Genomic DNA, 230686 nt, shown 5'->3' on the forward strand with positions numbered 1-230686 from the left:
CCGAGATGCGCCGCTTCGGCTATTCCGATCGCCTTGCGTCCTCCTCGATCGCATCCGGGGGCACGCTCGGCATTCTTATTCCCCCGTCGGTCATTCTTGTCATTTACGGAATCCTGACGCAGCAGAACATCGGCATGCTGTTTCTGGCCGGCCTGCTTCCCGGGCTCGTCGGCATCGTTTTCTACATCTTTGCCGTGCGGCTTTCGCTGGTGATGTACAAGGAAGAGCTGGCGGTTCAGCCGAAGCTGCCGTTGATCGAGCGTTTCCGTGCGCTGAAAGGCGTCTTCTGGGCACTGGCTCTGTTCGTGTTCGTGTTGGGTGGCATCTATGTCGGCGCCTTCACGGCGACAGAGGCGGCAGGCATGGGGGCCGGCGGGGCCTTCCTTCTGACCGCCGCCCGTGGCCGGTTGACGCTGCGCGACACGCTCGCCACGCTCTTCGATACCGCCAAGACCACGGCAGTGATGTTCTTCATCCTGTTCGGAGCGCTGTTCTTCCTGAACTACGTGAACTTCTCCGGCCTCACGACGGATCTGCGCGAGTGGATCAACCTTCTCGGTGTCGGGCCCTATCAGGTCATCTTCTCGATCGTCATCATCTACCTGATCCTCGGCTGCCTTTTGGAAAGCCTGTCGATGGTGACGCTGACGGTGCCGATCTTCTTTCCCATCGTGGTGGGCCTGGGGTTCGATCCCATCTGGTTCGGCATTTTCGTGGTGATCGCGACGGAGCTTTCCTACATCACGCCGCCGATCGGGATGAATATTTTCGTCATGCGCTCGGTCGCACCCGAAGTCCCGATCGAGCGTATCTATGCCGGTGTCGTTCCCTTCGTCGCAGTCGACATCGTGCGTCTTGCTCTTTTGATTTTTGTGCCAGGTCTGGCGCTCATCATCCCACAATCGATGTGAGCACCCTATGACTGTAACAAAGCGCGCTTCTGACCTTGTCGCCGTACCCGCAAAGCCCGCCGAACAGGGCTTTGTCCGAACCTACCTCCACTATCTGCTCGCCGCTGCCAGCGATGCCGTCTTGACGGAGTTCCATGCCCTTGTTCGGGCGCGTGGCGTGCGCGTGCCCGAGTGGCGCATCCTGGCCTGCCTCGCCGACGAAGAGGGGCAGATGGTGACACAGCTCGCCGCGCTGGCGCTGATGGAACAGTCGCGGCTGACGAAGATCATCGACCAGATGGCCGAGAAGGACCTGGTGACGCGGCGCAGCGACCAGCGCGATCGTCGACGTGTGAGAGTCTATCTCACGAAGAAGGGCAGGAAGCTCGCCGCTGAACTCATCGCGGAGGCCCGTGCACATGAGGCGGGGATCATCGAGCAGATTTCGCCGGATCAGGCGGAGATCCTGAAGGGCGTGCTGGCGCGCATCATCGATCTGCACGGACCGGAAGCCCGTGCCGGAGATCGGCCGTCTGCCCCGACAATCGACGAGGAGCGGTGAGGCAAATGCGCAGAACCGCAGCGACCTCGCCGAGGACATTCGAAGCGAACAGCTTTGTTCCAGACGTTCAGAAGCAGGGAGTGCGTTTATGAAGATTGCCGTTCTGGGTGGGGGCAACGGGTCCTACGCGGCGGTGGCCGATTTTACCGAAGCGGGCCACGAGGTTGCGTGGTGGCGTCGCCAAGCATCGAGCTGTTCCGATATTGCCGCGGCAGGCGTGATTACCGTCACAGACCACAAGGGCAGCCGGAACGTGCCCGTAGCTCCCACCGACGATCTTGGCGCAGCGCTCGAAGGCGCGGCATTGATCGTGGCGCCGACGCCGGCATTTGCCCAGGCCGACATGGCCGATGCGCTCGCGTCGCACCTGGTCGACGGGCAGGTGATCTATCTGCCACCGGGCACATTCGGGTCCTACATCATGATGAAGCGCATCCGCGATGCGGGCTCAAAGGCCGATATCGCGATTGCCGAAACCGGCACGCTGCCCTGGCTTTGCCGCAAGCAGAACGCGCTTGAGGTTCGCATCACGACGCGCGCCTCGCGCCTGCCGACCGGCGTTCTGCCGGCCCGCAAGACGGACGAGGCGATCGAGGTCATCTCGGCTGCATTCCCCGGAGCGATCGAGCGGGTGGAAGATGCGCTCTCTGGCGCCTTGATGAATGCCGGACCGATCATCCATCCGCCGCTGATCCTGATGAATGCCGGACCGATCGAGCATTTCGACAAGTGGGACATTCATAACGAGGGCACGCAGCCGGCGATCCGCCGCACGCATGCGGCACTCGACAACGAGCGCATCGCGATCCGTGAAAAGCTCGGCTATGGCGCACCGCATTTCCCGCTCGCCGATCACTACGAAACCAGCGACTGGATGTACGGCAACCTTGCCCATGACAAGCTGGTCGGTTCGGGGGACTGGCATGAGACGCTCGATCTCAAGAACCATCGCTACATGACCGAGGATGTTGGTCTTGGACTTGCCTTCCTCGTGTCGGTCGGTGATTGGGCCAGGGTGCCGTGCCCGGTCGCCAAGGGCCTGCTCGCGATCGCCGGTGCAGTTGCGGAACAGGATTTCCGCGCGCATGGCCGAACGATGGAGAGCATCGGACTTGTCGACAAAAGCCCCGCCGAGGTCCAGTCCATGCTGCAGGACGGCCTCTGATGGCCGGGGAGATCATCGCCTGTATCGGCGCCGGCCGCATGGGACGCGGCATCGCGCAGTGCGTCGCCTATGCCGGACACGATATCCGGTTGCTCGATGCCAAGCCGCGCGACGCGTCTGCCTTCAACGCTTTGAAGGCCGAGACACTTGGCGAGATCGAGGCGGGACTTCAGGCGATCGCGTCGCTCGGCGCCTTCGACCCGTCCGCCATCGGCGAAATCATGGCACGTGTTCAGGTGCTTCCGTCCGGCCAGGCGGCCGAGGCGTTGGCGCAGGCTGCAATCGTCTTCGAAGCTGTGCCCGAGACCGAGATAGCGAAACGCGATGCCTTCGCCGTCTTCGATGACCATGCAGGCGAGGGCGCCGTTCTCGCCTCCACGACATCGACGATGCTGTCGACGCATCTGGCGGCATTCACGCGGCATCCGAGCCGCTTCCTCAATGCCCATTGGTTGAACCCTGCTTTTCTGATGCCACTGGTCGAGCTCTCTCCAGCCGACGAAACGGCCGATGAGGCGCTGGCTGCGGTGCGCGGGTTCCTGGAATCCATCGGCAAGGTGCCGATCACCTGCAAGGCGTCGCCCGGCTACATCGTTCCGCGCATCCAGGCGCTGGCGATGAACGAAGCGGCCCGGCTGGTGGAGGAAGGCGTTGCCAGTGCAGAGGATGTCGACAAGGCGGTGACCTACGGTTTCGGCTTGCGCTTCGGCGTGCTCGGCCTGCTCGAGTTCATCGACTGGGGCGGCGGCGACATTCTCTATTACGCCTCGAACTACCTGAGCGATGCCTTCAAGGACGAGCGCTTCGCGCCGCCGGCGATCATCAGCCGCAACATGGAAGAAGGCAGGATCGGACTGAAAACCGGTGCCGGCTTCTTCGATTACGAGGGCATGGACGTGGCTGCCTACCGGCAGAAACGCATGGCCGATTTCCTACGATCCCTCGAAGCTTCAGGGCTTGTTCGCCCTCCGGTTCTCGCGGGCAATTCATGACAGACCGGTAGCAAGCCGGCAGTTGGTTCAAAGATCCACAGAGGGTACTCACCATGAAAACAATGCACATCAAATTTGCCATTATGACCACCGCATCGATGCTTGCGCTCGGCGCTTACGCCGCTCATGCGCAAGAGCAGATCCGGGCGATTTCCGCTTTCCCGCAGGCTTTGGCTTTTTCCCAGAGCTTTCAGGGCTTCGTCGATCTGGTGAACGAGAAGGGCGAAGGCGTCGTCCAGATCACCTATGCCGGCGGTCCGGAAATGTTTCCGCCGAACCAGCAGGTCGACGCTGTTCGCCGCGGCGTGATCGACATGCAATACGGCCCGGCGTCCTACTATCTCGGCACCATGCCGGAAGCCGATGCCTGGGTTGGCTCGACCGTGACGGCTGCGGAAGCGCGCGAGAACGGCGGCTTCGGGATCATGCAGCAGGCTTTCCGTGAAAAGCTCGGCGTCGAGCTTCTGGCACATCTCGATACCGGCGTGGAGTTCCACGTCTATACGATCCAGGAACCGCGGCGGTCCGAGGATGGTGGCGTCGATCTTTCCGGCCTGCGCATTCGTTCCCAGCCGATTTATAACGCCTTCTTCGAGGAGATCGGCGCGATCCCGGTTTCCGTGCCGGTGCCGGATGTCTACACCGGCCTTGAACGCTCCACCTTCGATGGTTCGGGCTGGCCGATCGTCGGCATCAAGGATCTCTCCTGGGATCGCTTCCTGCGCTACCGCATCGATCCCGGCGTCTTCCAGACCGATCTCGCCGTCGTGATCAACCCGGCGAAGTGGGAAGGCCTCTCGGATGAGGCCAAGGCGATCATCGAGGAAGCGGCTGCCGAATACGAACAGACGTCCTATGAGAACTTCCAGCAGGTGATTTCCGAAACGGATGCCACCGTGCGCGAGGAGGGCATGACCGTCGTCGAGCTTGAGGACGAGCAGGCGGCAGAGTTCCGCCGCATGGCGTTCGAAAGCGCCTGGGCGCGCATGCAGGCCGCCGGCAGCGAGCATTACGACGCGCTGCGTTCGGCTTACTATCCTGAGTGATGAGATGACCGGGCGGGGCCAAGCGCCTCGCCCGGCTTTCGTTTCCAATGGAACGGGCGCCAAGACCATGATGAGATTCTATGACCGGCTGATCGTTGGCCTGGCGGTCCTCGGGGCTCTCAGCCTCGCGGCCATCACGGCGTTGATTATCGTCGACGTCATCCTGCGAAATACCGGCTTCAGGCCGTTCCAATCGACGAGCGCGATCGTCGAATATGTCATGCTGTTCGCCACCATGGCGGCAGCGCCCTGGCTGGTGCGCGAAAACGGGCATGTGGCGATCGGCTCCTTCGTCGCCAAGCTTCCCGATGGTCTGCGCGTGGCTGTGGGCCGCCTCGTTCTGGTGGTTTGCATCCTCGCGCTTGGTCTTCTCACCTGGCGATCGGCCGCCGTCGGCATGGAGATGATCGTCACGCGATCGGTGGACATGCGCTCGATCAACATCCCGGCCTGGGTGCTCTACGCGATGCTGGGCGGAGGCTTCTTTTTGATGGCGATCGAGTTCCTGCGCATTCTGCTGCGCGGCGAAACCTATAGCGGCGCGGGCGGAGGACACTGACATGATGCCTTGGTATGACGCCACGCTGATCATGATCGGCGGCCTGCTGGCGCTGATGCTCATCGGCATGCCGGTCGCAATTGCCTTTCTCGTCATCAACATCATCGGCGTCCTGATCTTCATGGGCGGGATCGTCGGCATCGATCAGCTGGTCGCAAACGCCACGACCTCGATCACGAGTTTCGCGCTCGTTCCGGTGCCGCTCTTCCTCATCATGGGCGAACTGCTGTTCCACACGGGGCTTGCGTTTCGCGTCTTCGACGCGCTCGACAAGTGCATGGGCAACATCCGAGGCCGGCTCGCCTATCTGACCGTCGGCGGCGGCACGATCTTCGCGACCCTGTCCGGCTCTTCCATGGCTAACGCCGCCATGCTCGGCACCACGCTGATGCCGGACATGATCAAGCGGGGCTACAAGAAGCACATCATCATGGGGCCTATTCTCGCGACAGGCGGGCTTGCCATGATCATCCCACCATCATCGCTCGCCGTCCTGCTCGGCTCGCTCGGGCGGATCGACGTAGGGTCATTGCTGATCGCTGGCCTGATACCGGGCCTCGTGCTGGCGCTCCTTTTCGCGCTGACGATCAGGCTGCAGATCGCTATCGATCCGGAGGCGGCACCCGGCTACGCGGCCAAGCGCGCCACGGGACGCGAGATCGCACGCGCGCTCATCGTCGATGTGGCACCGATGGGCATTGTCGTTTTCGCCGTCGTTGGTCTGATCCTGCTTGGCTGGGCAACACCGACGGAGTCCGCGGCATTCGGGGCGCTTGCCGTCATCGTTCTTGCCGCGCTCTACGGCAAGCTGAGCTGGGAAGCAGTCGTCAAGTCGATGAAGGGCACGCTTGCCGTGTCGGTGATGATGCTGATGATCATCGTCGGTTCCACGACGTTCTCGCAGATCCTTGCCTTCTCGGGCGCCTCGCAGGGGCTCATCGGCTTTGCCACCGGCTTCGACGTATCGCCCTATCTCCTGCTGACGCTGATGGTGCTGGTGCTGATCGTGCTCGGCATGTTCATGGATCCACTCTCGATCATGATGCTGACGCTTCCGATCTTCATGCCGCTTTCGGCGCTCGCCGGCTTCGATGCCGTTTGGTTCGGCATCATCATGCTGCTGGTGCTCGAACTTAGCCTCGTGACGCCGCCGTTTGGGCTTTTGCTGTTCGTCATGGTCGGGGTCGCACCCAAGGGCACCACGATCGGCGAGGTCGCCCGGGCGGCGCTGCCCTATATCGGATGCACGCTCTTTCTCGTCGTGCTTCTCGTCATTTGGCCCCAGATCGCCCTGTGGCTGCCCAGCATGATCAGGTACTGACAATGCGCATCTGGTATCAAAGTTATGTCGATTACGAACATGGTGCGGGCTACTGGGACGAGTTGCGTAAGCATCTCGACCAGATCATCGATCCCGGCACCGAGATAGACATCAAGGGAATCACGCCGCATGATTCCTACGCCCATGCCATCGTCGAGTTTCGCTGCGCTCGAGAAGTGATCTGCAACGCGGTTCGTGCGGAGCGGGACGGCTACGACGCCTTCATCATCGGGCACTTCCAGGATGCGGGTCTCTACGAGGCGCGCTCGGTGGTCGACATTCCGGTGCTCGGCATGGGCGAGGCATCGATGCTGCATGCCTGCCAGCTCGGCCAGCGCTCCGGCATCGTGACGATCAACAGGCGCTACATCCCCTGGTTTCACCACCAGATCGGCAAGTACGGCCTGAAGGAGCGGGTGACCGGCGTGCATGCAATGCAGTTCGAACCCGGCCAGATCCTGGATGCCTTCGGCTCGGAAGAAAAGCTCGAGACTGTCAGGGCCTTGTTCGAGGAGGAGGCGCGACCGCTGGTCGAGGAGGGCGTCGATGTGCTGATCCCCGGTGGCGGCATCCCCATGCTTCTGTTCTCCCAGCTCCATGACCACCGTGTCGACGGCGCCCCGGTGATCAACGGCATCCCGATCGTCGTCAAACTGGCGGAAATGGCCGTAAAGCTGAAAAACCTGACCGGCCTCGGCATCAGCCGCACCTCGGACTACGTGAAGCCACCTATCGAGATCATCGAGGAATTCATGGCCCACCCGAAGGGGTTATAGAAGTGGACGTGCTTGCCGCCTGCATCACGCCATAAGCCATACGGCTGTTCCGGCTGCGGCGGCGGTGAGGTTTGTCATGAGCAGCGGAACCCAGAATGCGCGGGGTCCCGCGGCGATGGCGAGGGCGAGGCGGCCCATGGCATTGGCGGCGAGCGCGGCGAGCACCGCGCTGCCGATGGTTTCCATCCCGACGTTTCGCACTACCAGGCGCGACGCGCTCAATACCGCGACATCGACATCGAAAGTGCCCGATAGCGCGGACGTCGCCACGAGCCCCGTGTCGCCGAACCGGCTCGAAAGGGCGGCACTCGCCGTCGCCACGACGGCGAAGGCGAGGGCGAAGAGGAGCAACGTGGTCAATTCAAACGGGTTGGTCGGCTCTGATGGCGTATCCTGTGCGCCAGCCCTGAAGAGCATGAGACTTCCTGAAAGACCAAAAGCGATGGCGGCGGCCAGCGTCGGCAGAATTATCGAGCCAAGGACAAGCGGCGCGACGATGGCGACGATGAGGATGACCCGACAGATCGAGATCATCGCGGCGAGGGCTGCAGCACCGGCATAGGCGCGACGTTGCTCGCCGGCGGTTGCCGATCGCGCGAAGGCGACCGTCACCGCTGTCGACGACACGATCGCGCCGGCAAGCCCGCTCACGAGCAGGCCGCGCGCGGACCCAAGAAGCCGCGTGGCGATGTATCCAGCAAAGGAGATCGACGCCGTCAGCACCGTGAAGAACCAAATCTGCCAGGGGTTGAAACCGCCCCAGGGGTCGAGCGTGCGGTTTGGCAGAAGCGGCAGGATGATGACAGTCATGACCGCCAGCACGATGGCGGAGCGCAGTTCCACCCAGGATAGCCGGCGCACCATGCCGTGCAAAGCCTCACGGCTGGCAAGAACGGCTGCGAGTGCTGCCCCGCCGGCGGCTGCTGCACGGTAGTCCCCGGAGACAGCAAGGCCGCCCAGTGCAAAGACGCAGAGCGCGGCGATTGTGCCTGTGACGCTGAAGCTGCCGTCATGCTGCGCTTCGGCGAACTTGAACCAGCCGAAGAGCAAGGCGAAGCCAAGAAAACCCGCAATAAAGATCGCAGCGCTTCCAAAAGCATCGGACAGGGCTGCGAGGACACCGCCGAGCAGCCCGACTACGCCGAATGTGCGTATTCCCGCCGTACGGCTGCCTTCGGGCTCGCTGCGTTCGCGCCAGCCCCGCTCGAGCCCGACCAGGAGGCCGATGGCGAGCGACAGACCAAGGCGGGCGATGAGCATGTCCATGACGCGGTTCGTCCAATGGCGGACCATGCCGCCTTGAACACCCTAGCGCGATCGCGTGCCCCTTGCATTGCGATGGAACAGACTTGCGGTTGTCGAAGCAAGCCGTGCTTTGGTCTCAGGCTGCCCGCTGTTCCAAATGGGCGAGCGCGAGCTTGGTGGAGCACCTCGACGCAGCGCTTTCGAATGGCCGGTACTTGCTGCGCTTTCTGTCCTGCCAATCACTCAGCTCCTGCGGCATGACCGATGCCGCAGGAGTTTTTCTGGCTAGGCATGGAACATGAGCACCGTCGCTGGAACCTCGGCGAAGATGTTCGGTTTAGGTCTCAGATCCGCCATTCGCGCGGATGCGAGCCTCAATCGACAAGGACTCCCATGCACTCGACCCAGCTCACGATCAACGGGCGCCGCGAGACCGTGAATGCGGATATTCGCACCACGCTTCTCGACGCGCTTCGCGAGAACCTCAACCTGACCGGGACAAAGAAGGGGTGCGACCAGGGCCAGTGCGGCGCTTGCACCGTCATCGTCAATGGCCGGCGCATCAATTCCTGCCTGTCGCTCGTAGCCAGTCATGAAGGCGACGACGTCGTGACGGTGGAAGGGCTTGCAGACGGTGAGGCGCTGTCGCCTCTGCAGCGCGCGTTTGTCACCCATGACGCTTTCCAATGCGGCTACTGCACGCCGGGACAGCTCTGTTCGGCGACGGCACTCCTGAAGGAGATCGAGGCCGGCGAGCCGAGCGTCGTCAGCAACGGCGAAATCATCTTGAGCGAAGAGGAAATCCGCGAGCGAATGAGCGGCAATCTCTGCCGCTGCGGCGCGTACAACAACATCGTGGACGCCATCGTCGAAGCGGCTGCGCAAGGCGGGGAGGCTGTCCGATGACCCCGTTTTCCTTCGAACGTGCCGAAAAGGCGTCCGCCTCGGCCGGTGTCCGTTATCTCGGTGGCGGCACCAATCTCGTCGACCTGATGAAACTTGAGATCGAGCGGCCGGAGCGCCTCGTCGACGTGTCGCGCCTGCCCGGTGACATCCGGGAAAGCGATGGCGCGATCGTCATCGGCGCGAGCGTCACCAATGCGGCGCTTTCGGCGGATCCGCTTATCCGTCAGCGCTATTCGCTGCTTTCGACCGCACTTCTGTCGGGCGCGACACAGCAGCTGCGCAACAAGGCGACGACCGGCGGCAATTTCCTGCAGCGGACACGGTGCCACTACTTCTATGATACTGCGCGTGCCTGCAACAAGCGCGAGCCCGGCAGCGGCTGCGATGCGCTTGAAGGCCACAACCGCTTCCACGCAATCCTCGGCGCGAGCGAGCATTGCATCGCCGTGCATCCGTCCGACATGGCGGTCGCCATGGCGGCACTCGATGCGGAAGTGCGCACGATCAAGGCGGACGGCGAGGGGCGGACGATACCGGCCACCGATCTGCTGCGGCTTCCGGGCGATGCGCCCGAACGCGACCATGTGCTGGATGACGGTGAACTGATCGTGGAAGTGCGGTTGCCCGCCAACCCGCCCGCCCGTCAGCTCTATCGCAAGGTGAGGGACCGCGCGTCTTACGCCTTCGCCGTCGTCTCGATCGCCGTTGCCCTGGATATGGAGGACAATGTGATGAAGAACGTGCGCATCGCGCTTGGCGGCGTCGCGCACAAGCCGTGGCGTGCGGAAAAAGCCGAACGCGCGCTGGAAGGGGCTTTTGTCGATGCCAGCGTCTTCGCACAGGCTGCGGACGCCGAACTTCAGGATGCCGTCGGGCGCGGCGACAATGATTTCAAGATTCCTATCGTGCGCCGCCTCATTATTACAGCACTGCGCGATGTCACGGACCTGTCTAAGGAGCACTCGGCATGAACGATCAACCGACCACCAAATGGATCGGACAGCCGCTCGATCGCGTCGACGGCCCGGCAAAAGTGACAGGTGCGGCGACCTACGCGGCCGACTATCGCGGCGATCAGCAGGCTGCGATCGGCTTCATCGTCGAGGCGACGATTGGCAGCGGCAAGGTTTCGCAGATCGAGACCGCGGAGGCAGAAGCGGCCGATGGGGTGCACCTGGTGATGACGCACCAGAACGCGCCGGAGCAGGCTCCCTTCGGCGACAATGCGGATGCCGGCCGGTTCGGCATGTCGCATGCCGTCCTTCAGAATGACGAGGTGCGCTATTACGGAGCACCCGTCGCCTTCATCGTCGCCGACACGCTCGAACAGGCGCGCTACGCGGCAGGGCTGATCAAGGTCACGTATCAGGCCGATGACAGCGTCTTCGACGCATTCGAGCATGAAGACGATGCTTTTGCGCCCGACAGCCTCGATGGTGCCGAGGAAGCTGACGTCGACAAGGGCGATTTCGATGCCGTCTTCGCCGAAAGTGCCGAGACGCTCGACGCCACTTTCCACACCGCCGCGCAGCATGCCGCGGCGATGGAGCCCCATGCGACCGTGGCGGAATGGGACGGCGACAAGCTGACCGTCCACATCGCGGTGCAGATCCTGTCGTCGGCGCGCAAGGCGTTCGCCAACACGCTCAAGATCGATCCGGCCAATGTGCGCATCGTCACGCCTTTCGTCGGTGGCGGCTTCGGCTCGAAGCTCGGCGTGCATAGCGAAGGCGTGCTTGCCGCACTTGCAGCCCGCAAGCTTCAGCGGCCGGTGCGGATCGCGCAGACGCGCCGCCATGTGTTCTCGAACGGCCCGCACCGCACCAACCATCGCCAGCGCATTCGCCTGGGTGCATCGGCCGATGGCAAACTGTTGAGCGTCGCCCATGAAACCCTCGGCGCCATGTCGCGGGATTACCCGTTCGCCGAGGCGGCCGCTTCACCCACCATGGCAAGCTACGCTGCCGATGCGATGAAAATCCGCCACCGCGTGGTTGCGGCGAACATTCCTCATGTGGACTCCATGCGCGCGCCGGGCGAGGCAATCGGTACGCTCACCTATGAAAGCGCCATCGACGAGCTGGCCGTTCAGTGCGGAATCGACCCGCTCGAATTTCGCCTCCAGAACGAGCCGAAGCAGGAGCCCGCATCCGGCAAGGAATTTTCCAGCCGTACGCTCGCGCGCTGCCTGCGTGAAGGTGCCGAACTCTTTGGCTGGGAGACCGGTCCTGTGGAGCCTGGCGCCTTGCGCCAAGGGCGGCTTCTGATCGGGCGTGGGCTTGCCGCAGCGATCCGGCCAAACATGATGCAGCCGGCGGAGGCTGCAGCAGAACTCTATCGGGATGGGCGCCTCACCGTCGAACTCGACATGACGGATATCGGCACAGGCACCTACACCATCCTGACGCAGATCGCTGCCGAAACGCTCGGTCTCGATCCGAACGCGATTGCGGTAAGACTGGGCGATACCGACTACCCGAAGACATGCGGATCGGGCGGCTCGTTCGGTGCCGGCAGCACGGGCACGGCGGTCTCCAAGGCGTGCGCATCGATTCGCGACACGATCATCGACCGCGCGGCGCGGCTCGACGGCGATTGGGCCGGCGTCAATTCAGGCGATCTGCGGATCGAAAACGGCAATGCCGTCGTTGCCGGACGCAGCCTTGCGCTTGGAGCCATACTGGATGCCATTGGCGGCGACAGCTTCAAGGGCAAAGGGCAAGTCGAGCCCGGCAAGGCGCATGAAGACCTCGCGCAATATTCGTATGGCGGCGTGTTCGCGGAAGTGTCGGTCAACGCCGATACCGGCGAAATCCGGGTTCGTCGCCTGTCTGGCGCATTTGATGCGGGCCGCATTCTGAACGAGAAGACCGCGCGCTCGCAGTTGATGGGTGGCATGATCTTCGGGCTCGGCGCTGCGCTGATGGAAGAAAGCCTGATGGACATGCGGTTCGGGTCGTTCATGAACCGCGACCTCGCCGAGTACCACATCGCCGTCAACCGTGACGTCCCGCGGCTTGAGGTGAAGATGCTCGATACGTTCGACCAGAACTCCAATCCGCTCGGCAGCAAGGGCATCGGCGAACTGGGCATCTGCGGAACTGGGCCGGCGATCGCCAACGCCATCTATGCGGCGACTGGCTATCGCACCCGGAAATTCCCGATCCATCTGGAGGATGTGCTCGACCATCTTCCGGCCCTCTAGGCTCACTCGAGGTGTTCCGCTCCGCCGGTTTCGGTGGGGCGGAACAATTGCCCGGACCTTGGTGTTGTTTTGCCGATCACCGCGCAAACGAGGTGCAAGCAAAATGACCAGTCCAACTCTTGACACAGACCTTCAAGCGACCCCGGCCCAAGGTTCTCTGGAGCCGCGTGTCCTGATCGGCGACGGCGATTTGATCGTGCCGTCTCAAGCCGTTGCCTCGGACATCCCAATGCCCGATCCGGATGTGCAGCGACCGGACCAGCTGTGGGATCGCAGGCTAGATCGCTGGTAGGCTAGCGCGCCAGAAGACCGGGCAGCCAGGTGCCGAGTTCCGGAATGGCGACGATCAACGCCAGCACGACCAGCTTGATCATGACGAAGGGTGTCACTGCCACATAGATGTGCTTCATCGTGATCGATGAAGGGACGACGCCCTGCATGACAAAGAGCAAAAGGCCGAAGGGCGGAGTCAGAAGCGCGATCTCCATCGTCAGGAGATAGATGACGCCCAGCACGAGCAGGTCGATCCCGACCGAGTTGGCGAGCGGAATGAAGATCGGGATCGTGATCATCAGCATGCTCACCTGATCGATGAAGCAGCCGAGGAAGAGCAGGAGCAGGATCATCCCGATCAGGACCTGTATCGACGTCAGTTCCCAACCATTGATCAGGCCGATGAGCCCGCTGGTCGCCCCGCTGAACGATAGGATCTGGCTGAAGGTCTGGCTGGCCGCGATGATGAACATGATCATCACGGTGAGCTTGACGGTTTCCATTACGGCTTCGACCAGATTTGCCCACGTCAACGATCGGTAGGCAAGGCTCGCGACCACGGCGGCGAGGCATCCGAGCGCGGCAGCGTCGGTTGGAGATGCGATGCCGACGATGAGGCTGCCGATGACGGTTGCGAAGATGCCCGACAGCGGCAGAACGTAGACGCAAAACGGCCGCCAGCGCTCCCACATCGTCATCCGCGGCAGATCTTCCGACGGTGCCAGATCGGGTCGCATCAAGGCCGACACCACGATCAGGACGACAAACGCCGCCGACAGGATGAGCGCGGGAATGATCCCGGCGACGAGGATCTGCGAAATCGAAATGCCGGCAAGGCTGCCCAGAAGAACTGCCAAGGCAGAGGGCGGGATAAGCATCGCAATGGCACCGGATGCCATGATCGGGCCCATCGCCAGCGTCGGATGGTAACCCTTCTTCAGCATGCTCGGCATCAGCGTCGAGCCGAGCATGGCCGTATTGGCGATGGTCGAGCCAGAGAGGGCGGCGAAGATCGTGCCGCCGAATACGGTGACGACTGCAAGACGTCCCGGAATGCGCGTGACGAGCCGCTCCACCGCATCAATCGCCCGGTGCGCGACGCGCGACTGGAACAGGATTTCTCCCATCAGGATGAAGAGCGGGATCGGTGCGAGGGAATAGTTCGCGACCGACTGGAAGGCGTTTCGCGCCATCTGGATCAGGCCGTTTTCGCCGCCCAGGATGAAATAGGCGCCGACGACGTTGACGGCGATGAAAGCAAACGCGACCGGCAGGCCCGTGGCGAGCAGCAGAATAAGCGCGCCGAGCATCAGCGACAGAGTGAGTGCCCAATCCATATCAAAGGCCCGCCTGATGCGCTTCGGTTTCAGGGCCGACCGCTGCGCGTCTCAGAAATTCCAGCGTCAGGAGAAGTCCGCCGATAAAGGGTGCCAGAAGCGGTATCCACTCGGGAATGACGAGGACGCCACGCATCATCGATCCGCGTGACAGCGCGATCATCAAGGCGCTGAACGTCGCCCAGGTGAACAAGGCCGACAACAGGGCGCCGAGAAGCGATGTCAGCCGATCAACGAGCCGTCGCCGCGCCGGGGAAAGGCCGGACAGCACGATGTCGACGGACACGTGGGCATTCTTGCGAAGGACCCACGGCGCTCCGAGAAAGGTCGCCGCCATCAAGCCCATCTCGATCGCATCGATCATGCCGTAGACGTTCTTGCCTGCGAAAAAGCGCAGGCCGACATTGAGGACGAGGATGAGCGTGATCAGGACGAAGACGATCCCCGCCAACACGGCGAAAGCGTGGATCGCCGCGTCTTGCAGGCGGGCAAGCGGGCGCATGAACGCAGCTTATTCCTGGAAACAGCCCTGCAGCGTTTCGGCGAACTCCGGATTGACGGCCACTGCGCTTTCCCAGCCGGCATCCTGCGCGGCCTGGAGCCATTTGGCCGAGGCTTCCTCGCTGAGTTCGATGGTCTCGATGCCAGCTTCCGCTTGCGCTGCGCGTTCCTTTTCGTTCAGCTCGGCATTGTTGGCGTTCTGCTCCTCAAGCCACGCCATGCCTTCCTCGAGCAGCGCGCGCTGCTCGTCGGTCAGGCTTTCCCATTTGTCAAGATTGACGAGGATTTCGACGTCGACCTGATAGAAGCCTGGGTCGACGCGGTAGTTGGTCTGCTCGTCCCAACCAAGGTCCAGCACGCCCTGGATCGGCCAGCCATAGCCGTCGATGGTGCCGCGCTCCAGCGCCGTATAGACATCGCCGGGAGCAGTGGTTACGGGCGTGGCGCCAAGCGCCTCGAACATGGCCTGGTAGACGGGCGTCGTGCGGATGGTGAGGCCGCTGAGGTCTGCGCTCTCGATCGGCTTCGTCAGATACAGGTGGAAGTTCACGCCATCGCCGGTGCGGCCGAGATATTTGACGTTCATCTTCTCCTGATGAAGCGTATCGACAGCCTCGTAGCAGCCATTTTCGCGCTGCTGCTGGATCGTCGTCTGGGCAAGCTTCAGCGCATCACCTTCCGGCAGCACATTGGTGTAGAAGGCCGCCGTCACGTTCGCCATATCGACGACGCCGGACGACACGGCATTTCCGACTTCGAACGGAGGTATGGATTCGGGCCCGCCGACGCTCTGGATCTGAAGCACGCCTTTGCCGTTCTCGTTGATCCACTGGACCAAAGCCTCATAGGGACGGGAGAAGGCAGTTCCGGTCGCGAAGCCGGAAACGGCGCGCAAGGTCGTTTCCTGCGCAAGCGCGGGGCCCGTCAGCAAAAGGCATGCGGATGCGATAAGCGTGAGCTTCTTCATGATCGTCCTCCCTTGATCCCGGCAAGCTTGGCAGATGCCAAACCTCTCCCAGCCAGGAAATATCCATTTGCATGTATCGATAGTCAGAAGCCAAAGCACGGTCAAGGCGACACGGCGCTGATCAGGCGATCTCGGCCAGGCGCTCGCGCAGTTCGGCGGGGTCGGTAAGGCCGGCATCCAGATCGTCGTGGGTCGCGCGCCAGATGGGAGCCGCCTCTGCCAGCAAAGCTCTCGCGTCGTCGGTCAGTGACGGCAGCCTGCTGCGCTTGTCGGCCTTGTCGACGGTGAGCGTGACAAGCTGGCGCCGATGCAGCGGCTTCAGATTGGCCGTCAGCGTGGTGCGGTCCATCGCCAGGAAATCCGCGAGCTGCCCGATCGTCGGCGGGGCCGGTCGGTTCAGCGCCATCAGGATGGAGAACTGGCCATGGGTGAGGCCGAACGGGCGCAACGCCTCGTCGAAGCGGCGGGCCAGACGGCGCGCCGCACGCTGCACCCGCAGGCACAGGCAGCGGTCGCGCACTTCGATGGTGGTTGAGAACGGCAAATCACCCGATTTTGACATGACGATATAATGTTGATATCAACGTAAATGTCCAGCGCAGTTGGGAGGCTCGTCGTGACACAATCCATCAATCTGCTGATCGGCACCCGCAAAGGTGCCTTCATCCTGAAAAGCAACGAGGACCGGCGCATCTGGGAGATGTCGGGGCCGCATTGCGAAACCTGGCCGACGAACCATGTCGTCGGCGATCCCAAGACCGGCACGATCTATGCCGCCGGCGGCAATGAGTGGTTCGGCCCGGCGGTCTGGAAATCGACGGATGGCGGCAAGAGCTGGACGCATTCAAGCAAAGGATTGGCCTATGCGGAGGGGCAGGATCCGGTGAAGGCCGTCTGGAGCCTCTGCGTGGCGCCTGATGCCATTTATGCAGGCGTGGAACCTGCCGGATTGTTCAAAAGCACCGATGGCGGTGAGAGCTGGGTCCATCTGGACGGGCTGCGCAACCATCGGAGCCGCGAGCACTGGATGCCCGGCGGCGCTGGCTTGATCCTCCATTCCCTGCTTGTCGATCCGGACGACCCGCAATCGATCCATGTGGGCATCTCTTCGGCAGGCGTTTTCCATTCGGCTGATGGCGGCCAGACCTGGGAGCCGCGCAACAAGGGTACGCGCGCCGACTATATGCCCGAGGACCAGCGTTATCCCGAAGTCGGTCAGTGCGTGCACAACCTCGTGCGGGCAGCCGGCGGCAACGGGCGGCTCTATCAGCAGAACCATTGCGGCATGTATCGCAGCGACGACGCCGGAAAGACCTGGCAGAGCATCGAGGATGGCCTCCCGTCGAGTTTCGGATTTCCGGCAGCTGCGCATCCGCGGGATCCGGATACGGTGTTCATGGTGCCGCTCAATGGCGATACCAAGGGACGCTACATGCCGGACGCAAAGGCCGCCGTATGGCGCACGCGCGATGGCGGGAAGACATGGGCCGATCTGCGTGATGGGTTGCCGCAGCAGGACGTGTACTTCAACGTGCTCCGTCAGGCGCTTTCGACCGACAGTCTTTCGCCGGCAGGTGTCTATTTCGGCGCGGCTTCGGGCGCGATCTATGGCAGCGCCAATGAGGGTGACGGTTGGACGCTGATTGCGCAAAACCTCCCGCCGGTCGTCTCCGTCGAAACCATGGTCGCGTGATCGGCCATGGATGCGTCAGCGGCACGCCCGGTCGTCACGGTGAAGATCGCCGCCGTTCTTGCCGATCTCTTCCCCGGTGCGCCGCGCGAGTTCATCGTCCAAGCGCAATGCGTCGGCGAGATGATCGATGCGCTCGATCAGCAGTTCCCTGGAATGGGTGACCGGATCAGAGACAGCCGCCCTGCGATCCGAAAACACATGAACGTTTTCGTGGATGGGGAGCGGGCGACGCTCGACACGCCGCTGTCTCATCATGACGAGGTGTTCGTGATCACCGCGATCAGCGGTGGCTAGGGTCGCAGATCGGTCACCTTTCCGATCGGTGAACCGGTATCCACTTCACCTGGAAACGCTTCACACTAAAAGCCGGATGCGCTGATAGTGGATTTCGGCGAGTTCGCGCTCGACCTCGGTGAGAAACGCGCCGACGGCCTCGTCCTGCTGCTCTTCGCTGAAGCCCAGCGCTGACAGCTCGTTGAAGATCCCGCCCGCGAGTTCCTGGCGGTAGCGGTTGGCCGCTGCGGTCGTGCGCCGCTTGAGCAGTTGCGCTGCGGCTTCTCGCACGCGGCGCGCCTGGCTCGTCAGCGGGAACAGTGCGAGTTCACCAAAGCCGCCCGCATTGCTCTCATCCGTCATCGTCGTCATCGTCATCGCCCCAAAACGCCCGACAATCATGCCGAGGCATACCCAACACAAGGAGCCGCTTCGCATTCCTCAAAACGCTGAACTGCCCATGCCATTCCTGCCGGATGCGTGCCCACTTCTTGACCCGCACGATCCAGCACCGAGCGGCTGCGAATCGCATTCCGCTTGTCGATGATGCTGACGTGGGGAAGTTTACGGATGGTTAGCGAGCCGTTATGAGCAAACGCCGCTAGAGGGCTGGAGATATTGACGAAAGATGAATTTCTGCGCGCCACTGCCGATGCACTCTGGCTGACGGTTGATCAGCGTGAGGCACCAGATCGCAGGCAGCAGAAACAAACCGATGGCGCTAGTCGCGTGAGGCGCATGCGGCAAAAAAGTGGCAGGCGCCTTGAACGTGCTGAAGCTTCCGCAACATAATGGCGCTTCGAGCGTTTGTTCCGGTGCCGAAGACAGCCGGCCGATCGCACCTCAAATCGCCACGCATCGCTGGGCCGAAATCCACGCTACAGGAGCCGCTCATGACCCGTCTCGCACTCGTCACCGCCAGCCTTCTCGGGGCGACGCTCCTCATGGGTACCGCCCATGCACAGGTCGTCGTCTCATCGAAGATCGATACCGAGGGCGGCGTCCTCGGCAACATGATCATTCAGGTTCTTGAGCATGCCGGGATCGAAACGGAAGACCGCCTGCAACTCGGTGGCACACCCGTCGTGCGCGAGGCGATTACCGCAGGCGAGATCGACATCTATCCGGAATACACCGGCAACGCTGCGTTCTTCTTCGACCGCGCGGACGATGAAATCTGGCGCGACGCCGATGCGGGTTTCGAGGAAGCCAAGTCGCTCGATTACGAGGCAAACCAGATCGTCTGGCTGACGCCTGCCCCTGCCAACAACACTTGGGCGATCGCGATCCGCGAGGATGTGGCGACCGAGAACAACCTCGCATCGATGAGCGACTTTGCGGCGTGGGTGAATGGTGGCGGTGAAGCCGTGCTCGCCGCATCCGCCGAGTTCGTCAATTCCGAAGCCGGGCTTCCGTCATTCCAAGAGGTCTACGGGTTTGAACTGACCGGCGACCAGCTGATCACACTTTCGGGCGGTGATACGGCCGCGACCATCCAGGCCGCGGCACGCGAGACCAACGGGGCCAATGCAGCGATGGTCTACGGCACGGACGGCGGCATTGCGCCTTCCGGTCTTGTCGTTCTGGAAGACGACCAGAGCGTTCAGCCCGTCTACAATCCTGCGCCGATCATCCGCGAGGAAGTTCTCGAGGCCAATCCACAAATCGAAGAGGTGCTGACGCCGGTGTTCGAGTCGCTTTCGCTTGAAGCCCTCCAGCAGCTGAACGGACGCGTGCAGGTCGGTGGTGAGGCGGCAAGCGCCGTTGCCGAAGACTATCTGACATCGAACGGCTTTCTGGATTGATCGACGGGGCGGTTTCTGCCGTTGCGTCTGGATGACATGAAGATGCGGTCTGCCGTCGCGGCAGCTGGAAAGAATTGCGAGGCGCAATGACCGCATCGGCACTTGTATTGGATGAAGAGACGTCGGGATGGGTCCGATTGGACAAGCTCGGCATCCTGATTGCGGCCGGGGTCAGTCTGGTCCTTTTCTTCGCGCCGTTTGTCACCTTTGCTGCCAACCGCATCGTTCTCGGCGAAGGTCTCGGCATCGCCGCGGCGCTTCCCGGTGCGTGGGCCTATGGGCTCGTTCTGGTGTCCATCGCCATCGCTCTCATCGCAATCGTACGCTCGCCCGTATGGCTAAGGCTTTCAGCCAGTCTTGCGGGCATCGCGTTGCTGGCAGTCTGCGTCGGCGCCGCGGCTTCGGGGCTGGTGGAAGAGGGCGACACCGTTGCACGTGTTTCACCCGCATCGGGCTTCTGGCTCTTGTTCGCGCTGTTCGGCTTGCTTGCTATGGATGCGCTGGCCCGGCTGAAGCTCCCGCCGATCCAGCGCATTCTGCTGGTCGTTCTTGCTGGTGCGGCACTGGCGATCTGCCTTGGCAGTGGATTGTGGGACGATCTTTCGGTCATGCGCGAATATCAGAACCGCGCAGCAAGCTTCGGCCGCGAAGCGGAACGGCATCTGTTCCTGGCGCTCGGCTCGCTGGGTGTCGCGGCGCTCGTCGGCGTCCCGCTCGGCATTCTCTGCCATGAGGTCAAGGCTGTGCGGGGCCCGGTGCTTGGCGTGCTGAACATCCTGCAGACGGTGCCGTCGATCGCGCTTTTCGGGCTTCTGATCGCGCCCTTGTCCTGGCTATCGAACGCGGTGCCGGTGCTGCGCGACATCGGCATCAGCGGCATCGGCGCGGCGCCTGCCTTCATTGCGCTGTTCTTCTATTCGCTGCTGCCCGTGGTGGCGAACACGGTAGTCGGGCTCGCAGGCGTCTCGCCCGCCGTCACGGAAGCTGCAGCGGGGATGGGCATGACGGAACGCCAGCGGCTCTTCCGGATCAAGCTGCCGCTCGCCTTTCCGGTGATCCTGACCGGCATCCGCATCGTGCTCGTCCAGAATATCGGGCTTGCGACGATCGCCGCGCTGATCGGCGGTGGCGGGTTCGGCGTGTTCGTATTCCAGGGCGTGGGGCAGACGGCGATGGATCTTGTCCTGCTCGGTGCGCTGCCGACGGTGGCTCTGGCTCTGGCGGCGGCCGTGCTGCTCGACGCCCTCATCGACATGGTCCGGCCTGCCGGGCTCAAGGAGACTGCTCGATGATCGAGATCGAAAATGTGACCAAGCGTTACGGCGACAACACCGTCGTCGACGATGTGAGCCTGAGGGTCGACAAGGGCCAGGTCGCGGTCATCGTCGGCACGTCGGGCTCCGGCAAGACGACGCTGTTGCGCATGGTGAACCGGTTGGTCGAGCCAAGTGAAGGCCGCATCCTGATCAACGGTCAAGACACGCGCGACATGCCGGCCTACCAGCTGCGGCGTAAGATCGGCTATGCGATCCAGGGTCATGGCCTTTTCCCGCACCGGACGGTGGCGGAGAATATCGCGACCGTCCCGCATCTTGCAGGGTGGGACCGTGCACGCATCGACGCGCGGGTCGATGAGCTCTTGTCTCTGTTTCAGCTGGAACCGCAGCACTATCGCGACCGCCATCCAGTTCAATTGTCCGGGGGCGAACAGCAGCGCGTCGGCGTCGCCCGTGCGCTTGCTGCCGAACCCGACGTCCTGCTGATGGACGAACCCTTCGGCGCCCTCGATCCAATCATTCGTGCGAAGGCGCAGGACGATCTGCTGGACATTCAGCGCAAGACGGGTGTCACTGTGTTGCTCGTCACGCACGACATGGATGAAGCCATGCGGCTCGGCGACCGGATCGCGGTAATGGCCGAAGGCAAGGTCGTGCAATATGCCGACCCGGCGACGCTGCTGGTGAAGCCGGCAACCGACTTCGTCGACAATCTGGTCGGCACGGCGGATCGACCGTTCCGGCTTCTGTCGCTGCGCAAGGTCGACGACGTGATGGAGCCGGGTGGGGCAGACGGTGGTGAACCCGTCCAGCCCTCGACGTCGCTTCGCGAGGCGTATGCCAACATGCTGTGGCAGGGCAGGGAGGCGCTGCCTGTCGTCGATGCATCGGGCGCCGCCATCGGTCAGGTGCGCCTTGCTGCCATCTCCCGTCTGGCAGCGCGCCCGGCATGAAACTGACGGTTGCCATGGTGGCGCGGCTCGTCGCGTTAGTTCTGTTGCTCGCCTTCCTGTTCGCGCCGTCACTCTTCGAGCCGCTTTTGCGACCGCTGGCAGGGCCGCGCTCACCGGCCATCTACAACCAGGGCAGCCTGCTTTCGCTGACGCTCAGCCATATCGGCATCACGATCGCCGCGACCCTGGCCGCTACAGTGCTTTCCGTCGCGCTTGCCGTGGTCGTCACCCGCGACTTCGGCCGCGAATTCCTGCCGCTCTCGCGATCGATCGCCAATATCGGCCAGACATTTCCGCCCGTCGCCGTGCTGGCGCTCGCGGTGCCGATCGTTGGTTTCGGGACAAAGCCGACTCTGATCGCGCTGTTTCTCTATGCGCTTCTGCCGGTCTTCGAGAACGCGCTAACGGGTCTGACGACGTTGCCTTCAAGCGTGCGGGAGGCCGCGCGCGGCATGGGCATGACCGGCTGGCAGCGGCTCACGCGCGTTGAACTTCCGCTGGCCTTCCCGGTCATTCTTGCAGGCGTGCGGCTCGCCTTCGTGATTTCGCTCGGAACGGCGACGATCGGCTCCACGGTTGCCGCCCCAACCCTAGGCGAAGTGATCATCGCCGGGCTGCTTTCCAGCAACACCGCGTTCGTGCTGCAGGGTGGCGTGATCGTCGCCATCATCGCCGTTCTGTCCTATGACGCGCTCAGTGCCTTGGAACGAAAGGCCGCTCGCAGGCTTGGACGTCCAGCGACTGCTACCTGAACCCGAAAGTTTTTCGATGCCGATTGACCCGACCTACCGCGCCGCACCGCGCCACCAGGCGCTTGGCCGTGACTTCTTCGACCCGGTCGAAGCCGCTGACTTTCCATCGACGACGCTGCGATACCGAAACCGAGACGCCGCTGCCGAGGTCGGGTTGTCCGGATTAAGCGGTGTGGAATGGGTGAGTCATTTTGGGCGTTTCGAGCCGCTTCCGGACAATCTGCCGGAGCCGCTGGCGCTGCGCTATCACGGCCACCAATTCCGCCAGTACAATCCAGACCTCGGCGATGGCCGCGGGTTTCTTTTCGGCCAGCTTCTGGACCGGGACGACCGGCTGCTCGATCTCGGCACGAAAGGATCCGGCCAGACGCCATGGTCGCGCCAAGGCGATGGCCGCCTCACATTAAAAGGCGGCGTGCGGGAGGTTCTGGCGACCACAATGTTGGAAGCGCTCGGCGTCAACACGTCGCGTTCCTTCAGCCTCGTTGAGACCGGCGAAGAATTGATGCGGGGTGACGAGCCTTCGCCGACACGCTCATCGGTTCTGGTGCGGCTCAGCCATTCCCACATCCGCATCGGGACTTTTCAACGCTTCGCCTATCTGGAGCAGCCCGACTGTGTCGAGGCGCTGCTGCACCATGCGGTTGCCAACTACATGCCCGATTGCGCCCGCGCCGATACGAAAGACACGGCGCTCGCGTTCCTGGACCGGGTCTGTCGGAACGTGGCGCGCACCGGGGCGCAGTGGATGGCGGCTGGCTTCGTGCATGGCGTTCTGAACACCGACAACATCAACATCACGGGCGAGAGCTTCGATTACGGCCCCTGGCGCTTCCTGCCGGTTCTCGACCCGTCTTTCACCGCCGCCTATTTCGATCAGACGGGCCTCTATGCCTTCGGGCGTCAGCCCGAGACGCTTTTTTGGAACCTCGCGCGGCTGGCGGAATGCCTGCTGCCGCTCGCGCCGCTGGAAGATGTCGAGCCGATCGTGCGCGCATTTCCGGATCACTACCGCTCAGCCTTCGATCGGCAGATCGTCGCGCGCCTCGGTCTCGAGCCGCTCGATGCCGCTACCGACCGAGAGCTCGCGGAAAGCTTCTGGAAGTTTCTCGCCGCAAGCGCCATGCCGTTCGAGCAGGCCTTCTTCGACTGGTTCGGCGGCGTGCCGGATCGTGCTGGCCGAAGCCCGGTGGCGGCCGAATATACGGGCGAGACTTTCGCTCAGACCCGCGCACTCATCGACCGTTACCAGACCCGCGCCGATATCGATCTCGCGCATCCGTCGCTCGCCGCGCTCTCGCCGGTGACTGTGCTGATCGACGATGTCGAGCGCATTTGGTCCGGTATCGATACCGATGACGACTGGAGCGATTTCCACGAAGCGCTGGATCAAATGGCCGATCTGCGCGATGCCTACAGGCTGAAGGAACTCGCTCGCTAGGAAGCCCGGGACATCATTTGGGAGGATGTCGTTTTCCGTTCTTCCTTTCGTCAATCTGTCATGGTTATCGGTCATAGCCTCGGCCTCTCGTCAACGAAGACCTCTTTCGGAGACTGATTCACCATGCGCTATGCGCTCTATTTCACGCCGCCGATGAGCGACGCGCTGCAGCGCACCGCATCGCGCTGGCTCGGCCGGAACGCGTTTTCGGGCGCAGCGTTCGAGCATCCGGACGATACAGGCCTCGGCATCGATGAGATCGCTGCGATCACCGAAGCGCCGCGCCGATACGGTTTCCACGCCACCATCAAGGCACCCTTTGCTCTGGCGGATGGGCTGACGAAGGCGGATCTGTTGTCGGAGATCATGCATTTTTGCGGCGAACTCGAGCCATTCGAACTGCCGCCGCTCCGCATCGAGCGGCTCGGCCCGTTCTTCGCCTTGACGCCGAGCGCGCCGTCGCCCGCTCTCCAGGGCTTCGCCGATGCCGTCGTTCGCCGCTTCAACCGGTACCATGCGCCAGTGAGCGAGGCCGATCGGGCGAGGCGCAAGGTCGATCGGTTGTCGGAACGGCAGGTGGCGTATCTGGACAGCTTCGGCTACCCTTATGTCTTCGAGGAATTCCGCTTCCACATGACGCTGACGGGGCCTGTCGATGCCGGCGATGCAGACCGGGTCGGGGCGGCGCTGCATCAGGTGTTTGCACTCTTCCTGGACAAGCCTGTCTCCGTCAGCAATCTGGCACTCTTCGTGGAGCCGGAAACAGGCGCAGCGTTCTCGGTGGATTCGCTGCATCCACTCGGATCGTTCAAGGTGGCGCGACGGGCAGCCGCACAATGACACTTCACGACAAGAACTTGCAGATACGGATGAGCACGGTGACCGAGACGATCTTGAAGAATGCGATGCTGGTTCTGGCCGATCGGGTGGTCGAGGGCCATCTCGTCATTCGTGACGGGATGATCGCAGAGATCGGCGAGGGAACGACATCGGCTCCCGGAGACGATCTCGAGGGCGACTATCTGATGCCGGGCCTCATCGAGCTTCACACCGACCACCTCGAGGGCCACTACGGCCCGCGACCGGGCGTGCGCTGGAATGCGATTGCCGCTGTGCAGGCGCATGACGCGCAGATCGCCGCGTCGGGCATCACCACAGTGTTCGATTGCCTGCGCATGGGGTCCGACGAGGACGGTGGCTTCAAGCCAGGCGAAATGCGTGAGCTGGCCGATGCGATCGAGCAGGCGCAGCGCGAGGATCGGCTGCGCTCGGACCACTTCCTGCATCTCAGATGCGAGGTTTCGGCGGCCGATGTGCTCGACGCCTTCGATAAGTTCCGCAGCGACGACCGCGTGCGGCTCGCTTCGCTGATGGACCACGCGCCCGGCCAGCGGCAGTTCCAGACGATGGATCAGTACACGCTTTACTACAAGACGAAGCGCGGACTGACGGACGAACAGTTTGAGGTGTTCGTCGCCAAGCGCCAGGAGCAGTCGGCCCGTTATTCGGCCCCGCATCGCCGCGCGATCGCCGAGCACTGCCGCGGCGCCGGCGTGACGCTCGCAAGCCACGACGATGCGACGCTCGACCATGTCGATGAGGCGATTGCCGATGGCGTCGGCCTTGCAGAATTCCCGACGTCGAAGGAAGCCGCACGCGCGTCGCACGAAGCCGGCATGAGCGTGCTGATGGGTGCGCCGAACGTGGTGCGCGGCGGATCGCATTCCGGCAATATCGCCGCCAAGGATCTCGCGGAAGCCGGCATCCTCGACGTTCTGTCCTCCGATTACGTGCCGTCGAGCCTCTTACAGGCGGTGTTCAAGCTGGCTGACGATGTCGACGCGATTTCGCTGCCGCAGGCTGTCGCGCTCGTCACATCCACGCCGGCACGCACCGTTGGAATGGACGACCGCGGCATCGTCGCCGTCGGAAAGCGCGCCGATCTGCTCCGTGTTCGCAATCTCGATCAATTGCCGATCGTTCGAACCGTGTGGCGTCAGGGACGCCGCGTCATCTGATGGCGGAGAGACCGGCCAGAGAACATGCGGGTACGCTGATCGTCGTGCTCGGCCCGAGCGGATCTGGCAAGGATACGATCATCGATTTCGCGCGCGAGGCACTTGGCGCACGAGACGATGTTCTGTTCGTGCGACGGGTGGTGACGCGAGATGCCGCCGTGCAGGCCGAGGACCACGATACGCTCGACGAAGATGCCTTCCTGGCCGCCGACAAGGCGGGTGCCTTTGCCTTCACATGGCAGGCACATGGGTTGCGCTACGGGCTGCCACGTTCGATGGACGCGCATCTTGCTTCAGGCGGCATAGCCATCGCCAACGGGTCGCGCGCGACGCTGCCCGATCTGCGGCGGCGCTATCCGACGCTCGTGCCGGTGACGCTGGCTGTCGCTGCGGATGTGCTGGCGGCACGCATTGCTGCCCGTGGCCGCGAAAGCGAGGCCGAGATCGCGGCGCGGCTTCAGCGTGCGGAGCGGTTCGCGCTCGACACGCCGGACCTGACGATCATCGACAACAATGGCGCCCCGGAAATCGCCGGCCGTGCCTTCGTGCGCCTCATCGAGCAGGTGTCGGCGAGAAATCACGCTATCGCTTGACGAGTGCGTTCAGGATGTCGGCCGGGCTGACAACGCCAACGATGCCGCCATTTTCCACCACCGCGAGCGAACTCGGATAGTGGTTGGCCAGCGTACTGAGCATGTCCTTGACCGGCGTGCGGCGCTTGACGGATCCACCGATCGCTTCCTTGGCGCCTGCCTGACCGGGACGCATGACGTCCTCCGCGCAGAGTACGCCGAGCGGATTGAGATGGGCGACGAATTCCTCGACATAATCATTGGCCGGACGCAGCACGATGTCCTCCGGCTTTCCCGCCTGGATGATGCGCCCGCCTTCCATGATGGCGATCTTGTCGCCGATCTTCACAGCTTCTTCAAGGTCGTGGCTGACGAAGAGGATCGTACACTTCATGCGTTGCTGCAACTCGATCAGTTCGTCCTGCAGCTTCGTGCGAATCAGCGGATCGAGTGCGGAGAAGGGCTCGTCCATCAGCAGGATCGGCGCGCCCGTGGCAAAAGCGCGGGCGAGGCCGACGCGCTGCTGCATGCCGCCGGAAAGCTCGTGAACCTTGCGGTCCGCCCAGTCGGTGAGGCCGACCGTGTCGAGCTGAGCCGCGACGCGCTCCTTGCGTTCGCTTGCCGGTATGCCCGATAACTCCAGGCCGAAGCCGACGTTTTCGGCAACCGTGCGCCAGGGCAGAAGCCCGAATTGCTGGAACACCATGGACACGCGCTCGGTGCGCACCTGTCGCAGCGTCTTGCGGTCCGCCTTCGCGACATCGACCATGCCCGTGCCGGTTTCGACCATCACGGAACCGCGCGCGACCTTGTTGAGGCCGTTGACGGCGCGAAGCAGAGTGGATTTGCCCGACCCGGACAGGCCCATCAGCACCGCGATCTCGCCTTCGCCGACTTCCAGCGAGCAGTTGTGGACGCCCAAAACCTGATCGGTCTGCTGCTGGATCTCGCTCCGTTTCATGCCCTTGTCCATCAGGGGCAGGGCGATCTTGGGATTGTCACCGAAGACGATGCAGACGTCTTCGAAGCGGATCATCGGCTCTCGGCTCATACCTCGTTCTCCCGGCGGAAGATGCGGTCGAGGATGATGGCGACCACGACGATGACGAGCCCGGATTCGAAACCGAGGCCCGTGTTGACCGAGTTCAGCGCGCGTACGACCGGAACGCCAAGACCGCTTGCGCCTACGAGGGCCGCGATGACGACCATCGACAGCGACAGCATGATCGTCTGGGTCAGGCCGGCCATGATCTGGGGAAGGGCATAGGGAAGCTCGATCTTCCAGAGCATCTGGCGCGACGTTGCCCCGAAGGCACGCCCAGCCTCGATCAGCGCCGGGGGTGTCGACGAGATGCCGAGATGGGTGAGGCGGATCGGTGCCGGGATGACGAAGATTGCCGTCGCGATGAGGCCCGGCACCATGCCGATGCCGAAAAAGACAATCGCCGGAATCAGATACACGAAGGTCGGCAAGGTCTGCATGAGGTCGAGGATCGGCCGGACCCAGGCGTAGAGCTTCGGCCGGTGGGCGCATGCGATGCCGATCGGGACGCCGAGGCCCATGCAGAGCGCGCAGGCGGAGAGAACCAGCGTCAGCGTTTCGGTCGTCTCACGCCAATAGCCCTGGTTGATGACGAACAGGAAGCCGACGAACGTCAGAGCGGCCACCTTCCACGAGCGCTGCAGCACATAGGCGAGTGCCGTGAAGATCAGCACCATCACCAGCGGATGAGGCGTCTGAAGCACCCAGAGCACGCTGTCGATGATGCTTTCCATGATGCCGGCGATCAAGTCGAAGACCCATGACGCGTTGCGTGTCAGCCAGTCGACGACGTCGCTTGCCGTGCGCCCCACCGGGATCTTGTTGTCGGCTATCCATTCCATCGAGATTGTCCCCAATCCTGCCGACAATGACTTGAGCGGCAAAGTCGGCCCACGGCATTCGCCGATCCATCCCGTCGCGGCGGCTGGCCCTCACCCCCCAGCCGCGCAACGTCTTGTGAAACAGGTATCCGCCGGGCGAGCCTTGGGGATCGCCCGGCGGGATATGCGCTATCAGAGGCCGAGTTCGGCGCGAACGGCCGCGAGACCTTCTTCGCCATCGATGGTCGTAACGCCATCGAGCCATGCGTCGAGCGTATCCGGATTTGCCGTCAGCCACTCCTGCGCGGCAGCACGGGCATCCTCGCCATCGTCAAGGATGGCGCCCATGATTTCGTTTTCCATCTCGAGCGTGAATTTGAGGTTGGAGAGGAAGGTTCCGATGTTCGGGCATTCCTCTGCGAGACCGGTGCGCGTGACGGTGTGGACGGTGCCGACATCGCCGAACCATTCCTCGCCGCCCGTCAGGTATTCCATCTCGATGTTGCTGTTCATCGGGTGCGGGGCCCAGCCGAGGAAGACGACGTCGTCTTCGGAGTTCACGGCGCGGCCGACCTGGGCAAGCATCGCTTGCTCGGAGCTTTCCACGACCTCGAACTCGCCAAGACCGAAGGTGTCGTTTTCGATCAGGCTGATGATGTAGCCATTGCCTTCGTTGCCGGGTTCGATGCCGTAGATCCGGCCGTCGAGCTCGTCGCGGAATTCCGCAATGTCTTCAAAGGTCGTCAGGCCCTTGTCATAGGTGTATTTCGGAACAGCGAGCGTGTACTGCGTGCCCTCGAGATTGGTGGCCACTTCCTCGATCGTGCCTTCGTCGAGGTAGGGACGGATGGCGCCTTCCTGTGCGGGCATCCAGTTGCCGAGGAAGATGTCGGTGTCGCCATCGGCGATCGATTGGAACGTGACGGGGACGGACAGGATGTTCGTGCGGGTCTCATAACCCAGCGCTTCGAGAACGAGCGTGGTGGCGGCTGTGGTGGCGGTAATGTCCGTCCAGCCCACATCGGAGAAGGTCAGCGAGGAGCAGGCATCCTGCGCCAATGCCGGCCCGGCGAGTACGGTCGAGACGAGCAGGGCTCCTGCGATTTTCGCGTGGCGTGCCATAGATATCTGTTCCCTTTTTCTGGAATTGCATCAAGCGCTTCGACAGCGCGAGCCATGGACGTTAGCATTCCGCCGCCCCAGCTAGAAGCGGCGAATTTTTCTTGATTGACGCATCAATCAAAATAAATTAGCCCCGGAATGCAAGTGCTTTTTGCATTTTTTTGGAGTTGGTGATGCCGAAACTGGGAATGGAGCCGATCCGGCGGCGCGCATTGATCGATGCGGCCATCGCCGAAATCGGGGCGAAAGGCGGCCTCGACGTCACGGTCGGCCAGATCGCCAAGCGAGCAGGCGTCTCTGCCGCGCTCGCACACCATTATTTCGGCAATAAGCAGCAGATCCTGATCGAGACGATGCGGCACCTCCTCAGGGAGTTCAACGCGATCGCCAAGAGGCGTATGCGGGCGGGGCAGACCCCGCGCGAAAGGCTGAGCGCAATCGTCGAAGCGAGCTTCGGCGTCGAACAGTTCAGCGATGCGACGGTTGCGACCTGGCTCGCCTTCTATGCGGAGACCCGGAAGTCTTCCGAGGCCTACACGCTCCTGAACGTCTATACCCGTCGCCTGCGGAGCAATCTCCTGCATTCGCTGAGGCAACTCAGCCAACGCCCTGAAGACACGGCCGAAATGATCGGCGCGCTGATTGATGGTCTCTACATTCGCCAGTCGCTGAGGCCTGGTCCCGCATCACCCAAGGATGCCATCCGCCTGGTGGAGACCTTCATCGACAACCTGCTGATCGCGGAGCGTGCCCGATGAGGCCGAACATTCTTACCATCATGGTCGACCAGCTGAACGGCACGCTCTTTCCGGACGGGCCGGCGGACTGGCTTCACGCACCGAACCTGAAGCGGCTTGCCGCGCGCTCCGCACGCTTTCGCAATGCCTACACGGCTTCGCCGCTCTGCGCACCCGGGCGGGCAAGTTTCATGTCCGGGCAGTTGCCGAGCCGCACCCGCGTCTACGACAATGCAGCCGAGTTCGCCTCCGACATCCCCACATTTGCGCATCATCTGCGCCGCGCCGGCTACCAGACGTGTCTTTCAGGCAAGATGCACTTCGTCGGGCCTGATCAGTTGCACGGCTTCGAGGAGCGGCTGACGACGGATATCTATCCGGCCGATTTCGGCTGGACGCCCGACTACCGCAAACCCGGCGAGCGGATCGACTGGTGGTACCACAACATGGCGTCGGTCACGGGTGCCGGCGTTGCCGAAATCACCAACCAGCTCGAATATGACGACGAGGTTGCCCATCACGCGCTGGCTAAGATCTATGATCTCGCCAGGGGCAAGGATGATCGCCCCTGGCATCTGACCGTCAGCTTCACGCACCCGCATGACCCCTATGTGGCGCGCAAGCGCTTCTTCGATCTCTACGAGGACTGCCAGCATCTGCAGCCGGACGTGCCGGCCATGCCCTACGAGGCGCACGATCCACATTCCAAGCGGATCTTCGATGCCAATGACTGGCGCTCCTATACGATCACCGAGGCAGACATCGCCCGCTCGCGGCAGGCCTATTTCGCCAATATCTCCTATCTCGACGAGAAGATCGGGGCACTGCTCGATGCGCTTGAGGCGACGCGGCAGCAAGCGATCGTCGTGTTCCTGTCGGACCATGGCGACATGCTCGGCGAGCGTGGGCTCTGGTACAAGATGAACTTCTTCGAGGGTTCTGCGCGCGTACCGCTGATGATCGCGGCGCCCGGTCTCAACGCTGGCCTGATCGAAGAACCTGTTTCCACGCTTGACGTTACGCCGACACTCGCCGAGCTTGCCGGGATTTCGCTCGACGACATCATGCCATGGACCGATGGCGAAAGCCTCGTGCCGGTTGCCGGCCAGACCAGGCGTTCCAGCCCCGTGCCGATGGAGTATGCGGCGGAAGCGTCGATCGCGCCTCTGGTCGCGATCCGCGATGGGCAGTGGAAATATGTTCACTGCGAGGTCGATCCGCCGCAGCTTTACGACCTTTCGAACGACCCGCACGAGCTCAGCAATCTGGCTGCCGATCCCGCCCATGCGGAGACGACCGCGTGGCTTGCCGGGGTCGTTGCCGCCAAATGGGACATGGCCGCATTCGATGCGGCCGTCCGCCAAAGCCAGGCGCGGCGCTGGGTGGTCTACGAGGCGCTGCGCAACGGCAGCTACTATCCTTGGGATTACCAGCCGCTGCGCAAGGCATCCGAGCGCTACATGCGCAACCACATGGACCTGAACGTCGTCGAACACGACAACCGCTTTCCCCGAGGTGAATAATGCGTGCCCAGCCCCAAGCATCCCATTTCGTTGACGGACGCTATGTCGAGGATACGGCAGGTGAGGTTTTCGAAAATGTCTTCTCTGCAACCTGCGAGGTGATCGCGAAGCTCCACGCCGCGACCGATGGGATCATCGAGGAAGCGGTCGCGTCGGGTCGTCGGGCCCAGAAGGAATGGGCGGCACTTGCGCCCGCCGAGCGCGGACGCGTACTGCGCCGCGCCGCCGACATCATCCGCTCGCGCAATCGCGAATTGTCGGAACTGGAGACGCTGGATACGGGCAAGCCGATCCAGGAAACGATTGTCGCCGATGCGTCCTCGGGGGCCGATTGCCTGGAATTCTTCGGCGGGCTCGCCGCCACCCTCAATGGCGAGACGATCCCGCTCGGGCGCGATTTCGCCTATACGCGGCGCGATCCACTCGGGCTTTGCGTCGGTATCGGGGCCTGGAACTATCCAACGCAGATCGCATGCTGGAAGGCCGCGCCGGCGCTGGCCGGCGGCAATGCCTTGATCTTCAAGCCTTCCGAGATGACGCCGCTTTGCGCGCTGAAGATTGCCGAAATCTTCATCGAAGCCGGCGCGCCGAAGGGCCTCTTTAACGTCGTCCAGGGTCTCGGCGCAGTCGGGGCGAAGCTCGTTTCCCATCCTGCGGTCGATAAAGTGTCGCTGACGGGCTCGGTGCCGACCGGCTCGAAGGTTTACGCGGCCGCTGCCGCCGGCATCAAGCATGTGACGATGGAACTGGGCGGCAAGTCGCCGATCATCGTCTTCGATGACGCCGACATCGAGAATGCCATCAGCGGCGCCATGCTCGGCAATTTCTATTCGACCGGGCAGATCTGCTCGAACGGCACCCGTGTCTTCGTTCATCGTTCGATCAAGGACCGGTTCCTCACCCGCCTTGCCGAGCGCACCGCATCAATCGTGCTTGGCGATCCACGCAACGAGGAGACCCAGATGGGACCGCTCGTCTCGCACGCCCAGCGCGAGAAGGTGGAGGCCTATATCGAGAAGGGCAAGGCGGAAGGCGCGCGCCTCGTCGCCGGCGGTGAGAGGGTGGCACCCGAGGGTCTCGATGATGGCGCCTTCATTGCGCCGACCATTTTTGCCGACGTGACCGACGACATGACCATCGCGCGCGAGGAAATCTTCGGCCCGGTCATGTGCGTCCTCGATTTTGAGGACGAGGACGAAGTCGTCGAGCGAGCGAACGGCACCGAGTTCGGGCTCTCGGCCGCGGTCTACACGGCCGATCTCACCCGCGGCCACCGTGTCATCGGCCGTATCGATGCCGGCACCTGCTGGATCAACGCCTACAATCTGACACCGGTGGAAATGCCCTTCGGCGGCATGAAGATGTCCGGCGTCGGTCGCGAGAACGGTCGCGCGGCGCTGGAACACTACACGCAGATCAAGAGCGTCTATGTGGGCCTCGGCCCGCAGGACGCGCCGTATTGATGGGGCCGCGCGGATGACCATGGAAGCGGATTTCGTCGTCATTGGCTCCGGCTCGGCCGGCGCCGCCACCGCCTATCGGCTGGCCGAGGACGGGCGCCATTCCGTGCTCGTGCTGGAATATGGCGGCACGGACATCGGCCCGTTCATCCAGATGCCGGCGGCACTGTCCTATCCCATGAACATGGGCATCTACGACTGGGGATTTGAGAGCGAGCCGGAGCCGCATCTCGGCAACCGCAGGCTTGCGACGCCGCGGGGCAAGGTCATCGGCGGTTCGTCCTCCATCAACGGCATGGTCTATGTGCGCGGCCATGCACGCGACTTCGACACCTGGGCGGACCTCGGCGCTCAAGGCTGGTCGTACGCGGACGTTCTGCCCTACTTCAAGCGCATGGAGCACTGGCACGCCGGTGGGCCGTTTGCCGATGCCGGTTCGGGCGATCCATCCTGGCGTGGCCGCTCAGGGCCGATGCACATTACGCGCGGCCCGCGGAAGAACCCACTTTACCGCGCCTTTGTGGAGGCCGGAAAGCAGGCAGGCTTCGAGGCGACGGACGACTACAATGGCGAAAAGCAGGAGGGTTTCGGGCCGATGGAGCAGACGGTCTGGAAAGGCCGCCGCTGGTCCACGGCGAATGCCTATCTGCGGCCGGCGCTAAAGAAGAAGAACACCGAGCTCGTCCGGTGTTTCGCCCGCCGCGTCATCATCGAGAATGGCAAGGCGACCGGCGTCGAGATCGAACGCGGCGGCGCCATCGAGATCGTGAAGGCGCGGCGCGAGGTGATCATCGCCGCATCGTCGATCAATTCGCCGAAGCTCCTGATGCTCTCCGGCATCGGCCCGGCCGCGCATCTCGCCGAGCACGGCATCGCGCCTGTCGCGGATCGACCGGGCGTTGGCGCCAATCTGCAGGATCATCTGGAGCTTTATATCCAGTACGCATCGCTTCAGCCGATCACACTCTACAAGCACTACAATCTGATCGGAAAGGGTCTCGTCGGTCTGCAATGGTTGCTGTTCAAGACGGGCCTTGGAGCATCGAACCAGTTCGAAAGCGCCGCTTTCCTGCGCTCGGCTCCCGGCGTCGATTATCCGGACATCCAGTACCACTTCCTGCCCATGGCGGTGCGCTACGACGGCAAGGCGGCTGCCGAAGGCCATGGGTTTCAGGCCCATGTCGGGCCCATGCGCTCGCCTTCGCGCGGTTCGGTGACGTTGCGCAGCGGCGAGGCCAAGGACAAGCCCGTCATCCGGTTCAACTATATGGGCCATGAAAAGGATTGGGCGGACTTCCGCCACTGCATCCGCCTGACGCGCGAAATCTTCGGGCAACCGGCCTTTGCCGATTACGCGGGCAAGGAGATCCAGCCCGGCATCAATCTGCAGTCGGATGTCGACCTCGACGGCTTCATTCGAGACCACGCTGAAAGCGCCTATCACCCCTGCGGCACGTGCCGGATGGGGCGCGCGGATGATCCGATGGCGGTGGTCGATCCCGAATGCCGCGTCATCGGCGTCGACGGCCTGCGCGTGGCCGATAGCTCGATCTTCCCGCAGATCACCAATGGCAATCTGAACGGCCCGTCGATCATGGTCGGCGAAAAGGCCGCGGATCACATTCTCGGTCGCCAGCCGCTCGCGCCGGAAAATGCCGAGCCCTGGATCAACCCACGTTGGAAGACGAGCGACCGCTAAAAGGTCGATCTAGTCGAAGATCACGCCCTTGGTGACGATGAAGCAGCCATAGGGCCGCTCTTCGCTGGTCTGCACGACGGCATAGGCTTGTCGGGCCGCATCGTAGAAGGCGTGGCGCTCGATCGACGTCATGCCGATGTCACCGGCTTCCGCGCGGTCGGCTGCTGCCTTGAACTCCTCGTGGATCGGCAGCCGTTCACCGGGCTTGCCGACAACCTGCATGTGCGCAATCGGGTGATCGACGAAGCTGTCGAGCGGGAGGAGCTTGAAGAGCGCTTCGGCAAATTCTGTGGTGTCGACGCCTGCGAGCCGGACGAGCTTCTTCGTCACCGTATGGAACGCTACCGATGTCGCGGGAAAGTTGGCGTCGCAGATGACGAGCGTGTCGCCGTGGCCCATCGAGCGCAGAATCCACAGCAATTCCGCATCGATCATCGTCGGGATGGACTTCAGCATCTCGGTCTCCTTGGTGCGCCTTGCTGCACTTTTCGCGACGAGATCGAGTTCGGTCAATCGATCCATCGCTTGATTTCGCGCCCGAAGGCCGCTTATCACTGACGTTATGGAGCAAGCCGCGCGTTCGCGCTGCAGGAATGAAGAGGTCGCCCGATGGACATCCGCCAGATCAACGACGAGTACTCCGTCGCAGCCCAGATCACCGCCGAGGACGTCAAGGAGATCAAGGAGATGGGCTTCAAGTCCATCGTCTGTCATCGCCCGGACGGCGAAGCCGAAGGCCAGCCGGAATTTGCTTCCGTGAAGGCCGAGGCCGAAAAGCTCGGCCTCGAGATCCGCCACGTGCCCTTCGGCGCCGAAGGCGTTTCGCAAGACCAGATCAACGCATTCGTCGACTGCCTGGACGAGATGCCCCGTCCGATGCTCGGCTATTGCCGCTCCGGCGCGCGCTCGACGAAGATTTACGAACTGACCCGGCACATCCGCAATTGAGGGTGTAGCGCCCAAACAGGGCGCCTCCTTTAACTTCTTGCCGCGTTACGGATGTCGCTCAGCGAGCGCGTCGGCGTGATCGCTTCGGGGTCGATGCGGATTTCGATGATCGCGGGCTTGCCGCTCGCCTTCGCGCGCTCGTAGGCGGCCTCAAATTCCGCAGTCTCCGTCACCACTTCGCCATGGCCGCCGAAGGCGCGGGCATAGTCGGCGAAATCGGGGTTGGTGAGATCCGTTGCACTGACGCGGCTTGGGTATTCGCGCTCCTGGTGCATGCGGATCGTACCGTACATGCCGTTGTTGATGACGAGCACGATCACGGGCAGGTCATAGCGCACGGCGGTCGCGAATTCCTGGCCATGCATCAGGAAGCAGCCGTCTCCGGCAAAGCAGATCACGTCGCGTTCGGGGAAGAGCTGCTTGGCAGCGACAGCGGCGGGCATGCCGTAGCCCATCGATCCGGAGGTCGGCGCGGCCTGGGTCGCAAAGCCCCGGAAGCGATGGAAGCGATGGAGCCATGTGGCGTAGTTGCCGGCACCGTTGGTGAAGATCGTATCGGCCTTCGCGTTTTCCTCGATACAATTCATGATGGCGCCCATCTGCACCTTTCCAGGGCCTTCCGTGGGCGGCGTGGACCAGGTTCGGTAGGCATCGTGAAGGGCGGCGGCGCGATCCGCACTCGCAGGTGCCGGATTGCGGGACGTCGAAGGCAAGGCGGCGCAGAAGGCTGCAGGGCTCGCATTGATCGCAACGTCCGGCCGGTAGACGCGGCCAAGCTCGCCGGCATCCGGGTGCACATGGATCAGCTTCTGGCGCGGGTAGGGGCTTTCCAGCAACGTGTAATTGGACGACGGCATCTCCGAGAACCGTCCACCGAGAAGCAGAACGAGGTCGGACTGCTTGATGGCCTCGGCCAGGACCGGATTGATACCGATCCCGACATCGCCGGCATAGCAGGGGTGCAGATGATCGAAGAGTGCCTGTCGGCGGAAGGAGCAGCCGACGGGCAGTTCGTGGCGCTCGGCAAAGCTCGCAAACCGGCTGACCGCTTCCGCCGTCCAGCGTGATCCGCCGAGAATGGCGAAGGGGCGTTCGGCCTCGGTGATCAGCCGCTCGACCTCGTCCATTTGCTGGTGCGACGGATAGGTCTCGACGGGTGTGTATGGCTTTGGCTCGGGTGCCTCCACGATATCGCGCAGCACGTCTTCCGGAAGCGTCAGGACCACCGGGCCGGGCCGACCGGACGTTGCGACGGCAAAGGCGCGCGTCACGAATTCCGGAATGCGGCGGGCATCGTCGATCTCGCCGACCCATTTCGCATATTCGGTGAAGGCGCGCCGGTATTCGATTTCTTGGAAGGCTTCGCGCTCGCGCGCCTCGCGCTGCACCTGGCCGATGAAGAGGATCATCGGCGTGGAATCCTGCCGCGCGATGTGGAGGCCGGCCGATGCGTTGGTTGCGCCGGGGCCGCGCGTCACGAAGCAGATGCCCGGTTCGCCGGTCAGGCGGCCCCAGGCGTCGGCCATCATTGCCGCGCCGCCTTCCTGGCGGCAGACGGTGACGCCGATATCGGCATCGACCAGCGCGTCGAGCACAGCAAGATAGCTCTCGCCCGGCACGCAGAAGAGCCGCTTCGTGCCGTTGGCCACCAATGCGTCGACAATCAGCTGTCCGCCGGTTCTCATCGTGTGTTCCTTCTTGCGATTTCTGGGGCTTTTATCGTTCTTGGCGGCGCGGGTGCGCGAGGACACGGTCGACCCAGGATCGAAATGCCTCGATCGGTTGCGCAGCGCCGATTTCGTTCAGCGTCTCGTGGCGGAAGCCGGAGATGAGGGCAAGCGTCACATCGCGGAAACCGGCCTTGCGAAGATCATGCGCCATCCGGTCGACGGCCTTGCCGCCGTTCGTCGCGGGATCTTCCGTGCCGCCGACGAGATGGATCGGCAGATTGCGATCGATGCCCGACCAGTTGCTCGGATGTCCGCCGCGATAGATCAGGCCGAAAAGGTCCTGCCACAGCGAAACGGACGCATCGAAGCCGCAAAGCGGGTCCGCGATATAGGCGTCGACGACGGTTGGATCGTGCGACAGCCAGTCGAACAGTGTTCGGCGGTTCGGCACGGCCTTGCCCCAGGCTTCGAACGTCAGCCTCGGCAGGATCCCGCTCGGCACGTCGGAACCCTTCATCGCCTTTTCGACGGCTAGGATTGCCTGTGCCGCGCGACCGGCCGCGCCCGCCTGGAAATTGGAATTCCAGACCGCCACGGCGTCGAAGGCCGCCGAATTGGAGATGACGCTGTTCCAGGCGATCAGGCCGCCCATGGAGTGCCCGAACAGGATGACAGGCAGCCCGGGATGAGCTTCGAGCGCATGGGCACGGACCGCCATCACGTCGGCGAGTACCTTGCGGCGCCCATCAGTTGCCGAAAAACGGCCGATGGGCGCATCGGCAGCGACGGTTTTCCCATGGCCGCGATGATCGTGGGCGTAAACGGCAAGACCGGCGGCAGCCATCGATCGGGCAAAAGCGACATAGCGCACAGAATGCTCGGCCAGGCCGTGCGACAGCAGAAGGATCCCGCGCTGAGGTCCAACCGCCGGCTGGTGCCGCACGCTCAGCGTCGCGCCGGTCGGGCTGTCTATGGAATATGCCTGTTCGAAGCTGGACGTCATGGCCGCCATGCATAGGCGAGCCGCAGTCTGCCCGCAATCGCCGTGATGATCATCGCGGAGCCGCTCGCTTGAGGCAGTCCGAGCAAGCCGCTAAATAGAGGCCTCCCGGAAATGAGGTGGCGCCATGACTGACGATCTCGTTCTTTTCACCAACCCTATGTCGCGCGGACGGATCGCGCGCTGGATGCTCGAAGAGGCGGGTGTGGACTACGAGACGCGCGCGCTTGGTTATGGGCCCGACATGAAGAGCCCCGACTACCTCGCCATCAACCCGATGGGCAAGGTGCCGGCGGTCAAGCATGGCAACCGCGTGGTGACCGAGTGCGCGGCCATCTGTGCTTACGTCGCCGACGCGTTTCCACAGGCGGGGCTTTCGCCGGCGCTCACCGACCGGGCCGACTATTATCGGTGGCTTTTCTTCGCCGCCGGTCCGCTCGAAGCCGCCGTCACCAACAAGAGCCTGGAAGTGGCCGTGCCCGATGAAAAGCAGGGGTTCGTGGGATACGGGAACTTCGCTGCCGTCATGAACACGCTTGCCAAAGCTCTTTCACGCGGGCCGTACATTGCCGGTAATCGGTTCACCGCAGCTGATGTCTATGTCGGTGCGCAAGTGTTGTGGGGTCTTCAGTTCGGCACGTTCGAGCAGCGTTCGGAATTTGCAGCTTATGCCAAGCGGCTCGCCGATCGTCCGGCCTACAAGCGGGCCACTGAAAAGGACGATGCGCTGTTGGCGGAGATGAAGTCGGCCAGCTAATTGCCGATACGCATTGATAGCGGCGGCCGGATTGCATAAAAGCGGGCCAATCGCAAATCTCTCCCGCATTCCCTTATTCGTTACAGGAAAGATCGCGCCCTCATGGCACGTCAATTCATCTACCACATGGCCGGCCTCAACAAGGCCTACGGCGCCAAGAAGGTGCTGGAAAACCTGCACCTGTCCTTCTACCCCGATGCCAAGATCGGCATTCTCGGTCCCAACGGGGCCGGTAAGTCGACCGTGCTCAAGATCATGGCCGGTATCGATAAGGAATATTCGGGCGAAGCCTGGCTCGCCGAAGGTGCCACCGTCGGCTACCTGGCACAGGAGCCCGACCTCGATCCGGCACTCGACGTCTTCGGCAACGTGATGACGGGCGTGGCGCGCAAGACCGCGATCATCGACCGTTACAACGAACTGATGATGAACTATTCGGACGAGACGGCTGACGAGTCCGCTCATCTGCAAGACGAGATGGACCGGCTGAACCTCTGGGATCTCGAACAGCAGGTCGAGATGGCGATGGAAGCGCTCGGCTGCCCGCCCAAGGAAGCCGACGTCACCAAGCTCTCGGGCGGTGAACGCCGCCGTGTCGCGCTTTGCCAGCTTCTGCTGCGCGAGCCCGACCTACTGCTGCTCGACGAACCGACGAACCATCTGGACGCCGAGACCACGGCCTGGCTTGAAAAGCACCTGCGCCAATATCCCGGCGCCGTGATGATCATTACCCACGATCGCTACTTCCTCGACAATGTCACCGGCTGGATCCTCGAGCTCGATCGCGGGCGCGGCATTCCGTACGAAGGCAACTATACGAAGTACCTCGAAGCCAAGGCCAAGCGGCTCAAGCAGGAAGGCCGCGAGGATGACGCCCGCCAGAAGGCGATCGCCCGCGAACGCGAGTGGATGGGATCGAGCCCCAAGGCGCGGCAGTCGAAATCGAAAGCCCGTATCGCGGCGTTCGAGGACCTGCTTGCAGCGGCCGACAACCGCCGCCCGACCGACACGCAGATCGTCATTCCCCATGGGGATCGCCTCGGCAATGTCGTCATCGAGGTCAATGGTATTTCCAAGAGCTTCGGCGACCGCCTCCTGATCGAGGACCTGTCGTTCAAGCTGCCGCCCGGCGGCATCGTTGGCGTCATCGGACCGAACGGCGCTGGCAAGACGACGCTCTTCAAGATGATCACCGGCCAGGAGACGCCCGACAATGGCGATATCCGTGTCGGTGAGACCGTGAAGCTCGGTTATGTTGACCAGAGCCGCGACGCGCTCGATCCGGACAAGACCGTGTGGGAAGAAATTTCCGGCGGTGCCGAAGTGGTGAAGCTCGGCAAGCATGAGGCCAACACGCGCGCCTATTGCTCGTCCTTCAACTTCCGCGGCGGCGACCAGCAGCAGAAGGTCGGCAATCTGTCGGGCGGCCAGCGCAACCGCGTGCACCTCGCCAAGATGCTGAAGACCGGCGGCAACGTTCTGCTGCTCGACGAACCGACGAACGACCTCGACACCGAAACGCTGGCTGCGCTCGAAGATGCGCTGGAAAGCTACGCCGGCTGTGCCGTCATCATCAGCCACGATCGCATGTTCCTCGACCGGCTTGCGACCCACATCCTGGCGTTCGAAGGCGACAGCCACGTGGAGTGGTTCGAAGGCAACTTCGAAGACTACGAAAAGGACAAGGTCCGTCGTCTCGGCGTCGAAAGCGTCAATCCGCGCCGCATGACCTACAAGCGCCTGACGCGCTGACTTTGGCTATCGCACCGGTCGCCTTCCATATCAGGAGGTGCGGCCGGCGCCATCGCTCAGATCGCGGCCGGTGAATGCAGACTTCAGATTTTCTGACTGGTCGAGACGGTCGCCGATTGGCAAGAGTACAGCCGATCGTCCGGAGAACCGTCGCCATGACCTTGCCCCTTCAATCTTCCCTGCCGCTCGACATGCCGACTGAGGTCGTGACTGGTCGCCGTCTTTCCGCGACCGTTGGTGGGCTTTTCGCGGCCACAGGCGACGATTTCATCAGCGGGCCGGTGTCGTCGCTCGACCTCACCTTCGACGGCATCGTCGGCGATTTTCATGCGGGTGCCACTCGGCGCTCCGGTGGACGTGAGCCATGGTATCCCCGCGGTACCGAGATGCGCAACGAGCGTCAGCTCAGCATCGTCGCCGCGGACGAGCTGGCGAAGGCGGCAGTCGATATGGGCGTCGATCGCATCCGGCCTGAATGGATCGGTGCCAATCTCCTGCTCGATGGCGTTCCGCAGCTTTCGATGCTGCCGCCGCGCACGCTGCTTTTCTTCGCGAATGGCGTGACGCTCAAGATCGACGGTCAAAACGCGCCGTGCCGCCTGGCGGGCGGTTCCATCGCCGATCACTTCCCTGATCATGATCGCACAGCACTTGCGCTGTCGTTCAAGGACGCCGCCAAGCGTCGCCGGGGGCTGGTTGCCTGGGTCGAAAAGCCCGGGCGGATCAGTGTTGGCGAGAGCGTGAAGGTTCACGTGCCGGAGCAGTGGATCTATCGCGGCTGACAGGTGTCGCTGCAATCAGGCATCCCGAGCGGCTTGCAACAGCGTCCAGAAACATATAAAGATATCTTTATATCGTTTTTGGATGTTGAGAATGCTCGATCACTACAAGCTCGGTCTCGACGAAATCGTCGACCTGTTGAAGGCTGCGGGTGAGCAGACGCGCATGCGGCTGCTCTGGCTGCTGGCGACGAGCGACCTCACAGTAACCGATCTTACTGATATTCTCGGTCAATCGCAGCCCCGCATTTCGCGCCATCTCAAGCTTCTCGGCGAAGCCGGCCTCATCGAGCGCTACCAGGAGGGTGCCTGGGCCTATTTCAGGCTGACCAGCGAAGGGCGGGCGGCTGGCCTTGCGCGCCTTTTGATCGATGCCATCTCGGCCAATGATGCCATCCTGGCGCGCGACGCGGAACGCCTTCGCGCAGTTCAGAAGGTGCGGGCGGAAAAGGCGCAGTCCTACTTCTCGCGCAATGCCGAAAGCTGGGACGACCTGCGTTCGCTGCATGTGAGCGACGATCGCGTCGAGGCGTCGCTGACGGAACTGGTCGGCACGACGCCTTTCGATTCGATGCTCGATCTTGGCACCGGTACGGGCCGCATTCTCCAGCTTTTCCAGGGGCTCTATCGGCGTGGCATCGGCGTGGATGCAAGCCGTGACATGCTGGCCGTCGCGCGTGCCAATCTCGATCGCAACGGGCTCAGCCACGCCTCGGTGCGCCATGGCGACATTTTCAACCTGCCGCTCGACCGCGAGACCTTCGATCTCGTGACGATCCATCAGGTCCTGCACTACCTGCAGTCACCAGACGACGCGATCGCGGAGGCAGCGCGCATGCTGCGGCCCGGTGGGCGGCTGATCATCGTCGACTTCGCGCCGCACGAACTGGAGCGGTTGCGGGAAGAGCATGCCCATGTGCGTCTCGGATTTGCGCACCAGACGATCGGCGAGGCGCTGCGCTCGGCCGGTCTGTCCATCGAACGGATCGTCGATCTTGAGCCGGAAGAGGAGGGCAGCGAAACGCTGACCGTCACCATTTGGCTCGCACGCGATCCGCGTCTTCTCATTGCCGGCGACGAGAGCGCCGATGTCACCAAGGGACTTGCCTGACCATGTCGCTCCTTAGAAGATCAAGCCCTTCGCTCAGCGCCGACCGGATCAATGTCTCCTTCGAGTTCTTCCCGCCGAAGACTGGGGACATGGAGACGCAGCTTTTCGAAAGCGTGTCGAAGCTCGCGCCTTTCAATCCGGATTTCGTTTCGGTGACCTATGGGGCAGGCGGATCGACCAAGCAGCCGACGCTGAACACCGTCAGCCGCATCCACCGCGAGACCACGTTGTCGACTGCGGCGCATCTGACCTGCGTCGATGCCAGCCGCGAAGAGGTCGATGCGGTCGTTCGCGAGTTCTGGGATGTCGGCGTGCGTCATTTCGTGGCCCTGCGCGGCGATCCGTCGGGTGGCATCGGCACGCGCTTCAAGCCGCACGCGGATGGCTACGCCAATGCCGCAGAGCTGGTGGCAGGCCTGAAGGCGTTTGCCGATTTCGAGATTTCGGTGTCCGCTTACCCGGAGAAGCATCCGGAGAGCCCGGATTTCATGACCGACATCGACATGCTGAAGCGCAAGGTCGACAATGGCGCGACGCGGGCGATCACGCAGTTCTTCTTCGATAACGACACCTATGAGCGCTACGTCGAGCGTGTCCGCCGCGCAGGGATCTACATCCCGATCGTCCCGGGCATTCTGCCGATCCACAATTTCGGGCAGGTCGCTCGGTTTGCCGGCATGTGCGGTGCGTCGATCCCGACATGGCTGGCCGAGCGATTCGAAGGGTTGGAAGACGACGCCCAGACCCGCTCGCTGATCGCAGCCGCACTCGCGGCCGACCAGGTGATGGATCTCGTCGAGCGCGGCGTCCACGATTTTCATTTTTACACGATGAACCGGGCCCAGCTCGTCTATGCGATCTGCCATCTCCTCGGTCTTCGCGGCCGTGCGCCGCAGGCGGAGGACAAGGCCGTGGCCGCGGCCTGATCGTAGGCTAAGAAGGCGTCATCGGACGCCCACTTCACAATGGAAAAAGGGGATCGCCGACGAGACGATCCCCTTTTCCTATTCTTGCTGGGTCTACGTAATGAAGGCGCTTTCGGGCCCTGGTCCCTTCAGGTGAATGTCCCTTCAGATGAAGAGCATGCTCCCGATGAAGGCGAACGCGGCACAGATCATGACAACATTGAACTGTTGCGTCAGTCTCATGGTCACCTCCTCGCAGTTAACCTCCTGATAATAGGTGTTAACACGTATCGCGAAAAGGGAATTCGTTGCTGCAGTGCAAGACGCGACGATACGAATGAATTCATTTTCGCCGCTAGGGCGCTGTTTTGTTTTCATCTTGTTGCCATCGTCGCCGGCGTAGGAAGGGTGGATAATGTTTCCGCGCTGCGTCGTGCGGGCCGCAACGCGCCTGGCGACCTTTACCCTCAGCGACAAACTGATAGCGTCCGCCATCATCAGGAGCCGACCCCATGCAGCGATTCACCACCGGAACCGAGGCGGCGCTCTCGCTGAGACCAGACGCGCCGCTCTACTGTTTCCGGCCCGAGGTCCTCATCGAGGATGCGCAGCGCTTCATGCGGCAATTTCCGGGTGAGACGGCCTATGCGGTGAAGACCAATGGCGAGCCGATGGTGCTGGAAACATTGGTCAAGGCCGGCGTGAAGACCTTCGACGTCGCTTCCCCCGCCGAATTTGCGGCCGTGCGCGCCGCCTCCAAGGATGCCGAGATGCTCTACATGCATCCGGTCAAGGCGCAGTCGGACATCCGTCTTGCGCTCGAGACCTACGGCATCCGGGTAATGTCGCTCGATCATGAGGACGAGATCGCCAAGGTGCTGCGCATCGTGCGGGCACTTGATCTCGATCCAGCGGACTTCACCATCTTCGTCCGGCTTCAGACGAAGGGTCACGCGGCCTACGAGCTCTCCAAGAAGTTCGGCGCAGCACCCGGCCATGCGGTGGAACTGGTTCAGCGTCTGGATCGTATCGGCTTCAAGGTCGGTCTCTGCTTCCATGTCGGCAGCCAGATTGCCGAATCGGAATCCTACGAACGCGCGCTGGCATCGGCCGATTGGGTGCGCAGTCGCGCCGGCGTTTCGCTCGCCGGCCTCGATGTCGGCGGCGGTTTTCCCGCCGAATACGGCCATGATCCAAACCGCAAGAAGCCTGATATCCCGACCATCGACGAACTTATGGAGCGGCTTGATCTCAACCTGACGGAATGGGGCTTCAAGACGCTGCCGCTTGTCGCCGAACCGGGCAGAGCCATCGTCGCACGGTCGTTTTCACTGGTCGTGAGGGTTTTGCTGCGCAAGGGCCGGCGGCTCTATATCAATGACGGCATCTGGGCGTCGCTGTCCGACAGCTGGACCGGAAAGATCACGCTTCCGGCCCGTTTCATCCCGGATCCTGCCCGCAAATCACGCAATGGCGATCCGGAAAACGTCGTGCCATTCAAGGTCTGCGGCGCCACCTGCGACAGTGTCGACATCCTCTCGCGGCCGTTCTGGTTGCCGGAAACGGTGGACACGGGCGACTGGATCGAGATCGGCCATATCGGCGCCTATTCTCTGTCGCTGCGCACGCGATTCAACGGGTTCTATCCGGACGATTTCGTGGAGGTGACCACCGCGTTCGGCGACGAGGGCGCACCGGAAGGTTTCGCGAGCCTGGAAACGATGGCCTCTTGATGAAAAGGCCGCCCGGCGGGTGCGCAGGCGGCCTTCATGTCTTGAATACTCGCTGACCGCTCAGAGCTGAGCGAGCAGTTCCGGCGTCGGCCATGCGTCTGCGGGCATGCCGAGGCGAAGCTGTTCGGCGCGCACCGCATCGCGGGTGCCCGCACCGAGAATGCCGTCAATGTCGCCGACATTGTAACCACGCGCTTGAAGGCGGCGCTGCAGGTCCATCATCTGCTCGGCGCTAAGGCCGGCAGGTGGATTGCCAGCAGCATATCTGTCAGCACCTGCGAGACGCGTGCCGAAATAGGCTGCCGACGTCGTGTAGATGAAGGACTGGTTCCACTCGAGATAGACGTCGAAATTCGGATAGGCCAGGAAGACGGGGCCGAACCGGCCCTGCGGCATGATCAGACGTGCCTGCATGCCGGCATTGGGCAGGGAACCGTTGCGGGGCGAAACTCCGAGCGACTGCCACTCGCCAACGGTCGCGCCGCCTGAAAGGCCGGTGCGCTCCCAGGGTAGGTTCTGCGGAATGGTGACTTCCTGGAGCCAGGGCTCGCCGGCGCGCCAGCCCAGGCTGCGGATGAAGTTGGCGCCCGTCAGGATCGCGTCGGCACTGCTCGTCTTGACGTTCACATGGCCATCGCCATCGCCGTCGACGCCGAATTGGATGATGTCGGCCGGCAGCATCTGAACCTGTCCGATCTCGCCGGCCCACGCGCCGGTCATCGTCGCGGGGTCGAGATCACCGCGTTCGGCCATGGCAATGGCGCCGATCAGCTGCGGACGGAAGAGCGCGGGACGACGGCAATCGTGTGCAAGCGTCGCAAGCGCATTGACGGTGTTGATGTCGCCCTGAACGGCACCGAAATCAGTTTCCAGGCCCCAGAAGGCGGCAATGACTGGTCCCGGCACGCCGAATTCCTGTTCGGCGCGCGCGAAGACGGAGGCATGACGCTGCAGCATGGCCTGGCCCTGCTGCATGCGATTGTTGCTGATGATCCGCTGCGAAAACTCGATGAAGTTCATGCGGAAGACGCTTTGGCTGCGATCGTGGTTGAGCACCTGCTGATCCTGACGCGCGCTGCCAAGCACCCGATCCGCTGCTTCCGGCGAAAGGCCCTGAGCGACCGCTTCGGCACGTACGCCCTGCAGGAACTGCCCGAAATCTCCGCCACACTGCTGGGCAAAGGCGCTCGTCGCCATCAGCGTTGCGAGAAGTCCGGTTCCGATGCCGAGGAGGCTCTTCCTGGCAGATGTCGTGATCGTCATAGGCTTGGTTCCCCAGCTGGTATCCGTCGATGTCCCGCGCTCGCAATGCAGGCGGATGTTGGCTCAGTTGTGGCAGGTCGTTCGCTTTGCCTCAGCTCGTCGCATTGGACAGCCAACGCCGCCATTGTTCGATGGTGCCGTTGAAGACGTTGATGTCGGTGTCACCGGTGATGCCCGGCACGATGCCCGTGCCCGTATACTGCCAGAACGTCCAGGAATGTCCGGGGTAGAGCGTGTCGGGATGCTCCGCGACGGCGCGCAGCCACATCGGATAGTCGAGGAAGTGGCCCTCGATGTTCTCCCGGTGAAAATCGATCGTCGTATAGATGATCGGGCGCTTGCCATAGTGCCGTTCGAGCGCGTTCAGGAACACCTGCATTTCGCTGCGCACCTTTTCCGGCGGCGGGCGCAGGCGGCATGTGGGCGACAGGTGGTTCCATTCCATGTCGAGGACCGGCGGCAGGGCGTCGCTCTCTCGCGGAACGTTGCGGATGTACCACTGCACCTGTTCGATCGCGGGACGACAGAAATAGAAGAAGTGGTAGGCACTGCGCGGAATGCCGGCTGCGCGACTGCCTGCCCAGTATTCCTCAAACTTCGGATCGAACATGTCGCCGCCCTCTGTCGCCTTGATGAAGGCGAAGGAGACACCTGCGGCGCGGGCCGTGTTCCAGTCGATCGTACCCTGATATTTCGACACGTCGATGCCGTGGACCGCATAGGTGGACGGCGACCGGGCGAAATCCTGCGGATCGTTGTCGCCGAAGCGGGGTGCGTTGACCGGAGAGATGTGGAGGATATCGGTAGCGGTGGTGCTGCAGGCTGAAAGGGCGGCCGTCATGACCAGGATCAGGAGAATGCCGGCGCGTCGTATCATCTAGGCTCCGCGAATCAGGAGGGAATCACCGCTTCCTTCCTAACGGCTCGTTCCCGCCGACTAAAGCCGAGCTCAACGACCTTTCGTCCGCGTGATGACGACGATCCTCGCATAGTCCCGGAAGAGGGATCGGTTTTCCACCTGCGCGCCATCGCTGGCCGCAACCAGCTTGGCAACTTCGAAGAGGTCGGCGCGCGGTGTGACATGGAACCGCTCCAGCCACGCTGTCAGCAATCGGCGAAATGCCGGCGGCAATTCAACCTGCTGGCCGAAATCGACGATATGGACGGAGCCACCGGGTTTGGTGGCTTTGAGTGCTGCGGCAATCGCCTGCTGCCAGCTCGGGATCATCGAGACGGCGTAGGAGATGAACACGCGGTCAGCCTTGTCAAAGCCGAAGAGCGCTTGGCAGTCGAAATTTGTCGCATCGCCTTCTGCGACGATGATCTTTCGGGCGTGTGCGGCCCGATCGATGTTGCCTCTCGCGGTCTCCAGCATCTGCGGCGATACGTCGATGCCGTAATAGCGCGCATCGGGATAGCGCTTCGCGGCGGCCAGGAGGTTGCGTCCGGTACCGCAGCCAAGTTCCAGCACAATGCCACCGGTCGGGACCGCCAACGCGTCGAGCATCTGATCCCGTCCAAGCAGGAAGTATTTGCGCGTCAGATCGTAGATGTGGCGCTGATAGCGGTATACGCTGTCCATCAACACCGCGTGCTCGGCGGATTGCGTCCGTTCCAGCCCCATCATGCGCCTTTGCGCTCATACACATGGAAGCCGCCATAGATGGCGGAGCGATCGCGCGCGTGGCCTTCCGCGCTGGCGGCAGCGTTGTAGTTCCAATGGTCGAGAAGGACGGGCAGGAGACGGCCTGGAAGAATGGAGGGTTCGCCGGCCGTGCGGAAGATCACACGCGCGCCTGGCGCGGCCGTCCGGCAGATCTCCGTCCAGAGCGCGTTCAATTGTGCGTCGCTCATCCAGTCCTGGGCGTCGAGCAGGATGTAACGATCGACCGACGACGCAGGCTTGTCAGCAAGCAGCGTCGTAAAGCTCTGGTGATGGACGAAGACACGACCGGCGTTCTCTCGCAGGGTCGCATGATGCCGGGCTTGCAGGTAGGGCGGCAGCGAGCCTCCGTTTGGCTCCGGGTAATGCCTGGCAAATGCCTGCCAGGCGAAATAGTTGTCTTCCAGCGGAAAATGGCAGGCGAGTTTTTCGAGGCGCGCTCGCAAGACGTTGGTCACTCGCATCTCTGCGTCCGCCGCAGCCAGCTCTTCATATTGGGCGGGCGGGATGCCGAGCCCGAACAGCGATGCCTTGCTGCGCGTCAGCAGGCGGATGAGCGGCTTGTCGAAGAGCGGCGCGAGGTGCTCATCGAAAAATTGTCGCTGCTCGCGCATGGAGCGCGTCTGCATGATCCCTGCAGGGTTCACGCCATGCAGCCGTGCGGCCAGGTGGCCGGCGGAAATGAAGAGACCGAGAAGCCCGCTTCGGTAGAAATTGCGGTCGAAAATCGTGATGCGTTTCCGCCCGTTGAGCCCACGGCCTTCCCAATAGGCGCGGCTTTGCGTATCGAGGTGCGGCGCGATGAACTGTCGGTAGGCGAGGCTGTTATGGGCTTGGTCCTTGCCTGCGAAAAAGCGAAAGAAGTCGCTCTGGCTCGGAAGATGCGCGACACTCGCGAGCTTCAGCTTGTTCAAGGCGATATGCGCGCGGTTCAGGTCGACCACGTCGATGCGCGCCGGTGCCCGTGTGAGATAGGACAGAACGTTGCAGCCGCCCGAACCAATGGTGACGATGCGGCTTTCCGGCGTTAGGGCCATGGCCTGCATGTCGACCTCCGGGTCCTCCCAGATTTGGGGATAGACGAGACCTGAAAACACGAAGGCAAAAAGGCGTTCGGAAAGACCGGCCTTGCTGATCGGCGAGTGACGCAAGACGGCGTCGCGGATATGGCGGGTCTTCCGGCCGGGCAGGCCTCGCGTGATACCGGTCATGGCAGGCGATTCTCCCTCGCGCTTCGATGGGAAAACTGCCTAGCCGGACCACATTACAGCCCTGTGACGGCGCGGCTAAAGCAATGAAGGCGACGATGTCTGCAAGCATCCTCTAAAATTTTGAGGCTTGCCTTAACGCTTCATCAAACTTTATCCAGTTTCTACGCTAACCAATGCTTAATGCTTGAAATGGTAGATTTTTCACGATCGGGATCATGAAGATCGGGATGGTGGATGCTTTCGGACGTCATTACGAGCATAAGAGCGCGCTATGCCTTCGCTGGCACTGCTTTCGGCTCGATTTTCACGTCAGCGGCCTTCGCCTACGATGCAGCGGTGATCCAAAGCGCTGAGCCTTTCACGTCGCTGGTCCAGACCAATCCCGTCTACACGGCCGTGGCGCTCTTCCCGGCGATGATGGGCTACACTTTCTTCAAGGTTGGCGAATCGCGTGCACGGCTCGTTGCCGAGCTGGAGCGCCGCATCGAAGCCGAACATACGCTCGAGCACAATGCGTTTCATGATTCCCTGACATCGCTGAAGAACAGGCACGCGCTGGAGTGCGACGTTCTCGACCGGATCGCCGAGGGTGTCGGGCCGAACAATCGGCCGGCGCTGATGCTGCTCGATCTCGACAAGTTCAAGTTCATCAACGACACGATGGGGCACAATGTCGGCGATGCGATCCTGCTTGCGCTGTCCGATCGCCTGCGGGCGGCCAGCGGTCCGGAGCAGGGAATTTACCGGCTCGGAGGCGACGAATTCGTCATCCTGTGGAGTGGTGGGCCGTCTGCCAAGGTCATCAATGCGTTCTGCGATGCGCTCGTTTCGCTGATCTCGTTTCCGTTCGAACTGGGAGACCTGAGGCTTGCGACCGGCGGCAGCATCGGCGTGACGTGGCTCGGCCCCGACGACAAGACCATGTCGGATGTGTTGCGTCGCGCCGATCTGGCGCTCTACCGCGCAAAGGAAGTGCCCGGCAGTCACTTCGTTCTTTACGACAGCACGCTCGCCTACGAGGCCGAGCAGCGCATGATGATGGAAAAGGACTTGCGGCTTGCCATCGAGGAGCAGCAGTTCTTTCTCGAATATCAGCCGATCGTCCATCTGGAGACTGGCCGGGTCAAAGGCTTCGAGGCACTGCTGCGCTGGCAACGCGGCGACCTTGTCGTTCGTCCCGACATGTTCATTCCCGTCGCCGAGAAATCGGGCCTGATCGTGCCGCTTGGCAAATGGGTGCTTGCGGAAGCCTGCCGCCATGCCAGTCTATGGCCTGCCGATGTCGGTGTGTCGGTGAACGTTGCGGGCGAGCAGTTTAAGGATGTGGGCTTTGTGGCGATGGTGGAGCGGACGCTCGCCGAAACCGGCCTCGATGCGCGGCGGCTCACCATCGAATTCACCGAATCTCTCTTCAGTGTCGACGTGGATGTGGTGCGCGGCAGTCTTTCCCGCCTCAGAGCGCTCGGCGTGAAACTGGCGCTCGATGATTTCGGTACGGGCTTTTCGTCCATCAGCCACTTGCGGTGCTTCCCGCTCGACACGCTGAAGATCGATCGGTCGTTCACCGAATCCATGCTGACGGACGAGCGCGAGGCGGAACTTGTCGGCGTCATCATGAAGCTGTCGCAGGCCTTCGATATCTCCACCACGGTGGAGGGCGTCGAAACCGAAAGCCAACTGGAATTCATCCGCAAAGCAGGCGCCGGCGATGTCCAGGGCTTCCTGTTCTCAAGGCCCGTACCCGTAGACCAGGTGCCGTCCGTCATTGCCGATACGTGCCATCGGCCACGCAGAAATGATGCGTCGCCCGTTGCCGCCAGCGCAGCCATCGTCAAGCTCCCCAAGCGCTATCAGGCCTGATCCGAAGCTCATTCTCGCTGGCAAGCCAAGGCTCTGACATGTCGATCTGAGCGACTGTTGCGTGCGCGGTAATTAACCGTGGCGCAATTAACACATGGCCTGCTAAACGGTTTCCAGTTGACTTAATGTGCAGTAGTGCACTTTACATCTTCAAGTACTGCATGCTTTTTCGGCAAAAGTTGACGATGTAGTCTGTCTGGGGGGCGAATGAAACGCTTATTGTCTGTGATGCTGGGCGCGATGGCGCTGGGTGCATCGCCCGTGCTGGCTGGCGATCTGGTTTATACGCCCGTTAACCCGTCCTTCGGCGGCAATCCTTTGAATTCCAGTCATCTTCTGGCGACAGCCAATGCGCAGCGTGACGCGACCGCGAGCGATGCCGAGATCGATGATCTGCTGGGTGGCGGTTCTGGCGGCGGCTCGGGCGGATCCGGCGGCAACAGCGATGCGGATCTCTTCGTCCGTCAGTTGCAGGGCCGTCTCCTATCCGCGCTCGCCAGCCAGGTCACGGATGCGATCTTCGGGGAAAATCCGCAGCAGAACGGCACCGTGCAGTTCGGCGATACGGAAGTCACCTTCGAGCGCACGCCTGAATCGATCCGGCTTGTGATTTCGAATTTCCTCGACGGCTCGGTGACCGAGATCGTCGTACCGCAGCTTGTCGTAAACTAGGCGGGTTTGAGCCTGGGGGGCTCACAAGACATGATGAGAAAAAGTTTCGCCGCGAGGCGCGCCGTTGTCGCGTCCACGGTTCTGGCAGGCGTCCTATTCCTGCAGGGCTGCGCCGTCACAACGGAGACGGCACTCGATACCGCTCCGGTCGTAGCACCCGTCACGCGTCCGAATGACGGCTTGCGTCGCATCCCCGTACCGAATGAGCGCACCGTCGTTGCGGTTTATGAATATGGCGATCTGACTGGCCAGTACCGCGAGCGTGACAATGTGCAGACCCTTTCGCGCGCCGTGACGCAGGGCGGAGCGCCCATGCTCATCAAGGCTCTGCAGGATGCGGGCGAGGGGCGTTGGTTCACCGTTCTCGAGCGGACCGAACTGGACAACCTCCTGCGCGAGCGCCAGATCCTGACGGAGATGCGGCGGATCTATCGCAACGAGAACGATGTCAATGCAGATGTCCTGCCGCCGCTTCTCCATGCCAGCATCATCATCGAAGGCGGCATCATCGGTTACGACACCAACACGCTGACGGGCGGCATTGGTGCGCGGTTCCTCGGCATTGGCGGAAGCCAGCGCTATATCCAGGATACCGTGACGGTATCGCTGCGCGCCGTTTCCACCAAGACGGGCGAAGTGTTGACCACGGTCACAACGCGTAAGGCGGTTGCGTCGCATGCCCTGCAGGGTGGGGCGTTCCGCTTCATCAAGCTTGATGAACTGCTCGAGGCCGAAACCGGCATCACGTACAACGAACCGAAGCAAATCGCGGTCGAGTCGGCGATCGAAGAAGCGGTCAAATCGCTGATCGTCGAGGGTGCGGCGATCGGCATCTGGAATTTCCAGGATCCGGCACAAGGGCAGCAGTTCATTGCTGCATATCGCGACCGCAAATATCAGGACCTGCTGACGCTTGCGGCCGAAACGCCGGTGACGCCCGTCACGCAGAACGCAAACCAGATCACGGAAACGGTCGCTCGTGCGCCGCAACCCGTCCAGGTGCGCACCATTCGCCCGCCGCGTGCGCAATCGAATGCCGGCAGCCAGCGCGGACCAGTTCAGGCAGCTCCTGCGGCTGCCCCGGCACAGGCGGCGCCTCGTCCGGATCTGCCTCCGGCCCCGGAACCGGGTGAGACGCTCGGCCAAACCGATCCGCTGGTTCCGACAACTGCCGGCGGCGACACACTCGCGGCGCTCCTGCAGTAAGAAGATCTGCGCCCTCATTTTAGGCGCCCGCCCACAATTAAAGCACAGCAACGCCTGGTTCCTTGGAGCCGGGCGTTTTTGCATTTTGTGACAATTGTGACAGCTATATTTGGGACAAATCCAGTCTAACGCCGGTTACCTCGGCGTGGAAGTTTCATTCTGAAGCATCTGTATTCGTTCAGGACGCCTGTTCGCCATGTGGTTCAGTGGAATGCTTGGGTTCGGCGCGGCATCACTGTCATCAATTTTAGATAAGGCTGGCTGAATTAACGCTAATACCGAGTAAAGAGCGGTGTCAGAGCAGTTTAGTTTTGACTCCGACTTCGATCGCGCCTAGATTGAGGCTCGGTTAAGGGTTTGTTTACCCTCTTCCGAATGGGGGGCTATCAGGCACCGAAAGGGTTTAGCTCGATTTTCGAGCACCGAATCGCGTGCGCCGATTTCCCAAAATGTCTGCTTCCCCGTGTGGGAGGCACGCCGCTTAAGACAGACGTTTTAGGCGGGCGGCGAAGCCATGCTTGCCCGCATGTCGGGTCAGTAACGAAGTCAAAAGCGCCGGCGGGGAAGCCGAGCGCGCAGGGAAGGTTGAGACAATGACGCGTTTTACGAAGGTAATGATGGCTGCGACCGCGCTGTCGATGATGACGGGCGTTGCGTTTGCGCAGAGCAATGAGGCGCAGATCGATCAGGTGGGCACCGGTAACAGTGTTGCCATCACACAGTCCGGCAGCGACAACGCCGCCGGCAATGCGACTCTCCGCATGCTGCAGACCAATACCCGCACCAGCGGCCAGGGTCACCGGCTGACGATCACGCAGACGGGCAATGAAAACTCCGTCGGCGAGACTGCGGTCGGCACGACGTCAAACGGCGTCCGGCAGGTTGGCAACAACTCGCACTCGGCGAGTATCACGCAATCGTCCAACAACACGGTCGGGTCCATCGAGCAGATCGGCGTGGGATCCTTCAGCAGTTCCCCGACGAACGTGCTGACGATCAATCAGGGTACGGCCACCACGGGTGGCAACAGCATTGGCACCGTCTATCAGAACCAGGTAAACGGCAAGAATGCTAATACTGCGACGATCGTTCAGTCCGGTTCGGATAACGCCATAAGCCGGGTGTTTCAGACAGCAGGCTCGAATGGAGGCAGCCACCCAGCCGAATGGCGCAATGTGGTAGATGTAACTTTAAGTGGCGATAGGAATGGTGGAAGCCTTCTAACGGGTTATGCTGCCGCTTCTGGCGCTACTTCGTCCGCTATTATTCAGGGTACCTTCAATTCGGCAGGATTTCGCAACGTTGCTTCGATCTCGATCTCGGGTGACGACAATGCGTTTGGCGTCACGCAAAACGGCTCGAACAACTCGATCGGGGTCGTAACGATCACGGGCTCTGACAACCAACTCGGCATCTTCCAGCAGGGCGAGCTTCAGGGCAACGTTGCCAACGTGTTTTCGAATCGCGCAACTATTTCAACGATCGAAGGTTCGAACAACAACATCGGCATCCGTCAGGTAGGATTGGCCGCAGGCGGCGTTGGTAATACTCTCACGCTCAATGTTTTGCGTTCGGATAGCAATGGCAACGACGTCAATGTTTCGTCGACCGGTGTGAACGATGTTGCAATCAACATCGGCACTGTCGGTGGTTCGTCTGATAACGACATCACAGTGACGCAGGACGGTTTCAACTCGGCAGCGGTCGAGATCGAAGCTGGAAACTCGAACTCGTTCGATATCCAGCAGTCGGGTGGTGAAACTGCAGACAACTCCGCGGATGTCTTCATTTCAGGTTCGTTCAACGGCGCTGGCACATTTACTGCCGGCGGTGCATCTGCTGCCCTTGGTTTGACGGCAGGGGTGATATCCCAGGCTGGCTCTGGCAACACGGTCAATCTGTCGATCGGTGACAACACGGTTCCGTCCAACAACAACTTGGTCGCGCTCGCTCAGACCGGTGCGACCAACTCCATCTCCAGCGTGATTGACGGCTCGAATAACCAGATCGCTATCGCTCAGACTGGTAACAGCAATTCTGCTGCAACAACGCAGACGGGTTCGTTCAACGTTATCGGCATCAGCCAGTAAGATGCAGGCCGGCGGGATCACCCCGCCGGCTTCCTCATTCAATCTATGATGCCGAGCAGCCGCTTTGTTCTGAAGCGCATTCGCTAGGCACCGGACAGCCTGGCGTCTGGCCGGGATATGGGAAGGACAATTATCATGACACATTTTTCGAAGGTCCTGGCGGCCGCAACCGCACTGACGATGGTAACCGGCTTGGCGCTCGCGCAGAGCAACGAGAGCGACGTCGATCAGCTTGGCAACTTCAACTCGGTCAGCGTCACGCAGAGCGGCCGGGTGAACACCGCAGGCACGGCTTCGCGCCCGCTGACGCAAGCCGGCAACAGCAACGATGCGACTATCACGCAATCGGGCAACCGCAATAGCGTCGGCGAACTGGCTAATGGACTGAACGGCACGGTCGGTATCCGCCAGGAGAGCGGAGCATCTCCTTCGGACCGCCGTCAGAACGTTTTGACGATTGAGCAGACCTCTGGTCTGAACACGGTGGGCGCAGTTTTTCAACAGAGCGCCATGGCTGGAGATACGACGAGCAACAGTCTTTCTATTCAACAGAGTGGCTTTGGCGTAAACAGCGTCAACAGCGTTCTGCAGAGCAAGGCATCCGAAGCAAGCAACGTCGCGAACATCACGCAGACAGGAACGCTCAACGTATTGGATCGCGTCTCGCAGCAGAGCTCCGGCGCAGCGGGCGTAAATTCGGTGACGGTGAGCATGTCCGGAACACTGAACGGGCTCCGTACGAATCCGCTAACCGGCTTTGCAGCCGCATCGGGAGCGCAGACATCGTCGCTCCTTCAAAGCGGTCGAGGTAACTCGATCGACCTTGATGTGGGTGGAATTGGCAACCAGTTCGGCATCACGCAGACCGGCGAAAACAACACCGTTGGGCGCATCACCATCGGCGGTCTTGGAAACCAGGTGGGTGCCGTGCAGAGCGGCGATGGTAACGAGATCGAATTGAGCGCCGTCGATGGTATCGGCAACGATATCGGAATTGTTCAGTTCGGTGATGACAACGTCGCGTCCGTTGGTGTCGACGGTGGCTTCAACAGCGTTCTCACTTCACAAGGCGGCAACGGCAACAGCGCCACGCTGCTCATTGATGGTGATTTCAATGGCGGTTCGCGCAACTTCAGTGGGCCTGCGCTCACTGCCGCGGGTGGCTTGACTTCAGGTTTGATCAATCAGTTTGGCGACCTCAATGAGGCAGCGCTGTCGATCGACGGAAACCGGAATGCTTTCGTTCTGTCGTCGACAGGCAATCAGAACCAGATTGCCGCGGCTGTCGATGGCAATAATAATCAGCTTGCCGTTGTTCAAAGTGGCAACGCGAACGCCGCATTTGTCACACAGACCGGAAACAACAATAACGTCGGCATCACGCAGTAAGAACATGCAAGGGGCCAGGCTCATCCGGCCCCTTATCATGCCTGGAGATGGGTTGTGATGACACTTAGATTCCGCTGGTTGTTGGCTGGCACACTTGTCGGTGCGCTGGGTTCGGCCAACGCCCAAGAACTCGGTACCAACCAAGTCTATATCGGTCAGACCGGCGACACGAACACCATTACGATCGATCAGGAAGGCAATTCCAATCTTGTCGGCGAGAATGCCGACATTTTGCGTTTGAACCAGTTCGGTGCGCGCAACACGCTGACGGTCGATCAGTTCGGCTTCTCGAATTCTCTCGGGGCGCTGCTCACGTCGCCTTTTCCCGAATTTCGTGTCTTTGGTCCGAACCAGGAGGGCGATCGCAATCAGTTGGTGGTCGATCAAAGCAATCTGAATCCCAACGCCGCCAATTCGATCGGGGCGACGGGGCAGATCGCAGCAACCGGCCGCTCTTCGGTCGGCAATTTCATGACCGTGACGCAGGTTTCAGGCGAGACCGGGTTAGGCCAGGCGATCGAGCAGATCGTGCAGATCAATTTCACTGCCGGCCTGGCCAACCGCGTCGATGTCTCGCAGGCGGACGAGAACGGGATTGGCGGGAATATCATCGGTCGTATCTGGCAGAATGGTAGCGACAATGGTGTCGTCATCGACCAGATCAATGGTGAAAACGAAGTCAGAACGGTGACGCAGTGGGGTGCCGGCAATCGTCTGACCGTTGATCATGATGGAGCTCGAAACCTCGTCGATATCGTTGAGCAGAACAACGATGTTCAGGGCGGAGGAGGCAACATCGCTGAATTGCGCTTCGAAAGCGATGCCAACGGATCCGACGGCGCAAACGGTTTATCGAATTTTGCAAGGGGGCTTCCGACAGTCCGGGCGCCTGGACAGGCGCAGGTGTTCCAACTCGGCTCGGAAAACACCTTGAGCTTTCTTGCCACCGGTGGGAGCAACAATCTCTACGGCTTCACGCAGGCCGGTGACGGAAATGAAATTCGTGCCATTTCAGACGGCAACGCGAACGAGATCGCCATTGCTCAGTTCGGCGACGGCAACTCTCTCTCCTCCGTGCAGGATGGTGATCGGAACCGGGGCGCGATCCTTCAGTTCGGCGACTACAATGTCGTTGATTTGACGCAGACCGGTGACGGCAACGTCGCACGCGTTGCGATCGAAGGCAGTTTCAACAACGCGCCGCGCGGGAGCTTCGCCGAACCGCTCCTTGCAGCGTCGAGCGCGCCGGGCATCGGTCGGTTGGGACCAGGCGTGCTGCGCCAAGTTGGCGATGACAACAGCATCGAACTCGACGTGATCGGCGACAATCATCTCTTCGCGGTGCTTTCCGAAGGCGCGCGCAACCAGGTTGTCGGCTTCATGCAAGGCAGCGGCAACCAGGCGCTCGTCGTTCAAACGGGCGATGATAATATCGCCAACTTCAGTCAAGTTGGCAGCGGCAATGCCGTGCTGATCTTGCAGTAAATAAAGTGCTAATTGGATCAATCGAATTTCGAAATCCAATTATAGTTCCGCTAATCATCTCAATAGAACAAGTTTAGAAGGGTATTTTCAAAACAAAATCCGTTAACTTGCTTCCTGCATGCTTCTCTCACGCAACCCAGTGGGAGTAAGCCACGTGAAGATGGTACCGGTCCTCGCATTCGGCGCCTTGGCGCTTTCGTTTTCAAGCCCGGCTCTCGCCAACAACCTCGTCATTTTGCCTGCAGAGGCTCTGGCGCATTCCGCTTCAGTGGACATTATTGGCTCTCAGAATGTTCTGCAAATCGTGCAGACTTTCTCTGGCGCAGGCAGTCAGTCAGGCAATCAGGCGAGGGTCTGGATCGAAGGCGATGGCAACGGGTCAGGCACGCTTGCCCCGGGCTTGGCGCCAAACAGCCTTAATGTGACGCTTGGCAGCGATATGCCCGATGGGGGGCTTATCGCGCAGTCCGGCTTCGACAATGCCGTGTCGCTGTCGGTGTTCGGGATGAGAAACCTGTTTAGTTTCGTGCAACAGGGCAGTTTGAACTCAGCGTCGGGATCGATCAGCGGTCTAGACAACCAGGCTTCCATTCAACAAATCGGCCAAAACAATATTGCGGCCTTTTCTCAAAATGGAAACGGCAATATAGTCAGTATTAGCCAGACTTCATGGTAGGGGCCGTCAACGGCCCTGGCAATCTCGAGGGGCCGACACAATGATCCGATCCAGCCTGTTCGCCGCGGCATTTGCCGGCATCGCGATGCCGGCGCTCGCGCAGCAGAACGAAGTGTACATCGAGCAGAGCGGTGTCGGTAACCAGTTGATGATCGATCAGTCGGAAGCGGAAAACAGCCGCGTCGGAGGCCTGACGATCGGGCGGGTGCTTGGTGCCACCACGGCTTCCAGCCGACGCGGGACGATCTTGACGAATTTTCTGCATATCGATGTTCCGACGTCGCAGACTGCCTTGCAGAGCGGTGGAAACAACGAGGCGACCGTGACCATCCTGGGCGGTGGCCCTGCGTCGTCGCAGATCAATGATGTCGGCCTCGTGCAGACAGGCATCGGCAACACCGCCAACGTCAATGCCGATGGCTCCGGCCTATTGGGCAGCGTCGCCCAGGCAGGGTTGAACAATGATGCCACGCTTGATCTTTTCGGCAACGGCTCGACCGGTTCCGTGCTCCAAGTGGGCATTGGCAATAATGCTAACCTGTCCGTTTCGGGCGGCAATGAAGGCTTCATCGGTCAGTTTGGCAGCAACAACGACAGCGGAACGGTTGTGGTGGACGGCGTTGGCACCTCGGTAACTGTCATCCAGGCTGGGAACAATCTTGCACCGGTCAACGGTCAGGGCGTCAGTGTCATCTCGAATGCCGCATCGGTAACGATCACGCAAACCGGCTTCGGCACCGGCAACTGACGATGTCGTGGGGCTCGTTCCGCAGCATGCTTCTGGCGGCTGCAGCCGTCGGACTATCGGCTCCGGCCGTGTCGCAGGACCGGGCTGCCGAAGGCTTCGTTTCGATCGAGGCTACAGATGGTTCCGTCGTCGTCACGGGGAGTGCGACCGCGGTGACTGCCGGCACCTATGACGTGGCGCTCAGCGTTATCAAAGAGGGTGCTTCGGGTCGTGCCGCAACTCGCCAGGGCAATGCGGTCACCTTGGCGGCCGGCGAAACCCAGGCGGTGGGCCGGATGGGCTTCAATCTTCAGCGCGGCGACGCGCTTTCGGCAACGATCGAAGTCAGCCAGAACGGCATCGTGGTGTCGCGTTCTTCCTCTGAAGTTCGCTATTGATCCGATTTCTCCGACGTTTACGTGTCGGGTCGGTTTTATTGGGGTGGGGTTGTCCATGAAGTTTTTGAACGCACTGGCACTTGCGGCTGCAGTCCTGTTCGCAGCACCAGCGGCGGCGCAGACGGAAGCCGATTTCATCGCGGCATTTGCGGGCGATTGGCTGACATTCGAGCCGTCCTTGAGCTCAAGCGGCCAGTGCCAGGTAGTGCTTGACCAAGCGCGCAACGAAATCGGCTACACCGTCTCTACCACCGGCTGCGCCGGGCCGCTTGTCGATCTTGGTGGCTGGGGCATCGTCAACAATCAGCTGGCGCTGCTCGATTCTGAAGGCGCCATTCGTGTGCGGCTTGGCGGCAATCAAACGCGCATGACAGGCGACACGGCCGACGGCCGCGCCGTGATCTTCGAACGGGCCGGAACACCGGGCCGTGCCATCACCGCAGCGGGTATCTCGTCAGGCACCTGCATCTATCTCGGCTACACGGCCTCCTGTGCCGAAGTCGCCGCCCTGGAAGCGCCGGCTTTCGATGACGACGACCTGCCGCAAGCCCGCATTCTTGTCGATCTTAATGCCCGTGCCGAAGCCAGGCCGGACGCGAATGTCGTCGCGACCATTCCGCAGAATACCTGCGTGGCGCTCGAGCAATGCCTCGAGGCATCGGATGGCCGTTGGTGCCGTGCCCAGGTGGCAGACACGGGCGCGTGGATCCGCCAACAGGTTGTTCGCCGCGGTCAGTGGCCCGCACTGACCTATGTGAATGGCTGCGCGCGCTGAACAAGAATAGAGTGCGGCTTGCCGGCCACGCTCTTCGTCAAATGATGAGAATGATTATCGCCACTGGCATCGGCAGCGAGACCGTGGCGATCTGATTTCAGTGGTGCCGGCTTATGCCGTGCAGCCTGCGCCGCCCGCTGTCGGTGTCGTGACAATCACGGCTTCACCGGGCTGTAGCATTATCTGGTCGGACGCGCGCAGCGTTTCGGTCAATCCGTCCTTGCGGCACTTCGGTCTTGCTGCATTCGCCGTCGCCGCCACCCAATAGAGGACGGCAACTCGCGTCACGGGTTCCAGCGCAGTGAAATTGTTGGCCATGACCGATGTCGTGCCGGTGAAGTCGACTGTCGCTTTGCACCGGATAGTTCCCGGCATGCATGAAGACGATCGCGACCGCGTCGATGCCGTCGTCTCGCACCGCCTTCAGGTCGTTCGGTAGCGCTTCCGGCTCGAAGACATGCTCCACCGTGCCGTCGGCGCGAACGCGCTCGTTGAGCTCGATCAGCCGCGCGCGGCGTTCCAGCTTCGAGCTTCTTCTGCACCAGCGTGCCGTCTGGTGACCGTCCGATGATGTCCGTGAACGTGCCGCCCCGATCGCCCCTTAAGTCTCAGTCAGCCTGCATAAGCTCGTCGTTCCCACGCTTTCGTTGTGCCTTGTGATGCCGCTAGTAGACGCGTCTGTCCAGCCGTGCTCCACCGCGATCCCGCGGTCACGCCTTGTTGCTTGGAGTAATATTTCGATGTGTAACCTCTGTTGTTACGGAACTACCTGGTTCGCCGGGAACGCATCACTACATCTTCCGTTGTAGCGCTATCGAATACAGAAAAAGGAGCAATAAAATGCGTAAGTTTCTGATCTCTGCCGCGCTTGTCGTTTCCACGCTGGGCCTTGCTGCCTGCAGCGACAACGTCGATGAAAATGCAACGGGTTCGGTCGACAACACGGCGCCGATGGAACAGCCTGCAGCCCCGGCCGCACCGGCTGAAGATCCGGCCGTTACACCGGCACCGGTACAGTAATACCCTTCGCTCTCCGCTTCGGCGGATAGCCAAGATAGGCCGGCGTTTGCGCCGGCCTTTTTTGTGTTCTTCCGCGCTCTGCTGCGATGCGGCAGGTGAGGCAACTTTCCATCTCGATTCGTCCCCTCAAATCGAATAGTTTCTGGCGATGTCTTTCTGGGCCAGACTCATCGAACTCGTCGGCGACGCCGCTTCTGACGCCATTTCTCGTGTCATCGAGGCCGTGCGCACGCTGTTCGAAGGAGATCCGGAGACGCGCCGCCGTGTCGCCTTTTCCGTGGCGATGATCGCGCTTTCCGCCAAGATGGCGAAGGCCGACGGCGTTGTCAGCAATGCTGAAGTGCAGGCCTTCAGGGACATATTCTCGATCCCTCAGCAGGAAGAAGAGAACGTCGCGCGGCTTTACAACCTCGCCAAGCAGGACGTTGCGGGCTTTGAGCACTATGCGCGACGGCTGCGCGGGCTCTGCGAAGGCGGCGAAGAGCGCTGTCTCATTCTCGAGGACATTCTCGACGGGTTGTTCCATATCGCCAAGGCCGACGGCGCCATTCACGAGCGCGAGCTTGGGTTCTTGCAGCGGGTCGCCGAGATCTTCGGCATTGATGAAGACCAGTTCGCCCGCATCATGGCGCGGCACGTCCATGTCGATGGCTTCGATCCTTATCTGATCCTTGGCGTCACACGAGACACCGACCTCGCCGAGATCAAGAGGCGTTATCGCCGCGCTGTCGCAGAAAACCATCCTGACAGGCTCTTGGCACGTGGCGTTCCGGAAGAGTTCATCACTATCGCCACGGACCGCACCGCGAAGCTCAACGCAGCGTTCGAAGCGATCGAGCGAGACCGCATCGCTGCATGAGTGAAAGTCATTTGGAACCCTTCGCCCCCGACTGCGATCTTGTCAGCGCGGTGCACCCTGCCGCGAATTTCAACGATCGTGTGGATGGCGGTCCGATCGACGTCTTGCTCCTGCATTATACCGGGATGGAAGATGAAGATGCCGCCATCAAGCGGCTGACGATCGCCGAAAGCTCCGTCTCCTGCCATTACTTCGTGAAGCTCGATGGCACGCTGTTGCAGTTCGTGCCGGAGGACAAGCGCGCCTGGCATGCGGGCATCAGCGCGTGGCATGGTGTGCCCGACATCAACAGCCGGTCGATCGGGGTTGAGATCGCTAATTCCGGGCATGATTTCGGATATCCCGAATTTGCCGCGCCCCAGATCGAGACGATCAAGGCGCTTGCCATCGACTGTGGCCGGCGTCGCCACATTCCTGCTGAGCGGATTCTGGCCCACAGCGACGTCGCGCCATCCCGAAAACATGATCCTGGCGAAAAATTTCCCTGGGCCGAATTGTTTCGGGCAGGCATCGGGCACTATGTTGAGCCGGCGCCCATCACCGGCGGGCGCTTCTTTCAGCGTGGCGATGCCGGTGCGCCGATCGAGGCCTATCAGTCAATGCTCGCGCTTTATGGCTACAGCATTGAAATCGATGGCGTGTTCGGCATCGCGACCGAGCAGGTGACCAAAGCGTTCCAACGCCATTTCCGGCCCGCTCTGGTTGACGGGATCGCCGACAGCTCAACGATAGATACATTGCATCGCTTGCTTCAGGCATTGCCAAAATACAGATAAATTCGCTGCATCGTCATATGCACAATAGGCGATTTAACATTCTGCAACATGTTGTTATTTGGCGGGTCATAAACTCGCCCTCCAGAGCCCTATACATCCCTCGCCATTGTCGTGGCCGGTCACGAGACCTCGGGGCATCGTGGTTGTGACTGGTCTGAACTGGGTGTTTCGGGGGCGTTGCCTATTGCCATAGGGCAGGCTCGTTCCTGTTCTGTGGAGTATATTACTGATGAAATTTGTACTGACGGCGACGTCGGCAGCCCTTTTGAACGTGCTTGTCGCAGGCTGGGCATTGGCAGAGACCGATGCAGCTGGCGAAGCGAGAGAAACCGCCGCAGCGGCTTCATCCGAGGCACGGGCGGTCAAGCCGATGTTCCACCAGTCGCAGCACGGACCCGTCATGGATAGCTATGTCGAACGTCCGACCCGTCCCGCCGCCGAGCCTGAGCAGGAAGCCGCTGAAAGCGACGATGCTGGAGAAGCCGATGCGGCGACGGAAGCTGCATCGAACCAAGGCGCAGCAACTGAAACGACCGAGAAGCCGATCCAGGAGCAGACCCGTGTTTCCGGTTACGCTGCCAATCCGTATGGCAGCCTGATTTCGAGTTATGCTGAAGCGCATGGCATCTCGGAGAGCCTCGCACACGCCGTGGTTCGCGTCGAAAGCAACTTCCGTTCGGACGCGACCGGAGCGGCTGGCGAGATCGGCCTTATGCAGCTGAAGCTGTCGACGGCACGGATGATGGGTTACTCCGGTTCGCGCAGCGCTCTTTACGATCCGGAAACCAACATCAAGTACGGAATGCGCTACCTCGCAAAGGCACAGAGCCTCAGCGACGGCTCGACCTGCGGAACGATCTTGAAGTATAATGCCGGCCATGGTGCCAAGCGTATGAACCCGGTTTCGGCGCGCTATTGCAGCAAGGTGAGTGCACTTCTTCAGTGATCTCTGACGGATTTTCGATACCCGAATTCGGACGCGAGGCTTAACCGCTTCGCGCTCGGATGTCTGGGGCAACAGGCCGGGTCTCTCCTCACGGAGGGGCCCGGTTCCGTTTTTGCAGCCCGACCGGTCGGAACGCGCTGGACCGGAGATGGCTTTCAAGGCTATCAGGAGCCGCCAGTCGGCCGGGCAGCCGCGCTCCGCAAAAGGTCGAAAGGCCGCGGGGTGAGGAAAGTCCGGGCTCCACGGAAACACGGTGCCGGATAACGTCCGGCGGGGGCGACCCTAGGGAAAGTGCCACAGAAAGCAAACCGCCTCGCTCAGGCGAGGTAAGGGTGAAAGGGTGGGGTAAGAGCCCACCGCGTCGCTGGCGACAGGGACGGCACGGTAAACCCCACCGGGAGCAAGACCGAATAGGGATGACGCGGCCGCCTGAAAGGGCGGCCAGCCCGTTTCCGGGCCGGTCATCCGGGTGGGTTGCGCGAGGCGAAACGCAAGTTTCGTCCCAGATGAATGGCTGCCGCGTTCGGCGTCTCTCGAGACGTCGGGCCATACAGAACCCGGCTTACAGGCCGACTGGCAAATTCCCTGCAAAACAGAGCGCGTGAGCGGTCCGACTTCGGCGGCAAACGTCGTCGGCGCAACGGTTTGCCGGCTCTTCGTAACCGTTCCTTAAGCATGTTTTCGCATCATCGCGAATGCCGGAATCCGTGCTGTTGCGTCGCCACTTCAAGGAGCGTTCCCATTGACGCCCAAAATGTCCCATGTTATCCCAAATGCACAGTTTTGAAGGGCGCGTCGCTGCCCGATCATTGTTCACATTCCGTACGGATGCGTTGGGGCGGCCGAGGCTTGCGAGTGTCTCGGGTGGTGTCGTTTGCGTGTGTCATCGTCGGCGTTTCGGGGGACTTATGGCATGGGCCGTGCAGCAGGACATGAACGCGGCAAGCGATGAACCGGTTCTTGTCCAGCCAGACCAAGAAGATCGATGCGAAGGGGCGGGTATCCGTGCCGGCGATCTTCCGCACGGTCATGGCGCGGCAGTCGATCGAGGATCTCTACGGCTTTCAGGATTTTCTCTATCCGGCGTTCTGCTTCGGCGGGCCGGATATTCTCGATCGCTACGAGCGGCAGATCTCAACGCTCGATCCTTTCTCTCCGCGGGCACAGCAATTGTCGCTGCTTATTCACGGCGGCGGCTCGTTCTTTCGACTGGACGGGGAAGGGCGACTGATGATCACGGACCTTATTCGCGACTATGCCAATCTTTCAGACGAGGTCACCTTCGTCGGGCGGTCGGATCATTTCCAGCTGTGGGAGCCGTTGGCTTTCCAGCGCATGCAGGATGCGGCGCGGGCGCAGATCGCATCGGCGGGAGCTACGGGGTGATGGCGGGCACAGGCGATTTCGCCGGCCACGGCCGGCCGGACGCTGATGGCGGACCAGCCCGCCACACCCCGGTTCTTCTGCAGGAAGTGCTGGATGCGCTGCAGCCCGAGGCCGGGAAGGTGATCCTGGACGGCACGTTCGGGGCAGGCGGCTACACGAGCGCGTTGCTTGAGCGCGGCGCCGATGTCGTCGCACTGGATCGCGATCCCGGTGCAATCGCGGGTGGCCAGCCGCTGGTCGATGCCTGGAAAGGCAAGCTTTCGCTTCACCAGTCTCGCTTCTCGCTTCTCGACCAATTTGCGCCAGAGGGTGGCCTGGACGGCGTCGTTCTCGATATCGGCGTTTCCTCCATGCAGATCGACGAGGCTGATCGCGGCTTTTCCTTTCAGAAGGATGGTCCACTCGACATGCGCATGGAGCGCGCGGGCGTTTCCGCGGCTGATGTCGTCAACCGCCTGAAGGCGGGCGATCTCGCGCGCATCTTCGGGTTCCTCGGCGAAGAGCGCCAGGCCGGGCGCATTGCTCGCGCCATCGAAAAGCGGCGCGCCGAAGAACCGTTCAGCACCACGCGCGACCTCGCCCGGCTGATCGAAACCGTTACGCCGCGCAAGGCCAAGGACAAGATTCACCCGGCAACGCGCGTGTTCCAGGCGCTGCGCATCTACGTCAATGATGAGCTCGGCGAACTCGTTGCGGCTCTCATCGCTGCGGAACGTGCGCTGAAGCCCGGCGGTCGGCTCGCCGTCGTGACGTTCCACTCGCTGGAAGACCGGATCGTGAAGCGGTTTTTTGCCGAACGCAGCGGCAAGGCCGGCGGCTCGCGTCATCTGCCGCAGGTCGAACTGATTGCGGCAACCTTTGTGCCCGTGGGCAAGGGGTTGGTCACGCCGGGTGACGAGGAACTGTCGGACAACCCCCGCGCGCGCTCGGCAAAATTGAGATGCGGTCAACGGACCGAGGCGCAAGCGCAGCGCGCGGACATGTCAGTGTTCGGCCTGCCGGACCTGGCCGAACTTGATGCGATTGGTGGATGAGACAATGCTGAAGCCCTTCAACTTTTTCCTGGTGGTGGCGATGATCGGGGCGGCGACCGTCACCTATCAGATCAAGCATCGTGCCGAGGAGAAGCTCGGTGAAGTTCGTGCGCTGCAGGCGCAGATCCAGCTCGAGCGGCAGACGATCGATCTGCTCGAAGCCGATTGGAGCCTGCTGAACCAGCCAGTGCGGCTCGAGCAGCTTGTCGCGCGGTTCCAGGAAGACCTGCAGCTTGGCAACATCGATCCGCCGCAGATTGCGCAGCCAAACGAGCTGCCGCAGAAACTGCTGCAGATCGAAGAGCTCATCGCGCAGGATTTCGACGATTTCGCAGATCCCACGATCACAGGCTCGGTGGTGCGCTGATGAAGAAGCCCGACATCTTCAACCGCATGCTGGAAAAGCGCCGTCAGGCGGCATTGACCGCGCGCAAGGGCAGCGGCCGCGAGGCCAAGTCGCGCGTCATGATCGCGATGTTCTGCTTTTGCGCTTTCTATGTCGTCATCGGCGGCCGGCTCGTCCAATACGGCATGGCCGACGATCAGGCGACTGCGAGCATTCCGCGGGCGGACATGCTGCTTGCATCGCGCCCGGACCTCGTCGATCGCAATGGCGAAATCCTTGCAACCGACATCCGCACCGTCTCGCTCTATGCCGAACCGCGCCGCATCGTCGATGCCGACGAGGCGATCGAACGACTGCAGACCGTGCTGCCGGATCTCGACATCCGCACCACGCATCGCAAGCTGTCGTCGGATTCGGGCTTCCAGTGGCTGCGTCGTCAGCTCACGCCGAAGCAGCAGGCCGACATCATGGCGCTCGGCATTCCGGGCATCGGCTTCCGTCCGGAAAAGCGCCGGTTCTATCCCGGTGGAACGACGGCCTCGCATATCGTCGGTCACGTCAATGTCGACAATCGCGGCATTGCCGGCATGGAAAAGTATCTCGACAGCCAGGGACTTGCCGATCTCTTCGACCTCGGCATGACGGTCGACGAGGAGATGGAGCCGGTCGCGCTGTCGGTCGATCTGCGCGTTCAGCACATCGTGCGCGACGAGTTGGCTGCTGCGATGGAACGGTACGATGCAATCGCGGCCGGCGCCGTTGTGCTCGACATCCATACCGGCGAAGTCATCGCCATGTCGTCGCTGCCCGACTATAATCCGAACATCCCGTCTCAGGCTCTTGAGAAGGATCGTATGAACCGCATGTCGGCGGGCACATACGAAATGGGTTCGACCTTCAAGACCTTTACGACGGCGATGGCGCTCGACAGCGGCCGGGTGCGGATGGGCGACAGCTTCGATGCGTCGCGTCCTATCCGGATCGGCGGTCACACCATCAGCGACTTCCACGGCAAGCACCGCGTGCTGAGTGTGCCTGAAATCTTCATCTACTCGTCGAACATCGGCACTGCGAAGATGGCAGAAGTCGTCGGCGTTCAGGGCCATCAGGAATTCCTGACGCGCCTCGGTCTTCTGACCCGGATGCAAACAGAGCTGCCTGAAGTCGCCATGCCGCTCCAGCCACGTGAATGGAAGCAGATCAATTCCATCACGATCTCGTTCGGCCATGGCGTCACCACAACACCGCTCCAGACGGCTGTCGCTGCAGCTGCATTGATGAATGGTGGCAAGCTCATCCAGCCGACCTTCCTGCCGCGTACAGAAGCAGAAGCGATGGCGCACGCGGTTCAGGTGGTGAACCCTCAGACCAGCGCCGACATGCGCGAACTCTTTCGCCTGAACTCGCTCGAAGGTTCCGGACGCCGCGCCGACGTGGAAGGCTTCCGGGTCGGCGGCAAGACGGGCACGGCGGAAAAGGTGGTCAATGGACGTTATTCCAGCAACGTGCGCTTCAACGCGTATCTTGCCGCGTTCCCAATGGACGCACCCCAATATGTGGTTCTCGTCGTCATCGACGAGCCGAAGCCGGAGGAAGGGCAGCACTCGGCAACCGCCGGTCTGAACGCCGCGCCGACGGTGTCGGCAATCATTCGCCGCTCCGCTTCGCTGCTCGGCGTGCAGCCCAAATACGGACAGGATGGCTCTGCCATGCTGGTGTCTTATTGAGCGCCAATGAACGGCGCCCTGACGCGTACATGATCTGACGGCATCTGCCGTCCGATCCTTCCAGACTTACGCCCCGTCGCGCGGATCGCGACGCGCATCGAGCGGGGCGGCAACCAGTGGACGTGGGCTATGAGACTTCAGGAACTCGTCGGCATCGACGCGCAAGCGCGTATCGAGACGCCGGAGGGGATGGACGGGAATCCGGAGGTTGCGGGCATCGCTTCAGATAGCCGCAAAGTCCAGCCCGGCTATCTTTTTGCGGCGCTTGCCGGCTCCAAGGCCGATGGCGCGACCTATGTGGCGGATGCGCTGGCGCGGGGCGCTGTTGCCATCGTCGCCGCTGACGATGCAGCCCTGACCGTGACGGCACCGACAATCCGTGTGAAGGAACCACGTGCGTTTCTGGCAAGAACGGCAGCGCGCATCGCAGGCGCTCAGCCCAAGACGATGGTTGCCGTCACAGGGACGGCAGGCAAGACGTCCGTTGCATCCTTCACGCGCCAGATCTGGGCGAGCGTTGGATTGCCGGCCGCGATGATCGGGACGACAGGTGTCGTTTCTCCGACCCGCAACGACTATGGCTCCCTCACCACACCGGATCCGGTCGAACTGCATCGCCTTCTGGCGGAGCTTGCCGCGGAAGGTGTGACGCATGCATCGATGGAGGCTTCGAGCCACGGGCTCGACCAGCACCGGCTGGACGGCGTGACGCTGCAGGCCGGCGGCTTTACCAATCTCGGCCGCGACCATCTCGATTATCATGCCGACATCACGGACTATCTGAACGCCAAGCTGCGCCTGTTTACGGCTCTCTTGCCGAAGGGCGCGCCCGCAATCATCTTTTCCGACGATGCCTATTCCGATCCGGTCATTTCGGCCGCGCGCGATGCCGGGCTCGATGTGCGCACCGTTGGCCGCGGTGGAAATTTCCTTACCCTGAAGCGTGTCGAGCATCAGCGCCAGCGGCAGCTCGCCGAAGTCCACCATGCCGGCAAGATCTACGAAATCGACCTGCCGCTCGCCGGCGATTTTCAATTGTCCAACGCGCTGGTTGCGGCCGGTCTTGCGATCTCGACCGGCGTTGCGCCGGAGCAGGCGATGGCGGCATTGGAGCGGCTCGAAGGTGCTTCGGGGCGACTGGAGCTTGTCGGCACCACGCAGGAAGGCGCTCCCGCTTATGTGGACTATGCGCACAAGCCCGAAGCGCTGGAAAATGTCTTGAAAGCAGTGCGGCCGTTCACGACGGGCCGCATCGTCGTCGTTTTCGGCTGCGGCGGGGACCGAGACCGCGGCAAGCGCCCGATCATGGGCGAAATCGCAACCCGGCTTGCCGATGTGGTGATCGTCACGGACGACAATCCGCGCTCGGAAGTGCCTGCGGAAATCCGTGCCGAGATCCTGGCTGCTGCTCCTGGTGCAACGGAGATCCGCGACAGGGCAGAGGCGATCCGCGCAGCCGTCGGCCTCCTCAAGAAAGGCGACACGCTCATCGTCGCTGGCAAAGGCCACGAGAACGGCCAGACGATCGGTAACAAGACACTCCCATTCTCCGATCACGAACAGGTAAGGGCTGCACTCGCAGCGCATGCGCAATGACACCGCTCTGGACGCTCAAATCCTTTATCGAAGCAACAAATGGACGCCCTGTCGGCGACATGCCGAGCGGCATTACCGGCATTTCCATCGATAGCCGGACGGCAGGCGCGGGCGACGCGTTCTTCGCGATCAAGGGCGACCGGTTCGACGGGCATGACTTCGTCGGCGCGGCTGTTGCCAATGGTGCCGCCGTGCTGGTCGTCGGCGAGGACAAGCTGCCGGCCTTGGGGCATATCCAGGCGCCGATGGTGGTGGTGGACGATGTGCTGGACGCGCTTCGTCGCCTCGGCGAGGCGGCAAGGGCGCGCAGCAAGGCGAAGATCATCGCCGTCACCGGTTCGGTCGGGAAGACGACGACCAAGGGCATGCTGAAGCATTGCCTTTCGGCCGTGGGATCGACCCATGCGGCCGTTGCGTCCTTCAACAATCACTGGGGCGTGCCGCTGACGCTTGCACGCATGCCGGCCGACTGCCGCTTCGGCGTGTTCGAGATCGGCATGAACCATCCGGGCGAGATCACGCCTCTCGTCAAGATGGTCCGCCCGCATGTGGCGATCATCACGACGATTGCCGCCGCCCATCTCGGCAACTTCAAGAGCCTCGATGAGATCGCCGCCGCCAAGGCGGAAATCTTCCTCGGCGTCGAGCCGGATGGACATGCCATTCTCAACCGCGACAACGAGAAGTTCGGTGTTTTGCACGACGGCGCCGACGCAGCCGCTGTCGCGCATATCCACAGCTTCGGCGAAAGCCGGGAGGCCGACTTCCGGCTTGAACGGGTCCAGCTTCATGCGACCTGCTCCTGCCTGACAGCGCGGATCGGCGACGAGGATGTCGCGGTGAAGATCGGGACCCCCGGCCGGCACGTCGTCGAAAATGCTCTGGCCGTGCTCGGCGCTGCCTATCTCGTTGGTGCCGACCTGGCGAAGATTGCTGGCGCACTGGCCGACTTCCGGGCAGAGAAGGGTCGTGGCGCACAGTACCGGCTGAAGAACGGGTCGGGCAACTTCACGCTGATCGACGAAAGCTACAACGCCAATCCTGCCTCCATGCGGGCGGCCATCGCGCTGCTCGGTCATGCGACGCTCGGTCCGAACGGGCGGCGCATCGCCGTACTCGGCGACATGCTCGAACTCGGCCGCTTCTCGCCCAAGCTCCACGAGGAACTCGTCGAGCCTCTGAAGAAGGCGAAGATCGATCGGGTCTATCTTGCCGGGCCGGAAATGAAGGCGCTCGAACAGGCGCTGAAATCCGAAATCGCATGCGAGTATCGCGAGACCACCGCGTCACTCGTGCCTCTCGTGACCAAGGCCGTCCATGCGGGCGATGCCATCATGGTCAAATCATCACTCGGGATCGGCTTCGGCGCGGTCGTTTCCGCTTTGCTTGACAAGTTTCCGGCCGTGCCGGAAGCCGATTCAGGCGATTGAAGAGGCAAAGGACGACACACCCATGCTGATGTGGCTTGTAGGACTGGCGGATGAACTGCAAGTCTTCAATCTTTTCCGCTACATAACGTTCAGAACGGGTGGATCGCTCTTCACCTCGGCCCTGATCGTCTTCCTGTTCGGACCCCGAATCATCGCCTCGTTGCGCATCCGCCAGGGTCGCGGCCAGCCGATCCGTGCCGACGGTCCGCAAACGCACTTCAAGAAAGCCGGCACGCCCACCATGGGCGGGTTGATGATCTTGTCAGGCATCATTGGTGCGTCGCTGCTTTGGGCGGACCTGTCGTCGATCTACGTGCTCGTCACGCTGATCGTGACGATCGGCTTTGGCGCGATCGGCTTTTACGACGACTATCTCAAGGTGACGAAGCAGTCCCATATGGGGTTCTCGGGCAAGGCGCGTCTCGGCATCGAGTTCGTCATCGCCGGCATCGCGGTCTACTTCATCATGCGCACGACGCTTGCATCGACCGCCGCCGACAGCCTGACCTTCGGGTCCTCGCTCGCCTTTCCGTTCTTCAAGGATTTCTTCCTCGATCTCGGGCTCTTCTTCGTCGTCTTCGGTGCGTTCGTGATCGTGGGCGCCGGCAACGCGGTGAACCTGACCGACGGTCTCGACGGTCTTGCCATAGGCCCGGTGATGATCGCGGCAGGCGCCTTTGGCGTGATCGCGTATCTCACCGGCAACGCGCTGTTTTCAGACTATCTGCAGATCAATTTCGTGCCCGGCACGGGAGAGCTTGCCGTCGTGCTCGGCGCCGTCATCGGGGCAGGGCTCGGCTTTCTCTGGTTCAACGCGCCGCCCGCCGCCATTTTCATGGGCGACACGGGATCGCTCGCGCTTGGCGGATTGATCGGCACGGTTGCCGTCGCCACAAAGCACGAGATCGTCATGGCGATCATCGGTGGCCTCTTCGTCATGGAGGCGCTGTCGGTGATGATCCAGGTCGGCGTCTTCAAGCTCACCGGCAAGCGCGTCTTTCTCATGGCGCCGATACACCATCACTTCGAAAAGAAGGGCTGGACGGAGAGCCAAGTCGTGGTCCGCTTCTGGATCATCGCCATCATCCTGGCCCTTGTCGGCCTTGCAACGCTGAAGCTGCGCTGAGCCATGATCGCGGCCAAGACATTCAATGGTCGGAAGCTTGCTCTGTTCGGTCTCGGTGGCTCGGGCATCGTCACCGCCCGCGCCCTCGTCGCCGGAGGAGCGAACCTCGTCGCGTGGGACGACAATCCGGAATCGGTGCAGCGGGCGCGTGACGAGGGAATCGTCACGCATGATCTGCGCGAGATCGATTGGTCTGAGATCGCATCCTTCGTGCTCTCGCCCGGCGTGCCACTCACCCATCCAAAGCCGCACTGGAGCGTGGACCTTGCCCGCCAGGCGGGGGTCGAGATCATCGGCGACATCGAAATCTTCTGCCGCGAGCGCCGCGCAAGCCAATCGAATGCGCCCTTCATCGCCATCACCGGTACGAACGGCAAATCCACGACGACGGCTCTGATCGCACATATTCTCGCCTCGAGCGGCCGCGACACGCAGCTTGGCGGCAATATCGGCACAGCCGTCCTGTCGCTCGACTCGCCCACGGCGGATCGTTTTTTCGTCGTCGAATGCTCCTCCTATCAGATCGACCTGGCGCCGAGCCTCGATCCGACCGCCGGCATCCTTCTCAACCTGTCGCCTGATCATCTCGATCGGCACGGCAGCATGGAAAATTACGCGGCGATCAAAAAACGGCTCGTTGCCGGTTCCGACGTTGCGATCGTCGGTGTCGACGACGATTTCTCTGCTGCCATCGCAGAGCGGATCGGCATGTCCGGCTTGAAGCTCGTTCGGATTTCGAAGGAGCGCGCGCTGGCCGATGGCCTGTTCGCGCAGTCGAGCCGCATCGTGCAGGCGGGAAGCACTGGCGAGCGCACGATTGTCGATCTCGCCGGTCACCCGACCTTGAAGGGCGCCCACAATGCCCAGAACACGGCAGCTGCCATTGCGGCCTGCCTCGCCGTCGGCCTGAGCGAGGCAGAAATCGAAGCCGGCATCCGCACGTTCCCAGGCCTCAAGCATCGCATGCAGCCGGTCGGCCGCCGTGGCGCGGTCGTCTTCGTCAACGACTCCAAGGCGACCAATGCCGATGCGGCGGCGCCAGCGCTGTCGAGCTTCACCGACATCCACTGGATTCTGGGCGGCCTGCCGAAGGCGGGTGGCATCACATCACTGCAGCCGTTCTTCAGCCGGATATCCAAGGCCTATCTGATCGGTGAGGCCGCGCCCGATTTTGCCGCCACTCTGGGCGAGGCCGTGCCCTACGAAATCTCGGGCACGCTCGATCTCGCCGTCACTCATGCCGCGCGCGACGCTGCTGAGAGTACCGCCGGCGCGCCGGTCGTGCTGCTCAGCCCGGCTTGCGCAAGTTTCGATCAGTACAGGAATTTCGAGGTTCGCGGCGATGCGTTCGTCGCGGCCGTAGCTGGTCTCGACGGTGTCGAGATGCTGGTGCCTTTCGCTAAGGAGAGCGACTGAGATGGTAAGCCGAGCGGAACGGGGACTTGTTGCCGACTGGTTCTGGACGATCGACCGCGTGTTCCTGATCGCGTTCGTTCTCCTGATGGCGCTCGGATTCATGCTGTCTTTCGCCGCCAGCCCGGCCGTTGCCGAGCGCATCGGGCTCGACAGCTTCTATTTCGTGAAGCGCCATGCGGTATTTTTGCTGCCCACGCTGGTCGTGATGATCGGCGTGTCGTTTTTGACGCCGAGGCAGGTTCGACGGGCGGCACTCTTCATCTTCGGCCTATCGACGCTGCTGATGGTGCTCGCACTCTTTATCGGCGTGGAAGTGAAGGGCTCGCGGCGCTGGATCGCCCTTGCGGGTATCTCCATCCAGCCGTCGGAGTTCATGAAGCCGGCCTTCGTCATTCTGTGTGCGTGGCTCTTTTCCGAGCATAGCCGTCAGCCAGAAATCCCCGGCAACCTCTTCGCGATCATCCTCTTCGTCATCATCTCGGCCCTGCTGCTCGCCCAGCCCGACCTTGGACAGACCGTTCTGGTGGCGGCGATCTGGGGCGGCATGTTCTTCATGGCCGGCATGCCCTGGTTCTGGATCATCCTGTTCGGCGTCGTCGGCGTCGGCGGCATTTTGGGCGCCTACACGGCATTCCCGCACGTGCAGGGCCGTATCGATCGCTTCCTGACCGGCGAGGGCGACACCTATCAGGTCGACACCGCCCGCGAAGCCATCATCCGCGGCGACTGGTTCGGCCGCGGTCCGGGCGAAGGCACCATCAAGCGGATCCTGCCCGACAGCCATACGGACTTCATCTTCGCGGTGGCGGCGGAAGAGTTCGGCATCATCTTCTGCATGGCACTCGTCGTCATCTTCGCCTTCATCGTGCTGCGCGGTCTTAGCCATGCCAGCCGTGAGCGCGACGATTTCACCCGGCTCGCCATCTCCGGCCTCGTGCTTCTGATCGGGCTGCAGTCGCTGATCAACATCTCGGTCAATCTCGAGCTCGCGCCTGCCAAGGGCATGACCCTGCCGCTGATCTCCTACGGCGGCTCGTCGATGATCGCGGTGGCGATCTCCGTCGGCTTTCTTCTGGCGCTGACGCGGCGCAGGCCGGAAAAGCGCTCGTCGGAACGCAGCCTGTTCGGAGATTTCGGCTTCCGCGTGCCGGCCGAATAGCAAAGACCTGAAGGGATCGCTTCTTGAGCAAACTGTTTCTGCTTTCGGCCGGGGGAACCGGGGGACATCTTTTTCCGGCCGAGGCGCTGGCTCATGAGCTGAGACGCCGCGGCCACCGGGTCGACCTCGTGACCGACACCCGCGCCGAGCGGTTCGCCGGACAGTTCCCGGCCGATGCGGTGCATGTGGTTCGCTCCGCAACGATCGGTTCGCGCAACCCGATCGCCGTCGCAAAGTCGGTGATCACACTGGTCAAGGGCGTCGGCGAGGCCAAGCGCCTTATCAACCGGCTGAAACCCGCGGCCGTGATCGGCTTTGGCGGATATCCGACGCTGCCGCCGGTCTACGCCGCGACGCGGCTCGGTGCGCCGACCCTGCTCCACGAACAAAACGCCGTGATGGGTCGGGCGAACCGGCTACTCGCGCCGAGGGTCGATGCGATCGCGGGCGGCTTCCTGCCGGAAGAGGGCCTGCATTCGGCGCGAACCGTCACGACCGGCAATCCCGTCCGCCCCGCCGTCATCGACGCTTCGCAGGTGCCATACCGACAGTCTGGGCCCGGTGAGCCCTTCAATCTCGTCATTTTCGGCGGCAGCCAGGGCGCCAGCTTCTTCGGTGAGGCGCTGCCGGCCGCCATCGAGAAGCTCGCGCCGGATCTGCGCGCACGGCTGACGATTACTCAGCAGGCGCGGGCGGAGGATGCGGACAGGGTCGTTGCGGCCTACCGCGCGCTTGGCATCACGGCGGAAGTGTCGCCGTTCTTTTCTGACATGGCGGCGCGGATCGCTGCCGCGCATCTCGTCATCAGCCGCTCTGGCGCGTCGACGGTGTCGGAGCTCGCCGTCATCGGTCGACCGGCTATCCTCGTGCCGTATCCGCACGCACTCGACCATGACCAGGCCGCCAACGCGGCGGCCCTCATGGCGAAGGGCGGCGCCGAGGTTATCCAGCAATCGGCGCTCGACCAGCCGCGGCTGACCGGCCTGATCGCAAGTGCCCTGAGCGAGCCTGACAGGCTTGCGGCCACGGCTGCCAGCGCCAAGGCGACCGGCCGGCCGAATGCCGCCGCCTTGCTCGCCGATCTCGCAGAGGCTATTGCGGGCCGCATGAGCATCGGGAAATTCAAGGAAAACCGCGCATGAAGATGCCGCAGACCATCGGCCTCGTCCATTTCGTCGGCATTGGCGGCATTGGCATGAGCGGCATTGCCGAAGCGCTTCATACGCTTGGCTACAGCGTGCAGGGCTCCGATCAGTCGGAAAGCGCGAATGTAGAGCGCCTGCGCAAGAAGGGCATCCCGGTCAGCGTCGGGCACGCGGCTGAAAATCTCGGCGATGCTGAGGTGCTGGTGGTGTCGACGGCGATCCGGAAGGACAATCCGGAACTGGTTGCGGCGCGCGAAAAGCTGCTGCCTATCGTCCGCCGCGCCGAAATGCTCGCCGAGCTGATGCGCTTCCGCAACGCGGTCGCGATCGGCGGCACGCATGGCAAGACCACGACGACCTCCATGGTCGCCGCCTTGCTCGACGCCGGCAATCTCGACCCGACCGTCATTAATGGCGGCATCATCAACGCCTATGGCACCAATGCCCGCATGGGGGCAGGCGACTGGATGGTGGTGGAAGCCGACGAGAGCGATGGCACGTTCCTGAAGCTGCCCGCCGACGTGGCCGTGGTCACGAATATCGATCCCGAACATCTCGATCATTACGGCTCGTTCGATGCGGTTCGAGCGGCCTTCGCGCAGTTTGTCGAGAACGTGCCGTTCTATGGCTTCGGCGTCATGTGTCTGGACCATCCGGAGGTGCAGTCGCTTGTCGGCAAGATCGAAGATCGCCGCGTCGTCACCTATGGCGAGAACCCTCAGGCCGATGTGCGCTTCCTCAACCACCGCATGGACGGCCCGGTTTCGGTGTTCGACGTTCTGATCCGCCGCCGCAAGACCGGCGAGACGATCGACATCTGCGACCTGCGTCTTCCGATGCCTGGCCGTCACAATGTGTCCAATGCCACGGCGGCGACCGCCGTCGCGATCGAACTCGGTGTGACGCCGGAGCAGATCAAGACCGGCCTTAGTTCCTTTGGCGGCGTGAAGCGGCGCTTCACGCATGTGGGCAGCTGGAAGGGCGTGGAGATTTTCGACGATTACGGGCATCACCCTGTCGAGATCAAGGCGGTGCTCAGAGCCGCCCGGGACGCCTGCGACGGTCGCATCGTCGCCATCGTCCAGCCGCATCGCTACACGCGGCTGGCGAGCCTGTTCGACGATTTCGCCGCCTGTTTCAACGATGCGGACACCGTCATCCTCGCTCCGGTCTACACGGCAGGTGAGCAGCCGATCGAGGGCATCGATTCCGCCCATCTGGCACAGCGCATGAAGGCCGGCGGTCATCGCGACGTGCGCCTGATCGAGGCGCCGAACGAACTGGCAGCCATCGTTGCTGCGACGGCCTCGAAGGGCGATTACGTGGTGTGCCTTGGCGCGGGCTCCATCACCTATTGGGCGGCTGCGCTCGGAGGTGAGCTTGCAGCATTGTCCGGAGACGCATGATGCAGCATCCCCAGCACGGTGCGAAGCTTCTGGAAACGCTCGGTCCGATCTTTGATGGCCTTCGCGGCCGCGTGACCCCCGACGCGTCGATGGACAAGATCACCTGGTTTCGGGCCGGTGGTACGGCCGATCTTCTGTTTCAGCCGGCCGACCGGGATGATCTTGCCGCGTTCCTGAAGGCGCTTCCCGAAGACGTGCCGCTGATGGTCGTCGGGATCGGCTCGAACCTTCTGGTGCGCGATGGCGGCATTCGCGGCGCCGTCGTGCGGCTATCCGCAAAGGGCTTCGGCGACATCGAGCAGGTTGGCGAGACACGGCTGAAGGCAGGTGCAGCTTCGCCGGACAAGCGTGTCGCGGCCGCGGCACTTGATGCCTCTATCGGAGGCCTGCATTTTTACCACGGCATCCCCGGCGGCATCGGCGGCGCGCTTCGGATGAACGCTGGCGCAAACGGCGTGGAAACCAAGGATCGGGTCGTCGAAGTGCACGCGCTCGATCGGCAGGGCAATGTCCATGTGCTGAGCAACGCCGACATGGGCTACAGCTACCGCCACAGCGGGGCGGCCGACGATCTCATCTTCACCCATGCGATCTTCGAGGGCTACGCGGCCGACCAGGCTGTGATCCGTGCCGAGATGGATGCGGTCCAGCATCACCGAGAAACGGTGCAGCCGATCCGTGAGAAAACCGGCGGCTCGACCTTCAAGAACCCGCCTGATTCGTCTGCCTGGAAGGAAATCGACCGGGCAGGTTGTCGTGGTCTGACGATCGGCGGCGCGCAGATGTCACCGATGCATTGCAACTTCATGATCAATACGGGGCAGGCGAGCGGCTACGACCTGGAATTTCTCGGCGAGACCGTTCGCGCACGCGTTGCGCAAACGAGCGGCGTGCGCCTGCATTGGGAAATCCGCCGTCTCGGTGAGTTCGCCGATGGCCGGGTGGTACAGCCCTTTCTCGGGACCGAGTAGGTCCTCGATTTCACCCGCTTGAGGGTTCGGCCGACGCCCCTTTGAAATCACATGTGATTCCAAGGGGCTCCGTGTGGGGTTGTCACGGAATCCCCGTTCTGATTCCTTGGGTTCAAGCACATTCGTCACTGAGTCGCGGCATGACGTCGCCAAGGTTTGCTGGTCCGGGGCCGGCTGCCTTGTCGCGCGCGGTTTCAGTGCGTCCTGTGTTTTGAGGGATGATTAGAGGGGATCAGTATGTCGAAAGGCCACGTGGCCGTTCTTATGGGCGGGTTCTCCTCGGAGCGACCGGTCAGCCTGTCGTCGGGTGCCGCCTGTGCGGATGCGCTCGAAGGCGTCGGCTATCGCGTGACCCGCATCGATGTCGATCGCAATGTCGCCAGTGTTCTTCATGAGCTGAAGCCCGACGTCGTCTTTAACGCTCTGCATGGGCCGTTCGGCGAAGATGGAACGATCCAGGGCATCCTCGAATATCTGCAGATTCCCTATACCCATTCCGGCGTGCTCGCTTCTGCGCTCGCCATGGACAAGGATCAGGCCAAGAAGGTCGCCAAGGCCGGCGGCGTGCCGGTTGCCGAATCCCGCGTGATGGATCGCCACGACATCGGCTCGAACCATCCGATGAAGCCGCCCTATGTGGTGAAGCCGGTCAACGAAGGGTCGAGCTTCGGGGTCGTCATCGTGCGCGAGGGGCAGACACATCCGCCGCAGGTCATCGGCTCGTCGGAATGGAAATATGGCGACCGAATCATGGTGGAGCGATTCATCGAAGGGCGTGAATTGACCTGCGCCGTGATGGGCGATGTGGCGCTTGGGGTGATCGAAATCATCCCGCAGGGCCACACCTTCTATGATTTTGATTCCAAATACGTACCCGGCGGATCAAAACACGAATACCCCGCAAAAATTTCACCAAATATTTACCAAAAAATACAGACATTGGCGCTCAAGGCACACAGGGCAATCGGGTGTCGCGGCGTCAGTCGATCAGACTTCCGTTACGACGACCGATTTTCCGAAGAGGGCGAGGTCATCTGGCTGGAGGTCAACACTCAGCCTGGCATGACACCAACCTCGCTGGTGCCCGAACTCGCCCAGCATGCAGGGCATGACTTCGGCGAATTCTTGGCTTGGATGGTGGAGGACGCATCTTGTTTGCGTTGATCGGTAAACGTGCGTGGAGGAGTTCGGCGGCGGTTGCGGCTGCGTCGGCCCGTGTCGTTCCGGTACTGCCGCGCCCCTTTCGCCGGGTAGTGCGCTATCTCGAATCGCCTGCGCTTGAAGAACTTGCGATCCCCCGTCACCTGGGATCGGTTCTCGCGCTGGTGTTCCTCGGTTCCACGCTCGTCTATGGCACCGTCGTCGGCGGGCACGGCCCCGCAGTCGTCAATGACGGCACGGCCGCGCTCGGCTTTGCGATCGATAACGTCACCGTCGAGGGCAATATCCAGACGTCCGAAATCGATATTCTGACGACGCTCGGCCTGGATGGCGCGACGTCGGTCATGGCCATGAATGCGGCTGATGCGCGGAACGCGCTGCTTGAGCTTCCCTGGGTCCGCGACGCCCAGGTCCGCAAGGTCTATCCGGACGGCGTGACGGTCGAAGTCAAGGAACGGCAGGCCTTCGGCATCTGGCAGAACGGCAAGGACCTGTTCCTGATCGAGCGGAACGGCAACATCATCACCCCGATGAACGATGCGCGCTTCAACATGCTGCCGCTGTTCGTTGGGCTCGGCGCCGATTCAGGCGCCGCCGGCTTCGACAAGATGCTGTCCGAGCATCCGGATCTGCAGCGTCGCATGCGCGCCGCCGTCCGCGTCGCGGAGCGCCGCTGGGACCTCTATTTCCGCAACGGCATCGTAGCTCGGCTGCCCGAGCGCGGCACCAAGGAAGCCTTGGCGACGCTCGCCGAACTCGACCGTACCGAAGAAATCCTGTCGCGCGACATCGCTGCGGTGGATCTGAGGCTCTCCGACCGCATCGCCATCCGCCTGACGCCGGATGCGCTCGAGCGCCGGCAGGCAGCGTGGGAAGAGCGCAGCAAGGCATTGAAGGCGATGGAGCGGCGTACATGAGCATCTTCGGGTCCAGCTCCTTCGGCGTCCCGCGCATGCGTCCGCTCTCGGCCAAGCGCACGACCACGGTCTCGGTGCTCGACATCGGATCGTCCAAGGTCGTCTGCATGATCGGCCGGCTGACGCCGCGCACGGAAAGCCAGCTTCTGCCTGGCCGCACGCACCGGATCGAAATCGTCGGCATCGGCCACCAGAAGTCCCGCGGCATGAAGGCCGGCGTAATCGCCGATCTTGACGCGGTAGAGGGCGCCGTCCGGTTGGCGGTCGACGCGGCTGAGCGCATGGCCGGGCTGACGGTCGAATCGCTGATCGTCAACGTTTCGGCGGGCCGGCTGAAGAGCGACACTTATTCGGGCTCCATCGATCTCGGCGGGCATGAGGTCAATTCCGCCGATCTGCGGAAGGTCCTGTCGGCGGCAGCGCAGAAATCGGCGCTCGCCGATCGCGGCGTCATCCATTCGCTCCCAACTCTTTTCACGCTCGATGGCGAGCGCGGCATCGAAGATCCGACGGGCATGTTCGGCGATCGTCTGTCGGTCGACATGCACATTCTGTCGGCCGAACGCGCGCCGCTGCGCAATCTGGAGCTCTGCATCAACCGGGCTCATCTCTCCGTCGAGGCCATGGTCGCGACGCCCTATGCCAGCGGGCTCGCCGCGCTGGTCGACGACGAGGCCGAGATGGGCTGCGTCACGATCGACCTTGGCGGCGGCACGACCACCATTTCATTGTTTTCCGAAGGTCGGCTCGTGCATGTCGATGCCATCGCGCTCGGCGGCCATCACGTGACGATGGACCTTGCGCGCGGCCTTTCCACGCGGGTCGACGATGCAGAACGGCTGAAGGTCGTGCACGGCTCGGCCGTTACCACCTCCACAGACGACCGTGACGTCGTCACCATTCCTCCGATCGGCGACGATGAGCGCGACATGCCCACGCAGGTTCCGCGTGCTCTAGTGGTGAAGATTGTCCGCGCACGGGTAGAGGAAACCTTGGAAATGATTCGCGATCGTTTGCAGAAATCCGGCCATAGCGGCGCGGTCGGCAAGCGCATCGTACTGACGGGCGGCGCAAGCCAACTGACGGGGATGGCGGACGTGGCAAGGCGAATTCTCGCCCGCAACGTCCGCATCGGTCGGCCGATGGGTGTCGCGGGCTTGCCCGCGGCCGCCAAGGGTCCGGCCTTCTCCACCGCAGTGGGGCTGATGATCTATCCGCAGGTTGCAGGTCTCGAAGACCATGCTTCCGGCAGGGCCGGCTTTGTCGGCGAAGGAACAGGTACGATCGCCCTTATGGGGCGGTGGCTTAGAGAGAGTTTTTAATCAGGGCTTTGGCCAAAGCGGCGTTTGGCCGAAAACGGAAAGGATCGGGTGCCATGACCATCAAATTGCAGAAGCCGGACATCACCGAGCTGAAGCCACGGATCACCGTTTTCGGTGTCGGCGGCGGCGGCGGCAATGCCGTCAACAACATGATCAATGCAGGCCTTGAAGGCGTCGATTTCGTCGTCGCCAACACCGACGCGCAGGCGCTGTCGATGACCAAGGCCACGCGCATCATCCAGATGGGCGTTGCTGTCACCGAAGGTCTCGGCGCCGGGTCGCGTCCGGAAGTCGGCCGCGCTGCCGCCGAAGAGTGCATCGATGAGATCGTCGATCACCTGAACGGCACGCATATGTGCTTCGTCACCGCCGGCATGGGCGGCGGCACCGGCACCGGTGCTGCTCCGGTCGTCGCGCAGGCTGCCCGTCAGAAGGGTATTCTGACCGTCGGCGTCGTCACCAAACCGTTCCACTTCGAAGGCGGCCGCCGCATGCGCGTTGCCGATGCCGGCATCGAAGAGCTTCAGGCTTGCGTCGATACGCTGATCGTCATCCCGAACCAGAACCTGTTCCGGATCGCCAACGAGAAGACGACGTTCGCCGACGCCTTCGGCATGGCCGACCAGGTACTCTATTCGGGCGTCGCCTGCATCACCGACCTGATGGTCAAGGAAGGCCTCATCAACCTCGACTTCGCCGACGTTCGTTCGGTGATGCGCGAGATGGGCAAGGCAATGATGGGTACGGGCGAAGCATCCGGCGAAGGCCGCGCAATGGCCGCTGCCGAAGCTGCGATCGCCAACCCGCTGCTCGACGAAACCTCCATGAAGGGCGCTCAAGGGCTGCTGATCTCTATCACCGGCGGCCGTGACATGACGCTGTTCGAAGTGGACGAAGCAGCGACCCGCATCCGCGAAGAAGTCGACCCGGATGCCAACATCATCCTCGGCGCGACGTTCGACGAAGAACTCGAAGGCCTCATTCGCGTGTCGGTCGTTGCCACCGGCATCGACAAGGCTGCAGCCGAAATCGGCGGTGGTCAGGCCGGACAGCAGCGTCAGGAAGTGCGTCCCGCCCAGCGGGTTGCCGCACCTCAGGCTGCCCAGCCGGCTGCTCCGCGTGCGGTTGCCCCTGCGCCGGTCCAGCATCAGCCCGCAGCGGTTCGCGAAGTGGTATCCGAGCAGACGCTTGCAGCCTCGCTGAAGTCTGCCGAAGCGGAGATCGAGCGCGAACTGCGCATCGAGCCGATCGCGCAGGCCGACGACTTCGTGCCGCAGAGCCGCCTCTTCGCAAACGCACCCCAGCCGGAAGCTCCGGCTCCGCGTCCGATGGCTGGCTATCATGTTCCGCCGACGCCGCGTCCCGTCGAGGCTCCGGCTCCGCAGGCGATGGCTCCGGTTGAGCCGGCGCGCATGCCGCGGGTCGAAGACTTCCCGCCGGTCGTTCAGGCGGAGATGGAGCATCGCCAGGCTCCGCGCACCGAGCCTGCTGCCGACGAGCGTGGCCCGATGGGCCTTCTGAAGCGCCTGTCGAACAGCCTTGGCCGTCGTGATGAGGAAGAAGCACCGCGTGCAGCGCCCCGTGCGCCGGCCGCAGAGGAGCGTCGCAGCCTGTCGCCGGAGGCGAGCCTCTACGCGCCGCGTCGTGGACAGCTCGATGACCAGGGCCGCGCGGTTCAGGCCAAGCGCGTTTCGCAGGACGACGATCAGCTGGAAATTCCAGCCTTCCTGCGCCGCCAGGCCAACTGAGTCGCGCCACACTATCGCCTTTCGGCAGCATCCTTCTCTGATGCTGCCGAAAGATCAACAGCTCGCAAGCCATTGAAATTACGTTAGAATTCTGACAAGGCAGGTTGCAAGATTTCGAAACAATCCGTGATTTTGCCGGCCTGAGCCCCGCCCGTATCTTCCGCATCCACCGGGAGGCTGGGGCTGACGAACGTTCGAACTGCGTGAATGCCCTTGGGACTACAGACGATCGAACCGCGAAGGGATCGATCGCGACAACGCAGCGGGCAATTTTATGATTTCAATTTCTTCCGGCAACCAGACTACCATTGCGCACCACGTCTCGCTTTCGGGCATCGGTGTTCACAGTGGGGCCGAAGTGACCGTCCGTCTTCACCCGCGTGAAATCGACAGCGGTGTGATCTTCCGCCGGGTCTTTGCCGACGGTCGCCGAGAAGACATTCGCGCCGTGTCGTCGAAGGTCGTCGCGACAGATCTCTGCACGGTCATCGGCAGCGCAAGCGGCGCGACCATCGGCACGATCGAGCATGTGATGGCAGCCATCGCCGCTCTCGACGTGGACAACATCATCATCGAAGTCGACGGCGCCGAAATGCCGATCATGGACGGTTCGGCCCGGGCATTCGTCGAAGCCATCGACGAGGCTGGGATCGTCCAGCTTGAGGCACGTCGCCGCTTCATTCGCGTGCGCAAGCCCGTGCGCGTCGAGATGGGTGGCTCCTGGGGTGAATTCCTGCCGCATGGAACGACGCGTTACGAGGTCACGATCGACTTCGACAGCGCCGCGATCGGCCGTCAGCTTTGGGCAGGGGACATCACCGCCGCCGTGTTCCGCTCCGAACTCGCTCGTTCGCGCACGTTCGGCTTCATGCGCGACGTGGAAAAGCTTTGGGCCGCCGGCTTTGCGCTCGGCGCATCGCTCGAAAATGCCGTGGTGGTCTCCGATGATGACAGCGTCATCAACGCTGAGGGTCTGCGCTACTCAGACGAGTTCGTGCGCCACAAGACGCTCGATGCCGTCGGTGATCTGGCACTCGCCGGCGCGCCGATCATCGGGTGCTTCCGCTCCTATCGCGGCGGGCACAAGCTGAACGCGATCGCGCTGAAAGCGCTGCTCGACGATTTGTCCGCCTACGATATCGTCGAAGCGCCGTCGGCCGGGGCTCAGCGCTTTCGCAGGGCGGATCTGGTTGCGGTATCGCCCTCATTTGCTCCATGGGCGCATTAGTCGTAGCGCCAAATCGCTGCCGTCACAAAAATGCGCCAATATCGGCACAGTTACGGGCCGGCTCAGGCATTGAGGCCAGCGGCGAATGCCGCTAGAAGGCCAAGGTTCGCATTGGACATCTTGAAAGGGTTTTGGCGCGCATGACAGTCAAGGTTCGGCAACAGTCCGGGAGCTCGCTTGCGAGAAGCGCGGCGCTTGGTCTTCTGGTCGCCGTCGCGGGCGTCGCTGCAGGCTGCCAGACGGAACCCGATATCGATATCACCGCTCTTGCAAGCGACATCGATCCGCCGGATGTTCTCTACAACCAGGGCCTGGCGAACCTGCAGGGCGGCCGGCTGACAGAGGCTGCGCGCAAGTTCGAAGCGATCGATCGCCAGCATCCCTATTCGGAGTTTGCCCGTCGTGCGCTCGTCATGAACGCTTTCGTCAAGTATCGGCAGGGCGACTACGACGAAGCGGTGAATGGTGCGAGCCGCTATCTCAGCCTTTATCCGGGCGACGAAGATGCTGCTTACGCGCAGTACATCATCGGCCTGTCCTATTTCCGCCAGATCCGCGACGTGACGCAGGATCAGCGTGATTCGGCCCGCGCCATTCAGGCCATGCAGGCCGTCGTCGATCGCTATCCCGACTCCGAATATGTCGAGGACGCACAGGCCAAGATTCGTTTCGCCCGCGACCAGCTCGCCGGCAAGGAAATGCAGGTCGGCCGCTATTATCTCGAGCGTCGCGAATATGTCGCCGCCATCAACCGCTTCCGCAACGTCGTTGAGCGCTATCCGAACACGCGTCAGGTCGAGGAAGCGCTCGCCCGTCTCGTCGAAGCGAATTACGCACTTGGCCTGACCGACGAAGCGCAGACGGCTGCTGCAGTGCTTGGCCACAACTATCCGGACAGCCAGTGGTATGCGGACTCCTACGCATTGCTGCAGACCGGCGGGCTGCAGCCGCGTGAAAACACCGGCTCCTGGATTTCTCGTGCCGGCGCAGCCCTCATCGGCCCGGATGCTTGATCTTCGGAACCCACCGGCCCAAGAAGGGTTTGGTGGGTTCTTCGTCTGCTGATCGTTCATCCGTTTTTGCCGACTCCCCGAGCAAAGGTTCATGCTGGCACAGCTGTCGATTCGCGATATCGTTCTGATCGAGCGGCTCGACCTGAACTTCGAGCGCGGCCTGTCCGTGCTGACCGGGGAAACCGGCGCAGGGAAGTCCATTCTTCTCGATTCCCTTTCGCTCGCACTCGGTGCCCGCGGCGATGGTAGCCTTGTGCGTCAGGGTGCCGAACGCGGGCAGGTGACGGCCGTCTTCGATGTCGGGCAGGATCACCCAGCGCGCCAGCTCCTGCGTCAAAACGGTCTCGATGACGATGGCGACCTGATCCTGCGGCGCATCCAAAGTGCCGATGGCCGCACGCGGGTTTTTGTCAACGACCAGCCGACCAGCGTCGCCACCATGCGCGACATAGGCCGGCTGCTCGTCGAAATTCACGGTCAACACGATGATCGCGCCTTGATCGACACGGACGGGCACCGGCTTCTTCTCGATGCCTTTGGTGGACTGACCGGTGAGGCCGAAGCACTTGCCGGCCTTTATCGCCGATGGCGCGATGCTGTCCGGGCGCTCGATATCCATCGCGCCAAGGTCGATGCCGCGGCCCGTGAAGCGGATTATCTGCGCGCCGCCTTTGCCGAGCTCGATCAGCTGTCACCGCTTGATGGTGAAGAGGACGATCTGGCCGGTCGCCGGGCGGACATGATGAAGTCCGAGCGCATTGCCAGCGATATCAAGGAAGCAGAGGACGTGCTTTCGGGGCAGGGGTCTCCCGTGCCGCTCCTGAGCTCGCTCGTGCGGCGGCTCGAGCGCAAGTCCCAGGAAGCCCCGGGGCTGCTTGAGGAAACCGTGCTGGCACTCGATGCGGCGCTTGCAGCCCTTGGCGAGGCTCAGATGGCGATCGAGGCTGCCATGCGGAAGGCGGACTACGATCCGGCCGAACTGGAACGCACCGAAGAGCGGCTGTTCGCGCTGCGTGCTGCAGCCCGCAAGCACAACGTTCCCGTTTCCGAGTTGCCGGCGCTCGCCCAGCGCATGATGGACGATCTCGCCGATCTCGATGCAGGCGAGGAGAAGCTTCAGCATCTGGAAGCGGCGGTCGTCGAAGCGCGGGCGCTGTTCGACACGGCAGCACGCTCATTGTCGGAAAAGCGTGGCCACACGGCTAAGGCCCTCGCGGCTGCCGTGATGGCCGAGTTGCCGGCCCTGAAACTCGAACGCGCAGAATTCCTGATCGAGGTCGACAGTGATCCGGAGAAGCCGACGGCCGACGGCATCGATCGGGTCGAGTTCCAGGTGCGCACCAACCCGGGCACGCGCGCGGGTCCGATCATGAAGGTTGCCTCCGGTGGCGAGCTCTCCCGCTTCCTGCTTGCGCTGAAGGTGGCGCTTGCCGACCGGGGATCGGCACCGACGCTGGTCTTCGATGAAATCGACACCGGGGTGGGTGGTGCGGTCGCCGATGCTATCGGCCAGCGTTTGCGGAGGCTGGCGGGTCAGGTGCAGGTGCTTTCGGTGACGCACGCGCCGCAGGTGGCCGCACGCGCCTCGACGCATCTTCTGATCGCCAAAGGGCCGAACGATTCCAACGCCATCGCGACGCGCGTCACCGAAATTGACGCCGATGGCCGCCAGGAAGAGATTGCCCGCATGTTGGCCGGTGCGACCGTGACGACCGAGGCGCGGGCGGCGGCAGCACGCCTGCTGTCGGAAAACGCCTGAGGCTTGAGCCGGTGAGGGCTGTTTTCGCGGCCTGACCTGCCATATGGAATGGGCGTTTAGACCAGTCACTGGAGCGCCAGCAGATGCCGACCTCGTTCGATCCGAATGTCCGCAAGACCCCGGTCGACAAGATGGACGAAACCGAGGCCGCCGAACTTCTACAAAGAATCTCGGCGGAACTTGCCGAGCATGACAAGCGCTACCACCAGGAAGACGCTCCGGTCATCTCGGATGCAGATTACGATGCGCTGAAGCAGCGCTATCTCGCGATCGAAGCCCATTTCCCGCATTTGAAGCCTGCCGAGGCGCCGTCCGACAAGGTGGGCGCGGAAGCGGCATCGGGCTTCGGCAAGGTGGTCCACCGCGTCGGCATGCTGTCACTCGACAACGCCTTTTCCGACGAGGACGTGTCCGATTTCGTCGAACGGGTGCGGCGATTCCTGCGGATTGGCGCCGAAACCGAACTGGCCTTCACGGCCGAGCCGAAGATCGACGGCCTGTCGCTCTCCCTGCGCTACGAAGACGGCGAACTGGTCACGGCGGCCACGCGCGGCAACGGTGCCGTTGGCGAAAACGTCACGCCCAATGCCCGCACGATCAAGGACATCCCCACCACGCTGCCAAAAGGCGCGCCGGCCGTGCTGGAAGTGCGCGGTGAGGTCTATATGACGCGCGATGATTTCGTCGCGCTCAACCAGCGCCAGGCGGAACTCGGAAAGCAAACCTACGTCAATCCGCGCAACACGGCTGCAGGGTCGCTGCGCCAGCTTGACGCCTCGCTTACGGCCGAGCGCTCGCTCAAGTTCTTCGCCTATGCCTGGGGCGAGGTGCTGCCCGGACTGCCAGCCGATACCCAGTATGCCATGGTCGAAACCCTCGCCGAATACGGCTTTCGCACCAATGATCTGATGCGGCGGCTCTCAACCGTCGATGCGATGCTGGAGCATTATCACGCGATTGAGCGGGTGCGCGCCGAACTGCCCTATGACATCGATGGCGTCGTCTACAAGGTGGACGAGATCGCGCTGCAACAGCGGCTTGGCTTCGTGTCACGCTCGCCGCGCTGGGCAATCGCGCACAAATTTCCGGCCGAGAAGGCCTTCACGATCCTCAACGCCATCGACATCCAGGTCGGCCGCACCGGCGCGCTGACGCCGGTCGCACGGCTGGAACCGGTCACCGTCGGCGGCGTGGTCGTGACCAACGCGACGCTCCACAATGCCGAGGAGATCGCCCGGCTCGGCGTCAAGATCGGCGATACGGTCGAGATCCAGCGGGCCGGCGACGTCATCCCGCAGGTGCTGCGGGTCGAGAAGAGCCCGGAAGATGCGGTGGCGTTCGAGTTTCCGACCGTTTGCCCCTGTCACCTCAAGACGCCGATCGTGCGCGAAGAGACGGCAGGCGGCGCCGAGGGCGTGGTACGCCGGTGCTCGGGCGAATTTGCGTGTCCCTATCAGCGCAAGGAGCATCTGAAGCACTTTGTGTCGCGCAAGGCGTTCGACATCGACGGCCTCGGCGAGAAGCAGATCGAGTATTTCTTCGACGACGAGACGCTCTTCGTGCGCCAGCCCGCGGACATCTTCACGCTGAAGGCGCGTGATGCTGCCGAAGACCTGCGCAAGCTCAAGAACCGCGAAGGCTATGGCGCCACCTCGGCGCAGAAGCTTTTCGATGCGATCGAAGCACGCCGGACGGTGCCGCTCGAAAGGCTGATCTTCTCGCTCGGCATCAGGCATGTGGGGGAATCGACCGCAAAGACGCTCGCGCGGGCTTACGGAAACTGGGACGGGTTCCAGCAGGCCGCGCACGCGGTTGCGGCTGGCGATGCGCAGGCACGCGAAGAGATGGACGCTCTGGACGATATCGGCCCCGCCGTCATCGACGCTGTCGGCCGCTTTTTCGGCGAGGCGCACAATGTCGCGATGGTCGAGGCGCTCGTCGCGGAACTCACCGTGGAGGAGGCGGAGAAGCCGCAAAGCGATTCTCCTGTTGCCGGCAAGACAGTGGTCTTCACGGGTGCTCTGGAGCGGATGACGCGCGACGAGGCCAAGGCGATGGCCGAGCGGCTCGGCGCGAAAGTCGCCGGTTCGGTCTCCGCGAAAACCGATCTTCTGGTCGCGGGCCCGGGCGCTGGATCGAAGCTGAAAAAGGCGCAGGAACTGGGCGTGGAGACGACCGACGAGGATGGCTGGTTCACGCTGATCGGCGCCTGAGAACGGGCATGTTAGCATCAGCAATATGCAAACGAGCGTCAGGCCTTTTCATTTGACTTGACCATGGCGACGGAAAGATAGTGCGCATGCTCACGGCCGTGCGCCGTTTCGGGGTTTCACGGACGAAACCTCGCCTCCGCTGATATTCTCGATCGGACCATCATGACCGTCTCGTTCAAGCGCGATTTCCTCGCCGGTATGCGCCAGTGCGTTCCGGTGGTGGTGGCCGCCGCACCCTTCGGCCTCCTGTTCGGAGCGCTCGCGGTCGACAACGGTTTGACCGTCGGCGAGGCGGTGCTGATGAGCGCGACGATCTATGCGGGCGCCAGCCAGATGGTCGGCATCGATCTCTTCAACGGATCGGCCGCTCCCTGGCTGATCGTGCTGTCGATCTTCGCGGTCAACTTCCGCCACGTTCTCTATTCGGCAGCGGTCGGGCGTCGCATCAGCCACTTCTCACTGTGGCAGAAGGCGGTTGCGTTCTTCCTGCTCATCGATCCGGTCTATGCCGAGACCGAGAGGCGCAGCGAAGCCGGCAAGTCGATGACGTTTGCCTGGTATCTCGGAATCGGCCTGCCGGTCTATCTGTCCTGGGTGGCGGAGGGCTATCTCGGCGCCGTCTTCGGCGGCTTGATCGAAAACCCCGAAGAATTCGGCATCGACTTCCTTCTGCCGCTTTACTTCATGGCACTCGTGCTCGGGTTTCGCTCGCGCAAAAATTGGCTGCCTGTGGTGCTTGCGAGCGCGCTCGGATCGATCGCCGGCTTCCATTTCATCGGTTCGCCCTGGCACGTCTCGATCGGTGCGATCATCGGCATCGCGGTTGCGGCGATCATCGCGGACACGCGGCCGACACAGAACATGAAGGCCCCCGTCGGCAGCGAGGCTTCTCGGTGATGGACGGCTTCAGCGTCAATGTCTGGATCATTCTCGCTGCCGCGCTCGCAACCTATGCGACGCGGATTGGCGGTCATCTGATCCTGTCGCGATTCGAACGGCTGCATCCGCGAGTCGAAGCGGCGCTCAACGCAGTTCCGGCAGCCGTTCTCACGACGCTCTTTGCGCCGGCCGCCGTCTTCAACGGCACGGCAGAAGCCCTGACCATGGCCGCCGCGATCCTCATCGGATTGCGCCTGCCGATGCTGGCGACCGTCTTCATCGGCACGGCGATCGTGGTGGCACTGCGCGCCTTAATGTGATTTCGCTTATCTTTGATAAGCTCAATCACATCAAGTTTCTGATCTGGCGCGTTTCCGAACGGTGAGGGTATCCACTTCACCTGGAAACGCTTTGATCGGCTGATCAGAGCGGCGCTGTCGCAGCGTCGAGCCAAGCGCGGTCTTCTGCGCTTTCCAGCATCGGCGTGAGTTCGTGGCGAACGCGGGCGTGGTAGGCATTCAGCCAGGTGTGCTCCTCTTCCGTCAGGAGCGTTGGTTCGACGAGCCTGCGGTCGATGGGGCAAAGCGTCAGCGTTTCGAAGCCGAGCATCGGCTTGTCACCGCCCTCGATCGCGCGAGGCTCGTGGACGTAGATCAGGTTCTCGATGCGGATGCCGAACGCGCCCTCGCGGTAGTAGCCGGGCTCGTTGGACAAGATCATGCCAGGTAGAAGAGCCTGCGTGCCACGCCGCGAGATCGATTGCGGGCCTTCGTGCACCGACAGATATGACCCGACGCCGTGGCCGGTGCCATGGCCGAAATCAGCGCCGGCCTTCCAGAGCGCGATGCGGGCGAGCGGGTCGAGCTCACTGCCCTTGGTGTTTTCGGGAAACCGCGCGACCGAGATGGCGATCATGCCCTTCAACACCAGCGTGAAGAAGCGCCGCATCTCATCCGTCGGCGTACCGATCGCCACGGTGCGGGTAATGTCGGTCGTGCCTGACACATATTGCCCGCCGGAATCGAGCAGGAACAGTTCGCCCGCCTCGAGCTTACGGTTGGTCTGTTCGTTGACACGGTAGTGGATGATCGCGCCGTTCGGCCCGGCACCGGAGATCGTTTCGAACGAGACGTCTTTCAGCGGCAGCTGGTGGCTCTGGCCGATCCGGCTGCGGGTCGCTTCGAGTGTCTTCGCCACAGTGATCTCATCGAGCGAGCCCGGCTGCTGGCCGTCGAGCCAGGCAAGGAACGTCACCATCGCCGCACCGTCGACCAGATGTGCGCGTTGCGATCCGGAAATCTCCACCGCGTTCTTCACGGCGCGGGGCAGGCGGGCAGGGTCGGCATCCTCCACAAGCCTGCCCCCGGCCGCGGTGATGGCCGTGGCGATTGCCTTTGGCGTCAGAGCAGGATCGACGAGCACCTTGGCGGCATTCTTGCCGAGGCTATTGAGTGCAGCGGCAAAGCCCTCCGGCGCCTTCAGGTCCGACAGTTGCGTGAGATAGGCCTTCTCCTCGATACCGAGCTTAGCGTCCTCGATGAAGAGCTGCGGGCGCTGTCCGGGCTGGAAGATCGCACGGGCGAGGGGATGCGGCGTGTGCGGCACGTCGGCGCCGCGGATATTGAAGGCCCAGGCGACGGAGGACGGATCGGTCATGACGAAGGCATCGGCCTTCCTGGCCGTGACCGCCGCATCGATCTCGGCGATCTTGTCATGCGCGAGCTTGCCGGCATGATCGCGCGACTGGATCGACACCCGCCCCACGGGCGCGGCCGGCCGATCGTCCCAGACTGCATCGAGTGGATTGGAGGAAACGGCAACCAGCGCGGCGCCTGACGACTTCGCTGCCTTTTCCAGGCGTGCGACTTCGCCCGTCGTGTGAAGCCATGGGTCGTAGCCGATGCGCATGCCGGCCGGCGCGTTGCCGTTGATCCATTCCGGCGGCGGGTTGTCCACGAGGTCCATGGGCTGGAAGACGTCCATGTCGGCCTGGATGCGAACCTGGGTCGTGTATCGGCCATCGACGAAGATGAAGGCTTCATTCCGGGTCACCACGCAGGCGCCGGCGGAGCCGGTGAAGCCCGTGAGCCATTGCAGGCGTGCTGCAGACGCCGGCACATATTCGCCCTGGAATTCATCGGCGCGCGGAATGATGAAGGCATCGATGCCGTGCTCGTCGAATTTTCCGCGCAGTCTCGCAACGCGATCTTTTCCTGTTTCCGGCGACGAAAGCACGGAGAAATTCTGAAACATGGTCCAACCTTCGACCTGAGATGGCACCCGCCTGCTGGCAAACCGGGCCATCGTTAATATTGCGTTGCAGCATGACGGCTTCGCAGTTGCGATAAATGCAAGGCTCCCATGCACCTTGGGCCCTGCCACAACCGAAACGAATCTCTATCTTGAGAAGCATGGGAGGCCAAGCAACGCCGGACCAAAGGACACCGACATGGCCAAGAACATTTTCCGTACTGCATTCGATCGCGTCATCGAAGCTCGTGAGCGCCAGGTGCGCCGCTACGTCAACGGCGCTCTGCTGTCGTTCGACGACGAAACGCTGAAGACGCTCGGTCGCCGCCGCGAAGACATGGTTCGCGAAGGCTCTTCTTCTTTCCCGTTCTAATCTTGAACTGGTGAAAGCGGAGCCTCCGGCAGGCCTCAGCTCAAATGCAAAGTGACCCAGCCCTCGCGCCACAACGTCTTTCTGTGGGCGAGGGCTTGGCCGTTATAGGCGGACAGCACTTTCCAGCGCTGTTCTGCAAGAATGCCCGACAGGATCACGCTGCCGCCGGGTGCGAGATGGCGCACCAGCTCGGGAGCCATCGAGATCAGCGGTCTTGCCAGAATGTTGGCGACGATGAGGTCGAACGGGCCTTCGTCCTTGAAGATTCGCGCCTGAAAACCGGGTGCCGTGCGCATCTTGATGCGTGCACCGACTTCGTTCAGCGCGGCATTTTCTGCCGCGATTTTCACCGCAATCGGATCGATATCGGTCGCGACGACACGCGCGTTGCATAGCTGCGCGACGGCTATGGCGAGAACACCGCTGCCGGTCCCGAGATCAAGCGCGCGCTTCGGCTTGCTCCGCCGCACCACCTCATCGATCATCTCCAGACAACCGGACGTGGTGCCATGATGACCCGTGCCGAAAGCCTGGCCGGCATCGATCTCGATCGGGAGATCACCTGGCCTGATCGCGGCGCGGTCGTGCGAGCCATGCACCAGGAAACGTCCGGCGCGCACGGGCTTCAAGCCTTCCAGAGACTTGCTGACCCAGTCGATATCCGGAACGTCTTCGTATTCAATCGGCAAAGTGCCGAAATCGGGCTCGAGCACCGCAGCCACCCGTTCGCGCAAATCCGCGATCTCACCCTCGTCGGCGTAGATCGAGGCCTCCCAGACATCCGCCTTCTCATCGATTTCCGACGTGGCGACCGGAAAACCGTCCTCTTCGAAGGCGTTCGAGAGAATGTCGAGGATGCGCGAAGCTTCAGTTTCGCTCGTTTTCACGAAGAGGCGCTTTTGCGACATGAAGATCCTGCGTCCGGGCGTCGCTTTTCAGCTCAGCCGCCGATGAGATTGCGCAGTTTCTGTACAGCCGTGTCGGCATTTTCGCCATAGGCGATGGTGGAGCGGAAGCGGCCGTTTTCATCCAGCAGGAATACCGATGCCGTATGGTCCATCGTGTAGTCGCCGTCTGGATCGTTCTCGTCGAGCGGGACCTTGCGTGCGTAAACGTTGAAGCCCTGCACCATCTCGGCGACCGCGCCCGGCTCGCCGGTGATGCCGCCGATGCGATCGGAAACGTTGGAGAGATAGCCAGACAGAAGCTCCGGCGTATCCCGTTCCGGATCGACCGTCACCATGTAGGCGTTGAGGTCGTCACCCTCGGGGTCGACCTGCTGCATCCAGCCATCGAGTTCGAAAAGCGTCGTCGGGCAGACGTCTGGGCAGTGGGTGAAGCCGAAGAAGAGGGCTGTCGGCTGACCACGGAAAGCTTCCTCAGTGATCTCCTGGCCCGATGCGTCCACGAGCGCGAAGTCCACGCCATAGGGCTCCTCGCCGCCCGGCCCGGCGGTGCGGGTAAACTGATAGCTCACCCAGGCGAGAACGCCAGCGAAGATGATGACCAGTGCCCAAAGGGCCGTGCGGAAGAAAACCATGCGCGTCGATGCCTTCAGCGGCTTTGTTTCGAGCCTGATCTAAAGGCAGATCCCTGCAATGTCAGTAGGATAAATGGGCGCAGCCGTTCACAACCGCGCTACAGGCACCATGCGAGACCGTTCTGGACCATCGCAACGAACATGTCCGTGCCATAGGCCGACCAGCCGGCAAAGGCTGCCCCTGTCATGATCGCCGAGAAGGCGATCGCGACGATCAGCACGCGATTGTTGATGTTGGTTCCGTCCATGGCGCTAGATTAGCGCGGCTCAAGGGCTTGCGCCAGACAGGGTGCACTTGCCGATGCTCGGTGAAGCAAATAAACGCCGGCCATGGACGATCACGATGACCTCCTCAAGGACCCGACGCCCAAGGTGCACGGCAGCGCCACCGTGCAGGACTGCACGTTTGGCCGGTTCGTGGTGATCGGAGAACGCGTCGTGATGCGCGACGTAACCGTCGGCAACTACTCCTATTTCGAGCGTCACGGCGAAGCGATCTATACCGATGTCGGTCGGTTTTGCTCGATAGCCGCCAATGTGCGGATCAACGCGCTCGAACATCCGATGGAGCGGGTCACCACGCACAAAGTGACCTATCGCCCGAACGAGTTCTTCCGCTTTCACGGCATCGATTATGGGTTTCGCGATCGTCGCCGCTCGAAACGTGTGACGATCGGCCATGACGTGTGGATCGGCCACGGAGCCGTGGTGATGCCTGGTGTCACGATCGGAACGGGTGCGGTGGTCGGCGCAAACGCCGTCGTCACGCGCGACGTCGACCCCTATACAATCGTCGCCGGCATGCCTGCCAAGCCGCTCCGGACACGGTTCGAGAAAGCGATCATCGATCGGCTGCTGGCTCTCGCCTGGTGGGACTGGCCGGATGAACGCCTGCACGCCGCCATTGCGGACATGCAGATGCTCGCGATCGAAGACTTTCTCGACAAATGGGAAGTCGCTGGTGGTTAGGACCAGTCGCGGCAGACATATTTGACGTCGGAGAACGCCTCAATGCCATGGCGTGAACCTTCGCGGCCGAGGCCGGATTGCTTCATGCCGCCAAATGGGATTGGCGCGCCGGTCACTTTCGTTCTGTTCACCCCGATCATACCGTATTGCAGCTTGCGCGACAGCCGGTAGATGCGGGCAGGCTTCATCGTGTGGACATAGGCGATCAGCCCGTATTCCGTGGCGTTTGCCGCTCGCACCACTTCGTCCTCGCTGTCGAATGCCGTGATGGCGGCGACCGGGCCAAAGGTTTCCTCGCTCATGATCTTGGCATCGGCCGGGACGTCGGCGAGCACGGTCGGTTCGAAGAAGAGGGGACCGGCTTCGTGTTTATGGCCGCCGCACAGTACTTTCGCACCTTTGATACGGGCGTCTTCGACCTGTTCGACCTGCTTTGCGATTGCAGCCTCGTTCATCAGCGGTCCGATGTCGGGATCGTCCATGCCGGAACCGACGGTCAGCGCCTTCGTGCGCTCGGCAAAGCGCTCGCAGAATGCGTCATAGACCGGGCGTTCGACATAGAAGCGATTGGCACCGAGACAGTCCTGTCCGGATGTCGCAAATTTGGCCTTGATCGCCTCGTCGACGGCCTTGTCGAGATCAGCGTCGGCGAAGACGATGAATGGTGCATGACCGCCAAGTTCCAGGCTCAGCCGCTTGATGGTCGGCGCGCTTTGCTCATAGAGCAACCGACCGATTTCGGTCGATCCCGTGAAGGACAGCGCTCTGACCCGCGCGTCGCTCGTCCAGGTTCCGACGATCGGTGCCGGCTCGCCGATGGCAACATTGAACACGCCTGCCGGAAAGCCGGCGCGCTCTGCCAGAACGGCGAGCGCCAAGGCCGAGATCGGCGTTTCCTTGGAGGGATGGATCACGACGGTGCAGCCGACTGAAAGCGCTGCAGCGGCCTTGCGGGTGATCATGGCGATGGGGAAGTTCCATGGCGTGACGAGTGCTGCCACACCGACCGGCTCGCGCCAGACCTCGACTTCTGCCGAGGGTAGATGCGAGGTCACGCTCATGATGTCGGGACGTCGGGCTTCCTCGGCAAAGAACTCGATGAAGGATGCGCCGTAATCGATCTCGCCTCGGGCTTCGGAGATCGGTTTTCCCTGTTCCAGCACCATGATGCGGGCGAGGTCTTCCTTGTTCGCGAGGACGAGGTCGTACCAGCGCCGCAGGATCGCCATGCGGTCCTGGGGGAGAAGGTCGGCCCAAGCACCGAAGGCAGTGTCTGCGGCATCGACAGCTGCACTCGCGCCATCGGGGCCTAGGACCTGGAAGGTGGCGATGGTCGATCCGTTGGCAGGGTTCCGGACGTCCAGCGTTGCACCGTCCTGGCCGTCGATCCATCGGCCGCCGACGAACGAACGGTCCCGATAGAGATCGGGGTCGGCAAGCTTGAAGCCGTTTGGCGTGATGTCGGTTTGCCCATTCGCGGTGGAGTTCGCAGAGGTGAGCGTCGACGTCTGGTCGATCATATGGTCTTCCTCGCTGTCTGGCCTGAAATCGGGCGCAAGACTGCAGGAAGCGGCCATGGGGCACAACCCTTGGCGGCAAATCGACTTGGAAGGGCGTGCGCTACTTCTTTTCGAGAAGTAGCGTGCCCTCCTTCTGAAGCCGGCCCTTGATCGTGGTGGCGAGCGAGGCGAGGAGCCATGGCAAGTCGAGCTCGAGCTTGACGACGTTGTCCTCGACGTCGAGGCGACCCGATATCGTCTGGCCCATCATGCCGGCTTTGAAATCGAGATGATCGCCGGACCATTCCTGCTCGACGTTCACGGCGCGACCGGCCACCTGCTCGTGAACACGCTGCAGACCGCCTTCCAGCCGCTGGCGTGCCTCAAGCTTCGTCAAACGGTGGGGGATCTCGACGGTGACGGTCTCTGCCATGGTATCCAAGCGCCTCGCGTAAACGGTATCTATCGCATGTGGCGATTTTGGCGCTGGATCGCAAGTCTCATTCAGGCATCGTCGCGGTGATCTTGATGGAGGCATACCAGGCCGACAGATCCGATATCTGTTCGTCCGTCAGGTTCTTGGCAACCACGCTCATCATCTCATTTTCGCGCTCGCCACTGCGAAAGGCCTTCAGCTGCTTTTCGAGATAAATCTGGCTTTCGCCGGCGAGGTTCGGCGCGATTGGGATTTGCGCGATGCCGTCGAGACCATGGCATGTCCGGCACTGGCCAGCCAACGTGCGGCCTGATGCTGCATCCTGCGCAAGTGAGGGGGAGGCGATAGAGCAGGCAGCGATAAGTGCCGATAAAGCAACGATGTAACGCATGTTTTCAATCCTGGCTGAGAATGGCGGCGAGCATGATCTGCCCGCCGCCAGAACGCATTACTGTGCCTGCGGTGCCTCGTAGGAGATGCGGTAGATCGCGCCTGCCAGGTCATCCGAGACGAGAATGGACCCGTCCCTCAGCTGCGCTACATCCACCGGACGGCCGAGATATTCCCCGTTCTCGTCGAGCCAACCCTCGGCGAACGGTACGGTCTCGCCGACATTGCCTTCGGCATCGACGGGGGTGAACATCACGCGGGCGCCGACGGGCTCGGTGCGGTTCCAGGAGCCGTGTTGAGCCGAGAAGATGCCGTTCTTGTACTCGTCCGGAAACTGGTTTCCGGAGTAGAACATCATCCCGAGATCGGCTGCGTGCGCTTGCATCTCGACGACGGGCATCACGACGTCTGCAGGGATCTCGGCATCCTTGTATTCGTTGGTGCGGATCGATCCGCCGCCATACCAGGGGAAGCCGAAGTTCTGGCCGGCTTCGGTCTGGCGGTTGATCTCACCGGGCGGGATGTCGTCGCCCATGCCGTCGACTTGGTTATCTGTGAACCAAAGTTCGCCGCTCTCGGGGTGGAAATCCTGGCCGACGGAGTTGCGCACGCCGTGGGTGTAGACTTCGCGATCCGAGCCATCCTGGTTGACGCGAATGATGCCGCCGATGCCTTGCTCGTTGTAGAGATCCATCTTTTCAGCCGGCGGCACGTTGTAGGGCTGGCCGAGCGACACGTAGAGCTTGCCGTCCGGCCCGATGTCGCAGACGCGCGCGGTGTGGTTGTAGCTGACTTCCTCTTCCGGCACGAGTTCACCATCGGCGATGACCGGGACGGCGACGACGTCCGGGCTCTCGTAGAAGAATTCAGCGGCCGGGTACTGCAGAACGCGGTTCTGCTCGGCGATGAACAGCACGCCCTCAGGAGAGAAGCAGGGCCCGTTCGGGATCGCCTTGGCGAGCGACGGCGCGAAATTCTTCACTTCGTCGGCAACACGGTTCTTGTCGCGATCGGTGACGGCCCAGACTTCGGTCTTGCGGGTGCCGACGAAGACGACGATGCCCTGCGGTCCAACGGCCATGTGACGGGCATCCGGCACGAGGGCATAGAGATCGATGGAGAACCCGTCGGGAAGTTCGATGCGCTCGAGCGTCGAGCGGATCGCATCGGCACTTTCGCTGTTCTGATCGACGGTAATGAACTCGGTGGTGCCGGTGGTGCGGAAGCTGCCAAGCCGCTCCAGCGTGTCGTTGGATTGTGCGAAAGCGGGCACGCAATAGGCAGCGCTTGCCGCCAAGGCGGCACAGATCAATCTGGTCTTCATGTTTTCCTCCCAAGACCGGTGCTCCACCACCGGGTGCAAGAATTAGCGGCCAGATTGCACAACCCGTCAAGGCGGTAATTCTGCCGCTTTGGTACAAGCGCGGGTCAGCGCCGTCGCACGGAAATGGATGTGCGCCTTCTGATTCGGCGCTCTTCTTGGGGCAGGCGCGCTCATCCTGCGAAACACTGGCTTGGGATGTGCCGAATCGGGACCGCTCGCCCACGCAGGCCTGTTCAAGATAAACCTTTGGTAACCTGCTATATTTGATGGGTGTCAAACCATGGGGGCTGGTGATAAAATCTATGCTGTCGGGCTGGGCGGCTAAACTGTGACGAGTACTCTGAAACGGAATGCTGCGTCATATTGGGAGTCCCGGCATGTCCGAGATTGATAATGAAAATAAACTAAGACTGACAGGCGCGATCGTGAGCGCATATGTCGGCAAACATTCCATTCCGTCCTCTGAATTGGCGGCTCTGCTGCAAAACGTCTATGCATCGCTCGATCAACTCGCCGCCGGCGAAGTGCCCGCCGAGCCGCTTGTGCCGGCTGTCCCCGTCGCTAAATCGGTGACTCCGGAATACATCATTTCCTTGGAAGACGGCCGCCGGTTCAAATCGCTGAAGCGACATCTGGCTGCACAATACGGTCTTTCACCCGAAGAGTACCGCGCTCGTTGGGGTCTTCCCGCCGATTACCCGATGGTCGCACCGAATTACGCCGCAAAGCGTTCCCAACTGGCAAAGTCCATGGGATTGGGACGCGAAGCCCCACGCTCGTCTCCGCCGCTGCGCGCAGTCGAAAGCCAGTAAATCTTCTCAAGCATGACGATGCGAAAGGCGGTCGCACATCTGCGGCCGCCTTCGCGTCATCTGTGTCAGCAGTTGGCGCGAATGCCTTCCTCGTCCTCGGCCGCACGTGCCGTCTGGCAGGCTGCCGAGCGGGTCGCGTCATTCACCGTATCTTCGGCCGAATTCAGAAAATCACGTGCGGCTTCACCCGCACGATCGATGGCAGGGCCGACGGCATCGGCCGCGTCTTCGGCCGCGGAGCGGGCGGCTTCGCCCGTTTCGCGCGCAGCATTGCCGATAGCGTCCATGGCTTCGCCGGCTTCGCGCGACGTATCGTTGTCTTCGACTCCGGGAGCCGTGGCGTTCCCGGTCTGGCTGGGATCGTCACCGCAAGCAGCCAGGCCGACGAGCGCGGCAAGCAGAATGGGAAGGGCACGGTTCATGATCGGTGGTCCTTAAGCAGTTGTTTTAGCATGAAGTGCTCAAGAACGCGCCTTCGCGCATCCGGTTCCAACGGCCGATGCGGAAGGCGTTTTTAGATTTGTGCTCAGACGGGTGTGACGAAGCCGTCGAGCACGCGCTTCTGGCCGGCCTTGTCGAAATCGATCGTCAGCTTGTTGCCTTCGATCGCCGCGACATTGCCGTTGCCGAACTTCATATGGAAGACGCGATCGCCGATGGAGAAGGCGCTGGGTGTGTCCGTTGTCGATTTTGCGACGAGCTCGCCTTCGATCGTGCGCACGCCGCGTGGCCCGCTTTCGCCATAACCGACACGCTCCACCTGATGGCCGGAGCGACTGCCCCAGTTGCGACTTGTGGCATCTGTTCGGTTCGCCTGGGCGCGTTTCCAGCCAGGCGTTTCGTAGGTGGAGGCGAAGATCTCCGGGTTGTCGAAACGGGATGCGCCATACGGGTTCTGCCGACCCGCCGAAAAGCCAGACGAGCCGCCGCCAAACCGATTGTAGCCGCCATAGGACATTTCCGCTTCGGCCACCTCGACGTGGGCTTCCGGCAACTCGTCGAGAAAGCGCGATGGAATGGTCGATTGCCACAGCCCATGGATGCGTCGGTTGGACACGAACCAGAGATGCGCACGTTTTTTTGCACGCGTCAGACCCACATAGGCGAGCCGCCGCTCTTCCTCGAGGCCGGAGCGACCGCCTTCGTCGAGCGAGCGTTGATGCGGGAAGAGACCTTCTTCCCAGCCCGGCAGGAAAACCGTTTCGAATTCCAGGCCCTTGGCCGAGTGCAGCGTCATGATGCTGACGGCATCCATGTCTTCGTTCTGCTCGGCGTCCATGACGAGGGCGACATGTTCGAGGAAGCCGCGCATGGACTCGTAAAAATCCATCGAGCGGATGAGTTCCTTGAGGTTTTCCAAACGACCCGGCGCTTCGGCGGATTTGTCGTTCTGCCACATCTCGGTGTAGCCGGACTCCTCCAAGATACGCTCGGCCAGCTCGGTATGCGGCGTGTTTTCGAGTGCTGCCGACCAGCGGGTGAAACCCTCCACCACGTCGCGCAGGCTCTTGCGCGCCTTAGGCTTCAGTTCTTCGGTCTCCACGAGATCGCGCGCGGCGGCGATCATCGGGATGTCCCGCGCGCGGGCGTAATCGTGCAGCTGGCGGATCGTTGCGTCGCCAAGGCCGCGCTTCGGCACGTTCACGATCCGCTCGAAAGCGAGATCGTCGGCAGGTTGGCAGACGGCGCGAAAATAGGCCATCGCATCGCGGATTTCCTGCCGCTCATAGAAGCGCGGGCCACCGATGACGCGGTAGTTCAACCCCATCGTCACGAAGCGATCTTCGAATTCGCGCATCTGGAACGAGGCGCGCACGAGGATCGCCATGTCGTTCAGATTGTGCCGGCGGCCATTGGCGTCGGGGCGCTGCAGCTGCTCGATCGTTTCGCCGACCGCACGGGCTTCTTCCTCGGAGTCCCAGGCGGCGTGAACCTGAACCTTTTCATGCTCCGGGTCAGACTGCTCGGTGAACAGCGTCTTGCCCAGGCGCCCCTCATTGTGCGCGATGAGATGGCCGGCTGCACCGAGGATATGCTCTGTCGAACGGTAATTGCGCTCCAGGCGGATAATGGTCGCGCCCGGAAAATCCTTGTCGAAGCGCAGGATGTTGTCCACCTCGGCACCACGCCAGCCATAGATCGACTGGTCGTCGTCACCGACGCAGCAGACATTGACGCTGCCGCCGCGCTGGCCTGGTTCCTTTGATTGGGGGCGTTGGGCGAGCAGGCGCAGCCACATATATTGGGCCGTATTGGTGTCCTGATACTCGTCGACCAGCAAATATTTGAACTTGCGATGGTACTCCGCCAGCACATCCGGATTCGCCCTCAGCATGCGGATCGGATGGCAGAGCAGATCGCCGAAATCGCAAGCATTCAGGGTCTTCAAGCGGTTCTGGTAGGCTTCGTAAAGCTCGCGGCCCTTGCCGTTGGCAAAGGCACGTGCGTCGCCTTCGGGAATCTCGTGCGGCGCCAGACCCTTGTTCTTCCAGCCGTCGATCATCTGCGCGAACTGGCGCGCGGGCCAACGCTTGTCGTCCAGACCTTCGGCCTGAATCAACTGCTTGATCAGGCGCACGACATCGTCGGTGTCGAGAATGGTGAAATCCGAGCGCAGCCCGACAAGCTCGGCATGGCGGCGCAGAAGCTTCACGCCGATCGAGTGGAAGGTGCCAAGCCAGGGCATGCCTTCGACGGCACCGCCGACGAGCATGCCGACCCGCTCCTTCATCTCGCGGGCAGCCTTGTTGGTGAAGGTCACCGCCAGGATCTGCGACGGGAAGGCAAGGCCTGTCGCAAGGATATGGGCGATGCGCGTCGTCAGCACGCGCGTCTTTCCCGTGCCGGCACCCGCGAGCACCAGCAGGGGGCCTTCGGTCGTGACGACGGCCTGTCGCTGTTCGGGGTTGAGGCCAATCAGATAGTCGGGGGCCGGTGCCGATTGATTGCGCGCGGCCATTGCGCGCGCTGCCAACCCGGAGGGGCGCTTCACCGGCTCGCTGTCGCCGAAGAACGGAATATCGTCGCTGCTGTCGATCATGGCCACCAATGTAGTGATTCGGGCGTCGAAGGCCAGCAATCGACCTCGGTGACCACTTTGCATAGAAAAACCGGCGGTCTTGCGACCGCCGGTTCCATTCAGACTTTTCGTTGCAGGTGTTACTGCGCCGGAGCCGGTGCAGGGGCCGTGGCAGGATCCATGGCGCCGCCCGTATCGGTTGCCGGTGCCATCTCGGCGTCCTGCTCGGCTGCCTGGTCATCCAGATCCATGTATTCCGGAGCATTTTCCAAGTCTTCGCGGGTCGCCTCGATCACCAGGCGGACGTCGGTGGAGTCCGGCTGTTGTTCGATGGTGATCATGTCGAAGTTAACGCCGACATCCTTTTGGCCGATGCCGAGGAAGCCACCAACGCCGACAACTGCCGTGCGTGCGCCGCCGTCATCGGAGAAGATCAGGTCGGTGATTTCGCCGATCGACTCGTCTTCCATATTGTAGAGCGACTGGCCGACATAAGTGTTGGCGGAGACTTCGTTCTCTTCCTGCATGGTGATGAACATTTCGCCGGACGGTGCGTCCATCGAAGCACTGTCGTCCGTCATGGGAGCGGCTGCGCCAGCGTCGGGCGTCGTCGTGTCGTCCGTGTCGCTAAGCATTTCGTCAGCTTCCTGGCTGGCGTCTGCGTCGTCCACCGTGCCGTCATTTGCATCGTTGGTGTCGCCGGTCGTGGTCACGGGAGAAACTTCATCGCCGTCCTCGATATCGGCATCCGGCTCCATCTCGTTATCGACCGTGTCGGCGGCGTCTTCCGCAGCGTCGCTGGCCGCGTCACCTGCATCATCGGCGGCTTCGCCCATGCTATCGGTAGCGTCGTCCATCGTTTCTGCCGGCTGATCCGTAGTCGCATCAGCTCCGGGAGCAGGCTGTGTCTGAGCGGCTGCCGAGCCGACAATGCTGTCGGTGATTGCTGGGTTGGTGAAGGCTGCGCCGGCGAACATTGCCCCCAGGGCGACCGATGTAAGAAGCGTGCGTTTCATGGTCTTCTCCTCTTTATGATCGGCCGGCATCCGTCTGATGCGATTTCACGATTTTGTTATCGGCAGATCGATGCTGGAGGAACGGTACACATGACGGTTGGTTCGGCGACCAATCGATCAATTGACAGTAACGAAATGAAACAATTTATTACGGAACTTTACCCGTGTGACGGATTTGAACAGCGTTTTATGTCCGCTCGCCGAGGCGACATCACACATGTCCCAGAGGAGGCCGAACATGGCACGACGCGGATCATCCATGGGTTTGTTCGGGCTTTTCGGCCGATCGGAGGATCTCCGCCAACTGGATGCTGCCTTCCGAGGAGCTGGACTGCATCCGGCGCTCGTCCCTGAGGGCGTCAAACTCGCCATCTCCAATCTCTTGAAGGATGATAACGGCGGACGATACGCCGACGCTGCCACCTATCCCCATGTCGCAGATCTGGTTGCCTATTGCCTGCTCGGTCATGAGACGTTCGAGGGGGAAGTTGGCCCGGATCGCGCCCGAGAAGTCGAAGCTCGCATCGATGCCGCGCTGGAAGCCGGGGAGGGCGTGGATGCCGATTTGATCCTGCTCACGCTGCACTCCAAACTGATCCAGCCGAGCGTTGTCGATCGTTTCGGGTTGAGCGCAGAAGAGAACGGGGAATAAAGGCACGCCGTCACGCGTTCTCATGCGAGCTTTATCGCTCTGAGAGCGCCGCGCCTCACGGCAACAGGAGACAGCATGACATCATCGCCTTCCTCTCGATCGCAGCGCCTAACGCGCCGGATGGTGTTGCGGCGCATGGGTCTTGCTGCCTCGGCGGTGTATGCGGCTCCCCTTCTGACGGGTGTGACGCGGGCCCGCGCTTCGGACGGCTCAGCTGGTTCGGCGGGATCTGGCAGTGGTTCGGGCGTCGTATCCCGGCCGGCGCCGCCGCGACCGGAAATCGTCGTCGCCACGCTGGATGCAGGCGGCATCGATCTCATAGCGTCGCAAGGCTACGCGCTGGTGGAGCGTGCCTCGATCGGTATCGTGACATTGGAGCTCGGCCGTTTCACGTTGCCGCCGAACCGGACGGTCGTGGAAGCGGAAGCTGAAATCACTGGTCTCGTTCCGGGCGCAATCTTCGATCTCAACCATCTCTATGTACCGGGCGAACTCGCCTGTGCCGATGGCGACTGTCAGGCATTCCAGCTGATCGGCTGGACGGACGATGCGCGGGCCTGCCCGGCAGGGGTGACGATCGGGATGATCGACACGACGGTCAATGCCGAGCATGCGGCACTTGCCGGTGTCGAGCTGGAAAAGGTGCCGGTGCTCGCCGCGGATCGCGCGACCGGCAGCGCCGTTCATGGCACCGCAATCGCGATTCTTCTCGCGGGCGGAAGCGACACGCGTACGCCCGGCCTTTTAAGCGGTGTGAGGCTGGTGGCGGCTGAGGCGTTTCATCGGGCGAGCGACGGCGAGGACCGCGCCGACACGTTCGATATCGCCCGGGCGATCGACCGGCTCGTCCAGCAGGACGTGTCCGTCATCAATATGAGCTTCGCCGGGCCGGCCAATGGTGTGCTCGAGCGCGTGACGGCGGCTGCAACCGAGCGCGGCGTCATTCTCGTCGCGGCAGCCGGCAATGCCGGGCCCCGGTCAGAGCCTCTCTACCCGGCAGCCTATGAGGGTGTGGTGGCCGTCACTGCGGTGGATGGCGAGCGCCGCGTCTATCGTCGCGCCGTCAATGGCCCGCACATCGATTTCGCAGGGCCCGGCGTTCAGCTATGGACCGCTGCGTCTGTGAGTGGCGGGCGCTTCCGGTCCGGTACGTCCTATGCTGCGCCTTTCGTTTCGGCTGCGTTGGCCGTCGCCCGCGCGCGCGATCCGGAAACGCCGAGCGCGCAGCTGGTCTCGGCCCTTGCCGCGCAGGCTGCCGATCTCGGCGCTCCTGGGCGCGACGAGGTGTTTGGGTGGGGTCTCGTCCAGACGGAAGGCATCTGCCGCTAGGAACATCACCACTCGCCGGATCGGGTTGTGGCCCTATTTGCAGCCTATGCTTTTCTCTAGGACACGCGCAGGAGGAAGAGCATGACCCGCCCGACCATCACCCAAGACATGATTTCCGCTTACGACGAGTACACCCATCTCACGCTCGACCGGCGTGGGTTCATGGAGAAGCTGACCAAGCTTGCCGGCTCGGGAGCGGCGGCCGCTGCCATTGCGCCGATGCTGGCCGCAAGCAACGCAGCGGCGCAGCAGGTGCCGGAGGATGATAATCGCCTGGTGGCGGAAGACATCACCTATCCGGGCGGCAACGGCGAGATGCAGGGCTATCTGGTGCGCATGCGCGATGCTGCGAACCCCATGCCGTCCGTCATCGTCATTCACGAAAACCGTGGTCTTAATCCGCATATCCGCGATGTCGCACGGCGGCTCGCGCTGCAGGGCTTCCTCGTTCTTGCCCCCGATTTCCTTTCGCCGGATGGTGGAACGCCGGAGGATGAAGACCGTGCCCGCGAGAAGATCGGGGCACTCGATGCTGCCGAGACCATCGCCAACGCGACGGCAACCGTCGCCTTTCTCGAAGGCCATGAAAGCAGCAACGGAAGGGTGGGTGCCGTGGGCTTTTGCTGGGGCGGCGGCATGGTCAACGATCTGGCCGCCGCTTCGGAAGATCTCGTCGCGGGCGTCGCCTATTACGGTCGGCAGGCCGCCGCTGAACAGGTGCCGAACATCCGCGCGGCGCTCATGCTGCACTATGCCGGGCTCGATGATCGCATCAATGCCGGCATCGAAGCCTATGAGGCCGCCCTCAAGGAACACGGCGTCGAATACCAGTTGTTCATGTATGAGGGCTCCAACCATGCCTTCAACAACGACACGTCGAGTGCCCGCTTCGACCCTGTCGCGGCGGCGGTCGCCTGGGAGCGGACGCTGGCCTTTTTCAGAGAAAAGCTAGCCACACCTGCCTGACGATCCATCTAGCTGAGAGCCCGGATCCGGCGACTGGTCGAAGTGGCTGAACGGGAATCTGTTTCCGGTTCAGCCGTTTTGTTTTTCCAGCCAGCGCATCAGCCGAAGCTCGGTATCGTCCATCCACTCCGATGCTGCCCCGCGCGATGGGCGGATGGCTTTCAGTTCATCCCTCAGCGAACCCTCCTCGAATGCGTCGATCACTGCGGGATGGATGTAACACCGGCGGCAGACCGCGCGGGTGTTGCCAAGACGCGACGAGACTGCGTCGACAGCTGCGTTGATCTTGCGGGAGGCATCCGTCTTGGAGGTAGGGGCTTCCAGCTCCGACAAGGCAATGGCGGCCAGCCGCGTGCCGGACCACGTCCTGAACAGCTTCGAGCTCAGCTCCGATCCGGTGATCTCGCGCAGATAGGCGTTGATGTCATCCGACTTGACGGTAGAGCGTCCACCATCGCCCGTTTCATACTGAAAGAGCTGATGGCCGGGCAATTCGTGGATGGTGCGGATGATCTTGGCGATCCGCCGATCGGTGTGGGTCAGGTTCCATTCCTTGCCGGACTTGCCCTTGAAGCGGAACCGCATCACGGAGCCGGAAATATCGAGATGACGCTTCTTCAGCGTCGTCAGGCCGAAGCTCTTGTTCTGCTTTGCATAGATCTCGTTGCCGACACGGATCAGCAGATTGTCCAGCATCCAGACCACCGATGCCGTGACCTTCTCATAGGACAGTGATCGGCGGCGCAGATCCGCATCCACCTGCTCACGGATCGTGGGCAACAGCTGTGCGAAGGAGGCGAGTTCGCCGTACTTCGTCGCGTCGCGGGATTCATGCCATTTCGGGTGATAGCGGTACTGCTTGCGCCCGCGTTGGTCGCGCCCCGTTGCCTGGAGATGGCCCAGCGGTTCGACCGTGATCCAGACATCCTGGTAGGCAGGCGGGATAGCAAGCGACCGAATGCGATCGATATGATCGCCGGCGCCGAGCTTGTCGCCCTCCGGCGTCACATAATAGAAACCCCGCCCGGCCTTGCGGCGGCGAAAGCCGGGTGTTTCGTCGCTCACATAGATGAGACGCGCTGCCTTGGCATGCTCTTCAGCTGAAATACGCTCTATCATTTCGGTGCTTTCAATTCGACGAAACCTTCGAACCGGCGAAGAAGTGCAAGCACCACAACGCCGAGGATCGTGGCCGGTAGAGCGATCATCCAATAGCCGAAGCCGATGGAAAGGCCGATCGCGGCGGCGAGCCAGATGCCGGCACCGGTCGTGAGACCTTTGACCTCGCCCTTGGCGAAGACGATGAATCCAGCTGCGAGGAACGCGACGCCCGCAGTGACCGCTTCGATGACGCGCAACGGATCGATCTGAACGTCATTGTCGCCCAGATTCTCGGAGTGGATGACTTCGGTTGCGAGTATCGCAAAGGCGCTGGCGGCGACGGCCACCAGCGCGTGGGTTCGCAGCCCTGCCGGTCGTGACCGCAATTCCCGTTCGAAACCGATCACGGCGCCGAAGAGAAGCGCTCCGACGAACCGTGCCCAGATGACGGGCGCCGGGAGGAAGGTCGAGTGGGTCATGTCGGCGATGATGCTTTCCATCGCCGCTGAAATTCAGCGGCGCATCGATTGTTCCATCAGCGCTCGGGAACATTCGTGCGTGTGCGGATTTTCAGGAGATCGCAACTGCTTCCCGGAGATCGTCGATGCCTGCACAATCGAAAGCCCAGCAGAAGGCCGCCGGCGCGGCGCTCTCCGCCAAGCGCGGCGATACCAAGAAATCCGATCTGAAGGGGGCTTCGAAAGACATGGTGGAGTCCATGACCGAGAAGCAGCTGGAAGAGCTGGCAGAGACCAAGCGCGAGAAGCTGCCGAACAAGAAGAAGTCGTGATCGTCAGCTCTTTCGAGGCCGGGGGAACGTGCACGTCACATTAGCGTTTTGTTAAAAACTGTCTCGCGTCAAGAGGAATGCCATGGCTGCACGTGCAATGTGGAAAGGCCAGCTGCGCCTTTCACTCGTCTCCATCCCGGTCGAATTGTACAGCGCCACCAAGACGGGCGCCCGCATCAGCTTCCGCCAGATCCATGAGCCGACAGGCAAACCGATCCGGTACGAAAAGGTCGTCGACGGGCACGGCCCGGTCGATGCGGACGAGATCGTCAAAGGCTTTGAGTACGACAAGGGCAATTATGTCCTGCTCGATCCCGACGAGATCGAAGCCGTGAAGCTCGAGACTCGGAAGACGCTGGAGCTGGTTCAATTCGTCGGAGCCTGCGAGATCCCGCCACTCTACTATGACAAGCCCTATTACGTCGTGCCGACCGACGAACTCGCCGAAGACGCATATCGCGTGGTGCGGGATGCGCTGCGCCAATCGGAAAAGGTCGGCCTCGGACAATTGGCCATGCGCGGCCATGAATATCTGTGCGCGATCCGGCCGTGCGGCGATGGTTTGCTGCTGGAGACGCTGCATTACGCCGACGAGATCCGCAAAGCGGATCCCCTGTTTTCGGAAATCAGCGGAGAAGGGGCCGACGAGGAGCTTCTCGAAGTCGCAACGGCCTTGATCGACCGGAAGACGGCGAAGTTCGATCCGAAGGTCTTCAAGGACCATTACGCGGACGCATTGCGCGATCTCATCGACTCCAAGACGAAGAGCAAGACTTCGAAACGCGTGGATACGGGCGACGACGACAAACCGGCCAAGGGCGGCGACAACGTCGTGGACCTGATGTCGGCTCTGAAGAAGAGCCTGGAAACGTCCAACGGCAAGAAGAAGACTGCGGCAGCAAAGCCAAGCGCGTCGCGATCGACCAAGACGGAGACCAAGACCGCGGCCAAGCCAAAGGCCGCGCCCCGCAAGAAGTCGGCTTGAGGGTTTTGATCGATGGCATCCGCTGATCCGCTTTCAACCTACAACGCCAAGCGGGATTTCACCCGCACACGCGAGCCCAAGGGCAAGAAGGCGCGCACGCGGAAGGACAAGCTCCGGTTTCTCGTGCAGAAGCACGACGCGACGCGTCTGCACTACGATCTGCGCCTCGAATGGGGAGGGGTGCTGAAAAGCTGGGCCGTCACCCGCGGCCCGAGCGTCGATCCGGGTGACAAGCGGCTCGCCGTCATGACCGAGGATCATCCGATGTCCTACGGCGATTTCGAGGGCGTAATCCCCAAGAAGGAGTATGGCGGCGGCACCGTGATGCTTTGGGACCAGGGGACGTGGGAGCCGCTGCACGACCCGGAAGAGGGCCTCAAGGAAGGCAAGCTGCACTTCAACCTGCACGGCGAGCGGATGACGGGCGGCTGGGCTCTCGTCCGGATCAAGCCGCGCAAAGGCGAGAAGCGCGACAACTGGCTTCTGATCAAGGAGCGGGACGCCGTTGCCGACAGTTTCGAAGGCGAGACGGGCGACATCATCACCACCGCCAACATGATCAGCATCGTTTCAGGCCGGTCGATGGAGGAGATCGCCGCTTCGGCCGACGCCGTATGGTCGTCCAGCGCGAAGCCGGCAGCCAAGACCGCCAAGACGGAAGCGGCGCAGGCGAAGCGCCCCAAGCGATCATCCACCATCGCAATGCCGGCCTTCGAGCCTCCGATGCTGGCGACGCTCGTCGATGCCGCGCCCGAGGGCGACGACTGGTTGCACGAGGTGAAGTTCGACGGCTATCGCCTGATGGCAGCGATCGGCGGGAAAGGCGTTGCCCTTTACACTCGCACCGGTCTTGACTGGACGGACAAGTTCCCGGACGTCGCCAAGGCGCTCGAAGGGCTGAACTGCAAGAGCGCGCTGATCGACGGCGAGGTAATGGCAAGCGACATCAAGGATGGCGGCTCCGCATTCTCCGCACTGCAGAAGGCAATCAAGGGCGGCGCAGCCAAACGCTTCTTCGCATTCGACCTGTTGGCGCTGAATGGCAAGGATCTGAAGAAGAATCCGCTGATCGAGCGAAAGGAAGCGCTTTCGCAGCTGATCTCCGACAGTGCGGCCACACCCGTTGTGCAGTACAGCGAGCATGTGCGCGGCCATGGTCCGAGCGTCTTCCGCTCCATCTGCAAGGCTGGTCAGGAAGGCATCATCGCGAAGAAGGCGGATGCGCCTTATCGCGGCCGTCGCGGACGCGAATGGCTGAAGGTGAAATGCACCAAGCGGCAGGAATTCGTGATCGGCGGCTATTCGAAATCCGACAAGCGCGGCAGGGCTTTCGCCTCGCTTCTTCTCGGAACGCGGGAAGGCGACAAGCTTGTTTATCGCGGGCGCGTCGGCACCGGGTTCACAGGCGAGACGCTCGAAGAACTCGGCGCGCTATTAAAGGAGCGCACCCGCAAATCGATGCCCTTCGAGAGTGTCGACGCACAGTTCCGCCGTGATGCCGTCTGGGTAACGCCCGACCTCGTGGCCGAGGTGGACTATGCGGAGCTGACCGATGACGGGCACATCCGCCATGGCGCATTCCTTGGCCTGCGCGAGGACAAGGCGGCGGACGACATCACGCTCGAAAGTGCATCTTCAGACAAGGGGACGGATATGAGCGCGGACGACGAGCCCATCACGCCCAAACAAAATGCGCGCGCCAAGAGCGCGGCTTCGGAAGAAGTGCTCGGCATCAAGATCAGCAGTCCGTATCGCGTCGTCTTTCCGAAGCAGGGCGTTACCAAGATCGACCTCGCCCGTTACTTTGCGGTGGCTGCAGACCGGATGTTGCCTTTCGTTGCCGGTCATCCCGTGTCGCTTGTGCGCTGCCCGCAGGGACGGACCAAGCAATGCTTCTTCCAAAAGCATGCCAGCGACGGGTTCCCCGCCGAGATCAAGCGTGTGCCGATCAAGGAGAATTCCGGCGATACCGAGGATTACATGGTTCTCGACAGCGCCGAGGCCCTCGTCGCCGCAGTCCAGATGGGAACGCTCGAATTCCACATATGGGGCTCGAACATGACCGACCTTGAAAAGCCGGTTCGCATGGTTTTCGATCTCGATCCCGACGAGCGGCTGACTTTCGACGATGTGCGCGAGGCTGCATTCGCCATGCGCGACCGGCTCGCGGAGTTGAAGTTGCAGAGCGTACCGATGGTGACCGGTGGCAAGGGCGTGCACGTGATCGTACCGCTGCAAAGGCGCGCAACCTGGACTGAGGTGAAAGCCTTTTCGAAGAGCTTTGCAACGGCGTTTGCCGAGGAGGAACCCGATCGGTTCGTCGCGACCATGTCCAAGGCGAAGCGCAAGGGGCGCATTTTCATCGACTGGCTGCGAAACGAGCGGGGGTCCACGGCGATTGCACCCTATTCGACACGTTCGCGCGAGGGTGCGCCAGTGGCGACTCCGGTTTCCTGGGAAGAACTGGCCGATCTGGAGGACGCCAATTCGTTCCGACTGCACGACATGCCTGATCGTCTGGAAGCACCGGACCCCTGGGCGGACGCGGCAGGCTGGCGCCAGTCTTTGACGAAGGCCATGCTCAAGGCATTCTCCGGCTGAACGCGGCTGGTGTGTCGTTTGCACGATGCCCAACGACACACTCACGGAAAAGTTATGCCAATTGAACGGGCTTTCAAATCGCGTCTGAGCCCGGAAAACGATCGATAGATTGCCAGTTCCGTACAAAATCGACCATGATCGCGCCTGAACCGGCGCATCGGTGTCGACGTATTCTCGTCATCGTCTTGGTTACGCGATAGTGCGGCTATCTTTCTTCAGAGTGCGTTCAGGTTCGCTGTCCTATCGCACATCTGTAGAATTTCATTTGCGTGCTAAGTTTGCGGTGCAGCAAGCGACAAGCCTGTCCGATTTTGCGTTTGAGGATCATCAATGTCAGCATTCAAGCAGGGGGCCGTGGCCCTCATCATCGTGGCGGGTGCCGGTTTCGCTTGGCTGAAGCTAGATCCGGGTGCGGTGACGAGGCTTGAGCAGGTTGGGTTGGCGCATCCCGCTTTAACCGCGCTTGCAGCGACCGGCGCTGACGAATCGGCACCTGCCGCGGGCCCGGGTGGGGCTCCCGGCGCCGGTGGTCGCGGCGGCATGGGTTCGCAGGCGCGGCTTGTCATGACCGAACCCGCGGGCCGGGCACAGGTCAATGACCGATTGTCGGCGATCGGCAATGGCGAGGCTGTGCGCACGGTCAACGTCACGCCCTATGTGACGGGTAACCTCGAAGAAGTCCTCGTTCGCTCGGGACAATCGGTCGAAGAAGGCGACGTCATCGCACAGCTTGCCTCCGACGAGCAGGCCATCGCCGTCGAACGGGCGCGCCTTGACCTGGAAGATGCCGAAACCACGCTGCAGCGGCGCCGGACGCTGCGCGAATCCTCCGCGTCGTCCGTCGCCAATGTCGAGATCACGCAGGCCGAGCTCGCGGTGCAGACCGCACGTCTCCAACTGCGCGAAGCCGAGCTCAATCTCTCGCGCCGCTCGATCACCGCACCGATCGGCGGCGTCATCGGCATCGTCTCGGTCAATCCCGGCGACTACGTCACGACCACCACTGAAATCGTGCGCATCGACGACCGCACGGAGTTGCTGGTCGATTTCTGGGTGCCCGAACGTTTCGCCAACATGATCGACGTCGGCTTGCCCGTCAAAGCACACGCGATTTCGAGCCCAGATCAGGTGCATGAAGGCGAGATCAGCGCAGTCGACAACCGCGTCGATCTTCAAAGCCGCACGCTTTGGGTTCGGGCGTCGATCCCGAACGAGAACGATCGCCTCCGCGCCGGCATGTCCTTCTCCGTCGAACTGACCTTCGATGGTGACGATTTCCCGACGGTCGATCCGCTCGCACTGCAGTGGAGCGCGGAAGGCTCGTTCGTCTGGCGCGTGGTGGACGGTCGCAGCGAGCGCGTGCCTGTCCGCATCGTTCAGCGCAATTCGGATTCCATTCTGGTCGAGGCCGAGCTGAAGGAAGGCGACGACGTGGTCGTGGAAGGCCTAATGCAGCTGCGCGATGGCGCCGAAGTCGTGACCGTGACGGATGATGCCGGTGAAGAAGCCGGTGATGCTGTCGCGGTCGGCCGCGATGGTCTTCCGGTCGCACGAAATAATCCGGTCACGCCGTCCGCCGCACCGTCGGGCTCTTGAAAGCCTCCAATTGTTCGCCGCCTCGATCCTGGACCCGTCTAGGTTTCGAGATCAGCCCCGAGACATCGTTCCGAGAAAGCGCATTTGATGAGCCCAACGGAGATCCGCCCCAGTGACGACCAGCGCGCGGCCGAACAACTGGCCGACCGTGAGGAGGAGGCGCTTTTTGCTAACCGCTCCACCGGCGGCATCGCGCTTTTCGTCCGCCGCCCGATCTTCGCGTTCGTGCTCAACGCGCTGATCATCGTTGCAGGGCTTGCTGCCTTCGTCGGCATCGAAATCCGCGAATTGCCGGATGTAGACCGTCCCGTCATCACCGTGCGTACCTCATTCACAGGCGCTGCGCCCGAGACGATGGACCGTGAGGTGACCGAAGTCGTTGAAGGTGCGGTCGCCCGCGTTTCCGGCGTTCGGTCGATCTCCTCGTCGTCGGAGTTCGGCGACAGCCGGGTCACGATCGAGTTCAACGACAATGTCGATCTGGATGTCGCAGCGTCGGACGTGCGCGATGCGATGGGTCGCGCGCTGGGCCAGCTTCCCGATGACGCTGACGACCCTATCATCGTCAAGGCCGATGCGAATGCACAGGCCATCATGCGATTGGCGGTGACGGCCGACGCCATGAACATCGAGGATCTGACGATCCTCGTGGAAGACGAAGTCGTCAACCGACTGGCCGCCGTGGAGGGTGTGGCCGACGTTCAGGTCTATGGCGACCGCCAGAAGATCTTCCGCGTCGATGTCGATCAGACCAAACTTGCTGCGCGAGGCCTGACGGTCGGCAGCATGCGGGCGGTCCTTGATTCCGTTTCATACGACGTACCCGCCGGCTCGCTTTCGAGCGCCAACCAGGACCTCGTTGTCCGCGCGACTGCGGATGTCACGACGCCCGAACAGTTTGAGCAACTCTATATCGACGGCCGCGTGCGGCTTGGCGATGTCGCGACCGTGACGCTTGCCGCCGACGATGGCGCGAGTGGCCTCCGATCGAACGGCCGGACCGGTGTCGGCCTCGGCATCATCCGGCAAGCGCAGTCGAACACGCTGAACATCTCATCGGGTGTTACGGCTGCCGTTGCGCAATTGCAGGCGGACGTGTTGCCGGATGGCGTGCAGATCGCGATCACCAGCGACGACGCCGTCTTCGTGGAAGGTGCGCTCCACGAGGTCGAACTCGCGCTCGCCGTTTCAGTGGTGGCCGTGCTGGTCGTCATTTTCCTGTTTCTTGGCGATTGGCGAGCGACGCTGATTCCGATGCTGACGCTGCCCGTGGCGCTCATCGGTACGCTTGCAGCAATGTATCTCGCGGGGTTCTCGCTCAATATCCTGACCCTGCTCGCCATCGTGCTTGCGACAGGTCTCGTGGTGGACGATGCGATCATCGTGCTTGAGAACATCGTGCGGCGCCGGGCCCAGGGCGTTGGCCGGCGCGCCGCGGCAGTGATCGGGACGCGCGAAATGTTCTTTGCGGTCGTTGCGACCACGGCGACGCTTGCAGCCGTCTTCGTGCCGATCTCGTTCCTGCCTGGCCAGACAGGTGGCCTGTTCCGTGAATTCGGCTTCGTGCTCGCCTTTGCCGTTGCTCTGTCGTCGCTCGTTGCGCTGACGCTTTGCCCGATGCTGGCTTCCTTGCTTCTCACGAAGGATTCGCTGCCGCACACGGAGGGCAGTCGCAAGTCGCTGAAGATGCGTGTCGCTGGTGCGAGTGCCAAGCTCTATAACCGGGCCCTGGCGGCCTGCCTCAATGCGCCATTCATCGTCGTGCTGGTGTCGGTGCTGTTCCTCGGTGCGTCGCTCCTGGCTCTGGGTGGCGTGCGGCAGGAGCTCACGCCAGCAGAAGACCGCTCATTTGCGCTGATGCGGGTTTCGGCACCGCAGGGCGTCAGCCTCGACTACATGGGCGTGCAGGTTCGCAAGATCGAGCAGGCGCTGCAGCCGCTGATGGACAGCGGCGAAATCCGCAACATCTTCACCAATACCGGGCAGGGCGGCGAACCGAACAGCGCGTTCGTTGTGATGACGCTGGCGCCCTGGGGCGAGCGCGAGCGCACCCAAGCCATGATCGTGGCCGATATCAACGCGGCCGTCGCGCAGGTGCCGTCGGTTCGCGCCTTCGCCATCCAGCCGAACAGTCTCGGCATCCGTGGGGCCGGCAATGGCCTCCAGTTCGCGATCGTCGGCAATACCTATGAATCGCTTGCCGACTCCGCCGATCAGATCGTGCGGCGACTGGAGGACGATCCACGGTTCAACCAGGTTCGGCAATCCTTCGAAACCACGCAGCCGCAGCTTTATGTGTCGATCGACCGTGACCGGGCCTACGATCTCGGTATCGACATCACCGGCCTCTCCGACACGATCCAGGCGATGGTCGATGGGCGGGAGCTCGCCGACGTATTCGTCGATGGCCGTGCGGTGCCGGTGCTGATCGAATCGACGACCAACCCGATCAACGACCCGACGGATCTGGAAAATATCTTCATCCGCACCGCTGACGGCAAGAATGTACCGATGGCCACCATCGCGACGGTGGAGGAGCGGGCGATCGCGCCTTCGCTCGACCGCGAGCGTCAGCTGCGCTCCATCACGATCAACGCAGGACTAGTCGGCGATTTCCCGCTCGGGGAAGCGCTGAGCGAGGTTCAGGCGATGGCGGACGAGATTCTCCCGGCCGGCGAACGCATCATCCCCTTGGCCGAAGCGGCGACGCTGCAGGAGAACTCCAGCGGCATGCTGATTACCTTCGGCTTCGCCATCCTGATCATTTTCCTGGTGCTGTCGGCCCAGTTCGAGAGCTTCGTCAGCGCCCTGATCGTCATGGCGACGGTGCCGCTCGGGCTCGCCTGTGCGGTGTTTGCGCTGGTGCTGACCGGTGGCAGCCTCAACATCTACAGCCAGATCGGTCTGGTGTTGCTGGTCGGGATCATGGCCAAGAACGGCATCCTGATCGTGGAATTTGCCGACCAACTCCGCGACCAGGGGCGCAATGTGCGCCAGGCCATCGAACAGGCCTGCGCCATTCGCCTGCGCCCGGTCATGATGACGATGATCGCGACGATCATCGGTGGCGTGCCGCTCGTGGCGGCGTCAGGCGCGGGCGCGGAAGCGCGCATCGCTCTCGGCTGGATCATCGTGGGCGGGCTCGGTCTTGCCGTTGCGGCGACGCTGTTCGTCACGCCGGTCGCCTATCTGCTGCTGGCCCGGTTCAGCAAGCCGCGCGCAGCAGAGGAAGTGAAGCTGCTCGGCGAGCTCGATGCGGCCGCGGCAATGCGAAACACATAGCAGAACTGACAGGAGCGCCGCCTATTAGCGGTGCTCCTCCTCGCTAGCCGCAACAAGCCGGGCATTGTAATATTCGAGCGCTTGGACTTGGCTTGCCCATGCGATGAGTGTCGTTCCGCTCTTCTCGTCGAGCACCGGGAGGCGGGAGTGCCCGCCCTGGTCGAATAGACGCAAGGCGCGCTCCAGCGTGTCGGACGATTTCAGGGCATCCGGCTGTTTTTCACGGTCGAACGAGCCTTCGCTGTCGGGCTCTATCGGTGTCATGAAGTCCATCACCTTGATCGCGTGGCGCAAGGTCTGGTGGGGCCCTTCCTGGACGAAGATCCCGCGGCTCGCCAATTGCCATTGAAAATAGGAATGGCCGTGGAGCGCATGGTTGATGCCATGGGCAATCGCGACGCAAAGCAGCAGCGCGACCGACAGCGCATAGCCGCCGGTCAATTCGAAGACGATCACTGTCGTCGAGATAGGAGCGCCAAGCACAGCGCCGGCGACAGCGCCCATGCCAAGGATGGCGTAGAGGGACCGGCTCGATGCGAGGTCAGGGAAGAGGGCAGCCGCCACGATGCCGAACGCGCCGCCGGTCAGGGCGCCGAGATAGAGAGCCGGCGAGAAGATGCCGCCGCCGAAGCGGGAGGCGAGTGTGATCGCGGTCGTGATCGTCTTTGCCACGATGAGGACCAGCATCAGGACAAGCGGCAACTGCCCCCATAGCGCGAGATCAGTCACTTCGTAGCCGACGCCGAGTACGTGCGGCAGCACCATACCGATCAGGCCGATCGCGGCACCACCGATGACCGGTCGCGTCCAAAGCGGCACCGTCATCCGCCGCGCAAGGAAATCGGCTGAAAACAAGGTGAACTGAAAGCCGATGGCGACAAGGGCAGAGACGACCCCGAGCAGGGCGAAGGCTGGGAACTCCCAATAAGACGTGATGCCATAGGCTGGCAGCATGAAAGCGGCGGCATCACCGAAATAGACGCGCGACAGAACGCCTGCGACCGTCGAGGAGATGACGATCGGCACGAAGGCACGCATGGCGTAGTGGCCGAGAATAACCTCATGGGCAAACAGGACGCCTGCGATCGGGGCATTGAAGCTTGCCGAGACCGCCGCCGCAACGCCGGCGCCGAGCAGGGTCCGACGGCTCCACTCCGGCAGCGAGAGATGCCGTGCGATGCCGCTTGCAAGGGTCGCGCCGAGATGGACCACGGGTCCCTCGCGTCCGGCGCTGCCGCCACTGCCGAGCGAGATCGCGGTGATGATCGAAGACAGAAGCCCCTCGCGAAAGCCGATGGGCCGCCCTGACATTGCGCGTGCCTCGATCACGTCGGCCACGCCTTGCGTGCGCTTCGAGGGCATCAAATAATGCAGCAGCAGCCCGACGACGAGGCCGCCGACGACCGGTGCCAGGAAGATGACGTAAGGAGGAACCTCTCGCGCCGCGCTCAGAACGCGCTCCGACCGATCGCCGAGCCATAACAGCTGGACGAGACCGATCGCCTCGCGGAAGGCGATCGCCGCAAGTGCAACGCCTATACCGATCAGAAGCGACAGGAGCCAGAGAAGGGAAAGTCGATCGCGGCGAAAGGCGTTGAAGTTCGGTGCGATCCAACTTTTCAGCAGGCGCGGAAGTCCGGCAATGTAATCGGGCAGCACAGGTTTCAATGCTGCCTCCGCCAGACCATTGGCGCACACATCGCTATCAAGGCTGCTGCCGTTTCAATGCGATGCCGCGACCGATCGTGGCTGGTTGCGGCAGCGACTGGTGGGCGGCGGCAAGAGCATCGATTTTCTCGCGGATATCATCCGGAATGGTCGCCACCTTTCGAACGTTCATGTCGATGTGCAGCAGCAGCGTTTCGCTGGTGGCCGACAGCCAGCCATCGGTGTGGAACAGTTCCTGATAGAGATGAAGCCGTTTGGCATCGTGGTTCACGAGTTGCAGCGAGCAGCGGGTCATGTCGCCCGCATGCACTTCCCTGACATAACGGACATGCGCCTCGGCGGTGAAGAAGCTCAGCTTGCGCTGCTCTATACACTCCGGCCCGCAATTAAGCTTTTCGAACAGGTGGTCGACCGCGTGATCGAAGAGGACGTTGTAGTAGGCCATGTTGAGATGACCGTTGAGGTCGATCCACTCCTGGCGCACTTCCTCGGGCGGAGCGAAGACCGGACTATCAAAAAGCATGGATCGTCCTGCTGCTTCGATTGTATCAAGGTGCAGATGACACTTTAACGGTCGAGGCCATGCCTGCAAGGCAGGCGATTGCATTGGGGTGGAGGACGAGCAGTGGCTTTGGCGGATATCCGATCGGGCGCGCGGGACGAGACAGCGATCGGCGAGGTGCTCCGGGCCTTGCGCGATCGGTTTGGCGATCGGCTGCAGACAGGCGAGGCGATGCGGGCGCAGCATGCGCACACCACGACCTATATCGCCGGGCAGCTGCCCGACGGCGTGGTGTTCGCCGAAAGCGCGGAGGATGTGAAGATAGTCGTTCAGATCGCGGCGGCACACCGCATTCCGATCATTCCGTTCGGTGTCGGCAGTTCGCTGGAAGGTCATGTGAATGCGCCGAATGGCGGGATCTCGCTCGATATGTCGCGGATGAACCGCATTATCGAGGTCAATCCCGAAGACATGGATTGCACGGTCGAACCCGGCATCACCCGCGAAGCGCTCAATGCTCAATTGCGCGATACGGGCCTTTTCTTCCCCATCGATCCGGGCGCCAATGCCAGCATCGGCGGCATGGCATCGACGCGCGCATCCGGGACCAACGCGGTGCGCTACGGCACGATGCGGGACAATGTCATCGCGGTCACGGCCGTCACGGCAAGCGGGGAAGAGATCCGAACGGCGCGCCGCGCGCGCAAATCTTCCGCGGGCTATGATCTCACCCGCCTTTTTGTAGGTGCCGAAGGCACGCTCGGTGTCATCACGTCGGTGACGCTGCGGCTTGCCGGCATCCCGCAGGCCGTGTCCGGTGGTGTGTGCGCGTTCAAGACGATCCATGATGCCTGCTCGGCGGTCATCATGACGATCCAGATGGGGATACCCGTCGCCCGCATCGAACTGCTGGATGCTCTGCAGATCCGGGCCTGTAACGCCTATTCCGGGCTCAACTATCCCGAGACGCCGGCATTGTTTCTCGAATTTCACGGTACGGAAGCGGGCGTGCGCGAGCAGGCGGCCCTTTTCGCAGACATCGCGGAAGAGTGCGGCGGCGGCACTTTTGCCTGGGAAACGGACCCGGAAGCACGGGCGCGACTCTGGAAGGCGCGGCACAATGCGTATTGGGCGGCGCTGCAGCTTCGGCCGGGTGCCGGCGCGGTCTCAACCGATGTCTGCGTTCCCATCTCCAAGCTAGCGGAATGCGTCGAGGAAACGCAGCGAGACATCATCGAGACAGGCCTGATCGCGCCGATCGTCGGCCATGCGGGGGACGGTAATTTCCATGTGCTCGTGCTGATGGACATGGCCGATACCCTTGAGATCGAGCGCGCGGAAGCCTTCATCGGGCGGCTGAACGCACGGGCGCTCGCTTTCGACGGCACGTGTACCGGCGAGCATGGCATCGGACAGGGCAAGATGCGCTATCTGCCTATGGAACTCGGCGGCAGTGTGGACCTGATGCGATCGATCAAGCGCTCGCTTGATCCTCACGACATCATGAACCCCGGTAAAATCTTTGATTTGACGTGATTCTCCCGTATCAGTGCGGGGCTGGATCCGGCCGGTAGCCCGTTACGGATCGCCGTTGCTACCCGCAGTTCAAGGAGTCTTTTGCGCTGGCTCGTCTGTTCGTCTTCATCGGCAGCTTGATCGTCGTCGTCCTGTTTGCAGCGCTGATCGTTCCTCCCTTCGTCGATTGGAGCAACTATCGCGCTGAATTCGAGCGGGAGGCGAGCCGTATTCTTGGCCAGCGGGTCGTGGTTCACGGCAGCGCCGACGCCAGGCTTCTGCCGTTCCCGTCGGTCACCTTCAACGATGTGGAGGTGGGCGGATCGGCCGGCGAGGGCGTTCCTGCCGAAGACGCGATGATGCGAATCGCGCGATTCTCGATGGATGCCGAACTGGCGCCTTTTCTCAGCGGGGAGGTGCGCATCTTCGACATGCGCATCGAAGACCCGCATCTGACGGTACAGCTCGACGAGAATGGCGTCATCGACTGGGCGCAACGGACCGAACAGGCGCTGCCGACTGCCAACGTCGTCCTCGAGCGGGTCGCGATCACCAATGGCCATTTGACCGTCCAAGATGGACAGAACGGGCGCGTGCATGAAATCGAGGATGTCCAGGCGACCGTCTCGGCGGATGCGCTGATCGGTCCCTGGCGCGTCACCGGCACCGCCCGGCGGGGCGACGAGAGCGCTGCCTTCTCCATCACGACCGGATCCGTGAACGATCAGGGCACGATCCGCGTCACGACGCGGCTTTTGCCCGATCGCCATCCGATTTCGCTCGAGCTTGATGGCGATGCCCGTTTCGTGGACGGTCAGCCTCGATACGCCGGCAATTTCGTGGTGCAGATGCTACGCGCGCAGGCAACGGACGCCGTTTCACAGCCCGTGGCGGCGGAGCCTGCAGCGGCGGCGCTGCGCGGCAGCGGAAGGTTCGAGGCGGAGAGCGACCGGCTTCGCATTCCCGATTATCGCCTTGAGGTCGGTGCTGCCACCGACCCTTACGTCGTCACCGGTGAAGCGACGCTCGATACCGGTCCCGAGCCTGAATTTCTCGTCATTGCGGACGGCCAGCAAATCGATGTCGACCGGATCGGCGATGCCGGTTCGGCAACGGGGGATGAGGCGGCCACTGACGGTCAAGCGACTGAAGCCGAAACCGACGAGCCTGTGGTCGCGCTTTCAGCCGCCGAGCGGGTCGCCACTTTCCGCGACATCATCGCGCAAATTCCGATCCCCGATCTTCCGGGCAGCGTCAGTCTCAATCTGCCGGCGATCGTGGCGGGAGAGACCACGCTGCGGGATGTCAGCATCGAAGCGGCTCCCGATAATGGCGAAGCCTGGCGGGTCGATCGATTCCGCGCATCGCTGCCGGGCCGCACGCAGATCGAAGCGTCGGGTGACTTGGCTTTAGGTGAGGATTTTGGCTTTACCGGCGATCTCGTCGTGGCGTCGAGTCAGCCGAGCGGCCTTGCTTCATGGTTGCGCGGCTCCGTACCGCCGGCCATTCGCGGGCTCACCGCTGCCGGTTTCCAGGCCGCCGTGCAGCTGACAACGGGCTATCAGCGCTTCGAGAACCTGGAACTTGCGATCGGTCCGGCGACCCTTCAGGGCCGCTTCGAGCGCGTGACGCAATCGGAAGTGCCGTCGCTCGCGGTCGATCTTTCCGGCGACACGCTCGATCTCGACGCGCTTTCGGCGCTGGTCGGGCTGTTCGGCGATGGTGAGAGCCAGCCCGGCATCGCAGGGCATGATCTTGCGGCGCGATTCAGGGCGGAGAATTTCACGGCCGACGGGATCGCGATGTCCGATGTCGACACGGCATTTACCTATGGCAGCGGGCTGCTCGACATCGAGCGGTTGTCGGTTGGCGACATCGAAGGTGCTGCAATTTCCGCGGTCGGCGTTTTCTCCGATCTGCGCATCGAACCGCAGGGGCGGGCAGACATCCGCATTTCCTCCGAGAATCCGGCTGCGGCGCTGGCTCTGGCCGAGCGCCGGTTGCGGGGCGTGATCGACCTGTCGCATTTCCGGCAGAACGCCGCGCTTTTCCGCGAGACGGATCTGACTGTCGAACTGACGCTCGGCTCGGCGCGCGATGCACCGCGTCAGAACGGCAGCAGCGGTTATTCGCTCGATATCGAAGGCATGAGCGGCGGCAGCACCATCGCCGCCAGCGTGTCGAGTGATGTTTCTACAGTCGGCGCTGATGTTCCGCTCGATCTGACGTTCGAGGCAGAGCATCCGCGCTCCGATCATCTTCTGGCGCAGATCGGATTGCCGGTTCTGCCCTTCGATGTCGGCGGGCCGATGCGCATTGACGGTACCGTGGACGGGGTTCTTTCCAACAGCGCTTCGGTCGCGGCGACGCTTGCCAGCCCGGGATTATCCCTGCGGGTCGATGGCGCCGCGTCGTTTGCGCAATCACGCCTCACGGCCGGCGAGCTGGATGTCGTGCTCGCCGCTGAGGACCTCGATCCTTATCTGCTGCTGACGGGGCTCGGACTGCCGGGTTTCGGCAGCGGTCTGCCCGCCGATCTCACTGCCAGCGTCACGGTCGAGAACGATCTCTGGAGGATCGAGCGGCTGGAAGGGCAGATTGCGGATAATCCGTTGTCGGCCGACTTGACCGTCAGCCGTGACGAAGATGTCCGCATCGACGGATCGCTGGACATCGGTTTGCTCGATCTGCCCTGGCTCGCCGAAGCGCTGGCAGGCGCTCCGCTTCGTGCCGGCGATACCGGAGTGTGGTCCGATCGAGAGTTGCTGCAGACCTCACCCTATCCGTTCGTCCTGGATATTGCCGTCACGGCTGATGCGGCGGAACTGGGTCACGCCGAACCTGCCCAGACGCTCTCGACGCGGCTTGGCTATCAGGACGGCACGCTGATGCTGTCCCAGACCGAAGGCGAATGGCTGGGCGGACGCATCTCGGGGGATACGGCTTTCGGTGTCGCCGACGATACGGGCGTCGTGCGGCTGCAGGCGCAGCTGGTCGACGCCGATATCGTGCGGATCTTCGCCGACCAGCCCGAACTCGAGAACCTGTCCGGCCGGGCAGGGATCGCCATCGCACTCGATGGCACCGGCAAAAGTCCGCAGGCGGTGGTTGGAGCACTGAACGGATCGGCGACACTGCAGCTCGACGACCTCCGCATCGACGGCCTCGATCAGCAGGCTTTCACTGCCATTCTTGCGGGTGCAGATGCGCAAGGCTTTATCATCGACGAGGCGACCGTCACGGATCTGGCCGCCGAGGCGCTGGATGCAGGCGCTTTCACCTCGAGCAGGCTGGCATTGCCGATCAATGTGGCCGGCGGCGTTGCTCGCGCCTCCAGCATCGTGATGCAGGGCGAGGGCGCTTCCTTATCGGGTGACGGTGCAGTCGATCTTCGCACCATGGCGCTGAACGCCACTTTCGATCTTGCTTTCGAGGCCGGAGACGAAGCGATGCCCGGCGCATTGCCGGCCGTTGACGTCGCCGTGCGCGGCACTTTGGAGGCGCCGGAGGTTTCGCTGACGGCGATCGACCTCGCCAATTTCCTGTCGTTGCGTGCCTATGAGCGTGAGCGACGCCGGGTCGAACGGGTGCAGGCGGCCGTGCTAGAAAAACAGAGGCTGCGCCGCGAAGCAGCGCTTCTGCGTGCCGATATCGCCGCACGGGCCACGGAGCGGGAAGAGCGCGCTGCAGCCGAAGCCGAGCGGTTGGCGCGGGAAGCGGAACGGCAGGCGGAGGAAGCGGCACGGCGTGCAGCCGAGGCGCAGGCAGCGGAAGATGCGCTGCGCGATTTTCCGCCGCCGGAGGTGCCGCTACCGGCTGCGCCACCCTTCCAGATACCCCCGAGCGATGTGCCGGGCGAACAGCCGGCGCTCGAAGGCTGGGATCAGCCGTTCGACGAGCAAAGCTTCGACGGCCAGGCGATCAATCCGCCACTGCCTGGCGACGTGCCCGCCAATGGCTTGCCTACCGGACCCGCTCCAGCACCTGATTTCCAGACGCTTCCCGGGGTCGATCTCAACGCTGTCGAATGATCAACGGATCAGTGGCCGGCGGAGGCTTTGAGCGCAGCCAATACGTGAAGCCGGATTGCGGAGGATAGATTGCAGTCCGGCGCCCGTTCCGCGTCGATCTCGCCGATCAAAGCCGCGATCGGCAATTCGCGTGCTTTGGCGAGTGCCTGGAGCTCCGTCCAGAACGCGTCTTCCAGTGAAAATGAGGTGCGGTGGCCGCTCAGCGAAACCGAATGCTTACGGATCATGCCGTCACACCCGCAGCGGAACGAGAAGCGGGTGCGTCAGTTTCCATCGTCCGGCTTGACCGGCTCTGGCGTTTCACGGCGGCCGGCCTCCAAGCGTCTGTCGACGAGCGTGTTCAGCGCTGATGTCGCCTGCTTTTCGCTTTTCGTGCGACCGAAGGTGATGCGGTTTTGAGCCGCGCGGCTTTCGTCCTCTGCCCGTTTGCGGCGCTTTCGAGCCTGGCGCAGATTGACGATATCGCCGGACATCGTCGGCTCAGTTCTTCTTGCGAAAAGCGTCGAGCGACACGACGTCGGCGCCGGACTTCTTGCCGCCCTTTGGCTTGTCGTCGTCGCCTTCACCGGATGCTGCCGGCGCGTCGTCGAGCGGGCCTTCCATCAGCGAAGCGACAGGGTCCAGCATCTCGTCTGAGTCCTCGTCGCCAACGAGCGAGACTTCGCCGGGTGCGCTGTCGAACTCGAGCTCGAAATTGACAGAGGGATCATAGAACCCGCGCACGGCCGAGAACGGGATCACGAGCTTTTCAGGCGTATCGGAGAAGGACAGGCCGATCTCGAACAGTGTCTCGGTGACTTTCAGATCCCAGAACTGGTGCTGGATGACGATCGTCATCTGGTCCTGGTACTTCTTGCGCAACGCCGGCGAAATGCGCACGCCCGGAGCGTTCGTCATGAAGGTGATGAAGAAATGGTGCTCGCCGGGCAGCGAGCCCGTTGCGGCGCATTCCGATAGCACTTTGCGGATCACGCCGCGAAGCGCGTCCTGCGCAAGAATGTCGTAGCGGATGTGGTCCTGCACCATGGGGCCATTTCTTTCTTATTCGCTGTTTCGGCCGACCGTGCGAGTCGGCATGCGACGTCTATAGACCAAATCATTGAGAAGGTGGAGGCTTCTGTTGCCAGGTGCCTCCGGACCCCGCCTAGCCGAGCATACCGACTAGGGCTTGAATTGAAACTGTCGCGCTGCCCTTAGGCGGCGAGACGAGCTTCTGCATAGTTGTCGTTTGCAACTACAAGTTTGACCCGATAACGGTGGTATCATGCCGGGCAAAAAGTCGATCTTTACACTCCCGTCGATCCTATTTCGCCCCCATCATCAACCGGCCTGGCATGCGCGCATGCAACCGTCGGTTCATGGTGGAGGCGCCGGGTACCGCCCCCGGGTCCGAAGAGCTTATTACACCGCCCGTTTATTGCCATAGTCGCCTTGCGACGACAGTCGAGATATAGGGTTTCCGCCGCTCGATTGAAAGAGGGAATGCGGATCGATCCCGGCAGATCGCACGTGACGCGCTCGTGAAAAGGCGTGTGATGCGCGTTGCGCGAAGAGATGGCATCCATGATCCAGGATTTCGTCGTGGATGGATGTCGTGATGAAACGTCGCATGCTGCTTGCTGTATTGACCGTCGGTGCCTTGTGGCCGTTGATGCCGAAGGCGCAGGCAGAGAAGGCCGATCGCTGGTTTACCGGCCTGGTCAACGGTGTCGCGGTCGGCGGCTATGACCCCGTCGCCTATTTTACCGAAGGCCGGCCCCGGCGCGGCGATCCGGCGATTGCACTCACGCATGAGGGCGCTGTCTTCCACTTCGCGACTGTCGAAAATCGGCAGGCATTTAGCGCCGATCCGGATCGCTATGCGCCACAGTTCGGGGGGTATTGCGCCTACGCGGTGGCCGAAGGCTACACCGCCAAGGGCGAGCCCGAAATCTGGGACATCGTCGACGGTCGGCTCTATCTCAATTACAGCCGCGGCGTTCAGCGGACCTGGCAGAGCGATATCCCCGGCTATGTGCGTTCGGCGCAGACCAACTGGCCGAGGCTTTCGAAGTAGTTTTGCTTTCCTGTTGATGGCATCGCGCGAATTCGTGCGTTCACGGCGCTGAGCTTCTATAGTCGGCGCCCGACAAGCGACCTGCGGTGAGTGGCATGAAGCAGTATCAGGATCTTCTCGAGCACGTGCTGGAGACCGGCGTCGATCGCATGGATCGCACCGGAACAGGAACGCGTGCCGTGTTTGGCTACCAGATGCGCTACGATCTGGCCGCAGGCTTCCCGCTGCTGACGACCAAGAAGCTGCATCTGAAATCGATCGTCCATGAGCTGCTCTGGTTTCTCAAGGGCGATACCAACATCGCTTATCTGAAGGACAACGGCGTTTCGATTTGGGATGCCTGGGCGGACGCGAACGGCGATCTTGGCCCGGTGTATGGCTATCAGTGGCGCTCCTGGCCGAAGCCCGATGGCGGGCATGTCGATCAGATCGCCAACGTCATTCACCAGATCAAGACGAACCCCAATTCCCGCCGCTTGATCGTCTCGGCCTGGAATCCGGCGCTGGTCGACGAAATGGCCCTTCCGCCCTGTCACTGCCTGTTCCAGTTCTACGTGGCGGAGGGCAGACTGTCCTGTCAGCTCTACCAGCGCTCCGGCGATATCTTCCTCGGCGTGCCGTTCAACATCGCTTCCTATGCGCTGTTGACGATGATGATCGCGCAGGTCTGCGGGCTCGAGCCCGGCGACTTCGTTCACACGCTCGGCGACGCGCATCTTTATTCGGATCATTTCGAGCAGGCGCGCGAGCAGTTGCAGCGGGCGCCGCGGACATTGCCGAAGATGGAGCTCAATCCGAGCGTCGATGATGTCTTCGCCTTCACCTTCGACGATTTCACGCTGTCGGGCTACGATCCACATCCGCACATCCGCGCAAAGGTCGCCGTGTGACCGATCCCATCGTTTCCATCATCGTGGCCGTGGCTTCAAATGGCATCATCGGCCGTTCTGGCGAGATGCCCTGGCGTTTGTCGACAGATCTCAAGCGGTTCAAGTCGCTGACGATGGCAAAGCCGATCATCATGGGTCGGCGCACCTATCAATCTATCGGACACGCGCTGCCGGGCCGCACCAACATCGTGCTCACGCGCGACGATGTTTTCCATGCGGACGGCGTGACCCGCGCGGGCGACATTCGGGAGGCTCTGCGCCTCGCGCGCCAGGCTGCGCATGCCGATCGTGTCGACGAGATCTTTATCATCGGCGGCGGTGAGATTTACGAGCAAGCACTGCCCTTTGTGGATCAGCTGCATGTAACCCATGTGGAGGCGATGCCGGAGGGCGACACGCATTTTCCGCCGATCGATGCGGACGACTGGGAGTGCCTGGAAGAGGTCTCCGTTCCCGTCGGTCCGTCGGACTCAGAACCGACGCGCTATGCGGTGTACCGTCGCAAGCAGCGCTAGACACTGCGCTTGGCGGCCGAAATCGTCCGTCGCTCCTGGCGCGCTGCGTTGAAAGCACGGCCAGTCACACCTATAACGCATTTGAGACATAACGATAAAAATGCGTGTTCCGGCGCGTGGTTCCCAACAGCCGGCACGACGCTTCCAACAGAATGAGGACTGAATGCCCTGGAGTAATCAGAATGGCGGCGGCGGCCCTTGGGGCGGCGGCGGTGGAGGAGGAGGCAACAACCAGGGCCCATGGGGTCAGGGGCCTCAACGTCCTAATGGTGGGGGCGGCGGTGGCGGCAATCGTCCGCCAGACCTCGAAGAAATTATTCGGCGTGGCCAGGATCGACTGAAGAACGCGATCCCGGGTGGCGGCGGGCCAAGCCCAGCCCTGTTCGGTCTGATCGGCGTCGGTCTTGTTGCGCTGTGGCTGTTCCAGTCGATCTATACAGTTCAGCCGGATGAGCGCGGTATCGAGCTTCGCTTCGGCGCTCCCAAGGACGAATTGTCCATGCCCGGCCTGCACTTCCATTTCTGGCCTTTCGAAACGGTTGAGCGCGCCACGATCGTCGAGCGCCAGATCAATGTGGGCGGCGGCGATCAGGCCAACAGCACGCAGGGCCTGATGCTGACGGGCGACCAGAACATCGTCGATGTCCAGTTCTCGGTTCTCTATTCCGTGACCGACCCCGCGGCCTATCTCTTCAACCTGCAGCGCCCGGAAGAAACCCTGCGCCAGGTTGCCGAAAGCGCCATGCGTGAGATCGTCGGTCGCCGTCCTGCGCAGGACGTTTTCCGTGACAATCGTGAAGCGATTGCCATGGAAGTTACCGACGTCATTCAGGTCACCATGGACCGTTACGGCTCCGGCATGTCCGTCAACACCGTATCGATCGAAGATGCCGCGCCGCCGCGTGAAGTGGCCGATGCGTTCGATGAAGTGCAGCGTGCCGAGCAGGACGAAGATCGCTTCGTCGAAGAAGCCAACCAGTACGCCAACCAGCAGCTCGGACAGGCGCGCGGTCAAGCCGCCCAGGTCCGCGAAGAGGCCGCTGCCTATCGCGATCAGGTCGTGAACGCCGCAGAAGGTGAGGCGCAGCGCTTCGTTTCGATCTACAACGAATACGCTACGGCACCGGAAGTGACGCGCAAGCGCATGTTCCTCGAAACGATGGAAAACGTGTTCCGCGATTCCAACAAGTTCATCGTCGAGCAGACGGGTGGGCAGGGTGTGGTTCCCTATCTGCCATTGCCTGAGGTCAATCGGCAGGCGCAGCAATCGCAAAATCAGGGAGGGAACCAGTAATGGGTAACAAGCTTCCCGCTATCATAATCGTCCTGGCGGTCGTCGTTTTCGCGGTGTTCTCGTCCATCTTCGTGGTCAACGAGCGCGAGCAAGCGATCGTCGCCCGCTTTGGTGAAATCCGTGCGGTGCACAGCGAGCCAGGCCTCTATTTCAAGCTGCCGTTCACGTTTGCCGGTGCCGACACGGTACAGTTCGTCGAAGACCGTGCCATGCGCTTTGACCTGGATGACATCCGCGTTCAGGTATCCGGTGGTGCGTTCTATGATGTCGACGCTTTCGTCGTTTATCGCATCCAGGACGCCGAGCGTTTCCGCCAGGCGGTGTCGGCCGACATCGTTTCCGCGGAAGCCCGTCTGAGAACGCGTCTCGATTCGGCTCTTCGTCGGGCTTACGGTCTGCGCGGTTTCGAAGCGGCGCTTTCCGAAGAGCGGCAGGCGATGATGGATGAAGTCGCGTCTCAGCTGCGCACAGACGCCGAAAACCTCGGCCTCCTCATCGAGGACGTGCGTATTCGCCGGACCGATCTGACGCAGCAAGTTTCCCAGCAGACCTATGAGCGCATGATCGCCGAGCGTCTTGCCGAAGCCGAACTTATCCGCGCTCGCGGTCGTGAAGGGGCGCAGCGCCTGCGCGCCGTCGCCGACCGTCAGGTGGTCGAGATCGTTTCGGAAGCGACCCGTGACGCTGAAATCGTTCGAGGTGAGGGCGATGCCGAGCGTAACCGCATCTACGCCGAGGCCTATTCGCGAGACGAAGATTTCTTCGATTTCTATCGCTCGATGTCGGCTTATGCGGTTTCGCTGAGCCAGGATTCCGATACGACCATGGTGCTTTCGCCGGATTCGGAATTCTTCCGTTACTTCCGCGATGCGTCGGGCGGCACTGTTCCGGTCGCAAGCGGCGCCGAGCAGCCTGTCACGCAGCCTGCTGACGAAGGTGCGGATAACGCAGGCGATGCCGCTGCGGCACCTCAGCCGTCGACGCCTCCGGTCGCCACCGAGCCTTCGACAGGCGCGACCGAGTAAGCGGGCGCAATGAGCGGTCTGCTCGTGGGCATAGGCCTTGTCCTCGTCATAGAGGGTCTGGTCTATGCCGCAGCCCCCACCGCCATGCGTAAAATGGCCGAACGATTGCCGGAGCTGTCTGATCAGACACTCCGGCTTTCGGGTATCATGGCCCTGGCAGCAGGCGTCTTCGTGATCTGGCTTGTCCGCGGCTGAACTTGGGCGCGGCTGACGCGACGAAGCCCTATTTCCGCCGCGGCGGAATGAACTATTATACCCATGCAACCGGCAGGCTCGCCGGATGCAATCGCAGGGAGAAGGCGGCAATGACCCACACGATCAGCGTAGCATCGAGATGGGCGCGTTCGCTCTCGCTTCTCGCAGCCGTCTCGATCCTTCCTCTTCCGGCCGCTGCGCAGGAAATGGCGGACCCTGTTCCGCCCCGCGCACCCGTTGATGGCCCTGCCTCGGTGGCGGACCTTGCGGAAGGCCTTCTCGATTCCGTCGTCAACATTTCGACGTCACAGCGCGTCAGCGACGACGAGACATCACCGATGCCGCAAATCCCCGAGGGCTCGCCTTTCGAAGATTTCTTCAATGATTTCTTCGGTGAGGAAAACGGCCAAACCCCGCCGGTTCCGCGCTCTCGCCGCGTCAATTCCCTCGGATCAGGCTTCGTCATTTCCGCTGACGGCCTGATCGTGACCAACAACCACGTGATCGAGCAGTCCGACGACATCGAAGTGAACTTCGCCGACGGCACCTCGCTTTCGGCTGAAATCGTGGGTACCGACCCGCAAACCGATCTTGCGCTGCTGCGGGTCGAACCGCCCGAGCCGCTCGACCATGTCGAATTCGGCGATTCCGATGCCATGCGCATCGGCGACTGGGTCATGGCGATCGGCAATCCGTTCGGGCTTGGCGGGTCGGTCTCCATCGGCATCGTGTCGGCACGCGGCCGTGACATCAATGCCGGCCCCTACGATGACTTCATTCAGACGGACGCGGCCATCAACCGCGGCAATTCCGGCGGCCCACTGTTCAACATGCGAGGCGAAGTCATCGGCATCAACACGGCGATCATATCGCCAACGGGTGGAAGCATCGGCATCGGCTTTTCGGTCCCGGCAGACTTAGCCGTTAATGTCATCAATCAGCTGCGTGATTTCGGTGAAACCCGCCGTGGCTGGCTCGGCGTCCGCATCCAGCCGGTCACCGACGAAATCGCCGAAAGTCTCGACATGGGCCGCGCGCGCGGCGCCCTCGTGGCTGGCGTGATCAATGGCGGTCCTGTCGATGACGGTACGATCGAGCCCGGCGATGTCATTCTCGAATTCGACGGCCGTCCCATCAACGACATGCGCGATCTGCCGCGCATCGTGGCCGAAAGCCCCGTGGGCGATGTGGTCGACGTTCTTATCCTGCGCAATGGCGAAGAGCAGACAGTCGAGGTTACGCTCGGTCGACTGGAAAACGGTCAGGAACAGGCCGAACTCGGCGCCGAAGGCGAAGAGCTTGGCGAGGAGGAACAGAGCGCCACGGTCGATCTGCTTGGGCTGACGCTCAGCGCATTGGATGATGAGCAGCGCGACGCCTTCGGCATCGATGCTGCGGTCAACGGTGTGCTGATCGCAGACGTCTCCGAAGGATCGGAAGCGGAGGAGAAGGGTGTCGTCGCCGGCGAAGTGATCGTCGAGATCGCACAGGAAACGATGGCGACGCCGGCGGATGTCGAGGCGCGCATTTCCGAGCTTCGCGAAGAAGGGCGTCGCAACGCGCTTTTGATGGTGGCGGAGGCAGATGGAACGCTGCGTTTCGTGACCTTGCGCATGGATTGAGCCGAGGTCCCGAAGGATCGACGGAGCCTGCTGTCAGGAAACGGGATCGGCCCGGCGCTTTGCCCATTGCTCGCGGGTGATGCGATAGACGACGCATTGGCGCAGATGGGCCAATTCATCCGGGATGCCGGGATAGTCGAAGGTGTATTCCGGCAATGCCTGCATGCCAATCTTGCGCATCACGCCGGTGGAGGCATGATTGTCGTGGACGGCGTAGGACATGATCTCGTTGAGGCCAAGAGTGTCGAATCCATATGCCAGCCAGGCCTCAGCAGCTTCGCTGGCATAGCCGTTGCGCCATGACCGCTCGGCGAGCCGCCAACCGATCTCCACGCAGTGCTCGGCATAGTGGGGCAGACTGGAGCACGGCCTGATGCCGGCGAACCCAATCGGCTCTCCTGTCGCCTTCACGGTCACCGCGGCAAAGCCGTAGCCGAGGTCGTCGATCTCCGACCTGATCTCGTCCATCTTCGCATCGGCCTCGGCGCGGTTGCGCCGAAACTCGAAGAACCGCATGACCGCTTCGTCCGAGTTGATCTCGTGAAAGAGCGCGCGGTCGCTGTCGACCCAATTGCGGAGGATGAGGCGGTCGGTCTCGATGGGCGTCATGTGACGAAATTCGTCTTCCGATAGCCCTGCATGTAGAGGAGGGCGGTGAGGTCGCCGTGATTGATGCGGTGGCGCGCGCGCGCGGCGACGGCGGGTTTGGCGTGAAGTGCCACGCCTGCACCGGCCCGCTCGATCATGGCGAGATCGTTCGCGCCATCGCCAACGGCCATCGCATCTTCGGTCTCGATGCCGCGGGCCTGGCAGAGTTCCAGAAGTGCATCCAGCTTCGCCTGCTGGCCGAGAATCGGCTCCTGAACCGCGCCGACGAGTAGGCCATCGGCATCCAAAAGCACATTGGCGCGGTTTTCATCGAAGCCGAGCATGCCGGCGACAGGCCCGGTAAAAGCCGTGAAGCCGCCCGACACCAGCGCGGCGTAGCCACCATAGTGCTTCATCGTCGCGATCAGTTCCCGGCCGCCGGGCGTCAGCGTGATGCGCTCGGCGATGACCTTTTCGATCACCGAAACCGGCAGGCCCTTCAGGAGCGCCACGCGTTCGCGCAGTGCCGGCTCGAACGCGATTTCGCCGTTCATGGCACGTGCCGTGATGGCTGCGACCTTGTCCTTCAGGCCAAGTTCGTTGGCAAGCTCGTCGATGCATTCCTGGCCGATCATCGTGGAATCCATGTCCGCCAGGAGGAGGCTTTTCCGACGGGTTTCGGTGATCTGCACGACCACATCGATCGGCGCATCACCAATCATCGAAGCCAGCAGAGACTCGGCGTCGGCCTTGTCGTGTCCGTCACGCAATGCGATATCGCAGGCGATCCCGTCGGCAAGCCAATAGAGGCCGGCAGCCGAGAGGCGCTCGGCGGCAGCTTCTGCGAGAGATGGGGTGAGGACCGGCCTCGAAGGCGCAGCAATCAGCGTGGCGACAAGGGCCATTACAGAACTCCGGGGGACAGATGGATGCGATCCTGATAGCGGGGCCGACGGCCAGCGGCAAGTCGGCGCTGGCGCTGGATCTGGCCGAGCGGATCGGCGGCGTGATCGTGAATGCCGATTCCATGCAGGTCTATGGCGCGCTTCATGTCCTCACCGCACGCCCGAGCCAGGCCGATACCGAGCAGGTGGAGCACCGCCTCTATGGACACCGGCCGGCGGATCAGGCCTATTCGACCGGTGAGTGGATGCGCGAGGCCGCCGAAGTGATTGCCGATGTGCATGCGCGCGGCAAAGTCCCGATCGTCGTTGGCGGCACGGGCCTTTATTTCGAGGCGCTCCTGGGTGGGCTGGCGACGATGCCGGATATTCCCGAACCGATCCGCATGGCGCGTCGCGCTGAGCTGCTGGCCAACGGGCCGGCGGGGATGCATCGCGAGCTTGCATTGCGAGATGCAGAGACGGCGGCACGCCTTTCGTCCAACGACGGCCAGCGGATCGCGCGCGCACTGGAAGTTCTGGATGCGACCGGGAAGTCGATCAGCGTGCTCCAGGCAACGCGCGGTGAGCCGGTTCTCAATGCTGGGGACACCCGCCGCATCCTCCTGATGCCCGAGCGCGGCATGCTGACCGGACGCATCGATCGCCGGTTCAGGCAGATGGTCGAGGGCGGCGCGCTGGATGAGGTACGCGGGCTGCTCGATCTGCATCTCGATCCATCGATGCCAGCGATGAAGGCGATCGGGGTGCCGGAGCTTGCCGCGCATCTTGGTGGCATGCTCGATCTCGAAAGCGCCGTCGAGCAGGGTGCGGCGGCGACACGGCGCTATGCGAAGCGGCAGACGACGTGGTTCCGCAATCGCTTTTCAGAGGACTGGCACCGGATTTCCAGCCCGACACTTAGCAATGTCGATCTGTAATTAATCCTAAGACAACCAACTGCCGGTAGCTTTTAGTTTTGAAGCGCTGGCACGAGAGGGTCCGTTAGGCCGATGCGTCTGCACAAGGCAGAGCTGCTGTTCTTTTTCCTGGTCATCCTGATTGGATTGACCGGGTTTTTCAGCTGGAGCGCGTTTCGGCATGTGGATTCTTTCGTTGCACAGGCGCGCATTGCGGACATCGACCTGATTTACCGGTTCACGTTCCTCAGCGCCGTCTTTGCAGGCCTGGCAATCGTTTGCGGTGTTTTTCTCGTCTATCCAATGATCTGGCACGGCCTGCGCGAGCAAGGTGAACTGCGCCGGATGACGGCGTCTCTCAGCGCGCGGTCGCAAACGCTGGAATATGCGGCGGTCACGGATCCGCTGACCGGCCTCTACAATCGCCGCTATTTCGATGACGCCCTCAATGAGTACCTCTTGGCGTTTCGCGATATTGAAAAGCCGATGGGCATGATCCTGCTCGACATCGACCATTTCAAGCAGGTGAATGACACCCATGGCCATGATGTGGGCGACGAGGTCCTGCGCCAGATTGCGGCATGTCTCGCCGATTTCACGCGCTACCATGATGTGGTCGCCAGGCTCGGCGGTGAAGAGTTCGCTATCCTGTCGCCGAACGTCAATTCAAGCCAGCTCTACGGCCTTGCGGATCGTGTCCGCACCGCGATCGGGTCGCTGAAGGTCGGCACTGGAAACGTGACCCTGCGCATTACGGTCAGTGCCGGCGTCGCATTGTGGGATGGCCAGGAAAGCGGCGAGCATCTCTACAAGCGCGCCGATGCGCAGCTTTACGAAGCCAAGCGGCAGGGCCGCAACCGCGTCTGCGCCTGATCTTCTTAGAATATATATGATGGTGCAGCGCGAGGCAGGTTTCGTCCTGCCTCGATCGACCTATTTGCGCAGAGAGCTCAGCGGCTTCTTCAGCAATTGCGCACGCAGCGAACTGCCTCCGCTTGTCGGTCTTGGCGGTGCGGTTTCCGGATCCTGCGAGCCCAATGAAGGCTGCGGTTCCCGGTAGCGAGAGTCATCCATCAGCGATGGCGCCGGTCGTTGCGCTTCGGGATGGTGGTGAATCGCGGGCGATGGAGCCGCGCGGGCCGTGCCATACGCATCGTCGCCGGGCTGGCTCATCCGGCTGCCGGCATAGGCCGCCGGCTCGCCGGCCTGGGGCAAGAACTCGGGCACCGGGGCACCCGCCAGGCCGGCTGCCTCATTGGTCGGCAGGTTGCGCATGCGCTGAACGATCGTGCGCAGATCGAGTTCGGCTTCTTGCCCATCCTTAGATTTGGTCGAGCCGTTGGCCTTGGGCAGGCTGCGTTCCGGAATGCGCTCGAAGATCATGCGCATCGGCACGGCCACAGCCTCACCGAACGCGATCGCCTCGCGATTGCCGATCGAGGAGAGAAAGCTCGTTGTCGACGACGAGGAATCGGCAATGGCCGAGCGAATGATTTCCTGGTCGCGATCATTGGCAAGACGCATTGCGAAGACGGTGGAGCACTGCGACAGGATCGTCGGGTCGAGCTCGCCCGGACGCTGCGTCACGACGCCGAGGCTGACGCCATATTTGCGGCCTTCCTTGGCAATGCGGGAGATCGCTTGGCGGGTCGGCACGAAGCCCAGATTGGGGTCGGCCGGCACGTAGCGGTGGGCTTCTTCGCACAGGACCAGGATGCGTATGCCGCCATCGCTCCAGAGCGCGATTTCGAAGGCCATGCGGCAAAGAACAGAGGCGACGGAATTCACGACCTCCGAGGGAATGCCGGCGAGCTGGAAGCAACTGATCGGCCGGCCATTTCCCGGTATACGGAAAATGTGGCTCATCGTCTCCACGATCGTGTCGTTGATCGTGTTGGTGGAGAACATGAAGTGAAAGCGCGGATCGTTGATCGCCGACATGATGCGCATCTTCAACGAACGCAGGTGCGGTTTGTCGCCTCGACCTTCAAGCCGCCCTATGCGCTCGTCGATCAGCGCGAGAAGATCGGCCATGCGGTAGGGCACAGGCGTATCGGCGGTCAGCGACGAGCGGTCCGTCGCGCGGCGGAAGAGGCCATTGTCCGGGCCGCCGCGGAAGGCGCGCTTGGCATCGGGAATGAGTTCGCGGAGAAAATCCATTTCCTCCGGAATGCCAGGACGGCCGCGGAAGAGAACCTCGGTAAATTCATCAAGCCGGAACAGCCAAAAGGGCAGGTCCAGCGTCTCGGTGTCGATGACGATCGACGTATCGGGGAACGCTGCGGCGAACTCATTGTGCGGATCGAGAATGAGAACACGCAGATCGGGCGTCGTCTCGATCGCTTTGGTCAACAGCAGTGACACGGCGGAGGACTTGCCGACGCCCGTGGTGCCGACGACCGCGAAATGGCGGTTGAGAAGTGAGGGCACGTGGACTGCCGCGTCCATCGTCTCGTCCTGGGTCAGCTTGCCGATGACAACGCTGTCGCTCCGGCCGCTGTCATAGATTGCCGCAAGATCGGCAGCACGGATGCGGTGAGCGATCGCGCCGAGATACGGATAGTTGGAGATGCCGGCCATGAAGATCGGCTTGTGATCGGAGCCGTTGCGAATCTCGCCGACGAGTTCGACTTCGAAATGGAGAACGTTGTCGGCGTCCGCCTGCCAGCATTCCGCAGGCGAATTCATGGAGTAGACAAGCGCGACGATGCGGCTTTCGCCAACGCTGATGGAGATCAGCCGACCGACCGACCAGAGTTCCGCTAGCGCGACTTCGCCGTTTTCTGCTATGGCGGAAATCGTGGCTCGGGCGCCATTGCACGAGACGACGCGGCCGAGCATTCGTTCTCGGGGATCACCGCGCCCTCGTCGATCCTTGAGCGCGGCATCTTCCATCCGGGGTGTGTGACTGAGATCCATCGTGCCCCGCAACCACTTCGAAAGACTGCAAGCCTAACAACGGGCTGTTAAGATTTGGTTGTGCCGATTCGTACAGAATGCATGTCTCAATTTGAAATCCGCGGCGTTCAGTTGACGGTCGCGCAGTTTACGGTTACGAGACGGTCATGATCAGACATATTCTTATCGTGGTGGGAAGGCGCATGGGCAGGGTGGTGTAACCACCCGGCGACAGCCACCCATGCGCAAACGAGGCTCCTCAAGGGGCCTTTTTTTATGCCCGGATGCGGGCGGTGAAGCGGACGCAGACGACAGGACGGGAGCGAGACCCATGAACGTAACGACCAAGGACGCGCCGGCGCAGGCGACACGGCGACAGGATGCGGCAGGCCAGGAGATGACCGGTGCGGAAATCGTGCTGCAGGCGCTGCGCGATAACGGTGTCGAGCACATCTTCGGTTATCCGGGTGGTGCCGTCCTCCCGATCTACGACGAGATCTTCCAGCAGGACGACGTTCAGCACATTCTGGTGCGTCACGAGCAGGGTGCCGGCCATGCGGCTGAAGGCTACGCGCGATCGACCGGCAAGGTCGGCGTCATGCTGGTCACGTCGGGTCCGGGTGCGACGAATGCGGTGACGCCGCTTCAGGATGCGCTGATGGATTCGATCCCGCTCGTCTGCATCACCGGCCAGGTTCCGACCACGCTGATCGGTTCGGACGCTTTCCAGGAATGCGATACGGTTGGCATCACGCGTCCCTGCACCAAGCACAACTGGCTGGTCAAAGACGTCAACGAGCTTGCCAAGGTCCTTCACGAGGCGTTCCGCATCGCCAAGACCGGCCGCCCCGGCCCGGTCGTCGTCGACATCCCGAAGGACGTCCAGTTCGCCAAGGGCACCTACCACGCGCCTTCGCCTGTCATCGAGCAGAAGAGCTACAAGCCGCGCATCCAGGGCGATCTGAACCAGATCAAGGCGGCGATCGAATTGATGGCCTCAGCCAAGAAGCCAATGCTCTACACGGGCGGCGGTGTCGTCAATTCGGGTCCGGAAGCCAGCCATCTCCTGCGCGAACTGGTCAAGCTGACCAATTTCCCGATCACGTCGACGCTGATGGGGCTCGGCTCCTATCCCGCTTCCGGAGAGAACTGGATGGGCATGCTCGGCATGCACGGCACCTACGAAGCCAACATGGCGATGCATGACTGCGATGTCATGGTCTGCGTCGGTGCCCGGTTCGACGACCGTATCACCGGCCGGCTCGATGCATTCGCGCCGAACTCCAAGAAGATCCACATCGATATCGACCCTTCGTCGATCAACAAGAACGTCCATGTCGACATCCCGATCCTTGGGGATGTCGGGCTTGTTCTCGAAGACATGGTGCGGCTGTGGCGGGCGTCTTCCAAGAAGAACGACCCGGAGGCCATGAAGTCGTGGTGGACGCAGATCACGAAGTGGCGCGCGCGCAACTCGTTGGCCTACAAGCCGAACAGCGACGTGATCATGCCGCAATATGCGGTTCAGCGCCTCTATGAGCTGACGAAGAGCCACGACACCTACATCACCACCGAAGTCGGTCAGCACCAGATGTGGGCGGCACAGTTCTATGGCTTCGAGAAGCCGAACCGGTGGATGACGTCGGGTGGCCTCGGCACCATGGGCTACGGCCTGCCGGCAGCGCTCGGCGTGCAGATCGCGCATCCGGATGCGCTCGTCATCGACATCGCCGGCGATGCCTCGGTTCTGATGACGATGCAGGAAATGTCCTGCGCGGTGCAGTACAATGCGCCGATCAAGATCTTCATCCTGAACAATCAGTATATGGGCATGGTGCGCCAGTGGCAGCAGCTGCTGCATGGCAACCGCCTGTCCAACTCCTATACCGAGGCGCTGCCGGACTTCGTGAAGCTTGCCGAGGCGTATGGCGGCGTCGGCATCCGGGCTGAGAAGCCGGCGGAACTCGACGACAAGATCCAGGAGATGATCGACGTGAAGCGCCCGGTCATCTTCGATTGCCGCGTTGCCAACCTCGCCAACTGCTTCCCGATGATCCCTTCAGGCAAGCCGCACAACGAAATGCTTCTGCCGGACGAAGCCACCGACGAGGCCGTCGCCAATGCCATCAGCGCGGAAGGGCGCTCGTTGGTGTGATGCTGCGGTTGAAAGCCCGTCAATCGGCTGCTATGTCTTACATCGTCTTACCGAGAGGGTGCCATGACTGAGATCACGGTCTCCAGCAAAGGCCAGGTGGTCCTGCCGAAAGAGTTGAGAGACAAGTATGGCTGGCGCGCCGGTACAAAGCTGCAGGTTGCCGATATTGGTGGTCAGGTGACGCTGACGGCGAAATCTTGGCTGGACGAAGCCTTTCCTCCGATCACAACGGAGGAGTTTCTTTCCAAAAGGATCAGAATCGACCGGCCCTTTCCGACCGATGCTGAAATCGATGAGGCTATGATGGCTGAGGCCAGACGGCGGTTCGATGACACTCGCCGTTGATACCAATGTTCTGGTGCGCGCTATCGTCGATGACGAGACGCCGCAATCGGAACAGGCCCGGCTCTGCCTTTTGCAGAACGTGCATTACGTTGCGGACACGGTGTTGCTGGAGACGGAATGGCTTTTGAGAAGCGTCTTCCAGCTTGGTCGTGACGTGATCAATGCGCTGCTGACCGGTCTCCTGGCCTCCAGCAACGCGCGTTTCGCAGATCGCGAGATCGTGGCGCGGGCAATTCTGGCGCACCGATTGGGATTGGATTTCGCCGACGCAATGCACCTGTTTTCCGCAAGGGGCTGCACCGATTTCATTACATACGATGCAAGACTGATTAGGAAGGCACCGACAGTATCGTCGGACATTTCGGTCAGAAAACCTTAAGACGAGAGAGTTTGATGAACGCACAGCAGCAACCCACCGGCTCGGCCTATTTCATCCAAAAGGAGACCGAGGCGGTTGAGACCCACACGCTTTCGGTGCTGGTGGACAACGAACCGGGCGTTCTCGCGCGCGTCATCGGGCTCTTTTCCGGCCGGGGCTACAACATCGAAAGCCTGACGGTTTCGGAAACCGAGCATGAGGCCCATCTGTCGCGCATCACGATCGTGACGCGCGGCACGCCGCACGTGCTGGAGCAGATCAAGTCGCAGCTCGAGCGCATCGTGCCGGTCCACGGCGTCAGGGACCTGACGGTACGGGCACGCGAACTCGGCCATGACAAACCGCTGGAGCGCGAATTGGCGCTTCTGAAGGTGCGTGGGCGCGAGCAGGACCGCATGGAGGCGCTGCGCCTTGCCGATGCGTTCCGCGCGCGTGTCATCGACGCCAATATCGAGCACTTCATCTTCGAGATCACCGGGCGCGTTTCGAAGATCGAGCAGTTCATCGCCATCATGCGGCCGCTCGGGCTGATGGAAGTCTGCCGGACCGGCATCGCGGCAATGAACCGTGGTCTGGACGATTGAGATGTGGTGCAGCGATCACGGAAGGTGATTGCTGCTTCACCGCTTGGAATTGGACGTGGGAGGCGAGGGGGCGTTAGGCCTTGCGCTTTCAGGGAGCCGACATGCCGATCGAGACGTTCATAGCGCTTTCCACCTTCGCATTCGTCTCGTCCATGACGCCCGGGCCGAACAACATCATGCTCATGGCCTCGGGCGTCAATTTCGGCTTTCGCCGCACGATCCCGCACATGCTCGGGGTCTGCGTCGGCTTCATGGTCCTGATCATGGCGGTCGGCCTCGGGCTCGGCACGCTGCTGACCATCTTCCCTTGGCTGCACACGGCACTGAAAATCGCGGGCGTCGGCTATCTGTGCTATCTGGCGTGGAAGATCGCATCCAGCCGCACCGTGGCGACGGCCGATGGTTCCGCCAAGCCGCTCACCTTCCTGCAGGCTGCGGCCTTCCAGTGGGTCAACCCGAAGGCCTGGGTCGCCTCGGTCTCCGGCGTCGCCGTTTACACGACGATCGAAGCGCCTTTTCTCTCGATGCTGATCGTCGTATTCGTATTTTCACTCGTCAGCGTGCCAAGCGTGACGGCGTGGACTGCGTTCGGCCAGATGCTGCGGCAATTCCTGTCCGACCCTGTCCGCCTGAAGTGGTTCAACATTTCCATGGGCATCCTGCTCGCCTTTTCGATCTGGCCGATGCTGCGATAGCCGCAAAATCGTTCTTCTTGTGTTCTTTTTAGCTAGATGATAGTGCTGAACGTCTAGACGAAGGGCAGCGCCATGGCTTTTCACATCCGCGATCCGAAGACCGATCAGCTCGTGCGGGAGTTGGCGACCAAGCGCGGCATCGGCATCACCGAGGCTGTGCGCGAGGCCGTCGAAAACGAGCTGAAGCGGGAGCGTCAGAAAATTCCCCTCATGGAACGTTTGAAGCCGCTCTTCGACGAGATCGATGCCCTGCCGAAGACGGGCCCGGAGCCGGACAAGGCATTTTATGATGAGCTGTGGGGCCAGGAGGACGACTGATGTTTGTGGATGCGTCGGTCATCGTCGCCATACTGGGCAACGAACCGGATCGAGACGAGTTTGTAGCGCGGCTCGATCAAGCCGCAACCTGCGTAAGTTCGCCGGTTGCTCTGTTCGAGGCTGTTCTCGCCCTTTCCAAACGGCTCGGTGGACTTGAAACAGCCAACGCCATGGTGGATGAATTTGTGAGCCAGCTGAATATGAGCATCGAGAGCGTCGATCGTTCCTTGTTGCCCGGATTGGTGAATGCCCATGGCCGTTTTGGAAAAGGCTCTGGCCATCCCGCCCGGCTGAACATGGGCGATTGCTTTTCTTATGCGATGGCCAAGCGGGCGGGGCTGCCGCTGCTCTACAAGGGTGATGATTTCGCCCAGACCGATCTTGCTTGATCGATGGAATTTGCACCCCAACAGGAGGAGGCCCTCAAGGCCGTCGCGCGCTGGCTGAAGGAAGGCCGCTCGCCGATCTTCCGGCTCTTTGGGTATGCCGGCACCGGGAAGACGACGCTCGCACGCCATTTCGCCGAGCATGTGGATGGCGACGTGCAGTTTGCCGCGTTTACCGGCAAGGCCGCGCAGGTGCTGCGCTCGCGCGGCGCTTCCAATGCCAAGACCATCCACTCCTTGATCTATCGGCCCCGCGGCGAGGAAGAAGTCGAGAACGAAGAGACTGGCAAGACCTCGATCTCGCCGATGTTTTCCATCAACCGGCAAAGCCCGATCGCGAAATGCGCGCTGATCGTGGTGGACGAATGTTCGATGGTCGACGAGGCGCTCGGCAAGGATCTGATGAGCTTCGGCGTGCCGATCCTCGTTCTCGGCGATCCCGGCCAGTTGCCGCCGATTACCGGGGGCGGGTTCTTCACCGATCACGAGCCGGATTTTCTGCTGACGGAAATTCACCGGCAGGCGCGCGACAACCCGATCATCACGCTCGCCATGCATGTGCGCGAAGGCCGCGAGCTGATGCATGGCGACTGGGGTAGCGCGCAGATCATCTCGAAATCCGATGTGACGACGGATCTCGTGCTTGAGGCCGACCAAGTGCTGCTCGGCGTCAACCGGACGCGGCGGCGATACAATCAGCGACTCCGGGAGCTGAAGGGCTTCACGGCGGCCCATCCGCAATCGGGCGACAAGCTCGTCTGCCTGCGCAACGACCAGGCCAAGGGCTTGCTCAACGGGTCGCTCTGGGCTGTGATGACGTCGTCGAAGGAGACGACCAAGCCCGGCATCAATCTCCTCATCAAGCCGGAAGACGACGATATGGATCGTGGCTCCGCCAAGATCCGGCTCCTCAAGGCAGCCTTTGAGGATCCCGACGCGGACATCCCCTGGTCGACGAAGAAGCGTTTCGACGATTTTGACTATGGCTATGCGCTGACGGTGCACAAGGCGCAGGGCTCGCAGTGGAACAACGTCGTGCTGTTCGACGAAAGCTTCGCCTTCCGCGAAACCCGCGAGCGCTGGCTTTACACGGCGATCACCCGGGCAGCGGAACGCCTGACGATCGTGCGGTGACGGGAGCGCCGGGTTGCGACACCGGCGCCGGGTTGCCGCAGGCCGTCGAGGGTCATATGTGAGGCATCACGAGTAGCGGAGCAGCCCATGTCCACCAAGCTTTCGGTCAATCTCAACGCCGTCGCGATGTTGCGCAACCGGCGTGATCTGCCTTGGCCGAGCGTCACGCATCTCGGTCGCATCGCGCTTCAGGCCGGGGCGCATGGGCTGACGGTTCATCCGCGTCCCGACCAACGCCACATCCGTTTTTCCGATCTGCCGGATCTGCGCGCGCTGATCGATGACGAGTTTCCGGAAGCCGAGTTCAATATCGAAGGCTATCCGACCGACGAGTTTCTTGATTTGGTCGAGCGGATCGAGCCGGAGCAGGTGACGCTGGTGCCGGATGATCCGAGCCAGGCGACGTCCGATCACGGTTGGGATTTTCGCAAGCTGCACAATGATTTGGCGCCGATCGTGGAGAGATTGAATCGCAAGGGCATGCGGGTTTCGCTCTTTGCCGATGGCGATGGCGATGAGGAGAATGTTGCGTTGGCGAAGTCGACCGGAGCGGCGCGTATCGAGCTCTATACGGGGCCTTATGGCGGCTGCCACGATGATTCCGATCGAGCGGCCAAGGAATTGGAACTGCTCGGAAAAACTGCTGATGCGGCGAGGGCGCTCGGCCTCGGTGTCAATGCCGGGCATGATCTGACGGTCGCCAACCTGCCGCCTCTTGTGCGGCGCATTCCCCATCTGGCCGAGGTCTCCATCGGTCACGGTCTTACCGCGGATGCGCTGGAATACGGCATGAAGGAAACCGTGCGCCGCTTCGTTGAGGCTTGCCGGGGCTAGCCGAAAAGGCTTCGATTTGCCTCACGCCTGCCAAATGCTATGAGGCGCCGACGAAAGCCTGCACTCGGTGCGGGCTGCGGTCCAGCGGCCTCATCCTGGTCGCCGGTCCTTTGCCCGGGACGCCGGAGAACCGAACGCTCATGCCCGAAAAGATCCTGATCATAGGCCCCGCCTGGGTCGGGGACATGGTGATGGCGCAGAGCCTGTTCATGACGCTGAAGGCCACGCGGCCAGGCGTCGAGCTTCATGTCGCTGCGCCAAAATGGAGCGAGCCGCTCCTGGCGCGGATGCCCGAAGTCGACCGATCGATCGGCATGGATCTCGCCCATGGCCAGCTCGGTGTCGGCGCGCGCTTCAAGCTTGGCCGCACGCTTGCGCAGGAAGCTTACGATCAGGCGATCCTGCTGCCGAATTCGCTGAAGTCCGCGCTCGTACCGTTCTTCGCCGGCATCCCGGTGCGTACCGGCTGGCGGGGCGAAAGCCGCTATGGCCTGATCAACGACATGCGCAGGCTGGACAAGGCGGCCTTGCCGCTGATGGTCGACCGGTTCAATGCGCTCGCTTTCGACAAGGATCGCATCGGCGCTGCGACCGATTTTCCCGCGCCGCATCCGGAGCCTCGATTGGTCCGGCAAGATCCGGCTGCCGCACTCGCCCAATTCGGCCTCGCCGTCGAGAGGCCCGTGCTGGCGCTCTGCCCCGGCGCCGAATTCGGACCGTCGAAGCGCTGGCCCGAAACGCATTATGCGGAGACTGCAACACGGTTGCTGGAAGAGGGCCATCAGGTGTGGATCTTCGGCTCGGCGAAAGACCGGGCCGTCGGTGAGGCGGTGATTGCCACCGTGCCGGAACACTTGCGCGCGCAGATCTTCAACCTTGCCGGCGCGACGACGCTCGGACAGGCGATCGATCTGCTCGGCCTTGCGGATGCCGTCATCTCCAACGATTCCGGGCTCATGCATGTTGCTGCTGCGCTCGATCGGCCGCTTGTTGCGGTCTACGGCTCGACCTCGCCGTTTTTCACCCCGCCCCTGAGTTCGCGGGCCAGCACTGTGCAACTCGGCATCGAATGCAGCCCGTGCTTCAAGCGTGAATGTCCGCTCGGCCATCACAGATGCATGCGCGAACTCGGCGCGGACAGGGTGCTTGCCGCGCTGCCCAATCGATCGGCCGCCGCCTCATGAAGGTGCTCGTCGTCAAGACATCCTCGATGGGCGATGTGATCCATACGCTCCCGGCGCTCACCGATGCAGCGGAGGCGTTGCCGGGGATCGTGTTCGATTGGGTCGTCGAGGAGGCTTTCGCTGAAGTCCCGGCCTGGCACCCGAGCGTTCGAAAGGTCATCCCGGTCGCTATCAGGCGTTGGCGCAAGGCTCCGCTGAAAGCGTTGAGTTCGGGCGAATGGGGACGCTATCGCACTGCGCTGGCTGCCGAGCGCTACGACGCCGTCATCGACGCTCAAGGCTTGCTGAAAAGCACGCTGCTCGCCACAAGGCTGGCAAAAGGCAAGCGGTTCGGCATGGACAGGGCGTCGGCACGCGAACCGGCGGCAGCGCTCTTTTACGACCGAGGAATTGTAGTCCCGAAGGGCGTCCATGCAGTCGACCGGACGCGACGTCTCTTTGCTGGCGCCATCGGCTACAGGATGCCGGAGGGGCGCGGGCGCTACGGCATAGAAGTGCCGACCAGTGCGGCTGCCGAGGGTGTGCCCTATCTCGTCTTCCTGCACGGCACCACGCGCCACGAGAAACACTGGCCGGAGGTCTACTGGGCGGAGCTGATCGCGCTTGCGCTTGCTGAAGGGTTTCGGATCAAGCTGGTCTGGGGGAATGCTGCGGAGCAAGCGCGTGCGGAGCGGCTGGCATCGGCCGGTCCGATGGTCGAAGTCCTGCCGCGCTCATCGCTCACCACCATTGCTCAGGTCCTGTCGCAGGCGGCGGGCATCGTGTCGGTGGATACGGGTCTTTCCCATCTGGCAGCGGCGCTTGGGCGACCCAATGTCGTGCTGTTCGGTCCGACGGATCCGGGGCTTGTCGGCGGTTATGGCGAGCGACAGGTCTGCCTTGAAGCCCGACATTTCCAGCCTTCGGGTCGCGACGTCGATCCCGCAATCTTTGCTCCTCTGACACCGGAGATCGTGCTGTCCACGCTCGATCGGCTTCTAAAGAGCGAAGAAGCGCGTTAAAGCGCTCAGCCAGCGCGAATTCGCCAACAAGGTCACGGTTACAAGATGCAACTCTCCATGCCGCGCTTCGACAGCGCCCGCGTTCTCATTGTTGGCGATGTCATGCTCGATCGCTACTGGATGGGCGAAACAACCCGGATCTCGCCGGAGGCGCCGGTGCCGGCGGTGCGCGTCGCCGCGACGGAAGACCGTCCGGGCGGGGCGGCCAATGTGGCGCTCAACGTTGCGGCGCTCGGCGGCGCGGCTTCGCTCATCGGCCTTGTCGGTCGCGATGAGCCGGGCGAGGCGCTTGCCGGGCAACTTGAGGCCGCCGGGGTCGCCTGCCGGCTCATCGGCGTGGAAAAAGAGCGCACGATCGTCAAGCTGCGCGTCATCGCGCGCAACCAGCAGCTGATCCGGCTCGATCTCGAAGACAGGTTTGACGATGTGCATGCTCCCGCGATCGCCGGTGCGCTCGGCGATGCCTTGGAAAGCGCTTCGGTGGTCATCCTGTCCGACTATGGGAAGGGGACGCTCAGCGACATTCAGGCCCTCATCACTGCCGCCCGAGCCAAGGGATGCTCCGTGCTCGTCGATCCAAAGGGCGTCGATTTCGAGCGTTATCGAGGCGCCTCGCTGCTCAAGCCCAATCTCGCGGAATTCGAGGCTGTCGTTGGCCATTGCGGCAGCGAGCAGGTGCTGCTCGAAAAGGCGCGCGCGCTGGTCGAAGAGCTCGAACTCGGCGCACTGCTGGTTACCCGCGGCAAGAGCGGAATGACCTTGCTCAGGCGCGGCGAGGCGCCCGTGCATTTCCCGACGCAGGCGCGCGAGGTCTACGATGTGACCGGCGCAGGCGACACGGTGATTTCGACCATCGGCGCAGCACTTGGCGCCGGCGAGGACCTCGTCGCTGCCGTCGGCCTGTCGAATGTCGCTGCCGGTATCGCGGTCGGCAAGCTTGGTACTGCCGCTGTCAGCGGCCCGGAACTGCGCCGTGCGATCAGCGTGCAGCGCGAGCACGATCGCGGCGCCGTCAGCGAGGAGCAATTGGTCGCGGCGATTGCCGACGCGAAGGTAGCGGGCGAGCGCATCGTTTTCACCAATGGCTGTTTCGACATCCTTCATGCGGGTCATGTCGGCTATCTCGAACAGGCGCGCGCGCTCGGCGACCGTCTCGTCGTGGCGATCAACAGCGATGCTTCGGTCAAGCGGCTCAAGGGACCGTCGCGTCCGGTCAACACGCTCGATCGGCGCATGGTCGTGTTAAGCGCGCTGGAATCGGTCGACTGGGTCGTCGCCTTCGAGGACGACACGCCGACGCCGCTGATCGAGAAGGTGCGGCCCGACATTCTGGTTAAGGGCGGCGATTATTCGCTCGATCAAGTGGTCGGCGGCGAAATCGTGCGTGCCTATGGAGGCGAGGTCCGTGTGCTGTCTCATCTCGACAATTGCTCGACGACGGCCATCGTCGAGGCGATCCGCGGTCGCTCGGGCGGCCAAGACTAAGCGCTCTCCTCCAAAATTCGAGGGTGATGGTCGGCGTCCGCTTGACACGCCAACCGTAGCGCCTTAGAGCCGAACCGTAACGTACGGTACGGCAGGATGATGCAACAGGCAGCGGTTATGGAGCGGGAGGCGGACTGGACGGAGCGGCAACGCGACGTGCTCGATGCCGTGCTTGCGCTGCTCGTCCAGAGCGGCGACGCCGTCACCATGACCGCCGTCGCGCGCCGGGCAAGCTGCTCCAAGGAAACGCTCTACAAGTGGTTCGGCGACCGGGACGGTCTGCTGACGGCTGCCGTGCAGCGTCAGGCCTCGCGCGTCCATATCGCCAATGCCGAGGCGGGCGGTCTGGACGCCTCTTCGCTCAAGATGCACCTGACTGACTACGCAGCAAGCTGGCTTCGGGTCATCTCCGGCCCGCGATCCGTTGCCTTGAACCGCGTGGCCATCAGCCATGCCGGCTCCGAGCGCAGCCGGCTTGGGGCGATCGTGCTGGAAAACGGTCGTTTCGCGCTCGGCCGTCGCATGAAGCCGATGCTGGAGGCCGGAAGGGCAGGCGGCCTGCTCTCCTTTGCCGATGCCGAAGCCGCGTTCCAGACCTTTTTCGGGCTCGTTGCCCGCGACGTTCAGATCCGGCTGCTGCTCGGCGATCGGATCGACATGACTGAAGATCGCATCGCGCGGGATGCCGCCTCGGCGGTCGATCAGTTTCTTGCCCTGTTCGGAACCGCGAGCAGGGTTGCCAATCACAAAGATCAACCAAGGGAAGGATGACCCCAATGCGTGTCTATTACGATCGCGACGCCGATCTCAATCTCATCAAGTCGAAGAACGTCGCCATCATCGGCTACGGATCCCAGGGCCGCGCACATGCGCTGAACCTCAAGGATTCCGGCGCACAGAACGTCGTGATCGCGCTGCGCGAAGGCTCCGCAACGGTCAAGAAAGCCGAAGCCGATGGCTTTCAGGTCAAGTCGGTCGCTGAAGCTGCCGCGTGGGCTGATCTGATGATGATGGCGACGCCCGACGAGCTGCAGGCCGACATCTACCGCGACCACATCGCCGGTAACATCCGCGATGGCGCTGCTATTGCCTTCGCGCACGGCCTCAACGTGCATTTCGGCCTGATTGAGCCGAAGTCGAGCGTCGACGTTCTCATGGTCGCGCCGAAGGGCCCCGGCCATACGGTTCGTGGCGAGTACCAGAAGGGCGGCGGCGTGCCGTGCCTGGTCGCCGTTCACCAGAACCCATCGGGCAATGCGCTCGATCTCGCGCTGTCCTACGCCTGCGGCGTCGGCGGCGGCCGCTCGGGCATCATCGAGACGAACTTCAAGGAAGAGTGCGAAACCGATCTCTTCGGTGAGCAGGTCGTTCTCTGCGGCGGTCTGGTCGAACTGATCCGCGCCGGTTTCGAGACGCTGGTCGAAGCCGGCTACGCACCGGAAATGGCCTATTTCGAATGCCTGCACGAAGTGAAGCTCATCGTCGACCTGATCTACGAGGGCGGCATCGCGAACATGAACTACTCGATCTCCAACACCGCCGAGTGGGGCGAGTATGTCACCGGTCCGCGCATCATCACGGATGAGACGAAGGCCGAGATGAAGCGCGTGCTGAAGGACATCCAATCCGGCCGCTTCACGTCGGAATGGATGCAGGAATACCGTTCGGGCGGCGCGCGCTTCAAGGGCATCCGCCGCGTCAACGACAGCCACCAGATCGAAGAAGTCGGTGAAAAGCTGCGTGGCATGATGCCGTGGATCAAGTCGAACGCGCTCGTCGACAAGGCACGCAATTAATTCGTTGCCTTGAGGGCGGTCGTTAAATCGGCCGCCGAACAATTGCTGAGGCGGCCGCGGAGCAATCCGCGGCCTTTTTCCGTCTCAAATGCCGTTGTCTGATGCCTCTGCCTCAGGCCGGTGTTTTCGGTGGGTCGATGTCGGCGAGCATCCGGCGCAGCCGCGAGACGATCTCCGTCGCCTGCTGCAAGTCGCTCTCGGGCATGTCGAGACAGGACAGGATGCAATCGGGGATTTGAGCCGCGCGGGCAGCGATCTCCTGACCACGCTCGGTCAAGTGCACCAGTACGCGGCGCTCGTCGTCGGCCTGGCGCGTGCGGCCGACGAGGCCCGCGATCTCCATGCGCTTGAGAAGCGGGGAGAGCGTGTTCGTATCGAGCATCAATTCGCGGCCGAGCGATCCCACGCCACGCTTGTCTTCATGGCGCAACGCCAGAAGAACGAGATATTGCGGGTAGGTGATGCCGAGCGGATCCAGAATCGGCTGGTAGAAGCGATTGAAGGCATGGCTGACCGCATACAGATTGAAACACAGCATAGCCTGTGGATCGATCGTCTCGGGCGCTTCTGCATTGTTCTGTGACATGGCTGGTCCGGCTCGCGTTCCCCTGAGTTAGGTCGATACGGCGCAAAACGCAATCGATAGCGACATCCTATTGTCATTTGTATCGTGCACGATATAAGCGAGTTCGACTTTTAACAGAGGAGATATGCAATGTCGGTCAACGTTCTCTACCGCACCCAGGCCACCGCAACCGGCGGTCGCGACGGTCGCTCGGCCACCAAGGATGGTGCCGTCGACGTCAAGCTGGTCACCCCCAAGGAGCTTGGCGGCGCGGGCGGCGACGGGGTCAATCCCGAGCAGCTTTTCGCCACCGGCTATGCCGCATGTTTCCTCGGCGCTTTGAAATTCGTCGCCTCGAAAGAGAAAGTCCCCGTTCCGGCCGATGCCAACGTGACCGCTGATGTCGGCATTGGTCCCCGCGCCGACGAGGGCGGTTTCGGTCTGGACGTTGCGCTTACCGTTTCGCTGCCGGGCGTCGAAGACGCCGTTGCCGACGATCTGATTGCCAAAGCCCACGTTGTCTGCCCTTACTCGCACGCCACACGTGGCAACATCTCCGTTTCCGTCAACCGCGCGTAGGGACAGATCATGAATATCACCAGACGTTCATTCGGCCTCGGGGCGCTTGCCGCCGCTTCCACTCTGGCATTGCCTGCATGGGCCCTTTCGCCGCTTGCCGGCGTACAGGTCCCCGGCGTCGTCCGCCGCAAGGTCGGGTCCTTCGAGATCACGGCGATCAACGATGGCTACACCGCGCTGACCGCCGATCTCTTCTCCGGCGTTCCCGCATCCGACATCGAGGCGGCGCTGGCCTCGGTGCGCCAGGGCACGACGATCCCGACGGCGGTCAACACCTTCGTCGTCAATTCCGATGCCGGCACCTGGCTCATCGATGCGGGTTCGGGGCCGTCGCAGGCTTTCGGGCCCAATCTCGGCCGCACGGTGGCCAATCTTGAAGCAGCCGGCATCACGCCGGATCAGATCGACGGCGTGATCCTCACGCATGCCCACATCGACCACGTCGAGGGCCTCGTAGATGGGAGCGGCGCCGCTGTCTTCGCCAATGCCGAAGTGGTCATCCATGAAGACGAATACGGCTTCTGGTTTGATGACGGCATGCTGTCGCAGGCGCCGGAAGCAGCGCAGGGCCTGTTCGAAAGCGCGCGCCGGTCTTTGACGCCTTACGCCGATCGCACGCGGCAGGTACAGGCAGGCGAAGTGGCGCCGGGCCTGACGCTCATCCATGCACCGGGTCACACGCCGGGACATTCGGTGTTGCACATCGCCAGCGGTGACGACGAAATGCTGATCCTCGGTGATACGCTCCACAATGCCGCGATCCATACCGCCTACCCGGATGTGGGCTTCGGCTTCGACACCGATGCTGCACTTGCAGCGCAGTCGCGTCGCGCACAGTTCGATCGTGTCGCTGCCGACGGCATACTGGTTGCCGCTACCCATGTGGCGTTTCCGAGCTTCGGCTACATCGTCGCCGACGGTGACCGCTTCCGTTATCAGCAGGCGGAGTGGCAGTTCCCGCTCTGATCCCGTTCAGGTCTGAACACATGAAAAGGGCCGCGGAACCCAGTTGCGCGGCCCTTTTTTACATGCGACGCGTGGATTAGTCAGAGCTCCAGGCCGAAGACGATGGGGCCCAGCGCCAGGAAGAGGCCATAGATCAGGATGATCGCGAGGATATTCATCCAGATTCCTGCGCGCATCATGTCGGTCAGGCGCATGCGGTCGTAGGAGAACGCAATCGCATTCGGCGGTGTTGCGACCGGCATCATGAAGGCCATGCTGGCGGCAACGGCGACCGGAACGGTCAAGAGCAGCGGATCAAGTCCAAGGCCGACGGCAACGGCGCCGAGGATCGGCAGGAACGTGGCTGCGGATGCCGTGTTCGACGTGATTTCGGTGAGGAAGATCATCGCCGTGGTCAGAACGAGCACCAGGATGAAGACGCTGATCTCCAGACCGCCGACCGATTGGCCGATCCATTCCGCCAAGCCCGTCGAGGCGAAGCCACCGGCAAGTGCCAGGCCGCCGCCGAAGAGGAGCAGGATACCCCACGGCACCTTCTTCGTGGTCTCCCAATCGAGCGTGCGTTCGCCAGTGCGGCGGCTCACCGGAATGGCGAACAGCAGCAGCGCAGCGGCAATGCCGATGACGGTGTCGTCCAGTGCGAGACCGGTGATGTCGGCAAGCAGCGTGCGGAAGATCCAAGCGAGCGCAGCCAGCATGAACACAACGCCGACGAGCTTCTCGCCACGGCTCATGGGTGGCAGCGCGCGATATTCCTTGCGGATGCCGGCGCCGGCATCGTCGATCGCGATCGTGTGAGTGGGAAAGAGAAAGCGGGTCAAAAGCAGCCATGCGAGCGGCAGCATGATGAGGACGATCGGCACGCCGAACAGCATCCAGGTGAAGAAGCTGATCTCGATGTCGTATTGGTCGCGCATTAGGCTGGCGAGAAATGCGTTCGGCGGTGTACCGATCAGCGTGCCGACGCCGCCGATCGAGGCCGCGTAGGCGATGGCCAGCATCAGCGCGACGCCGAAATTGCGGATGATCGTGTCGTCGTCTGTCTTCTCGGAGATGAAATCGATCACCGACTTGCCAACGGCAAACATCATGACCGCCGTGGCCGTGTTCGAAATCCACATGGACAGGAACGCCGTCGCGATCATGAAGCCGAGGATGATCTTTTGCGGCGAGGTGCCAATGGTTGCCACGATCATCAGGGCAAGCCGGCGGTGAAGGCCGACTTTCTGCATCGCACCGGCCAAAAGAAATCCGCCGAGGAACAGAAATACGATGGGGTCGCCGTAGCTGCGGGCGATTTCCGCTGTGGTGCCGATGGCGAAAAGCGGCATGGCAATCAGAGGCACAAGCGCCGTAGCGGGGATCGGGATCGCCTCGGTCAGCCACCAGATGACCATCCAGGCCGCAACAGCGACCATGCGCCATGCTTCCGGTGCCATGCCCTCGGGAGCGGGCAATGCCAGCAGGAGAAATGCGAGCAACGGTCCGGCTATGATGGAGCCAATCTTGAAGAGGGACAGTACCGGTTCCGTGGACGTGTCCGGCCGGGGCTGGGGCGCGCGCGGTCCCGCATTGCTGGAGTTCTGTGACATGTGCTGAATTGATCCCTGAGCGTTTCGCTTACTGTCTTGGGAAGACGGTCAGGGGTTCAATCAGACTTTTTCGGCGAGAGGCAACCCTTTGCCGGGGACAAAGCGCCACTTCGTCGCATGCTAGGTCAACAAGCCCCGACCCCAGGGGGATCGGGGCTCGCTGCTTCAAGAGCCGTAAGTCAACCGGATCTGGTAGTCCGGGTGTGCCATTGCGAAGGCGGGTGCAGCCGGAGCAGTCCGCGAGGCGATGCGCATGACGACCTGCATCGCCAGGGTCATCGCCACCAGAGCGACCCCGTAGGCGGCCAGAATGCCGATGGCCGTCACGGTGTTGTTGAGTTGCGAGAATGCGCCGAGCGCCACCGGCGCATACCATGACGTCGCCGAGATCGCTCCGGAGATGACGAAGGCATTGCGTGCACCCTTACCCATGCCCGCAAAGAGCGTCTGGCCGATCTGCGTACGGATGCGGGGCATGACGATCGAGTGGATGAACATGCCATTCGCAGTCAGAATCGAAACGATCGCCAATTTCGCCCAGATCTTCTCGTTCATCAGCTTGGCCGGTTCGAAGAACGCGTACTGAACGAGAAAAGCGATGCCGGTGATCCAGAGCAGCATCAGACCGAAGCTGACCAGGCGTGCGCCGAAATCGATCATCTGCCAGTCGTGGAAGGTGATGCGGCGGCTCCCGACAAAGCGAAGCAGCATGAGGTCGAGCATGGTGGCCGCGCCCAATCCAATGGCAAGACCGATGAAATGCGCGAAACGAGTGGCATTCTTGACGGCGAGCACCACATCGCCGCTCAAAGCCAGTAAAAGGCTGTCCAAGTTCATTCTGTTTCTCCGTGATAATCCCCCTGTGCATTGCAGCAATTGTCGCGATGCGATGAGGCAGAACACGTGCGAAATCCGGGCAGGATCCCGCTGACAAAAAGAACGAAGTGGTTTCAGCCTCTTAAGGGCTCAAACATTGGATTTCGTGCATTAACATATTCGAATGTCCGACTTCAGTCTGGGGACTTTCGTCGGTGTATTTGCCAGCGCCACAGCGGACTAAAGGCGTAGAAATCGGCGATTGAGGCGAGAATCAGGCGCAATCGCGGCAGGTACCTTCGGCTGATGAAGCATCGCATTGTCTGCGGTGCTGCGTGTGGATAGACTTGCCGCCATGATACCAACTTCCCTTCGCCGACCAGTTCACCTTGCGTCACCATCGTTGATGCTCGCCGCACTGTGTCTCGCCGTGCCAAGCGTTGCGGAGGTTCTCGCGGACGATCAGTCGCTTCCGGCGCTTTACGCGGTGACGGGGGTCGAACCCGGTGACGAACTCAACATCCGGCTGGAGCCGCGATCGAGCGCCGACATTATCGGCAGCCTTCCACCGCAGTCGGCTGGCATCGAAGTTGTCGGCCGAAAGGGCAACTGGCTGCAGATCAACAGTGTCGAGGCCAGCGGATGGGTGGCGGCACGGTTTCTGGAGCGGGAAGCCGGCGCCCCGCAGTCCGGTGTGTTGCCGGAGCGGCTCGCATGCTTCGGGACCGAGCCGTTCTGGTCGGTGGTGGCTGCGGGAACCTCCATGACCTACAACACGCCAGACAACCCAGACGGTACGCCGTTTTCGATCCGACACGTGACGCGGGCCATGAACAGCCCGTCGCCGCATTGGATCATTCTGGGCGAGCGGCAGGCGCAGTCGATGACGGCGGTGGTGATGCCTCAAGCCTGTTCGGATGGCATGTCGGACAGGATGTTCGGGCTTTCGACGACAATCGTGATCGACAGCGGGGATCAGGCAACGGGTCTGAGCGGCTGTTGCTCCATCGCGCCGGCAGCGCCGAACTGAGTGGTCGTCTACCGCGTAGGCGGCGGACGCTGGTAGCCTGGCCCAATCGTCAACGGCGCGTCCGGAACGACGGATCCATCGATCTCGGACGTCACCGTGAAGCGGTGTTCCCAGAACGGCTGCCCGGTCTCCCGGTCCAGCAGAAGCAGATCGACCCCATAGGGTTGGCCAGCCACGACGCCCGACAGTGAAGGGCTGCGCAACGAAATCCGCCGGTCCGGAACGCCTATCCTCTCTTCCACCAGATAGGGTGGTCCACCCATAGGATCTTCGAAACGGGCCTGGAGCACCGTGCCAATGGGGATGGGGCGATCGACGGCCGCGGAAAAACCCATATAGATGTCGGATATCCGGTAATTCAGAATGAAGCTCGAGCCAAGGATCTTCAGATAAGGCCTGTCGGCGCCATCATCGCGCAAAACTAACAGCGCGCCGTAAAGCATGCCACAAAGAAAAAGCCCTGCGAAAAACACCCAGAGCAGCGCGGTGTCCCGCGACATCGCAGGCCGGAGCGAACCTCGCGCGAGTGAAGCCATGACCACTCCTCGAAAACATGAAAGCGGGTCGATGACCCGCTTTCATCCTAGCACATCTGGCTTTGATGCATCAGCCGTAAGGCGAGATGCAGGACCGCCGCGGGCCGTGATAGGGCTGGAACGTGTTGTCCGACGCACGGTAGGATCGATAGCGCGCGTAGCACCAGTCGATGTGGGCGGAGTTCAGCCCGTAGCCTGGACGAACCGGCCGGATCGGCGGAGGCGCAATGTAGCGCGGAGCAGGGCGGTAGTAGCCGCCGCCGCCAATGATGATGTCGACCGACGGTCCACGACGGTAACGCGGGCCGTAATGACGCGGGCGGTGCGCATAACGGTCGCGGTGATGCCAGCGACGCGCATCACGCCACCGGCGATCATCCCGCCAACGCCGTCCATCGCGATACTGGACCTCGGTCACAAGATTACCGAAGCCGCGGTCCTGTGCACGAGCAGTCACCGTTGAAGGTAGAAGAAGTGTCGCGGCAATCGCGACTGCACTCAAAATGGATAGGAAGGCGCGCATGCCTTGTCTCCCGAGCAATGCAAATTCGCTCCTCTGTGTCCGATGCCGGGATGGGAGAGGAGGCGGTTGCGAAAGTCCCTTCGCTTGTCCGGCGATTTTGTGAACGTCTTTTTTGGGGAGCCGGTTCCAAAAGGTTGCAGCAAAAACGTGGCAATGGAAAGGAGGGCTTGCATGCTTTTGCCAGTCAACCGGCATCTTTGCCGTTGCGGCTCAAAGGCGTGTGATTGGCGGTAAGGAGCTTCATCCATGACAATCGAGCGGACGGGCGGCACGGTCATCCCGCTCTCACGGATCTCCATCCCCATGTCTTCCGAGCCGCACCCCTTCGAGATCGCGCATCGAGACGCGGCAGAAGAGGCCTGGCAGCAGAGGCAACGGGCCAATCCAGCTCTCTTCAACGGAACCGTCATGCTCCATTCCACGATGGACATCGACGGCGGCCGCCTGACCACCGTTGCGCATCGCGTGCCCTATTCGGCATTGCTGCTTTTTCTCAAGGAGCGGCCGGTCGAAGGCTGCTGGCATCTCTTTGGCTCCGCTCTCCTCGTCTCCAGCGACAATCGCGTGCTCCTGAGCCGCATGGCAGAACGGACCGCCAATGCAGGCCTCGTCTACAGCCCATGCGGTTCACTCGACCTCAGCGACGTCGTTGGGGATAGGGTCGACATCGACGGCAACATGCGGCGTGAGGTGCTGGAAGAAACAGGGCTCGATCTTGCGAGCGCTGAGGCCGAGGCAGCGTACGGCATGGTGGAGATCGGCGGCGTCGTCGTCATCGTCCGGCGCTTCTTCTTCGACATGACGGCCGATGAACTGGTCGCTCGGGTGCGCGCCCATATCGACGCTGAGGCCGACCCTGAAATCGATGACGTCTTTTCTGTCGGAGCGGAGGATGAACCGCGCTCCGACTACCAATTCTACATGGCGGAGCTCCTGCACTGGCATTTCGGTTCAAAACGTTGAAGGATGGACATACCGAGAGGGTGAAAAGCCGATAAGAGGAGGTGCGCGACGTGGGGATGCAGTCGCAAGCACGGCCATATGCGATTTTCGATGTCTTTTCAGACCGGGCGCTTGCCGGCAATCCGCTCGCGGTGGTCTTCGAGGCGGACGGGCTGGACGACGCGGCGCTGCAGGGGATCGCTGCCGAGTTCAACCTCTCCGAAACGGTGTTCGTGCTCTCGCCTGAGAACGCACATCACACGGCGCATCTGCGCATCTTCACGCCTGTGCAGGAACTGCCCTTTGCCGGCCACCCAACGGTTGGCGCGGCCGTGGCGCTCGCGCATCGGCGCAATGGCTCAGCCGAAAACGGTGCAGGCCATTGCGATACGGTGCTGATGCTCGAAGAACGCGCCGGCGATATCCGCGCCGTCGTCAGCATGCGCAACCACGCGGGCGATGACCGGCCGGCGGGATTTGCCGAGTTCGACTTGCCAAGACTGCCGCGGCAAGTCGATTGCATCATCAAGCGGGACCAGGTCGCGGATGCTCTCGGCATCAATCCGGGCAGTGTCGGCTTCGAAAACCATGTCGTCTCCGTCTGGAGCGCCGGTGTGCCCTATGTGCTCATTCCCGTGCGTGATCGGTCGGTTGCGGAAAACTGTCAGTGCGACCCGGCGCGATGGGAGGCTCTTGCACCCATCGACGAAGGCATCCTGGCGAGCGCCTTCGTCTATTGCAGAGGCGGCATCGATCATTCCGCCGATTTCCATGCCCGCATGTTCGCTCCATGCTCCGGCACGCCGGAGGATCCCGCAACGGGTTCCGCGGTCGCTGCGCTGGCAGGTGCCGTCAACGCGTTCGACGACCTGCTGGAAGGCCATCACATCCGCATCGTCGAACAGGGCATCGAGATGGGCCGCCCTTCCAAGATCCACCTGCACATGGATGTGACCGCTGGCCGCATCACCCGCGCTCGCCTGGGCGGAGCCGCCGTTCGGGTTGCGGAAGGTTTGCTTTATGTGTGACAAGGGCTGGACAGGGCCGCGGATCGACGTTATACGCGCCCAACTCCAGCCCAAAAGGCCGGACCCGTGGGTGATTAGCTCAGTTGGTAGAGCAGCTGACTCTTAATCAGCGGGTCGTAGGTTCGATCCCTACATCACCCACCATCTTCTCTTTCCTCAACACTCGCACCGAATTTCAAGCGCCGTTTTACGGCGCAACGGGCGTGCTTCTCACCTGATCTCGATCGAGCGCGCAGTCGCTGCCTGCCATCACTTAGCCAAACGACGAAGTTTCGCTTGCCAATCTTCGATTCGCATGAATAGTTAGCTGGATGGCAAAGCATGATCCGGATCTCTCTCTGCTCTTTCACGCGCTGGCGGATGCTACGCGACGGTCGATGCTGGCCCGATTGGCGCAAGGGCCGGCGCGGGTGACGGATCTGGCGGAGCCGACGGGGCTGCGGTTACCGACGATCATGCGGCATCTTGCCGTGCTGGAGGAAGCGGGGCTGATCTCGACATCGAAGGATGGGCGCATCCGCACCTGCGCGATCCGGCCGGAGGCCATGGAGCCGGCCCGTGCTTGGATGGAGGAACAGCGGGCTGTCTGGGCAGCGCGTCTTGATCGCCTCGATGCCTTCGTGATGGATGTGATGAAGGAGCGTAACCGATGACACAGTCCAAGACGCTTAAGACGCCCACTCTGCCCAGTGAAGACCATAGCAGCCGGTTTGCGACGCTGACTTTCGAGCGAGTGGTGAGCGCGCCGGTGGCCACCTTGTGGCAGGCCTGGACGGCGCCGGCCGCCCGTGCAGTCTGGGCAGCGCCGATGTCATCCGTGACGGTTGAATTTCTTGAGGCCGACACGCGCGTCGGCGGGCGCGAGATTTCGCTGTGCAAGGTGGCGGGAGAGCCGGATACGCGATGCGAATGCGGCTGGCTGGACATCGTAACAGAGGTCCGTAGCGTGAATTACGAGGTGGTCTCGCGCGAGGGCGCAACGCAGTCGGCGGCGCTGGTCACAGCCGATTTTGCCGATCTCGGTGAAAGAAGCCGTGTCACCGTCACCGTGCAACTTTCGTCGCTCGCTGCCGATATGGAAGACGGCTACCGCGCGGGGTTCAGTGCCGGCCTGGACAATCTCACCGGCACCGCCCAGCGCACCATGGTGCTGCAGAAGCGCATTCGCGCGCCGCGCAGCGTCGTCTGGAACGCGTGGATGAACCCCGAGACACTGCCGCTCTGGTGGGGCCCCGATGGCTTCTCCTGCCGCACGGCACGCATCGATCTCAGGTCCCGCGGCGAATGGGTGTTCGACATGATTGGGCCAGACGGCACCATCTATCCGAACCATCACCGCTATGGCGAGATCCTGCCGCAGGAGCGGTTCTCCTACGAACTGCTCTGGGGCGAGAATGGACCGAAACATGCCGATGCCTGGGCCTCGTTCGAGGAGCAGGACGGATCGACACTGGTGACGCTCGGCATGGTGTTCAGCACGGAAGCGGAATTCCAGCAGGCGCGCGGCTTCGGTGCGATCGAGCTCGGCTATCAGACGCTGGGCAAGCTAGAGCGCTTCGTCGGCGCGCTGTAACCGGCGGCTGCCGGCCACAAGCGGCGGCAAAGCTTAGCTGTCCTGCCCGAGCCTTGGGGCGGGACGCTCGGCGATGGCAGGCGTGCCGTCGAACAGGATCGGCGTGCGCATTCCAGGGATCGGCGTGCCCTGGTCGTCGGCGGTCTCAATCTTCATCTGTCGCGCGAGGATCTGGGGATCGGCGAAGACGTCGGCGACCGTGTTGATCGGGCCTGCCGGTACGGAGCGTTCCTCGAGAAGCGCGAGCAGCGCGTCCCGTTCGAAACGTGCGATCGCTGGTGCAAGCAGTGCGATCAGCGCTCCCCGATTGGCGACGCGGGCTTCATTCGTCGCGTAGGCTGGATCGGTTCCAAGCGCTGCGAGACCGATGATCTCGGCGAGCGCCCGGAACTGGCGGTCGTTGCCGACTGCCACGATGAGGTGGCCGTCTGCGACCTGGAAGACCTGATAGGGCACGATGTTGGGATGGGCATTGCCGAGCCGCCTCGGGGCCTTGCCGGATACGAGGTAATTCATCGCCTGGTTGGCGAGAACGCCTGCCATGCAATCGTAGAGCGCCATGTCGATGTGACAGCCACGCCCGGTGCGGCCGCGTTCGAGAAGGGCGGCCTCGATGCCGATAACGCTGTAAAGCCCGGTGAAGATATCGGCGAAGGCGACGCCCATCTTTTGCGGTTCGCCTTCGGGGTCGCCCGTCAGATCCATGATGCCGGCCATGCCCTGGATCATGAAATCGTAGCCGGCGCGGTGCCGGTAGGGGCCCGTCTGGCCAAAGCCGGTGATCGAGCAGTAGATCAGGCGCTCGTTGACTTCTTTCAGGCTCTCGTAATCGAGGCCGTATTTGGAAAGTCCGCCGACCTTGAAGTTTTCGATCAGCACATCGGCGCCGCGCACGAGGTCGATGACACGGGCGCGGCCCTCTTCGCTCTTCAGGTCGGCGGTGATCGACGTCTTGCCGCGGTTGGCCGCGTGGAAATAGGCCGCTTCGCGCGAGCCATCCGCGCGGTTGACGAAGGGCGGGCCCCAGCCGCGCGTGTCGTCGCCTTCCGGCGCCTCGATCTTGATGACTTCGGCGCCGAGATCGGCGAGCACTTGGCCGGCCCAGGGGCCGGCAAGGATGCGTGCCAGTTCGACGACGCGGACGCCTTCGAGGGGCCTGCGTCCGCTGCCTGAAAGCGGCCGGGCTTCAGCTTCGGCCGCCTCGTTGTCGTCGCTGTGCGTCATGATCAGAAGAAGGCCTGGATACCGGTCTGGGCACGGCCGAGGATCAGCGCATGAACGTCATGCGTGCCCTCATAGGTGTTGACCGTTTCGAGGTTCTGCGCGTGGCGCATGACCTGATATTCGATCTGGATGCCGTTGCCGCCGTGCATGTCGCGCGCCTGGCGGGCGATATCGAGCGCCTTGCCGCAATTGTTGCGCTTGACGATGGAGATCATCTCCGGCGCCATGCGGCCTTCATCCATGAGGCGACCGACGCGCAGCGACGCCTGCAGGCCGAGTGTGATCTCCGTCTGCATGTCGGCGAGCTTCTTCTGGTAGAGCTGCGTGCCGGCAAGCGGCTTGCCGAACTGCTTGCGGTCGAGGCCATACTGCCGGGCGCGGTGCCAGCAATCTTCCGCCGCGCCGAGCACGCCCCAAGAGATGCCGTAGCGTGCGCGGTTGAGGCAGCCGAAGGGACCCTTCAGGCCCGAGACGTTCGGCAGCAGGTTTTCCTCCGGCACTTCCACGCCGTCCATGACGATTTCGCCGGTGATCGAGGCGCGCAGTGAGAGCTTGCCGCCGATCTTCGGAGCTGAAAGACCCTTCATGCCTTTTTCGAGAATGAAGCCTCGGATCTTGCCGTCGTGCGCCTCCGATTTCGCCCAGACAACGAAGACGTCGGCGATCGGCGAGTTGGAAATCCACATCTTCGAGCCGGAGAGCAGATAGCCGCCATCGATCTTCTTGGCGCGCGTCTTCATGCCGCCGGGATCGGAACCGGCATCGGGTTCGGTCAGGCCGAAGCAGCCGATGAATTCGCCCGAGGCGAGCTTCGGCAGGTACTTGCGGCGCTGCGTGTCATCGCCATAGGCGTAGATCGGATACATGACGAGCGAGGACTGGACGCTCATCATGGAGCGGAAGCCGGAATCGACACGCTCGACTTCACGGGCAACGAGACCATAGGCAACGTAGGATGCTTCGGCACCGCCGAATTCCTCCGGCACGGTGACGCCGAGCAGGCCGTTCTCACCCATTTCGCGGAAGATCGACGGATCGCTTTCCTCGTTCATGTACATCTGCTCGACACGCGGCGCGAGCTTGTCGGCAGCAAACGCTGCTGCCGCATCGCGGATCATCCGCTCGTCTTCAGTCAGCTGATCGTCGATCAGGAACGGGTCGTCCCACTGGAATCCAGCGGCGCCGTCCGGGCGATCTTTTGCCTTCAAAGCTTCGGTCATCGGAAATCCTCCTACGCATCGCGTGCAAATCTGGTGCTATTTGTAAGCGATGCGGCCAGCCAAAGAAAATGATGATTTCTCATCAACCCATGTGACGCAAACATTCAATTTGCGGCTATGATGCTTGCGCGCATGGTGCCGCACGCGTCCGATCGTCCGTCTCTATGCGGAAATATGATCATCGATGGTCAATATTGGGGTGAGCGATGTCGAAGGGCTATGTGCCGAGTGTGGGCGAACTGGAAGCCTTCGTTGCCTGCGCGCGGTTCGGCACGACGGTGCAGGCGGCCGAACACCTCAATCTGACCCAGAGCGCCATTTCGCGCTCGCTATCGTCTCTGGAAGATCGCCTCGGCGTTCTTCTCTTCGAGCGGGTCCGGCGCCGGCTCGTGCTTTCCCGCGCTGGCGGCGTGCTGCTCGAGCGTGCCGAGCCGCTCCTGGACGATCTGCGCAATGCGTCTGCCTCGGCGATTGCGTTCGGCGGCGCGTCTTCCGTGCTGCGGTTGGCGGTGCTGCCGAGCATCGGCCGCAGCTGGCTCATCCCGCGGCTGGCGGCATTTTCCGCCACAATGCCAGATGTGAACTTCGACATCGCGGCGCGGCTTCGGCCGGTCGATTTCGCACAAGAAGCCTTCGACGTGGCAATCATGCGCAGCCAGCACGAGCCGCCGGGCGCCGATCTCGTGGCTCTCTTGCGGGAAGAGATGGTGATCGTCGCATCGCCGCGTGTGCTTGCCAAAGGCGCGAGCCTCGATGATCGCGACCTTCAGCAACTGCCGCTGCTGCAACAGTCCACGCGGCCGACGCTTTGGCTCGACTGGTTCCGCGAACGGGAGCTCGATCCGCGCCGGATGACCCGCGGTGCGCGCTTCGATCATTTCGACATGATCCTCGATGCCGCCGCCGCGGGTCTCGGCATCGGGCTCATCCCGGAACTCATTGCGCGCGATGCACTCGATCGGGGTACGCTCGTTGCCGCGTCACCCCATCGGCTGGTGACCGGCGAAACCTATGCGCTCATCTCGCCGGAGCGCTCGCGCAGCAACCCCGCCGTTACCGCGTTTCGCGCCTGGCTGATCGGAGAGATCGGGCAAAGCTGATCGCACCGATCATTAAATTTGAACGGACACACCGGAACAGTTCGGCCGCTCGCCTATTGGAGGCATGAGCGACAAAGGAGACCGCTTGTGTCCGATCCAGCAAGACCTACCAGGCCAGACGAAGAGCCAAACCAGCCGCCGCTGCCCGAAGAACCGCCGATTCAGGAGCCGGAACCCGATCGGCTGCCGGACGAGATGCCCAATCCAAACCCCGATGAGAGCCCGCAACCGCCGCTACACGCCCTGGCGCAGGTGATGGCGAGCCGACCGCTCTACGGGCGGCCATTCGTTTGTGTGAATGGCGGGCGCTGACGTCGAGCGCCATTGGCGAAGCCAGAGCAGGGAGACCACAATGGCCACGAGCGCAAAAACGCCAAAGACGGGTGGGGCGGAGCCCAAAACCCGCAGCAAGGAAATTTCCGGGCAGTTTGCCAAGGGCAAGCGCCATTCCGACAATAACGGCGTCGCCAGCGCCGATCCTCGTGTCTTTTCCGGCAAGGAAGAAGGTGACGCGACTTGGCCGCTCGATGCCGACGACCCCGGCGTGGCCAAGAAGAAATAGCAGAGGATCAGCGGCGCAGCTTGTGCCGCGCCTGACGGAAAAGGCGGGAGATGCGTCCCGTTGCGCGACGGAAGGGCAAGCCGAGCTTCAAGGTCCGGGGCATGGATCTGGACTTGCGGCTTGCTTCCACGAGGCTCACCAACGCCGTCTGATTTGTGGCTCCACCGAAGAGGTTTTCGCAAAGCTCGCGCAGTGCAGCAAGACGTTCGCGACGTGAGCTTGGGTCGTTCAGCTCAGTGAACGCCGCTTGATACTCCTGTGGGGTCCGCGCTTTCACGAACCCCGGATGCTCGGGCAAGGCGAGGTAAGCCGGTTCATCGGCGTGAACGATCGGCACAGCATTCAGATAAAGCCCAACCAGCAAGGCGTTAGGCGTCTTGAACGGCGCGTTCTCCGTCGCCGATCTGGGATGAACGAGCACGTTAGGGTTCTCGTCTCGCCAGGCGCGGATGAACTGGGGAAAGGACTGCCTGGGCTCAAGGAACGTCGCTTTCACCAATTGTTGAGGCGCGGCGGCAAAGCTTTTCGGTGCTACCAGGTGAACGGGCTTCTCGGCCTGCACGGCATGCAGTGCGGGCAGAATATCGCGCTGAAAAGCTTCCGAACGAAACCCGCCGCCGGCGAGCGCGACCGTCAGCTCTTCCGACACGGGCTTAGCTGGCGGGATGAGGCGGCGATCCAGCACAGGCGGGAAGATGGCAACCTCTCGGTGCAGGTGCCGTACGGCGTCTGCGAGCGCATCGGTCGAGGCGAAAATGCCGGCAAAGCGCTCAAGCAGGCGGGTGAGTCGTTCTTCGGTATAAAAGGCCCAGTGATAATCCTCGCGCGCCAGCACCAGCGGATTGTCGTCGATGAACCAGACCCGCGGAATGTCAAGCTGGGCCATCATGTGGAGAAGGGCAAGGTCGTGGCAGCGTTCGAGGTCGCGCACGATGATGATCGCGTCGACCGTTTCGAGCAACGCTATATTCGCGACCAGGGTTTCGGCTTCGATGAAGCGGAGCATGCGCGCAGTCTCAGGCGGAAGGCCATCGAAATAGAGGCTGACGGATGCCTCGATACGGCCGACGACGAGGATGCGCGGAGCTGGCCGGCTTTCCGTTCCGCCATTTGCAAACAGATCGAGCAGGGCCATCGGCACGACCGGTAGAGGCCGCTTCGGCAGCTTGAGCCCGGTGATCAGTGTCTCAAGCCGGCCCTTTTCGGCGATAGCGCGCACCAGAGCCCAGCGCCAATTTTCACCGCAAGCGGCCACGACCGGCATCCTGATGGCTGCAAGTGCGGACAGCCGATCCATCACGATCGGTAGTTCCGCCGTCGGGTCGAGAAATCGCAGTCCCTCCGTCGCCAGCATGCGCCTCTCGCGCCGGCCAGCACCATCGACGGCTATGAGAAGATCCACGGGATGCGTTGCCAGGCGATCCAGCATGACCGATTTAGCCTCGGCGCAAGCCGCGACCGCCGATCCCGCGGGCACCGCGATGAACCGCTCAGGCCTCGTCTCCAGAAGTGCCGCCAGCTTTGCGAGATCGTCGGACCCGGACGTTTGCGGGACATTGTTCGGTTCGACGATGAAAAGATCGGCGCTCACGGTTGCGATCGCTTCTGGAGCGCGCGTGCTTCGATGGCTTCGACTGCGACGGCCATGCCCGTGCTCAAATCGGTTCGCGCGACATAGTCTCTGGCCGATTGCGACCAGCGCGTGAGGGTCGCGCGATCCGCCGAAGCCGCGTCGGCCAGCTCGCGCGGGGATGTGTCCGACGACACGACGATGCCTGCTGCCGCCTCTTCGACAAGCGGTGCGAAACCGCAATTGGCCGTAGCGATCACAGGAAGGCCGGCGGCGAGCGCTTCGGCGATGACCATGCCGGTCACGTCCAGTCTGGCCGGATGCATGAGAAGATCCGCGGCGCGCAGCTGATCCTTCAGCGCGTCGCCTCTGGTCAGGCCGTTCAGGGTCAATCTGTCAGCAACACCGAGAGCTTGCGCTTGTTTCCTAATAGTCTGAATCTTCCGGCCTTCGGGATCAGGACCGCAAGCAACAAGCCGCGCGGACGGCGTGAGCGCTAATGTTTCGACCGCCCGATCAAGTCCTTTGGTGTGCGGATGCAGGCCGAGCCAGAGCCATACGATCTCGTCAGCGCGATAGCCGAGTTTTTCCCGCAAGGCAGCCCGTTCCGAGACATCGATATTGTGCGGTATCAGCTTCGCATCGAGCGTCGGCGGCAGGATGATCATGCGCTCCAGTTCGGTATCGTAAGAGCGCTGGTAGGCTCCGGCCTGCGGTCTGGCGAGCAGGAGCAGCAGCGTGTCACTGCCGCGTCCGAAGCAGGCCTTTTCGAGCGCTCCGAGCGTTCTGGCGCGCGGCGAAAGGGCCTTCCACCACTGCCGGTTCCGGTCGGCGAAACACCAGTCGCCGCAAAAGAGCACATCGAGCCCAGGCATGCGCTGGAAGCCGATGACGAGATCGAACTTCCCCGCCGTCTCCCGGGCCATGTCCTGCGCGAAAGCAGCGATCCGCCCATGGTTGGTGAAGCCGCGCGGGTTGATCCGGTGAAGTTCGATCCCCGACGGGACCTGCGTGGCTCGGGTGGTCACCATCGTCACGCGGTGGCCGCGCGCGGCCAGGTCTTCAGCAAGGCGGAGCGCGTGAATCTCCAGCCCGCCGGCAGGCTCGAGGCGAAAGATTACGATTGCAATGTCGAGCCGGTGGACGGCACCGCGCGTTTCGACAGTTTGCGTCTCGCGCTGCGCTTCTATGTCTTCCAAGCCTTGACCACCAGTTGATCGCCGAGCTTGCCGTTCACCTTCACCAATCCCGCCTGGAGCGCATGCTGCAGGCGGGCGATGCGCTTGACGAGGAATCCGGGCTTCGCGCCAAGGTCGGCGTGGCCAGCTTTCTTGATCGCGCTGCTCGTCATGGCGATCCGGTCGGATCCCGATGCGGAACTGGTGACCTCTGCATTGGCGAAGCCGCAATCGGCCACAAGCCGCTTCATGCTGTCGACGGTGTAGATGTTGAGATGGCGGGGCGGATCGAGCGCCATCCAGTCGACCTTGTGAATGCGATGCCCAAGGCCGCCAGCGTTTGGCGTCAGCATCGTCAGCGAGCCACCGGGCTTGAGAATGCGGTGGCATTCTCTCAGCGTCGTGTGTGGATCGGGCAGATGCTCGATCACATGGCTGAGCGTCACGGCATCAAACGATGCATCGGCGAAATTCTGCTCGGTGATATCGCCGACATGGACAGTCAGGCCTTTGGCGCGAGCAGCCTCGGCCGCCTTCGCATCGAATTCGACACCGACGGTTTCCCAGCCAAGCTCCGAAAGCGTCCAGAGCGCATCGCCGCTGCCGCACCCGACATCCAGCACGCGTTGCGGTCGTGGATCGCGCTTCAGATGAAAAACCTGATCGTCGATCTCCATCTTGCGCCGGCGCCGAGTGGCGAATAGCGCAGCCAGAAGGCGATCGGTCGTGCCCGTGGGCTTCGCGCCATACCGCGTTTCGAGATAAGCCCGCTTTGCTTTCGAAAGCTTCCGGTCCGACTTGCCGTGGGTGAAGTAATCGCCGTAAATCTCGCCCAGATCCTCCGGGGCCGGCGCCGGGTCGAGCCACAGGGTCTCGCACTGGGCATTGTCGCAGCGCTTGATCGTCCACGTGCCGGGCGCGGAAAAAAGCCTGTCGGGCAGATCCTTGTAGAGCTCGGTCCCCGAGCTGCCGCAGGCGATGCAGTGTGGTCTTTGAACGGTTCGCATCTCGGCTCTACCAATTGCAACGGGCGCGACAATGGCGCTGGATCTATGCCCGAAACACTCGATAGCACCAGTGTCGCGGCAATCGCAACGCAAGCAGCGCGGCTTGCACCGACTTCGCGTGGCAGTTAACTGTCTCGCGCGCCCAAAAGGCGGCACCATCGGGAGCCATTCATGTCATTTCTCGACGCGCTGGAACGGCATCGGCGCCTGTTTGCGGAATTGGGCGCGCTGGAGGCCCAGGTCGTGGCTCTGGCCGACCATATCGAGCGCTCGATCCGCGCGGGCGGCAAGGTCGTGTTCTTCGGCAATGGCGGAAGTGCTGCCGACAGCCAGCATCTGGCCGCGGAGTTCGTCGTGCGCTACCGGGCTGAGCGACGGCCGCTGCCGGCTCTCGCGCTGACGGTCGACACCTCGATCCTGACGGCGCACAGCAACGACTACGCCTTCGAAACGGTGTTTGCCCGTCAGGTGGAAGCGCTGTGCGGCCCCGCCGACACGGTGATCGGCATCTCCACATCGGGCAACAGCGCAAACATCATCGCCGGTCTCGCTGCGGCCAGGTCCGTTGGTGCTGCGGGATGGGCGTGGACGGGCAGGGGCGGCGGCAAGCTGGCTGACACTGCCGATCATCTTCTCGCCGTGCCGGAGAGTGAGACGGCGCGCGTGCAGGAGGCGCATCTCTTCATCGGGCATTGGATCTGCGAAGACATGGACCGGCGGTTTGCCACGTCATGAAGCTCGTCATCCTCGATCGCGACGGCGTCATCAACTACGATTCGGATGCCTTCATCCGGTCCGTCGACGAGTGGCGGCCGATCGAAGGCAGCATCGATGCAATCGCCAGGTTGGCACAGGCCGGCTACACCATCGCGGTTGCCACGAACCAGTCCGGCATCGCGCGGGGCTATCTTTCGCTCGAGACGCTTCAGGCCATCCATCGGCGCATGGAGGAGGCGGTGACAGAGGCGGGCGGCGCGATCGCACACATCGCCTTTTGCCCGCATGGGCCAAGCGACGGCTGCGCCTGCCGCAAGCCGCTGCCGGGGATGATCGATGAGATACTGGACCGGCTCGGCGCGCATAACATCGATGAGCGCTGGCTCGTCGGCGACAGCCTGCGCGACCTGCAGGCAGGCATTTCGCGCGACTTTCGGCCGGTGCTTGTGCGAACCGGCAAGGGCGTGAAAACGGAAAAGGATCGGTCGAGCCTCCCGGAAAACACGCTGATTTTCGACGATTTGGCCCGTTTCGCCGAACACGTCATCGCGGAGAGCGGCGCATGAGCGAACCGATGGAACTCGATCTGATCATCATCGGCGGCGGCGTCGCCGGCCTCTGGCTGCTCAACCGGGCGACGCAAGACGGCTTCAACGCGCTGTTGATCGAGAAGACCGCGCTTGGTGGCGGCCAGACCCGCTACGCACAGGGCATTATGCATGGCGGCACGAAATACGCACTGAGCGGCGCGATGACGCCGGCTGCCGATGCGATCGGCCGCATGCCGGACCTCTGGCGCGATTGCCTGAAAGGTCGAGGCGAACTCGATCTCAAAGGCGTGCGGGAGCTTTCAGATGCCACCTATCTCTGGTCTGCCGGATCGCTGACATCGCAGGTGACGTCGTTCTTCGCGAGCAAGGCCATGCGCTCCCGCGTCGACCGCGTCGACGACCAAGACAAACCCTCTATCTTCCAGCTGCCGGGTGCGAGTGGGTCGGTCTATCGTCTCAACGAGTTCGTGCTCGACATGCCGTCGCTGGTCGAAACCCTGGCGGCACCGCTCAAGGATCGCATCATCCGCGCTGCCGCCGAGACGATGTCATACGCCTTTGACGAAGCCGGCAATGTCAGCAGCATCAGCCTTGAGGATGGGCTCGTTCTCAAGCCGCGTGCTCTTATCCTGACATCCGGTGCTGGCCACGAGGCCCTTGCGGCGCGCCTCAACATCGTGCGTCCGCAATTGCAGCGGCGGCCGCTGCATATGGTGGTGGCACGACACACGATCGATCATCCGCTTTTCGGCCACTGCATCGGAATGTCCAGCAGCCCGCTTCTTACCGTGACGAGCCATCCGTCGAGCGACGGCCGCGTCGTCTGGTATCTCGGCGGCGGGCTCGCCGAAACGGGCGTCGAGAAAACGGAAGACGAGCAGATCGCTGCGGCCCGCGAGACGATCGACCGGCTCCTGCCGCAGCTTCGGCCGTTCCGAGCCAAATGGGCAACGCTGCGCATCGATCGCGCCGAACCGTTGCAGCCAGGCGGTGCGCGTCCGGATGGCGCGTTTGTCGAAGAGGTCGGCAATTGCCTCGTCGCATGGCCAACCAAGCTGGCGCTGGCGCCGGAACTCGCGCGACTGGCGCTCGGCAGACTTCATGGGCGGTTAGGCGAGGGTGCGCAAACCTCGGTCGATTGGTCCCGCCTTGCCGATCTGCCGCGTCCCGAGGTGGCGCGCTTGCCCTGGGAAGAGACGATCCAATGGACTTGAGAGATTTCGGCACCACGGGGCTGCGCGTCAGCCCAATCGCGCTCGGCACAGTCAAGTTCGGCCGCACGGCGGGGCTGAAACTGCCAAAGCCGTTCCAGTTGCCGAGCGATGCGGAGGCGGCGTCGCTTCTGGCGCTCGCCGCCGATCTCGGCATCAACCTCATCGATACGGCGCCGGCCTACGGCACGTCTGAAGAGCGGCTCGGTGCGCTGCTCAAAGACCAGCGCGACAAATGGCTGATCTGCTCCAAGGCCGGCGAGGAATTCGACGCCGCCACCGGGCAAAGCCACTATGTCTTTTCGCGCGAACACATCACGCTGAGCGTCGAGCGGAGCCTGAAGCGGCTTGGAACGGACCGGCTCGACATCGTGCTCATTCACTCCAACGGCGACGATCTCGATGTGATCGACCGGTTCGGCGCGCTGGATACGCTGGAACGCCTGAAGGCTCAGGGCAAGATCCGCGCGACGGGCATGTCGACGAAAACCATTGAGGGCGGGCTGCGTGCGCTTGCGGCAAGCGACTGCGTGATGGTCACGCACAATCTCGCCTATCAGGACGAATTGCCGGTCATCGACGTGGCGGCGGCCAGCGGCAAAGGTGTTCTTATCAAGAAGCCGCTCGCCTCCGGCCATGCCGTTTCGCAAAGCGACGATCCGGTTGCCGAAAGCTTCCGGATGATCCTTGGTCATCCCGGCGTGTCGTCTCTGGTCGTCGGGACGATCGACCCGCACCACCTTGCCCAGAATGTGGAAGCCGCCAGCCGCGCACTCAACGCGTAGACCTTATTGAACGAGCACGGCGCGATTGCATTCGGCGCCCGTCACGCGGACATCCGCTTCGCCGACCGAAACACCAACGGACCGCAGCGTGGAATGCAGAACCTGATCGAGCGGCGCGCTCACCCCTTCGAGCAGGGATGTGACGAGCTTCGTGACGGCTTGAACGCTGCCGAGACCGAGACCCAGGCCGAGGATATCGACCTCCAATTGCAGCCGCTCCAAGAGGGACAGTGTCAGTGAGCGGGTGAGATCGCGCGTATTGATTGTCCTCGTCACACCCTTGGCGATATCTTCGCCGGAGAAGCGAAGCGCCGTCGTGTCGATATTGGCGACTTCGAGATGGGCGACCGCCTTCACCTTGAGCAGCAGCAGATCGACGAGACCGGCCTTGGCAATCGTCGGGTCGCGGCTGAAATCCGTGAAGGATGAGGCGGTGGCCTTGCCGATTGCCGCTTCGAGGACGCCAGGGCGTGCGTCGAGGGTGACGCTGCGAGGCAAGCGGGTGGCACCACAATCGACAGCCGACAGCGTCGCCTCGCCATAGGCAACTTCCAGATAAAGCGGCACATGCAAGGCCGATATGGCGCCCGTGCCGAGCACCTTCACATCGAGCGCAAGGCGCGTCTGCGCGGTTCGGACCGTTGCGCCCCGCTCGCCGATGGCGATCCAGGCGCTGCCTGCCGGTGGCTGGCCGACCGCGAGCTTCAGCGAAACGGAGGCAAGCCCCGGCAGCGTCTGGTCGAGATGGAGTGCGATCTGGCGGCCTGCGCCGGCGATGGAGGCCATGGCGGACAGGAAGTCGAGGGCATTGGCCTTCACGGCCAGGCCTTGCGCTGCGCCGACAGCTGCGCGGCCCACCGGTCCTGCATCCAGAAACGCCGAAAGCGCGATTGGTGTCTCCTTGATGCCGAGCGCCGTCACCAGGGACCGCAGTGCGGCAGATGCCTGTGGCGACAGACCTTCGAGCGAGGAAAGGACCGTCGCCATGCGACCGATGCTGACAGAACGATTCAAAAGCTCGTCGTAAGTGACCGCATCCAGTGAGAGATTGGTCGCAAGGGCATCCATGAAGGCGAGAAGAGAGATGTCGGCGCTGGCAAGCGCGTTATAATCCATCAGCTTAAGGTCGATGCGCGACCCGAGCATGGCGCCCAGCACCTGGTTCGCGATGCCATCGTTGAGGCTGGCGAGCCGTGACCCGATGGAGAACGCAGCCTGTGCGGAGGCATGTGCTGTGCCCACTGCGCTCAGCCGCGGCGGCTCGGAAAAGAGCGCCGCAAAATGCAAGGTGCCGGGGCGGCTTATCTCCACGCGTGCGGCGTTGGATGTCGCCGTGGCAGCCACTGCACGAAAGCGTGCATCGACCTCCAGTTCGGATGAGGGTTGATACACGCCCGGCTCTATCCGCAGGATACCGAGCCGATCGTCGGGCACGGTCGCCAGATGCTTCCCTTCGATGTCGACGAAGCCGTTTTCGATGGCGATGACGTAGTCGAGATTGTTGGAAGCGAGATAATGACTCACGGCGCCCATACGATCTGCCGCGTTGGATGCGGCGATGATCGCCGCGAGGTCGGCATGCTGCTGCAGCGTGCGCCGCTCCAGCGTGAGTTTGCCGTAATCAACGGCGAGAGCCAGCGATCCGGCAACGAGCGGCAGGGCACCTGCCGCGATCATCGCCACGTTGCCGCGCTGGTTCGCTGCTAAACGCGCTAGAAACGTTCTCCCTGCAGCCATCTCAGATGCCTCCGATCCGGATCGTCGCGTACCGTTCTATCCGCGTCTCGGGCATGGTGAAGGTGAAGAGGTTCCAGATCGGCAGGCCGGCGGAATCATAGGAAAGGCGCACGGTGAACTGGCCCGGTTCCGGGTCATCCCCGACATCCACGTCCATCATCGCTGCATCGATGAACGGGTAGGAGATCGCAGCGGAGGATACGTAGCTGCGCGCAAGGTGCAGCCTTTCCTCCTCGTTCAAGCCGGCAACGGCAATGCGGGCCGAATCCGCTGCGATCTGCTGCACGGCATGGGCGGTGTTGAGATAGATGGCGTAGGCCACCAGCGTCAGGAGCGTCAGGATAAACAGCGGCGCGACGATAGCGAATTCGATCGCGGCACCACCCTTTCGGCATCGCAAGAACAGTCCTTCGTGAAGCATGACGATCCCATCCATTGAATAGGCCCAGGATGCCAGTTGCAGGATACGATTCTTCTACCGAAGATTGTACATTGTTGCGCATGAAGCCATGCGTTGCAAATCGTTGAATTGGCAGATCAGCATCCGCTAAGGTTGCATTAACCGGAAATGCAGTTAATGGTTGTACTGCGAGCGCGGCACAATTTGAGGGGCATGTCATGGTGATCAAGTCGGTGGGCGTCACATTCTCGATTCTTCAAGCCTTCGTGGGCAGACGAGCGGCGTTGACGCTGAAGGAGATCGCGTATCAATCGAAACTGCCGCCGAGCAAGGCGCATCGCTATCTGCGAAGTCTCATCCAAGAGGGAATGATCGTGCAGGATCCGCGTACGCGGCTTTATGGGCTGGGCGCCACGGCGATCGCGCTTGGGCTTGAAGCACTCGAGAACACCGATCCTGTCGTGCGCGCCTGCGACACGGTGCGGGCGTTGGCCGAGCGGCTCGATGTGGCCGTGAGCATCGATGTGATGGGGCCTGCCGGGCCAATCTGCATCTGGGCGGAGCAACCCGTTACCCGTCTGGTCTCCCCGGTTCGCCTCGGCGCGACACAACCACTGACAGCCTCGGCCGCGGGACAGGTCTTCATGGCCTTCCTGCCGATGCACGCGACACGCGATCTGGTCGCCCGCGAAACGGCCATGGTGCAGACCGGGAGCGCGATCGACGCGAATGCGATCGCAATGGGGGTCCGCACCCGTGGCTATGCGGCTCTTCCGCCAGCGCCAGGCAGCATGACTGCGACGATCGCTGCCCCCGTTCTCGATGCGCGCGGCGAGGCCTGTGCCGCGATTACGGTCTATTGCCGCCCGACCGAGACGGGCGGCATCGCCGATCTGACCGTCGGTTCGCTGCTTTCCGCCGCCAACGAAGCTTCGGCATTGAAGCTGCACATGCGTGCCGCCCGATACGCCGCAGCGCGCTGAACGCGAACTGCGCCACGTCTCGATCCTCAGCCGATATTCCCCGCCCCACGGCCACCTTCGGCGCAGCCTGACCGCTGCGCCGCTTTCTTTTGCCAGATAATTCAAAATTTAATCGAATTGCTTGTATTCATGCGTGAACTCGGAGTTTCTCTTTGCTGAATGCAGAATATTAAGCACGAAGATTATGCTTAATATTCCGTTATGCGCGCTGTTCTGCTGTTGCCGGTTGCCAGATCTGCATCATCGTGGCGTTCTCACATCAAGAGTTGTTGTCTGCAAGTAATTCAACCCTGAGTGAGGAGAGTATCCATGAACAGTGCAATCAAGCTCGTCGTCGTATCGCTACTGGCTGCCACCACTGCCACGGCTGCCCATGCCGGCGGCTGGGGCAAGGGCGGCGGCTATGGCAGCCAGAGCTACACCTCGTCCAACAAGCAGCTGCTGAACGTCTCGCCCAGCGTCGATGTCGGCGGTGTGCTGAACGGCGGCATCCTCAATGGTGCAGCGATCGCGAGCGGCAACGACCTCAGCCGCAACTCGATCCTGAACGGCAACGGTCTGCTCAACGGCAACGGCATCCTGTCCGGCGTCAATATCCTCGGCGGTGACAACGGGATCCTGCAGAAGGGCTCGCAGAACGGCCCGGTCAAGCGGCTTCTGGGCCGTTAGGCCCTATCGCCTGAGCGGGCAATGCGTCTCCATCGCCGGGCCGGACAGCGGCATCGATAGATTTCGACGGGGACACGTTACCCACTGAAGAAAGCCGGACGCGAAGCGAGACAAGCTTCGCGTCCGGACCTTGCCGTTTCCACAGCTCAAAGGCTGACGCGCAGGCCGAATGTGCCCGATACCGTGTTCTCGTGGATGTCGAAAACCGTCCGATTGATCTCACTGACATCGACCCGCATGAGAAACGAGATGCGGGAGGTGGGGTCGAAGGCAACAGCGACGTAGATGCCCGACGCCTCTTCCTCGTTGCCGATCGCCAGATTGTCGCGCAACTCGCCGAAGATGCCGATGCTGCCGGTCAATCGCTCGATCAACGGTCGCGACAGTTCCAGTTCTGCGCGATGCACGTGGGAACCCAGCGGATCGTCCGTGTCGACGGTGTCGATCGAGCCCTTGAGGCTGAAGCTTGCCGATATTCCGTAAAGCTGCCGTTCGACTGTGAGTGCGTAAACTGGATAGATGCGATCCGTGAAGCCGAACGCGTCGGAGACATGGGTGAAGCCAGCTTCGCCATCGACGGCAAAGCCCAGAACATCCGGAAGAGTGGCTCCGGTCGTCAGCGTGACAGCGCGTGAGCCGACCGCGAAGGGGTCGTCTTCAGGTATGTCGACGACGTCGAACCGCCCGGTGAGCCGCAACACCATGGTGGGCAAGGCATGGGTGACAATCAAGCCGGCACGTGCGCGGTTCACGTCCGGCGAAAGCCTCAATGTGCCGAGCCCTGCGTCGAGCTTCGCATCGGAAACATCCTCGTGGCTGCCGGAAAGCACGAGGGCCATCGCGGTGCGCGGTGTAAGCTGGCCGCGCAGGTCGATCTCGCCCGCGAATGTCTGGCCGAACGTGCGCGTTCCGATGATCACCGAACCGAGATCGAGGTCGTCTCCGGTGCTCTCCGCCAGATAGCCAAGCGACGTCTTCAGCACGAAACGTTCGCCGATCTCGCGGGTCAATGCGGCTGTGAGATTGGCGCTGCGATCGGTCTCGAATTCAACGTCTCGATGCTCGAATGTCTCGAGCGTGATGCCGAGGTCGAGTTTGCCGATCGCTGTGTCCCGCTCATGGGCAAGCGCGCCGCGCAGGTGGAAGATCGTGTCGGTCACTGCAAAAGGACCATCCAAGGCATTGTTGGTGACGATCATTTCCTGGAGGATCGTCGCGGTGCTCTTGGCGCCGGTCACCGCATCTTCGTGGACGACGGTCTGTTCCTGCGCCGTTGCCAGGCCGCCACCGCCCGCCACTGTTGCCATCAGCAGTGCCGTCAGGTGCAGGCGCATCGATCCAGAATTCCATCGTTTGGCTCGTCTCCCGCCGCTTTGATGCGACGGGAGACTTCGGAGTTGCCGCCTGCAAGCAGGTGACGCAGAACCATTTCTGCAGGGGGATGATCGGACCCGGCGTCCCAAAACGGGATTAAGCGGCGAAGAGGAGAATTCCGCATCGAAGAAGCCGTTCAGCAATGCGATGCACCGGAGCGTTTTGGCATCACGCATTGCCGCATCGGCGATCGCCGGGTACTCCTTCATCGCATCAGGGAGGATGCGGCCATGTTCGACAGCGGCATGAATTTCGGTCTCGGCGAGGAGATCGACCAGCTTCGCGAGACGGTGAGACGATTTGCGCGCGACCGAATCGCGCCGGTCGCGGACGAAACAGACCGCAAGAACGAGTTTCCGGCTTATCTCTGGCAGGAGATGGGGGCGCTCGGCCTCCTAGGCATGACGGCCGATCCGGATTTCGGCGGTACGGGCATGAGCTATCTCGCCCATGTGATCGCGATGGAGGAGATTTCGCGGGCCTCTGCCTCGGTAGGCTTGAGCTACGGCGCGCATTCCAATCTCTGCGTCAACCAGATCAACCGCTGGGGCACCACTGCGCAGAAGGAAGCCTATCTGCCGAAGCTCTGCTCGGGCGAGCATGTCGGCGCGCTCGCGATGTCTGAGCCGGGTGCGGGCTCGGATGTCGTCTCGATGAAGCTCAGGGCAGAGAAGAAGAACGACCGCTATGTGCTCAACGGCAACAAGATGTGGATCACCAATGGTCCCGATGCCGATACGCTCGTCGTCTACGCCAAGACCGATCCTGCCGCCGGCCCACGCGGCATCACGGCGTTCCTGATCGAGAAGACGATGAGCGGCTTTTCCACCGCGCAGAAGCTCGACAAGCTCGGCATGCGCGGCTCCAACACCTGCGAACTCGTTTTCGAAAACTGCGAAGTGCCGTTCGAGAACGTGCTCGGGGAAGAGGGGCAGGGCGTCCGGATCCTGATGTCGGGCCTCGACTATGAACGTATGGTGCTTGCCGGTGGCCCCCTCGGCATCATGGCGGCGGCGCTCGACGTGGTCGTTCCCTACAGCCACGAGCGCAAGCAGTTCGGCACGGCGATCGGTGAGTTTCAGCTGATGCAGGGCAAGCTCGCGGACATGTACACCATCACCAATGCATGCCGTGCCTATGTCTATGCTGTCGCCGCCTCATGCGATCGCGGCGAGACGACCCGAAAGGACGCCGCCGGCTGCATCCTCTACGCGGCTGAAAAGGCAACGCAGGTGGCGCTTGAGGCAATTCAGGCGCTCGGCGGCAACGGCTACATCAACGACTATCCCACCGGCCGGCTGCTGCGCGATGCCAAGCTCTACGAGATCGGCGCAGGAACAAGCGAAATCCGCCGCATGCTGATCGGCCGGGAGATGTTTGCGGAGACGGCGTGATATTCGCAATCGGAGCGGTTACAACGTTTCTCGAGTGTCGCATTTGCTGGAGAGGGATCGATGTCTGACACGGATGATCTTGCCGAGCAGCGGGATCTTGGTCGTTTGCGTCTATCGGTCGACGAGGCAGGGAACATCCAGCTTCCCGCTGAGATGCGGGCAGCCATGATGGCGGACGGCGCCGGCCCGTTGCTGGCCGAAATCGTCGATGGAGAATTACGGGTGATCTCGCCGAAGGCTGCGATACGCAAAGTGCGCCGGATGATAGCGCAGGGTGACTGGGGCGGTGGGTCCGTAACCGACCAGTTGATCGCAGAGCGGCGGGCGGAGAGCTTGAGGGACGAAGCGGAGGCGCTGTTGCCGACCAGTGAATGGTAATGTCAGTGCGCGACCCGTGTCTGACCCTCGCCGGTTCCATTTCTGGTCGCATCCGCAATCGCGTCGGCAATCCATTGGTTCAGAGACTTAGCCTGAGTTGCGGCGGCTTCGACAGCCCTGCGATGCAGCTCCGGGTCCATTCTGAGGGACACATGACCGGAAAACGGCTTCTGCGGCTCCTTGCTCTTCTGATTGCAAAATTCGAGGTAGTCGTCGACACTGTCACGAAACGCCTGCACAAGCCCTTGTGCCGTTTCTGCTTCGAAGGTGACAATATCCCTAATGCCGACAAGGCGTCCGTGGAAGACGAGACCTTCCTCGTCGAACTCGATTGTTCCGACATAACCCTTATAAGGTTTCATGGCTGTATCCCTGCGTCCTTCAAGAATTCGCGGATGTTGCGCACGACGTACGGCTTCGCGTCGGGCGCTGGGTGTGGACGGTGGACGAAGATCGTGCGCTCGTTGAGAGTAAAGCGGAGCCGTGATCCGCGACCTTCCGTCATGTCTGCGCCTAGGGCTAGAAGCATAGACTCAATTTCGCGCCATCGGATCGTCGCGCTGGGTGGTTGTGCAAATAGCTTTTCCAGTGTCCTCCGATGCTTGGCGTTCATCCCCTTCATCGGAAGCCGATATCCCCAATCAACGTCAATCCTCGATACCAATATATGATATCACTTGGAATATTTCAATGAGCGTCATTCAATCGAAGTTGTCGACCGCCTCGGAGGCTTTCCGCGATAACCGGGCGCGCATGGCAGAGCTCCTGGCCGAGACGGCGGAGATTGCCGAGCGGATCGGCGAGGGCGGGCCGCTGGCTGCGCGCGAGCGCCACACGGCGCGCGGCAAGCTTCTGCCGCGCGAGCGCATCGCTCGGCTACTCGATCCATCCTCTCCCTTCCTGGAAATCGGTCGGTTCGCCGCGCACGACATGTATGGAGGCGACATCGCGTCGGCTGGCGTGATAGCGGGTATCGGGCGCGTCGAAGGCCGCGAGGTCATGGTGGTCTGCAACGACGCAACGGTAAAGGGCGGCACCTACTTCCCGATGACCGTGAAGAAGCATCTGCGGGCACAGGAGATCGCCGAGCAGAACGGACTTCCATGCGTCTACCTCGTCGATTCTGGTGGGGCCAATCTCCCGAACCAGGACGAGGTGTTCCCCGACCGGGACCATTTCGGCCGCATCTTCTTCAATCAGGCGAACATGTCTGCGAAGGGCATCGCCCAGATCGCCGTCGTCATGGGCTCCTGTACGGCGGGCGGCGCTTATGTACCCGCAATGTCGGACGAAAGCATCATCGTGCGCAATCAGGGCACGATCTTCCTCGCTGGGCCACCGCTGGTGAAGGCCGCAACCGGTGAGATCGTGTCGGCGGAGGATCTGGGCGGCGGGGATGTTCACACGCGGCTCTCGGGCGTCGCGGACCATCTGGCCGAAAACGATGCGCATGCGCTTGCCCTCGCGCGCCGTGCCGTCGCCAATCTCAATGCCCGCAAACCTCAAACCGTCGCGCTGCAAGAGCCGGAGCCGCCGCTCTACGATCCCGAGGAAATTCACGGCATCGTGCCGGTCGGGCTGCGCACGCCCTACGACATCCGCGAAGTGATCGCGCGCATCGTCGACGGTTCTCGTTTCGACGAGTTCAAGGCGCGCTACGGCACGACGCTCGTCTGCGGCTTTGCGCACATCCACGGCATTCCGGTCGGCATCGTCGCCAACAACGGCGTGCTCTTTTCGGAAAGCGCGCTGAAGGGCGCGCATTTCGTCGAACTCTGCTCCGCCCGCGGCATTCCGCTGGTCTTTCTGCAGAACATCACAGGTTTCATGGTCGGCCAGAAATATGAGACGGGCGGCATCGCCAAGGATGGAGCGAAGCTCGTCACCGCAGTCGCAACGACGAAGGTGCCGAAGATCACCATGCTTGTCGGCGGCTCTTTCGGGGCGGGAAATTACGGCATGTCTGGCCGCGCCTACTCACCGCGCTTCCTCTGGACCTGGCCGAACAGCCGCATCTCCGTGATGGGCGGGGAACAGGCGGCGGGCGTGCTCGCAACGGTCCGCCGGGACGGGCTGGAGCGCCAGGGTCGCGACTGGCCAGCGGACGAGGAGGCGGAGTTCAAGCGCCCCATCATCGAACAGTTCGAGGCGCAGGGGCACCCGCTCTATGCCTCTGCACGGCTTTGGGACGATGGTATCGTCGATCCTGCCAAGTCGCGCGACGTGCTCGCGCTTTCACTCTCGGCAACGCTTAACGCGCCCATCGAGGACACGCGCTTCGGCGTGTTCCGGATGTGAGAAGAGTACCAATCAATGTGAAGCTGAAAAGCGAACAGCATCACTGGTGGCCCAAATCACTGTCACAATTTTGGGCTGACATCGACGGAATGACCAACCGGATGACACCGGACTTAGAAGTAATTCGGCAGAAACCCCAAAAATTTGGTTCGATCGGTAACGCGCACCACGTCGATTTGGGCGGGCCTTGGACTCACTCTTACGAACCCGTCTTCAATTTTGCCGATAGCTATTTTCCTCACGTTGTCGATCACTTGATTCAACTCAACTCTGAATTCGACGTAATTGGACGGCCATTTGTAGAACGTTTTTATCTTGAAAATATCTCTGAGAGGTTAGAACGGGAAATTTCTGAATGCCTTGCGTCCCTTGTTGTACGTTCCCCGAGGTTTAGGAAAGTCATATCCAACAGTGTCGATCATTTTGGCGCATATAGTGATCCTATAGATGATCGGCATTTAATAATTGCTTCCAATATAGGATCATGTTTTGGAAGCGTAATGGAGTCAATTTTGCATTGTGGCCTCAAGTTCATTTTATTTTCGGAGGGCGCTGAGTTTGTGTTTGGGGATGGGTTTCTGAATAATTTCAACGCTTATGCTAATCTAAATTCTCGGGTAAAGCTGATAGTTCCGTTGACTCCCTACATCTGCCTGTGTTGTTCATCTCCCTCAGGTTTATACAAAAAAGGTATAAGGACTATCCGGTTAAATTCGGATGAGGTTCGAGTGATAAATTTTTCGACGCAGATATACTCATCAAAGTACATTTTCTTTAGGCGGCAAATGCCCGTGGTAGAACGTAACTATTTTGACGGAGAATTTAAGCAGCTCAGGTTTCATGAGTTGCCTTTGTTGAAGGCTATGACGCAAGCTTTCTCGGTATCCTGACGCCAAGAGTGTCTGCTCGATAGCGGGTTGGCAGGCATTCTTCTCCAAACGCGCCACCCTGAGGTATGGCCATGTTCAAAAAAATCCTGATCGCCAATCGTGGTGAGATCGCCTGCCGGGTCATCAAGACCGCGCGCCGGCTCGGCATAAAAACGGTTGTCGTGCATTCCGACGCAGACCGCGATGCGCTGCATGTCAAGCTTGCCGACGAAGCAGTGGGCATCGGCCCGGCGCCATCGTCGGAGAGCTATCTGCGCGCCGATGCGATCGTCGCCGCCGCGCTCAGAAGCGGTGCTGAGGCTATTCATCCGGGCTATGGGTTCCTGTCGGAGAATGCCGAGTTTGTCGAAGCGGTCGAAGCGGCGGGTCTCACCTTCATCGGGCCATCGGCCAAGGCGATCCGCGCCATGGGGCTCAAGGATGCCGCAAAGCAGCTGATGGAGCGAGCCAAGGTGCCGGTTGTTCCCGGTTACCATGGCGACGCGCAGGAACTTGTGATCCTCGCCGGCAAGGCGAACGAGATCGGCTTTCCGGTGCTGATCAAGGCGCGGGCGGGCGGCGGCGGCAAGGGCATGCGGCGGGTCGACCGCCAGAGCGAATTCGCCGACGCGCTGTCATCCGCAAAGCGCGAGGCGCGCGCCTCCTTCGGCGACGACCGCGTGCTGGTCGAGAAATATGTGGCAAAGCCGCGCCACATCGAAATCCAGGTCTTCGGCGACAGCCATGGCAATGTCGTGCACCTTTTCGAGCGCGATTGCTCGCTGCAGCGGCGCCATCAGAAGGTGATCGAGGAAGCACCGGCGCCGGGCATGACAACCGAAATGCGTGCGGCCATGGGTGAAGCGGCGGTGAAGGCCGCGCAGGCGATCGATTATGTCGGCGCAGGCACGGTGGAGTTCATCGTCGATGCGTCCGAGGGCCTACGTCCGGACCGCTTCTGGTTCATGGAAATGAACACGCGGCTTCAGGTCGAGCATCCGGTGACCGAAATGATCACCGGGCTCGATCTGGTCGAATGGCAGTTGCGTGTGGCGGCCGGTGAGCCGCTGCCGAAGCGGCAGGACGAGCTGTCGATCGACGGCTGGGCATTCGAGGCGCGCCTTTACGCCGAGGATGCGGCCAGGAACTTCATGCCGGCCACCGGAACCATCGCGCATCTGCAGTTTCCGGAAGCGTCGGTGCGGGTCGACAGCGGTGTTGCCGCAGGCGATGCGATCACGCCCTTCTACGACCCGATGATCGCCAAGCTGATCGTGCATGGGGCTGATCGCGCCGAGGCGCTCGGGCATTTGCGTCATGCGCTCGTGCAGACCGAAATCGTCGGCACCGTCACCAATCTCGATTTTCTCCATGCGCTTGCGGCCCACAGTGGTTTCGCGGAAGGCGAGGTGGACACCGGGCTGATCGATCGCGAGCTTGGGGAACTGACGACAACGCCGGCTGCATCGCCCATGGCGCGGGCTGCCGCTGCCATACTGGCCTCCGGCATTCAGGCTCGAATGAGCGGCGATCCCTTCGACGATCTGGGCCCCTGGCTTCTGTGGGGCGCGCCCGAACGGGACGTTGTGCTTTCCCAAGGTGGCGAGCAACGGTCCCTGCGCGTCGCGCAACTCGGCAAGGATCGCTACAGTGTTGCCGACGAGGACGATCCGCCGGTCGACCTTCAACTGATCGAAGCGGGCGAGGGCGTCTTCAGGCTGGTCGACGGGGCGCATGCGGTGACCATTCGTGTGGTTCAGGGAAGCGGCCGTATTGCGATCATTCGAGATCATGCGGTTGCCGAATTCACGATCGTCGACGAACTCCATGCTGGAGAGGACGAAGGCGCGGGTGAGGACGTTCTGCGCGCGCCCATGCCCGGCGTGGTGAAACAGATTTTCAAGAGCGCCGAGGCGTCGGTCGAGAAGGGCGAGATCCTCGTCGTGATGGAAGCGATGAAGATGGAGATGACGCTTGCGGCGCCCCGGGCCGGTGTGATTGCCGAAATCCTCGCAGGTGAGGGCGCGCAGGTGAGTGAGGGCTCGGTGCTTCTACGGTTGGCTGAAGAGGAGAAGCCGGCATGACTGCCACGACCGCCACCACCGACCGCGCCGAAGCGATTGCCACGCCTGGCGACGTTCTCGATTTCTGGTTCGACACGCTGACGCCGGAAGACTGGTTCAAGAAAAGCGATGACACCGATGCGATCATTCGGGAGAAGTTCGCTGCCACGCATCTGTCGCTTGCTCGGCGCATCCTTGATGGCTGGCGTGTCGACGCAGATGCGCGGCTAGCGCTGATCATCGTCTTCGACCAGTTTCCCCGCAATATCTACCGCGACACGCCGCTTGCCTTTGCGACGGACGGCCTCGCGCTGCGGGAAGCGCGCTGGGCGGTCGATGCCGGGCTCGACAAGGCCGTTGCGGATGACCGCCGCGTGTTCTTCTACATGCCGTTCGAACACTCGGAAAACTTTGCCGACCAGAACCGTGCCGTCAGCCTGATCAGCGCGCTCGGCGACGAGACCTACACGAAATACGCCGAGGCGCACCGCGACGTCATCGTCGAGTTCGGGCGGTTTCCTCACCGCAACCAGATCCTCGGTCGAACTTCGACGCCGGCGGAGCAACGTTACCTGGAAAAGCCCGGCTCCGGTTTTTGAAGCTACGCGTCTATTCGAGGTCTGGCAGGTACATCCAGCCACCGCGCGCGGCGGTAAATCGCCCGGAATTGCGCATCCCCGCCTGTGGCAGAACCATACCAAGCATCGCGTTGTCGGTTCTGATCTCTGCAATGTAATCGCAATTGTAGCCCGCCTGGCCGGCTCCACTTGCCGACGCGCAGCCCAATTTCTCAAAATAGGCAAGCGTCAGATTCACTTCGCCTATCACTTGATTCATTGCTTCACCGATCATGTTCAACGGGTTGGGCTGACCGAAAGGATCGTCGGGAAACATGGTTCCCATCCCATTGAAGTTGGCTGTTCCCTGCCGGTAGTGGGCAAGGATGGCCATCGCCATGTCCCTGGCGCTCGGTTCACCCGAATTGCTGGAGCCGACCGCATGAACCGCCGTTGGGCCGCTTGAGTCGACGATTTCCATCGATGCCTGTTCCAGCGAGAAGATCGTCGTTTCCAGTATCTGGGCGTAAAACGGCGCTCCGCCGGCCAGCTCTTCCGGCGTCAGGTAGAGATAGGCCGCGTTGGTCACGCGCATGCGGGCATTGTCGCCCGGCTCGATCGTAGTCAGATAGGCCTGGAATTCCCCGGCAACCTCCATGCTGTCCAGCAGGCTATTCCGCGTCTGATAAAGCTCCATCGACAGTTCCGAGATACCGGCGATCGGCAACCCGCGGTTACGCAGATCGGTCAGGAAGGTCGTGCGTTGCTCCAGCCCGTTCAACGCCGAGAGCGCAGCCAGGTTCGTGCCCAATTCCGCCTCCTCGCTGCGTATGGCGGCGATCAAGGGCGCGGTGATCTGGGCAGCCTTTGTGCCGATCCTCTCAAATGCCGATCGATGCTCGTCACTTTCCATTGGAGATTGCGCAACGGCTTCGACGATTTTGGCCAATTCCGCGAGTGTCGCTTCATCGTCCGTCATGGCTTCGGCGCGGGCGATGCGATCGAACAACAGGCCTATTTCGATACGGTCCCTGCGCGCCGCATAGGCGGTCTCGAAGCGCGTCGCTTCCTCGGCGGTCACGTCGTCCAGCCGATCTGCGGCGTCAAAGCGAATTGTAGCAAGACGCGTCTCTGCCGCCGTATCTTCGCCCATGGCGCTCAATTCCTCGACCGTGGCGTCGATCCAGGCGACCGACTCCCGACGGTCGATCATCGCCGTGGTGATGCCTGCATAAGCGTTCTGCAGCGTGAAGGCATGAGCAATGGAGGCGACGTTCGCGATCTCGATGCCGAACCGTCGCGGGCAATCGCGCTGCAGGAAGAAGCCGATCTCCCGGCGTTCCACCGGATCGGTCATGAACATATAGGGCAGGCCGAAAACTGGTTCGAAGACGCTGTCTTCGAAGATCGGCAGCATGGCTTTCAGCGCATTTTCGACGCTCTGCCGGTCCAGGTCGTCGCCATTGAACGGTGCGGCCCAATCGGCGAGCATTTGGCATTGGCGCTCCATTGACGAGGCCGCTGCAAAGGCGCCGCCGATACCCGGTCCGAACCGCTTCGGAGGCGTTTCTCCGCTTGTCATGGCGGATTGTACAGCATCCACTCTCCGGAAAAACCGCGCATGTCGATCGCCTAATTCGGCAACGCGATTGATCTCTTCCGAAAAACGGCCTCCCTGCACGACACGAACGCCAAGTTCCTCGCCGACTGTTTCCGGCATCACGATCAGCCAGTGGCGATGCACCGCGCTTTGGGAATTCTGAGGGCGGTGAATACCCTCGGCGAGCCGCGCGCCGATCGGCGCCATGACGATCTTAGCGCCCTCGGCGTGGATCGGGGCAAGAGAAATGACGAGCTTGTCCTGCTCGGCGACCGGGCGGTTTGCCGGATGCCCCAGCCGCAGTTCGCCCTGGAGAGCTTTGCCGTCATGGGCGAGGACGAGGACGTAGCTCGATTCCAAGCGGTCCATCAGCGAAATGTCCGTCGCGCCCGCCCAATTGCCGGCAAGCGCCGCACCAACATCCGGCATCTGCGGATCGCCGGTTCGCGTGAGTTGGAAGTCACGGCATCGCGCACCGTTCTGGCCCACGGTCCCCGCAAGCGTCTGGCCTGCGGCATCAAGGCGCGCTGATACGGTCTTCAGGCTGCGGTTCGAATTGTCGAGCTTCATCAATTGCTGCAGGGCGATCGTCGTGCCGATGACGTTGCCTGTCATGATCACGGGGGAGGGCGGGAAGACTGGGCCGTCATAGGCAAGTCTGGCGACCAGACCTTCGCCGTCCTGCAAGATCGTTGCGGTAAGCGGCACGGTATCCGGGCGCTGCCTGGGACCGCACACGATTTCGCCGCGCCACGTGCCGGCCGCCGCGCCACCCGACACCGGCGCGAAATCGAAGTCGACCGAAGCTTGGGTCTGCGCTCCGCTTTCGTCGAGACGCCGTCCCACGAAATTCTCGGTTCCGCCGCATCCCGGCATTGTGCCGCTGATCACCAAGCCGTTGTCGTGCATGCTGCCCTGGAGCGTCAGCGCCTGGATGCCGCTCGGTCGTTCCACCCAGTCGGATGGGAGAAGCATGAAACGTCCATCGGCCGCCTGTCTGCCAAGCACCGCGTAAGAGCCCTCTCGGCCGTCGGGCAAGGTGAACGTGAAGAGGCCCGTCGGGCCGGTGTCGCCAGTGGATAAGGTCAACTCGAAGGTGGAGCTTTCGGCCTGTAAGCAGGTGTACGTGCCGCTCCAACGCCCGTTAAGAGTTGCTGGGCCCGCATCTGCTTGCGCCTGAGCGGTCGCGGGCGTGAGCAATGCGCAGAGGCTCATCATTGCTGCGACCAAACCGGCTAGCCGCCTTGCGGCCACAAAAGTGCAGTCGACATCAGCCCAAGCCTTCGTCGCCAAGAACGTGCGCGGTTGCATAATGCCTCTCCGAATGGTCCCACATCCGCCACTTCAGAGTTAAAGGCGGCAACGGGAAGCCCGGCAACGGACCTTCGTCGCAAGACCGTCGCGCCTATCGATGGGCGTGTCGCAAACAGGCTGTTGCGCGGCGCAGAGCCCTTGCATAGTCGGCCAAACGTGTGGCCCATTTGCATGCACGATCCATCGCCTCCAGGCGTGACGACAATTCGGATATCGGGGTTCAGAATCAATGAAGGACAGAGCGCGCGCGGTGGTCATCGGGGGCGGCGTCGTCGGGGTGTCGACGCTCTACCATCTCGCAAAGAAGGGTTGGGCAGACAGCGTTCTCATCGAGCGCAAGGAGCTGACATCCGGCTCGACCTGGCACGCGGCGGGCCTGCTACCGCTCTTCAACATGAGCTATTCGGTCGGCCAGATTCACAAATACTCGGTGAGGTTCTACCAGGAGCTTCAGGAGGAGACCGGCATGAATGTCGGCTTCTCCAAAGTGTCGAACATCCGCCTTGCGCGCACCAAGGACCGCTGGGACGAGTTCATGTATTATGCGGGCATCGCCGAGACGATCGGCGTGCCGCTCAACATTCTGACGCCCGAAGAGGTCAAGGAGATCTGGCCGCTTTGCGAGACCGACGGCATCCTGGGCGCGATCCAGCATCCCGATGACGGCTACATCCAGCCCGCCGACTTGACGCAGGCGCTGGCCAAGGGTGCCCGCGACCGGGGCGCCACGATCTATCGCAACACGACGGTCACCGCGATCGAAAGCCAGCCGGACGGCACCTGGCTCGTGCGCACCGACAAGGGCGACATCGTCGCCGATCATGTCGTTTCGGCGACGGGGAACTTCGCGCGCAACACCGGTGCCATGGTCGGCCTCAACGTGCCGGTCATTCCCGTCGAGCATCAGTACATCGTGACCGAGCCGCACCCAGTGATCGTCGAGCGGCGCAAGCAGGGCTTGCCCGAAATGGGCGTGCTGCGCGAGAGCGACAGTTCCTGGTACATGCGCGAGGAAAATGGCGGCCTGCTGCTTGGACCTTACGAGCAGGGCGCGCCGGTCTGCTATGTCGACGGCCCGAGTGCGGACAGCGAATACGAGCTCTTCCAGGAAGACCTCGACCGGCTGATGCCGCATATCGAGACGGCGATCACGCGCGTTCCCGCCTTCGGCGAAGTCGGGATCAAGAAGGTCTATAACGGTGCAATCGCTTATACGCCCGACGGTTCGCCCATTGTCGGCCCGGCGCCGGGGCTCAAGAATTTCTGGCTGAACGAGGGCCATTCCTTCGGCATCACTGCAGCGGGCGGCGCCGGCTGGCAGCTCGCCGAATGGATCGTCGACGGCGAACCGACCATCGACATGATGGGCGTCGACCCGCGCCGGTTCGGTCCCTATGCGACCGAAGGCTACCTCAAGGAAAAGAACGAGGAAGCCTATGCCAACGTCTTCACCATGCACTATCCCGACGAGGAGCGCGGTGCCGCACGTCCGCTGAAGACGACGCCCGTCTATGACCGGCTGAAGAGCCTCGGCGGGGTCTTCGGCTCCGTCTATGGCTGGGAGCGGGCGAACTGGTTCGCGCCGGACGGCTATGCGGTGCCTGCCGAAGAGATCGGCGTCGGCGTCGATGTCCTCACCAACCACAATCACGCTGCGCCGCTCGAAGACGGACGGATCGTGGAGCGCTGGTCCTTCCGCCGGTCAAACTATTTCGAGCATGTCGGCAACGAGGTGAGAAACGTCGCCGAGAATGTCGGCGTCCTCGACATGTCGGCCTTCGCGAAGTGCTGGATCTCCGGGCCGGGCGCCGAAGCCTGGCTGAACGCCATCCTCGCCAATGCGGTACCGAAGAAGATCGGCCGCATCGCGCTTTGCCATCTGCTGACGAAGCACGGTGGCGTGCGCTCGGAATTCACCGTCTATCGCCAGCCACAGGGCTTCTATCTCGTGTCGGCCGGTGCCTATGAGGCGCACGACCACGACATCCTGATGAAGCTCCTGCCGACTGACGGCTCGGTGCAGATGATGCCGATTACGACGCAATGGGGCGTGCTGGTTCTCGCCGGCCCGCGCTCGCGCGACGTGCTGCAGAAGCTGACTCGCGCGAGCCTCGCCAATGCCGATTTCCCCTGGTTGTCCGGTAAGGCGATCAATGTCGGACCGGCGACGGCGCATGCGCTCCGCGTCAACTTCGTCGGTGAACTCGGCTGGGAACTGCATCACCCGATCGAGCAGCAGATCGCCATCTTCGACCGGTTGATGGAAGCGGGCGCCGAATTCGGCATCAAGCCGTTCGGTATCCGCGCGATGACCGCCATGGCGGTGGAGAAGTCTTACCGTCTGATCCCACGGGAATTATCCATCGAGTACAATGCCTACGAATCCGGGCTCGATCGCTTCATCAAGCCGGAGAAGGGCGATTTCATCGGCCGCGATGCCGTGGTGAAGGCGAAGGATGCCGGCCTCAAATGGACCTTCGTGACGCTTGAGGTGGATGGCGTGACCGATGCCGATGCGCGCGGCAACGAAGCGATCTACCGGGACGGCGAGCTTGTCGGCCGAGCAACCCATGGTGCCTTCGGTTTCCGCATTGGAAAGTCGATTGCGCTCGCCATGGTCAGGCCCGACTGTGCGGCTGAGGGAACCGCTCTTGAAATCAAGATCTTGGGTCGGATTCATCAGGCGCGGGTGATCGCCGAGAGCCCTTATGATGCCGAGAATGTGAAACTGCGGGCTTGAGGATAAGCGGGTTGCACCCTTTGCGGTGACCTCGCCTTCAGGCATGCTTCCGGCATGCGCTTGTCTGTCCACTCACAGAAAGGCATGCCGGGCACAATCAGAGGCTGGTTGTGGGCCCTTCCGCTGACGCTCGGTTTTCACACGCTTGGATCGGTTCTCCCATCGCCTGCACTCGCGCAGGAAGACAACACCGTCGATGTCGAATTGGTGCTCGCCGTCGACGCGTCCTGGTCGATGGATTTCGAAGAGCAGATCATCCAGCGCGATGGCTATGCGAGCGCCTTTCGCTCCGAAGAGGTGATCGAGGCGATCATCTATGGCGGCTACGGCCGCGTCGCTGTGACCTACGTCGAATGGGCCGGCATGGGCTCGCAGGAAATCGTCGTCCCATGGACGCTGATCGACAGCGCCGAAGCCGCCCATGCCTTTGCCGATGCGCTGGAGCGCGGGACACCGCGCCATTTCCGCCGCACGTCCATTTCCGGAGCGATCAGCTTCTCGTCGCAGCTCTTCGACGAGAATGCGTTCGAAGGCCTGCGCAAGGTGATCGATATTTCCGGCGATGGGCCGAACAACCAGGGCGCTCCGGTGACACTTGCCCGTGATCGAGCGGTCGAAGCAGGCATCACCATCAACGGCTTGCCCTTGATGACCAACGCGCCAGGCGAGACGATGGGCTATGCGATCGACAATCTCGATGGCTATTTCGCCGAGTGTGTCATCGGCGGAGGCGGTGCCTTCGTCATCCCGGTGACCTCCTGGCAGGAATTTCCGCAGGCGGTGCGGCGCAAGCTGGTGCTGGAACTCGCAGGCGCCATGCCCGGCGATCCGATCGATCCCGTTGGATTCACGAACCTGCGGCAGGCGAGGGATGTCCCGCCTGTCATTCCTGCCCAGGCGTCCAATCCGGCGGCCAGCGACGTCGATTGTCTGATCGGCGAGCGGATCTGGAATGATCGCAGGCAGATATGGAGCGTCCCCTGAGTGAGGTGCTTCCTTGGCAGCGGGCTCGCGAAGCGCTATGTGAAGCGTGTTCCGACGAAGCGCGACGTTTGAAATGAACGAGACTCCTCGCAAGCAGGGCTGGACGACTGCCGTCGGTGCGTTTTTCGCAGCGACGCTTGCGCTCGCCTTCTCGCTGCTTGCGGTCGAGCAGTCGCGTATCGATCCGCTGCCCCGCCTCGCAGCCATGGGCTCCGAGGCAGCGCCGGGAACACCTTTTGAATTCGACCCGCTGCTGGCTACGTCGCATTACGCGATCCAGCCGCGCAGCAACGACCATGGCAAGGACGGCTCTCCGCCCGACCTTGCATCGGCCACGCTGCCCGATCAGCATTCTGCGATTTTCCGCCACGCGGTCGGCGCAGCGATGCTTGCGTCGGTCATTCGTCCCCGACTTGCGTCTCACGCCGATGCGCGGGCGCCGCCTGCCACGATCCTGACCTCCGCCACCCTTTGACGGAATTGCACCGAACGATCTCGCTGCGGGCTATTTGCCCTGCGGCGATGACGGTGCATGCAAGGATCCATCCATGCGTACGCCCAAATGGCAACTCGCCATCTATTCCCTGATCATCATCTGCGGGTTAATCGCCGCGCTTCCCAATTTCGTGCCGCCGAACAAGCTCGGCATGCTTCCCAACTGGCTGCAGAACCAGCACGTCACGCTCGGCCTCGACCTTCAGGGCGGATCGCATCTCGTTCTGGAAGTCGATGCGCCGGCGTTGAAACACGACCGCCTGACCTGGCTTCAGGACGAAACGCGCCGCCTGCTGCGCCAGGAACAGGTCTCCGGCATAACGCCCCGGCTGCAGGGCGATGCTGTCGTGATCGAAACACCGGATGCCGACACGGCCGGCCGGGTCGAAGCCCTCGTCTCGGGTCTCGCCACCCCGGTCCAGACCGGCGGCTTCACACCGACGAACGACATCCTCGTCGCCCGCGACGGAACGCAGCTTACCCTGACACTCAGCCAGGCGGGCCTTGACGATCGCATCAACCAGGCGATCGACCAGAGCCTCGAGATCGTGCGCCAGCGCGTCGACCAGGTGGGCGTCGCCGAGCCGACAATCCAGCGCGTCGGCAGTGACCGCATCATGGTCCAGTTGCCCGGCCTTCAGGATCCGACACGGCTGCGCGAACTGCTCGGGTCGACCGCACAGATGTCCTTCCACATGGTCGCTGGTTCGCAGAGCGGCCCAGGCATCAGCACGCTTCAGGATGAGGAGGGCAATTCCTATCCGATCGAAGACAGCGTGGCGCTCAGTGGCGAACGGCTCGTCGATGCCCGCGCCGGCTTCGACCAGCGGACGCACGAACCGCTCGTCTCCTTCCGCTTCGACAGCGTCGGCACGCAACGCTTTGCGGAGATCACCCAGAAGAATGTCGGCCGGCCCTTCGCCATCGTTCTTGACGGCAAGGTGCTGAGCGCTCCTGTCATCCGCGAGCCGATCACCGGCGGCTCCGGCCAGATCAGCGGTTCCTTCACGGTGGAAGACACGGTCGTGCTTTCCGCGCTGCTGAGGGCCGGTGCGCTGCCCGCACCGCTGACCGTCATCGAAGAACGCACCGTGGGGCCGGATCTCGGGGCGGATGTTATTCGCACGGGCATCATCAGCGGCATCGCAGGCTTCGTGCTGGTCGTTGGCCTCATGGTGGGGCTCTATGGCGGCTGGGGCCTGATTGCGAGCGGCGCTCTGCTGCTCAATGTCATCCTCACGCTCGGCGCGCTCGGCTTCCTCGGCGCGACGCTGACGTTGCCCGGTCTCGCCGGCATCATCCTCGGCATCGGCATCGCGGTCGATGCGAACATCCTGATCAACGAACGCATCAAGGAAGAGGCCGCACGGGGCAAAAGCGCTTTCGCGGCGCTCGACCAGGGCTTCAACCGTGCCTATTCGACGATCGTCGACGCCAATGTGACCTCGCTGATCGCAACGCTGCTCCTGTTCATGTTCGGAACGGGGCCGGTGCGCGGCTTTGCGGTCACGATGCTGATCGGGATCGTGCTGTCCATGTTCACGGCGGTCGCCGTCGTGCGCATCGCCATGACGGAGGTGGTTCGCCGGCGGAAGCTGAAGACGCTGACGATCCGCTCGCCATTCCGGTTCAAGGCGCGCGAGACGCATTTCCGCTTCATGAAGGCACGCTATCTCGGCATCGGCATGTCGATCTTCCTGTCGATCGCCTCGATCGTGCTCTTCATGAAGCCCGGCCTGAACTACGGCATCGACTTCACGGGCGGGATACAGGCGGAGGTCTCGACATCGCAGTCGATGGATCTTGCAGCTCTGCGGTCGGGCCTCGGCGAGCTCGGACTGGGTGAAGTCTCTCTCCAGACGGTGGGTGACGGCCAATCGGTGCTCGTGCGCCTGCCGCGGCAGGAAGGCGGGGAGGCGGCGCAGACGTCTGCCATCAACCAAGTGCGTGCCAAGATGGCCGAGCTCGATCCGGGCTCGAGCGTCGAGCGCACCGAAGTTGTCGGACCGAAGGTGAGCGGTGAGCTTGCCCGCAACGGTGTGATCGCGGTCGTGCTCGCGAGCCTTGCCATGCTCGTCTACATCTGGTGGCGGTTCGAATGGTACTTCGCGGTCGGTGCGATCGTGACGCTCGTGCTCGACACGACGAAGACCATCGGCTTCTTCGCTTTGACGGGGCTTGACTTCAATCTAACGGCCATCGCCGCGCTGCTGACGATCATCGGCTATTCGGTGAACGACAAGGTGGTCGTCTACGACCGGATGCGAGAGAACCTCAGGCTCTACAAGAAGATGCCGCTGCGCGACGTCATCGACATGTCGATCAACCAGGTGCTGCTGCGCTGCGTGTTCACCTCGCTGACCACGTTCCTGGCGATCCTTCCGCTGGCCATCTGGGGCGGCAATTCGGTCGCAAACTTCGCGATACCGATGGTGTTCGGCGTGGTGGTGGCCACCACATCGTCCATCTTCATCGCCGCGCCGATCCTGCTCTTGCTGGGTGACTGGGCAGGCAGGCGTCGTGCACGGCAGGTTGATGCGGTGCCGCTGCCTGCGGAGTAGGCGTCAATGGGCATCGGGCGGTGCGAGATGACGCCGCCCGATTTTCCGTCAGGCTGCGTTCAGGAGCAGCTTGCGATCCGCACGCTCCTGCTGGGGCGAGCGGCCATAGAGTTCGCGGTAGCATTTGGAGAAATGCGAGGCCGACACGAACCCGCATGCGACGGCCACTTCCACGACCGGCATGGTGGACTGCACGAGCAGGTGGCGTGCGCGGTCGAGCCGGATTTCCAGATAGTAGCGGGCGGGCGAGCGGCCCATTTCATGGCGGAACAACCGCTCGATCTGGCGTCGCGAAAGGCCGGCATAGCGCGCGATTTCGATCAGGGAGAGCGGCTCGGAGAGGTTCGCCTCCATCAGTTCGATGATCGAGAGGATCTTGGAGTTCTGGACACCGAGGCGTGCCCGAAGCGGCAGCCGTTGCCGATCGTGCGGCGAGCGCACGCGGTCTGTCAGAGCCTGCTCGCAGATGCGATTGACGAGCGTATCGTCGTGATCTTCGCCGATTAGGTTGATCATCATGTCGAGCGCGGCGGTGCCGCCCGCGCAGGTGTAGAGATTGGAATCGACCTCGTAGAGATCGGCGTACACATCGGCCTTCGGAAAAGCCTCGGCAAAGCCCGGGAGGTTTTCCCAATGGATGGCGCAGCGCTTGCCCGAAAGGAGGCCGGCACTGGCAAGCACGTGGGCGCCGGTGCATAGGCCACCGACGGCGATGCCGCGGTGATACTCCTCCCGCAGCCAGGCGTTGACCGTCTTGTTGTTGAATTTTTCTACGTTCACGCCCGCACACACGAACACCATGGATGGCTTCATCTCGCCGGTCATGTGGCGCCGCTCATCGGCGAGCGACGTGTTGACGGCAACCTCGACGCCGTTCGAGGCACAGACCGGCTGGCCCTCCGTGGAGGCGAGGCGCCAGCGGTAGCATTCGTAACCGAGCATGCGGTTTGCGATTCTGAGCGGCTCGATCGCGGTGGAGAAGGCCAGCATGGAGAAATCGGGAACGAGAAAGAAGACGATGGACCGCTTGATGCGGCTCTGTGTGCTGGCCATGACGGCAATCCAGTGGGGCCGACGGCCTCGGCTCGCCAGCCGACGACGCATCAGGCGTTGCGCCGCAGAATTTGGCATAGCACCCCATGGCTGTGAAGCGGGCGCACCTCGAAATTTAGGTGCGCCCTAAACGGCGGTTCGATCATGTCAGTCGAAGTGCCGCGTCGGCCAACCGATGTCCTTGCGCACTTCCGGCGGCAGACGGGAAATCTCCACCTCTGTCAGGTGCCGCATCCACGCCTTTCGCGCTCGCTCTCGCTTGTCGGCCCACCGGCGTCCGATGTCGGCAAAGATGGATGAAATCCAGGCGGAGACGCCGCCAAGGGCGTCGTTTTGATGATGATAGGCCATTTTTGGGTTCCTTTCGGGTTCAATATTCGAAAGGTCGCGACCCTTGATGTTGACTATGATCGTGGCTTGGAGTTCAATCAATCGAAATGAAGTGATCTCTATGTGAAGAGAAATTGATCATGAACGCTCCGCTGAATCATCCACTGCCAACTCTTGAGCTCGATGTTCTGCGTACCTTCGTTGCAATTGCGGAGACAAAGAGCTTCTCGGCGGCGGCCAATGCCGTCTTCCGGACCCCGTCAGCGGTTTCCATGCAGATCAAGAAGCTGGAAGAGACGCTGAAGCGGCCGGTGTTCATCCGCGATGCGCGCAACGTCACGCTGACCGGCGATGGCGAAATCCTGCTCAGCTATGCGCGGCAGTTGCTGGCGATCAACCGTGAGGCGGTGTCCAAGTTCATCACGCCGGATATTTCAGGTGTCGTGCGTTTGGGCTCGCCGGACGATTACGGCGAGCGGGTCTTGCCCCATGTGCTGAAGCGTTTTGCCGAAACCCATCCGGCAATCGCCGTCGATGTCGTGATCGACCAGAGCGGCAATCTGCAGAAGCGGCTCGACGAGGGGACGCTCGACCTGACGCTGATGACCTGTTCGAGCGTGCAGACGCCTGCGGGCTCTGAGGTGCTGCTTACCGAAAACATCGTGTGGGTCGGCGCACGTGGCGGTTCGGCCCATCTGCGCGAACCGCTGCCAGTGTCGATGTGGGAAGAGGGGTGCGCCTGGCGCCTGCGCGCGCTCGACGCGCTGAGTCGCGAGGGCCGCAAGTACCGGATCGCCTATATGAGCGCGCACACTGCCGGCCAACGCTCCGCGATTCTCGCCGATCTGGCGATCGCGCCGCTGCCCAAATCCTTCGTTGCCGACGATCTGGTCTGTCTGAGTGCCAAGGACGGGCTGCCGGAGCTCGGCACCTACAACATCATCATGGTCGTCGCGCCAAACGCATCCGCCCCGGTTCTCGCCGCAGCCGACCATCTGCGGGCAACGCTGGCGACGCTGAACGAGAAGCTGTGAAACGCGTCACCCGCGTGGGCGGCGTCCTCCGGCACGACCTCCGCGGCGGCGGCTTGCGCCGTCGTCGCCATCCGCATCACCCAGCGTCTTGCGCGGTGGCATCGTCACGGCTGCGCTGAGTTTCGGGAAGCGGTCGACCTTGTTCGGCAGGGCCATGGCGGCGACGAAATGGTCCTGGAACTTGGGCTCGAGCGCGGTCTCGATCTTCTCGATCTCCGTCACTGTCCGCTCGATCTCGCGGCGATGGTCGCGGTTGAGCAGGGCCATGCGAGCACCGGTACCGGCAGCGTTGCCAACGGCCTTGACCTTGTCCAGATCGCAATCCGGCACAAGGCCGAGCACCATCGCGTATTTCGGATCGATGAACGAGCCGAACGCGCCGGCAAGCCCGATGCGATCGACCTCGGTGATGGCGAGCTTGTCCATCAAGAGCTTCACGCCCGCATAGAGTGCAGCCTTGGCTAGCTGGATCGCGCGCACGTCGGTCTGGGTGATCATAAGCCGCGGTTCGGCCTCCTGGATCACGTAGGAGAAGGTCCGGCCGTTCTCGACGATGCGCGGGCTCTTCTCGGCGAGCGCGCCGTCGATGACGCCGTCTTCGGAGATGATGCCCGCGAGATACATCTCGGCGATGACTTCGATGATGCCGGAGCCGCAGACGCCGGTGATCTTGTGGCTTCCTGCACCCTCCGTGAAGGACGGTTCGTTGGACCATGCGTCAATGCCGATGACACGGAAGCGCGGTTCCAGAGTTTCCGGATCGATTCGCACGCGCTCGATCGCGCCGGGCGCCGCACGCTGGCCGCAGGAGATTTCAGCGCCTTCGAAGGCTGGGCCGGTGGGTGAGGACGCTGCAACGACGCGAGCCGAAGAACCGAGCACGATTTCTGCATTGGTGCCGATGTCGACGAGGAGCATGGTCTCGTCCTGGCGATGGGGGCCTTCGGTCAGCGTGGCGGCTGCCGCGTCGGCGCCGACATGGCCGGCGATGCAGGGCAGCACGTAGACCCGCGTGCCGACATTCATCGGCAGGTCGACCTCGGAGGCCTTCATCGAGATGGCGCCCGAAACGGCGAGCGCAAACGGCGCCCCGCCGAGTTCGGTCGGGTCGATGCCGAGAAAGAGGTGGTGCATGATCGGATTGCCGACGAAGACCGAATCGAGGATGTCGGATCGCTCGATGCCGCCATCCGCGCAGACCTTGTCGATGAGTTCGTTGAGCGCCTGGCGCACGGCCGACGTCATCGCTTCCCGGCCTTCGGGGTTCATCATGACGTAGGAGACGCGGCTCATCAGGTCTTCGCCGAAGCGGATCTGCGGGTTGGAAGCGCCTGCCGACGCCACCGTGCGGCCCGAAAGCAGCGAGGAGAGATGCATCGCAATCGTCGTCGAGCCGATGTCGCAGGCGATGCCGTAGGCTTCGTTCTTGAGGCCCGGATAGATGGCGATGATGCGCGGTCGATCGGTGGGCTGGTCACGGTGGATCGCAGCCGTGACGGTCCAGTTGCCTTCACGCAGGGTCTTCTGGACGGTTGCAAGCAGATGGGTATCGACGTCAGGATCCTTGATCCCCCAGTCGCGCTCCAGTGCGACCTTCAACCTGTCGAGGTCGCCGAGCGGCTTGTGCATATCCGGCTCTTCGACCTCGACATAGCACATGTGGATCGCCGGATTGCGCTCGATGACGCGACCGTCTGAATCCTTGCGCACGACCTGGGCGTTGATCGCCACGTCCTGCGGAACGTCGACCACCAGATCGCCCTGAATCGTCGCCGAACAGGAAAGGCGGCGGCCTTCCTTCAGGTCACGCTTTTCGGCGTAGCGCTCTTCCTTCGGCGAGAAGGCCGAGATGTGATCGACGGACGAAGTGATGCCGTGCTTGGCAAACCGGCCTTCCTGCACCTCCACCTGGCAACGGCCGCAAATGCCGCGACCGCCGCACACGCTTTCGACATAGACCCCGAGCTCACGCGCGGCCTCCAGCACCGGCGTGCCGGGCGCAAAACGCCCGCGACGGCCGGAGGGCATGAAGAGAACGAGGTGGTCGGGCTTTGCGTGTGCGTTCACGATTTCCTGCTCAGTCTCCGCGCGTTCGAGGTGACGCGCTTGGCGTAGGGTCGAAGCGATGCGGCAAACACCAGCTGCGGGTCGAACTGGCGCGGCGTCATGCCCGAAAGGGGTGCCATCGCGGCATCCGTCATCTGCTTGGCGATCGACAGGTTCATCGCCGCGATGCTTTCAAAGCCGGCGAGCACCTTTTCGTTGACCATCATGGAGTTTTCGCGGTCGCCCTTGGCCGTGGGCGACAGCACGTTCAGCCACATGCCCGTCATGCGCGACGCGATGACGAACGGTGCGGTGAACGCAAGCGTGGCGAGATCGGCATGGGCACCGACCGGAACTGCGGGTGTCTTGCGCGAGCGAGAACGCGTCATCGGGGAGGGATCCTGTTTTCTTGGCACATCGACAATGGCCGAAAGCGGTTAAAGCTCCTCCCAGAGCAAAAGAAGAGTATCAGCTTCCCATGCGGGCTGCACGGCCACCACGGCGCCGGCCGCCCGACGAAGCCGCGGCTGTGTTGCCCGCCGAAGCCGCGTCGGCAGCGGCCGACGGCGTGTGATCGCGATATTTCATGATCCAGTTGTAGCAATTGGCATCGGTGGAATTCAAAACATTGGCGGCGCGCACCATTTCCATCTCCTGCGGACGGCAGGGGTTCATGATGGCCGAGGTCATGCCGGACGCGATGACCATGGGAATGAAGGCGGCGTTGATGCCGTGACGGTGCGGCAGGCCGAAGGACACGTTGGACAGGCCGCAGGTCGTGTTGACGCCAAGCTCTTCGCGCAGCCGCCGAACAAGCTTGAAGACCTGCAGACCCGCCGTGCCCATGGCGCCGATCGGCATGACAAGCGGATCGACGACGATGTCGTGCGCCTTGATGCCGTAATCGGCCGCGCGCTCGACAATTTTCTTGGCGACGGCGAAACGCACGTCCGGATCTTCCGAGATGCCTGTTTCGTCGTTGGAAATGGCGACGACCGGGACGTCGTATTTCTTGATCAGCGGCAGGATCGCTTCCAGCTTCTCGTCTTCGCCCGTCACGGAATTGACCAGGGGACGGCCCTTGGCGACCTTGAGGCCGGCCTCGATGGCGGCGGTGACGGAACTGTCGATCGACAGCGGCACGTCGACCAGATCCTGCACGATCTGCAGCGTCTGGACGAGCAGGTCCGGCTCCGTCGCGTTCGGATCGACTGCCGTGACGCCGGCATTCACGTCGAGCATCGTGGCGCCCGCGGCGACCTGTTCCAGCGCGTCCTTGATGACGGTCTCGAAATTGCCCGCAACCATCTCGGTCGCGAGCTTCTTGCGGCCGGTCGGGTTGATGCGTTCGCCGATCACGCAGAAGGGCTGGTCGAAGCCCATGACGATCTCACGGGTTGCCGATGCGATGATGGTGCGCGACATGGAAGCTCCTCGGTCGGGCCTGCGCCGTCTGATTAGCGAAAGATCGGAATCAACGTTCCGCTGTCAGAGGCATAGAAGGATATAAAGATGTCTTTATATCCCAAGAGCCGCGTTGTTCAAGCCACTCTGCCGACTTTTTCAGGCCGCCGAAGGGAAAGACGTGAATCTGCTTGATCGCCGAGTGCGGCGTGGCCGCAACATGCCGCTCGATCGGCCCCACGACCGTTTCCGGTGAGTGGCTGGTGGCGAGTGCCGTCAGCGCCAGCGCATTCTTCTTGAGGAACGTCACCGAATTGCCGATGCCGCAAAGGGCGGCGTATTTGATCAGCGTCGTGATCTTGGCGGGTCCGGCGACACCGAGATGCACGGGAAGGTCGATGCCTTCCGTTCGCAGGCCTTCGCTCCAGTCGATGAAGCGTTCCGCATCGAAGCCGAACTGGGTCACGATGCGCATGCGCGCGCCGGTCCGCTCAGCGAAGGATTTCTTCAGGCGCAGCGCGTGCAGAGCCACTTCCTCGTTGAATTCGGGACTGCCCTCGGGGTGGCCTGCAACGCCGAGATCGGTGAAGCCGAAGCGATCGAAGAGACCGGTCTCAAGAACTTCCATGGTCGAGGAGAACTCCCCGGCCTGACGTTCCAGTCCACCGCCGATGATGAGCGCATCCCTGACGCCAGCATCACCCGCGAGGCGCTCCACACGATCGGTCAGGGCCGCGCGGGTGGTGAGGCGCCGGCAGGCAAAATGCGGGACGGGTTCATAGCCGAGGCCGCGAATACGGGTTGCGGCGGCGACCATTTCACCGGTCGCGGTGCCGATGTCGGTGATGTAGACGCGGGTGCCTTGCGGAAAGAGGCCGGGCAGATCGTCGGATTCGATGGCCTGCTTCGGTGCCACTTCGATCGAGGCGGCGATATGGGTGCTTTGATGCTGCTTCAATCCGATGACCGCGTTCATGCTGCTTTCCCTATTCCAGCGGCTGCGGTCGATCGGCTCTTCAAGAAGCCGTATCGCTTTCCGATCCGCCCGATTTGACGAGAGCGACCAGCCGCTCTCGTGTGTACAGTTCTTCCAGCTCGGCCGCGGCCTTGTCCGCCTCGGCTTCGAGATCGTCGGAGACGGCTTGCGGGTCGCCCTTGCGCCAATCGGCAAGGTAATCGTCCGTGCCATGGGCGCCCGAGCGCATCGCACACATGTCGATGGCCTCGGTAAATCGCAGCGAAAGTTCGCGTTTTGCGGCCGTGCGGCCCTTTTTCACGATGACTTGCGCCGGGATGTCGCGCCAGTAGACGACGATGCGGTCGGCCATGCGTATGCTCCTTGAAATTGACTGTGATTGGGAATCGGGTGTGCCGCTGGCTGCCCCGCGACGTCGCAATGGATCAAATGCGACGTGACGCAAATTGTGGCGGTGCGCCGGCCGCCAGCACGGCATCGGCAAGCTCGCCATAGCCCGTCAGACGCCGCTCATAGGAAAGTCCAAGCCGGTCGGCAGCCTCCCGGGCTTTCCCATCGAGCTCGGCGTCGTCGGTCTGGGCGAGATAGACGATCTTCTCGTAATGACCGAAATAGACGTCGCGCAACTCCGGGTGGCAATCGAGCCCCAACGGCTCGATGACAAACGCCTTGAATTGCCGAGCCAGAAAATCCGTCAGGAAAAACGAGGTCATATCCTCGTCGCCGCGGGCTTCGAACACTGCATTACCAACGAAGAATGCATAGCAATGGGGGCCTGCGATCCGCGCCACGCCTTCTTCCGCGAGCACCTTGTCCAATGCGCCACCCGTGCCGCAATCGGCATAGGCCACGAAGATGCGTGTAAAGCCGGCCTTCCGAGCCTTGTTGATGGCATCTTTGACGCCCGGCGCGATCTTTTCCGGATGATTGTGCCAGATGGCCGGAAGGCAATGGACATCGAGATGCGTCAGCCCCGATTGCTCGCGGATAACCATAATCTCACGAGCGAGCGCCCCGCACGCAATCAAATGAACCTTTTCGACTTTCATGCGTTTCTGCGTCATTGCTTAACCGACGCGCATCCCTGCCGGGGGCGCCCATTGAGAGTAGGGACAGAAAATGACTTCCAAAACACTCGGCCGCGCAGCCATCCTTCTCGTAGCGATCTTCTCGCTCAGCGCATGTGGCAACACGATTCGCGGCGCCGGTGCAGACATGGCCAACACGGTTGACGCCACGCAGTCTGCTGCTGCCAACGTCGACGCCGCTGCAACCTACTAAGATGACGCGCCGGATCGCTCCGGCCTCGCTTGCCAAGGGCCGCTCCACCGTGCGGCCCTTTTTTATTGAGCGTCTCTCAGTCTGACCGGCGGTATCAGGCCGACTGAGCCTGGTTGTGGCGGCGCTTCATGTATTCCTTGGCAGTTTCGACAGCCACTGCCGCATCCCGGCAATAAGCGTCAGCGCCGACAGCCTTGCCGAACTCCTCGTTCAGCGGCGCGCCGCCGACGAGAACGACGAAGTCGTCGCGAATGCCCTTCTCCTTCATCGTGTCGATCACGACCTTCATGTAGGGCATCGTGGTCGTCAAAAGCGCCGACATCCCGACGATATCCGGCTGGTGCTCTTCGATCGCCGCGAGATAGTTTTCGACCGGATTGTTGATGCCGAGGTCGATCACGTCGAAGCCCGCACCTTCCATCATCATGCCGACGAGGTTCTTGCCGATGTCGTGGATGTCGCCCTTGACGGTGCCGATGACCATCTTGCCAAGTTTCGGCGCGCCCGTCTCGACGAGCAAGGGGCGGAGAATGAACATGCCCGCCTTCATGGCGTTCGCCGACAACAGCACTTCCGGAACGAACAGGATGCCGTCGCGGAAGTCTTCGCCGACGATTCGCATGCCTTCGACCAGCGCTTCCGTCAGAACCTCGTAAGGCTGCCAGCCGCGATCGAGCAGGATGCGGGTCGCTTCTTCGATTTCTTCCTTGAGGCCGTCATAAAGATCGTCGTGCATCTGAAGCACGAGTTCGTCGTCGGCCAGTTCGGAAAGGATGATATCATCTTCGGACATTGCTACAGCCTTGGCCCTTCACCTCGTGAATGCGCGTTGGACGCGCATGGATTGATCGGTACAGATATCGCCGGAAAAGGTCAAAATCCGGTTCCTCAAGAGCGACATGGCGCCGTGCGAAATGCGACGGGGTGTGCCGTTCCCGAATGTCTTCAAAACGCCATTGCTTGGCGCAGTCTGCACATGCAGCACCTGGCCAAGTGGATAGCATCGCGCCAACCGCAGGGCGGACAGTCCGTCATAGCGATACGATAGAGCAAGGGTCTTCCGGTCATGGACCAGTCGAGCGAAGCGCCTCTGGGCGACATGGGCAGCACGGGCGCGGAGGATGCCGCGGCTCCTTCCCGGCGCGGGCGCGGCGAGGGACGAGGTGCTGCGGCCCGACGCGCTATGCGCTCCGGCGGCGGCCCGGGTGCCTCCAGCCCATACATCCAGCGGCGCATCCGCGAATACGAGGTGCTCGACGAGGAAGGGCTCGCGCTCATCGAATCGAACGCCGATATCGTGCTCGAGGAAGTCGGCATCGAGTTTCGCGACGACGCGGAAGCGCTCGCGCTCTGGAAGGATGCCGGATGCGAAATCCGCGGCGAGCGGGTGCATTTTCCCAAGGGCCTGTGCCGTGAACTGCTGAAGACGGCGCCCTCCACCTTCACGCAGCATGCCCGCAACGGCGCGCGCTCGGTCCAGATCGGCGGCAAGGCCACCGTTTTCGCACCGGTCTACGGCCCGCCCTTCGTGCGGGATCTCGAAGGTGTCCGTCGCTATGCGACGATCGAGGATTTCCGCAACTTCGTGAAGCTGACCTATATGGCGCCGGCGCTGCACCATTCGGGCGGAACGGTATGCGAACCGGTCGATATTCCGGTCAACAAGCGCCATCTGGACATGGTCTACAGCCATATCCGCTATTCCGACAAACCCTTCATGGGATCGGTCACGGCGCCCGAACGGGCGGAAGACACGGTCGAGATGTGCAAGATCCTGTTCGGCGCGGATTTCGTCGATCAGAACTGCGTCGTCATCAATCTGATCAACGCCAACTCGCCGATGGTCTTCGACGAGACGATGCTCGGTGCCGCTAAGGTCTACGCGCGCAACAACCAGGCGACGGTCATCTCGCCGTTCATCCTGGCCGGCGCCATGAGCCCCGTGACCGTTGCCGGCACGCTGACGCAGGTTCTGGCCGAAGTTCTCGCCGGTGCCGCTTTCACGCAAATGATCAGGCCGGGCGCGCCCGTCGTGTTCGGAACGTTCGCCGCGTCCATCTCGATGCAGTCCGGTGCGCCCACATTCGGAACGCCGGAACCGTCGCTCGTCTCCTACGGTGCGGCCCAACTGGCGCGCAGGCTCAATCTGCCGTTCCGCACCGGCGGTTCGCTCTGCGGTTCCAAGGTCGCCGATGCGCAGGCTGCGCATGAAAGCGCGAATACCTTGAACACGACGCTTCTGGCCGGCACCAATTTCGTGCTCCACGCCGCCGGATGGCTCGAGGGCGGGCTCGTCTCGTCCTACGAGAAGTTCATGATCGACATCGACCAGCTCGGCATGATGCAGCGCATGGCGGAAGGTGTCGATCTGACAGAGAGCGGCCAGGCGATGGATGCCATTCGCGAGGTGGGCCCAGGCAGCCACTATCTCGGCTGCGCACATACCCAAGCCAATTTCCAGACCGCGTTCTATCGATCGAACCTGGCCGACAACAATTCCTACGAGCAATGGCTGGCGGAAGGCGAAAAGCGCATCGAAACGCGCGCCAATGCGCTCTGCCGGTCGTGGCTCCAGAACTATCAGGCGCCCGAGCTCGACGCCGGCATCGACGAGGCGCTGCTCGCCTTCGTCCGCCAGCGCAAGGAATCGATGCCCGATGCCTTCACCTGAAAGGCTCCCGTTGCCAGGGAGCAAGGTGGTCGCGAAACCGTCAGTCATCTGATCCACAAAGCCGTCTGGCGATCCTTGATGCAGGGGTGAACTCAGCGGGAAACGCAGCATCGGGGCCTCGTCCTTCGACAGGCTCAGGATGAGGAGGGAATGCATCCAGGCTTCGCGCGTTCACCGTTTGTGTTCGATCACTCCCTCAGCCCTCATGGTGAGCCCGTCGAACCACGAGGGCGTGGCAGGATCTATGGCCTTCGCCACTTAGCCCTTGCGGCGGCCGCCGCGGCGTTCGCGCTGGGGCGTGTCTTCGCCGGTGCCTGCTGTCTTGTTGCGGAACGGGCCGACCTTTTCCACGATCGCTTCCAGGCTCGGCTTCTCGCCCTTCTTATGGGTGTCGATCGCCTCGCGCATCGCCTTCAGGTGATCACAGGCCGTGCCGCAGCAGCCGCCGATGATTGTGGCGCCGGCGTCGACGGCCAGTCTGGCGTATTCGGCCATCAGAGGCGGCGTGCCCGAGTAATAGATTTCCGAGCCGCGGAATTCCGGGATGCCGCAATTGCCTTTGACGATGATCGCGGCGCCGGGCTTGGCGGCTGTCATGTCGAGCAGGGACGACAGGATATCGGATGCGCCGACGCCGCAATTGGCTCCGACGGCAACGGGCTTTTCGCTGACATCGCCTTCGAGGCCGTGGATGTCCTTGGGGTGGATGCCCATCATCGTCTTGCCGGCCGTGTCGAAGGAGGCCGTGTAGGTGTAGGGCATGCCGACCTTGTTGGCAGCCTCGCAGGCAGCCTTGATCTCGTCGCCCGACGACATGGTCTCGATCCACGCGACATCGGCGCCGCCAGCTTTCAGGCCTTCCATCTGCTCGACGAAGGCTTCGACGGCCGCCTCATAGGACAGCGCGCCGAGCGGAATCAGAAGTTCGCCTGTCGGGCCCACCGAACCGGCAACGATCACCTTGCGCGGAGCCGCATCGGCGATTTCGCGCGCGATTTCGGCGGCACGCTTGTTCAGGTCGAACACCCGGTCCTGGGCGTGGTGCAGCTTGAGACGGTGGCGGGTGCCGCCGAAAGAATTGGTAAGAATGATATCAGAGCCGGCATCGACGAAGTCGCGGTGCAGCTTCCGGATCTTCTCCGGCTGGTCCTCGTTCCACAGCTCAGGCGCGTCTCCTGCTTCCAGGCCCATGGCGAAGAGATTGGTGCCGGTTGCGCCGTCGGCGAGCAGAACGCCTTTTTCAGCGATGAGATCGGCGAGCGGGTTGGCAACGGGCATGGAGACATCCTGACGATTTGCGAAAGACATGTAACGATATAAAGATGTCTTTATGTCATTGCAATCGTCAATCTCGGCGCGATGCTAATCGGCCTTTGAGAGCGACGCGTCGATCCTGGCTTTCGCTTCCGGGCTGACCCAATCCGCCCAGATCGCCTCATTCTCGCGCAAAAAGGCCGTTGCGGTTGCCTCGCCGTCGAGATCGTTGTCGGCCATGTAGGCGAGCACGTTGCTCAAGACCTCGTTGCCGAGCGAGCGCGTGCGCAAGTAGTTGAGAGCGCCATTGCCGCGCCGCATGAACTGGTCGGTGACGACCGTGTAGACCTCCGAGCGCGGCCAGGATGTGATGCGCGGTGCCGGGCATTCCGGATCGGTCGTACAGCCATGCCATTCGGCATCGTTGTAGGGCGCATCGAAATTCAGCTTCACCATATCATAGCGCCCGAGTGCCGCCGTGGGCGCCCAGTAATATCCGAGCCAGCCGCGCTGTTCGGCGAAGGCTTCGGCGATCGACGCTTCCAACGCATCGCCATTGTCCGACGGCAGCAGTTCGAAGCCCTTGTCGGAAGCCTGATAGGCCTGAAACAGATTGGCCGTCGTGACTTCGCAGCTCCAGCCTTCCGGGCAGGTGTGGACTGCACCCATGCCGTCATTGTCGGGCGAGGGGAAGAGATCGGGGCGCTTTAGCGCGTCGGCGACTGTCTTGATGTCGGGATGGGCCTCGGCGACATAGGCAGGGATCCACCAGCCTTCGACGCCGCCATCGGCAAATGCCGGCGCCATATAGTGCAGGTCGCGCGATGCTACGGCTTCATCCAGCATATCGCGGGCCGAATTGATCCACGTTTCCGGGGAGATATCGGGCGAGCCGTCCTCGACCATGCTGGTCAGCGTCGACAGTGTGTCGCCCTTGATCAGGCTGATGTCGCAGCCATAGCCTTCACCGAGAATGATCGCATCGAGATGGGCAAAGAAAGCGGCAGAGGGCCAGTTGAGCTCGGCGATCGACACCTCGCCGCAGACGGCGCTCGGCGGCGCCTCACCGGTCGGTTCCCCGTTCTCCTGTGCGTGCACGGAAAGCGTGGGGCCGAGAAGTGCCGTCAGGGCCAGGGACAGTCGCAGATGTCTCATTGGATCATTTTCTACCTGGCTTCCGATCGCCTCCATCGACGTCGCTAGAGGGCATCCTTGCTCATCACTGTAACGTACTTTGGCACGGCTCTGTGCCTTTTTCGCGACATTGCTGTTGCGTGGAGCGGCCCGACGCATGACAAGTGCCATTGGAGTTGGCGAGGAGTTCGAACTGTCGATGGCTGTTGGTAAAAGGCGCGCGGATGCGCCGAAGGGCAGGGCGCTGGATGAAGCGGCACTGCTCGATGTGGAAAATTTGCTGGCCGGGCAGACGCTGGTCCGCGATCGGCTGATCGAATATCTGCATGTCATCCAGGATGCCCATGGCTGCCTGCCAGCACCCCACCTCCAGGCGCTCGCGGAGTTGATGCGTCTTTCGCAGGCGGAAGTCTACGAAGTCGCCTCCTTCTACGACCATTTCGATGTGGTGCGCGAAGGTGAGCCGCGACCGGCGCCGCTGACGATTCGCATCTGCGACAGTCTTTCCTGCATGATGGCCGGCGCGGAAGCGCTGCTTGCGGCGACGCGACAGGCGGTCGACGGCCGTTTTGTGCGGGTCGTGCGCGCTCCCTGCATGGGGCGCTGCGCGACGGCGCCCGCCGCTCGCATCGGCGATCGAGAGGTGGATCACGCCACTGCAGACGGCCTCAAGGCCATGGCGGACGAGGGCGCGATCGATGCGCTTCAGCCGGGTTATATCGGCCTCCACGCCTATCGCGAATTCGGCGGCTATGCGCTCTTGGAGCGGGTGCGTTCCCGCGAACTGAGCGTCGAAGCCGTGGTGAAGGAACTGTCCGATGCCAAGTTGCGGGGCCTCGGCGGTGCGGGCTTCGAGGCGGCCAGGAAATGGTCGATCGTGAAAGGCTATCCCGGCCCGCGTCTGATGACGATCAATGGAGACGAGGGCGAGCCCGGCACCTTCAAGGACCGACTCTATCTGGAAAGCGATCCGCATCGCACTTTCGAGGGCGCACTGATCGCTGCGCATGTCGTCGAGGCGGAGCGCATCTATCTTTACATGCGCGATGAATATCCGGCGGTTCTTGCCATCCTGCGCCGCGAGATCGCCGCGCTCGAGGAGGCGGGGATCATCGAGCCCGGTTTCATCGAACTGAGGCGTGGCGCTGGCGCCTATATCTGCGGCGAAGAAAGCGCGATGATCGAATCGATCGAGGGCAAGCGCGGCATGCCGCGGCACCGGCCGCCCTATATCGCCGAAAAGGGCCTGTTTGGTCGCCCGACGCTCAACCACAATATCGAGACGCTCTGGTGGGTGCGCGACATCGTGGAGAAGGGTGGCGCCTGGTTTGCCGCGCAGGGCAAGCCGGATCATCCGGGTTTGCGCTCCTGGTCCGTCTCGGGCCGGGTCAGGCATCCCGGCGTCAAGCTCGCACCGGCGGGCATCACCGTGCGTGAACTGATCGACGAGCATTGCGGCGGCATTGCCGATGGCCACCGCTTCAAGGCTTACCTCCCGGGTGGCGCCTCCGGCGGCATCCTGCCTGCCTCGATGGACGACGTGCCCCTGGATTTCGGTGGCGCACTCGCCAAGCTCGGCGGTTTCGTCGGCAGCCATGCGGTCGTCATCCTGTCTGACCAGGACGACATCAAGGCGGCCACCATCAACCTCCTCGAGTTCTTCAAGCACGAGAGCTGCGGCCAGTGCACGCCATGCCGGTCCGGCACGGAGAAGATGGTGGAGCTTCTTAAGCGTCCCGGCCATCTGGATGAAGAGACGCTGCGCGACCTCGAATCCGTGATGCGTGATGCCTCCATCTGCGGGTTGGGGCAGGCCGCGCCAAACCCGGTGAACCATCTTCTGACGCATTTCAGGAGTGAACTGTGAGCCAGCGGATGGATCCGTCCGTGTGTCCGGCGCTTGGCGTCCCACCCAAAAAACCCGAGTCCGCTCAATGACGAAGCTCATTCCCTTCACGCTCGACGGCAAGGCGGTTGAGGCCGCCGAGGGCGAGACGATCTGGCAGGTGGCAAAGCGCGAAGGCACGCGCATCCCCCATCTCTGCCATCTGGACAAGGTCGGCTACCGGCCGGACGGCAATTGCCGGGCCTGCATGGTGGAGATCGATGGCGAGCGCACGCTTGCCGCCTCCTGCATCCGGAAGCCGACCGAAGCCATGGAGGTGAAGACCCAGACGGAGAGGGCCGACAAAGCCAGGCGCATGGTTTTCGAAATGCTCGCCGCCGACATGCCTGCACAAGATGCCGGCCCGGACGACCAGTCGTCCTTCTGGCAGTGGGCGGGATCGATGGGCATCTCCGGCTCTGATCGCCTGCGCTCGAAATTCGACCACCAAACGACCGAACTGCTGCACGACGTGTCGAATCCGGCCATCGCGGTCAATCTCGACGCCTGCATTGCCTGCAACGCCTGCGTACGCGCCTGTCGCGAGGTGCAGGTGAACGACGTGATCGGCATGGCCGAACGCGGCAGCCACATGGTTCCTGTCTTCGACATCCACGACCCGATGGGACTTTCCACCTGCGTCACATGCGGCGAATGCGTCGAAGCGTGTCCGACGGGTGCGCTTTATGAAAAATCCCTGATGGACGCCGATGCCCGCACGCGGACCGTCGAGCAGTTCGACAATGTTGTGGATTCGGTCTGCCCGTTCTGCGGCGTCGGCTGCCAGACGACGGTGCGCGTCAAGGACGACGTGATCGTTCAGGTCGATGGCCGCGACGGGCCGGCGAACGAAAACCGGCTTTGCGTCAAAGGCCGCTTCGGCTTCGATTATGTGCGCTCGCCGGACCGGCTGACGAAGCCGCTGATCCGCCGGGACGATGCGCCGAAGCGTGGCGACATCAATCTGAAGGGCGCCGACCCGCTGACTGTCTTCCGCGAAGCGACGTGGGAAGAGGCGCTGGAGCGCGCTTCTAGCGGGCTTACGAAGATCCGCGACGAGCGCGGCGGCCAGGCTATCGCCGGCTTCGGCTCGGCGAAGGGCTCGAATGAGGACGCCTATCTCTTCCAGAAGTTCATCCGGCAGGGCTTCGGCACCAACAATGTCGATCACTGCACGCGGCTTTGCCACGCGTCCTCGGTTGCCGCGCTCATGGAAGGCGTCGGCTCAGGTGCGGTCTCGGCGCCGTTCAACGATGCGCTGAAGGCGGATTGCATCATCGTCATCGGCGCGCGCCCGACCACGAACCACCCCGTTGCGGCGACCTATTTCAAGCAGGCCGCCAAACAGGGTCGCAAGCTCGTCGTCATCGATCCGCGCAAGCAGGACCTGATGCGTCATGCGAGCCATTCGCTGGTCTTCAAGCCCGGCACAGACGTCGCGCTTCTCAACGCGATGCTCAATGTCATCATCACCGAGCGGCTCTACGACGAGCAATACATCCAAGCCAATGTCAGCGGCTTCGAAGCGCTGAAGGAGAAGGTGAAGGACTTCACGCCCGAAGCAATGGAGCCCGTCTGCGCGGTGCCGGCGACGACAATTCGCGACGTGGCTCGGCTTTATGCCAAGTCGGAACGCTCGATCATCTTCTGGGGCATGGGCATCTCGCAGCACACGCACGGCACCGACAACTCGCGCTGCCTGATCGCGATGGCGCTGATCACCGGCCAGATCGGCCGTCCCGGCACGGGGCTGCATCCGCTGCGCGGCCAGAACAATGTGCAGGGCGCCTCCGACGCCGGCCTCATTCCGATGGTCTATCCGGATTACCGTTCGGTGGAAGATGCCGATATCCGGGCCGAATTCGAAGATCTCTACGGCCGGCCGCTCGATGCCAAGCGCGGCTTGACCGTCGTGGAGATCATGGACGCGATCCATGATGGCGAGATCAGCGGCATGTATGTGATGGGTGAAAACCCGGCCATGTCGGACCCGGATCAGATCCATGCCCGCGCAGCACTCGCCAAGCTTGATCATCTGGTCGTGCAGGACATCTTCCTCACCGAAACCGCCTGGCACGCCGATGTCGTGCTGCCGGCTTCCGCGCATGCCGAGAAGCTCGGCACCTATACCAACACGAACCGGCAGGTTCAACTTGGCCGGCCGGCCATTTCTTTGCCGGGCGACGCGCGACAGGATTGGGAGATCATCCAGGATCTCGCCAGAGCGTGTGGTCTCGACTGGCATTACGGCCATGTCTCGGAGGTTTACACCGAGATGGCTTCCGTCATGCCGTCGCTGAAGAACATCAGCTGGGAGCGCGTCGAGCGCGAAGGCTCCGTGACCTATCCGGCCGATGGTCCGGACATACCAGGCAACGAGATCATCTTCAGCAGCGGTTTTCCGACGAAGGATCACCGCGGCAAAATCGTGCCCGCCGATCTCCTGCCGCCGGACGAAGTTCCCGATGAAGATTATCCTCTCGTGCTGACCACCGGGCGTTTGCTGGAACACTGGCACACCGGCGCCATGACGCGGCGCGCCGGCGTGCTCGATGCGATAGAACCGGAGGGGATTGCATCGATGAACCCGCGCGAGATCGCGCGGCGCGGTATGCGACAGGGCATGATGGTGACGGTGGAGACGCGGCGCGGAACCGTCGAGGCGCTGTTGCGCGCCGACCGGGAAGTGGCGGACGGCATGATCTTCATGCCGTTCTGCTTCAACGAGAGCCCGGCGAACGTTTTGACAAATCCGCAGCTGGATCCGTTCGGCAAAATTCCGGAATTCAAATATTGCGCCGCGCGCATCGAGGCATCAGGAACAGAAGCGGGCTTCCGCCACGGGCATCAGGTCGATGCGCCGTTAACGAAAGAATTGCCCAATTCATAATCGCTTAATCTCTAAATAACCCTCCGGTAACGATATCTCGCTAAAACTTCTCGTGCGGGGGACAAACGCCGCCGAAGCTCCGGAAAAGGTCTCGCGTCCCGGAGCGGCCCGCCCCTCGAAGCGTTTCCAGGTGAAGTGGATACCGGTTCACCGTTCGGAAACGCGGCAAAGCAAGAACGAGAGAAATCGAGCTTTTCGCAGAAAAGCGACGTTTCTCGAGCGCCTCCAGTTACAAGAACAGCCGCGCCTGCACGAAGCAGGCGCGGCTGTTCTTGTTTGACCTTCCGGTCGCCGTCAGATGTCGAAGAAGCGGTGCCGTCTCGTGTTGAACGGGCCGCACTCGATCTGGTGACGCAGCACGAAATCGTGGGGACGTGCGGATGCGGCAGGGCGATTGGCCCCGGCAAAGCGGCGACGCAGATTGTTCAGGAAGTCACGCATGCACTTCACTCTTGAGTCTCGAAACGCGTGCAAGGCATATAGGCTTGTCGCCGCGTCGCCGCCGACATGGCAGCGCCATGGCGTGTCGCAAAAAAGCTAGCTGCCGCGACGGTCATTCAGGGCTGCAGGCATCGATAGCCTCTACTTGTTCAGCTTCGGTTCAAAATCCGTTAGGTTTGATAAAATACTGTAAATACCCGAAATTTCTCGCTTCTAGACTTCAGTTGTGCGCCTCAACGTAAGCAATCGTTAATGTAGCATACGCTAGCCCTTGCTTGGTGCAGCAGGGGCCTTCTCAGTCATGATTTCAAGATTCCTATCCAATCGTCGCGGCAACGTCGCCATGATCACCGCGCTGGCTTTCCTGCCGCTCCTGGGTGCGGCAGGGCTCGCCGTGGACTATGTCAACCTGTCGCGCGAACGCACCAATTTGCAGGCGATCGCCGATGCGGCTGTGCTGATGGCAGCAGGGATCTCGCTGGATGACGAGAGCGTAGCGCGTCGCGAGGTCGACCGCTATATTTCGTCGCTCGCCTACGCCGATGACCTCGATTGGGATGTTTCCCTGGTGGATGGTGAACTGCAGCTCAGCATCAACCGCACGATCCCGTTGCGCATAGCCTCGGTCCTCAATGCGCCGACGGCGGATATCGGTGTTCAGAGTTTCGCTAAACAGGCTCGCAGCGTCGGGCGCGGCGGTCTGGAACTGGCACTCGTGCTCGATGTCAGCAATTCCATGAAGAATCGAATGCCGGAAATGAAATTGGCCGCCAATCGCTTGATCGACGAGATCTATGGAACCGAGGCGACGCTTCCCAATGTGCGTGTGTCGCTCGTGCCGTTTTCCGGCCGCGTGAATTTCGTCGACTATGGCTGGGATTGGATGTCGGACCAGACGGGCCGCAATGTCGCAAATGCGCAGCTAAGAAACCCGAAGAAGGATGCGTTTTCGCCGTCCGCATCGGCACTGTGTTCCGGTTGGCGCAGTGGCACCAATGGTGAGACGGACGCTTCCCCAACGGTCGAAAAACTTCCCATGTTCGACGGGCCGCACGAAACCTGCCCGCAATCTCGGATGATCGCTCTAACGGAGAGCAGGGCGGTGATCCAGGACGGGATCAACGCGCTGACCAATAATCACGGCACGAGCACGCAGGTCGGGCTTCTGTGGGGCTGGCGTTCGCTCTCGCCGGATTGGCAGGGTCACTGGTTTTCCGGCAACCCCGATTTGCCTCTGTCCTACGAGGAGACACCCGGCAAGCACGTCGTCATCATGACCGATGGAAAGAACCATCCAAAACAAGCCGGCGACGAGCATACCGAAGACGAGGTCAATGCCCAGTTGATCCGGCAGTGTCAGCGGATGCGCGACCAGGGCTATACGATCTACGCAGTTACCTATTACATGAACGGGACGTTGACCGACCTTTACACCGCCTGCACCGGTGTTGCCGATCATGTCTATGACGCAAATTCGGCTTCCGAACTGTCGGCGGCATTCGAGGATATCGGCGGATCGCTCGTATCGTCGGCGCTTCGTCTCACCCGCTGACCTTTGCCATCGCGGGTGCTAAGGACGGCCGACCTAATCTGCGGCCGGAGACTGTCTTTTGGCAAAAGCGCTGATGTTGCAAGGAACCGGCTCGGATGTCGGCAAGACGGTTCTGGTGGCAGGGCTCTGCCGCCTTGCGTCGAACCGCGGGATCAGGGTCAAACCTTTCAAGCCGCAGAATATGTCGAACAACGCCGCCGTCGCCGAGGATGGCGGCGAGATGGGGCGGGCGCAGTGGTTGCAGGCGCTGGCCGCGCGCACAGCGCCTTCGATACACATGAACCCGATCCTTCTGAAGCCGGAAAGTGAGACGGGAAGCCAGGTCGTCGTTCACGGCCGCGTCGTGGGCAAGGCCAGGGGCAGGGACTACCAGGCGCTGAAGCCGCAGTTGCTCGAAAAGGTGATGGAGAGCTTTGCGCTTCTCAAGCAGGATTGCGACCTCGTGCTGGTAGAAGGGGCCGGGTCGCCTGCCGAGATCAATCTGCGCGCCGGCGACATCGCCAATATGGGCTTTGCGACGAAGGCCGGCGTGCCGGTGGTGCTCGTCGGCGATATCGACAGGGGCGGTGTGATCGCCTCGCTCGTTGGGACGCATCACATCCTGCCGGAGGAAGACCGGCGCATGATCTGCGGCTACCTTATCAACAAGTTTCGCGGTGATGTCAGTCTCTTCGACGAGGGGCTGGCGGCGATCACGCGGTTCACCGGCTGGCCAAGCTTCGGCGTCGTTCCCTGGCTTCCCGAAACGGCGCGATTGCCGGCGGAGGATTCCGTGGCACTCGAGCGATTGGTGGCAGGATCGGCGCGTGCGCTGAAGGTGGCTGTGCCCGTCCTGTCGCGGATCGCGAATTTCGACGATCTCGATCCGCTTGCGGCCGAGCCTGAGATCGACCTGGTCTATGTGCGCAGCGGCGAACGCTTGCCTGACGATGCCGGCCTGATCGTGATTCCGGGTTCGAAATCGACCATCGGCGATCTCGCCGCTTTCCGGGCAAACGGGTGGGATCTCGATCTCGCGCGTCATGTGCGCCGCGGCGGCCACGTGGTCGGCATTTGCGGCGGATACCAGATGCTGGGTCGCAGCGTTGCTGATCCGCTTGGGCTCGAGGGCGCACCGTCCCGCGTTGATGGGCTCGGGTTGCTCGACGTCGATACGGTGATGGCGCCCGACAAGGTCGTTCGGAATGTCTCCGCCCATTCGACGGTGTTCGATGAGCCCTTGCAGGGATACGAAATCCATCTCGGCGTCAGCGAAGGACCGGATGCGGCCCGTGCGCCCGTGGTGATCGACGGGCGACCGGATGGCGCCACCACCGCCGATGGGCGTGTGATGGGCACCTATCTGCACGGGCTATTTGCCGCCGACGGGTTCCGCCGCGCTTATCTCGCGACACTCGGTGTAAAAGCCGGGGGAGACAGTTATGCGCAAGGCGTCGACGCCGCTCTCGACGCCATCGCCGCGCGGCTGGAACAGGTGCTCGATGTCGACGGGCTTCTCGGTTCGGCCGCGTCTGTCTGATGTGCGCAGCGCTCGAACGCGATTGACACCGATCGGGCGCCACGCCTATCTCTAGTACATCGAAAGGTTTCCTGAGCGCCATTGGCGTTCGGGGATGAAAAGGGAATGCGAGGGGTGGACCCAATTCGGGCGCCTTGATCGCAGCCGACCCCGCGACTGTAGAGTGGCGAGGCTTTCCCATCTGGCGATTGTGTCTCGTTGGTCGATGCCCGGCATGGTGCAGGGCAGGCCATCGATGGGCAATCACTGGAAAAGCCACTGGAGTGGCGACTGCGCAGAACCACGGCTGGACGCCTCCTGTCTACGAATCGTCCGCCGGCGCAGCCGCCGCAAGCTCCGGGAAGGTTAGGGACAAGCCGTTGCACCGGACCTTCGGGTCCGGTGCTGCAGCCACGAGCCAGGAGACCTGCCTGTCGACATCGAACCTAGAGGGACGGGGTGTTCCGCTCTTGGCCAACAGTCTCGTTGCCGGGGGACACCGGTCTATGGGGGAGACTGCGCGGTCAGGCGAACACGCCGTTCAGAGGCCTTTATGGCCTATCTGACACGGGAGTTGTCTTCATGATCGTCTTCAAGCGCGGCGTAGCAGCCGCATTCTTCACTGTGCTTGCCTCGTCTGCCTACGCCCATCATCCAATGGGCGGCGAGACGCCCTCAACCTTCTCTGCAGGTCTCTTGTCCGGCATCGGGCACCCGATCATCGGGCTCGACCATCTGGCGTTCATCATCGCCGTCGGTATTGCGGCCACGCTCACGCGCCATCGCTTTGCCATGCCGCTTTTCTTCATCGGCGCGACTGTTCTCGGCACGCTTGTTCACCTCGCAGCGCTGGGTCTCCCTTTCGTGGAAGTCATGGTCGCGCTGTCGGTCGCGGTGCTCGGCATCATGCTGCTTTCGGGCCGCGCTTATGCTCCGGCCGCCTACGCTGCCGTCTTTGCGCTGGCCGGCCTGTTTCATGGTCACGCCTATGGCGAAGCCGTGTTCGGAGCCGAGACGACACCGGTGCTCGCCTATCTCGCCGGCTTTGCAGCCACGCAGTACCTGATCGCGATCGGTGCTGGCCTCGCCGCGACGGCACTGTTCGCCACCGGCCGGACTGCCGACAACGTCGCCTTGCGGATCTCGGGCGGCGTCGTTGCAGGCGTCGGTGCCTTGCTCGTCGGCGAGCATCTGCTTGCCGCCATCGGTCTTGCCTGACCACATGGCGGAACAGCGCAACGGGGCGGTCTTCGTCCTTGGCGGGGCCCGCTCCGGCAAATCGGCCTATGCCGAAAAGCTGGCGCGGGAAACCGGCCTCCCGCGCCACTACGTCGCTACGGCACAGGCCTTCGACGACGAGATGCGGGCGAGGATCGCACGGCACAGGGTCGATCGTGGCGCGGACTGGGTAACTCATGATTGCCCGCTTTCGCTCACCGGAGTCCTGCGCGAGCACATCCGGCCCGACCGAGTCGTGCTGGTGGATTGCCTGACGCTCTGGGTCACCAATCTCATGATGGAGGAGCAGGGCGATGCCGCGATGGACGCTGCTTTCGACGATCTCGTCTCGCTCCTCGCCAGCCCGCCCGGTCGCGTGATCCTCGTCTCCAACGAGGTCGGCCTCGGCATCGTGCCGGAAAATTCCATGGCGCGTGCCTTTCGCGATCACGCAGGGCGCCTGCACCAGAAAATCGCTGCGGTCGCGGGCGAAGTCTATTTCGTCGCCGCCGGCCTGCCGCTCAAAATGAAGGGTTAGTTCCCATGCAAGCGAAGATACCAGCAACGGTGATCACCGGCTTTCTCGGCGCCGGCAAGACGACGATCATTCGTAACCTGCTGATGAATGCGCAAGGCCGCCGCATCGCGCTGATCATCAACGAATTCGGCGATCTGGGCGTCGATGGCGACGTGCTCAAGGGCTGCGGTGCCGAAACCTGCTCGGAAGATGACATCGTCGAACTGACCAATGGCTGCATCTGCTGCACGGTCGCCGACGATTTCATCCCGACGATGGAAAAGCTTCTGGAACGGGACCGGCTGCCGGATCACATCGTCATCGAGACCTCCGGCCTTGCGCTGCCGCAACCGCTCGTCAACGCCTTCAACTGGCCGGGCATCAAGGAGCGGGTGACGGTCGATGGCGTCGTCACGGTCGTCGACAGTGCAGCGGTCGCCGCCGGGCGCTTTGCCGATGACGAGGACCGCGTCGATGCGCTCCGTGCCGCCGACGAGAGCCTCGATCATGAAAGCCCGATGGAAGAGCTTTTCGAGGATCAGCTGACTGCCGCCGACCTCATCATTCTTAACAAGAGCGATCTCGTCGATGCGGCGGGCCTCGGCGCTGTGCGCAACGACGTGGCGGCGCGCACCAGCCGCAAGCCGCGGATGATCGAAGCATCCGGTGGCGAGGTATCGGCGGCTGTCCTGCTCGGTCTCGGCGTCGGCACCGAAAGCGATATCGCCAATCGCCGATCCCATCACGAGATCGAGCATGAGAATGGCGAGGAGCACGATCACGACGATTTCGAAAGCTTCGTCGTCGATCTGGGCGCTGTCGCTGCACCCGATCGCTTTTCGAAAGCGCTGAGGGACATCATCGCCACCCACGACATTTTGCGGCTCAAAGGCTTCGCAGATGTCGCAGGTAAGCCCATGCGGCTTGTGGTGCAGGCGGTCGGGAGCCGCGTCGACAGCTATTTCGACCGCGCCTGGAAGCCGGGAGAGGAGCGCGGGACACGCCTCGTCGTGATCGGACTTCACGATGGACTCGACGAGGCGGCGATCACCGCAGCCCTGCAGGATGCCGCGCGATGACAATAAAACGTCGATCACGCTGTAACGGCTGCAGGCGACGTCGGCCATGCACCTCCTCCTGAGCCAGAAGGGGTCGATCGCCAACGCAGACGAGGCGATCGATCTCGGCCAGACGCCGGGCGACATCCTGTTCCTGTCGGCTGCCGATACGGAGCTGGCGGCAATCGCTTCTGCCAAGGCCGCCGGCGGGGCCTCTCACCGCTCGGTCCGCGTCGCCAGTCTCATGACGCTGAAGCATCCGATGTCGGTCGATACCTATATAGAGCGCACGGCGCGCCATGCGCGGCTGATCATCGTGCGCGCGCTCGGCGGCGCCAGCTATTTCGCCTATGTGCTCGATGCACTGCTGGCGACGGCGGCTCGCGAGGGCATCGCGCTCGTCGTTCTGCCGGGTGACGACAACCCTGATCCCGGTCTCGATCGCTATTCGACGGTTCGGCCGGCGGACCGGGACGCGCTCTGGGCGTTCCTCAATGAAGGCGGAGCCGAAAACGCACGCGGCTTGCTCGATTACGCCGCAGCGATGGTGGATGGTGCGCCGAGACCGGGCGAGGCGGTTCCGCTCATGCGTGCGGGGGTGTGGGCTGCTCCCGTCTCCCCGCATCCCGAGCCTGTCGAGGGGACAGGCAAAAGGGGCATCGCGGCCATCGTATTTTACCGCGCACTTGTCCAAAGCGGGCAGACGGCGCCGGTGAAAGCCTTGGTCGACGCGCTGGCAGCTCGAGGCTTCGCCGTCACGCCGCTTTACGTCTCCAGCCTCAAAGACCCCGTTTCGATCGCTGCCGTCGAACGAAGCTTTGCCGAGGCGCCGCCGGACGTCGTCATTAATGCCACCGGTTTCGCCGTCTCGGCGCCGGGCGGTGAAACCAAAGGGACCGTGCTGGAATCAACCGGCGCCCCGGTGCTTCAGGTGGTGTTCTCCGGGTCGGCGCGATCTGCGTGGGAAGCGTCGGCGCAAGGGCTGTCGGCACGCGATCTTGCAATGCATGTGGCGTTGCCTGAAGTAGACGGGCGGGTCCTGTCGCGTGCCGTCTCGTTCAAATCGGCCGAGCGGTACGATGAGACGGTCGAGGCGAATATCGTCGCGCACGAGCCTTTGGCAGACCGCATCGATTTTGTGGCCGACCTTGCTGTGAACTGGGCGCGCTTGCGCCGAACTGCACCCTCCGACCGCCGCGTCGCGATCGTGCTCGCCAATTATCCGAACCGTGACGGGCGGCTGGGCAACGGCGTCGGCCTGGATACGCCGGCCGGCACCATCGAAGTGCTGAAGGCGATGCAAGGCGCGGGCTATGTGGTCGACGATCTGCCTGCCGATGGCGATGCGTTGATCACCGCGCTGATGGCCGGGCCGACCAATGCCGCCGTCGATGCCCGCGAAATTCGCGAGACGATGGCGCTCAATGATTACAAGGCGTTCTTCGCAACACTTCCCGCATCGATTCAGGAAGAGGTGGTCGCCCGCTGGGGTGCACTGGAGCAGGACCCGTTCATCCTTGGCGACCGCTTCGCGCTGCCGCTGATGCGGTTCGGCGAGACGGTCGTCGGCATCCAGCCTGCGCGCGGCTATAACATCGATCCGAAGGAAACCTACCACGCGCCCGATCTCGTGCCGCCGCATGGATACATCGCCTTCTATGCCTGGCTGCGCACGGTCTATGGCGCCCATGCCATCGTCCACATGGGAAAGCACGGCAATCTCGAATGGCTGCCCGGCAAGGCGCTGGCGCTTTCGGACCGGTGCTATCCGGAAGCCGTGTTCGGGCCGACGCCCCATGTCTACCCGTTCATCGTCAATGATCCAGGCGAGGGGACGCAGGCCAAGCGCCGCTCGTCGGCGGTCATCATCGACCATCTGACCCCGCCGCTGACGCGCGCCGAAAGTTACGGGCCGCTGAAAGATCTGGAGGCGCTGGTCGACGAATACTATCAGGCGCTCGGCACCGATCCACGCCGGATCAGGCTGCTCAAGCGACAGATCCTGGATCTGGTGCGCGATATCGGCCTCGACCATGACGCCGGCATCGCAGACGGCGACGGCGACGACGCGGCGCTGGAAAAGCTCGACGCCTATCTGTGCGACCTGAAGGAAATGCAGATCCGCGACGGGCTGCATGTGTTCGGCGTCGCGCCTGAGGGTCGGCTGCTGACGGATCTGACGGTTGCTCTGGCGCGCGTGCCACGCGGCCATTCGACAGGCTCAGGAGGTGAAGGCGGGGATCAAAGCCTGCAGCGGGCGATAAGCCACGATGCTGTTCTCGAGTTCGACCCGCTCGATTGCGACATGGCCGAAGTCTGGACAGGGCCGAAGCCAAAAGTTCTTGCCGAACTCACCTCCGATCCCTGGCGTACCGCCGGAGATACGGTCGAGCGCATCGAGCTACTGGCGGCGAGGCTCGTCGCAGCCGAAGTCGATTGCCCTGCCGATTGGACGGCGGCCCGAGCCGTTCTTCAGGAGATCGAGACGAGATTGAAGCCGTCCATCGTTGCTTCGGGTCCGGCTGAAATCGCCGGCACGCTTGCGGCGCTTGACGGGCGATTCGTTGCGCCCGGACCATCCGGAGCGCCGACGCGGGGACGGCCGGACGTTCTGCCGACCGGGCGAAACTTCTATTCGGTCGACAGCCGTGCCGTGCCGACGCCGGCCGCCTGGGAGCTTGGCCGCAAGTCGGCGGAGCTCCTGGTCACGCGCTATGCGCAGGATCATGGCGATTGGCCGACATCCCTCGGCATCACCGCCTGGGGTACGTCCAACATGCGCACCGGCGGTGACGACATTGCCCAGGCGCTGGCGCTCATCGGCGTGAAACCCGTGTGGGACGACGCGTCGCGCCGAGTAACCGGCTACGAAATCATCCCACCGGCTATGCTGGGGCGGCCGCGGGTCGATGTGACGCTCAGGATCTCCGGCTTCTTCCGTGATGCGTTTCCGGACCAGATCGCGCTCTTCGACAAGGCGGTCCGCGCGGTCGGCGCACTGGATGAGGGTGCGGCGGAGAACCCGATCGCGAGCCGGATGCGGGCCGAAGCCAAAGCCCTCAAGGCGCAGGGGGTGGAGGCCGCGTCCGCGATGAAGCGCGCCGGCTATCGTGTCTTTGGGTCGAAACCCGGTGCCTATGGCGCGGGGCTGCAAGCGCTCATCGACGAAAAAGGCTGGGCGGAGCGTGCCGATCTCGCCGAAGCCTATCTCGTCTGGGGTTCGTATGCCTATGGGGCACAGGCTGAAGGCATAGCGGAACGCGGCCTCTTCGAAGAGCGGCTCGGCACGGTGGAGGCCGTTGTCCAGAACCAGGACAACCGTGAGCACGACCTGCTCGATTCGGACGACTATTATCAATTCGAAGGCGGGATGACGGCGGCGGTGGAAGCGCTGAAGGGCGAACGACCTGCTGTCTATCACAACGACCATTCACGTCCCGAAAAGCCGGTGATCCGATCGCTGGAGGAAGAAATTGGCAGGGTCGTGCGCGCCCGAGTCGTCAACCCAAAATGGATCGCCGGCGTGATGCGCCACGGCTACAAGGGCGCCTTCGAGATCGCCGCGACCGTCGACTACATGTTCGCCTTTGCCGCGACGACCGGCGCGGTGCGTAACCACCACTTCGAACTCGCCTATCACGCCTTCCTGGTGGATGAAAACGTTCGGGACTTCATGCGAGAGAAGAATGCGGAGGCGCTGAAGGAAACCTCAGCGCGCTTCATGGAAGCGATCGACCGCGGCATGTGGACGCCGAAAAGCAATTCCGCCAAGTTCGATCTGGCCAAACTCATGGAGGGTGCGTCGTGACAAAGACCAGACAGGGCCGCTGCCTTTGCCGGGCGGTTCGGTTCGAAACGTCGGGCGATCCCAAGTGGGTATCATTCTGCCATTGCGAATCCTGCCGCCGGGCGCTGTCGGCACCGGTCGCCGCCTTCGCGTCGTTTTCGGAAGATCAGGTGCGTTTTACCGGCGCCGCGCCGCAGACTTTCCGCTCTTCGCCTGACGTGGAACGTGCCTTTTGCGGGCAGTGCGGATCACCCATCTGGTACCGCCACGACGATCTTCACGGTGACTATCACCTGCTTCTCGCCGCTTTCGAAGACGACCACGACTGGCAGATCGAGAAGCACGATTTCTACGGCGAGCATCTGCCCTGGCTCGTTGTCGGCGACAGGCTGCCCAAAGAGGATTGATGAAAGATGGCTGAAAAGTCCGAGAAGCTGGCCGGTTTGAGCGAAGAAGAGCTCAATGCGCGCCATGCGGAGAGGATGAAGAAGAAGAAGGCCGCGCGCGACAAGATCATCGCCACCAAAACGATCGAGAAGGGGCTGACGATCGTCCACACCGGCAAAGGCAAGGGCAAGTCGACGGCCGCATTCGGCCTCGTCTTCCGCGCGCTCGGCAACGGGATGAAGGTTGGCGTCGTCCAGTTCGTCAAAGGCAAGTGGGGAACGGGCGAGCGCAACGTGCTCGACAAGTTCCCCGAGCAGGTGACGCTCGCCACCATGGGCGAGGGCTTCACCTGGGAAACGCAGGACCGCACGCGTGATATCGCGGCGGCCGAGGCGGCTTGGGAAAAGGCGAAGGCGATGATCCTCGACGACGAGCATCACATAGTCCTGTGCGACGAGCTCAACATCGTGCTGCGCTACGACTATCTGCCGCTTCAGGAGATCATCGACGTGCTCAAGGCGAAGCCTGCGATGAAGCACGTGATCATTACCGGACGGAACGCCAAGGACGAACTGATCGAATTTGCCGATCTCGTCACCGAGATGGAAATGATCAAGCACCCGTTCCGATCCGGCGTCAAAGCGCAGGTCGGCATCGAGTTCTGAGCGTTTGTTCCCTCACTTCACGTAGATGTGAAACCGTCGTCGTCTTTTTCACGGAACGGGTCGGCGCATGTCACGGTTGCGTTCTCGACTTCAATCGTGACGAGGAAGATGATGAAAAGTTCCACCTATCTGCGCGCCATCGCAGCTTCGACGGCTCTCGCTTTTGCCGCTCCGGTCTGGGCGCAGGTGAACGAGACCTATGACACGGGCAATGGCTCGATACAGGTCGAAACGGTTGCATCGGGCTTCGGTCAGCCATGGGGCATGGTTCAGTTGCCGGACGACACCTGGCTCGTCACCGAAAAGGAAGGCAGCCTTCTTCTGATCGGTGCCGATGGGGCGCCGTCGGAGCCGATCTCGGGCGCGCCGGAAGTGGATGCCCGCGGCCAGGGCGGTTTGCTGGATGTTGCGCTCGATCCAGCGTTCGACGAGAACCGGCTGATCTATCTGAGCTTTGCGGAGCCTGGCCCCGACGGCACCAACTCGACTGCCGTCTTCAAGGCGCGTCTGTCCGATGACGGCACTGCGCTCGAGGAAGGCGAGGTCATCTTCTCCCAGCAGCCGAAGCTGCCGAGCACCGCGCATTACGGCTCGCGTCTGGTCTTCGACAATGACGGCCTGCTCTACGTCACGCTCGGCGAACGATCCGACGCGGAGTTCCGCGGCCAGGCGCAGGATCTCGACAGCCATCTCGGCAAGGTCGTGCGCATCAACACCGATGGCAGCGTGCCGGAGGACAACCCGTTCGTCGATCAGGCCGAAGCGCTCCCGGAAATCTTCTCCTATGGCAACCGCAACGTGCAGGCCGCAGCGCTCAACCCCGAAACCGGCGTGCTTTGGGAGATCGAACATGGCCCGCGCGGCGGCGACGAACTGAACATCATCGAAGCCGGCAACAATTACGGTTGGCCGCTGGTGACCGAAGGCGTCGAATATTCGGGCGACCCGATCAATGAAGGCGAAGCGACGATGGAAGGCGTGACCGATGCGATCCTGACCTGGACGCCGGTCATCGCGCCCTCGGGCATGATCTTCTATCAGGGCGACGCCTTCCCAGACTGGCAGGGCGACATCTTCGTCGGCGGTCTGGCCTCGACGGCGCTCGTCCATGTCGCTGTCAATGCCGACACGGCCACGGAAGAGGCGCGCTACCTGGAAGATCTGGGCCTGCGTATTCGTGACGTCGCCGAAGGGTCGGATGGGTCGATCTATGTGCTGACCGACGAAGCCAGCGGGCAGATCCTGCGCATTTCGCCGGCCGACTGATCGTCTGACGGCAAATACCGAGCATCAGTGCCACCGCGTCCGCGTGGTGGCACTTCTTATTTCAATAGCCGATCAACGCCCGGATCGGATGGTCGGCATCCATCAGCAGGCGCACGGCAAGCGCGATGCACACAAGCACCAGAAGCGGGCGGATCAGCTTCGCCCCGTTCTTCATCGCGAGACCCGCGCCCACCCGCGCACCCGCAAACTGCGCCACACCCATCAAAAGCCCGATCTTCCAATAGACCACGCCCATCAGGGCGAAGACGACGAAGCCGCCGAGATTGGATGCGAAGTTCAAGAGCTTGGTGTGGGCCGTCGCCTTCAGGACGCCGAAGCCGGCGAGCGCCACGAAGGCGAGCATAAAGAACGATCCAGTGCCGGGTCCGAACAGGCCGTCATAAAAGCCGATCAGCGGAACGAGAAGCACGCCGAAGAGAGCAGGGCGCATGCGTTCGGCACGATCGACATCGTTGAGATCCGGCTTGAAGGCGAAATACAGCGCGATCAGGATCAGCAGTACCGGCAGCAGCGTCGCAAGCACGATCCCGGGCATCACGGTTGCCAAAAGCGCGCCTGCGCAAGCGCCAACGAACGAATAAACCGCCCAGCGCCACTGCTTCTTCAGGTCGACATGGCCTTTCTTCGAGTAGGCGATCGTCGCGGAAGCCGAGCCGAACAGCGATTGCAGCTTGTTCGTGCCGAGCGATTCAACCGGCGGAACGCCCGCCAGCAGCAAGGCCGGCACGGTGATCAGCCCGCCACCGCCCGCGATGGCATCGATGAAACCTGCAAAGAATGCGGCGACCACGAGGATCAACGTCGCTGTGGATAAGATGTCTTCCAATGGAGAATGCCGCGCCCGTGTGTTTTGATCGCCTATGGCAGAGCCTGGACGCGGCGGCAATGGTGTCGTCGGTCCGCATGCCCCGAATCGGCTTGTGCGCGCAGGCCGGTTCGTTTGTGGCGGCGCATTGGGGCGCGATCGCTTTTGCAGGCGGCCGCGGTCGATCATGAAACTGCTCCGCAGTCTGGGAGTTGCGCTGACCCATCGCCGCCGGCGCAATCGACTCGCGCGCAGGCTCGATCCGAAACCGCAGATCGTGGCGCAGATGCTCCTGCTGTTTCGCACGATCCTGGCGGACGGCATCGTGCGCGAAAAGGAAATGAACGTCTTCTCCGACATCTGCGGCCGGCAGTTCGGCGTTCTCTCCGAGGAGATGACGGCGCTGCACAGCTATCTGGAGCGATGGCAGCGGCGCGACGACGCGGAAGCGCACATCGCCTCGCTGAGCCAATTGCCGATGGAGCAGCGGCGGCGTCTCGTCGACCTCATGACGGAGATCGCGTCCGTGCCTGGCGATGGAGAGGCGGAGCCCGGCGTATTCAACCGCCAAGCGCAGATATTCATTTCAGATGCCCGGACGGCCCTCGGTCTCTCGTCGCAGGAATGGCAGCCGGCACCTGCACAAAATCACCGGAAAGCCTGAGCCTTTCGTTTGACCGGGAAGGTGCGCTCGACTAGCTTCGCGGGGCACGATGGCGCCCGATCGATGGATGCGGGCTGAGAGAAAATCCGGTGAGACCGACCGAAATCCGGGGTCGATTCCGGAAGCTGTCAGAGCTTCAGACCGCGCCGTCATCCGGCGCGACGGGCGTTGCGTGCGGATTTGCGTTCCAACCGAGAGCCGCCGCCCATGACCGCCTTCCGCGCTGACCCGTTTAAAGAATCGATCGGCATCATGGTCTGCGGCCATGGCAGCCGCAACCAGAATGCGGCGCGGGAATTTTCGACCGTCGCGGAGGGTCTGCGCGCGCGCTATCCGGGCGTGCCGGTCGAATACGGCTATCTCGAATTCTGCAATCCGGTGATTTCGGCCGGGCTTGATTCGCTGCGCGCTCAAGGGGCAACAAAGATTCTCGCCGTGCCCGGCATGCTGTTTGCGGCCGGCCACGCCAAAAATGACATTCCCTCCGTGCTCAACACCTACCAGGCGGAGCATCGCGACGTCGTCATCTATTACGGGCGCGAACTCGGGGTCGATCTCAAGATGATCCGGGCTGCCGGCGACCGAATCGCCGAAGCCATTGCCGAGGCGGATGCCGCCCATGGACCTGTCGATCGCCACGACACGCTGCTGATGGTCGTCGGCCGCGGCGCTTCCGATCCTGATGCCAATTCCAACGTCACCAAGGTGATGCGCATGATCTGGGAGGGCATGGGCTTCGGCTGGGGCGAGACCTGCTATTCGGGCGTTACGTTTCCGCTCGTGGAGCCCGGCCTCGATCACGCGGCTCGGCTCGGCTACCGCCGCATCGTCGTTTTTCCCTACTTCCTCTTCACCGGCGTGCTCGTGAAGCGGATCTACAGCTACACGGATGCGGTTGCGGAACGGCATCCGGACATCCAGTTCGTCAAGGCGTCCTATCTGAACGATCACCCGCTCGTGCTCGACACGTTCCAGCACCGCGTTCAGGAAATCCTCGACGGCCAGGCGCTGATGAATTGCCAGATGTGCAAATATCGCGAGCAGGTGCTGGGCTTCGAAGCGGAAGTCGGGCTGCCGCAGGAGAGCCACCACCACCATGTGGAGGGCATTGGCGGTGGGCTGGAAAACTGCCCCTGCAAAGGCGATTGCGATGCCTCCTGCCGCGATCCGGAATTCTGCCGCATCCACGGCCTGCCGTTCACACCGGTGCACAGCCATGCGCAACCGGCCGCTCTGGAGCCTGTCGGGCACGTCCATGAGCACGGCCACCATCACCACGATCACGAGCATCATCACCATCACCATCATGGTCACGACCATGATCATCATCATCATCATGGGTCTGAGCACGATCACAGCCATGACCATTCTCACGACCACGACCACGACCACGATCATGGCCACGGGCATGCGCATCATCACCATCCCTATCCCCATGCGGATCATCCGCTGGGGCCGCGCTCCATGGAGAAGCCGAAGGGGACGGGCGGTCGCTGATGCCGCTCTTCGATGCCTATCTGATGGCCGACTGGTCGGCAGCAGGCGTGCCGAGGCTCGGCAAGGATTCGATCTGGATCGCCTATGGCGTGCGCGAGGGAGGCGGCTTCACGCTTCTCTGGAACAACAATCTGCCGACGCGGCACGCTGCGCTTGAACGCATTGCGGAGACCATGCGGGACTGCGCGACGTCGGGGCTGCGCCTGATGGCCGGCTTCGATTTCGCCTTTGGCTATCCGCAGGGGACCGCCGAACAGTTGACCGGGAGCCCGCGCTGGGACGCGATCTGGGCGCATCTCGCCGATGAGATCATCGATGGCCCCGACAATGGCTCCAACCGGCTTGCCGTCGCGGCACGTCTCAACGGCAGGCTCCTGCCGGAACACGGTGTGCGGTTTTGGGGCAACGGAACCAAGACCGAGCATGAAGGACTTTCGCGGACGAAGGCGGGCTTTCAGGCCGGGAGCATTTCCGAGCGGCGCGTGATCGAACGGCATTTGCCGGGCGCAAAGACGCTGTGGCAGCTCGCTGGCGCTGGAGCGGTCGGCAGCCAGAGTCTTGTTGGTATTGCGGGGCTGGAACGCCTGCGGCGGCATCCCGGCCTTGCCGGCAAGATCAGGGTCTGGCCCTTCGAGACGGGTTTCGCCGATGACCTGGATGCACCGATCGTCATCACCGAGATCTATCCCTCGCTGCTACCTATTACCCAAAAGCCAGACGAGCTCTGCCTGGACGCAGCACAGGTGCGCACCGTGGTGGAAACCTTCGCATCGCTCGACGCCGAAGATGCGCTGGAGCCGCATCTTGCTGCGCCCGACAGCCTTTCTGAGACTGATCGCGCCGCGGTGCTCTCAGAGGAGGGCTGGATCGTCGGATCGACACTCGCGCGGGCCGGGTCGACTTCGGTTGCCCGCGTGCTGCCTCAAGTCGCGTCAGCGCCGATCGCCGATGCGCCGAAATCGGCCAACGCCCCATCGGATTCGCAGCCCTTCGACTATGTCCGCGATCCTGACGAAATCTATCGCCGCTCCTTCGCAACGATCGAGGCCGAAGCCGATTTCGCGATGCTGCCCAGCGATTTGCACGCAATCGCTGTGAGATTGATTCACGCCTGCGGCATGGTCGATCTCGTCGCCTCCATCGCAGCCTCAAACGATGCTGCGACGTCTGGGCGGGCCGCGCTCCGAGCGGGGGCGCCGATCCTTTGCGACGTGGAAATGGTGCGCCACGGCATCATCTCGCGAAGCCTTCCCGCCGAGAATGAAGTGCTTTGCCTGCTCAACGATCCTCCGGTACCCGTGCTTGCGAAGACGCATGGAACGACGCGGTCGGCCGCGCAGGTCGATCTCTGGCTGCCGCGTCTGGAGGGTGCGATCGTCGCGATCGGCAACGCGCCGACCGCGCTCTTCCGGCTTCTGGAACTGATCGAGGCGGGTGCGCCGAAGCCGGCGCTCATCATCGGAATGCCAGTCGGTTTCGTTGGTGCTGTGGAATCGAAGGAAGCGCTTGGTAGCCGACCGCACGGGGTACCGTTCATCACGGTTCACGGCCGGCGCGGCGGCAGCGCCATGGCCTCGGCCGCCGTCAATGCCCTCGCGCTGGAGGCCGGTCAATGAGCGCGCACGATGCCGCTTCACGAAAGTCAGGTCGATGGGCCGTCGTCGAGGTTCAGTCCACGGCCATCGCAAATGCCGCTGCACCGCAGATGGTCGGGACGAGCCCGACCATGACGGGGGTGAGAGCTCTGGCAGATCGGTTTGCAGAGCTTTGGAAACCGGCCCAGAGGTCTCCCCAGGTTCCGTCATCCTCGGGCTTGTCCCGAGGATCTACCCGCCGTGCAGCGCTCCCGATCGTCATGGGCCAAGGGATATCGTCCCTTCGAGCAGGAAAGTGCTGCGCATGAGCGGTCGATGGCTCACCATCATTGGTACTGGCGAAGAGGGTGCGGCGGGCCTTTCTGCGAGGGCGTTGGCGGCGATTGCCGGAGCGGAAGCGATTCTTGGCGCGCGTCGCGTGCTCGACGCGCTGTCGGGCGTCGATCTCACTGGCAAGACGGTCCTCGACTGGAGCGATGGCTTCGAGCCGACGATGGCCGCCATCCTCGCCCGACGCGGCTCTCCCCTCGTTATCCTCGCAACGGGTGATCCGATGCATTTCGGCATTGGCTCGACACTTGCCCGCCACGTTGCGCCTGCCGAGATGGAAATCATCGGCACACCCTCGGCCTTCTCGCTGGCGGCTGCCCGGCT

215 protein-coding genes, 1 tRNA gene, 2 other RNA genes, 1 pseudogene and 1 riboswitch (2 of these 220 cut by a window edge) are annotated in these 230686 nt (G+C 62.3%); of the genes and pseudogenes, 149 read left to right on the plus strand and 70 right to left on the minus strand.

Annotated features, from left to right (window positions below; all coding sequences use genetic code 11):
• The 8 genes from QQL76_RS04610 to QQL76_RS04645 form a co-directional block, all read left to right on the plus strand.
• Positions 1-911: the 3' portion of a TRAP transporter large permease gene (locus QQL76_RS04610; protein WP_126009302.1), read on the plus strand. The gene continues 376 nt to the left of window position 1, outside the view; the window shows 911 of its 1287 coding nt (coding positions 377-1287); its start codon lies off the left edge, out of view; its stop codon occupies positions 909-911.
• A gap of 7 nt (positions 912-918) precedes the next feature.
• Complete coding sequence (locus QQL76_RS04615) at positions 919-1452, plus strand: MarR family winged helix-turn-helix transcriptional regulator (RefSeq protein WP_499206579.1); 534 nt, start codon at positions 919-921, stop codon at positions 1450-1452.
• An 88-nt stretch (positions 1453-1540) separates the two neighbouring features.
• A complete protein-coding gene (locus tag QQL76_RS04620) occupies positions 1541-2617 on the plus strand; it encodes an NAD/NADP-dependent octopine/nopaline dehydrogenase family protein (RefSeq protein WP_499206580.1) in 1077 nt (358 codons plus the stop codon).
• Positions 2617-3609, plus strand: a complete 993-nt coding sequence (locus QQL76_RS04625; RefSeq protein ID WP_499206581.1) for a 3-hydroxybutyryl-CoA dehydrogenase — start codon at positions 2617-2619, stop codon at positions 3607-3609. The genes QQL76_RS04620 and QQL76_RS04625 overlap by 1 nt, the downstream gene beginning before the upstream one ends.
• Positions 3610-3662: 53 nt before the next feature.
• Positions 3663-4655, plus strand: coding sequence for a TRAP transporter substrate-binding protein DctP (dctP, locus tag QQL76_RS04630; protein WP_499206582.1), 993 nt, complete (start codon positions 3663-3665; stop codon positions 4653-4655).
• Positions 4656-4722: 67 nt separating this feature from the next.
• Positions 4723-5214 (plus strand): TRAP transporter small permease, encoded by a 492-nt coding sequence (locus tag QQL76_RS04635; protein ID WP_499206583.1) that lies wholly within the window; start codon positions 4723-4725, stop codon positions 5212-5214.
• Between the two features lie 4 nt (positions 5215-5218).
• The gene (locus QQL76_RS04640; protein WP_499207110.1) at positions 5219-6535 is read left to right on the plus strand and encodes a TRAP transporter large permease; all 1317 of its coding nucleotides are present in this window, start codon (positions 5219-5221) and stop codon (positions 6533-6535) included.
• A 2-nt stretch (positions 6536-6537) separates the two neighbouring features.
• A complete protein-coding gene (locus tag QQL76_RS04645) occupies positions 6538-7311 on the plus strand; it encodes an aspartate/glutamate racemase family protein (protein WP_499206584.1) in 774 nt (257 codons plus the stop codon).
• 24 nt (positions 7312-7335) lie between these two features.
• On the opposite strand, the gene QQL76_RS04650 is transcribed toward QQL76_RS04645, so the two are convergent.
• On the minus strand, positions 7336-8577 hold the full coding sequence (locus QQL76_RS04650) for an MgtC/SapB family protein (protein ID WP_499206585.1): 1242 nt from the start codon (positions 8575-8577) through the stop codon (positions 7336-7338).
• A 372-nt stretch (positions 8578-8949) separates the two neighbouring features.
• Here QQL76_RS04650 and QQL76_RS04655 point away from each other — a divergent pair, with 372 nt between their 5' ends.
• The 3 genes from QQL76_RS04655 to QQL76_RS04665 are packed head-to-tail and all read left to right on the plus strand — an operon-like array spanning position 8950 to position 12667.
• Positions 8950-9462: a (2Fe-2S)-binding protein gene (locus tag QQL76_RS04655; protein ID WP_499206586.1), complete on the plus strand. Its 513-nt coding sequence runs from the start codon at positions 8950-8952 to the stop codon at positions 9460-9462.
• On the plus strand, positions 9459-10433 hold the full coding sequence (locus QQL76_RS04660; RefSeq protein WP_499206587.1) for an FAD binding domain-containing protein: 975 nt from the start codon (positions 9459-9461) through the stop codon (positions 10431-10433). The genes QQL76_RS04655 and QQL76_RS04660 overlap by 4 nt, the downstream gene beginning before the upstream one ends.
• Entirely contained in the window at positions 10430-12667 is a 2238-nt protein-coding gene (locus QQL76_RS04665; RefSeq protein WP_499206588.1) for a xanthine dehydrogenase family protein molybdopterin-binding subunit, read from the plus strand. The genes QQL76_RS04660 and QQL76_RS04665 overlap by 4 nt, the downstream gene beginning before the upstream one ends.
• Before the next feature lie 293 nt (positions 12668-12960).
• On the opposite strand, the gene QQL76_RS04670 is transcribed toward QQL76_RS04665, so the two are convergent.
• The 4 genes from QQL76_RS04670 to QQL76_RS04685 form a co-directional block, all read right to left on the minus strand.
• Complete coding sequence (locus tag QQL76_RS04670) at positions 12961-14277, minus strand: TRAP transporter large permease (protein ID WP_499206589.1); 1317 nt, start codon at positions 14275-14277, stop codon at positions 12961-12963.
• Position 14278: 1 nt separating this feature from the next.
• A complete protein-coding gene (locus tag QQL76_RS04675) occupies positions 14279-14779 on the minus strand; it encodes a TRAP transporter small permease (protein ID WP_499206590.1) in 501 nt (166 codons plus the stop codon).
• 9 nt (positions 14780-14788) lie between these two features.
• Complete coding sequence (gene dctP / locus QQL76_RS04680) at positions 14789-15745, minus strand: type 2 periplasmic-binding domain-containing protein (protein ID WP_499206591.1); 957 nt, start codon at positions 15743-15745, stop codon at positions 14789-14791.
• 121 nt (positions 15746-15866) lie between these two features.
• A complete protein-coding gene (locus tag QQL76_RS04685) occupies positions 15867-16289 on the minus strand; it encodes a MarR family winged helix-turn-helix transcriptional regulator (RefSeq protein ID WP_499206592.1) in 423 nt (140 codons plus the stop codon).
• A 72-nt stretch (positions 16290-16361) separates the two neighbouring features.
• On the opposite strand from QQL76_RS04685, the gene QQL76_RS04690 reads away from it, so the two are divergent.
• Together QQL76_RS04690 and QQL76_RS04695 are read left to right on the plus strand one after the other, a co-directional pair.
• A complete protein-coding gene (locus QQL76_RS04690; protein WP_499206593.1) occupies positions 16362-17438 on the plus strand; it encodes a WD40/YVTN/BNR-like repeat-containing protein in 1077 nt (358 codons plus the stop codon).
• 6 nt (positions 17439-17444) lie between these two features.
• A complete protein-coding gene (locus QQL76_RS04695; protein ID WP_499206594.1) occupies positions 17445-17732 on the plus strand; it encodes a ubiquitin family protein in 288 nt (95 codons plus the stop codon).
• A 60-nt stretch (positions 17733-17792) separates the two neighbouring features.
• On the opposite strand, the gene QQL76_RS04700 is transcribed toward QQL76_RS04695, so the two are convergent.
• Positions 17793-18083, minus strand: coding sequence for a DUF6074 family protein (locus QQL76_RS04700; protein WP_499206595.1), 291 nt, complete (start codon positions 18081-18083; stop codon positions 17793-17795).
• Between the two features lie 521 nt (positions 18084-18604).
• On the opposite strand from QQL76_RS04700, the gene osmF reads away from it, so the two are divergent.
• The 8 genes from osmF (at position 18605) to phnN (ending at position 26550) form a co-directional block, all read left to right on the plus strand.
• A complete protein-coding gene (gene osmF, locus QQL76_RS04705) occupies positions 18605-19516 on the plus strand; it encodes an ABC transporter substrate-binding protein (RefSeq protein ID WP_499206596.1) in 912 nt (303 codons plus the stop codon).
• Between the two features lie 86 nt (positions 19517-19602).
• Positions 19603-20808, plus strand: a complete 1206-nt coding sequence (locus QQL76_RS04710) for an ABC transporter permease (protein ID WP_499206597.1) — start codon at positions 19603-19605, stop codon at positions 20806-20808.
• Complete coding sequence (locus tag QQL76_RS04715; protein WP_499206598.1) at positions 20805-21746, plus strand: ABC transporter ATP-binding protein; 942 nt, start codon at positions 20805-20807, stop codon at positions 21744-21746. Before QQL76_RS04710 ends, QQL76_RS04715 begins: the two co-directional genes overlap by 4 nt.
• The gene (locus QQL76_RS04720; protein WP_499206599.1) at positions 21743-22498 is read left to right on the plus strand and encodes an ABC transporter permease; all 756 of its coding nucleotides are present in this window, start codon (positions 21743-21745) and stop codon (positions 22496-22498) included. Before QQL76_RS04715 ends, QQL76_RS04720 begins: the two co-directional genes overlap by 4 nt.
• 16 nt (positions 22499-22514) lie before the next feature.
• The gene (locus tag QQL76_RS04725) at positions 22515-23939 is read left to right on the plus strand and encodes a protein adenylyltransferase SelO (protein ID WP_499206600.1); all 1425 of its coding nucleotides are present in this window, start codon (positions 22515-22517) and stop codon (positions 23937-23939) included.
• Between the two features lie 123 nt (positions 23940-24062).
• The gene (locus QQL76_RS04730) at positions 24063-24779 is read left to right on the plus strand and encodes a DUF1045 domain-containing protein (protein ID WP_499206601.1); all 717 of its coding nucleotides are present in this window, start codon (positions 24063-24065) and stop codon (positions 24777-24779) included.
• Between the two features lie 29 nt (positions 24780-24808).
• Complete coding sequence (locus tag QQL76_RS04735; RefSeq protein WP_499207111.1) at positions 24809-25957, plus strand: alpha-D-ribose 1-methylphosphonate 5-triphosphate diphosphatase; 1149 nt, start codon at positions 24809-24811, stop codon at positions 25955-25957.
• On the plus strand, positions 25957-26550 hold the full coding sequence (gene phnN, locus QQL76_RS04740; protein ID WP_499206602.1) for a ribose 1,5-bisphosphate phosphokinase PhnN: 594 nt from the start codon (positions 25957-25959) through the stop codon (positions 26548-26550). Before QQL76_RS04735 ends, phnN begins: the two co-directional genes overlap by 1 nt.
• On the opposite strand, the gene choV is transcribed toward phnN, so the two are convergent.
• The 3 genes from choV to choX form a co-directional block, all read right to left on the minus strand.
• Positions 26540-27580 carry a choline ABC transporter ATP-binding protein gene (choV, locus tag QQL76_RS04745; RefSeq protein ID WP_499206603.1) on the minus strand — a complete coding sequence of 347 codons (1041 nt, stop codon included), beginning with the start codon at positions 27578-27580 and terminating at the stop codon, positions 26540-26542. The genes phnN and choV overlap by 11 nt on opposite strands.
• Complete coding sequence (gene choW / locus QQL76_RS04750; RefSeq protein WP_499206604.1) at positions 27577-28413, minus strand: choline ABC transporter permease subunit; 837 nt, start codon at positions 28411-28413, stop codon at positions 27577-27579. Before choW ends, choV begins: the two co-directional genes overlap by 4 nt.
• Before the next feature lie 171 nt (positions 28414-28584).
• The gene (choX, locus tag QQL76_RS04755) at positions 28585-29514 is read right to left on the minus strand and encodes a type 2 periplasmic-binding domain-containing protein (protein WP_499206605.1); all 930 of its coding nucleotides are present in this window, start codon (positions 29512-29514) and stop codon (positions 28585-28587) included.
• A gap of 173 nt (positions 29515-29687) precedes the next feature.
• Here choX and betI point away from each other — a divergent pair, with 173 nt between their 5' ends.
• Genes betI through betA form a run of 4 tightly spaced genes read left to right on the plus strand, consistent with a single transcriptional unit; the run spans position 29688 to position 34933 of the window.
• Positions 29688-30272, plus strand: coding sequence for a transcriptional regulator BetI (betI, locus tag QQL76_RS04760; RefSeq protein ID WP_126009374.1), 585 nt, complete (start codon positions 29688-29690; stop codon positions 30270-30272).
• Entirely contained in the window at positions 30269-31774 is a 1506-nt protein-coding gene (gene betC / locus QQL76_RS04765) for a choline-sulfatase (protein WP_499206606.1), read from the plus strand. The genes betI and betC overlap by 4 nt, the downstream gene beginning before the upstream one ends.
• Entirely contained in the window at positions 31774-33237 is a 1464-nt protein-coding gene (gene betB, locus QQL76_RS04770) for a betaine-aldehyde dehydrogenase (protein WP_126009381.1), read from the plus strand. The genes betC and betB overlap by 1 nt, the downstream gene beginning before the upstream one ends.
• 13 nt (positions 33238-33250) lie before the next feature.
• Positions 33251-34933, plus strand: coding sequence for a choline dehydrogenase (betA, locus tag QQL76_RS04775; protein ID WP_499206607.1), 1683 nt, complete (start codon positions 33251-33253; stop codon positions 34931-34933).
• A 9-nt stretch (positions 34934-34942) separates the two neighbouring features.
• Here the strand turns inward: betA and QQL76_RS04780 are convergent, their stop codons facing one another.
• Complete coding sequence (locus QQL76_RS04780) at positions 34943-35455, minus strand: RbsD/FucU family protein (RefSeq protein WP_499206608.1); 513 nt, start codon at positions 35453-35455, stop codon at positions 34943-34945.
• Between the two features lie 87 nt (positions 35456-35542).
• Between QQL76_RS04780 and QQL76_RS04785 the strand changes: the two genes are divergently transcribed.
• Complete coding sequence (locus QQL76_RS04785) at positions 35543-35881, plus strand: protein tyrosine phosphatase family protein (protein ID WP_126009384.1); 339 nt, start codon at positions 35543-35545, stop codon at positions 35879-35881.
• A 29-nt stretch (positions 35882-35910) separates the two neighbouring features.
• Here the strand turns inward: QQL76_RS04785 and QQL76_RS04790 are convergent, their stop codons facing one another.
• Positions 35911-37566, minus strand: coding sequence for a thiamine pyrophosphate-binding protein (locus tag QQL76_RS04790; protein ID WP_499206609.1), 1656 nt, complete (start codon positions 37564-37566; stop codon positions 35911-35913).
• Positions 37567-37597: 31 nt separating this feature from the next.
• On the minus strand, positions 37598-38554 hold the full coding sequence (locus QQL76_RS04795) for an alpha/beta fold hydrolase (protein WP_499206610.1): 957 nt from the start codon (positions 38552-38554) through the stop codon (positions 37598-37600).
• Positions 38555-38678: 124 nt separating this feature from the next.
• Between QQL76_RS04795 and QQL76_RS04800 the strand changes: the two genes are divergently transcribed.
• The 5 genes from QQL76_RS04800 to metF all read left to right on the plus strand — a co-directional run bounded on the left by QQL76_RS04800 (position 38679) and on the right by metF (position 43876).
• Entirely contained in the window at positions 38679-39308 is a 630-nt protein-coding gene (locus QQL76_RS04800; protein WP_499206611.1) for a glutathione S-transferase family protein, read from the plus strand.
• Positions 39309-39410: 102 nt separating this feature from the next.
• On the plus strand, positions 39411-41060 hold the full coding sequence (ettA, locus tag QQL76_RS04805; RefSeq protein ID WP_499206612.1) for an ABC transporter ATP-binding protein: 1650 nt from the start codon (positions 39411-39413) through the stop codon (positions 41058-41060).
• A gap of 155 nt (positions 41061-41215) precedes the next feature.
• Positions 41216-41842 carry an MOSC domain-containing protein gene (locus QQL76_RS04810; RefSeq protein WP_499206613.1) on the plus strand — a complete coding sequence of 209 codons (627 nt, stop codon included), beginning with the start codon at positions 41216-41218 and terminating at the stop codon, positions 41840-41842.
• A 91-nt stretch (positions 41843-41933) separates the two neighbouring features.
• The gene (locus QQL76_RS04815) at positions 41934-42950 is read left to right on the plus strand and encodes an ArsR/SmtB family transcription factor (protein WP_499206614.1); all 1017 of its coding nucleotides are present in this window, start codon (positions 41934-41936) and stop codon (positions 42948-42950) included.
• A gap of 2 nt (positions 42951-42952) precedes the next feature.
• Entirely contained in the window at positions 42953-43876 is a 924-nt protein-coding gene (gene metF, locus QQL76_RS04820) for a methylenetetrahydrofolate reductase [NAD(P)H] (protein ID WP_126009398.1), read from the plus strand.
• A gap of 144 nt (positions 43877-44020) precedes the next feature.
• On the opposite strand, the gene QQL76_RS04825 is transcribed toward metF, so the two are convergent.
• Positions 44021-44353, minus strand: a complete 333-nt coding sequence (locus QQL76_RS04825; RefSeq protein ID WP_499206615.1) for a hypothetical protein — start codon at positions 44351-44353, stop codon at positions 44021-44023.
• Between the two features lie 14 nt (positions 44354-44367).
• Between QQL76_RS04825 and QQL76_RS04830 the strand changes: the two genes are divergently transcribed.
• Positions 44368-45588, plus strand: coding sequence for a type III PLP-dependent enzyme domain-containing protein (locus tag QQL76_RS04830; RefSeq protein ID WP_499206616.1), 1221 nt, complete (start codon positions 44368-44370; stop codon positions 45586-45588).
• A gap of 60 nt (positions 45589-45648) precedes the next feature.
• Here QQL76_RS04830 and QQL76_RS04835 read toward each other — a convergent pair whose 3' ends face one another.
• The 4 genes from QQL76_RS04835 to QQL76_RS04850 all read right to left on the minus strand — a co-directional run bounded on the left by QQL76_RS04835 (position 45649) and on the right by QQL76_RS04850 (position 49725).
• A complete protein-coding gene (locus QQL76_RS04835; RefSeq protein ID WP_499207112.1) occupies positions 45649-46845 on the minus strand; it encodes a lytic murein transglycosylase in 1197 nt (398 codons plus the stop codon).
• 97 nt (positions 46846-46942) lie between these two features.
• On the minus strand, positions 46943-47728 hold the full coding sequence (locus tag QQL76_RS04840; protein WP_499206617.1) for a glycoside hydrolase family 25 protein: 786 nt from the start codon (positions 47726-47728) through the stop codon (positions 46943-46945).
• Between the two features lie 72 nt (positions 47729-47800).
• Complete coding sequence (locus tag QQL76_RS04845) at positions 47801-48478, minus strand: class I SAM-dependent methyltransferase (RefSeq protein WP_499206618.1); 678 nt, start codon at positions 48476-48478, stop codon at positions 47801-47803.
• A complete protein-coding gene (locus QQL76_RS04850; protein ID WP_499206619.1) occupies positions 48475-49725 on the minus strand; it encodes a BtaA family protein in 1251 nt (416 codons plus the stop codon). Before QQL76_RS04850 ends, QQL76_RS04845 begins: the two co-directional genes overlap by 4 nt.
• 234 nt (positions 49726-49959) lie before the next feature.
• Between QQL76_RS04850 and QQL76_RS04855 the strand changes: the two genes are divergently transcribed.
• From QQL76_RS04855 to QQL76_RS04900, 10 genes are all read left to right on the plus strand, one after another.
• A complete protein-coding gene (locus tag QQL76_RS04855) occupies positions 49960-51585 on the plus strand; it encodes a putative bifunctional diguanylate cyclase/phosphodiesterase (protein WP_499206620.1) in 1626 nt (541 codons plus the stop codon).
• A 228-nt stretch (positions 51586-51813) separates the two neighbouring features.
• Complete coding sequence (locus QQL76_RS04860) at positions 51814-52257, plus strand: curli production assembly/transport component CsgF (RefSeq protein ID WP_499207113.1); 444 nt, start codon at positions 51814-51816, stop codon at positions 52255-52257.
• Positions 52258-52287: 30 nt separating this feature from the next.
• Positions 52288-53463: a CsgG/HfaB family protein gene (locus QQL76_RS04865; protein ID WP_499206621.1), complete on the plus strand. Its 1176-nt coding sequence runs from the start codon at positions 52288-52290 to the stop codon at positions 53461-53463.
• Between the two features lie 593 nt (positions 53464-54056).
• Positions 54057-55553, plus strand: coding sequence for a beta strand repeat-containing protein (locus QQL76_RS04870; protein ID WP_499206622.1), 1497 nt, complete (start codon positions 54057-54059; stop codon positions 55551-55553).
• 135 nt (positions 55554-55688) lie between these two features.
• Entirely contained in the window at positions 55689-56942 is a 1254-nt protein-coding gene (locus QQL76_RS04875) for a hypothetical protein (protein ID WP_499206623.1), read from the plus strand.
• Between the two features lie 57 nt (positions 56943-56999).
• On the plus strand, positions 57000-58427 hold the full coding sequence (locus tag QQL76_RS04880; RefSeq protein ID WP_499206624.1) for a hypothetical protein: 1428 nt from the start codon (positions 57000-57002) through the stop codon (positions 58425-58427).
• A gap of 160 nt (positions 58428-58587) precedes the next feature.
• Positions 58588-59103 (plus strand): hypothetical protein, encoded by a 516-nt coding sequence (locus QQL76_RS04885; RefSeq protein ID WP_499207114.1) that lies wholly within the window; start codon positions 58588-58590, stop codon positions 59101-59103.
• A 40-nt stretch (positions 59104-59143) separates the two neighbouring features.
• Positions 59144-59851: a hypothetical protein gene (locus tag QQL76_RS04890; protein WP_499206625.1), complete on the plus strand. Its 708-nt coding sequence runs from the start codon at positions 59144-59146 to the stop codon at positions 59849-59851.
• Positions 59852-59853: 2 nt separating this feature from the next.
• Complete coding sequence (csgH, locus tag QQL76_RS04895; RefSeq protein ID WP_499206626.1) at positions 59854-60228, plus strand: curli-like amyloid fiber formation chaperone CsgH; 375 nt, start codon at positions 59854-59856, stop codon at positions 60226-60228.
• Positions 60229-60283: 55 nt separating this feature from the next.
• On the plus strand, positions 60284-61003 hold the full coding sequence (locus tag QQL76_RS04900) for an SH3 domain-containing protein (protein ID WP_499206627.1): 720 nt from the start codon (positions 60284-60286) through the stop codon (positions 61001-61003).
• A 111-nt stretch (positions 61004-61114) separates the two neighbouring features.
• Here the strand turns inward: QQL76_RS04900 and QQL76_RS04905 are convergent, their stop codons facing one another.
• Positions 61115-61321, minus strand: a complete 207-nt coding sequence (locus tag QQL76_RS04905; RefSeq protein ID WP_499207143.1) for a hypothetical protein — start codon at positions 61319-61321, stop codon at positions 61115-61117.
• Between QQL76_RS04905 and QQL76_RS04910 the strand changes: the two genes are divergently transcribed.
• The gene (locus QQL76_RS04910) at positions 61320-61442 is read left to right on the plus strand and encodes a hypothetical protein (protein ID WP_499207144.1); all 123 of its coding nucleotides are present in this window, start codon (positions 61320-61322) and stop codon (positions 61440-61442) included. The two genes, QQL76_RS04905 and QQL76_RS04910, sit on opposite strands and share 2 nt — an antisense overlap.
• Here the strand turns inward: QQL76_RS04910 and QQL76_RS04915 are convergent.
• Positions 61419-61469: pseudogene (locus QQL76_RS04915) on the minus strand (hypothetical protein); the annotation flags it as partial. The gene QQL76_RS04910 and the pseudogene QQL76_RS04915 overlap by 24 nt on opposite strands.
• Before the next feature lie 374 nt (positions 61470-61843).
• Here QQL76_RS04915 and QQL76_RS04920 point away from each other — a divergent pair.
• The 27 genes from QQL76_RS04920 to QQL76_RS05050 all read left to right on the plus strand — a co-directional run bounded on the left by QQL76_RS04920 (position 61844) and on the right by QQL76_RS05050 (position 91906).
• Positions 61844-62023 (plus strand): hypothetical protein, encoded by a 180-nt coding sequence (locus tag QQL76_RS04920; RefSeq protein ID WP_126009416.1) that lies wholly within the window; start codon positions 61844-61846, stop codon positions 62021-62023.
• A 148-nt stretch (positions 62024-62171) separates the two neighbouring features.
• On the plus strand, positions 62172-62882 hold the full coding sequence (locus QQL76_RS04925) for a J domain-containing protein (RefSeq protein WP_126009418.1): 711 nt from the start codon (positions 62172-62174) through the stop codon (positions 62880-62882).
• A gap of 11 nt (positions 62883-62893) precedes the next feature.
• The gene (locus QQL76_RS04930) at positions 62894-63658 is read left to right on the plus strand and encodes an N-acetylmuramoyl-L-alanine amidase (protein ID WP_499206628.1); all 765 of its coding nucleotides are present in this window, start codon (positions 62894-62896) and stop codon (positions 63656-63658) included.
• A 370-nt stretch (positions 63659-64028) separates the two neighbouring features.
• Complete coding sequence (locus tag QQL76_RS04935; protein WP_499207115.1) at positions 64029-64604, plus strand: lytic transglycosylase domain-containing protein; 576 nt, start codon at positions 64029-64031, stop codon at positions 64602-64604.
• A gap of 174 nt (positions 64605-64778) precedes the next feature.
• An RNA gene (rnpB, locus tag QQL76_RS04940) (RNase P RNA component class A) lies at positions 64779-65185 on the plus strand.
• 367 nt (positions 65186-65552) lie between these two features.
• Complete coding sequence (gene mraZ, locus QQL76_RS04945) at positions 65553-65990, plus strand: division/cell wall cluster transcriptional repressor MraZ (protein ID WP_499206629.1); 438 nt, start codon at positions 65553-65555, stop codon at positions 65988-65990.
• Positions 65990-67024, plus strand: a complete 1035-nt coding sequence (gene rsmH / locus QQL76_RS04950) for a 16S rRNA (cytosine(1402)-N(4))-methyltransferase (RefSeq protein WP_499206630.1) — start codon at positions 65990-65992, stop codon at positions 67022-67024. The genes mraZ and rsmH overlap by 1 nt, the downstream gene beginning before the upstream one ends.
• A gap of 4 nt (positions 67025-67028) precedes the next feature.
• The gene (gene ftsL / locus QQL76_RS04955; RefSeq protein WP_126009426.1) at positions 67029-67391 is read left to right on the plus strand and encodes a cell division protein FtsL; all 363 of its coding nucleotides are present in this window, start codon (positions 67029-67031) and stop codon (positions 67389-67391) included.
• A gap of 26 nt (positions 67392-67417) precedes the next feature.
• The gene (locus QQL76_RS04960; protein WP_499207116.1) at positions 67418-69097 is read left to right on the plus strand and encodes a peptidoglycan D,D-transpeptidase FtsI family protein; all 1680 of its coding nucleotides are present in this window, start codon (positions 67418-67420) and stop codon (positions 69095-69097) included.
• Positions 69098-69226: 129 nt separating this feature from the next.
• Positions 69227-70693: a UDP-N-acetylmuramoyl-L-alanyl-D-glutamate--2,6-diaminopimelate ligase gene (locus QQL76_RS04965; RefSeq protein WP_499206631.1), complete on the plus strand. Its 1467-nt coding sequence runs from the start codon at positions 69227-69229 to the stop codon at positions 70691-70693.
• Positions 70690-72123: a UDP-N-acetylmuramoylalanyl-D-glutamyl-2,6-diaminopimelate--D-alanyl-D-alanine ligase gene (locus tag QQL76_RS04970; protein ID WP_499206632.1), complete on the plus strand. Its 1434-nt coding sequence runs from the start codon at positions 70690-70692 to the stop codon at positions 72121-72123. Before QQL76_RS04965 ends, QQL76_RS04970 begins: the two co-directional genes overlap by 4 nt.
• Positions 72124-72145: 22 nt before the next feature.
• On the plus strand, positions 72146-73249 hold the full coding sequence (gene mraY / locus QQL76_RS04975; RefSeq protein WP_404864230.1) for a phospho-N-acetylmuramoyl-pentapeptide-transferase: 1104 nt from the start codon (positions 72146-72148) through the stop codon (positions 73247-73249).
• A 3-nt stretch (positions 73250-73252) separates the two neighbouring features.
• Positions 73253-74665: a Mur ligase family protein gene (gene murD, locus QQL76_RS04980; RefSeq protein ID WP_499206633.1), complete on the plus strand. Its 1413-nt coding sequence runs from the start codon at positions 73253-73255 to the stop codon at positions 74663-74665.
• A 1-nt stretch (position 74666) separates the two neighbouring features.
• The gene (gene ftsW, locus QQL76_RS04985; protein ID WP_499206634.1) at positions 74667-75824 is read left to right on the plus strand and encodes an FtsW/RodA/SpoVE family cell cycle protein; all 1158 of its coding nucleotides are present in this window, start codon (positions 74667-74669) and stop codon (positions 75822-75824) included.
• Positions 75825-75847: 23 nt separating this feature from the next.
• The gene (gene murG, locus QQL76_RS04990; protein ID WP_499206635.1) at positions 75848-76966 is read left to right on the plus strand and encodes a UDP-N-acetylglucosamine--N-acetylmuramyl-(pentapeptide) pyrophosphoryl-undecaprenol N-acetylglucosamine transferase; all 1119 of its coding nucleotides are present in this window, start codon (positions 75848-75850) and stop codon (positions 76964-76966) included.
• On the plus strand, positions 76963-78375 hold the full coding sequence (gene murC, locus QQL76_RS04995; protein WP_499206636.1) for a UDP-N-acetylmuramate--L-alanine ligase: 1413 nt from the start codon (positions 76963-76965) through the stop codon (positions 78373-78375). The genes murG and murC overlap by 4 nt, the downstream gene beginning before the upstream one ends.
• Positions 78372-79346 carry a UDP-N-acetylmuramate dehydrogenase gene (gene murB, locus QQL76_RS05000; protein WP_499206637.1) on the plus strand — a complete coding sequence of 325 codons (975 nt, stop codon included), beginning with the start codon at positions 78372-78374 and terminating at the stop codon, positions 79344-79346. The genes murC and murB overlap by 4 nt, the downstream gene beginning before the upstream one ends.
• A 237-nt stretch (positions 79347-79583) precedes the next feature.
• Positions 79584-80510 (plus strand): D-alanine--D-alanine ligase, encoded by a 927-nt coding sequence (locus tag QQL76_RS05005; protein WP_126009444.1) that lies wholly within the window; start codon positions 79584-79586, stop codon positions 80508-80510.
• Positions 80498-81424, plus strand: a complete 927-nt coding sequence (locus QQL76_RS05010) for a cell division protein FtsQ/DivIB (RefSeq protein ID WP_499206638.1) — start codon at positions 80498-80500, stop codon at positions 81422-81424. Before QQL76_RS05005 ends, QQL76_RS05010 begins: the two co-directional genes overlap by 13 nt.
• The gene (gene ftsA, locus QQL76_RS05015) at positions 81421-82746 is read left to right on the plus strand and encodes a cell division protein FtsA (protein WP_499206639.1); all 1326 of its coding nucleotides are present in this window, start codon (positions 81421-81423) and stop codon (positions 82744-82746) included. Before QQL76_RS05010 ends, ftsA begins: the two co-directional genes overlap by 4 nt.
• Positions 82747-82799: 53 nt before the next feature.
• Complete coding sequence (gene ftsZ, locus QQL76_RS05020) at positions 82800-84494, plus strand: cell division protein FtsZ (RefSeq protein WP_499206640.1); 1695 nt, start codon at positions 82800-82802, stop codon at positions 84492-84494.
• Between the two features lie 274 nt (positions 84495-84768).
• Positions 84769-85722, plus strand: coding sequence for a UDP-3-O-acyl-N-acetylglucosamine deacetylase (lpxC, locus tag QQL76_RS05025; RefSeq protein WP_499206641.1), 954 nt, complete (start codon positions 84769-84771; stop codon positions 85720-85722).
• A gap of 140 nt (positions 85723-85862) precedes the next feature.
• Complete coding sequence (locus QQL76_RS05030) at positions 85863-86735, plus strand: outer membrane protein assembly factor BamD (RefSeq protein WP_404864238.1); 873 nt, start codon at positions 85863-85865, stop codon at positions 86733-86735.
• A 91-nt stretch (positions 86736-86826) separates the two neighbouring features.
• A complete protein-coding gene (recN, locus tag QQL76_RS05035) occupies positions 86827-88494 on the plus strand; it encodes a DNA repair protein RecN (RefSeq protein WP_499206642.1) in 1668 nt (555 codons plus the stop codon).
• An 83-nt stretch (positions 88495-88577) separates the two neighbouring features.
• Positions 88578-90707 carry an NAD-dependent DNA ligase LigA gene (gene ligA, locus QQL76_RS05040; protein WP_499206643.1) on the plus strand — a complete coding sequence of 710 codons (2130 nt, stop codon included), beginning with the start codon at positions 88578-88580 and terminating at the stop codon, positions 90705-90707.
• A gap of 162 nt (positions 90708-90869) precedes the next feature.
• Positions 90870-91604, plus strand: coding sequence for an AzlC family ABC transporter permease (locus QQL76_RS05045; RefSeq protein WP_499206644.1), 735 nt, complete (start codon positions 90870-90872; stop codon positions 91602-91604).
• Positions 91604-91906, plus strand: coding sequence for an AzlD family protein (locus QQL76_RS05050; protein WP_499206645.1), 303 nt, complete (start codon positions 91604-91606; stop codon positions 91904-91906). The genes QQL76_RS05045 and QQL76_RS05050 overlap by 1 nt, the downstream gene beginning before the upstream one ends.
• Before the next feature lie 103 nt (positions 91907-92009).
• Here QQL76_RS05050 and QQL76_RS05055 read toward each other — a convergent pair whose 3' ends face one another.
• Entirely contained in the window at positions 92010-93839 is a 1830-nt protein-coding gene (locus QQL76_RS05055) for an aminopeptidase P family protein (protein ID WP_499206646.1), read from the minus strand.
• 196 nt (positions 93840-94035) lie between these two features.
• Here QQL76_RS05055 and QQL76_RS05060 point away from each other — a divergent pair, with 196 nt between their 5' ends.
• A complete protein-coding gene (locus QQL76_RS05060; protein ID WP_164527824.1) occupies positions 94036-94209 on the plus strand; it encodes a hypothetical protein in 174 nt (57 codons plus the stop codon).
• A 35-nt stretch (positions 94210-94244) separates the two neighbouring features.
• Here the strand turns inward: QQL76_RS05060 and QQL76_RS05065 are convergent, their stop codons facing one another.
• The 3 genes from QQL76_RS05065 to QQL76_RS05075 form a co-directional block, all read right to left on the minus strand.
• The gene (locus tag QQL76_RS05065; RefSeq protein WP_499206647.1) at positions 94245-95117 is read right to left on the minus strand and encodes a 50S ribosomal protein L11 methyltransferase; all 873 of its coding nucleotides are present in this window, start codon (positions 95115-95117) and stop codon (positions 94245-94247) included.
• A gap of 32 nt (positions 95118-95149) precedes the next feature.
• On the minus strand, positions 95150-95749 hold the full coding sequence (locus QQL76_RS05070) for an SCO family protein (RefSeq protein WP_499206648.1): 600 nt from the start codon (positions 95747-95749) through the stop codon (positions 95150-95152).
• Between the two features lie 98 nt (positions 95750-95847).
• Complete coding sequence (locus QQL76_RS05075) at positions 95848-95997, minus strand: hypothetical protein (protein ID WP_499206649.1); 150 nt, start codon at positions 95995-95997, stop codon at positions 95848-95850.
• Positions 95998-96079: 82 nt separating this feature from the next.
• Here QQL76_RS05075 and QQL76_RS05080 point away from each other — a divergent pair, with 82 nt between their 5' ends.
• Entirely contained in the window at positions 96080-96718 is a 639-nt protein-coding gene (locus QQL76_RS05080) for an LbetaH domain-containing protein (protein WP_499206650.1), read from the plus strand.
• Here the strand turns inward: QQL76_RS05080 and QQL76_RS05085 are convergent.
• The 4 genes from QQL76_RS05085 to QQL76_RS05100 form a co-directional block, all read right to left on the minus strand.
• Entirely contained in the window at positions 96715-98238 is a 1524-nt protein-coding gene (locus QQL76_RS05085) for an NAD-dependent succinate-semialdehyde dehydrogenase (protein WP_499206651.1), read from the minus strand. The two genes, QQL76_RS05080 and QQL76_RS05085, sit on opposite strands and share 4 nt — an antisense overlap.
• Positions 98239-98338: 100 nt before the next feature.
• Positions 98339-98650 carry a polyhydroxyalkanoic acid system family protein gene (locus tag QQL76_RS05090; RefSeq protein WP_126009474.1) on the minus strand — a complete coding sequence of 104 codons (312 nt, stop codon included), beginning with the start codon at positions 98648-98650 and terminating at the stop codon, positions 98339-98341.
• A 67-nt stretch (positions 98651-98717) separates the two neighbouring features.
• Entirely contained in the window at positions 98718-99044 is a 327-nt protein-coding gene (locus QQL76_RS05095; RefSeq protein ID WP_499206652.1) for a c-type cytochrome, read from the minus strand.
• Between the two features lie 57 nt (positions 99045-99101).
• Positions 99102-100367, minus strand: coding sequence for a PQQ-dependent sugar dehydrogenase (locus QQL76_RS05100; RefSeq protein WP_126009478.1), 1266 nt, complete (start codon positions 100365-100367; stop codon positions 99102-99104).
• A 377-nt stretch (positions 100368-100744) separates the two neighbouring features.
• Between QQL76_RS05100 and QQL76_RS05105 the strand changes: the two genes are divergently transcribed.
• Positions 100745-101179: a Ros/MucR family transcriptional regulator gene (locus QQL76_RS05105; protein WP_499207117.1), complete on the plus strand. Its 435-nt coding sequence runs from the start codon at positions 100745-100747 to the stop codon at positions 101177-101179.
• A 65-nt stretch (positions 101180-101244) separates the two neighbouring features.
• On the opposite strand, the gene QQL76_RS05110 is transcribed toward QQL76_RS05105, so the two are convergent.
• The 3 genes from QQL76_RS05110 to QQL76_RS05120 form a co-directional block, all read right to left on the minus strand.
• A complete protein-coding gene (locus tag QQL76_RS05110; protein ID WP_499206653.1) occupies positions 101245-101601 on the minus strand; it encodes a hypothetical protein in 357 nt (118 codons plus the stop codon).
• A gap of 104 nt (positions 101602-101705) precedes the next feature.
• Positions 101706-104219 (minus strand): ATP-dependent helicase, encoded by a 2514-nt coding sequence (locus QQL76_RS05115; RefSeq protein ID WP_499206654.1) that lies wholly within the window; start codon positions 104217-104219, stop codon positions 101706-101708.
• Positions 104220-104338: 119 nt separating this feature from the next.
• Positions 104339-105214 carry a PRC-barrel domain-containing protein gene (locus QQL76_RS05120; RefSeq protein WP_499206655.1) on the minus strand — a complete coding sequence of 292 codons (876 nt, stop codon included), beginning with the start codon at positions 105212-105214 and terminating at the stop codon, positions 104339-104341.
• A 238-nt stretch (positions 105215-105452) separates the two neighbouring features.
• On the opposite strand from QQL76_RS05120, the gene QQL76_RS05125 reads away from it, so the two are divergent.
• From QQL76_RS05125 to QQL76_RS05135, 3 genes are all read left to right on the plus strand, one after another.
• Positions 105453-105866, plus strand: a complete 414-nt coding sequence (locus QQL76_RS05125; protein ID WP_499206656.1) for a hypothetical protein — start codon at positions 105453-105455, stop codon at positions 105864-105866.
• A 75-nt stretch (positions 105867-105941) separates the two neighbouring features.
• Positions 105942-107195, plus strand: coding sequence for a S8 family serine peptidase (locus tag QQL76_RS05130; RefSeq protein ID WP_499206657.1), 1254 nt, complete (start codon positions 105942-105944; stop codon positions 107193-107195).
• An 81-nt stretch (positions 107196-107276) separates the two neighbouring features.
• The gene (locus QQL76_RS05135; RefSeq protein WP_499206658.1) at positions 107277-108161 is read left to right on the plus strand and encodes a dienelactone hydrolase family protein; all 885 of its coding nucleotides are present in this window, start codon (positions 107277-107279) and stop codon (positions 108159-108161) included.
• Between the two features lie 69 nt (positions 108162-108230).
• Here the strand turns inward: QQL76_RS05135 and QQL76_RS05140 are convergent, their stop codons facing one another.
• Positions 108231-109280: a DNA topoisomerase IB gene (locus QQL76_RS05140; RefSeq protein WP_499206659.1), complete on the minus strand. Its 1050-nt coding sequence runs from the start codon at positions 109278-109280 to the stop codon at positions 108231-108233.
• Entirely contained in the window at positions 109277-109762 is a 486-nt protein-coding gene (locus QQL76_RS05145) for an MgtC/SapB family protein (RefSeq protein WP_499206660.1), read from the minus strand. Before QQL76_RS05145 ends, QQL76_RS05140 begins: the two co-directional genes overlap by 4 nt.
• A 104-nt stretch (positions 109763-109866) precedes the next feature.
• Here QQL76_RS05145 and QQL76_RS05150 point away from each other — a divergent pair, with 104 nt between their 5' ends.
• The 5 genes from QQL76_RS05150 (at position 109867) to QQL76_RS05170 (ending at position 118516) form a co-directional block, all read left to right on the plus strand.
• Positions 109867-110052, plus strand: coding sequence for a DUF3008 family protein (locus QQL76_RS05150; protein ID WP_404864257.1), 186 nt, complete (start codon positions 109867-109869; stop codon positions 110050-110052).
• 82 nt (positions 110053-110134) lie between these two features.
• A complete protein-coding gene (ku, locus tag QQL76_RS05155) occupies positions 110135-111037 on the plus strand; it encodes a Ku protein (RefSeq protein WP_499206661.1) in 903 nt (300 codons plus the stop codon).
• A 12-nt stretch (positions 111038-111049) separates the two neighbouring features.
• Complete coding sequence (gene ligD / locus QQL76_RS05160; RefSeq protein ID WP_499206662.1) at positions 111050-113638, plus strand: DNA ligase-like domain-containing protein; 2589 nt, start codon at positions 111050-111052, stop codon at positions 113636-113638.
• Positions 113639-113968: 330 nt separating this feature from the next.
• Complete coding sequence (locus QQL76_RS05165) at positions 113969-115234, plus strand: efflux RND transporter periplasmic adaptor subunit (RefSeq protein ID WP_499206663.1); 1266 nt, start codon at positions 113969-113971, stop codon at positions 115232-115234.
• A gap of 87 nt (positions 115235-115321) precedes the next feature.
• The gene (locus QQL76_RS05170) at positions 115322-118516 is read left to right on the plus strand and encodes an efflux RND transporter permease subunit (protein WP_499206664.1); all 3195 of its coding nucleotides are present in this window, start codon (positions 115322-115324) and stop codon (positions 118514-118516) included.
• Between the two features lie 24 nt (positions 118517-118540).
• Here QQL76_RS05170 and QQL76_RS05175 read toward each other — a convergent pair whose 3' ends face one another.
• Positions 118541-120175 (minus strand): chloride channel protein, encoded by a 1635-nt coding sequence (locus QQL76_RS05175; protein ID WP_499207118.1) that lies wholly within the window; start codon positions 120173-120175, stop codon positions 118541-118543.
• Positions 120176-120221: 46 nt separating this feature from the next.
• The gene (locus tag QQL76_RS05180) at positions 120222-120707 is read right to left on the minus strand and encodes a thioesterase family protein (protein ID WP_499206665.1); all 486 of its coding nucleotides are present in this window, start codon (positions 120705-120707) and stop codon (positions 120222-120224) included.
• Between the two features lie 102 nt (positions 120708-120809).
• Here QQL76_RS05180 and QQL76_RS05185 point away from each other — a divergent pair, with 102 nt between their 5' ends.
• Both QQL76_RS05185 and QQL76_RS05190 read left to right on the plus strand, forming a co-directional pair.
• Complete coding sequence (locus QQL76_RS05185; protein WP_499206666.1) at positions 120810-122222, plus strand: FAD-binding oxidoreductase; 1413 nt, start codon at positions 120810-120812, stop codon at positions 122220-122222.
• 95 nt (positions 122223-122317) lie between these two features.
• Positions 122318-126232, plus strand: coding sequence for an AsmA family protein (locus QQL76_RS05190; RefSeq protein WP_499207119.1), 3915 nt, complete (start codon positions 122318-122320; stop codon positions 126230-126232).
• 8 nt (positions 126233-126240) lie between these two features.
• Here QQL76_RS05190 and QQL76_RS05195 read toward each other — a convergent pair whose 3' ends face one another.
• The 4 genes from QQL76_RS05195 to ssrA form a co-directional block, all read right to left on the minus strand.
• The gene (locus QQL76_RS05195; protein ID WP_499206667.1) at positions 126241-126459 is read right to left on the minus strand and encodes a ribbon-helix-helix domain-containing protein; all 219 of its coding nucleotides are present in this window, start codon (positions 126457-126459) and stop codon (positions 126241-126243) included.
• Between the two features lie 36 nt (positions 126460-126495).
• Complete coding sequence (locus QQL76_RS05200) at positions 126496-126705, minus strand: DUF4169 family protein (protein ID WP_499206668.1); 210 nt, start codon at positions 126703-126705, stop codon at positions 126496-126498.
• A 7-nt stretch (positions 126706-126712) separates the two neighbouring features.
• Positions 126713-127258 (minus strand): SspB family protein, encoded by a 546-nt coding sequence (locus QQL76_RS05205; RefSeq protein WP_499206669.1) that lies wholly within the window; start codon positions 127256-127258, stop codon positions 126713-126715.
• 80 nt (positions 127259-127338) lie between these two features.
• Positions 127339-127712, minus strand: a transfer-messenger RNA (tmRNA) gene (gene ssrA / locus QQL76_RS05210).
• A gap of 117 nt (positions 127713-127829) precedes the next feature.
• Here ssrA and QQL76_RS05215 point away from each other — a divergent pair.
• The 7 genes from QQL76_RS05215 (at position 127830) to QQL76_RS05245 (ending at position 133829) form a co-directional block, all read left to right on the plus strand.
• A complete protein-coding gene (locus QQL76_RS05215) occupies positions 127830-128288 on the plus strand; it encodes a YHS domain-containing (seleno)protein (protein WP_499206670.1) in 459 nt (152 codons plus the stop codon).
• Between the two features lie 95 nt (positions 128289-128383).
• Complete coding sequence (locus QQL76_RS05220; RefSeq protein WP_499206671.1) at positions 128384-129178, plus strand: thymidylate synthase; 795 nt, start codon at positions 128384-128386, stop codon at positions 129176-129178.
• Positions 129175-129693, plus strand: a complete 519-nt coding sequence (locus tag QQL76_RS05225; protein ID WP_499206672.1) for a dihydrofolate reductase — start codon at positions 129175-129177, stop codon at positions 129691-129693. Before QQL76_RS05220 ends, QQL76_RS05225 begins: the two co-directional genes overlap by 4 nt.
• 163 nt (positions 129694-129856) lie before the next feature.
• On the plus strand, positions 129857-130987 hold the full coding sequence (hflK, locus tag QQL76_RS05230; RefSeq protein ID WP_499206673.1) for a protease modulator HflK: 1131 nt from the start codon (positions 129857-129859) through the stop codon (positions 130985-130987).
• A complete protein-coding gene (hflC, locus tag QQL76_RS05235; protein WP_499206674.1) occupies positions 130987-132012 on the plus strand; it encodes a protease modulator HflC in 1026 nt (341 codons plus the stop codon). Before hflK ends, hflC begins: the two co-directional genes overlap by 1 nt.
• A 9-nt stretch (positions 132013-132021) precedes the next feature.
• On the plus strand, positions 132022-132207 hold the full coding sequence (locus QQL76_RS05240) for a DUF2065 domain-containing protein (protein WP_499206675.1): 186 nt from the start codon (positions 132022-132024) through the stop codon (positions 132205-132207).
• A gap of 110 nt (positions 132208-132317) precedes the next feature.
• Positions 132318-133829: a DegQ family serine endoprotease gene (locus QQL76_RS05245; RefSeq protein WP_499206676.1), complete on the plus strand. Its 1512-nt coding sequence runs from the start codon at positions 132318-132320 to the stop codon at positions 133827-133829.
• A 33-nt stretch (positions 133830-133862) separates the two neighbouring features.
• Here the strand turns inward: QQL76_RS05245 and QQL76_RS05250 are convergent, their stop codons facing one another.
• Complete coding sequence (locus QQL76_RS05250; RefSeq protein ID WP_499206677.1) at positions 133863-134438, minus strand: GNAT family N-acetyltransferase; 576 nt, start codon at positions 134436-134438, stop codon at positions 133863-133865.
• Positions 134435-135322 (minus strand): phosphoserine phosphatase SerB, encoded by an 888-nt coding sequence (gene serB / locus QQL76_RS05255; protein ID WP_499206678.1) that lies wholly within the window; start codon positions 135320-135322, stop codon positions 134435-134437. Before serB ends, QQL76_RS05250 begins: the two co-directional genes overlap by 4 nt.
• Positions 135323-135342: 20 nt before the next feature.
• Between serB and miaA the strand changes: the two genes are divergently transcribed.
• Entirely contained in the window at positions 135343-136239 is an 897-nt protein-coding gene (gene miaA / locus QQL76_RS05260) for a tRNA (adenosine(37)-N6)-dimethylallyltransferase (RefSeq protein ID WP_499206679.1), read from the plus strand.
• 72 nt (positions 136240-136311) lie between these two features.
• Positions 136312-137091, plus strand: coding sequence for a GGDEF domain-containing protein (locus QQL76_RS05265; RefSeq protein WP_126009540.1), 780 nt, complete (start codon positions 136312-136314; stop codon positions 137089-137091).
• A 60-nt stretch (positions 137092-137151) separates the two neighbouring features.
• Here the strand turns inward: QQL76_RS05265 and QQL76_RS05270 are convergent, their stop codons facing one another.
• Complete coding sequence (locus QQL76_RS05270) at positions 137152-139113, minus strand: ATP-binding protein (RefSeq protein ID WP_499207120.1); 1962 nt, start codon at positions 139111-139113, stop codon at positions 137152-137154.
• Positions 139114-139447: 334 nt separating this feature from the next.
• Here QQL76_RS05270 and QQL76_RS05275 point away from each other — a divergent pair, with 334 nt between their 5' ends.
• The 14 genes from QQL76_RS05275 to ilvC all read left to right on the plus strand — a co-directional run bounded on the left by QQL76_RS05275 (position 139448) and on the right by ilvC (position 151412).
• Complete coding sequence (locus QQL76_RS05275) at positions 139448-141271, plus strand: acetolactate synthase 3 large subunit (protein WP_126009544.1); 1824 nt, start codon at positions 139448-139450, stop codon at positions 141269-141271.
• 63 nt (positions 141272-141334) lie between these two features.
• Positions 141335-141616: an AbrB/MazE/SpoVT family DNA-binding domain-containing protein gene (locus QQL76_RS05280; RefSeq protein WP_499206680.1), complete on the plus strand. Its 282-nt coding sequence runs from the start codon at positions 141335-141337 to the stop codon at positions 141614-141616.
• Positions 141600-141995, plus strand: coding sequence for a type II toxin-antitoxin system VapC family toxin (locus tag QQL76_RS05285; protein ID WP_499206681.1), 396 nt, complete (start codon positions 141600-141602; stop codon positions 141993-141995). Before QQL76_RS05280 ends, QQL76_RS05285 begins: the two co-directional genes overlap by 17 nt.
• Positions 141996-142009: 14 nt before the next feature.
• On the plus strand, positions 142010-142579 hold the full coding sequence (gene ilvN / locus QQL76_RS05290; RefSeq protein WP_499206682.1) for an acetolactate synthase small subunit: 570 nt from the start codon (positions 142010-142012) through the stop codon (positions 142577-142579).
• 101 nt (positions 142580-142680) lie between these two features.
• Positions 142681-143274, plus strand: coding sequence for a LysE family translocator (locus QQL76_RS05295; protein ID WP_499206683.1), 594 nt, complete (start codon positions 142681-142683; stop codon positions 143272-143274).
• 72 nt (positions 143275-143346) lie between these two features.
• Positions 143347-143592, plus strand: a complete 246-nt coding sequence (locus QQL76_RS05300; protein ID WP_499206684.1) for a type II toxin-antitoxin system VapB family antitoxin — start codon at positions 143347-143349, stop codon at positions 143590-143592.
• Positions 143592-143981: a type II toxin-antitoxin system VapC family toxin gene (locus QQL76_RS05305; RefSeq protein ID WP_499206685.1), complete on the plus strand. Its 390-nt coding sequence runs from the start codon at positions 143592-143594 to the stop codon at positions 143979-143981. The genes QQL76_RS05300 and QQL76_RS05305 overlap by 1 nt, the downstream gene beginning before the upstream one ends.
• Before the next feature lie 3 nt (positions 143982-143984).
• The gene (locus QQL76_RS05310) at positions 143985-145112 is read left to right on the plus strand and encodes an ATP-dependent DNA helicase (RefSeq protein WP_499206686.1); all 1128 of its coding nucleotides are present in this window, start codon (positions 143985-143987) and stop codon (positions 145110-145112) included.
• An 87-nt stretch (positions 145113-145199) separates the two neighbouring features.
• Positions 145200-145946, plus strand: coding sequence for a pyridoxine 5'-phosphate synthase (locus tag QQL76_RS05315; protein WP_499206687.1), 747 nt, complete (start codon positions 145200-145202; stop codon positions 145944-145946).
• Between the two features lie 140 nt (positions 145947-146086).
• A complete protein-coding gene (gene waaF, locus QQL76_RS05320; protein WP_499206688.1) occupies positions 146087-147130 on the plus strand; it encodes a glycosyltransferase family protein in 1044 nt (347 codons plus the stop codon).
• Positions 147127-148131 carry a glycosyltransferase family protein gene (rfaC, locus tag QQL76_RS05325; protein WP_499206689.1) on the plus strand — a complete coding sequence of 335 codons (1005 nt, stop codon included), beginning with the start codon at positions 147127-147129 and terminating at the stop codon, positions 148129-148131. Before waaF ends, rfaC begins: the two co-directional genes overlap by 4 nt.
• 57 nt (positions 148132-148188) lie before the next feature.
• Positions 148189-149616 (plus strand): bifunctional D-glycero-beta-D-manno-heptose-7-phosphate kinase/D-glycero-beta-D-manno-heptose 1-phosphate adenylyltransferase HldE, encoded by a 1428-nt coding sequence (gene hldE / locus QQL76_RS05330; protein ID WP_499206690.1) that lies wholly within the window; start codon positions 148189-148191, stop codon positions 149614-149616.
• Positions 149617-149712: 96 nt separating this feature from the next.
• Entirely contained in the window at positions 149713-150387 is a 675-nt protein-coding gene (locus QQL76_RS05335) for a TetR/AcrR family transcriptional regulator (RefSeq protein ID WP_499206691.1), read from the plus strand.
• A gap of 5 nt (positions 150388-150392) precedes the next feature.
• Positions 150393-151412, plus strand: coding sequence for a ketol-acid reductoisomerase (gene ilvC, locus QQL76_RS05340; RefSeq protein WP_126009567.1), 1020 nt, complete (start codon positions 150393-150395; stop codon positions 151410-151412).
• 112 nt (positions 151413-151524) lie between these two features.
• On the opposite strand, the gene QQL76_RS05345 is transcribed toward ilvC, so the two are convergent.
• Entirely contained in the window at positions 151525-151998 is a 474-nt protein-coding gene (locus tag QQL76_RS05345) for a MarR family winged helix-turn-helix transcriptional regulator (protein WP_205665541.1), read from the minus strand.
• A 129-nt stretch (positions 151999-152127) separates the two neighbouring features.
• On the opposite strand from QQL76_RS05345, the gene QQL76_RS05350 reads away from it, so the two are divergent.
• Both QQL76_RS05350 and QQL76_RS05355 read left to right on the plus strand, forming a co-directional pair.
• Positions 152128-152556: an organic hydroperoxide resistance protein gene (locus QQL76_RS05350; protein WP_499206692.1), complete on the plus strand. Its 429-nt coding sequence runs from the start codon at positions 152128-152130 to the stop codon at positions 152554-152556.
• 9 nt (positions 152557-152565) lie between these two features.
• A complete protein-coding gene (locus QQL76_RS05355; protein WP_499206693.1) occupies positions 152566-153522 on the plus strand; it encodes an MBL fold metallo-hydrolase in 957 nt (318 codons plus the stop codon).
• Positions 153523-153602: 80 nt separating this feature from the next.
• On the opposite strand, the gene QQL76_RS05360 is transcribed toward QQL76_RS05355, so the two are convergent.
• Positions 153603-155114: an SLC13 family permease gene (locus QQL76_RS05360; protein ID WP_499206694.1), complete on the minus strand. Its 1512-nt coding sequence runs from the start codon at positions 155112-155114 to the stop codon at positions 153603-153605.
• 165 nt (positions 155115-155279) lie between these two features.
• Positions 155280-155951 (minus strand): hypothetical protein, encoded by a 672-nt coding sequence (locus tag QQL76_RS05365; RefSeq protein ID WP_499206695.1) that lies wholly within the window; start codon positions 155949-155951, stop codon positions 155280-155282.
• A gap of 385 nt (positions 155952-156336) precedes the next feature.
• Here QQL76_RS05365 and QQL76_RS05370 point away from each other — a divergent pair, with 385 nt between their 5' ends.
• Positions 156337-156960, plus strand: a complete 624-nt coding sequence (locus QQL76_RS05370) for a COG3650 family protein (protein WP_499206696.1) — start codon at positions 156337-156339, stop codon at positions 156958-156960.
• Positions 156961-156968: 8 nt separating this feature from the next.
• Here QQL76_RS05370 and QQL76_RS05375 read toward each other — a convergent pair whose 3' ends face one another.
• Entirely contained in the window at positions 156969-157496 is a 528-nt protein-coding gene (locus tag QQL76_RS05375; protein ID WP_499206697.1) for a hypothetical protein, read from the minus strand.
• Positions 157497-157566: 70 nt separating this feature from the next.
• Entirely contained in the window at positions 157567-158019 is a 453-nt protein-coding gene (locus tag QQL76_RS05380; protein WP_126009582.1) for a BA14K family protein, read from the minus strand.
• A 246-nt stretch (positions 158020-158265) separates the two neighbouring features.
• Here QQL76_RS05380 and QQL76_RS05385 point away from each other — a divergent pair, with 246 nt between their 5' ends.
• From QQL76_RS05385 to QQL76_RS05405, 5 genes are all read left to right on the plus strand, one after another.
• On the plus strand, positions 158266-158982 hold the full coding sequence (locus QQL76_RS05385; protein ID WP_499206698.1) for an NUDIX hydrolase: 717 nt from the start codon (positions 158266-158268) through the stop codon (positions 158980-158982).
• Between the two features lie 56 nt (positions 158983-159038).
• Complete coding sequence (locus tag QQL76_RS05390; RefSeq protein WP_499207121.1) at positions 159039-159989, plus strand: PhzF family phenazine biosynthesis protein; 951 nt, start codon at positions 159039-159041, stop codon at positions 159987-159989.
• A gap of 68 nt (positions 159990-160057) precedes the next feature.
• Positions 160058-160133: transfer RNA gene (locus tag QQL76_RS05395), tRNA-Lys, on the plus strand.
• Positions 160134-160300: 167 nt separating this feature from the next.
• Complete coding sequence (locus tag QQL76_RS05400; RefSeq protein ID WP_499206699.1) at positions 160301-160642, plus strand: ArsR/SmtB family transcription factor; 342 nt, start codon at positions 160301-160303, stop codon at positions 160640-160642.
• On the plus strand, positions 160639-161562 hold the full coding sequence (locus tag QQL76_RS05405) for an SRPBCC family protein (RefSeq protein WP_499206700.1): 924 nt from the start codon (positions 160639-160641) through the stop codon (positions 161560-161562). Before QQL76_RS05400 ends, QQL76_RS05405 begins: the two co-directional genes overlap by 4 nt.
• Before the next feature lie 33 nt (positions 161563-161595).
• Here the strand turns inward: QQL76_RS05405 and QQL76_RS05410 are convergent, their stop codons facing one another.
• Together QQL76_RS05410 and QQL76_RS05415 are read right to left on the minus strand one after the other, a co-directional pair.
• Complete coding sequence (locus QQL76_RS05410; protein ID WP_499206701.1) at positions 161596-162786, minus strand: CaiB/BaiF CoA transferase family protein; 1191 nt, start codon at positions 162784-162786, stop codon at positions 161596-161598.
• 2 nt (positions 162787-162788) lie between these two features.
• Positions 162789-164006, minus strand: coding sequence for an acyl-CoA dehydrogenase (locus tag QQL76_RS05415; RefSeq protein ID WP_404864309.1), 1218 nt, complete (start codon positions 164004-164006; stop codon positions 162789-162791).
• Between the two features lie 206 nt (positions 164007-164212).
• Here QQL76_RS05415 and QQL76_RS05420 point away from each other — a divergent pair, with 206 nt between their 5' ends.
• The gene (locus QQL76_RS05420; protein ID WP_499206702.1) at positions 164213-165106 is read left to right on the plus strand and encodes a LysR family transcriptional regulator; all 894 of its coding nucleotides are present in this window, start codon (positions 164213-164215) and stop codon (positions 165104-165106) included.
• A gap of 352 nt (positions 165107-165458) precedes the next feature.
• Positions 165459-165668 (plus strand): hypothetical protein, encoded by a 210-nt coding sequence (locus tag QQL76_RS05425; RefSeq protein WP_499206703.1) that lies wholly within the window; start codon positions 165459-165461, stop codon positions 165666-165668.
• A 7-nt stretch (positions 165669-165675) separates the two neighbouring features.
• On the opposite strand, the gene QQL76_RS05430 is transcribed toward QQL76_RS05425, so the two are convergent.
• Genes QQL76_RS05430 through QQL76_RS05440 form a run of 3 tightly spaced genes read right to left on the minus strand, consistent with a single transcriptional unit; the run spans position 165676 to position 169423 of the window.
• Complete coding sequence (locus QQL76_RS05430) at positions 165676-167259, minus strand: hypothetical protein (protein WP_499206704.1); 1584 nt, start codon at positions 167257-167259, stop codon at positions 165676-165678.
• Entirely contained in the window at positions 167256-168437 is a 1182-nt protein-coding gene (locus QQL76_RS05435) for a glycosyltransferase family 4 protein (RefSeq protein ID WP_499206705.1), read from the minus strand. The genes QQL76_RS05430 and QQL76_RS05435 overlap by 4 nt, the downstream gene beginning before the upstream one ends.
• Entirely contained in the window at positions 168425-169423 is a 999-nt protein-coding gene (locus QQL76_RS05440; protein WP_499206706.1) for a class I SAM-dependent methyltransferase, read from the minus strand. The genes QQL76_RS05435 and QQL76_RS05440 overlap by 13 nt, the downstream gene beginning before the upstream one ends.
• Positions 169424-169594: 171 nt before the next feature.
• Here QQL76_RS05440 and QQL76_RS05445 point away from each other — a divergent pair, with 171 nt between their 5' ends.
• From QQL76_RS05445 to QQL76_RS05460, 4 genes are read left to right on the plus strand one after another with little or no spacing between them, the layout of a single operon-like run.
• A complete protein-coding gene (locus tag QQL76_RS05445) occupies positions 169595-170158 on the plus strand; it encodes a D-sedoheptulose-7-phosphate isomerase (RefSeq protein WP_499206707.1) in 564 nt (187 codons plus the stop codon).
• Positions 170155-170706 carry an HAD family hydrolase gene (gmhB, locus tag QQL76_RS05450; RefSeq protein ID WP_499206708.1) on the plus strand — a complete coding sequence of 184 codons (552 nt, stop codon included), beginning with the start codon at positions 170155-170157 and terminating at the stop codon, positions 170704-170706. Before QQL76_RS05445 ends, gmhB begins: the two co-directional genes overlap by 4 nt.
• Complete coding sequence (locus QQL76_RS05455) at positions 170703-171905, plus strand: FAD-dependent oxidoreductase (RefSeq protein WP_499206709.1); 1203 nt, start codon at positions 170703-170705, stop codon at positions 171903-171905. The genes gmhB and QQL76_RS05455 overlap by 4 nt, the downstream gene beginning before the upstream one ends.
• Complete coding sequence (locus tag QQL76_RS05460) at positions 171896-172687, plus strand: aldo/keto reductase (RefSeq protein ID WP_499206710.1); 792 nt, start codon at positions 171896-171898, stop codon at positions 172685-172687. Before QQL76_RS05455 ends, QQL76_RS05460 begins: the two co-directional genes overlap by 10 nt.
• 3 nt (positions 172688-172690) lie before the next feature.
• On the opposite strand, the gene QQL76_RS05465 is transcribed toward QQL76_RS05460, so the two are convergent.
• The gene (locus tag QQL76_RS05465) at positions 172691-174424 is read right to left on the minus strand and encodes a Tad domain-containing protein (RefSeq protein ID WP_499206711.1); all 1734 of its coding nucleotides are present in this window, start codon (positions 174422-174424) and stop codon (positions 172691-172693) included.
• A 1-nt stretch (position 174425) separates the two neighbouring features.
• On the minus strand, positions 174426-174845 hold the full coding sequence (locus QQL76_RS05470) for a TadE/TadG family type IV pilus assembly protein (protein WP_499206712.1): 420 nt from the start codon (positions 174843-174845) through the stop codon (positions 174426-174428).
• Between the two features lie 197 nt (positions 174846-175042).
• On the opposite strand from QQL76_RS05470, the gene QQL76_RS05475 reads away from it, so the two are divergent.
• Together QQL76_RS05475 and QQL76_RS05480 are read left to right on the plus strand one after the other, a co-directional pair.
• Entirely contained in the window at positions 175043-175807 is a 765-nt protein-coding gene (locus tag QQL76_RS05475) for an IclR family transcriptional regulator (RefSeq protein WP_126009662.1), read from the plus strand.
• Between the two features lie 309 nt (positions 175808-176116).
• Positions 176117-176476: a hypothetical protein gene (locus QQL76_RS05480; RefSeq protein WP_499206713.1), complete on the plus strand. Its 360-nt coding sequence runs from the start codon at positions 176117-176119 to the stop codon at positions 176474-176476.
• A gap of 146 nt (positions 176477-176622) precedes the next feature.
• On the opposite strand, the gene QQL76_RS05485 is transcribed toward QQL76_RS05480, so the two are convergent.
• Complete coding sequence (locus tag QQL76_RS05485) at positions 176623-177810, minus strand: hypothetical protein (RefSeq protein WP_499206714.1); 1188 nt, start codon at positions 177808-177810, stop codon at positions 176623-176625.
• Between the two features lie 270 nt (positions 177811-178080).
• Between QQL76_RS05485 and QQL76_RS05490 the strand changes: the two genes are divergently transcribed.
• Both QQL76_RS05490 and QQL76_RS05495 read left to right on the plus strand, forming a co-directional pair.
• Positions 178081-179244 carry an isovaleryl-CoA dehydrogenase gene (locus tag QQL76_RS05490; protein WP_499206715.1) on the plus strand — a complete coding sequence of 388 codons (1164 nt, stop codon included), beginning with the start codon at positions 178081-178083 and terminating at the stop codon, positions 179242-179244.
• Between the two features lie 60 nt (positions 179245-179304).
• Positions 179305-179622 carry a hypothetical protein gene (locus tag QQL76_RS05495; protein WP_499206716.1) on the plus strand — a complete coding sequence of 106 codons (318 nt, stop codon included), beginning with the start codon at positions 179305-179307 and terminating at the stop codon, positions 179620-179622.
• Between the two features lie 2 nt (positions 179623-179624).
• On the opposite strand, the gene QQL76_RS05500 is transcribed toward QQL76_RS05495, so the two are convergent.
• Together QQL76_RS05500 and QQL76_RS05505 are read right to left on the minus strand one after the other, a co-directional pair.
• Entirely contained in the window at positions 179625-179984 is a 360-nt protein-coding gene (locus QQL76_RS05500) for a type II toxin-antitoxin system HicB family antitoxin (RefSeq protein ID WP_499206717.1), read from the minus strand.
• The gene (locus QQL76_RS05505; RefSeq protein ID WP_499206718.1) at positions 179981-180244 is read right to left on the minus strand and encodes a type II toxin-antitoxin system HicA family toxin; all 264 of its coding nucleotides are present in this window, start codon (positions 180242-180244) and stop codon (positions 179981-179983) included. The genes QQL76_RS05500 and QQL76_RS05505 overlap by 4 nt, the downstream gene beginning before the upstream one ends.
• A gap of 68 nt (positions 180245-180312) precedes the next feature.
• Between QQL76_RS05505 and QQL76_RS05510 the strand changes: the two genes are divergently transcribed.
• From QQL76_RS05510 to QQL76_RS05520, 3 genes are all read left to right on the plus strand, one after another.
• A complete protein-coding gene (locus QQL76_RS05510) occupies positions 180313-181920 on the plus strand; it encodes a carboxyltransferase domain-containing protein (RefSeq protein WP_499206719.1) in 1608 nt (535 codons plus the stop codon).
• Positions 181921-182881: 961 nt separating this feature from the next.
• Positions 182882-184873, plus strand: coding sequence for an acetyl/propionyl/methylcrotonyl-CoA carboxylase subunit alpha (locus QQL76_RS05515; RefSeq protein WP_499206720.1), 1992 nt, complete (start codon positions 182882-182884; stop codon positions 184871-184873).
• Positions 184870-185451 (plus strand): DUF924 family protein, encoded by a 582-nt coding sequence (locus QQL76_RS05520; protein WP_499206721.1) that lies wholly within the window; start codon positions 184870-184872, stop codon positions 185449-185451. Before QQL76_RS05515 ends, QQL76_RS05520 begins: the two co-directional genes overlap by 4 nt.
• Before the next feature lie 10 nt (positions 185452-185461).
• Here QQL76_RS05520 and QQL76_RS05525 read toward each other — a convergent pair whose 3' ends face one another.
• A complete protein-coding gene (locus tag QQL76_RS05525; RefSeq protein ID WP_499206722.1) occupies positions 185462-188098 on the minus strand; it encodes a hypothetical protein in 2637 nt (878 codons plus the stop codon).
• Positions 188099-188552: 454 nt separating this feature from the next.
• Between QQL76_RS05525 and QQL76_RS05530 the strand changes: the two genes are divergently transcribed.
• The 4 genes from QQL76_RS05530 to secD all read left to right on the plus strand — a co-directional run bounded on the left by QQL76_RS05530 (position 188553) and on the right by secD (position 195103).
• Positions 188553-191063 (plus strand): GcvT family protein, encoded by a 2511-nt coding sequence (locus tag QQL76_RS05530; protein ID WP_499206723.1) that lies wholly within the window; start codon positions 188553-188555, stop codon positions 191061-191063.
• An 84-nt stretch (positions 191064-191147) separates the two neighbouring features.
• Positions 191148-192047, plus strand: coding sequence for a DUF1194 domain-containing protein (locus QQL76_RS05535; protein WP_499206724.1), 900 nt, complete (start codon positions 191148-191150; stop codon positions 192045-192047).
• Positions 192048-192120: 73 nt separating this feature from the next.
• Positions 192121-192522 (plus strand): hypothetical protein, encoded by a 402-nt coding sequence (locus tag QQL76_RS05540; RefSeq protein WP_499206725.1) that lies wholly within the window; start codon positions 192121-192123, stop codon positions 192520-192522.
• Positions 192523-192595: 73 nt separating this feature from the next.
• Positions 192596-195103 carry a protein translocase subunit SecD/SecF gene (secD, locus tag QQL76_RS05545; RefSeq protein WP_499206726.1) on the plus strand — a complete coding sequence of 836 codons (2508 nt, stop codon included), beginning with the start codon at positions 192596-192598 and terminating at the stop codon, positions 195101-195103.
• A 48-nt stretch (positions 195104-195151) separates the two neighbouring features.
• On the opposite strand, the gene QQL76_RS05550 is transcribed toward secD, so the two are convergent.
• Together QQL76_RS05550 and QQL76_RS05555 are read right to left on the minus strand one after the other, a co-directional pair.
• A complete protein-coding gene (locus QQL76_RS05550) occupies positions 195152-196156 on the minus strand; it encodes a GlxA family transcriptional regulator (protein ID WP_126009688.1) in 1005 nt (334 codons plus the stop codon).
• Between the two features lie 147 nt (positions 196157-196303).
• A complete protein-coding gene (locus QQL76_RS05555) occupies positions 196304-196507 on the minus strand; it encodes a hypothetical protein (RefSeq protein ID WP_404864335.1) in 204 nt (67 codons plus the stop codon).
• A 119-nt stretch (positions 196508-196626) separates the two neighbouring features.
• On the opposite strand from QQL76_RS05555, the gene QQL76_RS05560 reads away from it, so the two are divergent.
• Positions 196627-197520, plus strand: coding sequence for a LysR family transcription regulator (locus QQL76_RS05560; RefSeq protein ID WP_499206727.1), 894 nt, complete (start codon positions 196627-196629; stop codon positions 197518-197520).
• A gap of 6 nt (positions 197521-197526) precedes the next feature.
• On the opposite strand, the gene QQL76_RS05565 is transcribed toward QQL76_RS05560, so the two are convergent.
• The 6 genes from QQL76_RS05565 to QQL76_RS05590 all read right to left on the minus strand — a co-directional run bounded on the left by QQL76_RS05565 (position 197527) and on the right by QQL76_RS05590 (position 202995).
• Positions 197527-199548 (minus strand): ASKHA domain-containing protein, encoded by a 2022-nt coding sequence (locus QQL76_RS05565; RefSeq protein ID WP_499207122.1) that lies wholly within the window; start codon positions 199546-199548, stop codon positions 197527-197529.
• A 35-nt stretch (positions 199549-199583) separates the two neighbouring features.
• Positions 199584-199955 carry a hypothetical protein gene (locus tag QQL76_RS05570; RefSeq protein WP_404864337.1) on the minus strand — a complete coding sequence of 124 codons (372 nt, stop codon included), beginning with the start codon at positions 199953-199955 and terminating at the stop codon, positions 199584-199586.
• A 79-nt stretch (positions 199956-200034) separates the two neighbouring features.
• Positions 200035-200991 (minus strand): methyltetrahydrofolate cobalamin methyltransferase, encoded by a 957-nt coding sequence (locus QQL76_RS05575; RefSeq protein ID WP_499206728.1) that lies wholly within the window; start codon positions 200989-200991, stop codon positions 200035-200037.
• A gap of 49 nt (positions 200992-201040) precedes the next feature.
• Positions 201041-201946, minus strand: a complete 906-nt coding sequence (locus tag QQL76_RS05580) for a methylenetetrahydrofolate reductase (protein WP_499206729.1) — start codon at positions 201944-201946, stop codon at positions 201041-201043.
• A 40-nt stretch (positions 201947-201986) separates the two neighbouring features.
• Positions 201987-202298: a virulence factor gene (locus QQL76_RS05585; RefSeq protein WP_499206730.1), complete on the minus strand. Its 312-nt coding sequence runs from the start codon at positions 202296-202298 to the stop codon at positions 201987-201989.
• A 73-nt stretch (positions 202299-202371) separates the two neighbouring features.
• On the minus strand, positions 202372-202995 hold the full coding sequence (locus tag QQL76_RS05590) for a DUF1638 domain-containing protein (RefSeq protein WP_499206731.1): 624 nt from the start codon (positions 202993-202995) through the stop codon (positions 202372-202374).
• A gap of 70 nt (positions 202996-203065) precedes the next feature.
• Here QQL76_RS05590 and QQL76_RS05595 point away from each other — a divergent pair, with 70 nt between their 5' ends.
• On the plus strand, positions 203066-203227 hold the full coding sequence (locus tag QQL76_RS05595) for an entericidin domain-containing protein (RefSeq protein WP_126009703.1): 162 nt from the start codon (positions 203066-203068) through the stop codon (positions 203225-203227).
• A gap of 94 nt (positions 203228-203321) precedes the next feature.
• Here the strand turns inward: QQL76_RS05595 and QQL76_RS05600 are convergent, their stop codons facing one another.
• The gene (locus tag QQL76_RS05600) at positions 203322-204020 is read right to left on the minus strand and encodes a corrinoid protein (RefSeq protein WP_126009705.1); all 699 of its coding nucleotides are present in this window, start codon (positions 204018-204020) and stop codon (positions 203322-203324) included.
• Between the two features lie 306 nt (positions 204021-204326).
• On the opposite strand from QQL76_RS05600, the gene QQL76_RS05605 reads away from it, so the two are divergent.
• Entirely contained in the window at positions 204327-205898 is a 1572-nt protein-coding gene (locus QQL76_RS05605) for a trimethylamine methyltransferase family protein (RefSeq protein WP_499207123.1), read from the plus strand.
• Between the two features lie 258 nt (positions 205899-206156).
• Here QQL76_RS05605 and bmt read toward each other — a convergent pair whose 3' ends face one another.
• The gene (gene bmt, locus QQL76_RS05610; RefSeq protein ID WP_126009707.1) at positions 206157-207176 is read right to left on the minus strand and encodes a betaine--homocysteine S-methyltransferase; all 1020 of its coding nucleotides are present in this window, start codon (positions 207174-207176) and stop codon (positions 206157-206159) included.
• Between the two features lie 84 nt (positions 207177-207260).
• A complete protein-coding gene (locus tag QQL76_RS05615) occupies positions 207261-208307 on the minus strand; it encodes a type 2 periplasmic-binding domain-containing protein (RefSeq protein WP_499206732.1) in 1047 nt (348 codons plus the stop codon).
• A 136-nt stretch (positions 208308-208443) separates the two neighbouring features.
• Between QQL76_RS05615 and QQL76_RS05620 the strand changes: the two genes are divergently transcribed.
• Complete coding sequence (locus tag QQL76_RS05620) at positions 208444-210153, plus strand: NADH-ubiquinone oxidoreductase-F iron-sulfur binding region domain-containing protein (RefSeq protein WP_499206733.1); 1710 nt, start codon at positions 208444-208446, stop codon at positions 210151-210153.
• A gap of 67 nt (positions 210154-210220) precedes the next feature.
• Positions 210221-213061: a formate dehydrogenase subunit alpha gene (gene fdhF / locus QQL76_RS05625; RefSeq protein WP_499206734.1), complete on the plus strand. Its 2841-nt coding sequence runs from the start codon at positions 210221-210223 to the stop codon at positions 213059-213061.
• A 294-nt stretch (positions 213062-213355) separates the two neighbouring features.
• Here fdhF and QQL76_RS05630 read toward each other — a convergent pair whose 3' ends face one another.
• Positions 213356-213502: a hypothetical protein gene (locus QQL76_RS05630; protein ID WP_164527833.1), complete on the minus strand. Its 147-nt coding sequence runs from the start codon at positions 213500-213502 to the stop codon at positions 213356-213358.
• Between the two features lie 301 nt (positions 213503-213803).
• Between QQL76_RS05630 and QQL76_RS05635 the strand changes: the two genes are divergently transcribed.
• The 9 genes from QQL76_RS05635 (at position 213804) to QQL76_RS05675 (ending at position 225450) form a co-directional block, all read left to right on the plus strand.
• Positions 213804-215054, plus strand: a complete 1251-nt coding sequence (locus QQL76_RS05635) for a TadE/TadG family type IV pilus assembly protein (RefSeq protein WP_499206735.1) — start codon at positions 213804-213806, stop codon at positions 215052-215054.
• A 58-nt stretch (positions 215055-215112) separates the two neighbouring features.
• A complete protein-coding gene (locus QQL76_RS05640; protein WP_499206736.1) occupies positions 215113-216573 on the plus strand; it encodes a cobyric acid synthase CobQ in 1461 nt (486 codons plus the stop codon).
• A gap of 47 nt (positions 216574-216620) precedes the next feature.
• Positions 216621-217001: riboswitch (cobalamin riboswitch) on the plus strand.
• 133 nt (positions 217002-217134) lie between these two features.
• Positions 217135-217770 carry a HupE/UreJ family protein gene (locus QQL76_RS05645; RefSeq protein ID WP_126009717.1) on the plus strand — a complete coding sequence of 212 codons (636 nt, stop codon included), beginning with the start codon at positions 217135-217137 and terminating at the stop codon, positions 217768-217770.
• Between the two features lie 4 nt (positions 217771-217774).
• Entirely contained in the window at positions 217775-218308 is a 534-nt protein-coding gene (cobU, locus tag QQL76_RS05650; protein ID WP_126013002.1) for a bifunctional adenosylcobinamide kinase/adenosylcobinamide-phosphate guanylyltransferase, read from the plus strand.
• A gap of 5 nt (positions 218309-218313) precedes the next feature.
• On the plus strand, positions 218314-219366 hold the full coding sequence (cobW, locus tag QQL76_RS05655; RefSeq protein ID WP_499206737.1) for a cobalamin biosynthesis protein CobW: 1053 nt from the start codon (positions 218314-218316) through the stop codon (positions 219364-219366).
• 46 nt (positions 219367-219412) lie between these two features.
• Entirely contained in the window at positions 219413-223153 is a 3741-nt protein-coding gene (gene cobN / locus QQL76_RS05660; protein ID WP_499206738.1) for a cobaltochelatase subunit CobN, read from the plus strand.
• Positions 223150-223539 (plus strand): GFA family protein, encoded by a 390-nt coding sequence (locus tag QQL76_RS05665; protein ID WP_499206739.1) that lies wholly within the window; start codon positions 223150-223152, stop codon positions 223537-223539. Before cobN ends, QQL76_RS05665 begins: the two co-directional genes overlap by 4 nt.
• Before the next feature lie 6 nt (positions 223540-223545).
• Entirely contained in the window at positions 223546-224184 is a 639-nt protein-coding gene (cobO, locus tag QQL76_RS05670) for a cob(I)yrinic acid a,c-diamide adenosyltransferase (protein ID WP_499206740.1), read from the plus strand.
• A 111-nt stretch (positions 224185-224295) separates the two neighbouring features.
• A complete protein-coding gene (locus QQL76_RS05675) occupies positions 224296-225450 on the plus strand; it encodes a PQQ-dependent sugar dehydrogenase (protein WP_499206741.1) in 1155 nt (384 codons plus the stop codon).
• Positions 225451-225511: 61 nt separating this feature from the next.
• Here QQL76_RS05675 and QQL76_RS05680 read toward each other — a convergent pair whose 3' ends face one another.
• On the minus strand, positions 225512-226297 hold the full coding sequence (locus QQL76_RS05680) for a TSUP family transporter (RefSeq protein WP_499206742.1): 786 nt from the start codon (positions 226295-226297) through the stop codon (positions 225512-225514).
• A 166-nt stretch (positions 226298-226463) separates the two neighbouring features.
• Here QQL76_RS05680 and QQL76_RS05685 point away from each other — a divergent pair, with 166 nt between their 5' ends.
• From QQL76_RS05685 to cbiE, 4 genes are all read left to right on the plus strand, one after another.
• Positions 226464-226940 carry a tellurite resistance TerB family protein gene (locus QQL76_RS05685; RefSeq protein ID WP_499206743.1) on the plus strand — a complete coding sequence of 159 codons (477 nt, stop codon included), beginning with the start codon at positions 226464-226466 and terminating at the stop codon, positions 226938-226940.
• 207 nt (positions 226941-227147) lie between these two features.
• Positions 227148-228437, plus strand: coding sequence for a sirohydrochlorin chelatase (locus QQL76_RS05690; RefSeq protein ID WP_499206744.1), 1290 nt, complete (start codon positions 227148-227150; stop codon positions 228435-228437).
• 941 nt (positions 228438-229378) lie between these two features.
• Complete coding sequence (locus tag QQL76_RS05695; RefSeq protein ID WP_499207124.1) at positions 229379-230053, plus strand: precorrin-8X methylmutase; 675 nt, start codon at positions 229379-229381, stop codon at positions 230051-230053.
• Positions 230054-230336: 283 nt separating this feature from the next.
• Positions 230337-230686, plus strand: partial view of a bifunctional cobalt-precorrin-7 (C(5))-methyltransferase/cobalt-precorrin-6B (C(15))-methyltransferase gene (gene cbiE, locus QQL76_RS05700; protein WP_499206745.1) — the 5' end (the start) only. The gene runs 895 nt beyond the window's last position; 350 of the gene's 1245 nt are visible here — the first part of the coding sequence; its start codon is at positions 230337-230339; the stop codon falls past the right edge of the window.

The sequence above is a fragment of the Rhizobium albus genome, assembly GCA_030160035.1.
Classification (GTDB): Bacteria; Pseudomonadota; Alphaproteobacteria; order Rhizobiales; family Rhizobiaceae; genus Georhizobium; species Georhizobium albus.

Coding starts and splice junctions, on each gene's coding strand:
- QQL76_RS04615 (WP_499206579.1), top strand. CDS start 919: ATGACTGTAACAAAGCGCGCTTCTGACCTTGTCGCCGTACCCGCAAAG.
- QQL76_RS04620 (WP_499206580.1), top strand. CDS start 1,541: ATGAAGATTGCCGTTCTGGGTGGGGGCAACGGGTCCTACGCGGCGGTG.
- QQL76_RS04625 (WP_499206581.1), top strand. CDS start 2,617: ATGGCCGGGGAGATCATCGCCTGTATCGGCGCCGGCCGCATGGGACGC.
- dctP (WP_499206582.1), top strand. CDS start 3,663: ATGAAAACAATGCACATCAAATTTGCCATTATGACCACCGCATCGATG.
- QQL76_RS04635 (WP_499206583.1), top strand. CDS start 4,723: ATGATGAGATTCTATGACCGGCTGATCGTTGGCCTGGCGGTCCTCGGG.
- QQL76_RS04640 (WP_499207110.1), top strand. CDS start 5,219: ATGCCTTGGTATGACGCCACGCTGATCATGATCGGCGGCCTGCTGGCG.
- QQL76_RS04645 (WP_499206584.1), top strand. CDS start 6,538: ATGCGCATCTGGTATCAAAGTTATGTCGATTACGAACATGGTGCGGGC.
- QQL76_RS04650 (WP_499206585.1), bottom strand. CDS start 8,577: ATGGACATGCTCATCGCCCGCCTTGGTCTGTCGCTCGCCATCGGCCTC.
- QQL76_RS04655 (WP_499206586.1), top strand. CDS start 8,950: ATGCACTCGACCCAGCTCACGATCAACGGGCGCCGCGAGACCGTGAAT.
- QQL76_RS04660 (WP_499206587.1), top strand. CDS start 9,459: ATGACCCCGTTTTCCTTCGAACGTGCCGAAAAGGCGTCCGCCTCGGCC.
- QQL76_RS04665 (WP_499206588.1), top strand. CDS start 10,430: ATGAACGATCAACCGACCACCAAATGGATCGGACAGCCGCTCGATCGC.
- QQL76_RS04670 (WP_499206589.1), bottom strand. CDS start 14,277: ATGGATTGGGCACTCACTCTGTCGCTGATGCTCGGCGCGCTTATTCTG.
- QQL76_RS04675 (WP_499206590.1), bottom strand. CDS start 14,779: ATGCGCCCGCTTGCCCGCCTGCAAGACGCGGCGATCCACGCTTTCGCC.
- dctP (WP_499206591.1), bottom strand. CDS start 15,745: ATGAAGAAGCTCACGCTTATCGCATCCGCATGCCTTTTGCTGACGGGC.
- QQL76_RS04695 (WP_499206594.1), top strand. CDS start 17,445: ATGGATGCGTCAGCGGCACGCCCGGTCGTCACGGTGAAGATCGCCGCC.
- QQL76_RS04700 (WP_499206595.1), bottom strand. CDS start 18,083: ATGACGACGATGACGGATGAGAGCAATGCGGGCGGCTTTGGTGAACTC.
- osmF (WP_499206596.1), top strand. CDS start 18,605: ATGACCCGTCTCGCACTCGTCACCGCCAGCCTTCTCGGGGCGACGCTC.
- QQL76_RS04710 (WP_499206597.1), top strand. CDS start 19,603: ATGACCGCATCGGCACTTGTATTGGATGAAGAGACGTCGGGATGGGTC.
- QQL76_RS04715 (WP_499206598.1), top strand. CDS start 20,805: ATGATCGAGATCGAAAATGTGACCAAGCGTTACGGCGACAACACCGTC.
- QQL76_RS04720 (WP_499206599.1), top strand. CDS start 21,743: ATGAAACTGACGGTTGCCATGGTGGCGCGGCTCGTCGCGTTAGTTCTG.
- QQL76_RS04725 (WP_499206600.1), top strand. CDS start 22,515: ATGCCGATTGACCCGACCTACCGCGCCGCACCGCGCCACCAGGCGCTT.
- QQL76_RS04730 (WP_499206601.1), top strand. CDS start 24,063: ATGCGCTATGCGCTCTATTTCACGCCGCCGATGAGCGACGCGCTGCAG.
- QQL76_RS04735 (WP_499207111.1), top strand. CDS start 24,809: ATGAGCACGGTGACCGAGACGATCTTGAAGAATGCGATGCTGGTTCTG.
- phnN (WP_499206602.1), top strand. CDS start 25,957: ATGGCGGAGAGACCGGCCAGAGAACATGCGGGTACGCTGATCGTCGTG.
- choV (WP_499206603.1), bottom strand. CDS start 27,580: ATGAGCCGAGAGCCGATGATCCGCTTCGAAGACGTCTGCATCGTCTTC.
- choW (WP_499206604.1), bottom strand. CDS start 28,413: ATGGAATGGATAGCCGACAACAAGATCCCGGTGGGGCGCACGGCAAGC.
- choX (WP_499206605.1), bottom strand. CDS start 29,514: ATGGCACGCCACGCGAAAATCGCAGGAGCCCTGCTCGTCTCGACCGTA.
- betI (WP_126009374.1), top strand. CDS start 29,688: ATGCCGAAACTGGGAATGGAGCCGATCCGGCGGCGCGCATTGATCGAT.
- betC (WP_499206606.1), top strand. CDS start 30,269: ATGAGGCCGAACATTCTTACCATCATGGTCGACCAGCTGAACGGCACG.
- betB (WP_126009381.1), top strand. CDS start 31,774: ATGCGTGCCCAGCCCCAAGCATCCCATTTCGTTGACGGACGCTATGTC.
- betA (WP_499206607.1), top strand. CDS start 33,251: ATGACCATGGAAGCGGATTTCGTCGTCATTGGCTCCGGCTCGGCCGGC.
- QQL76_RS04780 (WP_499206608.1), bottom strand. CDS start 35,455: ATGGATCGATTGACCGAACTCGATCTCGTCGCGAAAAGTGCAGCAAGG.
- QQL76_RS04785 (WP_126009384.1), top strand. CDS start 35,543: ATGGACATCCGCCAGATCAACGACGAGTACTCCGTCGCAGCCCAGATC.
- QQL76_RS04790 (WP_499206609.1), bottom strand. CDS start 37,566: ATGAGAACCGGCGGACAGCTGATTGTCGACGCATTGGTGGCCAACGGC.
- QQL76_RS04795 (WP_499206610.1), bottom strand. CDS start 38,554: ATGACGTCCAGCTTCGAACAGGCATATTCCATAGACAGCCCGACCGGC.
- QQL76_RS04800 (WP_499206611.1), top strand. CDS start 38,679: ATGACTGACGATCTCGTTCTTTTCACCAACCCTATGTCGCGCGGACGG.
- ettA (WP_499206612.1), top strand. CDS start 39,411: ATGGCACGTCAATTCATCTACCACATGGCCGGCCTCAACAAGGCCTAC.
- QQL76_RS04810 (WP_499206613.1), top strand. CDS start 41,216: ATGACCTTGCCCCTTCAATCTTCCCTGCCGCTCGACATGCCGACTGAG.
- QQL76_RS04815 (WP_499206614.1), top strand. CDS start 41,934: ATGCTCGATCACTACAAGCTCGGTCTCGACGAAATCGTCGACCTGTTG.
- metF (WP_126009398.1), top strand. CDS start 42,953: ATGTCGCTCCTTAGAAGATCAAGCCCTTCGCTCAGCGCCGACCGGATC.
- QQL76_RS04825 (WP_499206615.1), bottom strand. CDS start 44,353: ATGATGGCGGACGCTATCAGTTTGTCGCTGAGGGTAAAGGTCGCCAGG.
- QQL76_RS04830 (WP_499206616.1), top strand. CDS start 44,368: ATGCAGCGATTCACCACCGGAACCGAGGCGGCGCTCTCGCTGAGACCA.
- QQL76_RS04840 (WP_499206617.1), bottom strand. CDS start 47,728: ATGATACGACGCGCCGGCATTCTCCTGATCCTGGTCATGACGGCCGCC.
- QQL76_RS04845 (WP_499206618.1), bottom strand. CDS start 48,478: ATGATGGGGCTGGAACGGACGCAATCCGCCGAGCACGCGGTGTTGATG.
- QQL76_RS04850 (WP_499206619.1), bottom strand. CDS start 49,725: ATGACCGGTATCACGCGAGGCCTGCCCGGCCGGAAGACCCGCCATATC.
- QQL76_RS04855 (WP_499206620.1), top strand. CDS start 49,960: ATGCTTTCGGACGTCATTACGAGCATAAGAGCGCGCTATGCCTTCGCT.
- QQL76_RS04860 (WP_499207113.1), top strand. CDS start 51,814: ATGCTGGGCGCGATGGCGCTGGGTGCATCGCCCGTGCTGGCTGGCGAT.
- QQL76_RS04865 (WP_499206621.1), top strand. CDS start 52,288: ATGATGAGAAAAAGTTTCGCCGCGAGGCGCGCCGTTGTCGCGTCCACG.
- QQL76_RS04870 (WP_499206622.1), top strand. CDS start 54,057: ATGACGCGTTTTACGAAGGTAATGATGGCTGCGACCGCGCTGTCGATG.
- QQL76_RS04875 (WP_499206623.1), top strand. CDS start 55,689: ATGACACATTTTTCGAAGGTCCTGGCGGCCGCAACCGCACTGACGATG.
- QQL76_RS04880 (WP_499206624.1), top strand. CDS start 57,000: ATGACACTTAGATTCCGCTGGTTGTTGGCTGGCACACTTGTCGGTGCG.
- QQL76_RS04885 (WP_499207114.1), top strand. CDS start 58,588: ATGGTACCGGTCCTCGCATTCGGCGCCTTGGCGCTTTCGTTTTCAAGC.
- QQL76_RS04890 (WP_499206625.1), top strand. CDS start 59,144: ATGATCCGATCCAGCCTGTTCGCCGCGGCATTTGCCGGCATCGCGATG.
- csgH (WP_499206626.1), top strand. CDS start 59,854: ATGTCGTGGGGCTCGTTCCGCAGCATGCTTCTGGCGGCTGCAGCCGTC.
- QQL76_RS04900 (WP_499206627.1), top strand. CDS start 60,284: ATGAAGTTTTTGAACGCACTGGCACTTGCGGCTGCAGTCCTGTTCGCA.
- QQL76_RS04910 (WP_499207144.1), top strand. CDS start 61,320: ATGACCGATGTCGTGCCGGTGAAGTCGACTGTCGCTTTGCACCGGATA.
- QQL76_RS04905 (WP_499207143.1), bottom strand. CDS start 61,321: ATGGCCAACAATTTCACTGCGCTGGAACCCGTGACGCGAGTTGCCGTC.
- QQL76_RS04920 (WP_126009416.1), top strand. CDS start 61,844: ATGCGTAAGTTTCTGATCTCTGCCGCGCTTGTCGTTTCCACGCTGGGC.
- QQL76_RS04925 (WP_126009418.1), top strand. CDS start 62,172: ATGTCTTTCTGGGCCAGACTCATCGAACTCGTCGGCGACGCCGCTTCT.
- QQL76_RS04935 (WP_499207115.1), top strand. CDS start 64,029: ATGTTCCACCAGTCGCAGCACGGACCCGTCATGGATAGCTATGTCGAA.
- mraZ (WP_499206629.1), top strand. CDS start 65,553: ATGAACCGGTTCTTGTCCAGCCAGACCAAGAAGATCGATGCGAAGGGG.
- rsmH (WP_499206630.1), top strand. CDS start 65,990: ATGGCGGGCACAGGCGATTTCGCCGGCCACGGCCGGCCGGACGCTGAT.
- ftsL (WP_126009426.1), top strand. CDS start 67,029: ATGCTGAAGCCCTTCAACTTTTTCCTGGTGGTGGCGATGATCGGGGCG.
- QQL76_RS04960 (WP_499207116.1), top strand. CDS start 67,418: ATGCTGGAAAAGCGCCGTCAGGCGGCATTGACCGCGCGCAAGGGCAGC.
- QQL76_RS04965 (WP_499206631.1), top strand. CDS start 69,227: ATGAGACTTCAGGAACTCGTCGGCATCGACGCGCAAGCGCGTATCGAG.
- QQL76_RS04970 (WP_499206632.1), top strand. CDS start 70,690: ATGACACCGCTCTGGACGCTCAAATCCTTTATCGAAGCAACAAATGGA.
- mraY (WP_404864230.1), top strand. CDS start 72,146: ATGCTGATGTGGCTTGTAGGACTGGCGGATGAACTGCAAGTCTTCAAT.
- murD (WP_499206633.1), top strand. CDS start 73,253: ATGATCGCGGCCAAGACATTCAATGGTCGGAAGCTTGCTCTGTTCGGT.
- ftsW (WP_499206634.1), top strand. CDS start 74,667: ATGGTAAGCCGAGCGGAACGGGGACTTGTTGCCGACTGGTTCTGGACG.
- murC (WP_499206636.1), top strand. CDS start 76,963: ATGAAGATGCCGCAGACCATCGGCCTCGTCCATTTCGTCGGCATTGGC.
- murB (WP_499206637.1), top strand. CDS start 78,372: ATGATGCAGCATCCCCAGCACGGTGCGAAGCTTCTGGAAACGCTCGGT.
- QQL76_RS05005 (WP_126009444.1), top strand. CDS start 79,584: ATGTCGAAAGGCCACGTGGCCGTTCTTATGGGCGGGTTCTCCTCGGAG.
- ftsA (WP_499206639.1), top strand. CDS start 81,421: ATGAGCATCTTCGGGTCCAGCTCCTTCGGCGTCCCGCGCATGCGTCCG.
- ftsZ (WP_499206640.1), top strand. CDS start 82,800: ATGACCATCAAATTGCAGAAGCCGGACATCACCGAGCTGAAGCCACGG.
- lpxC (WP_499206641.1), top strand. CDS start 84,769: ATGATTTCAATTTCTTCCGGCAACCAGACTACCATTGCGCACCACGTC.
- QQL76_RS05030 (WP_404864238.1), top strand. CDS start 85,863: ATGACAGTCAAGGTTCGGCAACAGTCCGGGAGCTCGCTTGCGAGAAGC.
- recN (WP_499206642.1), top strand. CDS start 86,827: ATGCTGGCACAGCTGTCGATTCGCGATATCGTTCTGATCGAGCGGCTC.
- ligA (WP_499206643.1), top strand. CDS start 88,578: ATGCCGACCTCGTTCGATCCGAATGTCCGCAAGACCCCGGTCGACAAG.
- QQL76_RS05045 (WP_499206644.1), top strand. CDS start 90,870: ATGACCGTCTCGTTCAAGCGCGATTTCCTCGCCGGTATGCGCCAGTGC.
- QQL76_RS05050 (WP_499206645.1), top strand. CDS start 91,604: ATGGACGGCTTCAGCGTCAATGTCTGGATCATTCTCGCTGCCGCGCTC.
- QQL76_RS05055 (WP_499206646.1), bottom strand. CDS start 93,839: ATGTTTCAGAATTTCTCCGTGCTTTCGTCGCCGGAAACAGGAAAAGAT.
- QQL76_RS05060 (WP_164527824.1), top strand. CDS start 94,036: ATGGCCAAGAACATTTTCCGTACTGCATTCGATCGCGTCATCGAAGCT.
- QQL76_RS05065 (WP_499206647.1), bottom strand. CDS start 95,117: ATGTCGCAAAAGCGCCTCTTCGTGAAAACGAGCGAAACTGAAGCTTCG.
- QQL76_RS05070 (WP_499206648.1), bottom strand. CDS start 95,749: ATGGTTTTCTTCCGCACGGCCCTTTGGGCACTGGTCATCATCTTCGCT.
- QQL76_RS05075 (WP_499206649.1), bottom strand. CDS start 95,997: ATGGACGGAACCAACATCAACAATCGCGTGCTGATCGTCGCGATCGCC.
- QQL76_RS05080 (WP_499206650.1), top strand. CDS start 96,080: ATGGACGATCACGATGACCTCCTCAAGGACCCGACGCCCAAGGTGCAC.
- QQL76_RS05085 (WP_499206651.1), bottom strand. CDS start 98,238: ATGATCGACCAGACGTCGACGCTCACCTCTGCGAACTCCACCGCGAAT.
- QQL76_RS05090 (WP_126009474.1), bottom strand. CDS start 98,650: ATGGCAGAGACCGTCACCGTCGAGATCCCCCACCGTTTGACGAAGCTT.
- QQL76_RS05095 (WP_499206652.1), bottom strand. CDS start 99,044: ATGCGTTACATCGTTGCTTTATCGGCACTTATCGCTGCCTGCTCTATC.
- QQL76_RS05100 (WP_126009478.1), bottom strand. CDS start 100,367: ATGAAGACCAGATTGATCTGTGCCGCCTTGGCGGCAAGCGCTGCCTAT.
- QQL76_RS05105 (WP_499207117.1), top strand. CDS start 100,745: ATGTCCGAGATTGATAATGAAAATAAACTAAGACTGACAGGCGCGATC.
- QQL76_RS05110 (WP_499206653.1), bottom strand. CDS start 101,601: ATGAACCGTGCCCTTCCCATTCTGCTTGCCGCGCTCGTCGGCCTGGCT.
- QQL76_RS05115 (WP_499206654.1), bottom strand. CDS start 104,219: ATGATCGACAGCAGCGACGATATTCCGTTCTTCGGCGACAGCGAGCCG.
- QQL76_RS05120 (WP_499206655.1), bottom strand. CDS start 105,214: ATGAAACGCACGCTTCTTACATCGGTCGCCCTGGGGGCAATGTTCGCC.
- QQL76_RS05125 (WP_499206656.1), top strand. CDS start 105,453: ATGGCACGACGCGGATCATCCATGGGTTTGTTCGGGCTTTTCGGCCGA.
- QQL76_RS05130 (WP_499206657.1), top strand. CDS start 105,942: ATGACATCATCGCCTTCCTCTCGATCGCAGCGCCTAACGCGCCGGATG.
- QQL76_RS05135 (WP_499206658.1), top strand. CDS start 107,277: ATGACCCGCCCGACCATCACCCAAGACATGATTTCCGCTTACGACGAG.
- QQL76_RS05140 (WP_499206659.1), bottom strand. CDS start 109,280: ATGATAGAGCGTATTTCAGCTGAAGAGCATGCCAAGGCAGCGCGTCTC.
- QQL76_RS05145 (WP_499206660.1), bottom strand. CDS start 109,762: ATGGAAAGCATCATCGCCGACATGACCCACTCGACCTTCCTCCCGGCG.
- QQL76_RS05150 (WP_404864257.1), top strand. CDS start 109,867: ATGCCTGCACAATCGAAAGCCCAGCAGAAGGCCGCCGGCGCGGCGCTC.
- ku (WP_499206661.1), top strand. CDS start 110,135: ATGGCTGCACGTGCAATGTGGAAAGGCCAGCTGCGCCTTTCACTCGTC.
- ligD (WP_499206662.1), top strand. CDS start 111,050: ATGGCATCCGCTGATCCGCTTTCAACCTACAACGCCAAGCGGGATTTC.
- QQL76_RS05165 (WP_499206663.1), top strand. CDS start 113,969: ATGTCAGCATTCAAGCAGGGGGCCGTGGCCCTCATCATCGTGGCGGGT.
- QQL76_RS05170 (WP_499206664.1), top strand. CDS start 115,322: ATGAGCCCAACGGAGATCCGCCCCAGTGACGACCAGCGCGCGGCCGAA.
- QQL76_RS05180 (WP_499206665.1), bottom strand. CDS start 120,707: ATGCTTTTTGATAGTCCGGTCTTCGCTCCGCCCGAGGAAGTGCGCCAG.
- QQL76_RS05195 (WP_499206667.1), bottom strand. CDS start 126,459: ATGATCCGTAAGCATTCGGTTTCGCTGAGCGGCCACCGCACCTCATTT.
- QQL76_RS05200 (WP_499206668.1), bottom strand. CDS start 126,705: ATGTCCGGCGATATCGTCAATCTGCGCCAGGCTCGAAAGCGCCGCAAA.
- QQL76_RS05205 (WP_499206669.1), bottom strand. CDS start 127,258: ATGGTGCAGGACCACATCCGCTACGACATTCTTGCGCAGGACGCGCTT.
- QQL76_RS05215 (WP_499206670.1), top strand. CDS start 127,830: ATGAAACGTCGCATGCTGCTTGCTGTATTGACCGTCGGTGCCTTGTGG.
- QQL76_RS05220 (WP_499206671.1), top strand. CDS start 128,384: ATGAAGCAGTATCAGGATCTTCTCGAGCACGTGCTGGAGACCGGCGTC.
- hflK (WP_499206673.1), top strand. CDS start 129,857: ATGCCCTGGAGTAATCAGAATGGCGGCGGCGGCCCTTGGGGCGGCGGC.
- hflC (WP_499206674.1), top strand. CDS start 130,987: ATGGGTAACAAGCTTCCCGCTATCATAATCGTCCTGGCGGTCGTCGTT.
- QQL76_RS05240 (WP_499206675.1), top strand. CDS start 132,022: ATGAGCGGTCTGCTCGTGGGCATAGGCCTTGTCCTCGTCATAGAGGGT.
- QQL76_RS05245 (WP_499206676.1), top strand. CDS start 132,318: ATGACCCACACGATCAGCGTAGCATCGAGATGGGCGCGTTCGCTCTCG.
- QQL76_RS05250 (WP_499206677.1), bottom strand. CDS start 134,438: ATGACGCCCATCGAGACCGACCGCCTCATCCTCCGCAATTGGGTCGAC.
- serB (WP_499206678.1), bottom strand. CDS start 135,322: ATGGCCCTTGTCGCCACGCTGATTGCTGCGCCTTCGAGGCCGGTCCTC.
- miaA (WP_499206679.1), top strand. CDS start 135,343: ATGGATGCGATCCTGATAGCGGGGCCGACGGCCAGCGGCAAGTCGGCG.
- QQL76_RS05265 (WP_126009540.1), top strand. CDS start 136,312: ATGCGTCTGCACAAGGCAGAGCTGCTGTTCTTTTTCCTGGTCATCCTG.
- QQL76_RS05270 (WP_499207120.1), bottom strand. CDS start 139,113: ATGGAAGATGCCGCGCTCAAGGATCGACGAGGGCGCGGTGATCCCCGA.
- QQL76_RS05275 (WP_126009544.1), top strand. CDS start 139,448: ATGAACGTAACGACCAAGGACGCGCCGGCGCAGGCGACACGGCGACAG.
- QQL76_RS05280 (WP_499206680.1), top strand. CDS start 141,335: ATGACTGAGATCACGGTCTCCAGCAAAGGCCAGGTGGTCCTGCCGAAA.
- QQL76_RS05285 (WP_499206681.1), top strand. CDS start 141,600: ATGACACTCGCCGTTGATACCAATGTTCTGGTGCGCGCTATCGTCGAT.
- ilvN (WP_499206682.1), top strand. CDS start 142,010: ATGAACGCACAGCAGCAACCCACCGGCTCGGCCTATTTCATCCAAAAG.
- QQL76_RS05295 (WP_499206683.1), top strand. CDS start 142,681: ATGCCGATCGAGACGTTCATAGCGCTTTCCACCTTCGCATTCGTCTCG.
- QQL76_RS05300 (WP_499206684.1), top strand. CDS start 143,347: ATGGCTTTTCACATCCGCGATCCGAAGACCGATCAGCTCGTGCGGGAG.
- QQL76_RS05305 (WP_499206685.1), top strand. CDS start 143,592: ATGTTTGTGGATGCGTCGGTCATCGTCGCCATACTGGGCAACGAACCG.
- QQL76_RS05310 (WP_499206686.1), top strand. CDS start 143,985: ATGGAATTTGCACCCCAACAGGAGGAGGCCCTCAAGGCCGTCGCGCGC.
- QQL76_RS05315 (WP_499206687.1), top strand. CDS start 145,200: ATGTCCACCAAGCTTTCGGTCAATCTCAACGCCGTCGCGATGTTGCGC.
- waaF (WP_499206688.1), top strand. CDS start 146,087: ATGCCCGAAAAGATCCTGATCATAGGCCCCGCCTGGGTCGGGGACATG.
- rfaC (WP_499206689.1), top strand. CDS start 147,127: ATGAAGGTGCTCGTCGTCAAGACATCCTCGATGGGCGATGTGATCCAT.
- hldE (WP_499206690.1), top strand. CDS start 148,189: ATGCCGCGCTTCGACAGCGCCCGCGTTCTCATTGTTGGCGATGTCATG.
- QQL76_RS05335 (WP_499206691.1), top strand. CDS start 149,713: ATGATGCAACAGGCAGCGGTTATGGAGCGGGAGGCGGACTGGACGGAG.
- ilvC (WP_126009567.1), top strand. CDS start 150,393: ATGCGTGTCTATTACGATCGCGACGCCGATCTCAATCTCATCAAGTCG.
- QQL76_RS05345 (WP_205665541.1), bottom strand. CDS start 151,998: ATGTCACAGAACAATGCAGAAGCGCCCGAGACGATCGATCCACAGGCT.
- QQL76_RS05350 (WP_499206692.1), top strand. CDS start 152,128: ATGTCGGTCAACGTTCTCTACCGCACCCAGGCCACCGCAACCGGCGGT.
- QQL76_RS05355 (WP_499206693.1), top strand. CDS start 152,566: ATGAATATCACCAGACGTTCATTCGGCCTCGGGGCGCTTGCCGCCGCT.
- QQL76_RS05360 (WP_499206694.1), bottom strand. CDS start 155,114: ATGTCACAGAACTCCAGCAATGCGGGACCGCGCGCGCCCCAGCCCCGG.
- QQL76_RS05365 (WP_499206695.1), bottom strand. CDS start 155,951: ATGAACTTGGACAGCCTTTTACTGGCTTTGAGCGGCGATGTGGTGCTC.
- QQL76_RS05370 (WP_499206696.1), top strand. CDS start 156,337: ATGCTCGCCGCACTGTGTCTCGCCGTGCCAAGCGTTGCGGAGGTTCTC.
- QQL76_RS05375 (WP_499206697.1), bottom strand. CDS start 157,496: ATGGCTTCACTCGCGCGAGGTTCGCTCCGGCCTGCGATGTCGCGGGAC.
- QQL76_RS05380 (WP_126009582.1), bottom strand. CDS start 158,019: ATGCGCGCCTTCCTATCCATTTTGAGTGCAGTCGCGATTGCCGCGACA.
- QQL76_RS05385 (WP_499206698.1), top strand. CDS start 158,266: ATGACAATCGAGCGGACGGGCGGCACGGTCATCCCGCTCTCACGGATC.
- QQL76_RS05390 (WP_499207121.1), top strand. CDS start 159,039: ATGCAGTCGCAAGCACGGCCATATGCGATTTTCGATGTCTTTTCAGAC.
- QQL76_RS05400 (WP_499206699.1), top strand. CDS start 160,301: ATGGCAAAGCATGATCCGGATCTCTCTCTGCTCTTTCACGCGCTGGCG.
- QQL76_RS05405 (WP_499206700.1), top strand. CDS start 160,639: ATGACACAGTCCAAGACGCTTAAGACGCCCACTCTGCCCAGTGAAGAC.
- QQL76_RS05410 (WP_499206701.1), bottom strand. CDS start 162,786: ATGACGCACAGCGACGACAACGAGGCGGCCGAAGCTGAAGCCCGGCCG.
- QQL76_RS05415 (WP_404864309.1), bottom strand. CDS start 164,006: ATGACCGAAGCTTTGAAGGCAAAAGATCGCCCGGACGGCGCCGCTGGA.
- QQL76_RS05420 (WP_499206702.1), top strand. CDS start 164,213: ATGTCGAAGGGCTATGTGCCGAGTGTGGGCGAACTGGAAGCCTTCGTT.
- QQL76_RS05425 (WP_499206703.1), top strand. CDS start 165,459: ATGGCCACGAGCGCAAAAACGCCAAAGACGGGTGGGGCGGAGCCCAAA.
- QQL76_RS05440 (WP_499206706.1), bottom strand. CDS start 169,423: ATGCGAACCGTTCAAAGACCACACTGCATCGCCTGCGGCAGCTCGGGG.
- QQL76_RS05445 (WP_499206707.1), top strand. CDS start 169,595: ATGTCATTTCTCGACGCGCTGGAACGGCATCGGCGCCTGTTTGCGGAA.
- gmhB (WP_499206708.1), top strand. CDS start 170,155: ATGAAGCTCGTCATCCTCGATCGCGACGGCGTCATCAACTACGATTCG.
- QQL76_RS05455 (WP_499206709.1), top strand. CDS start 170,703: ATGAGCGAACCGATGGAACTCGATCTGATCATCATCGGCGGCGGCGTC.
- QQL76_RS05460 (WP_499206710.1), top strand. CDS start 171,896: ATGGACTTGAGAGATTTCGGCACCACGGGGCTGCGCGTCAGCCCAATC.
- QQL76_RS05465 (WP_499206711.1), bottom strand. CDS start 174,424: ATGGCTGCAGGGAGAACGTTTCTAGCGCGTTTAGCAGCGAACCAGCGC.
- QQL76_RS05470 (WP_499206712.1), bottom strand. CDS start 174,845: ATGCTTCACGAAGGACTGTTCTTGCGATGCCGAAAGGGTGGTGCCGCG.
- QQL76_RS05475 (WP_126009662.1), top strand. CDS start 175,043: ATGGTGATCAAGTCGGTGGGCGTCACATTCTCGATTCTTCAAGCCTTC.
- QQL76_RS05480 (WP_499206713.1), top strand. CDS start 176,117: ATGAACAGTGCAATCAAGCTCGTCGTCGTATCGCTACTGGCTGCCACC.
- QQL76_RS05485 (WP_499206714.1), bottom strand. CDS start 177,810: ATGCGCCTGCACCTGACGGCACTGCTGATGGCAACAGTGGCGGGCGGT.
- QQL76_RS05490 (WP_499206715.1), top strand. CDS start 178,081: ATGTTCGACAGCGGCATGAATTTCGGTCTCGGCGAGGAGATCGACCAG.
- QQL76_RS05495 (WP_499206716.1), top strand. CDS start 179,305: ATGTCTGACACGGATGATCTTGCCGAGCAGCGGGATCTTGGTCGTTTG.
- QQL76_RS05500 (WP_499206717.1), bottom strand. CDS start 179,984: ATGAAACCTTATAAGGGTTATGTCGGAACAATCGAGTTCGACGAGGAA.
- QQL76_RS05505 (WP_499206718.1), bottom strand. CDS start 180,244: ATGAAGGGGATGAACGCCAAGCATCGGAGGACACTGGAAAAGCTATTT.
- QQL76_RS05510 (WP_499206719.1), top strand. CDS start 180,313: ATGAGCGTCATTCAATCGAAGTTGTCGACCGCCTCGGAGGCTTTCCGC.
- QQL76_RS05515 (WP_499206720.1), top strand. CDS start 182,882: ATGTTCAAAAAAATCCTGATCGCCAATCGTGGTGAGATCGCCTGCCGG.
- QQL76_RS05520 (WP_499206721.1), top strand. CDS start 184,870: ATGACTGCCACGACCGCCACCACCGACCGCGCCGAAGCGATTGCCACG.
- QQL76_RS05530 (WP_499206723.1), top strand. CDS start 188,553: ATGAAGGACAGAGCGCGCGCGGTGGTCATCGGGGGCGGCGTCGTCGGG.
- QQL76_RS05535 (WP_499206724.1), top strand. CDS start 191,148: ATGCCGGGCACAATCAGAGGCTGGTTGTGGGCCCTTCCGCTGACGCTC.
- QQL76_RS05540 (WP_499206725.1), top strand. CDS start 192,121: ATGAACGAGACTCCTCGCAAGCAGGGCTGGACGACTGCCGTCGGTGCG.
- secD (WP_499206726.1), top strand. CDS start 192,596: ATGCGTACGCCCAAATGGCAACTCGCCATCTATTCCCTGATCATCATC.
- QQL76_RS05550 (WP_126009688.1), bottom strand. CDS start 196,156: ATGGCCAGCACACAGAGCCGCATCAAGCGGTCCATCGTCTTCTTTCTC.
- QQL76_RS05555 (WP_404864335.1), bottom strand. CDS start 196,507: ATGGCCTATCATCATCAAAACGACGCCCTTGGCGGCGTCTCCGCCTGG.
- QQL76_RS05560 (WP_499206727.1), top strand. CDS start 196,627: ATGAACGCTCCGCTGAATCATCCACTGCCAACTCTTGAGCTCGATGTT.
- QQL76_RS05565 (WP_499207122.1), bottom strand. CDS start 199,548: ATGCCCTCCGGCCGTCGCGGGCGTTTTGCGCCCGGCACGCCGGTGCTG.
- QQL76_RS05570 (WP_404864337.1), bottom strand. CDS start 199,955: ATGACGCGTTCTCGCTCGCGCAAGACACCCGCAGTTCCGGTCGGTGCC.
- QQL76_RS05575 (WP_499206728.1), bottom strand. CDS start 200,991: ATGTCGCGCACCATCATCGCATCGGCAACCCGTGAGATCGTCATGGGC.
- QQL76_RS05580 (WP_499206729.1), bottom strand. CDS start 201,946: ATGAACGCGGTCATCGGATTGAAGCAGCATCAAAGCACCCATATCGCC.
- QQL76_RS05585 (WP_499206730.1), bottom strand. CDS start 202,298: ATGGCCGACCGCATCGTCGTCTACTGGCGCGACATCCCGGCGCAAGTC.
- QQL76_RS05590 (WP_499206731.1), bottom strand. CDS start 202,995: ATGAAAGTCGAAAAGGTTCATTTGATTGCGTGCGGGGCGCTCGCTCGT.
- QQL76_RS05595 (WP_126009703.1), top strand. CDS start 203,066: ATGACTTCCAAAACACTCGGCCGCGCAGCCATCCTTCTCGTAGCGATC.
- QQL76_RS05600 (WP_126009705.1), bottom strand. CDS start 204,020: ATGTCCGAAGATGATATCATCCTTTCCGAACTGGCCGACGACGAACTC.
- QQL76_RS05605 (WP_499207123.1), top strand. CDS start 204,327: ATGGGCAGCACGGGCGCGGAGGATGCCGCGGCTCCTTCCCGGCGCGGG.
- bmt (WP_126009707.1), bottom strand. CDS start 207,176: ATGCCCGTTGCCAACCCGCTCGCCGATCTCATCGCTGAAAAAGGCGTT.
- QQL76_RS05615 (WP_499206732.1), bottom strand. CDS start 208,307: ATGAGACATCTGCGACTGTCCCTGGCCCTGACGGCACTTCTCGGCCCC.
- QQL76_RS05620 (WP_499206733.1), top strand. CDS start 208,444: ATGACAAGTGCCATTGGAGTTGGCGAGGAGTTCGAACTGTCGATGGCT.
- fdhF (WP_499206734.1), top strand. CDS start 210,221: ATGACGAAGCTCATTCCCTTCACGCTCGACGGCAAGGCGGTTGAGGCC.
- QQL76_RS05630 (WP_164527833.1), bottom strand. CDS start 213,502: ATGCGTGACTTCCTGAACAATCTGCGTCGCCGCTTTGCCGGGGCCAAT.
- QQL76_RS05635 (WP_499206735.1), top strand. CDS start 213,804: ATGATTTCAAGATTCCTATCCAATCGTCGCGGCAACGTCGCCATGATC.
- QQL76_RS05645 (WP_126009717.1), top strand. CDS start 217,135: ATGATCGTCTTCAAGCGCGGCGTAGCAGCCGCATTCTTCACTGTGCTT.
- cobU (WP_126013002.1), top strand. CDS start 217,775: ATGGCGGAACAGCGCAACGGGGCGGTCTTCGTCCTTGGCGGGGCCCGC.
- cobW (WP_499206737.1), top strand. CDS start 218,314: ATGCAAGCGAAGATACCAGCAACGGTGATCACCGGCTTTCTCGGCGCC.
- cobN (WP_499206738.1), top strand. CDS start 219,413: ATGCACCTCCTCCTGAGCCAGAAGGGGTCGATCGCCAACGCAGACGAG.
- cobO (WP_499206740.1), top strand. CDS start 223,546: ATGGCTGAAAAGTCCGAGAAGCTGGCCGGTTTGAGCGAAGAAGAGCTC.
- QQL76_RS05675 (WP_499206741.1), top strand. CDS start 224,296: ATGAAAAGTTCCACCTATCTGCGCGCCATCGCAGCTTCGACGGCTCTC.
- QQL76_RS05685 (WP_499206743.1), top strand. CDS start 226,464: ATGAAACTGCTCCGCAGTCTGGGAGTTGCGCTGACCCATCGCCGCCGG.
- QQL76_RS05690 (WP_499206744.1), top strand. CDS start 227,148: ATGACCGCCTTCCGCGCTGACCCGTTTAAAGAATCGATCGGCATCATG.